The organism is Stenotrophomonas sp. Bg11-02 (assembly GCF_002836635.1).
Classification (GTDB): Bacteria; Pseudomonadota; Gammaproteobacteria; order Xanthomonadales; family Xanthomonadaceae; genus Stenotrophomonas; species Stenotrophomonas lacuserhaii.
The window spans coordinates 56,685-253,569 of record NZ_PJAY01000061.1; the positions used below are offsets into that span (position 1 = coordinate 56,685).

A 196,885-nucleotide genomic window follows, 5' to 3' on the forward strand; every position below is an offset into this window, starting at 1 on the left:
TTCGTGTTTCTGCTGAAGGAGGTACATCATGTTTGAAGATCAGTCCCAGAGCGAGATCGAGGCCCGCCGCGCGCGCGATCCGGAGTTCCGGACCCTGCATGACGAACACCGGAAGTTGAATCGCCAGTGCATGGATGCCGAGCTCGGCGTGTTCGCCGTAAGTGATGTCACCCTGGGCCGGATGAAGCGGGAAAAGCTGCTGGCCAAGCAACGTCTCCTGCGCATGCTAGAGACCGCCCCGCAATCGCAATCCTCCCCCTCGCATTGACGCATCCGCGCCCCGCCGGGCGCTCCGGCCAGTAACGGCCGTCGTGTCGGCGCGCCGTTGAGGCCGCCACCGCCCGGGCACCGCAGGCCGTGGTGCCCGGGCTGCTCCAACCCCGTTCCCTGTCGCGGGCGGCGTGGACCTCCTCGTCGGTCCATGTCGTCCGCGCCACTTGGCCCCGGCGCATTCTTCGAGCGCGTGGCCGGCCGGCAAGGCCTACCATCTTCACGCCCATACAGCGGATAATCCACTGTCCGGCCCTGCGCGGCGCGAATCGAAGTTCCCCGAATGCCCATCCATGCTTCCGTCCTCGACCTCATTGGCCAGACCCCCATCGTCAAGGCCCAGCGCCTGGATACCGGTGTCTGCGAGCTGTTCCTGAAGCTCGAAAGCGCCAACCCGGGCGGATCGATCAAGGATCGTATCGGCCTGTCGATGATCGAGGCGGCGGAAAAGCGCGGCGACCTCAAGCCCGGCGCCACGCTGGTGGAAGGCACCGCCGGCAATACCGGCCTGGGCCTGGCGCTGGTGGCCCAGCAGAAGGGCTACAAGCTGGTGCTTGTGGTTCCCGACAAGATGAGCCGGGAAAAAATCTTCAACCTCAAGGCGATGGGCGCCGAAGTGCGGCTGACCCGTTCGGACGTGGCCAAGGGCCATCCGGAGTACTACCAGGACCTGGCCAAGACCATCGCCGACCAGATCCCCGGCGCCTATTTCATCAACCAGTTCGGCAACCCGGACAATCCGGCAGCGCACGAGTTTGGTACCGGCCCGGAAATCCTCGAGCAGATGGGAGGCGAGCTGGACGCGATCGTGTTCGGCTGTGGCAGCTCGGGCACCATGACCGGCCTGTCGCGCGCGTTCTCCACCCTGTCGCCGAAGACCGAGCTGGTGCTGGCCGATCCGGTGGGCTCGATCCTGGCCGAGTACATCAACGACGGCGTGCTCAATGACAAGTCCGGCAGCTGGCTGGTGGAAGGCATCGGCGAGGACTTCCTGCCGTCGATCTCCGACTTCAGCCGGGTCAAGAAGGCCTATGCCATCACCGACGCCGAAAGCTTCCATACCGCCCGCGAACTGCTTGGCAAGGAAGGCATTTTGGGCGGCTCGTCCACCGGTACCCTGCTGGCGGCGGCGCTGAAGTACTGCAAGGAACAGACCACGCCGAAGCGGGTGCTGGTGCTGGTCTGCGACACCGGCAACAAGTATCTGTCCAAGATGTACAACGACTACTGGATGCTGGACAACGGCTTCCTGGAGCGCCCGCAGCACGGCGACCTGCGCGACCTGATCCTGCGCCCGTACGGCCAGCGCGACACCGTGGTCATCGGCCCGAACGACCTGCTGACCACCGCCTACCAGCGCATGAAGCTGTATGACGTGTCCCAGCTGCCGGTCGTTGACGGCGACACGCTGGTCGGCATCGTCGATGAAAGCGACGTGCTGCTGCATGTGTACGGCGATGAAGCGCGCTTCCGCGACACCGTGTCCACCGCGATGGTCAGCAAGCTGGACCGGCTGGACGTGAAATCGCCGATCGAAGCGCTGTTGCCGGTGTTCGACCGCGGCCAGGTGGCGATCATCATGGACGGCGATACGTTCCTGGGCCTGATCACCCGGATCGATCTGCTGAACTACCTGCGCCGTCGCGTTCAGTAAGGCGACGTTCGAAGTTTTTACACATTGAATCCGCGTTTATCAGGGTCAAAGGTCGTTAAGGCCGCGCTGATAGACTCCCGAACCTTCAACGGCGACCACCTTGGGCGCCCAGCAGGAAACCCTTATATGTCTGACTCTTCAAGGCCGGCCCACGAGCGCGCGCTTTCGCTGGCCACGCTGGCCATCCACGGCGGCCAGTCGCCCGATCCCAGCACCGGCGCGGTGATGCCGCCGATCTACGCCACGTCCACCTATGCGCAGAGCAGCCCGGGCGAGCACCAGGGCTTCGAGTATTCGCGTACCCACAACCCGACGCGCTTCGCCTACGAGCGCTGCGTGGCCTCACTGGAAGGCGGCTCGCGTGGGTTCGCGTTCGCCTCGGGCATGGCCGCCACCTCCACGGTGATGGAACTGCTGGATGCCGGCAGCCACGTGGTGGCGATGGATGACATCTACGGTGGCACTTTCCGCCTGTTCGAGCGCGTGCGTCGCCGCACCGCTGGCCTGGATTTCAGCTTCGTCGACCTGACCGACCTGGCCGCGTTTGAAGCGGCGATCACCCCGGCCACGAAGATGGTCTGGATTGAAACGCCGACCAACCCGATGCTGAAGATCGTCGACATCGCCGCGGTCGCAGCTGTCGCGAAGAAGCACGGCCTGGTGATCGTGGTCGACAACACCTTCGCCTCGCCGATGCTGCAGCGCCCGCTGGAACTCGGCGCGGACCTGGTGCTGCACTCGGCCACCAAATACCTCAATGGCCATTCGGACATGGTCGGCGGCATGGTGGTGGTCGGTGACAACGCGGAATTGGCCGAGCAGATGGCCTTCCTGCAGAACTCGATCGGTGGCGTGCAGGGCCCGTTCGACAGCTTCCTGGCGCTGCGTGGCCTGAAGACGCTGCCATTGCGCATGAAGGCGCACTGCGCCAATGCGATGGCGCTGGCGCAGTGGCTGGAAACCCAGCCTGCGGTGGAGAAGGTGATCTATCCGGGGCTGAAGAGCCATCCGCAGCATGAGCTGGCCACGCGCCAGATGCACGGCTACGGCGGCATCGTATCGATCGTGCTGAAGGGCGGGTTCGAGGCGGCGAAGGTGTTCTGCGAGCGGACGGAGCTGTTTACCCTGGCCGAGTCGCTGGGCGGGGTGGAAAGCCTGGTGAACCATCCTGCGGTGATGACGCATGCTTCCATTCCCGTTGAGCGGAGGGAGACGCTTGGGATCAGTGCGGGGCTGGTGCGGTTGAGTGTCGGGGTGGAGGAGTTGGGGGATCTTATGGTGGATCTGGAACGGGCGCTTTCGGGCTGACTGCTCTCGTTCAGTTGAAACCACGTATCTCGCCCTCCGTTTGGGAGGGGCGACGCCAGCAATTCAGGAAGTCAAGAATGTTCAATTCAAACCAAGCGATGAGCCTGGCCCCGACTACCGCGATCCGCTCAATAGTGCATTACCGCGTCTTGATTCTGGATATGATCAAGCGAGAGGTAGTCGGCCGCTATAGGGGTTCGGTCATGGGCCTTCTGTGGTCCTTCTTTACGCCCGTCTTGATGCTGGTCGTCTACACCTTTGTCTTCAGCGTCGTGTTCCAGGCCCGTTGGACAGGTGGTTCGGGCTCCAAGACAGAATTCGCGGTAGTTCTATTCATCGGCATGATGATCTTTGGTTTGTTTGCGGAGTGCATGAACCGTGCACCCTCACTCATCCTGTCCAACGCGAACTATGTAAAAAAGGTGATTTTTCCATTGGAGATCCTTCCAGTGGTAGCGCTCGGTGCCGCGCTGTTCCATTTCGCAGTCAGTATGCTGGTATGGCTGCTTTTCTACGGTGTCCTGTTTGGTGTCCCGTCGATGCAGGCCCTCTGGCTGCCGGTCGTGCTTCTGCCGTTGGCGTTGATGTGTTTGGGCATCTCCTGGTTACTTGCTTCGCTCGGCGTGTATCTTCGCGATGTGGGACAGGTCATCGCCGTCGTCACCACCGCCATGATGTTCATGTCACCTGTCTTCTTCCCGGTGGCTGCGATGCCCGAGGCGTTCCGACCATACCTCTACCTGAGCCCGCTGACCTATTTCATTGAGCAGTCAAGAGACCTGCTCATATGGCATGGCAGCATGCATTGGATGACATGGTTCCAGATGCTTGGACTGTCACTGGCGATGGTTGTCTTGGGCTTTGCTTGGTTCCAGAAGACCAGAAAGGGTTTCGCAGATGTCATCTGAGAACGCCATTGAAGTAAGTAACCTGAGCAAGTGCTATCAGATCTACGACACGCCTCGTGATCGTCTGATGCAGATGTTGTTTGGTGGTGGAAACAAGCGTTTCTACCGTGAATTCTGGTCGTTGCGTGAGATTTCCTTCAGCATTCCGAAGGGAAAGGTATACGGGATTCTCGGCAAGAACGGCGCCGGAAAATCGACGCTGCTGCAGATCATCTGTGGCACGTTGGCGGCGACGACAGGTGAGGCGAGGGTGGCTGGACGTGTTTCGGCGCTGCTTGAGCTGGGCTCGGGATTCAATCCCGAATTCACTGGTATAGAAAACATCTACATGAACGCCCAGTTGCTGGGTCTCACCCGCGCCGAAGTGGACGGAAAGCTTGATCAGATCATCGCCTTCGCCGACATCGGCGATCATGTGCATCAGCCAGTCAAGACCTACTCAAGCGGCATGTTCGCGCGACTGGCGTTCTCTGTCGCCATCCATGTGGACCCGGACATCCTTATTGTCGATGAGACGCTCAGCGTCGGCGATGCATGGTTTCAGCATAAAAGCATGGCGCGCATGCGCAAGCTCATGGAGAGTGGCTGCACCGTGCTGTTTGTCAGCCACTCGATTGATGCGGTCCGAGCTCTGTGCGATTACGCGATCTGGATCGATGGCGGTACCCTGAAAATGCAGGGAAATGTCACCGAGGTGACCAATGCCTACATGAATGATGTATTCGTCGAACATAACAGGCTTATTCTTGAAGCAAACGACGTACCCATCCACGATGAGCTCGACAACGTAGCGGTGGCAGGCCCAACGCAGGTTGTTGCAAACGTTCAGGAAGAAGCAACGCCGATCGATGCGGAAATGCCTTCCGACGGTGCCGTTCTGCATGTGCAGGCGGTGCAAGTACTCAACGCTGATGGCAAACCGGTTGATCGAATCGAACAGCGGGACGAGCTCTCGTTGGCCATTGACGTCAAGTTCCACAAGGCATTGAAAAACGCCAGCATTGGTTTCCTCATCAAGGATCAGTTCGGTCAGGAATTGACGGGGGAAAGCATTTTCAACAGCTTCCGCAAGGGCGTGGAAGTGCATGCGGGTCAATTGTTGCGTGTCAGATTCAGGGGGGCGAATCTGCTGAGAGGGGGGCAATCCTACTCGGTTGCGATTCGTATCAATCAGGTCAGCCGATGGGACCGCAGCGACAATGTCGTCATCTATGCCGACGAATTGGCGGCGGTCTTCGATGTGTTGACAGACAACGACGAACCCATGTGGTTCAAATTCAGAATGCCCTTCAAGGTAGAATGCCAGTGAGCCGTATGGAAGTGAGCGTGGTGTTGAACCTGCATCGGGAGTCATTACTCCTGACGCCTACCCTTTTGTCGCTTGAAGCGTGCGCGCACGAAGCCAGGAAAGCGGGGATTTCGGTCGAACTGATAGCGGTTTTTGACCGGACAGACGGCGCCACCCGGGAGGCGTTCAACGCGCAGCGTCTCGAGGGATTTTCCCGTATCGAGACGGTTGAAGTGAATGTGGGCTCACTTGGGTTGGCGCGAAACGCAGGCATCGAGCGAGCCACGGGTGAGTACATCTGGACCTCGGATTCCGATGACCTGGTTTCATCCAACGCCATCGTCGCCTTGCTGGAGACCGCCCGCAACAACCCAAATCCGGACGTGGTCGTTTTCATTGAATATCTCTGTGCCTTCGGCGACCGGTACCACAACGTCCGATACTTCGACTCGAAATATCTCACTGCAGGGGATTTCGCCCTTCATCACCCCTACATTTCCCGTATTTTCGTGCGGCGGGCCGCGTTCGACCAGTGCGGCTACGACGATTTGAGGGTGGCGTCAGGGTTCGCCTATGAGGATTGGCATCTCAATTGCAATCTTCGTGCCCGCGGTTACGATATGGTGGTCGCGCCCGACACGGTCATCTTTTATCGGCAGCGTAACGGCAGTCTGCTCCGGCAGGCGGATGCCGCGTCATCACGCCTCATCCCGCACGGCCCGTTGTTTGATCGCAAGGTGTTTCTTGCCGACGTCCAGCGTTCGCGTTCCCAGGGCGGAGATTGGGCGAAACTTGTGCGGGAGCGGCAGGAGATCGCCTCGGCGGACAATACCGCACTGTTTACTTCCTCATCAAAGCTGATGGGCTATCTGCGCGACGCCGTTGAACTGGAGCCCGAGATCGAACCGTACCGGGTCGAGTCGGCGGGAAGCTATAGCCCCATGCCGTGGAGCCCGGCACATTGGGGAATGCAGCTGGAAAATCTCTACCGGATGATCGGGGGGGAGACCTTCACCGATATCGTGCTGTTGCCTTGGCTGCGTCCAGGCGGTGGCGAAAAATACATCATGCAGGTGCTGGACAGGATTGCCGAGCAGGCGCCTGATTCGCGTCTGCTGGTCGTTGCGGGGGAATCCGCGCCGCGGCACGAATGGGTGTCACGTCTCCCGGCCGGGAGCGTATTCCTCGATATCTGCAATGCGTTCCCGGCCCTGAACGAGGTCGAGCGGGATGCCATGACCATCCGAGCCTTGCTGGCGGTGTCTTCCGACGGCGCGCGTCTGCACCTGAAATCTTCTGGGTTTGCGCATCGGCTGCTGGACTCGTTCGGCCCGGTAATGGGTGCCAGTTTCCGGATTGTTTATTATCGTTTCTGTGATGGCACGTACAGCTGGCAGGGCAAGATCAGGCGTGGTCCCTGGGGCATGAGCGTGATGCGCAAGCATTTGCCCGGGTTCTGGAAAGTCGTGACCGATTGCAACGCCGTTCTGGACGATGATCAACGCTTTCTCGGCCCGCTTCCCAGCTACGAGGTGGTCTATGCGAAATGTGACGTACCGCGCGTGGTAGACGCAGGGCGGGCGGTACAGAAGCGGCTGCTGTGGGCATCGCGCGTGGATGTGCAGAAGCGGCCTGAGCGTCTACTGCAGATCGCCACAGCATTGAAGACCGCCGGCGTCAATGTCGAGATCGACGCGTTTGGCTCGGCCGACGCGGGCGTTGATGTGAAGGCGATCTTTGGTTCGGGCACCGGCCTGGTTGGCGCTAAGGTGAACTATCGTGGCGGTTTCTCGTCCGTGTCGGATTTGCCTATCGAAAAATATGACGCATTCATCTACACCAGCGACTTTGATGGACTTCCGAACGTGCTGCTCGAGATGTTGGGCGCTGGACTGCCTGCGATAGCGCCGGACATTGGCGGTATCCGTGAGGTGGTGATTGACGGCGTGACCGGAAAACTGGTGAACAGCGTTGATGAGGCCTCTCTGATAGCCGCGTATGTCGATGCTGTGAAAGAAATCTACGGCGATTGGGAGGCTACGCTGCAACTGGGGCTTCGGGCGCGCGAACTGATCGCTGCGCAGCACGGCGCGGATGTTTTTGCAGAAAGGGTTGCCGGGGCCCTCGATCTCGGCTGGCTGGACTCCCGTAAGGTTTCTTGATGTCGACAATGCTCTTCTACGCTGACGCGGAAAGTATCGAAGTTCTGCGATCCGGTCGCCCCAAGGCGGTGCTGCTCGGCAGCGACTTTGGCTATGGCAATTTCGGCGACGTGTTACAGCACGTCGGTGCGGTTTCGCACTTGCAGCAGACGTCGGCGCTGGATCTGGTTTCGATCTTCGCCCTTGAGGCCATCTCCAGATTCGTTGGAGTCGATGCGCTCAGGCGGGTTTACAAGGTCGATGCGTTGATGTTCGTCGCGACCGAGCCCCTGAACGACGAGGATCTGGCGCGCTTGGGGCTTCACCAGGTGCTGGTGGTCAACGCCGTTTCTCTGGTCCATCTGTATGGCGGGGGATTCCTCAACGAGATGTGGGGCGATTTCTCTCTCAGCATTGCCGAGGAACTCCTCCGCCAGCTCCCTGGGACTACTTACGTTATTTCGGGGCAACAGGTCGCTGCCGGCTATTCAAAACGAGTAGCCGAGCATGTCGCGACCTACAGGCCGCGTCTCGTAGGTGTGCGCGACCGCGACTCCCTGCGCAACGTTCAGGAGCAGGGCGTGTCTGCTGAGTTCTCCTTTGACGATGCCGTGGAGCAGTTGCAATCGCTCTCTAGGCTGTATCAGTTTCGCCGGGGGGAGGGGGCTTTCCTTCACCTCAACTCCTCCGGCTACACGGGTAATGACACCGCATTGCTGGAGATGACGCATCATCTCTCATTGGTATCCGCCCGTATGGGCGGCTCGCAGCTGCCTGTCCTGTTCCAGGCGTTCCAGGATGGTCGCGAACAGGTGATCGACTCTTTGGAAACGGTCAAGCGGCTTGAACGGGCATTTCCATTTGCCGGCGTCCAAGCTGCGCTGCTCGTGGAGGCCATTCTGGCTCCGCCGGGAACGCGGGAGCCGCGCGTGCTGGTAGGTCAGTTCGGCTACTCCTGTTCCTACCACGTCACCATGTGGTTGCAGCTCAACGGCATTCCTTGCTGGTTGCGTGGCAGCAACAATTATTATGACCAGAAGCGCCGGTCGTTGGGAGTGGAAAATAGCTTCGAGTCCTTCCTGGAGACACTTCCGCTGGTTGAGCATGGAGCCAATCTGGAAGCGCGAAGCCGGTGGCTCGGCAAGCTTGATGCCGTAGTCGACAGCGCGGATCGCCAGGGAGGAGTGTTGATGTGGGAAGCGATCGCTCCCGGACGGCGCCAATTCCATTTCAAGGGAGAGCCCCGCCTGGAGACGCTGCTGGGTGACAGTTGGCAAACGGTCACCCAGTTGCAGGAGGAAAAGGGTCAGCTACTGGAAAAGCATGCTGCGGATTCAGCCGACAGCCTGCTCAAGGAAGAGCAGCGACAGGAACTGGAGGCCAAGCTTACACAGATGCATGCGACGCTGAGGGCTGTGGAACAGGGTCGAGATGAGCTCTCGCTTCAGTTGCAGTCTGCCAGCGAACGTTGCGAGACCATGGATGCGGCGCTTCAAGCGGCCAATGCCGCTGCCGCCGACGCCAGCGCCCGCCTGGAACGTCTGTTTGACACATCGCTGCCCGCCGGCGAACGATTTGGCCACTTGGACCAGGTCCGGCGATATGTGCTCGAGCAACAGAGGATGACTGAGGATCGTCTTCTGGCGTGCAACGAGCAGCTCACCGCGGTCGGCTTCGAGGCTCGCCGCTACCGTCTGCAGGCCGAAGCGGAGCATGACGCGAGCGTGTATCACAGGGCAAGAGACGAGGCCAGCACCAAGCTCCTTCAGGAGATCATGGCCAGTCGTTCCTGGCGGTGGGCACGGCCGCTGCGGGTGGCTAACCGCTTCGCAAGAACCCGTCGTTTTGACGCCTCCGGGAACGTCGGGCTTTTCGAAGCGGCGCGTCTGGTAGGGAATCGCCTGCCAATTGCTTCCTCACTCAGGACGCGTATTGGCGGATGGCTTAGACAGCTGCGCAGGAGCTGAGCTACTGCGGCAGCCGCTGTCACATGTCCGCGTAGCCCTCTATCCGACGCATGCCATTGGCAAATGATTGCCAAGTGAACAGGGCGACGCGCTCGTCCTGCTCACGCAAGCGCTGTTGCCGACTAACGCTGTTGGCCTGCAGCCCCTCGAGAGCCTGTACATAGTCCGCAGCGTCGGCATTCGCGGCGAGCAACCACCGCGCAGGCACCAGGTCGCGGATTCCACCCACATCTGGCGCCACAATAGGAAGGCCAGCTTGCGCGGCTTCCAGCAGCACGTTTGGCAGACCATCCCAGGCGCTGGTGTAAACGTAAGCTAGATGCTCCGCAGAAACGATGTCACGGAAGCTGTCAAACGGCCCGTGCAACGTGACATTGTTCAAGCGGCGCAGTTCCTTGTGCACCTGATCGTCGGCGGCCAGGGCAGTTCCGTGGACGTCCCAGTGCAGGTGCTTCATGCGGGATGCAAGCTGCAGCAGCAACTCCGGTCTTTTCTGGCGTTCGAGACGACTGGCCCACAATACACGGTTGCCTGCTGCATCCGCACGTGCCGCACGTGCCGCGCGTGTCATGTGTGGCGCAGGGAAATGAACGACCTTGAAAAGATCGTGGTTGATTCCCAACATGTTGCTCCAGCTCTCTGGAGAAGCGCTGTTGTCTGTGATCACGGCATCCAGCAGGTGAGACGTAGTGGGGAGATGCCGCTGTGCGAGTCCATCCACCCGGCCGTCGACTGTAAATTCATCGCAATACAGTGAAGCGAAGACGCGGGTCTGTTGCCGTAAAGCCAAACCAAACTGCTCAAGCATTCTCCAGGCTGTATGCGAATTGATGATATGGATGCGGTCCGGCGCAAGTTGTAGCACGAGCCTGGCGAGCACGATTTCCGGCTCCCGCGTTGGCCCACTAAGCGCGGCCATTTCCTCGCCTGCATCGATGAACGCGACATCCCTGGGGAGGCGACCAGCCCAAGGCGAGTCTCCAGGTTCGGTGGCAATGACCAAGGTGCGTTGCCCCAGGTCACCATGGCAAAGGTTTGCGTGATGCAGCGCCCCCAGATCGGCGCCACCGCGCTTGAGCCACGGCACGAACAGGATCGTGTCAAAGCGACGATTTCCCACCTCGTCCAGGATGCGCTGATACGCCGCGCCGGCGTCCACCCAGTGCGTGGGCGCGTAGCGGGCTACCGGAGCTGATTGGAGGAATGCGCCAGGTGACAGCAGCGTGTCCACTTCCACGGCGAGGCCCCGCATATCATCAACCGCCCATGCAGGAAGTGTGCGCATCGGTTTTGCCGGTTGGCGCAGGTTCCTGCGCGCCAGAAGGCGGTCTACTGACAGTGACCCGCCTGCAGACGGGCAGACACGCCTGATCATCGCAAGTATGAGGGAAAGGAGTCGGCGCTGCGTGCTTTCCTGAAGCTTGGACAGCATCAGGCGATCCACTAGATGGTAGATGCGGCGAATGAAGGCTCTGGAAGTCACGGGCGAGGCGCGAACAAGCGAGTTGGTGGGATGAGTGCACGGTTACCCGCATGGGCGTTGTTCAATGACCCCGACTCCTTCTTGCGCACGTAATGAGCGGTCTTTTCCGCTATAAGGTGGGGGTGGCCCAACGCCAGCGTTTGGCAGTTCCAGTGCCAGTCTTCAAAGCCGAATCCAGACTCTCCTGGACGTGCCAGTACGTACGGTGTTTCCAGATAGATGTCCTTGGCACCAAAACTGCATGAATTCCAAGGATTAGTGACCAGCATGCAGTTGGCGTCGAACTCTGCGGCATTGCTGCCGGTCTGCCACCAGATTCCGGTCTCTGCGCCGAATGTCACGATCAATTCGGGGTGCAGGATAACGTGCTCGTCGCCGGCCGCAGTGTCCCAGCAACGGGTGATGAAGCCCGCAGATAGGTAATCATCACCATCGCAGATCAGGATCCATGTTCCCCTCGCTGACAGGATTGCAGCATTCCTGGAAAGTCCGAGATCGCCGCAGTGCACCTCTAGCAACTGGTCGATCAGTCCTGTGTCGCGGTGCATAGCAACAATGCGCGACGTCTCACTGTCGGCATTGTCAAGCGTAGCGACTACCTCCACTGCAATGCCTCGCCGCTCCGCAGCAAGTATGCATCGGCGAAGTGACAAAAGACTCTTGTGGGCCAATAGCCCTTCGCGGTGGAAAGTGATGACTGCTGAGATCTGGGGCAGCATTGGTGATGTCTGGATCCAGGTCAGGTGAGGGTCGCGCCGGAGTGGACTTGCCAGCGCCAGGCATCCACGCACATCTGGTTAAGGTCATGCATGGCGCGCCATCCCAGCACTTCTCGCGCGAGTGTCGGATCTGCGAAGCAGCTGGCTGCATCACCGGGCCTGCGATCAACAATGCGCACCGGGACGCTGCGACCACTGGCGCGCTCGAACGCGGCAACCACCTCCAGAACACTGTACCCGTTGCCAGTACCCAGATTCACCGTCATGCTCTGACCATTCCCGACGATGTGATCGAGTGCCAGAACGTGGGCGACAGCCAGGTCCACGACGTGGATGTAGTCCCGAACTCCGGTTCCATCCGGCGTATTGTAGTCATTACCGAATACCTGAAGATACTCGCGTTGTCCGCTGGCAACTTGGGAGACATAAGGCATCAGGTTGTTGGGCGTGCCATTGGGCGATTCGCCGATCAATCCAGATGGGTGTGCTCCCACTGGATTGAAGTAGCGAAGTGAGGCCACGTGGAAGTGCGGGTCTGCAGCGACTTTGTCAGACAGCAACTGCTCGCAGACAAGTTTGGTGCGTCCGTAGGGATTGGTGGTGCGGGTCGGGGCGGACTCGGAAATGGGGCAGTGGTCAGGATCGCCGTATACCGTCGCCGACGAGCTGAAAACGAAATGGCGTACGCCAACCTCCTCCATGGCCTGCAGGAGGGTGATCGTTCCGGAAATATTATTGTCGAAATAATCGAGCGGGCGTCGCCACGACTCACCAACGGACTTCAGCGCCGCGAAGTGAATGACTGCATCAATCGAGTGCGACCTCAGGACTGTCTTCATCGCCTCGCCATCGCGGACATCGCAACGCGTGAACGCGACTTTCTTCCCTGAGATGGATTGAATGGCGTCAAGCACGTCAACCTGGCTATTGCTTAGGTTATCGCTGATCACGACATCGTGGCCGCTTGCCAGTAGTTCAATACAGGTATGTGAGCCGATGAAGCCGGATCCTCCGGTTACCAGAACTTTCATATGTAGACGTGGGCCTGAGATAGTGGGAAGGCAGGTGCAGTGGTGACCAGGTTTCTCATTGCATGCATACGACAACCTCACCATTTTCCAGATGGAGCGAGGCAGGGTCAGGATATTTCGGCGATGTCGAGCAAAACTCACTGAATTCAGGTGCCAGACGAACCGTTTGATCACTGCCAGTGGCTTCGTCAAACAGCGGATCGAGTGCCCAAGCAACGCTCAATGCGGAAATATTGAGATCGCCTTGGGCGATTTCACGCGCCACGTCGTGTCCCCAGTCAGAATCAACAAGCGCGAGCTTGGATGCCTGCCCGGAGAATTTCCCCGCAGCCATCTGGGTAATGTCACGGGCCTGCATCTGGTCCCAGCGGTTGAGGCGTTGCTGGTTGGAAAGAATCTGAGTGCTGTGCGCCGAGAAAATTCCAGCGCTGGCAACGAGCAGCACGCCTGCCAGTGTAGCCAAACGGCCACCACGTGCCGCAAGCAGTGCAATGGCGGCCGCCAAGGCGAAGGGAACAGCTATCAGTGTACGTGGCACCGGCCACCAGATCGTCGACGCCGCCGTCGGTATGAGTGCAGCGGCTGTAGCCGCCAAGAACGTTACAAGCGAAAGCCATCCCGCTCGCCGGTACCCGCGCAAAGAGGACGCAAGCAAGACAAAGAACCCTGCCAGTGCAAGGATTTTTGCTGGCCAGCCGGCGACGGTCTCCGAATCGGCCCATATAACCTGCACAAGGCCCATCAGTGCTTCGCTGCGTTGGCCAAGCATATCCGCCCCGATAAGCTCCGCGCGTTGGGTGGGCTCAAGGCCGAACATGAGCATGGTCATCTTCGCCACAATCGTACTGGTGGCGATGAGTACTGCACCGATCAACATGGCCCTGATGATCGGCTCAAGCCAGGCCCAACTGCCAGCAGATTTTCCCATGTAGGTGGGGGTGATGCCCATCTGCAGTCGCTGCATGTGCACGCACAACACAGCGATAGACATGTATGAAACGGCCAACTGATTGAATCCCATCGCCAGTGTCATGGCGAAAAGACTCGCCAGCACGTTGAATACCCTGGCTTCCTCCTGCTCCAATGCGAGGCGATACAGCCGGAGCGCAGCCCACAGGCTCAGGAACATCGCCGACATCGGCAATGCTGCCTGACGAAACGATACGTACTCTGCGTAGTAAGGATGGGAGCCCAGGAGGGCGCCGATGCCGACCGCAAGGATGGGGGAAGATCGCTTGGGGAGATCCAGTGCGTCCTTGAAGAACAGTCCGCTGAAAAAGGCGGTCGCAGCCAGCCCTATCGTCGAAAAGCTGGCCATGGTCAGGTTGCTGGCATGCAGCACGACGTCCATCAGCGCACTGCCATAGCGTCCCTGTGACAAGAAGAAATCGACCAGACTTTCGCCGGCGCCCCTGCGGATGATGCCGTAGTCATCAAGGCCATAGCCTGGAGTGAACCCGATCATCTTCGACGCAAGGAAAAAGCCGGCGTAGGACACCAGAAGCAACAGGCCTGCGTCGACACGATGTCCCCAGGACAACTGTGGTGTGGATGCGTCTCTGCTTCCGGTCGGATCCGGATCCGCATTTGACGTTGGCAAGTCAGCTGTCATCTTCATCAGCCCTCACGGATCGACGCCTCGGCGGCGTCCAGGACCTCATCCATCAGCGACTCCAGGCCGAGCCAGAGCGGGAGGCGAACCAGCCGGTTGCTGATGTCGTTGGTGACGTCCAGCGTGCCGGAAGCTCGCCCCAACTGCTCTCCAGCAGGCGAAGAATGCAGGGGGATGTAGTGGAAGACAGTCTGAACGGCGCGAGCCTTCATGCTGGCAATGAAGCGGGCACGGGCTTCCAGGCTGGGTAGCAGCAGGTAATACATGTGTGCATTGTGCTCACATGCCTCCGGTATCACCGGGCGCCGCAAGGTGCCGTCGGCTTCGTGAGGCGCTGCCCACGCATGGTAGCGATCCCAGATTGCAAGGCGCCTGGCAGTGATCTCTTCGGCATCATCCAGCTGAGCACTCAGAAATGCCGCGATGATTTCACCTGGGAGGTAGGACGAGCCCACATCGACCCACGTGTACTTGTCCACTTGCCCGCGGAAGAATCTACTGCGGTTGGTGCCTTTTTCGCGGATGATTTCCGCGCGCTCTCCATAAAAGGCATCTCGGCACAGCAGCGCGCCACCTTCCCCGGAGATGACATTCTTTGTTTCGTGGAAGCTGAAAGCACCAAGATCACCAATCGTGCCAAGCGCTCGCCCCTTGTAAGTTGACATGATGCCTTGTGCGGCATCTTCGACAACGGCCAGTCCGCGCCGCTGCGCAATATCAACGATCATGTCCATCTCGCAAGCCACACCAGCGTAATGGACAACACAGATAGCCCGAGTGCGCGGCGTAATTGCCGCTTCGATCAGTGACTCGTCGATGTTCAACGTGTCGGATCGCACATCGACAAAGACAGGAACTGCGCCTCGAAGTGCGAATGCATTTGCAGTAGATACGAAAGTGAACGAAGGCATGATCACCTCGTCGCCCGGTTTAAGATCCAGAAGCAGAGCGGCCATTTCGAGCGCCGCGGTGCAGGAATGCGTAAGCAAGGCTGTAGATGCTCCGGTGCGCTGTCGCAACCAGGCGTGGCACTGCTTGGTAAACGGCCCATCCCCAGACAGATGGCCATTGGCATGAGCCTGGCTGATCAAGGGGAGTTCCTTTCCAGTCATGAACGGGCGATTGAACGGAATCATGAGGTCTCTTTGCGATGCGATTAAGTAAAATCAGCCTTGGCTGATTATGACCAGTCCGACAATAACGGTCACCAGTCCGATCGCCTTGGATGGAGTGAATGCTTCGCCGAACAGGGGTACTGCCGCAATACATACGATTACGAAGTTGAGCGCCATGAACGGATATGCCCGGCTGAGCTCCAGACGCGACACCGCCAACATCCAGCAGAGCGATGCGGCGAAAGCAGCAAAAAAGGCCGATACGACCCAAGGCTGGAGAAGAAGCTGCACCACCGTTGGCAGTTTGCCCAACCACCCTGCCGTGGTTGCCTGATACGAAGTCGCCTGCCATTTGATGACGAGCTGGCCATAGCTGGTCAGGATGATTGTTGCGGCAACCATCGACCAGGGAAAAAGTGTCGGGGAAAAGTTCATGATGTGCTCCGCTGCGCGGCGATGCGCCGATCAATGTGGAAGGTGTCGTATGCACTTTCCAGCAGTAATCCTGCACGGGACCATTGCCGCTGCACGGTGTAGTTCCAGATCTGCGTGGAAATGCTCAACCGGCCCAGTCCGGTTTCTGCATAGTGGTGCAGCAGGTGACGCAGCAGCGTTCCGTAATGGCCTCTTCTTTCGAAAGAAGGATGGACTGCGTTCAGTACGATCTCCACCCCGCGATCCTTGATGTCGCATGTGGCAAAACCAGCCGCAACGCCGTCGTCAAATACCAGCCACGTATCGCTGCTGGGGTCGGAGGGATCGGCTCGGCTTTGCGCCCACTCGACGTACCCATCAAGAACCTGCGCCGCAGGCAGTAACGGGTTGGCAGCATAATGCGCGCGGTAATTTTTGAACGCCGTGGAAGCGATGCTGCGGATCGCTTCGAGATCGGTGACCTCCGCAAGCCGTACGTTGGCTGCTGCCTTGGCGCTCGGCGCAGGCAAGCCCACGTCATAGTAGACCAGCGTATCGGCATGGATAAGGGCTTCGCCACGCTGGACAAGCGCGTTGGGGATTGCGCAATCGCCTGCGGGGAAACGGGCGATGATCAACTCAGCCGTAGAGGCTTGGATCGCGCTGATCGCGCTTGCCACCTGAACGTGGCGGCCCAGGCTGGCGCGCTCCACGCGAATGGAGAAGCGGTTTGAATCTAGGGGAGAGTACCTGAGCAGCGGCGATTCATTCATTCTCGTCGTTCCATGAGTCGCGCCAGATGATGTATTGCGGTCGTCTCTTGCTTTCGTTGTGCACACGTCCAACATACAGGCCCACTACGCCAATGCTGGCCATCAGGAAGCTGCCCACTAGCCATACCGAAGCGAGAATGCTGGTGAAGCCTGCTACGCGAATGTCGCCCACGAGGTAGCGGTAGACAGCAAACGCAGCGACGCACAGGCCGACACCGGCCAGTGCGAACGCTGCGGACATGACCAGTCGCAACGGCTTGTCGGAGAAAGACAAGGCGATCCGCGTGGCCATTTGCAGCAGCTTGCGCAATGTGTAGCTACTTCTGCCCTCCGTGCGTCTTCCGTGCTCCACGGAAATGCGCGCGGTTCTGAAGCCGGTCCACCGGGCAAGAAGAGGCAAAAATCGGTCCGTTTCCGGCATCGCGTTCATTGCATCGATGACCTTGCGGCTGTACGCGCCAAAATTGGCAGTACTAGGGTCGTAGCTTGTGTCAGTCAGCCAGCCAAGGGTGCGGTAGAACGCGCGGGATCCGGTGCGCTTCAACCAAGTGTCACGTCGCTCGGTACGCTGCCCGAGGACAATTTCCACATCGTCGGTAAGTGCTTCTAGGAGCGCCGGAATTTCTTCAGGCACATCCTGCAGGTCGCAGTCCATGACAATGACGGCCGCGCCGCGCGTTTGCGCTATCCCGGCGCTGATCGCCGCATGTTGGCCGAAGTTTCGGGATAGTTTAAGGCCGCGCACTGCAGGGTGAAGCGCGGAGAGTTCGCTGATTCTGCTCCAAGCCTGATCTGGACTGTCATCGTCCACAAAAATGAGCTCGACGGTCCGGCCCATTCCGCTAACGGCGGCCAATATGCGCTCGGTCAACTCTTCAAGACAGCCCGCGCATCCATAGACAGGAACGACCACAGACACCTCCAGGCCAATCGGAAGACCCCGTGTGCCAGTCCGATCCGTAGTGTTCAATGACAGGGATGTTGAAGAGTTTGGAGACACGCGGGTGAAGAATCCAATAGTTGGAACGGGAAGAGCGTCGGCCGCACAGGGCGGCCGACGTTGCGGAGCCTACTATTCCACAAATGAGCCCTACAGAGCTTTCTCCAACTCTGGCAAAATCGTGAACAGGTCACCCGCCAGTCCAATGTCTGCAATTTCGAAGATCGGCGAATCCGGATCCTTGTTGATCGCAACGATGGTCCCCGCATCCTTGATACCGGTCAGGTGCTGGATCGCACCGCTGATGCCGATCGCCACGTACAGCTCCGGCGCGATGATCTTGCCGGTCTGGCCGACCTGCAGCTCATTGGGCACGTAGCCGGCATCCACTGCGGCGCGCGAGGCACCGACGGCGGCGCCCAGCTTGTCCGCCAGCTGGTAGATCACCTTGAAGTTCTCTTCCGAACCGACGCCGCGGCCACCGGAGACCACGCGCTTGGCGCTCTGCAGGTCAGGACGGTCGCTGCTGGCGGCGGCCAGGCCGATGAATCGGGTATGTGTCGGCAAGGTGACGTCCACGCTGAGCGCTTCCACGCTGGCGCTGCCACCTTGTGCGGCTTCAGCCCAGGACGCGCTGCGCACGGTGGCAACCACGGTCTGGTCGGCCGGGGCCTCGACGGTGATGATCGCGTTGCCGGCGTAGATCGGGCGTTTGAAGGTATGGCTGCCTTCCACGGTCATCAGGTCGGACACCTGGGCGACGCCCAGCAGGGCGGCCACGCAGGGCATCAGGTCCTTGCCGAAGGTGGTGGACGGGCCGAACACGTGGCTGTAACCGGCGGCGGCCTTGGCAATCTGCGGCGCCAGCACCTGCGCGATCGGGTTCGCGTTGGCGGCGTTGGCCACGGTCAGCACCTTGCTGACGCCGCTGATCTTTGCCGCCTCAGCCGCAACCGCGGCGGGGTCGGCAGCCAGCACCAGCACGTGCACTTCGGCGCCGCTGATCGCGGATGCTGCGCTGACGGTCTTGGCGGTGGCGGCGTTGAGCTTGCCGTCGTGGTGTTCGGCGATGACGAGAATCGTGCTCATTACAGCAACCCCTTCTGCTTGAGTGCGGCCACCAACTCGGCGGCATCCTTGACCATCACGCCCTTGCTGCGCTTGCCCGGTGCGGCATAGGTGGTGGTCTTCAGGGTATCCACGGCGTCAACGCCCAGATCCGCCAGTTGCAGGGTTTCCAGCGGCTTGGCCTTGGCCTTCATGATGTCGGGCAGCTTGATGAAGCGCGGCTCATTCAGGCGCAGGTCGGTGGTGACCACGGCCGGCAGGTCCACTTCCAGCGTTTCCAAGCCGGCATCGACTTCACGGGTCACCGTGGCCTTGCGGTCGGCGCCCGCTTCTCCGGAAATTTCCAGCTTGCTGGCGAATGTCGCCTGCGGGCGGCCCCAGATCGTGGCCAGCATCTGGCCGGTCTGGCTGGCGTCGTCATCGATGGCCTGCTTGCCCAGGATGACCAGCTCCGGCTGTTCTTTTTCGATCAGCTTGAGCAGGGCACGCGCGGCAGTGAGCGGCTGGATGGCCTGGTCGGTCACGATGTGGATGGCGCGATTGGCACCCATGGCGAGGCCGTTGCGCAGGTGCGCCTGGGCGTCGGCCGGGGCAATGGTGGCGACGATGACTTCGCTGGCGATGCCCTTGTCGCGCAGGCGCAGGGCTTCTTCCAGCGCGATTTCATCGAAAGGATTTGGAGACAGCTTGACGCCGTCGGTCACCACGCCGGAGCCGTCCGGCTTGACCTGAATGCGGACGTTGTAGTCCACCACGCGCTTGTACGCGACGAGGATTTTCATCTGGTACGGGTCCTTCACTATCGGGGGTCGTCCGGTCCTGACAGCAGCAACCGGTTCGGGGGTGGGATCCGATTCTAACTGGCGATTGGCGGCCATGCGAATGCGTATGGTGAGGTAGATGATGGTGCAGCGCGGCATGGCGCAGTCCATATCATCCCCAAAGAGGCCTTCCATGGAGCCCCGTTGTATCCTTTGCGACTGAATCGCCCGCGCCTTGGAGGCCTGGACATTCATCCCATTACAGGAGAAACAGGTAGTGCCCACTTGGCTTGTCACCGGCGGCGCCGGATTCATTGGCGGTAATTTCGTCCTCGAAGCAGCAGCCCGCGGCGTCAAGGTCATCAATCTCGATGCCCTGACCTATGCCGGCAACCTGAAGACCCTGAGCAGTCTGGAAGGCAATCCCGACCATGTCTTCGTGGAAGGTGATATCGGTGACAGTGCGCTGGTATCGCGCTTGCTGGCCGAACACCAGCCCGATGCAGTGCTGAACTTTGCCGCCGAAAGCCACGTCGATCGCTCCATCGACGGCCCGGGCGCCTTCATCCAGACCAACGTGGTCGGCACGCTCGGCCTGCTGGAAGCGGTGCGCGACTACTGGAAGGCGCTGCCGGCCGACAAGGGCGTGGCGTTCCGCTTCCTGCATGTGTCCACCGATGAGGTCTACGGCACGCTGGGCGAGACCGGCAAGTTCAGCGAGACCACGCCGTACGCGCCCAACTCGCCGTACTCGGCCTCCAAGGCGGCCTCGGACCATCTGGTGCGCGCGTTCCACCACACCTACGGGCTGCCGGTGCTGACCACCAATTGTTCCAACAACTACGGTCCGTACCACTTCCCGGAGAAGCTGATCCCGCTGGTGATCGCCAAGGCGCTGGCCGGCGAGCCGCTGCCGGTGTATGGCGATGGCAAGCAGGTGCGCGACTGGCTGTTCGTGTCCGACCACTGCGAAGCGATCCGCACCGTGCTGGCCAAGGGCCGCGTCGGCGAAACCTATAATGTCGGCGGCAATTCCGAAAAGCAGAACATCGAAGTCGTGCAGGCGATCTGCGCGCTGCTGGATGCACGTCGTCCGCGCGAAGACGGCCAGCCCCGCAGCAGCCAGATCACCTACGTCACCGATCGCCCGGGCCACGACCGCCGCTATGCAATCGACGCCTCCAAGCTGAAGGACGAACTGGGCTGGGAGCCGGCTTACACGTTCGAGCAGGGCATCGGCTTCACCGTCGACTGGTACCTGGACAACCAGGAATGGGTGAACGGCGTGCTCGATGGCAGCTACCGCCTGCAGCGCATCGGCACCACCGCCTGAGCCCACAAAGGACCACATATCCATGACGCAGCGTAAAGGCATCATCCTTGCCGGGGGCTCAGGCACCCGGCTTTATCCGATCACCAAGGGCGTCAGCAAGCAGCTGCTGCCGGTGTACGACAAGCCGATGATCTATTACCCGCTCAGCGTGCTGATGCTGGCGGGCATTCGTGAAGTGCTGATCATCAACACCCCGCACGAGCAGGCGCTGTTCCAGCAGCTGTTGGGCGACGGTTCGCAGTGGGGCATGGACATCCAGTACGCCGCCCAGCCGAGCCCGGATGGCTTGGCCCAGGCGTATCTCATCGGCCGCGAGTTCCTGGATGGCAAGCCCAGCTGCCTGGTGCTCGGTGACAACGTGTTCCACGGACATGGCCTGACCGAGGTGCTTAAACGCGCCGATGCGCGCGATGAGGGCGCTACCGTGTTCGGCTACTGGGTCAACGACCCGGAACGTTACGGGGTTGCCGAATTCGACAAGGACGGCAAGGTGATCGGGCTGGTAGAAAAGCCTGCACAACCGCGCTCGAACTATGCGGTGACCGGTTTGTATTTCTACGATGGCAAGGCCAGCGAGTACGCTGCTGAGTTGAAGCCTTCGCCGCGCGGTGAACTGGAAATCACCGACCTCAACCAGCGTTACCTGGACGAGGGTGCATTGCATCTGGAGCCGCTGGGTCGCGGTTACGCGTGGCTGGATACCGGCACGCACCAGTCGTTGCTGGAAGCTTCGAACTTCATCGAAACGATCCAGACCCGCCAGGGCCTGCAGGTCTGCTGTCCTGAAGAGATCGCACTGGGCAACGGCTGGATTGACGTGGCCCAGCTTGAGTCCTTGGCCGCACCGCTCATCAAGAATGCCTACGGCCAGTATCTCCATGCTTTGGCCCAGCGGGGCTCGGTTCCGTGAAAATCGTCCCAACTCAGCTTCCAGGATGTGTCGTACTGGAGCCTCGGGTATTTGGAGACGCCCGCGGCTTTTTCTTCGAGGGTTGGAACAAAGAGCGTTTCGAGGCAGAAGGTTTGCGGATGGATTTTGTCCAGAGCAACATTTCGTCGTCCACACGCGGCGTGCTGCGTGGCCTGCATTACCAGTGGCCTCGGCCGCAGGGAAAGCTGGTCAGCGTTCTGGAGGGTGAGGTCTACGATGTAGCGGTGGATATCCGTCAAGGGTCTCCGACGTTCGGAAAACACGCGTCAGTGATTCTCAGCGCTGAAAATCGGCGGCAGTTCTGGATCCCGGAGGGCTTCGCTCACGGATTCGCGGTGTTGTCCGAGCGCGCTCTGTTCCACTACATGTGCACCGACGTTTACGTGGCGGAGGCGGATGCGGGACTTCGCTGGAACGATGCCGACGTGGCGGTGGACTGGCCGATCTCCAACCCGACGTTGTCGGCAAAGGATGAGGCTGCCCCGTTCCTGAAGGATATCGCCGAAGAGCGGCTGCCGGTGTTCGTCGCATGACGGTCCTGGTGTTCGGCGGCAACGGCCAGGTCGGCCAGGAGCTGCTGCGTGCGCTGGCGCCGCTGGGCCAGGTGGTGGCCACCACGCGCAGCGGCGTGCTGCCGGACGGCAGCGCCTGCGAGGTTGCAGACTTCAACCAGCCCGGGTCGCTGGTCGCGCTGCTGGATCGCGTGCGACCCGCAATGGTGGTCAACGCTGCCGCTTATACGGCGGTGGACAAGGCGGAGCAGGAGGTGGAGGCGGCGTTCCGTGCCAACGCCGAGGCACCTGGCGTGATTGCACGCTGGTGCGCGGCTGCGGGCGTGCCGTTCGTGCATTACTCCACTGACTACGTGTTCAACGGTGAAGGCACCGCGCCTTACCGGGAAGACCAGCCGACCGCTCCGCTGGGCGTATATGGCACCAGCAAGCGCGACGGCGAAGACGCCGTGCGTGCTGCCGGCGGACGCCACATGATCTTCCGCACGGCGTGGGTGTATGCCTCGCACTGTGCCAATTTCCTGCGCACGATGTTGCGCGTGGGGCCCGAGCGTGACGCATTGCGGGTGGTGGCTGACCAGGTCGGTACGCCGACGCCGGCAGCGCTGATTGCGGATGTCACTGCACAGGCCCTGCAGCACGCGGGCGGACTTTCCGGCACGTGGCACCTGACCGCTTCCGGGCAGACCAGCTGGCATGGTTTCGCCGAGGCGATCTTCGCCGAAGCCCTCGCACGCGGCGTTCTGACCAAGGTGCCGAGCGTGGAAGCGATTGCCAGCTCGGAGTACCCGACGCCGGCCAAGCGGCCGTCCTGGTCGGTGCTGGACAACCGCAAGCTGCAGCAGGATTTCGGCATCGCCTTGCCGTCCTGGCAGGATGGCCTGGAGCGGGTGATCGGCGAGATCGCGGGCTGACTAGGAGCCCGTCTCCGAGGCGGGATGCGTGGACTTACGGTCGGCTACTGCCGACCGTAAGTATCTTCAAATCGCACGATATCGTCTTCGCCAAGGTAGCTGCCGGACTGCACCTCGATCAGCTCCAAGGGAAGGCGTCCCGGATTACGCAGGCGGTGGGTGACGCCGAGCGGGATGTAGGTGCTCTGGTTTTCGCTGAGCAGCAGCACTTCCTCACCGCGGGTGACCTCGGCCGTGCCGCTCACCACGATCCAGTGTTCGGCGCGGTGATGGTGCATCTGCAGGCTCAGCGTGCCACCGGGCTTGACGGTGATGCGCTTGACCTGGAAACGTGCGCCGTTGTCGATGGAATCGTAGGCGCCCCACGGGCGGTATACCTTGCGGTGCCAGGTCGCTTCGCTGCGTCCTTCGGCCTTCAACTGCGCAACCACGGCCTTGACCTCCTGCATGCGGTCGCCCTTGCCGACCAGCACCGCATCGTCGGTTTCCACGACGATCACGTCATCCAGTCCGACCATCGCCACCAGGCGTTGACCGTAGGCATACGTGTTGCGGCAGTCGATCGCGATCACATCGCCCTGGTGCGCGTTGCCATCGCCATCCTGCTGCGATACGTCGCGTAGCGCGGTCCACGATCCGACGTCGTTCCAGCCGGCATCCAGCGGCACCACCACCGCATCGGCAGTCTTCTCCATCACCGCGTAATCGATGGAATCAGAAGGAACGGCAGTGAATGCGTCCTTGTCCAGACGGGTGAAGTCGGCGTCACGTCGTGCCTTGCTCCAGGCGTCGCGGCTGCCCGCCAGCATAGCCGGCTGGAAGCGTTCCAGTTCCTGCAGGTAACGCGATGCCTTGAACAGGAACATGCCGCTGTTCCAGTAGTACTGGCCGCTGGCAACGTAATCGGTTGCCGTGGCGAGGTCCGGCTTTTCGACGAACCGCTCGACCGCTCGGGCGCCTTCGCCGGCGGCCGCCTTGATGTAGCCGTAGCCGGTTTCCGGGCCGGTAGGCACGATGCCGAAGGTCACCAGCTTGCCGGCTTCGGCAGCGCCCGCTGCCTGCTCTACCGCGCGCAGGAAGGCGGCGTCGTCGCTGATCACATGGTCCGAGGGCAGCACCAGCAGCAACGAATCCGCGCCATCGCGGGTGGCCTCCAGCGCGGCAACCGCGATGGCCGGCGCGGTATTGCGGCCGACCGGTTCCAGGATGATCGCGGCGGGCTCTGCACCCACCTGCTGCAGCTGCTCTGCGGCGACGAAGCGATGCTCCTCGTTGGCGATGACCAACGGCCCGCGCGCGGCGATGGCTTGGACGCGCTTCCAGGTGGCCTGCAGCATGGTCAGCTCGCTGGCCAGTGGCAGGAACTGCTTCGGATACGCCTCGCGCGACAAGGGCCACAGGCGCGTGCCGGAACCACCGGACAGGATGACGGGCTGGATGCTGTTCATGGATACGGACATCCCGGGTTACTGTTGCAGCAGCGAAGAGATTTCGTCGGTACGCGACTGCAGCAGGGCCGCATCGCCGCGCGTTTCGACATTCAACCGCAGCAACGGCTCGGTGTTGGAGCTGCGCAGGTTGAAGCGCCAGTCGCCGAAATCGGCACTGATGCCGTCGGTGTGGTCCAGCGCGGGTGCATGCGAGGCGAAGTGGTCCATCACGCGTGCCACCGATACCTTCGCATCGGCCACCTTGAAGTTGATTTCGCCGCTGCACGGATAGGCCGCCATGCGGTCTTCAACCCAGTCGGCCAGCGAGCGGCCGCTTTCGGAAACCAGCGCGGCGATCAGCAGCCAGGGGATCATCCCGGAGTCAGCGTAGGCGAACTCGCGGAAGTAGTGATGGGCGCTCATTTCGCCGCCGTACACGGCATCCTCACCGCGCATCTTTTCCTTGATGAAAGCGTGGCCGCTCTTGCACAGCACCGGGATGCCACCGGCCTGCTCGACCATCTCCACCGTGTTCCAGACCAGGCGCGGATCGTGCACGACCTTGCCGCCCGGGTGACGCTTCAGCGCGGCCTGGGCCAGCAGGCCGACAAGGTAATAGCCTTCGATGAAACGGCCGGTGTGGTCGAAGAAGAAGCAACGGTCGAAGTCGCCGTCCCACGCGATGCCGAAGTCGGCGCCATGCTCACGCACCGCTTCGGCGGTGGCGGCGCGGTTTTCCGGCAGCAGCGGGTTGGGGATGCCGTTGGGGAAATTGCCGTCCGGCTCGTGGTTGACCCGGATGAACTGCAGCGGCAGGTGTGGCGCCAGCAGATCGACGATCGCACCGGCGCCGCCGTTGCCCGCATTGACCACCACTTTCAGTGGCTTCAGCGCAGCAACGTCAACGTAGGACAGCAGGTGCGCGACGTAGGCGCTCTTGTCGTGCTGCTCGCTCTGGCCGGCCTTGGGCGGCAGGGCAGCTGCGGTATCGGCTGCCACCGCATCGGAGATAGCGAACAGGCCGGTATCGGAACTGATCGGGCGCGCTTTCTCGCGCACCAGCTTCATGCCGTTGTAATCCATAGGGTTATGGCTGGCGGTCACCATCACGCCGCCAGCCGCGCCCAGGTGGTCGGTCTGGAAATAGACTTCCTCGGTACCGCACAGGCCGATGTCGATGACCTCGCGGCCTGCGCCGCGCAGTCCGACGACCAGCGCATCCTGCAGCGCCGCGCTGGTCAGGCGCACGTCGTGGCCGACGACCACGGTTCCTGGCTCCAGCTGGTCCGAGAGTGCCACGCCGATGCGCCGGGCCAGGTCTTCGTTCAGTTCGTCCGGCACGCGGCCGCGGATGTCATAGGCCTTGAAGGCGGGCAGGGGCATCGGTCACTCCATTGGGGGGTCCAGCCGCTTAGTTTATACGCCCATGTGTATGGGAATCGTTGTCAGGGCCGCATGCACCAGCACCGCCGCGCGTCATTCATGACTGCGCTTCGGCTTCCCCTTACCCTTCTTCGCCGACACCCCCGGCAGCGGCTCCAGCAACGCCTGCAGGTCCTCCTCGCTGAAGCCGGGTGCCGCCGCGCCGCCATTTTCCAGGATCGAGTCGGCCAGCGCCGCCTTTCGCTGCTGAAGTTCGCTGATCCGCTCCTCGATGCTGCCGGCAGCGATCAGGCGGTACACGAAGACCGGCTTGTCCTGTCCGATCCGGTGCGCCCGGTCGCTGGCCTGGTTTTCGGCCGCCGGGTTCCACCAGGGGTCGAAATGAATCACGGTATCGGCGGCTGTCAGATTCAGGCCGACACCGCCCGCCTTCAGGCTGATCAGGAAGATGGGCACCTCTCCCTGCATGAACCGGCGCACCGGGGTGGCCCGGTCACGGGTGTCGCCGGTCAGGGTGACGAATGCCAGTCCGCTCTTGTCCAGCGCCTGCGCGATCAGCTCCAGCATGCGCGTGAACTGGGAGAACACCAGGATGCGGCGTCCTTCCTCCACCATCTCCGGCAACAGCGTCAACAGCAAGTCAAGCTTGGCCGAACCCTGCGTGCGCGGCGTGGCCTCGCCGGGCAGCAGGCGTGGGTCGCAGCAGACCTGGCGCAACTTCAGCAGTGCATCGAGCACGACGATGTGGCTCTTGGCCATTCCTTTGCCGGCGACGGCCTCGCGCACCTTCTCCTGCATCGCCGATCGCACTGTCTCGTACAGGTCGCGCTGGCCACCCTCCAATGACACGTGGCGGGTGATCACGGTCTTGGGCGGCAGCTCCGTCGCTACCTGGTCCTTGCGTCGACGCAGGATGAATGGTCGCACCCGCTGCGCCAGCAGCTGCGCGCGTTGGCCGTCACCGCTGCGCTCGATCGGATGACGCCAATGCAGGTTGAAGGTTTTCTCGCTGCCAAGCAGGCCCGGCAGGACAAAGTCGATATGCGTCCACAGCTCGCCCAGGTGGTTTTCCAGCGGCGTGCCGGTCAGGCACAGCCGGTGCCGGCTCTGCAGCGTGCGCAGGGTGATCGCCGCGCGTGCCTTGGCGTTCTTTACCTGCTGGGCTTCGTCGAGGATCAGCAGGTGATAGGCATGCGCCTGCAGCGCGGCCTCATCCCGCCACACCAGCGGATAGGTGGTCAGCACCAGGTCGTGGGCGGGAATCTGTTCGAACAGCGTCTCTCGGGCAGGGCCATGCAGGACCAGCACGCGCAGACCGGGTGCGAAACGCGCGGCCTCCTGCTGCCAGTTGAACAGCAGGGATGTCGGCATGACCACCAGCGCGGGCCGGTCCAGCCGCCCCGCTTCCTTTTCCAGCAACACGTGCGCCAGGGTCTGCAGCGTCTTGCCCAGTCCCATGTCATCGGCCAGGATGCCGCCCAGCTGCTGTTGGCGCAGGTACTGCAGCCACGCCAGCCCGTCCTGTTGATAAGGCCGCAAGGCGGCAGCCAGCCCGACGGGTGCTGCAACCGGTTGTGGCGTGGGTTCCTGCAACAGCCGCTGGACCATCGCGCCGGTATCGGTGGCGCCGCGCAGCTGCAGGCTTCCGGACTGTTGCAGGGTCTGCAGGCGACCCCTGTCGCGTGCGGAAACACGCAGGGGCCCAGCGCCGTTGCCAAACAGGTCGCCGAGCAGGGTCACGACGGGCTTCAGCCGCCCCGCCTGGAATGACAGCGCTCCTGCCGTGGGGGAGGCGATCAGGATGCGCTCCTCGTCGTCGATGGCATCCAGCGCGCCCCGCGTCCAGCGCGGATCGGTCTGCAGCAATTGCGCCAGCATCGGTGCCAGCGGCACCGTCTGGCCATCGATTTCGATGTCCAGCGCTACGTCCAGCCAGCCAGCGCCTGAGTCATCGGGCTGCACGTCCCAGAGCACGCTGTCCACCACGGTGATGCGGTGCCGGAAATCCTCCGGGACGGTGACCACCCACCCCAGTTCCTGCAGCCGGGGCAGCTCGCGCAGCATGAAGCTGCCCCAGTCGTAGGAGCGCAGGTGGAAGTGGGGCCCGGCCCCGCTGAGCAGCGCTGGCGACTGCGGGTGGCGATGAAGTCCACTGCTGCGCAACTCGTTTTCCCGCCTGGCCTCTTCGGCCGTATCGCGTGGCAGCAGCTCGATCGTTCCGTCCGCACCCCGCACGAAGCGCGAGGGGTCATCGAGGTGCTTGAAATTGTCGCCGTAGGCGAAGGAGACCGTGGCGAAATCCAGCCGCTGCATCTGACCTCTTCGCGCGCCCCACGTCTGCTGTTGCTCTTCGGTATGCAGCATCAGGTGCGGGACCATGCCATCCACCTGGGCGATGGGCATCGCATCGGCGGTGGCCGGCGGCAGGGGCAGGGCAGGATCCAGCTGCTGGAGCATCTGCGCGGTAAGGGAATGCTCGTCGGGCAGCAACGGCGGCAGCCCAAGGAAGGCATCGGCGTCGGGGCTGGCCACCGCCAGTTGCAGCGGACCCGTCTCGCCGGTTCTCTCGTCCAGATAACAGGCGCACTGATCTTCCACCGCCCCGTCGGCGTTCCCGTCCACCTGCAGCACCGGTCGGGAGCATACGCCCAGCTGGCTGTCGGCCGCCTTCCACTCCAGGTGGCCTGCGCGAGCGGGGCCCGCGCGCAGGGGCAGCAACTCCCTCGTGCCGGGGTGCTGTACCCAGCCATGGCCGGAGGCCAGGATCATGTCCAGCAACGGCTGCACGGCTACACGTCGGCCGCCCTTGCGCTGCTGGCGCAACCACAGCTGCCCGAGAACGGCGATGTCCTGTTGCGACACGTAGCCGGGGGGATCGATGACCAGCTCCGGGGTGATGTCAAACCGCTTCTCGCGCTCCAGCGCGCCGTCTGCCGTCTTCCGCATCCTGTACGCATGGATGCCGAGGCGGAACTGGAATACGGAAAGCACGAACGCAATGCTCTTCGGGTTCTGCTTTGCTTTGCTCGACCCCGCGCGTGCAGCGTGCTGAGCATGCCATTCGGACAGACGGGTGAGCAGCTCGGCGCGAACCGGTTGCGCGTGCTGCGGTAACGGCGCCTCGATTTTCTCGTCTTCGCTATCCTCATCCGGCCCGTGCAGGGCACACAACATGACCGCGGCCACATGCTTGCAGTTGTCACCCACCGGGCAGCTGCAGCGGCCGTTGAGGCGGCTGTCTGGGCTACGAAGGCTGGCCTTGAGGTTGATCGTTACCCGATAAGGCTGGGGGGCAGTTCCGCCCACGTTGGCGCGCAGCAGGTCCCCCTCCGTGCGCAGGTCATATACGCTGTCCAGGTAGCCGGCCGCCTTGCGGATCGTGCGCTCGTCGAGCCAGCGATGCAGATCAATATCATTGAACAGGACGGACATCAGCGGTCTTTCCAACAGGGCGGTATCTGGCCGCACATCGGGATGCAGGCGTGACCGGGACAGCCAGTTTACGAGCTGTGCCCACTGCGGCAAATGCTGCGCCGCACCCCAGCCGGGCACCGGGGTGCCGGTAGAATGCCGTCATCCTTACCGTGTGGGACAGCAACGCAATGGATAGTTCTGGTACCGGCAGCAAGCGCGATAAACGATATGCCAGCGCGGCGCTCGCCCTGCAGGGCGTGGTCGCCGATGGCCAGACCTTGGCGGTCGGCGGTTTCGGCCTGTGTGGTATCCCGGAGGCGCTGATCGCCGCGTTGCGCGACAGTGGGGTCAACGGCCTGACGGTGATTTCCAATAATGCTGGCGTGGACGGTTTCGGCCTTGGCCAGCTGCTGGCGACCCGCCAGATCCGGAAGATGATCTCTTCCTACGTGGGCGAGAACAAGGAGTTCGAGCGCCAGTTCCTGGCCGGCGAACTTGAACTGGAATTCAACCCGCAGGGCACCCTGGCCGAGCGCCTGCGCGCCGGTGGGGCCGGCATTCCGGCGTTCTTCACCGCTACCGGGTACGGCACGGTGGTGGCCGAGGGAAAGGAAACGCGAGAGTTCGACGGCCGCCACTACGTGATGGAAACCGCGCTGTGCGCCGATGTGGCATTGGTCAAAGCGTGGAAGGCCGACGAAGCGGGCAACCTGGTGTTCCGGCGTACCGCGCGCAACTTCAACCCGGCCTGCGCGATGGCCGGCAAGGTCTGCATCGCCGAGGTGGAAGAGGTGGTGCCGGTCGGCAGCATCGACCCGGACCAGGTGCACCTGCCCGGTATCTACGTGCACCGCATCGTGCACAACCCCACGCCCGAAAAGCGCATCGAACAACGCACCGTGCGCCAGGAGGCGAACTGACATGGCCTGGACCCGTGACGAAATGGCGGCGCGCGCTGCGCGTGAATTGACCGATGGTGCGTACGTGAACCTGGGCATCGGACTGCCGACCCTGGTCGCCAACCACATTCCCGAGGGCGTGGATGTCTGGCTGCAGTCGGAGAACGGTCTGCTCGGCATCGGCCCGTTCCCCACCGAGGCGGAGATCGATCCGGACCTGATCAACGCAGGCAAACAGACCGTTACCGCGCGTGCGGGCGCCAGTTATTTCGGCAGCGATGACAGCTTCGCGATGATCCGCGGCGGCCACGTCAACCTGGCGATCCTCGGCGCGATGCAGGTCACCGACAGCGGCGACCTGGCCAACTGGATGGTGCCGGGCAAGATGGTCAAGGGCATGGGCGGCGCGATGGACCTGGTGGCCGGCGTGCAGCGCGTGGTGGTGCTGATGGAGCACACCGCCAGGAACGGCGAGCACAAGATCCTCAAGGAATGTTCGCTGCCGCTGACCGGTGTCGGCGTGGTGGATCGCATCATCACCGATCTGGCCGTGTTCGATGTCACCGGCGATGGCTTGGTGCTGGTGGAAACCGCACCGGGCGTTGAAGAAGCAGAGCTGGTAGAAAAGACCGGCGTGGCGTTCAAGCGAAGCTGATGGCCGCGCTGTTCCCGCAGGACCTGCCTGATGCCGATGTGCGCCACCTTGCGGGGTGGCTGCCTCGTGCGCAGGCAGGGGCCCTGCAGGCAGCGTTGCTGCGGGAGATTCCATGGGAAGTGCACCGGATCCGGATGTTCGGGCGGTTGGTGGATTCACCGCGGCTGAGTTGCTGGATGGGCGATGCGGATGCGCGTTACCGCTATTCCGGTGCGGACTTCCTACCGCATCCGTGGGCGGACGTGCTGTTGCCCATTCGTGAGCGATTGCAGGAGGAGCTGGGAACGCGCTTCAACAGCGTGCTGCTCAACCGTTACCGCAGCGGGACCGACAGCATGGGTTGGCACAGCGATGACGAGCCGGAACTGGGGCCGCAGCCGGTGATTGCTTCACTCAGCCTGGGCGCTGCGCGCCGCTTCCTGCTGCGCCGTCGAGACCAGCACGCGGCCAAGGCAGAGTTCCTGCTTGCCGATGGGGACCTGCTGGTGATGGCCAGCAGCACGCAGGCCCACTACCAGCATGCGTTGCCGAAATCCTCGCGCGTGCACGGGGAGCGCATCAATCTAACCTTCCGTTGGATCCGGAACTGACCAGGAACTTCTCAGCAGATCAGCGGCGTACCAGATCGATCGAAGCGGACAGCAGCCCGCGCCCGAAGCGACCGTAGTTGCCCGACAGCAGTTCGCCCATGACCACAGGAACCCGCTTGATAAAGGATCGCGACAGGTTGCAGCGCTTGGCGATATGGCGCTTCTTGCGCTCGATGAGTTTCTGAAGGGGTTCCGGCACATGCAGTGCGCGTAGACGTGCGAGCAGAACTTCGGAGAGATCCTGCTCAAGATGCTTCTGTCGCCTCGCTTGGCGCGATAAAGGATCATTGCCGCCCAAGCCGAGCTGGTTGCCGTCATGCAGCCGGTAGTCGATCAACGGGCGCTCCACGCTGTCGATCGTTCCGATAATGGCGGCCAGCGTGGCAAGCCACGCGTCGTGTACCCATCCCGAGGGAGGAAGGGGGAGCGCGTCCCGCAGAATACTTTTGCGGAGTGCCAAGGTGGCGCCCGTCACAAGGTCGCGCTGCAACAAGAGGTCGAGTCCAGCACCGCGATGCATCCGCCGCATCTGGCGTGTACCCACTCCCAGCGAACGAAAAAGGCGCCGCGGAAGGACGTTCCCCTCCCCATCAATCAACCGCGCATCACTATGCAGCGCCAGCAGATTGGGGCGTCTTTCGAACTCGGCACAGAACCGCTCCAGCTTGTCCGCATGCCAGACATCATCCTGGTCGCAGAGGAAGATCACCTCGCCGGTGCAGGCACGCAGTGCGCCATCGAAGTTCAGCCGATAGCCGACGTTCTCAGGGTTTACCTGCAGGTCAACCATGATGCCCATTGCTTCAGCAGCCGGCAAGAACGCGCGCAGGATGTCCAGCGTACCGTCGCTGGAGACATCATCGCGGATCACGATCTGGTCCGGACGTTGGGTCTGTCGCAGCAGGCTGTCCAGCTGCTCCTGCAGGAAGCGCTCGCCGTTGTACGTGCAGACGGCAATGGACGTGGAAAGTGGCATCGGCAAGGTCACGGGGCAGGCTGGCCCGGATTATGACATCGCCGGCCAAGAGCCGCCGGCCAGCGGCCGGCGCGACCGACGCACCAGCCAATCAGCGCAGCGAACCGCGGTCCGTATCCTTCTGCCCACTACTCAGCGCCCAGCCCACCACATCGGCGGTCAGGGCATTCAGCCCCTTCTCGAAGGCGGCGGTCACCGCTGGCACGTCGGTCGATCCCACCGGCTGTTCCTGGCGGAACGTGCGGTCGATCACCACGCGCTGGTCCACCACATGGATCAGCTTGGCGTTGATTTCGATGACCACGGTCGGCGTGGGTTGGCCGCGGTAATCCGATTCAAAACGGCGGATGTCGGTCGCAAGGCGGTAATCAGCGCGGATACCCGCAGCGGCCCGCCCGACGCCGGCGATCCGGCCGGAATCCTCGAAACCGCGCAGCAGGGCGTCTTCGATCATGTCGGTGGCTGGCTGCGCCCAGGTCGCGCCAGCGTAGATTTCCAGCTCCGAAGGACTCGGCCGCACGTTGATGCGCGGGCTGTCGACCATGCGCGTGGCGCTCGGCTTGGACAGCACCAGCTGCCAGGCCACGGTCGGCCAGGACGGATCCACCTTCACCTGTACGGCCGGGGAGTAGATCGTCACTGCGTTGCGATCACCGCTGGACAGGATCGAACAACCGGCCAGGGTGGCCAGCAGGGCAGCCGGCAGCAGCAGGCGCGTCACGGACAGGGAGGGCATGCGCTTCATTCGGGTTCGAACTCCTTCGGTGCGTCGCGGCCCAGCAGGTAGCGCGCGGGATTGTTCTCAAGGCGGTCGCTGACCCGGCGCAGGTCGCGGATCAGGCCGCGCAGTTCGGTCAGGGTCGGGCCGAGCTGGCCCAGGCCGTCGCTGGCGAAGCTGTTGATGGCCGCCCGGTTCTCGCCGAGGATCGAATTGGCATTGCCCGCCGCCGAATCCATCTTGGTCATGGTGGCGTCCAGCTTTTCGATGATGCCCGGCAGCTCCTGTACCAGGTTCTGGTCCAGTCGCTGGATGGTCCCGTTGGTGGTCTTCAGGGTCTCGTCCAGGCTGCGCGCGGCATTGCGCGCGCTGAGCAGCAGCGCCTGGGTGCCCTGTTTCTGGTCGGCCAGCCCGCCACTGATCGATTCGATATTGGCCAGCGTGGCATTGATCGCGGCCACGTTGCGGTCGCTCAGCACCTGGTCCATGCGCTCGACGATGCGGTTGGCCACGTCGGTGATGTTCTGCAGGGCCGAAGGCGTGGTCGGGATGATCGGCGCGGGATCGCGGTTGACCGAGGTCAGCGTCGGCGACTGCGGCGTGCCGCCACTGAGCTGGATGATCGACGGGCCGGTCAGGCTGGTGATCGCCAGCTTGGCACGGGTATCGGTCTTGACCGGCGTGGTCGAGTTGAGGCGGATCTTGGCCACCACCTGGCGCGGGTCATCCGGCACCAGGTTGAGCTCGATGATCGACCCCACCGCGATGCCGTTGTACTGCACCGGGCTGCCCACGGTCAGGCCGGTGACCGCCTCGCGGAATACCACGCGGTATTCCTGCCAGGTGCGGTCGGACGAATACTTGGCTGCCCACAGGCCGAAGGCCAGCAGGGCCAGGCCGGTGATCAGGGTGAACGCGCCTATCAGCACGTAGTTGGCTTTGGTTTCCATGACTCAGGCACTCTCGGTCTGTTCGCCGCGCGCAGCACGTGCGCGGGGTCCGTGGAAATATTCCTGGATCCACGGATGGTCCAGTTTCTCGATGTCGGCCAGCGGCGCGTTGGCGACCACCTTGCGGTCGGCCAGCACGGCCACCCGGTCACAGATGGCATAAAGGGTGTCCAGATCGTGTGTGATCAGGAAGACAGTCAGCCCCAGCGCTTCCTGCAGGGTCTTGATCAGGCGGTCGAACGCGGCCGCACCGATCGGGTCCAGCCCGGCCGTGGGTTCGTCCAGGAACAGCAGCGGCGGGTCCAGTGCCAGCGCACGGGCCAGCCCGGCGCGCTTGCGCATGCCGCCTGACAACTGCGAAGGCAGCTTGTTGATCGCATCGGCGGGCAGGCCCGCCAGCTTCACCTTCAGCAACGCCAGCTCGTAATGCCAGCGCTCGGGCAGCTCGCGATGGTGTTCCTTCAGGGGCACCTGCACGTTCTCGCCGACGGTCAGGGAAGAAAACAGCGCGCCATCCTGGAACAGCACGCCGGTATTGCGCTGGATGTGCAGGCGGCTTTCGCTGTCGCCACCGCGCGCATCGCGCCCCAGCACTTCGATCTGCCCTTCATCCGGGTTGCGCAGGCCGAGGATGGAGCGCATCAGCACCGACTTGCCGGTGCCCGAGCCGCCGACCACGCCGAGGATCTCGCCGCGCCGCACGTCCAGGTCCAGGTCTTCGTGCACGGTCTGGCTGCCGAAACGGTTGACCAGCCCGCGCACGCGGATGGCCAGCTTCGATTCGTCCTCGCCGGGGGCGTCGTGGATTTCGTGGCTGCGTTCTTCGTTCACCGTCACCAGCCCATCTGCATGAACCACAACGCAGCGAAGGCGTCGAGGATGATCACCAGGGAAATGGCCTGGACCACGCTGGAGGTCGTGCGCTCGCCCACCGACTGCGCGGTACCCTCCACCTTCAAGCCTTCCAGGCAGCCGATCAGGCCGATCACCAGCGCGAACACCGGTGCCTTGGCCAGGCCGACCAGCATGTTGCGTACTTCCATCGTGTCGTACATGCGCGCGATGTACATCTGCGGCGGGATATCCAGGTCGAACGCGCCCACCGTGATGCCGCCGGCCAGGCCGGCGACCATCGCGATGAAGGTCAGCAGCGGCAGGGTGACCAGCAGCGCGACGATGCGCGGCAGCACCAGCAGGTCCATCGGATCCAGGCCGAGCGTCTTCATCGCGTCGATTTCCTCGCGCGCCTTCATCGCACCGATCTGCGCGGTGAACGCGCTGGCGGTACGGCCGGCCAGCACGATCGCGGTCAGCAGCACGGCGAACTCGCGCAGGAAGGCGATGCTGACCAGCTCGACCACGTAGATCTCCGCGCCGAAGTCGCGCAGGATCGTCGAACCGAGGAAGGCGATCACCGCACCGACCAGATAGGAAAGCAGGGCCACCAGCGGCACCGCATCCAGCCCGACCTGCTCCATCTGGTGCACGGTGGCGGTCAGGCGGAAACGGCGCGGCTCCTTCAGCAGGCGCGCGCCCTTGACCAGGCTTTCGCCGAGGAAGCTGGCCAGCGCCACGATGTTCTGGCCGGTCGCGTGCATGCTGCGGCCAAGCCGGTCCAGCGCGGCCAGCACGCCGAAATCCCGTTTCGGCTTGGGCCGGTCGTCGGCGACTTCTTCGATGGTGCAGACCAGCGCCTGGTGGTCTTCGCGGAACTGCAGCGCGTCCTGCCCCAGGTCTGCGCGGTGGGCCACGCGCAGCAGTTGCAGCACGCCGGCCGAATCCAGTTGTTCGATGCCGGTGGCGTCGATGGCGGTCAGTCCCTCGGGGACCTCGCGCAGCACCTCGGCGGCCTGCAGGGCGGTGTGCAGCGTCCAACGACCGGACAGGCGGATGCGGCCCGGTTCATTGGCATCGCGTTCGATCCGGGGATTCTGGTCGGAGGTCATGGTCGGCATCAAGGATGCAGCATAGCGTGTGCATGTCGCATGCAGCGTAGGTCCTGTCCGAATGTCCTTCTGCACGGGCCGGGGCTGGGTAATACTACCGCGCATGCCTGTAGACGCCTCCCCGATAGCCTCGCCCCCCGCCACCTATGCGCAGCGCGTGGCGTTCGTCTGTGAGATCGCCGGGCGCCTGCACAGTTACGGCACCACCGCCCAGCGCCTGGAGGCTGCCGTGGTGGCCCTGGCCCAGCAGTTGGGGTTGGATTGCGAGCCCTGGTCGAATCCGACCGGGATCATTCTGAGCTTCAGCGATCCGGCCAAGGCGATTGGTTCCAGCGACATCACCCGCGTGATCCGGCTGGCACCTGGCGAAAACGATCTGCATAAACTCAGCGTCGCAGATCGCATCGCCGAAGATGTCGCAAACGGCCGGATGAGCCTGGCCCAAGGACACACCGCGCTGCGCCAGCTGGACGCTGATCCCGGGCTGCGCGGAAAGGTCAAGGAAGTGTTGTCCTACAGCCTGGGCGCGGCCGGCGTGGCCGGTCTGTGGAAACTGCCGTGGCTGGACATTGCCACCGCTGGCGCGATCGGGCTGCTGATCGGCCTGCTGGGGCGCTGGACCGGCCAACGCGCGGCGACCAAGGAGGCCAGTGAAGCGCTGGCGGCGCTGTTGGCGGGGCTGGTCGCCACGCTGGTGGCCACCTACGTGGGCGCGCTCAACCTCAATACCGTGGTGATCGCCTCGCTGGTGATCCTGCTGCCGGGTATGTCCCTGACCAATGCGGTGAACGAGTTGGCCAGCCAGCACTGGGTGTCCGGCACGGCGCGGGTGGCGGGGGCGCTGACCACCATCATGAAGCTGACGGTGGGCGCGATGATCGCGGTGACGCTGGCCGATGTGATCGGGCTGGACCCGGTGGTGCGCGCCTCGCGGCCGCAGGGCGCGTGGGTGGAGTGGTCGGCGCTGCTGATCGCGGCGGTCGCCTTCGCGATGCTGTTCAAGGCGAGTCGGCGCGATTTTCCGTGGGTGCTGGCGGCCTGCGTGGCCGGCTATGCGATTTCCAAATTCGCCGGGCACGCGTGGGGTGCGCCGGCGGGCATCTTCCTTTCGGCGATGCTGCTGACGGCGGCGGGCAACCTGTTTGGACGGCTGGTGCAGCGGCCGGGAGCGATCATCCGCCTCCCGGGCATCATCATGATGGTGCCGGGAAGTACCAGCCTGCGCGGGGTGCTGACGCTGGTGCAGCAGCAGGATGTCGGGGCGGGGCAGGGGGTGTTCCTGACCGTGTTGAACGTGGTGATGGCGCTGGTGGCGGGGTTGTTGTTCGGAAACCTGCTGATTCCGGCACGGAAGACGTTGTAGGTTTGTTGCGGGCGAAGGGCGTCGGCGTTGGCGCCGGGCGGGTGGGGTCTGCAGGACACGCCGCAAGTACGTCCTTGTAGGCTGCATCGCCGCATCCATGCGGCTCAGTGTCCCGCCGACCCCCGCCTCCCCCGGCGAGCCGGCATCGCGCCGGGGAGGGGAAAAGAAAAAAGCAGAAGCAGGTAGCGCCGAGCCGTGCTCGGCGGAGTCCATCCGTGGCCGTCAGCAAAGAGCCGCCGAGCATGGCTCGGCGCTACCGCTCTTGCTCTTCTTTTTCCCCAACGGTCGCGCTGAGCTGGCCCGCCCGCGCGCTCGCAGCCCACGTAACTCGAAGCACAGCTCAGCCGACCAACAACCCCCGCTCGACCAACCACGCGCGCGCGTCTTCCGCGTCGTGCTCGAACCACGCCTGCGTGGAGCCCAAGCGGTACGTGTACCCCCACGCATCCATGTCCGCCATCAGCTGCGCGCTGCCCACCCCCGGCAGCTCCGCCGCCAGCACGATCTGCAGGTAGCAGGTCGCATCTTCTTCGGGCACCGAATCAGTGGCGTCGGTATGCACCAGCGCACGCCGCTCCGGCGGCAGCACGATCAGGTGGCAGGCTTCGTGCAGCATCGAATGCACGGGCGTGTCATCGCGCACGTAGACATCGCTGGCGATGATGCCCGCTTCGGGCTCGCCCCAGTAACTGCCGGGAATCGGCGCCCCGGCGGCCACGTGGTGCAGGTGCAGGCCATGCCCGGACAGCAGGCGCGCGGCATCGTCGAAGGCGATGTCGCCGACGCGGGTGACCGATGGTTCGGGGGCGGGTTCGTTCATGGCATCGAGCAGAAACCCCGCCCGCGGCTGGCGCGGGCAGGGCGGGGGATCAGGGCTTTTCAGGCCCTTCCGGCAAGGCGACGGAGATATCCAGCACGTCGTGCTGCCCGTCCTTGACCAGGTCGACCTTGACCGCATCGACATCGATGTTGACGTACTTGCGGATCACTTCCAGCAGCTCGCGCTGCATCAGCGGCAGATAATCGGGACCGCCGCGGTGGCTGCGCTCCTGCGCGATGATGATCTGCAGGCGGTTCTTCGCTGTCTCGGCGGTGGTCTTCTTGGCTTTCAGGAAATCGAACAGGCCCATGCTTACCCTCCGAACAGCTTGCTGAAGAAGCCCTTCTTCTCCACGGCGGTGAAGCGCATCGGGCGGTCTTCGCCCATGATGCGCGCGACGGCATCGTCATAGGCCTGGCCGGCCGGTGACTCGCCGTCCAGGATGACCGGTTCGCCCTTGTTGGAGGCATTGAGCACATCGCCGGATTCGGGAATCACGCCGATCGCCTTCAGGCCCAGCACTTCTTCCACGTCGGTGATGCTCAGCATCTCGCCGGCTTCCACGCGCACCGGGGTGTAGCGGGTCAGCAGCAGGAAGGCCGGCACGTCATGGCCGTTCTCGGCCTTGTGGGTCTTCGAATCCAGCAGGCCGATGATGCGGTCGGAGTCGCGCACCGAAGATACTTCCGGGTTCACCACCACCACGGCGCGGTCGGCGAAATACATGGCCAGGAACGCGCCCTTTTCAATGCCGGCCGGCGAATCGCAGATGACATATTCAAAGCCATCGGCGGCCAGGTCCTTCAGGACCTTGCCCACGCCTTCCTGGGTCAGCGCATCCTTGTCGCGAGTCTGCGAGGCAGCCAGCACATACAGGTTGTCAAAGCGCTTGTCCTTGATCAGGGCCTGCTTGAGGGTGGCTTCGCCGTGCACGACGTTGACGAAGTCGTACACCACGCGGCGCTCGCAGCCCATGATGAGGTCGAGGTTGCGCAGGCCGACGTCGAAGTCGATCACCGCCACCTTCTTGCCACGACGTGCCAGGCCGCAGGCAAGGCTTGCGCTGGTGGTGGTCTTGCCGACGCCGCCCTTGCCGGAGGTGACTACGATGATTTCAGCCAAAGGACTTCTCCTGCTCTTGTTCTGGTTGGGGCTGCGACAAAGTCAATCCAGCGCAGCGATCTTGATCTGGTCCTGTTCCAGCCAGACCTGCACGGCCTTGCCGCGCAGGTTGTCCGGTACATCGTCCAATACCTTGTAGTGGCCGGCAATGGCCACCAGTTCGGCATGGAAATCGCGGCAGAAAATACGCGCCGCGGTATTGCCCTGGGCACCGGCCAGCGCGCGTCCGCGCAGGGTGCCGTAAATATGGATGCTGCCATCGGCGATCACTTCGGCGCCCGCGCCGACCGTGCCCATCACCGTGAGGTCGCAGTTTTCAGCGTACAGCTGCTGGCCCGAACGCACGTTGGCCAGCTGCATGCGGCCCGGCTTGGGGACTTCACCCGGGGCCGGCGCGGCGGCCAGTGCGGCGACAGCGGGCGCGGCGCGGCGCGGTTCGCGCGCGGGAGCCGCCGGGGGCGCTGCACGGGGCGGGGCCGGCTCGGCGTCTGCACGTTCGTACTGTGCGCGGAACTTGGCCAGCAGCGGCAGGCCCAGCTGCTGGGACAGCAGTTCGATCTCCGAGGTGCCGTAGGCCAGCGCCACCGGCAGCACGCCGGCGCCACGCAGCCCGTCCAGCAGCGCCTTGGCGCTGGTCACGTCCGGGGTGCGGCTCAGGCCGCCGAAATCAAGGATCACCGCCGCGCGTCCGAACAGCTTGGGCGCGCGGTTGACCCGCTCGTTCATTTCCTGCACCAGGCGCTCCACATCCATCGTGCGGATGCGCAGGTTGGCGATACCTACCTGGCCGATCTTCAGTTCACCGGCCTGTTCGTAATCCATGTTCACCGCCACCTCAAGTACCCGTCGACTGCTGGGCGGGGGAGGGCCGTTGCCGGCCACGCGCCCATGCCACGTCCGGCAGCTTGTCGCCGTAGGTGTCACTTACCCAGGCATAGCTGCACAGTTCCTTGGCCAGCATGCTGGCGCGGACATCCACGTGCGGCATGGTGTTCTGGCCCAGTTCGCGGAAGCCGAAACTGCCGTGGAAAAGCAGCGCCGCATCGGCGCCATGGTCCTGGAAGACCTCGCAGGTCATCTGCGGATAACGCAGTTCGGCATAGCTCTGCGCATCGGCGTAGAACGCCCGGCCCACGCCACCACCGCGGCGGCGGCTGGCCACCACGATGCGGTCGATATAGAAGAAGCTGCTGGGCAGCTGCTGCTTGAACCAGGCGAAGTTGCTGCTGTCGTGCTGGCTTTCACTGCCGAACCCGATCAGGAACCCGGCCAGGTTGCCGTCGCGCTCGGCGACGCGGAAATACTCCGCGGTTTCATAGAACAGATGCAGCCGGTGCGCGTCCAACGGCAGGATCGCCAGACCGGCGTTGTTGTTCAAGGCCAGGACGGAATCGAGCTCATGCTCGCGCACGTCGCGGATGACAATCGACATTGAGACTCCGTGGGGTGGTGCATGCTGCCCGTTGCCGGGCCCTTCCCACTGATTATTGCATGGGGGGGGCGCTGCCGGGGGAAACCGGGGCATGACTTCCGTGGGAGTGACGCAGGCCAGGTTCAGCCTAAGATGCAGGGATGTTGGGAGCCCTCAGTCATACCCGTGTCCTCCGTCTGGCTGGCCTGTTCACCTGGGTCATGGTCGGTCTTCCCCTGGTTTACTCGCAGATCGAGAACCTGCGTCGGCCGGCCAGCGACAACGGCGGGGCGGTGCTGTTGTTCGCCGCCTACCTGGTATTCGGTGGGGCCTACTTCCGGCTGACCCGCGACCTGCGCAGCGGCGGCCATGCCAGCTGGCTTGATCGCGGCATGCTGGTGCTGCTGACCATTTCCGCGCTGGGGGTGAGCTTCCTCAGCGGTTCCGGGCTCGGCAGCATCCTGATGATGGTGGCGGCCGGGGTGATTCCGTGGATGCTGCCGGCCCGCTATGGGGTGCTGTGGCTGCTGGTCAGCCAGCTGGCGGTGGCCCCTGTCTACTACGTACTGCTGAGGTTTCCGTTGTTCGAAGCAGTCATGCAGTCGCTGCTGTATGGCGGCTTTTCCATGTTCATCTTCGTGACCAGCCTGGTCGCGCGGCAGCAGACCGACGCCCGCGAGGAGCAGCGACAGCTCAATACCGAACTGCGCGCCACCCGCGTGCTGCTTGCTGAAAGTGCGCGGGTCAACGAGCGCACGCGGATCTCCCGCGAACTGCACGACCTGCTGGGCCATCACCTGACCGCGCTCAGCCTGAACCTGGAAGTGGCCGGCCACATCACCGAGGGCCGGGCCCAGGAGCACGTGCACCAGGCGCATACCCTGGCCAAGCTGCTGCTCACCGACGTGCGCGAGGCGGTCAGCCAGCTGCGCGACAGCGGGGCGATCGACCTGGCGGCGGCGCTGCGCCCGTTGACCCAGCGCGTGCCCTCGCTGGACGTCCACCTGGACGTGCCCAGTCCGCTGAACGTGGAAGACCCCGAGCGGGCCCACGTGCTGCTGCGCTGCACCCAGGAAATCATCACCAATGCGGTGCGCCACGCCGGCGCGCGCAACCTGTGGATCACCGTCCGCCGCGAAGCCGGCGGGGTCAGCCTGGAGGCGCGTGACGATGGAAACGGCGCTGATGGCATCATGGTGGGCAACGGCCTGCGCGGAATGCGCGAGCGCCTGCAACAATGTGGTGGCGAGCTGCAGATTGAAACCCACCGGGGACAGGGCTTCCGCCTGCGTGCCTCGGTTCCTGGTGTCCCGGCGTTGGCGCTGAGCACCGCACCTGAAGGAGTTCGTTGATGATTCGCGTCTGCCTGGTCGACGACCAAACCCTGGTGCGGCAGGGGATCCGCTCACTGCTGGCGTTGGACGATGGCATCGAGGTGATCGCCGAGGCGGCGGATGGGCGCCAGGCCGTGGAGATCATTCCGCAGGTCAAGCCGGACGTGGTGCTGATGGACATGCGCATGCCCGCCATGTCCGGGCTGGAGGCCTTGCAGATGCTGTCCAAGCTGGAGCAGCTGCCACCGACCATCATCCTGACCACCTTCGACGACGACCAGCTGGTGCTGGCCGGGCTGAAGGCCGGCGCCAAGGGCTACCTGCTCAAGGACGTGACCCTGGACCAGCTGGTGGGGGCCATCCGCACCGTGTCCGAAGGCGGTTCGCTGGTGCAGCCGGCGGTGACCCAGCGGCTGCTGTCCGGGCTGGAGCACATGCGCAACGAGTTCGTCAGCCTGGACCGCCCGGATCCGCTGACCGACCGCGAAACCGAGATCCTGCGGCTGATGGCCAGTGGTTTCTCCAACAAGGAAATCGCCAATTCGCTGGGCGTGGCCGAGGGCACGATCAAGAACCACGTGTCCAATATCCTGTCCAAACTGGGCGTGCGCGACCGGACCCGTGCCGTGCTCAAGGCATTCGAGCTTCAATTGGTCTGAAAATCGTTCAACGGCGGGGGTTTACCGATAATATGGACCGGTAACCTCCGTCTGCCCCCTACTGGTGGGTGGCCCATGTGCGCTACCCTTCGGCCCCTTGTCTGTACAAATCGGTTGTCGACGCGGAAACCGGTGGTCCAAACCAGATCAACAAAGCCAACGAAGCTGCTAGGATTGGCGCTTCGCTTCACTCAACCCGGCCGTGGGATCGGCCCCGGAGACTTCTGAATGACCCGTATTATCGAGTTCCTGATCGCCTTGGGGATCGTGGCTGGCCTGTTCGTCATCATTGGCGTGGTCCTCCCGGGCGAGCGCCATATTTCGGAAAGCATCGAGACCAACCGCAAGATGACGATCGTGTACGACACGGTCAACAGCCTGCGTCGCTTCAAGGATTGGAACCCCCTCCTGCTGCGTGATCCCGCTACCGACCTGAAGTTCTCCGGCCCGGCTGCCGGCGTCGGCGCCACCCTGGACTACACGTCCAAGGACCTGGGCAACGGCACCTGGAAGATCACCGAGAGCGAGCAGAACAAGCGCGTCGCCATCGCCATCGAAGACGCCACCAAGGGTCATGACAAGACGACTGCCTTCATCCTGGAGCCGACCGGCAAGGATGGCCGCAACGTCAAGATCACCCAGGAATACAACGTCAAGTATGGCTTCGACCTGTTCGGTCGTTACGCCGGCCTGTACGTCAGCCGCCACATCGGTGACGACCTGAAGATGGGTCTGTCGCGCATGGCGAACATGCTGGCCACCGTGCCGAACGTGGACTACCGCACCGCCGAAGCACCGCTGAACGACCTGGCCATCGTCGATGTCCCGGCCGAAGACCTGCTGGTGGTCACTGCGGGCAACGTGGATCGTGGCGAAGCCACCATCACCAAGTCCATCGCTGACAACCAGGAATGGATCAAGCGCGTGATGGAGGCCAACGACCTCGAAGCCGTCGGCCCGTTCCGCATCATCACCACCGATTTCGGTGCCGAGAAGTACGCCTTCGACGTCGCCCAGCCGGTGAAGAAGAAGGGTAGCGAAGGCGTGCCGGCCGAAGAGCTGGCGGTCAAGATCGATGGTGGCGCCCCGGTGAAGTACGTCCGCGTTGCTCCGCACCGTTCGGCCCATGCGACCTACACCGGTCACGTGGCTGGCCTGGACGTTGCCCGCAATGCACTGCGCGCATGGTCGGTGACCGGCGGCAACGAAGTGATCGACCGTCCGTACGAAACCTGGAATGGTGGCGTGCAGAAGTCCTTCACTCCGGAAGGCACGTATGACATCTACTGGGCCGTCAAGTAAATCTGGACGGCTGATGTAACGTAGAAAACAAAAAACGCGCCGCATCTTGCGGCGCGTTTTTTTTTGGCACGACTGGAGGGAGTGGACATGTTTGCGATTGATCGACGCGCACGCAGGCCTTCGTTGCTGGCCTGCCTCGGTGCGCTGCTGGCAGCGGCTTCCATCGGCCTGTCCGCCTATGCCTCGCACGGGGTCGGCGAACCGCTGGCCCAGCAGCACCTCAACATGGCCGCGCTGTATGCCTTCGCCCACGGCGCGGTGCTGGCGGCGTTGGGGCCGCGCGCCACGGCCACGTTCGGTCGGCTGGCGCTGTACGTGATCCTGCTCGGCACGCTGCTGTTCGCTGGCAGCCTGGCTGGCAATGCGCTGTGGCAGTGGTCCACGCGGCTGGCGCCGGTGGGTGGCATGGCGCTGATGCTGGGTTGGGTGCTGGTGGCCATCGATGCGCTGAGGCGCTGAGCCATGCCCCGCTTCGCGCGTGGTTTCGACGTGGGGCAGGCGCATGACTGGCTCGCCCGGCGTGACCGCCGGCTGGCGGCGTGGATGCGCCGCCTCGGTCCGTTGCCGGCGCCGCAGGGGTGGCGCAAACCGTTTGATCCCGTCGATGCGCTGGCACGGGCGATCCTGTTCCAGCAGCTCAGCGGCAAGGCCGCCTCGACGATCGTGGGGCGGGTGGAGGCGGCCATCGGCAGTACCCGGCTGCATGCGGACACGCTGGGTCGTATCGACGACGTCGCGCTGCGTGCATGCGGGGTATCGGGCAACAAGACACTGGCGCTGCGGGACCTGGCCCTGCGCGAAGCGGCCGGGGATATTCCCAGCCTGCGGCGGATGGCGGTGATGGAACACGAGGCGATCATCCAGGCGCTGGTGCCGGTGCGTGGCATCGGCCGCTGGACGGTGGAGATGATGCTGATGTTCCGGCTGGGCCGCCCGGACATTCTGCCGCTGGATGACCTGGGCATCCGCAAGGGCGCCCAGCGCGTGGACAAGGCCGAACTGATGCCAACGCCGAAGGCGCTCGCCCTGCGCGGTGAAAAGTGGGCGCCTTACCGCACCTACGCCAGCCTGTACCTGTGGCGCATCGCCGATTTCACCGAAGGCCCGGCCATCAAGACCAACCGCTCCCAGGACTGACCAACCCGGTAGTGACGGGCGTTGGTCGTCACGCTCTTAGCCGTTGGTGGGTGACGACCGTTGGTCGTCACGCTCTTCAGCTCCCGCACCAACGCCAATGCCACGGCTCATGCACGATCCCATGCGGATTCCCGCGCGGATAACTCATCCGGAACCCATGCCCCCCAGCGTGTTCCTGCAGCCACGCGAACGCTCTGGTCTCTTCAAACGACGCCTCGGCCGGCGGATCCCCGGGCGTGCCGATGTCCAGCGCCATTCCGCTATGGTGCTCGCTGAAACCGGGCGCGGCATTGACCTTCAGGATCTCCGCCACGCGCTGCCCGCGGGCCAGCTTGCGCTCGAAAATTCCCAGCTGGTAATCGTGGCTGCGGTAACCGGAAATCGCGTCCAGCGTGATGCCTTCACGTGCCGCCTGCAGGCGCATGCGTCGCCACGCCTGCGCTGCACCGCGACGCAGCCACAGCGGCCGGCCGAAGCGGTCGCGCCCGGCAAAATGCAGCAGCACCGGCTCGGCTTCCAGTGCCAGGCCGGTGTCGGCGGCATACGCATCGGCGTCCAGTTCCAGCTGCTCCAGACGTTCGTGCAGGCCGTGGGGTGAGAGCAGCCGCTGCTCCAGCGGCCCGCTGCCGCGTTGCGGGTTCAGCCAGGACAGCGCGTCCAGTGCCTCGGCGGCACCGGGTTCCTGTGGCAGGTGTGGAATCAGCGAGTGCACGCCGTGGTCGAAGATGGCAGCCAGGTAGCGGCCATCGCGCTTGCGTCGCAGCACCCAACGGGCACGTGCCAGCAGGCGAGCATCGGCGTTGCCACGGGCGCGCAGCAGCGCGGCCGGCCACGCTTCGATGGCGTCGGTATTGAGCAGCAGGGGCAGGGATCTGGACATGCGCCCAGCTTAGCGCGGTCGGCCCGGAGGCGTGGCGGCCCGGCGCAGCGCGTCCAACAGCGATTGCGGTTCGGCCAGGCTCAGCAACAGGGTCGGTCCGTCGCGCACCGGAATCACCAGCACGCGGTGCACGTCGGTCACCAGCGCAAAACCCTTGCCGCCGCCGTGCAGGCGATAGTGTCCGGAATGGAAGCCCGGCATGCCGTAGGCGTTGATCTTGTGCCGCAGGCCATGCCGCTGGTCCTGTTTGAGGTCGACCACGGCGGCGTTCGGCAGGTCCATCTGCTGCACCGGGGTGCGCTTTCGGTAGAACGTGGAATGGACGCTCAGCGTGTTGCCATCCAGCTCCACCCGGCGCCGGTAGAACAGCCAGCACAGCAGCACGGTCAGCAGCGCGGCGATGGCCAGGCTCCACGCCGCGCTGCCGTGCAGGGTGAAGTAGGGCGGGGTGAGCGTGACCGCGAACGGCATCGCGCCGGCTTCGGCAGGCTGCCGCAGCGGATAGAAGGTGAGGCCGACGAACAGCAGCAGCGGCGCGATGATCCACAGCAGCCGCAGTGGCGAGCCATCACTGACCGCGAAGCGGCGGGGATCACTGCCGCCGCTCATCGCTGCGCCTCTATCCAGCGTGCGGCGTCGTCGATCAGCTGCGGATCGACCTGCCCAGGCTGGGTGTACTCCTTCAGCGAACCGGGGCCGCTGCCGGCGATCCCGATATGGTTCAACGACGGGTAGCGCTTCCACTGCACATCGCTGCGCCCCTGCAGTGCCGCCTGCCAGAGCGTCCAGTCGGTGTCGGGTACCTGGAAATCGCGGCCGCCGTGCAGCATCAGCAGCGGCTTGCGCAGGGCCTTGGCATCGGCACGTGCGTCCACCGCTTCAATGCTCTTCCAGAAGTGCTGCGGCACCCCCAACGGCAGCGCGCTGGCGGCGGCCGGTGTGGCGCTGCGCGCCGCGGCGATCTGCGTATCGAGGGTGTCCAGGAACGCCTGTTCCGCTGCGCTGATGCTGCCATCCAGGTTCAACAGGTAGTGGTTCTGTTCGGGCAGCAGGTCCAGCAGGCTGCGCGCGGGTGCGGACCACAGGATCGCGCCGCGTGCCTGCGGCCAGCGCGTGGCGATGCGGGGCGCGAGCATGCCGCCCTGGCTGTGGCCAAGCACGAACACACGCTGGCCATCGATGCGCGGATCCGCAGCGAGTGCGGTCAACGCGGCGACTGCATCGTCGGTGGTTTCGTCGTCGACATCGAACGGCTGCTGGAAATCCTGCGGCCGCGCCTTGCTGCGCTTGTCATAACGCAGCACGGCAATGCCATGCGCGGCCAGGCCCCGCGCGATGTCCAGGAACGGCCGGTTCGCGCCGATGGTTTCATCGCGATCCTGCGGGCCGGATCCGTGCACCAGCACCACGGCCGGGAACGGGCCCTTGCCGTTGGGCAGGGCCAGCGTGCCCGGCAACGCGCCGCGTGCCTGCGGCACGCTGAAATCCAGCTCGCGGTAGTTCGCATCGGCCGGTGGCGGAGCCGCCTTTTCGGCCGCTGCCGGGCGCAGCAGCAGGCCGGCGACCCGGTCCTGTGCATCCACTGCGACCTGCGCATTGACCGCCGCGGCGGCAAAGCGCAACGGCACCTCCACCAGATGCATGCCCTGCTGCTCGCTCACCGTCGGCTGGCCGCGCTGCTGCAGCTCGCCCAGTGAATTCCACAGCGTCTGCAGGCGATCAGCCGGGGCGGCAGCGGTCATCGCCGGGGTCAGCATGGCGGCGGTGTCCTGCACGCGGCCGGCCTGAAGGTGGTCCAGCAATTGCGTGGCCACCTGCGCCGGTTCGGCGGCGCTGGCGATCCCGGCCAGCAGCGAAAGCGTGGTGGCAACCATCATGCGCGGCGCGCGCCTGCCCAGGTTCCTGTTCATTCCTTGCTCTCCTGCGAGGGGGTGGGTTTCGGCAGCCGTCCGGCCTTGCGCAATGCATCGCGCAGCATGTATTCGATCTGGGCGTTGAGGCTGCGCAGCTCGTCGTCGGCCCAGCGCTGCGTCGCGGCCAGGACATCGGCGTTGATGCGCAGTGGATAGGCTTTCTTCTCGCTCATGGATACTCCTGGATCAACGGCGGGTTCCGGCCCGCGGCCGGCAGGACACCGTCATGCCGGCTCAGTACAAGGAGCCGGCGTTGACCACCGGCTGCGTGCCGCGGTCGGAACACAGCACGGTCAGCAGGTTGCTCACCATGTGCGCCTTGCGCTCTTCGTCCAGCTGCACCACGCCGTTCTTCTGCAGTTCGGCCAGCGCCATTTCCACCATGCCCACCGCACCGGCGACGATCCGCGTGCGGGCGGCGATCACCGCATTGGCCTGCTGGCGCTGCAGCATGGCCTGGGCGATTTCCGCAGCGTAGGCGAGGTGGCTGATGCGCGCGTCGATGATCTGCACGCCGGCATCGGCCAGGCGTTCGGCCAGTTCGTTCTTCAGGTGCAGCGAAATCTCGCTGGCATGGCTGCGCAGGGCCAGCTGGCCTTCTTCGTGCTGGTCATACGGATAGCTGGTGGCCATCGCACGCAGCGCGGACTCGGACTGGATATGCACGAAGCTTTCGTAGTCATCCACGTTGTAGACCGCCTCGGAGGCGTCCACCACCTGCCACACGATCACCGCGGCGATTTCGATCGGGCTGCCGTCCAGCTCGTTGACCTTCAGCTTGCCGCTTTCGAAATTGCGCACGCGCTGGCTGACCCGGCGCTTGGAAAAGAACGGGTTGTTCCAGCGCAGGCCGTTGTCCTTGACCGTGCCGACGTACTTGCCGAACAGGCTCAGCACCGCGGCCTGGTTGGGTTGCACGGTGTACAGGCCGGCCAATGACAGCAGGGCCAGAAGCATCACCAGAACGCAGCCCAGCAGCAGCATCGGGCTGGGGCGCATCCCGTTGGCGCCGCTGGCGCCGGCCAGGAACACGGTGCCGGCGATGCCAGCAACGATGACGACGGCGGCCAGCACGGCCAGGCCGTTGAGGGAACGGAGCGGCTTCTCTTTCATGACGGCACTTCCTTGAGGGTCTGGACTGAAAGATATCAAATTGATATCAGTCTGCAAGTGCCGTCCGTCGGCAGGCAGGGGGCGACCGGCTAGAATGCCCACCCGCCTTCACCTCCACGCTGGAACGCCGCCATGTCCGCATTTGGAACCCCGTTGTCCCCCTCTGCCACCCGCGTCCTGCTGTTGGGATCGGGCGAACTTGGCAAGGAAGTGGCCATCGAACTGCAGCGCCTGGGCGTGGAAGTGATCGCCGCCGACCGTTACGCCGACGCGCCGGCGATGCAGGTGGCGCACCGCGCGCACGTGATCGACATGCTGGATGCGATGGCCCTGCGCGAGCTGATCGCGTTGGAAAAACCGCACCTGGTGGTGCCGGAAATCGAGGCGATCCACACCGAGACGCTGGTCCAGCTGGAGCAGGAACAGGGGCTGCGCGTGGTGCCCACCGCGCGCGCTGCGCGGCTGACCATGGACCGCGAAGGCATCCGCCGGCTGGCGGCGGAAACGCTGGGCCTGCCGACCTCGCCGTATCGTTTCGTGGACACCGAAGCGGAGTACACCGCCGCCGTGCAGGCGATCGGCCTGCCGTGCGTGGTCAAGCCGGTGATGTCTTCTTCGGGCAAGGGCCAGAGCACGCTGCGCAGCGAAGCTGACATCGCCCCGGCCTGGGCGTATGCGCAGACCGGTGGACGCGCTGGTGCTGGACGCTGCATCGTCGAGGGCTTCATCGATTTCGATTACGAAATCACCCTGCTGACCGTGCGGCATGCGGGCGGTACGTCGTTCTGCGCGCCGATCGGCCACCTGCAGAAGGACGGCGATTACCGCGAAAGCTGGCAGCCACAGGCGATGTCCGCCGCGGCGCTGGCGCGCGCCGAGGAGATTTCCCGGGCCATCACCGATGACCTCGGCGGCTGGGGGCTGTTCGGCGTGGAGTTGTTCGTGAAGGGCGACCAGGTGTGGTTCAGCGAAGTCTCGCCGCGCCCGCATGACACCGGCCTGGTGACCCTGGTATCGCAGGAACTGAGCGAGTTCGCACTGCATGCGCGCGCGATCCTCGGCCTGCCGATCCCGGTGATCCGCCAGGGTGGAGCGAGTGCATCGTGCGCGCTGCTGGCACACGGCGAAGGCGTGCCGTACTTCACCGATGTCGCCGCCGCGCTGCAGGTCCCGGACACCGCCGTGCGCCTGTTCGGCAAGCCCAGCGCGCACGGCCACCGTCGCGTTGGCGTTACCTTGGCGCGGGCCGACAGCACCGACCAGGCCCGCGCGATCGCCCGTGATGCCGCCGCCGCCATCGGCGTCACCCTGAAGCCCTGACTTACTTCACGTCGGCCCAGACCAGGTGGTGGTCGCTGCCGTCGGCGATCTTCGCCTCGTCCGTGCCTTCGGCCGGCCAGAACACGCCGCCGCCGACGTAGGCGAAGCCGACCGAGGGCAGCACGTAGTCCAGCCGCATCGTGCCGGATTTCGGACCGAAATCGCCGGTGGCGTGCTGCGGAGCGCCGCGACGGGTGATGCCCTTGGCGGCGTAGGCAAGGCTGGTCTGCTCGCCGCCGATGCTGGACGGGGTGGCATGGCGCAGCACGCGCGGGTTTTCGATCAGTTCCAGGATGCCTTCGTGGCGGCCATCGCCATCCACCGGGTCATTGTTGAGGTCGCCCAGGATCACGAAGCGGGCGTCCTGCGCCAGACCGCCACAGCGCTGCTTGTCGTCGCACAGCCAAGGCTTTTCACCGGCTGACAGATACTCCTGCCAAAGCTTCAGTTCGTCGTGGTTGCGCGCGGCGTTGCGCTTTTCCGGGCCGTCGAACACCGGCGGGGTAGGGTGGGATACCAGCGCGTGCACCACGCCCGACGGCGTGCGCACCGGCACGTCCCAGTGCGACTTGGACGACAACCGCAGCAGCGACCACACCGCATCGGAATAGAAGCTCTTGCCGGTGCGCGGGTCGATCGGGCGGATCGCGCCGGGCAGGGTGTTCCACTTCAGCAGCTGGAAGCTGCGCACCTGGGCTTCGTCGATCGGATAGCGCGACAGCACCAGCATGCCGTACTGGCCCGGGTGCAGACCGTAGCCCCACGCGTCGTTGCCACGGGCGCGGCCTTCGCCGCCTGCTTCGCCGTTGTTGTCCAGGTCCAGCCCGCTTTGCACGCCGGTGTTGACCGGGGCGAGATACCGGTAGGCGAAGTTCAGCGGCTCGCCGCCACCGGGCTGGGCCACGGCCAGGTAACGCTGCTGGAACAGATCAGCGGCGCGGTGCGCGTCGTCGTAGTCGAACTCGTTGAGCAGCACCAGGTCCGGGCGCACCTGCTGCAGCACTGCGGCGATCTTGCGCGCATGCGCGCTGTCGCCTTCCAGTTCGGCGATCAGCCCGCCGGCCTGGTCGGAGTAGAGGGAGGTGTTGTAGGTGGCCAGGCGCAGGGCGGTGGAGGCATCAGGCATCGCGGCGGCACGCTGGGGGGTCTGGGCGCAGGCGCTGCACAGCAGGGCCACGGCGACGGTCAGGGCGGGGAGGCTGAAGGCTGGAATTTTCATGGCCGGTATTGTGCACCGGCGCCTGTGTCAGCGGCTTGTCAGCGTCCGGCCAGTTCGCCATCGAATTCGTTCCAGCGGCGGCCGTCGTAGGCTTCCAGCGGGCGGAACCGGCGCTTGTAATCCATCTTCAGGTGGTCGCGGATCCAGTAGCCCAGATACAGGTGGGGCAGGGATTCGCGCTGCGCCCAGGCCACCTGCTGCAGGATGGCGAAGGTGCCCAGCCCGCGCTGTGCATGGTCCGGATCGAAGAAGGTGTAGACCGCCGACAGGCCCTGCTCGGTGACGTCGGTCACCGCCACGCCGATCAGTTCGCCTGGCCCACCCTGCGGCGGCGGCAGGCGGATTTCCAGGAAACGCGTGCGCGACCAGCTGCCGATCAGGAACTGCTCGAACTCGTGCGGCCCGTGGGTGTCCATGCCGCCGTTGGCATGCCGATGGGCCAGGTAACGGTGGTACAGCGCGAACAGTTCCTCGCGCGGGGCGGCGGCGGTGATCCGCACTTCCAGGTCGGCGTTGCGCGCCACGCAGCGGCGCTGGCTGCGGTCCGGGGCGAAGCGCTGCACGGGTATGCGCACCGCCACGCAGGCGTGGCATTGGGCGCAATGCGGGCGGTAGACCAGGTCGCCGCTGCGGCGGAAGCCCCAGCTGAGCGCCATCGGGTACAGGCCGCCCAGGCGGCGGTCATGCGGGTCCAGCACCAGATCGCGCGCGGTCCGCTCCGGCCAGTAGCCGCAGGGGTGCTCGCCGGTCTGGAACAGCCTCAGGTCGTCGTCGCGGTCGCCGTGTATCGCCATGTCCACAGCATAACGTCCGGCTGTCGCAGTGGCCGCGACTGTCTGCCAAATGAACACGGACGGGGCCGACGTCAACCGTGGCCGCGTCCACGCGTTGTTGTCCTTCGAGGGTGATTGAAAAACACCCCGTCCCCTTCTACTGGAGTGACCCCATGACCCTGCGTACCCCCCTGCTGCTGGCCCTGCTGCTGAGCACCTCCGCCACCGGTATCGCCCTGGCTGCCGACGCGCCGCGGTCGCCGCAGCGCCCGGTCAAGCTGGACACCAACAACGATGGTTTCATCGATCGCACTGAAGCCGCCGCCGCGCCGCGCCTGGCCGCACGCTTCGACCAGCTGGACACCAACAAGGACGGCAAGCTGTCCGGCGAAGAACGGCCGCGCGGCAAGCACGGGCATCGTGGTCCGGGGCGTGGCCATGCCGAGCAGCTGGCCCGGCTGGACAGCAACAATGACGGTCGCATCAGCCGCCAGGAGGCCGCTGCCGATCCGCGGCTGGCCGGGCGCTTCGACCAGATGGACATCAACAAGGATGGCTACCTGGACAAGGCCGACCGCGAGCTGCGCATGAAGCAGCATCGTGATGCCTGGTTCACCGCGGCGGACAGCAACAAGGATGGCCAGCTGAGCAAGGCCGAGTTCGATGCGGCCAAGGGCCCGATGCGTGGCCCGCGCCATGGGGGCCACGGGCCGCAGGGTCCGGCGCGGCCGTCGCAGGACTGACGGCCAGCGGCCCATGGAAGATTGACGGCCAGCGGCCGTCACTACCGGGTTTCGAGTGCGGTGACGGCCTCTGGTCGTCGCCGCTTTGGATTACAGCGCGCCGTTTCTCCACAACAGCCAGCCCACCATGAGCATCGCCGCCAAGGCCGCGCCGATCATGCCGTGCTTGCCGTACAGCGCTTCGTATTTCCAGTTGCGTTGACCCTGCAGGCCGCGCCGCTCGGCATCGCGGTCGATCAGCGGCTGCATGATCCGCCGCAGCGGCACCAGGCACTGCCAGCAGACCAGCGACAGGCCCGCGGACAGGGCGAACAGGCCCACCCACGCCGGCAGCGCCAGCAGTGACAGCACCAGTACCGTTACGCAGACCACCAGCGCGGTGAAGGTATTGAGGTGCACGAAGCGCCGGATCCGCGCGCGTTCCTGCGGCGATTCCGCGAACGACATCAGGTAGCGACCGCCCAGGTAGCTGAAGACCGTCCCGCCGACCACCGCGCCGACCATCGCGCCCACGTTGACGTGGTCGACGAAGCCCGGAAACTGGCCCGCCGCGGCGGTCAGCGACCCCATCGCCGTTCCCGCCGAGGCACTGGCACCGCCCAGGCCGAGCTTGCTGCCGCCCACGCCCACGCCGGTGCCCAAGGCCACGATCGCCGCGCTGGCAGTTCCCGGAGCGGCCACCATCAGCATCGACACCACCGTGGTGGCGAACGCTGCACCGGGCGCGCTGCTGCGCGCGAACTCGCCGAAACGCTGCAGAAGACCTTCGCGCACCATGCCACGGGCGCGGGAAAGGCGCTTGCGCACGGCCGCATCGCTGAGCCCGAGCAGGCTGGCGACGTGCTGGGAACGCTGGCCTTCGCGGTAGTACAGCAGCAGCACTTCGCGGCTCTCTTCGGGCAGCGCGGAGATGATGTCCTCGGCGGCGACTTCTTCTTCGATGCGCAGCAGGCGGTCGGCCGCGCCAGGGGCGGGATCGGCAGCCATGTTGATCGCCAGCTCCGCTGCTTCGCCCGAAAGCGGCCGACCGCGCTGGCTGCGCAGCCAGTCGCGGGCCAGGTTGCGGGTGATCTGGCGCAGCCACGGCATGAAGCTGGAGGGGTTGCGCAGCTGGCGCAGCTGCTGCCATGCGCGCACGAACGCTTCCTGCGCGATGTCTTCGCTGGCGTGGCGGTCGCGGGTGATGGCCAGGGCGATGGCGGTCACCGTGTTCTGGCAGGCCACCACGATGCGCCCGTACGCATGCTGGCAGCCATCGGCCGCGGCAGGCAGCTCGCGGTGCAGGGTGTCATCGAGGCTGGCGGCTGTTGCGGTCATGGGCGGCGCTCCTGCGGGGATTGTGTCCCAAGACGGAGCGCCGCGCAGGATGTGACCGGTGGTCGTGACGACCGCAACCAACTGGTGGGTGACGACCTCAACCAACTGGTGGGTGACGACCTCAACCAACTGGTGGGTGACGACCGCAACCAACTGGTGGGTGACGACCGCAACCAACTGGTGGGTGACGACCGTTGGTCGTCACGGCTCTGGAGACCTCTGCAACAGCGTGACGACCAACGGTCGTCACCCACCGGAGCAGGCGGTCGTCGTCACCCACCGGAGCAGGCGGCCGTCACTACCGGCTCAGGGTTGCGGCGTGGAGGGCTGGATGCGCACGCGGACTTCTTCTTCCTCAACCGGCGCGGCCGGTGCGGCGGGCTGCTGTTGCGGAGCAGGAGCGGGCGCCGGAGCGGCCGGCTGCTTTGCGCCGCGATGGCCCATCCCGATGAACAACGCCACGCCGGCGATCACCACCAGCAAGGCGATGCGGATGCGCCAGGCCCAGCCGCGGCCCGTGGACGGTGCCTCGGTTTCGCGGAAGGCGAACTCGGCGGTCGGGTGGTCGCGGCGGGTGGTGTCGAGCAGCCGCGCATCACGCAGGATCTCGCGCGCACGCGGCTGGTCGTCCGCACGCACCACCCATACCGTGGGGTGGCGGATGTTCTTGCTCTGGTCGAGATAGCTGAACTGCCCGCGGCGCTTGGTGTGGTACGTGCGCCCATCGGTCACGCGCACTTCGATGTCGTGGCTGCGCAGCAGTTCGGCCACGCCTTCCACGGTTTCCACGCGCTGGCTGCTGAAAATCTGTCTCATGGCGCGTTCCTCAGTCCTTGGCCGGCACGGCAGCAGCGGCGGCGCTGTCAGGCACCACGCGGATCAAGCCTTCCTGCGCGGTGCTGGCCACCAGGCGACCGTGCCGGTCGAAGAACTGGCCACGTGCCAGCCCACGCGAATCCTGGGCGCTCGGGCTGTCCAGCGCATACAGCAGCCAGTCGTCGGCACGGAACGGACGGTGGAACCAGATCGCGTGGTCCAGCGATGCCATCTGCACGTGCGGCTGGTAGTAGCTGATGCCGTGCGGGAAGGTCGCCGTGCCCAGCAGATGGAAATCCGAGGCGTAGGCCAACAGCGCCTGGTGCAGTTCCGGTGCATCGCCGACCGGTTCGGTCAGGCGGAACCAGACCTGGTGGTAAGGCGGGCGTTTGGGCGGGTTGAGCTCGTCGCGCGGATAGACGTGGCGGAACTCGAACGGGCCGCCTCGCGAAAGCCAGCGCTGCACCTTGATCGGCAACCGGTCCAGCACGTCCTGCGGCAGCGGGCGGTTGGGTTCCAGGTGTTCCGGCTGAGGTACTTCGGGCATCTTGTGCTGGTGCTCGGCGCCGCTTTCTTCCTGCTGGAAAGAGGCCGCGCAGAAGAAGATCACCTTGCCGTGCTGGATCGCGGTCACCCGGCGTACCGAGAAACTGCCGCCATCGCGGGTGCGGTCCACGTCGTAGACGATGGGGTGGTCGATATTGCCCGCCCGCAGGAAATAAGCGTGCAGCGAGTGCACGTGGCGCCCGTTTTCCACCGTGGCCTGGGCCGCGGCCAGCGCCTGGCCGAGCACCTGCCCGCCGAACACGTACTTGGTGCCGATGTCGCGGCTCTGGCCACGGAACAGGTTGTCTTCCAGCCGCTCCAGGGTGAGCAGGTCGATCAATTCGGAGACGACGGGTTCGTGCGTGTCGTTCAAGGGGGGACAGCCGGTGTCGGGACAGGCCGTGATTATAGCCGGGCGGCCGTGCAGCAGCCCCCGGCGGGTGCTGTCGGCGGTTGCCCGGTGCTCAGCCCTTGCCGAGCCGGGCCACCAGCGCCTGCAGTGCCTGCTGCGCATCCGGCGCATACCAAGCCTCGACGAAGCGATCCAGGCGGATCAGGTCCGGGTGCAGGGCTTCATGCAGGTCCTGGCGGGCGATCGCGCGGGTCAACAGCATCGGCTGGCGCGGCATCTTCAGCAGCCGCTGCAGCCAGGCCACTGCGCGCGCCACGACCAGGTCGCCGTCGGCCAGCTCGTCGACCAGGCCGATCTGCAGGGCCTGCTCGGCCGGCACCATGGCGGCGGTGGTCAGCAGGATCCCTGCGCGGTGCATGCCCACGGCACGGCGCAGCAGGCGCTGGATGCCCTCCGGTGCCACCAGCCCCACCTGCACTTCATTCAGGCCGATGGCGAACGGCTGCGCCGGATCGGTGCTGCGCGCCATCACCCGGTAGTCGCAACACAGCGCCAGCACGCAGCCACCGGCCGGGGCGTGCCCGGTCAGTGCGGCCACCACCGGGATGCGGCTTTCGGCCAGCGTGCGTACCGCGCCGAAGAAGGCGTTCCAGCTGTCCAGCAGGGCGTGCTGATCGTCGCCATGCGACAGCAGGTGGGGCACGTCCATGCCGCCGGTGAATACCCGTTCGTTGCCTGACAGCACCAGTCCGTGCACGTCTTCGGCCATGGCCTGTTCGACGGCGTGGATCAACTGCCGGCAGAGGTCGGTGTCAAGCGCATTGACCGGCGGCCGCGCCAGGCGCAGTTCGCGGATCGGTCCATGGTTGTACACCTCGATGAGCGTGGTCATGCTGCGATCTCTTGCCGGGAGGGAACGTGGTCCGATGATAACCAAACCATGCGTTGGCGTACTGTTCGCGTTGTGTGCAGTGGCAGCATCGGGAGTGGCGCTGGCCGCGCCGGTGGAGTGCCTGCAGTTGAAAGACGGATGGGCGCGGTTGCCGCCGAGCGCGGCGATGAAGATGACCGCCGGCTACGGAACGATCCACAACACCTGTGCCACCGCAGTGACCCTCATCGGCGCGCGCAGCGCGGTGTTCGGCGATGTGTCGCTGCATGAAACCACGTTACAGGGCGACGTCAGCCGCATGCAGCACCTGCACCATCTGGTGTTGCCGGCCGGCGCGACGGTGGAGCTGAAGCCGGGTGGCAAGCACCTGATGCTGATGCAGGGCAAGGCCGCGCTGAAGGAAGGGCAGGCGGTGCCGCTGGTGCTGCAGCTGGAAGGCGGTGGTGAAGCGGCCGCGACGCTGCAGGTACGCAAAGCCGCGCGCTGATGCTTCTGCTCCGGTGGGTGACGACCGTTGGTCGTCACGCTCTTGATTGCTGGCCCATACAGAAGCGTGACGACCAACGGTCGTCACCCACCGTGGCAGTCGTCACCCACCATGGCAGTCGCCACCCACCAGGGGCGGCCATCGTCACCTCAGGTGGAGGCGTTGCGTACGGCGTCGGGAAGCGGGGCGCTCCTGCCGGTCTGGGTGTCCATCCACACCACCACTACGTTGCCGTCCGAATACAGGCGCGATTCGTCCTGCTGGTCGACGATCCGGTGGCCGATGGTGACGCTGCTGTTGCCCAGCCGTTCCACGAACAGTTCCACCAGGATGTCGTTGGGCCACACGATCGGCAGCCGGTAATTGACGTTGGTGGCTGCCACCACCGGTGCGATGCGGTCGGTCATCGCCACACCTTCCACCCCCAGCATCCAGCGCACGCGCGCTTCTTCCAGATAGGAAATGTACTTGGCGTTGTTGACGTGGCCCATGCTGTCCATGTCGCGCCAGCGCACGCTGATCGGGATGCGGGCGAGGATCTTTTGCTCGGTGCTCATCAGGCGTCCTTCTTCTTGCGCGTAGCGGTGGTCTTGGTCGCGGTGGACTTGCTGGGGGCGGCGGTGCTCTTGGCCGCGGCGGCCTTCTTCTTCGGCTCCGGCTTCACCTTGCGCGGCGGGCGCGCATCGGGCTTGTTGGCCACCGCCGCCGGTTTCTCCGGGCGCGCGCTGACCGAGGGCAGCATCTTGGCCAGGAACTGGCCGGTGTACGAGGTCGGGCAGGCCGCCACGTCTTCCGGAGTGCCGGTGACCAAGATGGTGCCACCGCGATGGCCGCCTTCCGGACCGAGGTCGACGATCCAGTCGGCGGTCTTGATGACATCCAGGTTGTGCTCGATCACCACCACCGTGTTGCCTTCGTCGCGCAGCTTGTGCAGCACGCCCAGCAGCGCTTCGATGTCATGGAAATGCAGGCCGGTGGTCGGCTCGTCCAGGATGTACAGCGTGCGCCCGGTATCGCGGCGCGACAGTTCCTTGGACAGCTTCACGCGCTGCGCTTCACCGCCGGACAGGGTGGTCGCACTCTGTCCCAGCTTGATGTAGCTCAGGCCCACGTCGACCAGCGTTTCCAGCTTCCGCGCGATGCTCGGCACCGGCTCGAACAGCTTCAGTGCATCTTCGACGGTCATCTGCAGCACGTCGTTGATGTTGTGGCCCTTGTACAGGATCTCCAGCGTTTCGCGGTTGTAGCGCTTGCCGTGGCAGACATCGCAGGGCACGTACACATCCGGCAGGAAGTGCATCTCCACCTTGATCAGGCCATCGCCCTGGCAGGCTTCGCAGCGGCCGCCGCGCACGTTGAAGCTGAAGCGGCCCGGCGAATAGCCGCGCGCACGTGCTTCGGGCACCTGGGCGTACAGCTCGCGCAGGGGAGTGAACAGGCCGGTGTAGGTGGCCGGGTTCGAACGCGGGGTACGACCGATCGGCGACTGGTCGATGTCCACCACCTTGTCGAACAGGTCCAGCCCGTCGATTTCCCTGTACGGGGCGATATCGTGCGATGCGCCGTTGATCTCGTTGGCGGCCAGCGAGAACAGCGTGTCGTTGATCAGCGTCGACTTGCCCGAACCGGACACGCCGGTGATGCAGGTCATCAGCCCCGCCGGAATGGCCAGGTCGACGTTCTTCAGGTTGTTGCCGCTGGCCCCGCGCAGGTGCAGGGTCATCTTCGGGTTCGGCTTGTGCCGGCGTGCCGGGATCTCGATCGCACGCTTGCCCGAAAGGTACTGGCCGGTCAGCGAACGCGGCGCGTCCAGGATGTCCTGCAGGCTGCCCTGGCCGACGATCTCACCGCCGTGCACGCCTGCGCCCGGACCAATATCCAGCACGTAGTCGGCCAGGCGGATCGCATCTTCGTCATGCTCCACCACGATCACCGTGTTGCCGAGGTCGCGCAGGCGGGTGAGGGTGCCAAGCAGGCGCTCGTTGTCGCGTTGGTGCAGGCCGATGGACGGCTCATCCAGCACGTACATCACGCCGACCAGGCCGGCGCCGATCTGCGATGCCAGGCGGATGCGCTGGGCTTCGCCGCCGGACAGCGTATCGGCCTTGCGCTCCAGGCTGAGGTAATCCAGGCCCACGTCGACCAGGAAGCCCAGCCGCTCGCCGATTTCCTTGACGATCTTGCTGGCGATCTCGCCACGCCAGCCGGGCAGGCTCAGCGTGCTGAAGAACTTCAGTGCTTCGTCAATGGGCATCACCACCAGGTCCGGCAGTGGACGGTCGGCCACGAACACGTTGCGCGCGGCACGGTTCAGGCGCGCGCCCTTGCACTCCGGGCAGCTCTGCTCGCTGATGTACTTGCCCAGTTCTTCCTGCACCGCCGCCGATTCGGTTTCCTTGTAGCGGCGTTCCAGGTTGGGAATGATGCCTTCGAAGCGGTGCTTGCGCTGGGTGCGGCCACCGGCTTCGGTGAAGTAGGTGAAGCTGATGGTTTCATCGCCGCTGCCGTACAGCACGGCCTTCTGTACGCTGGCCGGGAGGGTGTTCCAGGCTGCGTCCACGTCGAACTTGTAGTGCTTGGCCAGCGAGGCGATCAGCTGGAAATAATAGGCATTGCGACGGTCCCAGCCGCGCACCGCACCGGCCGACAGCGGCAGCTCGGGATGCACGACCACGCGCGAGGGATCGAAGAACTCGGCCATGCCCAGGCCATCGCAGCCGGGGCAGGCGCCCATCGGCGCATTGAACGAGAACAGGCGCGGTTCCAGTTCCGGCAGCGAGTAATCGCAGACCGGGCAGGAGTACTTGGAGGAGAACAGCGCAGGCGCCGTTTCCGGGTTGTCCAGCGACTGCACCGAGACCATGCCATCGCCCAGCTTCAGCGCGGTTTCGAAACTCTCGGCCAAGCGCTGCTTGATGTCCTCGCGCGGGCGGAAGCGGTCGATGACTGCTTCGATGGTGTGCTTCTGGCGAAGCGCCAGCGGCGGCACCTCATCGATTTCATACAGCACGCCATCCACGCGCACGCGCACATAACCCTGCGCGCGCATCTGGTCGAACACCTGCGCATGTTCGCCCTTGCGGTCGCGGATCACCGGTGCCAGCAGCATGTAGCGCTGTTCCGGGTCCAGGGTCAGCACGTGGTCGACCATCTGGCTGACGGTCTGCGCTTCCAGCGGATAGCCGTGGTCGGGGCAGCGCGGGGTGCCCACGCGCGCGTACAGCAGGCGCAGGTAGTCGTAGATTTCAGTGATGGTGCCGACGGTCGACCGCGGATTGTGCGAGGTCGACTTCTGCTCGATCGAGATGGCCGGGGACAGGCCTTCGATGTGGTCCAGGTCCGGCTTTTCCATCACGCTGAGGAACTGGCGGGCATAGGCCGACAGCGATTCCACGTAACGGCGTTGGCCCTCGGCGTAGATGGTGTCGAAGGCCAGCGAGGACTTGCCCGAGCCGGACAGCCCGGTGATCACGATCAGCTTGTCACGCGGCAGATCGAGATCGATGTTCTTGAGATTGTGCGTCCGCGCGCCGCGGATGCGGATGAAATCCATCGCCATGGGGGATCCGGTGTTGGGGGCTTGGGCTGGGGCCCGGCCAGCAGGAAGGGCGTCGGGGAGGGCAATCAAGCAGCCTACCGAGCAGACCAGATGGGGGCAATGGGCGACAATGCCAGCCGCCTGTCGCAGCACATGAGACTGACGTACAGGGTGATGAAGGCCTTGTCGCGCCTGGGTTTGCGGGGTGTGGGGGAGGGTTGACCGGGGCCGGGTGTGCCGGTACAATTTCGCTCCTGTCTGCCCTCGATGGCAGCAGTCAATAGACCACAATAACTACAAAGGAAGTCTGGTCATGTACGCAGTACTGGTCACCGGCGGTAAGCAATACCGCGTCGCGCAGGGCGAAAAGCTCCGCGTGGAAAAGCTCGAAGTCGAAGTCGGCAGCGAGATCAAGTTCGACAACATCCTGCTGCTCGGCGACAGCGATGGCATCAAGATCGGCGACGCCCTGAGCGGCGCTGCGGTCACTGCCACCGTCCTGTCCCAGGGTCGTGCCGACAAGGTCCGGATCATCAAGTTCCGTCGCCGCAAGCACCACATGAAGCGCCAGGGTCACCGTCAGTACTACACCGAAATCGAGATCACCGGCATTGCCGGTGGCAGCAAGTAAGGAGATAGGTCATGGCACATAAAAAAGGCGTAGGCTCTTCGCGCAACGGTCGCGACTCCAACCCGAAATACCTCGGCGTGAAGATCTTCGGTGGCCAGGCCATCGACGCCGGCAACATCATCGTGCGTCAGCGCGGCACCCAGTTCCACCCGGGTACCGGCGTCGGCCTCGGCCGTGACCACACCCTGTTCGCCCTCGTGGACGGCAAGGTGGAGTTCTCGGTGAAGGGTGCGAAGAAGCGTCGCACCGTCAGCGTGGTTTCGGCCGAAGCCTGATCCAGGCGCGGCTGGCGCCCATGCCAGTCATGGGTGCGCTGCAGAAGAGCCCCGCTTCGGCGGGGTTTTTCGTTGGATGCAGCAGGTAGTTTCGAGGTACATCCGGTCCACCGCGCAGGTGGCCGAGCCCTGGCGACGCCGGGGCAGTAGAATCCCAAGGCGACGGCAGGCTGCCGCGCCCATCGCAGGCATCGAAAAATGAAACTGGTAGACGAAGCAGAAATTGAAGTGTTCGCCGGCAACGGCGGCAATGGCTGTATCGGCTTCCGTCGCGAGAAGTTCATCCCGCTCGGTGGCCCCGATGGTGGCGATGGCGGCGGCGGTGGCAGCGTGTGGATCCGCGCCGACGAGAACCTCAACACCCTGGTCGATTTCCGCCATGACCGCATCTTCAAGGCGCAGCGCGGCGAGAACGGCATGGGCCGCCAGGCCTATGGCAAGGGCGGCGAAGACCTGGTCATCACCGTGCCGGTTGGCACCACGGTGACCAACGTGGCCACCGATGAAGTGATCGGTGACCTGACCCAGCACGGCGATCGCCTGCTGGTGGCCAAGGGCGGCCGCGGCGGCCTGGGCAACATGCATTTCAAGAGCTCGACCAACCGCTCGCCGCGCCAGGCGCTGCCGGGCGAGCCGGGTGAAGAGCGCTCGCTGAAGCTGGAGCTGAAGCTGCTGGCCGACGTTGGCCTGCTGGGCTTCCCGAACGCCGGCAAGAGCACGCTGATCCGTGCGGTGTCGGCGGCGACGCCGAAGGTGGCTGATTACCCGTTCACCACGCTGTACCCGAACCTGGGTGTGGTGAAGGTGGAGAACTACCGCAGTTTCGTGATCGCCGATATTCCCGGGCTGATCGAAGGTGCCGCCGACGGCGCTGGGCTGGGCGCGCAGTTCCTGCGCCACCTGCAGCGCACCCGTCTGCTGCTGCATCTGGTGGACATTTCGCCGATGGAAGGCGGGGTGGAAATTTCGCCGGTGGAGCAGGTGCGTGCGATCGAGCGCGAGCTGGAGCGGCATGATCCGGAGCTGCTCGACAAGCCGCGCTGGCTGGTGCTGAACAAGGCTGACCTGATGTTCGAGGACGAGGCCAAGGCAGCGGCCGAGCAGATCATTGCGGACCTGGGTTGGAAGGAGCCGTGGTTCCTGGTGTCGGCGCTGGGTCGTGAGGGTACGTTCCCGGTGATGAGCAAGATCATGGCGTTCTTCGATCGTCAGAAGGAAGACGAGCTGCAGGCGCGACACGCGGCTGGCGAGTAATCGTCTTCGTTTGGCATTGCGCGAAAAGCCCGGCTTCGGCCGGGTTTTTTGTGGCTGTTGGTTGGCGGCGGGTTGGCGGCGAACGGCGGACCCCCTCGTGGTGGGTCGCTCTACAGCTTGATTTCTGGGTTGGGCCGGGCGGGAGGGGTTGGTGGGGGACGGCAAGAGCCGCTCCTGCGGGCCTCGTTTCGCGCCATCCTTGGCGCGGGTCCACGTCATCGCATTCGCGCTGCCGCTCCCACGCTTTGCTGCGCAAACCGCGGGCCCCGTCTCACCAGCACCCACACCCCGCCGCTTCGCGGCCGCCCCTGACTCAGGGGCTCCTCCACCCGACGCGCCACCGTGCCTCTCGGTAGCGCCGACCCATGGTCGGCGAGCGCAGCGGGCCGTTGGCGGGAGCATTCCGCCGACCATGGGTCGGCGCTACCGATCTGCTTTTCTTTTTCCGTGGTGGGCGGCCGCAGAATTCCGGCAAGGCCGGGCGGTGGGGCTGGGCGGGGGCGTTGAGCGCCAAGGATGGCGCGAAACGAGGCCCGCAGGATGCGGCTGTTGCCGTCCCCCGACCAGCCCCACCGCCCGGCCCAAATCAGAGAGGGCTTTACGCGACCTACCACGAGGGGCGCCGCCGTTCGCCGCCAACTCGCCGCCAACCAGCAGGCAACAAAAAACCCGGCCGGAGCCGGGTTTCAAGTAGCAGCCAACACCCTGGGGGTGCGGGCGACTTCGCCTGATCAGGCGGCCTTGAGGGCCTTGATGCGGGCGGTCAGGCGGCTCTTGTGGCGAGCAGCCTTGTTCTTGTGGATCAGACCACGCGCGCTGAAACGATCGAGGATCGGCTGGGCAACGGTGAAAGCGGCTTCGGCGCCGGCTGCATCGTTGTTATCCAGAGCCTTGATCACTTTCTTGACAGCGGTGCGCAGCATCGAGCGCTGAGCCACGTTGCGCGCGTTGCGCACGACGGTCTGCTTGGCGCGCTTCTTGGCGGACTTGATATTGGCCACGGTGGTGGTTTCCTGAAAAATCGGTGTTATGGGAACAGCAAGCTAGCTAGTATGATGACTCGAGAAATGTACGTCAAGTCGATTGTCAAGAGGATGTTTGAGTGAGTTCACCCAAGATGCTGCGGGGCCTGCTGTCGTTCAGCAGCATGACAATGGTTTCGCGGGTGTTGGGGCTCGTACGGGACACCGTCATCACCACGACTTTTGGTACGAACGCCACGACGGACGCGTTCTGGGTCGCCTTCAGGGTACCTAATTTCCTGCGCCGGTTGTTCGCCGAGGGCTCTTTTGCCACCGCCTTCGTGCCGGTGTTCACCGAAGTGAAGGAGACCCGCAGCCACGAGGAGCTGCGCGACCTGATGGCCCGGGTGGCCGGGACGCTCGCCGGCGTGTTGATGGTGGTGACGGCACTGGCGCTGATCTTCGCGCCGCAGCTGGCCAATTTGTTCGCCAGCGGCGCTACCACCGATCCGGCCAAGCAGGGCCTGCTGGTCGACCTGTTCCGGCTGACGTTCCCGTTCCTGTTCTTCGTCTCGCTGACCGCGCTGGCGGGCGGGGCGCTGAACAGCTTCCAGAAATTCGCGATGCCGGCGCTGACCCCGGTCATCCTCAACCTGTGCATGATCGGCGGCGCGCTGTGGCTGGCCCCGCGCATGGACGTGCCGATCCTGGCGCTGGGCTGGTCGGTGCTGGTGGCCGGGATGCTGCAGTTGCTGTTCCAGTTGCCCTCGCTGAAGGGCATCAACCTGCTCACCCTGCCGCGCTGGGGCTGGAAACATCCCGGCGTGCGCAAGGTGATGACACTGATGATCCCGACCCTGTTCGGCTCGTCGGTGGCGCAGATCAACCTGCTGCTGGACACCGTCATCGCCGCCAGGCTGATCGATGGTTCGCAGTCCTGGTTGTCCCTGGCTGACCGCTTCCTGGAGCTGCCGCTGGGCGTGTTCGGGGTGGCGCTGGGCACGGTGATCCTGCCGGCGCTGGCACGCCATCACGTCGGCACCGACCGCGCGGGCTTCTCCAATGCGCTGGACTGGGGCCTGCGGATGACCCTGCTGATCTCCATCCCGGCCATGCTGGGGCTGCTGCTGCTGGCCGAACCGCTGATCGCCACGATCTTCCAGCACGGCCAGTTCAGCGCGTTCGATACCCGCATGACCGCGCTGGCGGTATACGGCCTGAGCTTCGGGCTGCCGGCCTTTGCGCTGTTGAAGGTCGTGCTGCCGGCCTTCTACGCCCGCCAGGACACCCGCACCCCGGTGCGCGCCGGCATCGCCGCGCTGGTGGCCAACATGGTGTTCAACTTCGCCCTGCTGGCGGTGCTGTACCAGGTGATGGTGCCGGCGGAGCTGCGCGCGCAGGGCGTCATGCAGGCGCTGGGCCAGCAGCCGGGGCTGCATCTGGCGCTCGGCATCGCCAGTGCGCTGTCCAGCTACCTGAACCTCGGGCTGCTGTGGTACTGGCTGGGCAAGACCGACGTGTATGAGCGCCGCCCCGGTTGGTCGCGTTTCCTGGTCCGCCTGGCGGTGTCGTGCGTGGCGATGGTAGGCGTGCTGCTGGCCCTGCTGTACTGGCTGCCGGCGTTCTCGCCGATGGGCCTGTGGCAGCGGATCGGCGCGCTGTCGCTGCTGGTCGGGGCGGGCGGGGCGACCTACCTGCTGGTGCAGGTGGCGCTGGGCCTGCGTCCGCGCGACCTGCGTGGGCATTGATCCACGGCCACCACGGCTATACTTCATGGTTACCACAGTTGATCCAGCGGCCCGTGCCGGCCGCGAGCGGAGTTGATGAGCAGGTTGTTTCGAAGCGTTGAGGGCGGGGCGTTGTTCCCGCACGGAAGCGTGGTCTGCATTGGTGCCTTCGACGGCCTGCACCTGGGCCACCGGGCGCTGGTGCGCCACGCCGTCGCCCGTGCCCGCGCGCTGGGCGTGCCGGCCGTGGCCGTGGCCTTCGAGCCGTTGCCGCGCGAGTTCTTCGCCCAGGGCACGCCGCCACCGCGGTTGACGCTGGCGCGCGGCAAGGTGGAGATGCTGCGCGAACTCGGCGTGGATGCCATCGGCCTGCTGCGTTTCGATGCGCGCATGGCCGCCATGCAGGCCGAGGACTTCGTGCAGCGCCTGCTGGTACAACGGCTGAGCGCGCGTGAAGTGTGGATCGGCCCGGAATTCCAGTTCGGCAATCGTCGGCGCGGCAACCTGGCGTTGCTGCAGCAGATGGGCGCCCAGCTCGGCTTCCAGGCCAATGAAATCGAGCCGGTCCATCTGCGCGGTGAGCGCATCTCCAGCACCCGCATCCGCCAGCTGCTGCTGGCCGGTGATTTCGACCACGCCAGCGACCTGCTGGGGCGGCCCTACGCGATCGGCGGACGGGTCGTGCGCGGACGCCAGCTGGGCCGTACGCTTGGCTATCCCACCGCCAACCTGCGTTTCCCGAAGACGCCGGCGCTGTCGGGCATCTATGCCACCCTGGTGCACGGCGTTTTCGAGCAGCCTTGGCCTTCGGTGTCCAGCTTCGGCACCCGTCCCACCGTGGACGGCGTGGAGCCGCTGCTGGAAGCCCACCTTTTCGATTTCCAGGGCGACCTGTACGGTCGACACATCGACGTCGAGTTCGTGGCCAAGCTGCGCGACGAAGAAAAGTTCCATGATCTGGCGGCACTGACCGACCAGATGCACCGCGATGCCGAACAGGCGCGCGCCATCCTTTCCGAACATAGATTGCGAGCCACTGCGTGAGCCAGGACTACAAAGCCACCCTCCATCTGCCGGCCACCGAATTCCCGATGCGCGGCGACCTGCCCAAGCGCGAGCCGGGCATCCTGGCGCGCTGGGAAGAGCAGGGGCTCTACGCGCAGCTGCGCGAGAACGCCGCCGGCCGCCCGCTGTTCGTGCTGCACGACGGCCCGCCGTATGCCAACGGCCGCATCCACCTGGGCCATGCGGTCAACAAGATCCTCAAGGACATCATCGTCAAGTCGCGCTATCTGGCCGGCTTCGATGCGCCCTACGTGCCGGGCTGGGACTGCCACGGCCTGCCGATCGAGATCGCGGTCGAAAAGAAGTGGGGCAAGGTCGGGGTGAAGCTCGATGCGGTCGAATTCCGGCAGAAGTGCCGTGAGTTCGCCGAGGAGCAGATCGAGATCCAGCGCGCCGACTTCAAGCGCCTGGGCGTGACCGGCGACTGGGACAACCCGTACAAGACGCTGAGCTTCGAATTCGAAGCCAACGAAATCCGCGCGCTGTCCAAGATCGTGGCCAATGGCCACGTGATCCGCGGCGCCAAGCCGGTGCACTGGTGCTTCGACTGTGGTTCGGCGCTGGCCGAAGCGGAAATCGAATACCAGGACAAGGTCTCGCCGACGGTGGACGTGGCCTACACGGCGCGTGATTCCAAGGCGCTCGCCGCGGCCTTCGGCGTGGACCTGCCCGAAGGCGTGGAAGTGGCGGTGCCGATCTGGACCACCACCCCGTGGACCCTGCCGGCATCGCTGGCGGTGTCGCTGGGTGCGGCCATCGAGTACTCGCTCGTGGAGGGCCCGGCGCACAAAGGCGGCCGTCGCTGGCTGGTGCTGGCCACCGCGCTGGCCGGCCGCTCGCTGGCACGTTATGGCGTGCAGGACGTGGTCAGCCACGGCCACGCCAACGGCGCGGCGCTGGAAAACCTGCTGCTGGCCCACCCGTTCTATCCGCAGCGCGATATCCCGCTGCTCAATGGCGCCCACGTGTCCGACGAAGACGGTACCGGTGCGGTGCATACCGCCCCCGGCCACGGCCAGGAGGATTACGCGGTCAGCCAGCAGTACGGCCTGCTGGAGCGCTACCACGCCGGTGAAATCAATCCGATCGACGGCGCGGGCGTGTACCTGCCGTCGACCCCGCCGGCCGGCGATGTCGTGCTGGCCGGGGTGCACCTGTGGAAGGCGCAGCCGCTGATCGTGGAGGTGCTGCGCGCGTCCGGCGCACTGCTGGCCTTCGCCGAGATCACCCACAGTTACCCGCATTGCTGGCGCCACAAGAAGCCGGTGGTGTTCCGTGCCACCCCGCAGTGGTTCATCTCCATGGAGAAGGCGAAGCTGCGCGAAGATGCGCTGACCGCCATCGACAACGTGGGCTGGTTCCCAGCCTGGGGCAAGGCGCGCATCCAGAGCATGGTCGATGGCCGGCCGGACTGGTGCATCAGCCGCCAGCGCACCTGGGGCGTGCCGATCGCACTGTTCACCCACCGCATCACCGGTGAAATGCACCCGCGCAGCGTGGAGCTGATGCAGGCCGTGGCCGATCGCGTGCAGGTGGACGGCATCGACGTCTGGTACTCGCTGGACGCCGCCGAACTGCTGGGCGCCGAAGCGGCCGACTACGAAAAAGTCACCGACATCCTCGATGTCTGGTTCGATTCCGGCGTCACCCACGAAGGCGTGCTGCTGGCGCGTGGCTTCGGCAAGCCCGCCGACCTGTATCTGGAAGGTTCCGACCAGCACCGCGGCTGGTTCCAGTCCTCGCTGCTGACCGGTGTGGCGATCGACCGCCATGCGCCGTACAAGCAGTGCCTCACCCATGGTTTCACCGTGGACGAGCACGGCCGCAAGATGTCCAAGTCGCTGGGCAACGGCATCGAGCCGCAGGACATCATGAAGACCCTGGGTGCGGACATCCTGCGCCTGTGGATCGCCTCGGCCGACTACAGCAATGAAATGTCGCTGTCGCAGGAGATCCTCAAGCGCAACGCCGATGCCTACCGTCGGCTGCGCAACACCGCACGCTTCCTGCTGGCCAACCTGGACGGTTTCGATCCGGCCGTCCACCTGCGCCCGCTCAACGACATGGTCGCGCTGGACCGCTGGATCGTGCACCGCGCCTTCGAACTGCAGGAAAAGATCAAGGCGGCGTACGAAAGCTACGACATGGCCGAGATCGTGCAGCTGCTGCTGAACTTCTGCAGCGTGGACCTGGGTTCGCTGTACCTGGACGTGACCAAGGACCGCCTGTACACCATGGGCGAGGACTCACGCGGCCGGCGTTCGGCGCAGAGCGCGATGTACCACATCGCCGAAGCGTTCACCCGCTGGATCGCCCCGATCCTGACCTTCACCTCCGACGAGCTGTGGGGCTACCTGCCGGGCGAGCGCAGCGCACACGTGCTGTTCGACACCTGGTACGACGGCCTGGCGCCGCTGCCGGCCGATGCTGAACTGTCCGCCGCCGATTTCGACCAGCTGCTGGCCCTGCGCGAGCAGGTGTCCAAGGTGCTGGAGCCGATGCGTGCCAACGGTGCCATCGGTGCCGCGCTGGAAGCGGAGATCACCGTCGCCGCCAGCGAAGAGCAGGCCGCACGCTGGCAGCCGCTGGCCGAGGAATTGCGCTTCCTGCTGATCAGCGGTGACGTGCAGGTGCGCCCGGCGACCACCGAGGAAGTGTTCGTCAGTGCCCAGCCGACCAGCAAGACCAAGTGTGTGCGCTGCTGGCACTTCCGTGCCGACGTGGGCAGCGTGGCCGAGCATCCTGAGATCTGCGGCCGCTGTGCCGACAACATCGACGGTCCCGGCGAAGATCGGCGGTGGTTCTGATGACCGCCGTCCGTCCGCGTCCGAACGCGCTGATCTGGCTGGTCCTGTCGGTGGTGGTCATCATCCTGGACCAGTGGAGCAAGGCCTGGGTGCTGTCCAGCCTGCCCGAATACGAGCCGGTGCCGGTCATCGAAGGCTTCTGGAACTGGTTCCGCACCTACAACACCGGGGCGGCGTTCAGCTTCCTCAGTGATGCCGGCGGCTGGCAGAAGTACTTCTTCACCGTGCTGGCGATCGGCATCAGCGGCCTGATGGCGTGGTGGCTGTACGGCACCGCCCGCAGCAACTGGCGCAGCGCGCTGCCGTTCGCGCTGGTGATCGGCGGGGCCATCGGCAACGTGATCGACCGCCAGGTGCACGGCCATGTGGTGGATTTCATCCAATGGTACGTGGGCGACCACTACTGGCCCTCGTTCAACATCGCCGATGCGGCGATCGTGGTAGGCGCCGTCGGTATCGCGGTGTTTGGCCTGTTCGAGGGCAAGTCGTCCAAAAAAGCGGATAATACGACCCCGTAACCCCCCAAGCCGGCCGACGCCGGGAGACGTTGATAGATGGATGTCCTGCTCGCCAATCCGCGTGGTTTCTGTGCTGGTGTCGATCGTGCGATCGAGATCGTGAAGCGCGCGATCGAAACGCTCGGTGCACCCATCTACGTGCGCCATGAAGTGGTGCACAACCGTTTCGTGGTCGACGACCTGAAGCAGCGTGGCGCCATCTTCGTCGAGGAACTGGACGAAGTACCGGACAACAACACGGTCATCTTCAGCGCACACGGCGTATCCCAGGCGGTGCGCCAGGAAGCCGATCGCCGTGGCCTGAAAGTGTTCGACGCCACCTGCCCGCTGGTGACCAAGGTGCATTTCGAAGTGGCGCGCCATTGCCGCGCCGGCCGCGACGTGGTGCTGATCGGCCATGCCGGCCACCCCGAAGTGGAAGGCACCATGGGCCAGTGGAACCAGGAAGCGGGCACCGGAAAGATCTACCTGGTGGAAGACGTGGAGCAGGTGGCCTCGCTGGTGCTCGACCAGCCGGAAAACTTCGCCTACACCACCCAGACCACGCTGTCGGTGGATGACACGCGCGGCATCATCGATGCGCTGCGTGCCAAGTTCCCCGCCATGCAGGGGCCAAAGAACGACGACATCTGCTACGCCACGCAGAACCGGCAGGACGCCGTGCGCGACCTGGCCAAGCGCTGCGACCTGGTGCTGGTGGTGGGCTCGCCGAACAGCTCCAATTCCAACCGGTTGAGCGAACTGGCTCGCCGTGAAGGCGTGGAGTCCTACCTGATAGACGGCGCGCACGAGATCGATCCCGCGTGGGTGATCGGCAAGCAGCACATCGGCGTCACCGCCGGTGCATCGGCACCGCAGGTGCTGGTGGACGGCGTGCTGGCCCGCCTGCGCGAACTCGGTGCCGACGGCATCGGCGAGCTGGAAGGCGAACCCGAATCGATGGTGTTCGCCCTGCCCAAGGAACTGCGCCTGCGTCTGGTCGACTGACCACCGCGCAGCCTCTGGTAGCGCCGACCCATGGTCGGCGAGCGAAGCGGCCGCCTTTGCGTTTGCCGTTCCGGGCGATTCCCACCCGACTTTGCCCAATCCGGCCACCGGCCGATCCGTGACCTTTGGCCATGGGGCGGGGCATTGCCGTGGGCCTAGGATCAAGGTTCCCCTTCTGCTGGAACTGCCGATGAAAACCCGTGCCCTGGCGCTGTCCGTCCTGCTCTCGTTGACGACAACGCCGGCACTCGCGTAGACCCCGCCGCCAGCTGGCAGTGCCTGGCCCGGCACGCTGCGCATCAACGTCGACGCACGTGACCTGGACCGCCGCATCTTCAAGGTCACCGCCACGGTGCCGGCCAAGCCGGGCCCGCTGACCTTGCTGTATCCGCAGTGGCTGCCGGGCAACCATTCGCCCAGTGGCCCGATCGACAAACTGGCCGGCCTGCAGGTCACCGCCAATGGCAAGCCGCTGAAGTGGCAGCGTGACCAGTTCAACGTGTATGCCTTCAAGGTGGACGTGCCGCAGGGCGCCACCGAAGTGGTGGCGCGCTTCAGTTACCTGTCTTCGCAGGGCGGCAGCCAGGGCCGCGTGGTGATGACCCCGGAAATGCTCAACCTGCAGTGGAACGCCAGTTCGTTGTATCCCAGCGGGGTGGATGCCGGAGGGCTGCAGGCGCAGGCCAGCGTGACCCTGCCGGCCGGCTGGTCCTATGCGACCGCGCTGGAAACCGAGCGCCGCGACGGCGACACCGTGGTATTCAAGCCGATCAGCTATGAGCACCTGGTGGATTCGCCGTTGTTTGCCGGCGAGCACTTCCAGCGCTTCGACCTGGATCCCGGTGCGAAGCAGCCGGTGCACCTCAATGTCTTCGCCGACGATGCCAAATCGCTGAAGGCCAGCGCAGAGCAACTGAAGGCGCACCGCGCGCTGGTGCAGCAGATGGACAAGCTGTACGGCGCACGCCATTTCGATCATTACGACTTCCTGCTGGCCCTGACCGACAAGCTGGGCGGCATCGGGCTGGAGCACCACCGTTCCAGCGAAAACAGCGGCGATGTGGGCTATTTCACCGAGTGGGACAAGAACTGGTGGGCGCGCGATCTGCTGCCGCACGAGTACAACCATTCCTGGAACGGCAAGTACCGCCGCGGCGCCGACCTGGCAACCGCCAACTTCAACGTGCCGATGGGCGACAGCCTGCTGTGGGTGTACGAAGGGCAGACCCAGTTCTGGGGCCAGGTGCTGGCCGCGCGTTCCGGATTGTGGAGTACCGACCAGGCGCGTGACATGCTCGCCAACGTGGCGGCGACATTCGATCGCGGGCGTCCCGGACTGGCCTGGCGGCCGCTGCAGGACACCACCAACGACCCGACCATCGCCCAGCGCCGTGGTCTGGCGTACCGCAACTACCAGATGAGCGAAGACTACTATTCCGGCGGGCAGATGCTGTGGCTGGAAGTGGAGGGCAAGCTGCGCGCGCTGAGCGGCGGCAAGCGCGGCCTGGATGATTTCGCCAAGGCCTTCTTCGGCATGGACAACGGCGCGTGGGACGTCAATCCGTACACCTTCGATGACGTGGTGGCCACCTTGAACACCATCGCCCCGGCGGACTGGGCCGGCTTCCTGCGCGAGCGCCTGGATGGGCATGGATCGCTGATCGGCGGGCTGGAAATGGCGGGCTGGAAGCTGGCTTACCGTGATACCCCGAACGAGGCCTTCAAGGCGCAGGAAACCCGTGCCAAGGCCGCACTGCTGACCTATTCCATCGGGGCTACCGTGACCGACGCTGGCGTGGTGGGTGACGTGGTGTGGGACAGCCCGGCCTTCAATTCCGGTCTTGCACCGGGTATGACCGTGATCGCCGTGGACGGACGCGAGTACAAGAGCGAGCGGCTGAAGGAGGTCGTCGCCGGCTCCAGGGACAGCAAGGCGCCGATCACCCTGCTGGTGAAACATTTCGACCGGGTAATGCCGATCAGCATCGATTACCACGGCGGCGCGCAGTACCCCGCGCTGGAACGGATTGCCGGCACGCGCGATGGGTTGTCCGCGCTGTGGAAGGCGCGCTGACCTCACCCTGTCCCGGTAGCGCCGAAGGCAGCGGCAGGAGCCGCTGCCAACGTCGCTTACGACGGCCCGGAGGGGGCCGGCCAGGACGGCCGGCATAGCCATGCTCGGCGAGCAGCATCCTGATCCATCTGCACACGCGACGGATTGCCGGGATCGTAAAGAATCTGCAGCGTCTCACGTGGAATCGTCGCCAGATCAAGCAACGGCACGTAGCGCCGGACCACCGCGCGCTGCGGCTGTCCGCCCACATCGGTAAACCGCAGCTGGAACTCCACCTGCGGCTGTTCGTTGAAAAACGCACCGGTCTGCCGTACGTCGTCGACGATGGCAACGGTGCGCACGCCGCGATACTTCAGCGCATTGGCCGCCGCATCCGCTTGCAGCCGGCGCATCAACATTCGTATGCCAACGACGAACACCCACAGCACCAGCGGACAGATCAGCAGCGGATGCCCAAGGCTGAGAAACGTCCAGCCCAGTCCATCGTTCTGCAGGTGCCACGCCACGCCGTACGCACTCGCGACCACTGCCACGAACAACACGCCGATCGACGCGCGCAGCCATAGCGTGCTGTGGTTGGTCTCCGGCGTGCCGCCTTCCAGGGACATGTTGGGATAGGGGCCGGGCGAACGGCTCAAACGGGCGGGTAGCGTGCGGCCGACTTCGTAGCGCCGCTGCATCGGCTTGCTGTCCACCAGCACGAGTTCATCGGTGATGGGCGTGCCAGACAGATTGTCGAAGGCCAGGCGCAGCCGCAGCTGTGGGAAACCGTCGACGCTGCCGGGCAAGCAGACCACCTGCTCGATAAGTGCATTGCGCGGCTCACCGCGGGTCAGGATGTCGTGCATCCGGCGCACCGAGCGCACTCCGGCGAGCACGAGGGTGTCTACGTAGACGTAGAGCAGGCCCAGCCACAGACCCACGGAGACGGCCAGCATCGTCAGCGCCCACGCCGGCGCGATTCGGGCCTCGAGCGGCACGGGGTAACTGGCTTGGCCGTACATCATCACGGGCACGCCGACGGCGAATATCAGCGCGAAGAACAGCAGGAATGCGCCCCAGAACCAGAGTGGATTTTTCACGGCCATGTGAGGGAGTACAGGGGAGGGCAGCGTACTACAGGGGTGTCAGGGGCTTGTCGGGAATGGCATTGGGGCCACGCGCAGCTTGTGACGTTTGAGGGCACTATAAGGGCGACACAGCAGGAGCACGGGACGCGATGAGAAGGACAGCGGTAATCGCAGGATGCGTAGTGGTTGTCGTGGCAATCGGCGGTACGCTCTGGTGCTGGCGTGGCGATGCGCAGCCCGGGACGGTGTCGGCTGTTGAAGCGGACCTTGTCGGGCGTGTTGCAGGCAGCGCAATGCCCGTCGCGCGGCTGACGCCCCGGCAGCCTTCAGGCCGCCCCGGATCTTCCGCCTACGATCCAGCCATGCTGCAGCAGGTGGGCGCGAAGGCCTACAGCATCCACCGCCCCCCGCCGTGGCGTACGGCCGGGGACGCGAAGCAACAGGTGCTCGCGCTGAAGCCCCGCTCGGACGCGGGTGACGGTCTTGCCACGTATGAAATCGAGCTCGTGGTGCGTGACTGCAGGAATCTGATCTCCGGGGAACCCGAAGCGAGCTGGCAGGCCATGCGGCGCGCCGGCATGCGACTGGATCCGGACTTCCTGAGCAAGCTGGAGGTGCGTTTGGGCGAGTGTGTCGCCCTGAGCCAGGACCCCGCGCTCTACCGGGCGCCATGGCTGGCGCGCGCGGCCCAGCAGGGTTCGGTGGAGGCGCAGTTGCTCTACGGCATCGACGTGCGAACGGCGGTGGGTGCGGCGTCGGCAGAGGAACTGGCTGAGCGCGAGGAGGACGTGCTGGCGTGGCGTGAGACCTCCCTGCGCTACCTGCATTCGCTGGCGGACGGCGGCAACGTGGAGGCGCTGTCAGGCCTGCAGAGCGTTAATGAACACGGTTACCGGACCGTCAAGGATCCGGTCGCGGCTTACGCCTACGGGCAGGTGCTGCAACGGCTGAGCCCCACGTTCTGGTCCGATGCGCTGCTGGCCGAGTCCCGCCAGGCCCTCTCCCTGGACCAGCAGCGGATGGCCGCTGAGCAGGCGGAAGCAATCTACCGTCGCTGCTGCATGCTGCCCGGGCCCAGTGATTGACCGGCTGTTCCCCAGCCCCTAGAATTGCCTGCTCAGCCGGAATAGCTCAGTTGGTAGAGCGGCGCATTCGTAATGCGTAGGTCGTAGGTTCGATTCCTATTTCCGGCACCAGTTGTATGAAAAGCCCCGGCCTTGGTCGGGGTTTTTTGTTTGGGGGTCACGCGGAACCCATTGATTGGTGAGGAACTCACGCTGAGCCGATCATGGACTGGGCTTTCATGGTGCCAGTTGCGGAGGGTTCGCATCCGTGCCAATTTCCAGCTTGCTTGCGATGAACCGGCTTCAATGTGCCTTACTCTCTGGAGCCTCACAGCCCTCCACTCCTTAGCACATGTCTGAATCGTCGGGCATCTTTGTTAGAGTCTGCTGCGTTGCCCAAGGTCGTACATTGATGGCACATCGCATTAAAGCGATCCTACGAGCGTCCGCTGCGCCACGTGGTTCTTCGGCCATCAATCTGAGTCTAGATGGTGTTGCTGCTGAACTGCGGCGGACCTATAGCCCACGGTCAGCGTATTCATCGAGAATGCGGTCGCGCATATTCGGGCTATAAAAATCTTTCTTGCTGCTATGTGGGTTGTTTGGATCCAGCAAGCGTGAATGGACTAGCCCACGTTCTGCCATCAAAGGCCTTTTGATCGCGTGGAATTCGGCATTGAATTTGATCTCCGGTTTCCGCCGACGTAGCTGTGCCTGAAGTTCAGAGTATGACCATGGGTAAGACTCCATCAGCTGGTTCTCGTCCAAACGCACGGCCAATGCTTCCGCATCCCGGGTTACTTGGACGTTCGCCGCGGTGTCAAGATTTGAACGGCGTAAGCGCACATCTACGCGGACCGCAACTTGATAATCTCCATCAGCGGCTGGCTGTGTCGCTGTTGCCTGGAGGCGATCAATTAATCGCTTCTCATCCCGTGTAACCACGACCGCGCCAACCTCCTCAGTACCGTGGAAGAAGGCAACCGGGAGCATCAAAGACAGTGAAGAGCCAAAGTCTCGGTCAAACCATGCCTTGGACAGGGTCACATAATTGCGGACGCTGGCACATGCTAGTTCAAGAACATTTCGTTGCAGTAGGGCGCTCGCAACAATAAAATGCGTTGCGTTGTCACGTACATCAATCATCGCGTCCAGGTTCAAGGCAACTTCTTGGGGTACCCGGTCTCCTCGCTCCCTAGACTTCTCAAGCTCAGTGACGCAAGCGCTCAGCTGCAAAGTCATCGCGTTGCCAGTACGATTCTTTTTGACCGTCATCTGTTTAGTGCTTTTCCCACCTCCTTTTAGGGCGCGTGGAAGACGCACCTGGATGGCCTTGGTGTCGTTCCTAGCCTCCTTAAGAATTTTTGCCTTGAGTAGCAATTCCCATGCATTGACAGCAAGGATGCAGAAGGTTTCTTCCCGATATGAGAAGGTTGGCTTGTTGTATACCTCAATGGCTGCAAGCATCGCAGCGTGGGACTTCTCAAGGAACTTTTGATTTAGCGCGGTTGCCATCCTTGCTGTGCCTACTCTGTGGAAATGATTAATAATCTCCCATAGGGGAGGTTCGAGCAACGTCTAAGAGGTGCGCGATGCCTATGCATCGGCTGATCGTGGGAGGGACGATCATATGATGGAGGCGTTCACGGGCGTACAACTGGCCGGATCCGGTCTCCAATGCAGCGTTAGCGCGCGATTTTGCTGCTTTCGGTCCTCGGTTGAGCGAGAGTTGATAGGCACCTCCTCAATTTAGTGCTGCTATCCTTCTCCTGCTAGCAGATAGCGACTACGATGGCTCTCTCGCTAGCGCGCGAACCAAAGAGCGTGATCGCTTTGATTGTCTTTCTCCCGTCTTGCCCGACCCAATACTTCGGTTGCGCTCCTTGGGGAGGATTGAGTGATAGCTGTCGGACGTATCGCGATTGCTTGGGTGGCGGGGCTGCGAAGTTCACGCTTTGCGATCCGAGCGCGCTTTTGGGTAGGCTTTTAGGAGCGTGGTATCAGCGGATGGAGTCAAGTCCAAGAATTTTAATGTAGTGATTCGGTGCCCAAGGGGAGATGATGAGCACTCAGAGTATAAATGGTCGCGATATTCCGGTTGCTGAAGTATTCAAAGACTTTTATCGAGTTCCAGATTACCAGCGGGAATACGTTTGGCAGTCGGAGCAGGTCGAGCAGCTGTTGACTGACGTGCTTAACGAGCTGGATGGTCAATCTGCGAGTGAGGCGCCGGAGTACTTCATCGGCAGCGTGGTGGTATGTCCGGGTGGTGACGGCGTGTTCGATCTGATCGACGGGCAGCAGCGCATGACAACGTTGTTCGTCACGCTGTGCGCGATCCGCGACCGAATCGCTGCGTTGGGTGAAAGCCCGTCGTCCGCTTTGGAGAAGATGATCGCCGATTCCAGCGATGACGCAAACGGGAATAGCCTTTTCCGCTATCGCTTGGACTTGCAGTACATGGATAGCGGTGAAGTGCTGGTTGGCATTGCAAAAGGCCAGGCTGATCCAACGAATGGAAAAGAAACACGCTCGATCAGCAACATCGTCAATGCCCACAGGGTCGCGACCGCGTTCCTGATCGATCAGTTTGCGACAGATATGAGCAGCCTCCGCAGGTTCTACGGCTACCTGATCAACCGGGTGAAGCTGATCCGTATCCAGACCGCGGATGTGGCAAGGGCGCTGAAAATTTTCGAGACCATCAACGACAGAGGCGTTGGGCTGGATTCAATGGATCTGCTTAAGAACTTGTTATTTATGAAGGCGAGTTCCAGCGAGTTTGACGCTTTAAAGGGGGTGTGGAAATCGTTGCAGGACAAGATCTTTTCGGCATCGGAGAAGCCACTACGCTTCTTGCGATACTTCATTTTCAGCCGCTACAACGTAGAGCAGCTGCGAGAAGATCAGATTTATGCTTGGTTCTCGAGCAACGAACCCATCTGCGGCTACAACGGGAATCCGCTGAGGTTCGCCAACGAGTTGCTGGATGCCGCTAGTGCGTACGCGTACTTCCTGAAGGGTCAGGACGCCAAGGGTCAGAAGCGACCGGAGCTGCAAAGCTTGCAGTACCTTGGCGGCCGCGCAGCACGCCAGCACTTGATCCTGCTACTGGCCGGTCGTCATCTGCCGTCTGAACTATTCACTCGCCTAGTACGGGAGGTGGAGAATTTGTTCTTCATCTACGTTGCCAGTCGTGAGAATACTCGTGACTTCGAGCGGAACTTCGCCAAGTGGGCTCCGGAGTTGCGAGCGGTGAAAGATTCCGAGTCGCTTGATGCGTTTCTGGACAAGCGGATCAGGCCGGCTAGGAATTCATTGGCCTCTAAGTTTGAGGACGCTTTCAAGCGAATGAACGCAGGAGACTTGCAAGGTTATCGTCTTCGTTACATCCTCGCCAAGCTCAATCAGGGTCTGGAGGTGGAAGCTTATGGCGAGACCGAGGGAACCAAGTGGCTGATGAACTTCATTGAGAGGGAGTTCGAAATCGAGCACATTCAGCCGCAGAACCCATGCGATGCCGCCAAGGATGAGTTCGGCGTGCCTGTCGACGCCAGGGTGATCAACAATGTCGGAAACCTAGTTCTGGTCGAGAAGCCGATAAATGCGTCACTAGGCAACAAGGCTTACAGCGAGAAGAAGAAGGTCTACCCGAAGTCCAAGCTGCTACTGGTACGTTCGATCGCGGAGCTGCCCAAGGTCGGTGCGAATACCAGCGTGGATCGCGCGGTAAGTGGGCTCACGCCATTCGACGGCTGGAACGAGGAGGCGATTGCCAGCAGGCAGGCACTTTTGTTGGGTCTCGCCAGGGGAATTTGGGGCGTGCCGGCAGCTTAGGCGCAACTAGCGCTGACTGTTGAGTTCATCGATAGCAGTGGACCATCTGTGTGTCGGTAGAGTCAATTTCTTCGGCGTTGTCGTCCAGCTTCCCCCCTCTCTTTGGATGAATGCAGTGCAGCGTGACTCGGCTCTTGTCGTCAGGTTTTGGTTGAGGGGAGGGGGCGGCAAAGTGAAGTGCAGCGGCTGATCGCGGACGATCCTTATCCAAACATCGCCCCGCATGGCGTCCTAAGTTGGCCTTATCGCCACTTACGGGACAGCGATCAATGTCATCCGCACTCACCAGACGCATTGTTCTTACCTCGGAGCCCCGAGATCGCCCCTACGAGCTCAGGGACGCCCAGGTTCGTGGTCTGATTCTTCGTGTGCAGCCGTCAGGGCACAAAGCTTGGATCGTTACCTGGGCGCACGGTAAGCGTCGTACGTTGGGTTCGGTCGAACATCTGTCACTTGATCAGGCCCGCGACCAAGCCCGGCAAGCAGTCGCTGAATACGTTCAGTCCGGATTGCCGGCGCTCGCAAAGTCCAAGCCCACTAGTTGCACGCTCGAAGCGCTGCTCAATGATCACTTCGAGCCTTGGGCTATTGCCGAACTCAAGGGTGGTCGTCAGTACCCGGATCGCATCCGGTCAGTGTTCCCATGGCTGCTACGCCGTCAGATCATTGAGATTGATGTGCCGACGATGGAGCGATGGTGGCGCGGGCGTGTCACTGGTCCTGATGCCGTCACAAAGGCTACTGCAGCGCGCGACTTTGCTTGCCTGCGCTCTGCCTTGTCTCGGGCCGTTGAGTGGAAGCTGATCGAAACCAACCCTTTGATGGGCATGCGCCAGCGGTCAGCAGCAAGCCGAAAAGTTGTCCGGTTCCTGTCTCCTGATGAAGAGGCGATGCTACGGGCCGCGCTCGCAGCGCGCGATCTTGCTGGGGTTGAGGGGAGGGCAAATGCCAATGCGACGCGGCGTAAGTACCGGCAAGCTGTTCTGCCTGATTTGCCGATGGATGGGTATGTCGATCACCTAACGCCCGTGGTTCTTACAGCCATGAACACCGGTATGAGACGGGGTGAGCTGCTGTCGATGACGTGGGCCGACATCAACTGGGAAGCAAAGATGCTGACCATCCGGGCCGAGAACGCCAAATCGGGCAGGCAGCGACACATCCCTCTGAACGTTGAAGCCATGGAAGTTCTGCAGCGTTGGGCCGGTCAAGCGGGCGAGCGACGCGCGGGCAAGGTCTTCGACGTGACCGATATCAAGAAAGGGTGGGGCAAGCTCATTTCCGATGCCCGCATCGAACAGTTCCGGTTCCATGACCTGCGGCATCATTTCGCATCGCGCCTGGTGCGGGCAGGGGTGGACCTCAACACTGTGCGCGAGCTTTTGGGTCATGCAGACATCACTATGACGTTGCGGTATGCACATCTGGCCCCGGACACGCTGGCGGCGGCTGTCGCCAAGTTAGCGGCGTGAAGCGCTTAGCCGGATTGTTGACCAGCCAAGCGCTCGAGCTCTTCGCGCATGCGTTGCCGTTCCCCCGCCGGGAGCTTAGCGAAAGCGAGAATGGCCGCAGCCAAGTCATCATCTTCAGCGAACAGGTAGGCGACGGGCACGTCCAGTGCACTGGCGAGCTCGGCAGCCTTGGTCATATCTGCTTGGTTGACCTGTTGCTCATACCGACTGACGAGCACAGCACCTCGGTTCTTGTCGTTTTCCTTATCCATCAGTGCTCCCAGCGCGCGCTGAGACAAGCCGCGCATTGCGCGGGCTTCTTTCAGTCGCTGAGCGAACGTGGCGGTGATGGTCTGAGGCGAGGGCACGCGGAGGGGACAGGGAGTGAACCTGCTGGAGCATGGGCCATATACCTATTCAGTAAAAGGCACTACCGGTATATAGCTTTGCACGCCTCGAATTGCCCAGCAAGCCAAAACCGCATCAAACAACAAGGGAGTGTTATGAAGAAGATCGTGGTCTGTGTCGCTCTATCGATGGCCGTGGCTGGATGTGTAACGCGCCCGATCGCTTCGGACGAAGCTCAGCCCGTTCCGGTCGAGCGCGTCTTTGCGTTCCAGGACGCTGGTGATGCTCCGGTGGGAGAACTCATTGTCACGCGGGACCTTGGCGCAATGGGTGCCGCATGCCCTCTTGCCTTCTATATCGATGGAACCATGGCAGCACACTTGCGGCGGGGAGAGTCCGTAACCTTTAAGGTTCCTGGGGGTAACCGTGTGATCGGTGCTGGATTCGCGGGTAAAGGGGTGTGTTCCTTGAACAACGGAGCAGCGCATCGTCGCGAGACGTCTCATACAGTCACCAATGGCTCCAAGACCAAGATCCGGCTTGCGATGACGCATGACGGAGTCATCCATGTCACGCCCACTGCGTTCTAAGCCAGCCAAGCGAGATATCGTCGTAACCACCGACAAGGAAGATCCGATGACCGTAGTGAACGAACCAGCAACTCCGTATCAGTGTGCGAGTTGCGGAGCAGCTATCCCAACTGGGCGCGACGTCACCAACTGTCCAAAGTGTCATCTCCGGCTACCGGATGCCGTAATCACTGCCCAGCGTGCGAAGCAGGAAGGTGTGGGTGAGCAGGGCTCGGTTACCGCTTGCATCGTGCTTGGACTGGCCGGGCTTGGCGTCGGTCTCTATTTTCTGATCAACCCATCAGCAAGCGGCTACGGCAACATTGCAAACATGCACGCACTTGCAGTCGGTCAATCACTGACGGTCGCTGGGTCTGTTCTACTGGGGTTTGGCATACGCCCACGATAACCACCACATATGCTCTGTAATCGGGCCTGCTGACAGACATGTCAGCGGGCCTTTCTCTTGCCTTCAACCTCTGATCATCAAAGTGCATCAGGCACTGGGCGTGCTCAACGAGAAAGTGCATCAGGACCGCTCTATCGGTCGATCTGTGGCGATCCGTGGACTACAGACAGAGGGGTGTAGCTCCTAAAAACGACGAGCGTTGTGCAACGACTGGTGCGCATTGGTGGGCAGCGAACGCAATGCGCGGAACCGGATGATTAGCATCCAATCATCGAAGTCCTAGAAGGTTTGATAAGCACGCAGTGCATAGGTGGCGAAGTGGAGTTACCGGCTGGAACACTCCATAGAGCCGACGTCACAGGTCATCTAGAGCCCGCTCCCTCGCCTTAGCTTCCTGTCGGAACCGCTCTTCGGCCTTCTTTGCCTCCGCCTTCCATTCCTTAGTCATCTTATCCTGGGCGCGGAAGCTGTCAGTCGTCTTCTTGAGGTGCTTAGCTCTCTCCCGGTTCTCATGAACTACCGTGATTTTTGTGGCTGCTCTTGTGATGCCGGTCTTCATATCATCTGTGAGGCTCTTCACTAGCTCGCGGTGTTCGGCATTCCATATCCGCAAGCCCTCCTTCAGCGCGACCCTCCCCTCCACGTCCAGTTCAAGGTGCTGCGATTGCTCATTCTTCCAGCTTTCGTAGATCCAGTCGCGCTCAATCATCCGCTTGACCATTACCGACACAGAGGCGGGTGATGAGCCCAGATGGCGCGCCACATCCGCACGGGTAGGTCGGTGCTTGTCGCTTTTCTCGCGCTGAGCGATCAACTGCAGAATCATGAAGGAGCCCAACGAAAGCCCCTTCTTGCGGAGCTTGCTGTCGAGCGAGCCCAAGATGCGAATGTTCATGGCATGCAGAAGTTGGAAGAGGTCTGGCCTGTCCGATGTCATAGGTAATCAAGTTTTAGTTGAAGACTAACAAGATGGTAGGTTCGGAGCATGGCAAAGTTCAACCCGTCGAGGGCATTCGGCCCAGACGAATCGAACTAGGAGAAGGACATGCAGGAAAAGTTTGACCGCGCCGTAAGTCTGTTCGGCGCCTCTCGTCACGGACCCGAAAACCTGGCTGCAGCGCAGGTGTCTATTGCGCGCGAGATCGTTGGTAGCCAGGCGCTGGAGAGGGAGGGGGATTGCAGGAAATACCGCGCACTTGAACACAGTGACAAGACTGGATTCGACGCAACTGACGATTTCGGTATTGCCTTCGCTACCCGGCTCGGCGTGTCGAAGGCTCGCTACGATCTCCGGATTTGTGACGAAAGGATGTTCCGTATGCTGTGGGCTGCGCGGCAGGCTGCCGATATGCTGGGAATTCCCTACGGGATCTACGTCGATCTCGCCGTGAGCTACCTGCGCGACACTAAGAAGAAGGCGCGCATCAATCCGAAAATGCTCACTGCATCGGATGTTCAGCTGCATGTAATGGATCGTTGGAACGCAGAGATGCAGGTCACCCCTGTGGACGAGCGTCAGAACTGATTGTTCTGAAGCAATAGTGCTTGGTGCGGAAGGGCCCTCCGCATCTGGCGCTACTAGCGGACGGTGGCGGCTGAGCAGCACTCCGGATCGGCCGAGAATCAACCCGTCAGATTCGGTGGCATCGACATCTAGCTACAAGAGCGGAAGTCGTGCCTCCGGCTCGCATGACTCCGTCACACGTCCGGGGCCAAGCCGTGTGGGCGGGCCCCACTCAAAAAATACCAAATGACCGGTGATTTCATCGAGCCGGTCGGTATAACACTGTCTTTATCGAGGGGGATTTGGAGAATGGCCAAGAACAAAAAGTCAAAAGCGACGGACGGAAAGGCAAGGGCTAAGCGTCCCAATCCGGCCCGCAAGAAGACGTCTGCGAAGAACATCGTGGAGGCGCACCGCAGGAATGTCGTTTATCAAAAAGTGTTGGCTCAGACTTACCCCATGCAGCGCCAAGTGCAGGAGCTCTGCTTCCAGCGGACGTACATCGACAAGCGCTTGCTCGCGAACGAGGCGTCACTCCTTTCCACCCGTTGGGTCGGTAATCGCTACATGTCACCGCTGCGGGCGACGCAGGCGTTTACGGATGCCTACATCGCGGCATACCGTGCTGCATGGGCTCGACATGTCGATCCAGTAGAGGCGCCCCATAAGCAACCGGTGAGGTCGAGCTTTGCATTGAATGACCGCGCAGACATGACCAGCTTGTGGCAGGCGCGTCAGAAGGCGGATGAGTTGGGTATGCCCTATGACCTGTTCTGTGCGATCGTCATCGAGCAATGGTTGTGTGGACGGAAGACAAAGAACCCCCCGCTCCCAAATCAACTTTGCTCCGGAAAGTTGTTCCCAGCGTGGATGCGTGGCCATCCCACATGGGACGAGATGGGGGAGCGTTTGTACCGTAAAGACTGGGACCAGCGATTCTTTATCGATCCGGTCGGAGCAGATCCTGTACATGCGGCTGCGCTGCGGGCACTCCATGCTGATGTGCTGCGTGCAAAGGACAGGCCAGCGCGGCTGGCGCGGTATCTCGGGCCTGATGGGCCTCTGACCCCGTCGCGCGCGGTATCAATGTTCGATGCGAGCATGGTGCGCGATGCGACGGCTTTGGTCTCCAATCCTGCGGAGTCAGCAGTGGCTGAGCATGCGCATGAAGATTACGTGCCTGCTTGTATTGGCAGTCGGTCCAGCTTGGCTGGCGCACCCTGTCACAACTGTGCGTTCGCAGCAGAGTGCTCTGCAGTCAAGCGCAAGGTGACTCGAGCACTGGGTGCAGCTGGCGCCTCCGGCGACCCGCGTGCTGATCGCAGGCGTCAGCAGAACCGTGAAAGCCAGCGTAGGAGCCGGGATAAGAAGCGAGACCAGCCGGTCGCGTAGGTCTGTTTTGAAGGGCTTGGGGTGCGTGTGGGACAATAATGTCAGCAGCCCCATATAAGCGTTAGATCAAAAGCTAACTACCTTCTTTTCAAGAAGGTAGATCTTTACTCGCCTACGTTCAAAGAAGTCCCATGCCTGGATCCAGCGGTACTCGGGCCTTCGGCCCTCGCACCTCGGCTCCAGATGCGCGCCCCTTCGGGGACGCGCAAGATATTATCTCCGGGATTGTACTGAGAGCACGTAACTAGCTACTGATAGACGTCTCTGTGAGTCGCTGAGTCGAATTCTTCCGGTGTTTGTGCAGGGGTGCCGCTGGTCGCGCCTGTGGTGCGCTCAGCGAGCTTCTGGTGCGGTCTGGCGTGCATTTGATAAGCGCCCTGTGGGTGCAACGTTCCGGCGATTGCTTTGACGTACAGATTGCTCGCCCAAGTATGCAGCGTTCCTGACGATCCACATGACACATGCGCAGTCTCGTGCCTCCTGTAGCGAGGACGTCAGTTGTTGTTTCCCGCAAGCTTATCGAACGGTGCCGCACTTGGTCATGGTGTTGCGTTGGGTTCTTTGCGGGCTCAGCCGTAAAAGCACTGCGCAATAGACATGCAGGCAGGCGTCTGCCCCATGCGAAACGCTATCAAAGCACATGCGGCCGCGGTCAAAAGTGCAACTCGCGGGCGGCGGTGCTTAAGGTGGTGCCTGCAATTGCAAGGCATGGGTGCCTTGTATGAAGCGTAAGGTGGGGGTCCACCTTGTAGGGGCGGCGAAAATTGGGCTCCCTTCAAGTCTCACCCCCTGCGACCGATATGTTCAAGGATGAGTCAAACATTAGCCGGGGTGACCACATGGACCATTGGACGTGGATGATGGCAAGGATGTACGTCCCAGCAGCAGCGGCGCTGGTGGTTGGGTTGGCTTAGGCATGGAGAGTCAATTGTTCGCAAGGATTTACGCACTGGCGCGCTGGGTACCGGCTTTGCACGCGGACTTCTTTGCAATTCCTTCACATGCTTCGCCGCAAACCTGCCGTCAGTGAGGGGAGACATCCGTTCACTGGCGGTCTGCATGAGTCTCTAGCTGGCAGCTTTCACCGGAAGCGCGGGGGGGGGGGGAGTTCGCTGATACCCCAGTATTCCCGCGCTTCCGGGGCCATCGCTGGTACGTTCAAGTCCTCGCCGTTAAGGCGCGTCGAGTCCACAGACTTCGAGGAGATCGGTGGGGGTGACTTCACCGTGCGCGCGAAGCTGCTTCCTCCAAGCTAAGTGATATCTGGACTGGAACTCAATCGCTTCGTCGAGAGTCTTGGCGTACTTGTGTCGAGCGCACAAGTCTATGAACCTATCAATGAAGCCATCGAGATATTCATGCGCGTTCTCGACTAATGCATCCGTCTGACTTGGTGATTTGCCGTCGTGAATGATTGAGTTGCGTGCGCGATAAATCCTCTCGATCTGCCAGGTGATGCGTCTCTCGTGTTCAATGATTCGCTCATTGAGATGGTCTTTCTTAGAGATTAGTTTTGACATCTCAAAGCAGCGATTCATGAGGAGGGCATAACCTTCTGTCATTTTGTATAGGTCGCTGCGAACTTCCTCGTAATCTCCGCCGAGCAGTGCAAGTGCTAGCTTCTGGTGCGGCTTCCAGTCCGGCTGTTGCACTCGCTTAAGAAGCTTGGAGGTGCCTTTGCGATTCCAGCGATATAGGTCGCCCGCTAAAGCAAACAGGAGGCGGTTAAAATACCCATGATTGAGGAATGGCATGATGAGCCTCAGTACCCCTCGAAGCTTTGAGTCTGAAGCTCTTGGTACCAGGACTTCCATGCCAGTCCATAGATTGATGAGTTGAGCCTCTGAGCTGGTTGCTTCCTGGGCTGACCCATGCAGCCTTACCACGCTAATGAAACGATCAAATGACTGTCGATCAGCAAAGCTAAGCCCATTCATCGCCTCGGCGAGCTTCTGTGAGGCCCTTGTTGGCAGGCTATCTCGAGAGCGTTTTGCGCCGGATGTGGCTGCATTGACTCTGACGGCCAGTGCATCGCCATCAATAGATAGCGCATTGGATTGCCAGTGAATTTTGCGCTTGTGATGAAAGAGCGCGAACATGTCGGATAGGCGTTCTAGCCGCTTCTCTGCGTCGTTCTTCGCGGTATATGGATCCTTCGCTGTTACATCGCAGACCGCGACAAGGAGTTCGTCCTCCTCGGCACGAAATTCCTCGTTATGAGCAATTGTGACTCTGTCGTCCTCATTGTCAGGTAAGTAAATTCTGAAGTATCGAGCGGAGGACTCGGTCTCCTTTATTATTTTCGGTGCTACGAATAGCACGTCGTATGTGTGCGATCGCATGTCAAAGGAGCGAAAGAAGGTGGCGAGGTGCGCTGGATCAGACAGTGCTGCAGTTCCGTCGTAGAACACTGAGGTCTGGGTGGCAATGTGTTGCTTACTGTAGCCCAGTGAAAGCATTGCTGATACCCAGCTCTTCGCTGACGTGCGTATATCCATCTTCTGTTTATCAGATGCACAAAGCTTGATTATTTGATGCTGTAGCTCGGTAGTGTATCTCGACCCTTTGAGTACGTTGATTAGCAGTGATAGTCTCAGCCGGATGTCAACTAGCTTCTCTTCCGCGCTGAACGATAAGTAGAATTCCGACTCAAATGGCAGTAGTCGCTTTGCAACATTGTCTGACTTGATTATTGATGCCAGCTCCTCAAGCACAGGCGTGAGCCGGTTCCTATCCATCGATCCGGCTTCTATATGTCCAATTATTGAAAGTGCCTCTGCTCCTAGGCTGCTGGGGCTCATCACTCTGGGCTTATATGTTGCCGGGGTGTACTCGTACAGTAGCTCGTCGAGACATTGTGCGAAAAATACTACGCCTACGGCATCGGCGTCGATTCCGGATGGCTGCTTGAATCTCATCAGCAAATCGTCCTTGCGGCTTTGGTTTATACGTGGCAGGCGAGTTGAGGCTATCGAGCGCCTTGAATATAGATTTTTATCGAGCGCGCTATCTAGCTGCGCTGGCGAGTTGGACTGCTTGTCGCGTGATAATAAACTTGCGGGTGCCCTTGCTGCCGTAATCGAGTCTGAATAATCCAAGCTCCACCAAGATATTCAAGTCGTCCTCAATGAATCTTGGTTCTTGAACGTCGAGCTGCCCCGCGCCGCTGATAAAGTGATATCGCGTCGAGTTGATGGATTTGTGTTCCCAGAGCTCATTTGCCCCAGAATCGGCAAACTGCTTGATAATTGACATTGCTTGGGCAGAAAGAGTGCCGCTGGGTCTTATGGATGTGGCTAATTCAGAAAAGGCCTGTATGTGGGAAGCAACGGATGCTAAAACGTCGTCCAGCGAATCGAGCCGCAGGAGCAGCTCTTGATGATTCAGCGAAAGAAGTGATTTGAGATGGATTGCTAGCATTTGGTTGCGCTCGATGTCTACCGCGACATCCTCGTGCCGCTTCTCTCGCAACCATTGGATAAACTCGGAAAGCTGCGTTCCTGAGCTTTCGCTCTTGTAGTTGCTGAGAAGCCCAACGATGGTTGCGAAGCTCGTGGCTGCCATTAGTGGGTCCACTTAACTCTCCTTGACTGAGCGGTATAGGCTATTTGTCGTTCCAGCGAGTCATTCTGAGTGTTGGGCGGTGAGCACGGGAATCGACGATCCCCCCACTAGTGCGCTCCTGGGTTCAGGATAGCGCCGGCAGACGCGCTTGCTGAGGGTCAGCCTGTCAGGCTTAGGTGCCACTTATGGCCCTTTTTCATGCGAATAAGTTATTGTTTTAGCTCAGGTTTGGTGTGTCTCAGCGTCGCATATCTAGTGCAACGCTCTTAGGCGCGCCGAATACGGCTTCAGCGCGCCTGATGGATGCGACGCATCCGCATCTACAGTTGAATACTGATGAAACCATTGCAGCGCCCATCAGGGACGGGATGCGTCATTGCGCTTCACAGCGAACTGGTCGCATGCTCGCAGAAAGGACGACGCTGCGTTTCATGATGTCGCCGGATACATGAAATCAACAGCGCCCGCTGCTAACGCCCGATCGTTCTAGACGGGAAGCAGGCGCTTAAACCTACTGGCTCGTAGTTAGATCCCCGCGGGCATGTAGCTGGGCCCTGGTGCGCTGCAGAAGGATCCACCGCTAAGACGTTGTCTCTGCGGTCACTCGTCAAGACCCAGCAGGCGCTGTGCCGCCTTAGCTAGCACTTGCCGGCTCTCCCTCGATGTTCCAACTTTGCTGACTGCTAGCAACAGCCTAGTAGCCGCCGTCTTGTACCACGTTCCCTTAGGATAACCGGCCAAATTGTTCTTGATTGCCGTTATTTCCTGATTGAGGCGATTGACTTCCTGCTGAGTCAACTCGTTGCGCTCTTGCATCTCCTGAAACTTAGCCATGAGCTCATCCAGCTTGCTTCTGAGCTCATCGGATTCATCTTCATCGAATTGATCCTGAGGCTGATCCACGTGCTCCCTAACATGTCTCTCAATCGTGTCCCTCAGATCGTCGAGTTCCGAGTAGATGGGTATCGTGGCCCGAAGCTCTTCACGGATGTCTTTGGCCCATGCAATTATGAGGTCGGGTACCTTGGACGGGTTTTCAATCGCCCTAGACTCTTGTGTCTCATGTTGACCTGGGGATGCGTGTGCGGTGTATGCATTTGATCCTGATTTGGTCAGAATAAACACATATGCTGGGTTGTGCCGGAACGTGATCCGGAGCAAGGAGTCCCGGCTATCAGTTATCACCTCGAAATCTGCAGGAGAGAACGGAGAGCGTTCTATGGCGCTCCATACGGAAGCGATCACTGAAGTTCTTAGTGGCAAGTCGTTCCCCTTTGCAGTTGATTTGCCCCGATGGTGATAGGGCGGCGCGTTCTGATGATCTTCATGTGCCCCATTCGTGTCAATAGTGACGTGCCGGATGCATCCGCGAATGGTCACTGCTTGTGCTGTTGACGAATTCTTGTCGCGCGCTCATCGGCTTATACGGTGCTTATTGCGTGTTATTTCATCATCTTCCTGCGCTCTAATTCGGTGCCTGCAATCGCGAGTGATGCAGCCATTGCATGCCAGCGGCGCATTCGTAATGCGTAGGTCGTAGGTTCGATTCCTATTTCCGGCACCAGTTGTACGAAAAGCCCCGGCCTTGGTCGGGGCTTTTTGTATGGGGCGGTAGCGCCGACCCATGGTCGGCGGCAGTCAGTTGCTCTTCTCTCCAACGTAAGTCGGCTTCCCGGGCATTCGCCGGCATCCTCCCTTCCGGAGCACATGCGACGTGTGCTACGAAGGCAAAGCCTTGCTTCAAGGTTCTTTCATGGATGGGAAAGATGACTGCGTTCGGGAGACGCGTCGCCGATGCGTTCGCGCACATAGCGGCGGCTGCAACCAGTAGGCTCAGGGCCGGTTCGGTACCGCTCTGGAGCTGCGCCCTTCTAGCCGGACTGTCCTGGCTTGCACCAGCTTCGGCGCAGACAACGGTCCGCTACCTGCATACCGATGCACTCGGATCGGTCGTGGCCAAGACGGATGCTAATGGCAACGTCATAGAGCGGATGACGTACGAGCCTTACGGCGATGTTGTCGGGGAAGATCTGACCGACGGTCCTGGCTATACCGGACACGTGCGTGATGCCGCTACCGGTCTCAACTACATGCAGCAGCGGTACATGGATCCGCAGTTGGGGATGTTCCTGTCCGTGGACCCGGTGACTGCGTTTGAACAGCCTGTGGGGCAGTTCAATCGGTATCGGTACGCGAACGGAAATCCATACAAGTTCACGGACCCGGATGGCAGGGAGAGTGGTGCGGCCTTCAAGGTAGTCAACGACGCCACGAATGGGCAGCCTATTACTCCACCACCCAGAAATCCAAACCACAGACTCGGACCGGCAATTGGTGCTGCGCTGACTGCAATTCTGGCTGCTCCAGTGCTGGCAGAGGTAGGTGTGGCCGCAATGGCAAATCCGGCAGCGGTTGCCACAGCAACCGAAATTGGTGCAGGAGCTGCTGGTGTCACGGGTACTTCTGGCGCGGTGGCGGGAAAGATCACCGGTTACACGAAGCATGGGTTGAATCAGGCGATCTCCCGCGATGGGGGCAGGGGTGTCTCTGCAAAGGCGATACTATCGGCGGTAAAAGAACCTGCGAAAATCGCCGAGCAGGCCGGTGGCAAGACTGCTTTTACCGGGGGGGATGCAAAGGTGATCCTGAATGGTGAAGGCAAGGTCATAACTGCTATTCCAAGGAACAGCGATGGGTTAAGAGACCCTAAGGTGAAGTGAAATGTCACGCTCCAGCTCTTCCCGTCTGCATTCTCTGTTGGTTGAAATCGCAGCGAAGTACAGCTTTCAGCTGCCTGAAGAAGGCATCAAGAACCTGGCCGAACGTGACCGCGACTTGCTGATCGATGTATTGCTGCAAGAGTTCTCGGAGACCGGCGTGGGATCTGACGATGAGCCCAATCACCGGGGCGTCGAGATTGAAGAAATCATCGATTTCGTGGGCTCTATCGCCGATCAAAATCGTGCATCCAGCGAGTGAGGAGTTTTTTTCGGAGTCATAAGCGGCTGCTCGTAGGTTCGACTCCCGTTTCCGACACCCAGTTGCATGAATGCCCCGGCCATGGTCGGGGCTTTTTGTTTGTTTGCGTAGACAACGCCCTCCAGGCGCTCAACCCACTACCCGGTTGCGTCCGCTCTGTTTGGCGGCATACAGGTGGTCGTCCGCAACGGCGAGCAGCGCGTCGAAGTCCGGATTTCCGCCGGTTCCCGCCGCAACCCCTGCGCTCAACGTGGCGCTGACTTGCTCCTCCCCGACGGTCCGTGCTGCCTGTTCGAACGCCGCCCGAAGCCTTTCTGCTGCCTCTACCGCTCCGGCATGGTCCACGTCCGGGAGCACGCACAGGAACTCCTCGCCGCCTAGCCGGAATACCCAGTCCTTCTTCCGCAGGGAAGCCTCCGCGACGCGCGCGGCCAGCACGATGACCTGGTCACCGATGGCGTGCCCGAAACGATCATTGATGCGCTTGAAGTGGTCGATATCAAAATAGATCAATGCGCGGGAGCGTCCAGTGGACCTGTCGCCCCGTTGCCACGCCGCCTTGCGATCTTCCAGGAAGCGGCGGTTGTACAGGTTCGACAGAGGATCGCGGATGGAGGCCTCGTAGAGTTGCTGGGCGGCCCGTTCCTTGCTCATCGTCACCATCAACGCGCTGGCGAGAAGTACTTCGATGAGGATCTGCGCATTGAAGAACACGACGGCCCACGTTTCAGCCGGCGCAGCACCAAGGGGTTGCGGCAGCCATACGGTGAAGGGCAGCGCCAGCACGGCCAGCGCGCTCGCCACCAGGAAGACCATGCCGAGCGACCGCCGCGATGGCAGGCCCGGATCCTGTTCCCGCAGCAGCTGGTAGGCAGGCAGCCCGGTATACAGCGCAACCAGGCCGATGCGCAGGGTGGCGTTCAGCGCTTCCATCCCCAGCCGGTCGAACCACACGAACGCGGCAGCAAGCCAGGCCAGCGATGGCAGCAGCAACCAGCCCCATCGTGCTTTGTGCCCGAAGAACGCACGTACTGCCTGCCATCCAAACGCGAACGCCAGCGAGATGAAGAAGGCCCCCAGATGCAGCCCCGTCTTGCCTGGAAACGCGCTGGGATGCACCAGGAAAGCGCAGCCGATCGCCCCCGCGGCGAAGGGAGCCGCGAACCAGGCGATGCGTCGCCCGGTCGGCCGCACAGCCCCCAGGAGCACCGCGATGAGCAGGAGGACGACCGCGCTGTAACCGAGGAGGGTGGGGATGTCGACCATCAGTTGGCTTGATAGGGGGCGCGGTGCTGCGCCGTTGCGATCCGGGTGCTGGCAGCCGGTGTCGGAAATCCTGCTGGACGGGCAACGATCGCCGTGTTGCATTCAATGGGTAGAATACGTCGGCCCGATGGAGCGTCGGCTGAAGCCAGCGGGCGCAGCGGGCGATGTGCTCACAAGACGAGACGGGGACCTTCAATGCAGTCTGGCTCATCGGGGCAACACACGAAGATCCTCGTGGTGGAGGACGACCATGAGTTGCGCGACCAGATCCTGGTGCCGGACCTGATTGACATGGGTTTCGATGTCCAAGCGGCCGGCAGCGCGCTTGAAATGTATCGGCAGCTGATGAGGGGGCGCGTGGACGCCGTCGTGCTCGACGTTGGGCTGCCTGATGAAGACGGCTTCAGTGCATTGGCGCATCTACGGCAAAGCGATGACGTCGCCGTCGTGCTGCTCACTGGGCGCTCGGGCAGTGCGGACCAGATCCGCGGACTGGACGGCGGTGCCGATGCCTATCTGGTCAAGCCGGTGGAAAGCGAAGTCCTTGCCGCTACCCTGCGCAGCGTGTTGCGTCGCCGTGGGCGGGAAACAGCCAGCAACGCAACCGCCACGGTGCTGAAAGCCTCCGGCTGGAGCCTGGCGCTGGATGGCTGGCGTCTGACCTCGCCGGCAGGAAAGCAGGTCCAGCTTTCGCACGCCGAGCTGCTGCTGTTGGCGGCGTTGATGCGTACCCCGGGGGCGGCGATGTCACGCGATGACCTGACAAAGAACATCGTCGCCCAGCTTCCCGAATTCGACCCCTATCGGCTTGAGATGGTCGTCCACCGGCTGCGACGCAAGGTCGAGGACGGCGGCGCGCAACCGCTGCCGGTGCGTTCCATACGTTCAATCGGCTACGCCTGGGCCTCCTAGCCGGCTGTCTTCACCGTTTATTTCTTTTTATTTCACGCGATGAAAACATCCGTGATTGAGTGGTAAACAGTCGCTGCTTATAGTGCGCGCCTCGCAATGGGGCGCTCGGCAACTCGCCGCAGCATCGTGATTTCTCCCGCTCCGACCGCTGACACCAGCGGTGCGCTTTCGTGCGCGTGCGTGATCTTCGCAATTGGCTTGTGCCGCCGCACCAACAGGGGTTCCAAGGATATGGCTCGTCAGCTCGCACGCTCTCCGCAAGGGCGCTTCCGTCGTTGCTCTGGTTTCGGGTTCTGGTTGATGGTGCTGGTGGCCCTGGCGCCGCTGACCGCATTCGCCCAGCTCGCCCCGCGCCACAGCTTCAACGTCCGCGGCGATGTGGCCATGGTCGGCAACGCCCTGTTGACCTGCGCCACGTCCGGCACGGGCTCGGCGAACTGTGCCAGCCAGCGCATGAGCAACAGCACCGGCGGCAACGGCAACCGCGTGATGGAGTTCATCAACGTGGATGCGGAGGGACTCCCGTCCGCCGTGCCGGCGAACTCCTCCGCGGCCACCTTGAGCGTGCCGGCAGGCGCGCGGATCCGCTCGGCTGGCCTGTACTGGGGCGCGCGAGCGGGCAACACCGATGCCGCCCGGCGGACGATCCAGCTGCGGCTGCCTGGCGGGACCTACCGCTCGGTGACAGCCAGCGCTGCGGACCTGAACACCTTCAATGATCAAGGCGATACGAACGCCAACCGGCCCTACACCGCTTACGCGGACGTGACCGCGCTGGTCGCCGCGTCGGGCAACGGAACCTACTACGCCGGTGGGCTGACCGCCGTCACCGGGAACGGCGGTGGGCTCGGGAACTACGGCGGCTGGGCGTTGATCGTCCTGTACGAAGACGACAGCAAGCCCTTCCGTCGCTTGATGGTATTCGATGGCAACGCCGGTTACGTCAGTGGCGGCAATGCACAGTCCGCCTCGGTGTCGGGTCTGCTGACGCCGGCAAGCGGTCCGTTCAATGCCTTCATGGGCGCCCTGGTGTGGGAAGGCGACGGCGACATCACCGGTGACGCATTCCAGTTGAGCGGCAACGGAAACGTGCTCAACGCAGGCGCTGTCAGCGACGCGCTGAGCCCCGCCAACAACTTCTGGAACAGCGGCATCACCCGGCTCGGTGAGCGCTTCACCAACAAGACGCCCGACTACGCCAATCAGTTCGCCGTCGATCTGAAGCTGGTCGACATTTCAAACAACGCGGCGAATGCGGCGTCTGCGCGCCCGCGGCTGGCCAACAGCGCCACCGGCGCCACCCTGACGTTCACCAGCACAGGCGATGCCTACTTCCCGCATGCGCTGGTGTTCGTGACGGACCTGTTCGTGCCCGATCTGGTCAGCTCGCTGGACAAGACGGTGCGCAACCTGACCCACCCCGCCGGTCCGTTGCGGCGCGGCGACATTCTTGAGTACACCATCTCCTTCCAGAACAGTGGCCAGGACGGTGCGACGCGCACCACGGTCCGCGATCCGATCCCGACGCACACGGCGTTCGTGCCGGGCAGCCTGCGCGTCGTCTCGGATGAGGGACGGGGCATCAGCAGCGGTGACAACCCGGCCGAGACCGATTCGGCTGGCGACGACGTCGCGGAATTCGACGCTGCCGGCAACCGTGTTGTGTTCCGCGTGGGTGCGGGCGCCGATGCGACCGATGGCGGCCTGTTGACGCCGGGGCAGGGCGCAACCCTGCGCTTCCAGGTCAAGGTCAGTGACACGGCGCCGGATACGGCGCAGATCATCAACAACGCCGAGGTCACCCACAACGGCCAGACCGTGGAGGTGCCCGACGACTACGAGGGACGCGCCTCGGCCACCATCGGCCCGGTCGAAGTGCCTGCCATTGCCGCGGTGGATTTCTGTCCGGCGGATGGCGGCATCTTCGGCGTGGTGAACGGAGCGGGCTTCCGACGTTTCGTTCCGGGCGCCAGCACCGACGGCGCCGTGGGCGACCTGGCCATCAGCCTGCCCGGCAACCTCAACGGCTTGATGGTGGATGCCGCGCGCAACCGCCTGCTGTTCCACACCCGGGCCAACGGCTCCGGCGGTGAAGTGTGGGCGTATGACGCCAACAACGGCGGCTGGTACCAGACCGGTGCGGTGATCGCCGCCGACCTGCCGCGCGCCGGCATGACGCGCGAAGGTATTGGTTACATGGTCACCGCCGTCAGCGGCAGGACCGCCCGCATGTATCGGCTGGACCCGGCGGGGACGTTTGGTTACACCCCCGGTGCCCCCACCACGTTGACCTACGACGTGGCCCCGTCGGATACCGGCTCGGGCGACATCGCCTTCGACCAGGATGGCATCGGCTGGCTTGTCGCCGGTTCGGATCTCTACCGGGTTGATGTGGACGCTGGCACGGCCACCCTGCAGCAGCGCTTCACGGGAGCGCCGAACGGTGCCTTCTATGCCGGCGCGGCGTTCGGCGCGGATGGCCGGCTGTACGTCGTGGTCAACGCGACGGGCAACTACTACGCGATGGACCTGGCCACCGGCACCATGACGCTGGCGGGCAATTCGTCCTTGGCCGGTGGCGGCGACCGCGGCCGTGACCTGGCCTCGTGCAGTTTCCCGGCGATCGCTCCGCCCCAGCTCCAGGTCGACAAGGTGCTCGGCGCCGTGAACGGCGACGTGCCGGGCTCCAGTGTGGCGCCGGGCGACGTGCTCGAATACGAGATCCGCGTCCGCCACGTTGCGGGTTCCCAGGCCGCCACCCTGTTTGCAGGCGATGTGGTCGAGGGCGTCCCGGCGAACACGACGTTCCTTCCGGCCGGCAGCGACTTCACGTGCAGCGCCGCCGTGTGTTCGAACACCAACGCGGTCAACATCACGGCCGGAGGCTCGGTCACGCTGCGCTTCCGGGTGCAGGTGGCGGCCACGGTGCCAAGCACGGCAACGGCGATCCGAAATGAAGTGGCCGTGCAGGGCAACACGCCCGTGGACTGTGCCGCGATCGGCAACGACTGCGAGGAGACCACGCCGCTCACGCTGACGCCTGGCCTCGCCTCGACCAAGGCGCTGAGCCTGGTCAACGGCGCCGCGCCCAGCGGAACCGTCGCTGTCGGTGATGTGCTGACCTATACGGTCACCGCGACGAACACGGGCAACATGGTGCTTCCTTCGGTCGTCGTGGCCGATGCACGCATCGTGCCGGCCAGCATCACCTGCACGGATCTGGCTCCCGCCGCTGCGTGCGTTCTGACCGGTGTGTACACCGTCACCCAGGCCGACGTGGACGCCGGGCTGGTCCGCAACACGGCCACGATCACCACGCCGGGCACCGACGGGGTCTGCCCCGTCGGCAACAGCAACGCGTCATGCAGTCCCACCCTGGAAATCCCGGCCGACCCGGCGCTGCCTGCATTGACGATCGTCAAGACGGCCAGGGCCCCGGGCACGTCCGCCGTCGGTAACACGATCGCCTACAGCTTCCTGCTGACCAACACGGGCAACGTGACGTTGAACGCGCTGGCGGTCGTCGATGACAAACTTTCCACGCCCCCGGTGTGCCCGGTGACCACGCTCGCTCCGGGAGCGACCACCACCTGCACGGGCACCTACACCCTGGTCCAGGCTGATCTGGATGCAGGCCGCGTGGTGAACACGGCCCATGCGGAAGGCACGCCGCCGGCGACGCCCGGCAATCCTAACCCGCCGCGCGTGCCGAGCCCGGAAGACGAGGAGACCACGGACCTCACCTCGGCCCCGGCGCTCACCATCGTCAAGACCGCGGGCCCGCCCAGCGGCACGGCTGTCGGCAGCACCATCGCCTATTCCTTCCTGGTGACCAACACCGGTAATGTCACGTTGACCGGCATTGCCGTGGTCGACGACAAACTGTCCTCCGCGCCGGTCTGCCCGCTCAGCTCGCTCGCCCCGGGCGCGAGCACGATCTGCACCGCGACCTACATGCTGGTCCAATCCGATCTGGATGCCGGCCGCGTGGTCAATACCGCCTACGCCGAAGGAACGCCACCGGCCACGCCCGGCAATCCGACGCCGCCGCGCGTGCCCAGCCCGGAGGATGAAGAGACCTCCGTGTTGCCGGCGATGCCGTCGTTGACGCTGGTCAAAACGGCCGGATCGCCGAGCGGCAATGCCGTAGGCTCGACGATTCCGTACAGCTTCCTGGTCACCAATACCGGCAACATCACCCTGACCGCCATTGCGGTGGTCGATTCGAAGCTGATCACTGCACCGACCTGTCCCGTCTCCACGCTCGCACCGGGCGCGACGACCACCTGCACCGGCTCCTACGTGCTGACCCAGTCGGACCTCGACACCGGACGCGTGCTCAACACGGCCTACGCGGAAGGCACACCGCCGGCCACTCCCGGCAATCCGACCCCGCCGCGCGTGCCGAGCCCGGAAGACGATGAAACCACCGAGCTTGCGCAGACCCCGTCAGTGACGTCAGTGAAGCAACTGGCGGGCAATGCGGACGAGGACGCCTCGAGCACGGTGACCCTGGGCGACACGCTGACCTACGCGATCACGGTGACCAACACGGGCAATACGACGCTCGCCAGCGTCACGGTGTCCGATGCCCGCATCGTCCCCTCGACCACCACGTGTTCCAACCTGGCACCCACGCTCAACTGCGTGCTGACCGGCACCTACCGTGTCAGCCAGAACGACATGGACAGCGGCCTGGTCCGCAATACTGCCGTGGTGTCCACCCCGGGCAACCTGCCCTTGTGCCTGGCGGGCAACACCAGTGCGCTCTGCAATCCGACGCTGGACATCCCCGTGGACGCGCCAGCGCCCGCGCTGAGCATCGTCAAGTCCGCGGCTGCCCCGACCGGCAACGCCGTCGGCAGCACCATCGCCTACACCTTCGTGGTCACCAACACCGGCAACGTCACCCTGAGCGGCATTGCCGTGGTGGATGCCAAGCTGTCCGTGGCCCCTGTCTGCCCGGTCACCACGCTGGCACCGGGTGCGGCCACGACGTGCACGGGCCGTTACACGCTGGTCCAGGCCGATCTCGATGCAGGCCGGGTGGTCAATGCGGCGCATGCCGAAGGAACGCCGCCGGCGACGCCTTCCAACCCCAATCCGCCGCGCGTGCCGAGCCCCGAGGACGAAGAAATCACGCCGTTGCAGGCGACGCCAGCACTGACGATCGTCAAGACCGCGGGCACGCCCAGTGGCAACACCGTGGGCAGCACCATTGCGTACTCCTTCCTGGTCACCAACACCGGCAACGTCACGGTCACCGGCGTTGCGGTCGTTGATGACAAGCTGGCGCAGGCAGCGCTTTGCCCCACCACCACCCTGGCCCCGGGCGGAACCACCACTTGCACCGGGACCTACACATTGGTCCAGGCCGACCTGGATGCGGGCCGGGTGGTGAACGTGGCGCATGCCGAAGGCACGCCGCCAGCAACGCCGGGCAATCCCACGCCGCCGCGCGTGCCGAGCCCGGAAGACGAAGAGACGACCGACCTGCCGTCGGCCCCGTCGCTGTCGATCGTGAAGACCGCTGGAACGCCGTCGGGCGCCCCGGTCGGCAGCACCATCGCCTACACCTTCGTGGTGACCAACACCGGCAATGTCACCCTCAACGACATCCGCATCGTGGACGCGCAGCTGGCAGTGGCGCCGGTCTGCCCCACGACCACGCTGGCCCCGGGTGCCGCCGTTTCGTGCACGGGCAGCTACACCTTGAGCCAGCTCGACCTCGATGCGGGCCGGGTAGTGAACCGTGCGCATGCAGAAGGCGTGCCGCCGGCGACCCCGGGTAATCCCAACCCGCCGCGCGTGCCCAGCCCGGAAGACGAGGCGACCGTGGACCTGCCGGCGGCGCCGTCGCTGAGCATTGAAAAGACGGCGGGTCCGGCCAGCGGCAACGCCGTGGGCAGTACCATTGCCTACACCTTCCTGGTCACCAATACGGGCAACCTGACGTTGACCGCGGTCAACGTGGTGGACAGCAGGTTGGCCACTGCACCGAACTGCCCGGTTACCGTGCTGGCGCCTGGTGCGAGCACGGTCTGCACGGGCAGCTACACGCTGGTCCAGGCCGACCTGGATGCGGGAGAGGTGGTCAACACCGCCCATGCCGAAGGCACCTCGCCCTCAACGCCGGGCAATCCGGGTTCCGGCCGCGTCACCAGTCCGGAAGACACGGTGCGCACCCCGGTAGCGCAGCTGCCGGCACTGGAATCGACCAAGCTGCTTTCCCGCAATGCCGATGAAGACGGCTCGGGCGCGGTGAGCCTCAACGACACCCTGACCTACACCATCACCGCCACCAATGCCGGCAATACCACGCTCAAGGACGTGGTCGTGACCGACAGCAGGATCACTCCCGCAAGCGTCACCTGCGCGGCCCTTGCGCCCGCAGCGAGCTGCGTACTGACCGGCACCTACCAGGTCAGCCAGGCAGACGTGGTCGCAGGCAACGTGCGCAACGTGGCGGCCGTCGCCACGGCAACGCCCGGTCTGTGCGGAGCCGGCAATGACGATCCGATCTGTTCGCCGAGCCTGGACATCCCGGTGCTCGCCTGGGACATCGATGCGGTGGATGACCGTGACCGCACGCCGCAGAACACCCCGGTAACCACCCCGGTCCTGCAGAACGATCTGCTCGACGGCAGGGCGGTCGACCCTGCGACGGTGCAGGTCAGTGAACTGCTCCCGCCGACCAACGGTTCCATCGTGGTAAACGACGACGGCACCATCACGTATACGCCGAACCCTGGTTTCTGGGGCGAGGACAGCTACGAGTACCAGATCTGCGAGCGCGCCAACCCGAGCAACTGCACCACCGCCCGCGTGGTCATCGCCATCGATCCCAATCGGGTCGAAGCGATCGACGATGCAGGCCGCACCGAGCCGGGTGTTCCCCTGCAGCTGGTCGTGGTGGGCAACGACCGCAGCCACGGCGCGCCGCTGGATCCGGACTCCGTGTTGCTGATGACGCCGCCGGCGAACGGCAGTGTCACGTGCGCGGCAGGCAGCTGCAGCTACACGCCGACGGCCGGTTTTGCCGGCACCGACACCTACGTCTACCGGGTGTGCGATACGTCCTACCCCACGGCGCTGTGTGCTGACGCAACCGTTACGGTGGACATCGAAGGCACGGCCTCGCTCCGGCTGACGAAGTCGACCACCTCGCGCGACATCAAGACGGGCGACCTGGTCCGCTACAGTGTCACGATCGAGAACGTCGGCACGGTGGATCTCACCGGCGGCAGTGTGCTGGACACCCCACCGGCTGGTTTCACCTACGTCGAAGGCTCGCTGGCTGCCAGCGACGCTCGATCGACCGTCGTTGCGAGTGGCTTCAACCCGATCCGCTTCGACGGGATCGATCTGAAGGTCGGCGACCAGATGACCCTGGTCTACCTGATGCGGGTGGGCGCAGGGGTACAGCGGGGCGTGCAGATCAACCGTGCGCAGGCGCTCGATGGGACCGGACAGCCGGCGTCCAACGTGGCCACGGCGGAAGTGGTGCTCGATGCCGATCCGCTGCTGGATGAAAGCCTGTTGTTCGGCACCGTGTTCGACGACCGCGACGGCGATGGCTGGCAGGACAGCGCGGCATTGACGGGCTTGAAGGTGCAGGGCGGCTTCGCTGCAGGCGACTACGTCGCGGGATCGACCCTTGTCGACAATGGCGATGGCGCCGGTCTGTCGCCGGTCGCCGATGCGAGCGCTCCGTTGTTGCGCGGCCTGTCCCTGGGCCGCCTGAGCGGACGGCAAACGGTGGCTGACCCGACGGAGCGCCACGCGGTGGTGATTCGCCAGCGGCTGCGCACCGCAGCCTTCACCGACGACTTCGTCCTCGAAAGCGACCAGGGCATCCGCGTGCGCATGGCCGCCGATGGCAGTACGCGCATCGAGAGGCGGGGCGATGCAGCGAAGGGGCTGACGGCTGCAGCGCCAGTGGTCGAGCGCCGCTCCGTCGTCGAGGGCAACGAGGTCGTCGTGGATTACATCATCCGCAACGAAGGCATCGATGAGCGCGGCATTCCGGGCGTCCGCCTGGCGTCGGTGGAAGGGCTGCTGATCGAGACCGACCAGTTCGGCCGCTACCACCTCACCGGGGTCGATGGCGGAGCGTGGACCCACGGGCGCAACTTCATCCTGAAGGTGGATCCCTCCACGCTGCCGGCCGGTGCGGGGTTCACCACGGCCAATCCGCTGCTGCGGCGGGTTACGCCGGGCGTACCGGTGCGCTTCGATTTCGGCGTGCGCATGCCCGAACCGATCCGCGCCGACGCGCAGGCGGTGGAGCTGGAACTGGGCGAGGTGCTGTTTGCCCCGGACAGCGCAGTCGTGCGGCCACACTATGGCGCGGTGCTCGAGAAGATGGCCGCGCAGGTCGAAATCCACGGCGGCGGCGATGTGCTGATCCGGGGCGACGGCAACCAGGCGCTGGGCTACCAGCGCGCGGTTGCGGTACGCGACGCGCTGGTTGCACGGCTTCGGCCAGGGGTGGCTCAACGCACCACCATCAGCGTGCGCGGTGACCTCGGCGATCCTGCCAGTCGCTCGCTCACGCTGCAGGGTGCCGACACGCTTCTTGGGACCGTGCTTTTCGATACCGACAAGGCCGAGATCAGGCCGGAGTTCGGCCCGCTGATGGAGCAGGTAGCGGTGGCCGTCGCGCAGGTGAAGGGTCGCGTGATTGTCACCGGCCATACCGATGTGCGCGGTTCGCACGCCTACAACAGGCAACTCGGGCTGCGCCGTGCCCAGGCTGTGCAGCGCGCCATTGCGGCGAACCTGCCGCCCGGGACGGTCCAGGCAGTGAACGTGGAATACAACGATGACCCGGCAACCCCTGCCGAGCACGGTCGCTGAGAAGGAACAGGGGACAGCCATGAAAATTCAAATGAAGCTGCTGGATTGCGCGCTCATCAGCCTGCTTGCCGGCGGAATGGGGCTGGGAACGGCCTACGCTCAGGAACGGGCCGCCGACTGCACGGACAGCGGTTGCCGCTCCGAAGACGGAGTGCTCTTCCAGCTCCGCACCCGAAGCTACGACGAGCCCGTGACGCGCGGAACAGCGCCGGACTCGGGGTCTCGGGCGCTGGCGCCTGATCGCCGGGTGCAGGTGGCGTTGGCGCAGCCGGGTCGCGCCGTCGCCAGTGGAAAGTTTTCCATCGATCTGCCGAACGGTGGCGCGGTCTGGGCCACCGAAGACCCCACGCTGGGGCAGCCGACGCTGTCCATCTCGGCGCCGTCGATCGTGGCCTTCGACGGGACCCGCGTGACCAAGCCGGTCCAGTTCTACGTCCGCAGCAACTATCCGCGTTTCATCGACCGGTACGAGTTGAGCATCCATCGGGCAGAAGACGTGGACCTGATCGAGCCGCTGGCCCGCGTGCCGCTCGCGGTGGCTGCCGTGTCGAGCGGCGAATGGAACGGAGAGCTACCGGGCCGGTACCGTTACCGGGCAGGGGACGAACTGGTCTACGTGCTGCGCGCCTACGATGCAGAGGGGCGCTTTGATGAAACGCAACCGCGTCAGCTGCAGCTGGTGCGCCCTGAAGAGGCCGAGCGCGGTGCGGTCGCGCTGCGCCAGAGCGTGGAAAAGAGCATGGGGACCGCGCTCACCACCGAGCAGGCGCAGCAGCAGAGCCTGCTTGACGAGGTCTTCGCGGTCGATGGCCTCCGTCAGCAGAACATCCCGATCCACGGCTCCCGCATCCGGATCAATGGACGCAACCTGCCCGAAGGCCTGGGCCTGAAGATCAACGGCGACACCTACCCGGTGGACATGGAGCGCAAGTTCGTCGCCGAGTACCTGTCCCCGATCGGCTTGAGCTCGTTCCTGATCGAGCTGGAAGGCAAGGGCGAGCCGATCCGCAGCACGCTGGATGTCGATGTCACCGGGCGCTACCTGTTCGGCGTGGGCCTGGCGGACGTGACGGTGTATCAGAACAAGGTGGGCGGCTCCGTCGACGCAACGGCGGTGAACGAACGTTACGCCGATGATGTGATCAGCGATGGTCGCCTCGCGTTCTATCTGAAAGCCAAGACCCAGGGGCGTTACCTCATCACCGCACAGGCCGATACGACCGAGCGTGACCTGGAAGCACTCTTCACTGGATTCACCAAGGCAGAGCCCACGGACATTTTCCGCCGCCTTGATCCGGACCTGTACTACCCGGTGTATGGCGATGATTCCAACGTCCACCGGGACGTGGATACCATGGGCCGGTTCTACGTGCGGATGGACTGGGACAAGAACCAGGCCCTGTGGGGCAACTTCGCCACCGGCATCACCGGCACCGAGTACGCGCAGTACGTGCGTTCACTGTACGGCGCAGCCCTGGACTGGCGTTCGCGTGCAAGCAACGCGTGGGGCGATCCCGCGACCCTGCTGCGAGCGTTTGCATCCGAAGCGCAGACCGCACCGGGACACAGCGAGTTCCTGGGCACTGGTGGCAGCCTGTACTACCTGCGCCATGCGGACGTCCTGCCGGGCTCGGAGCGCGTCGTGCTGGAGATCCGCGACCTGACCACGGGCCGGGTGGAAAGCACGGTAGCGTTGCAGCGCGGCGCGGATTACGAGATCGATGAACTGCAGGGCCGCATCCTGTTGACGCGTCCGCTCGCGCAGGTCACCCGCGAGAACCTGCCCTCGATAACGCGCGATACGCCGCTGGACGGCTATCAACAGCGCCTGGTCGTGGATTACGAATGGGTGCCCTCCGAGTTCGATGCCGAGGACATGACGGCGGGCCTGCGGGCCAAGCACTGGTTCGGCAACCACGTGGGCGTGGGCGTCACCCAGGTCAACGAGAACCGTTCGGGCGAAGACTATTCGCTTTCCGGTGCGGACCTGACGCTGCAGGCCGGCAAGGGCACCTTCCTGAAGATCGAGCACAGCCGCACCGAGTCGAGCAGCGCACCGCTGTTCTTCTCCGACAATGGTGGCTTCACCTTCCAGCGCATCGACGGCGCCGGACCGCAGAGCGGTGAAGCCACGGCGGTCGAGGGCCGCGTGAACCTCAAGGAGCTGGGCTGGACCGCCCAGGATTGGAGCGCGGCCGCGTGGTGGCGCGAAGTGGGGGCGGGCTACTCGATCAGCCGCTACGACACGGCAGCCGATGTCACCGAATACGGCGCGGAAGTGCTGGGCCAGGTCCATCGGGACGTATCGCTCTACAGCCGCGTGAGCCGCGCCGAGCGGGGCAGCGAAGCACTGGAGCAGGCGCAGGTGACCGCACAATGGCGGATCGGCGATTTCGATGCACTGACGGCCGAGCTGCGACGAACCGATGAAGAGCGCGCCAGCGGCAATGCTGCTGGAACCCTTGGCGCACTCAAGTACACCCGCCGCGTTGGTACGGCTCTGGACGTCTACGGTGTGGCGCAGGTCACGCTCGACGATGACCATGGCAAGTACGCCGACAACGATGCGTACACGCTGGGCAGCAAGTATCTCTTCGGCGACAGCTCGACCGTCGGCCTGGAGACGACCCGGGGGGACAGGGGAGATTCCACCCAGGTCGATGCCGAATACCGCGTCAATGCGCAGCAGAGCCTGTATGGCAGCTACACCGTTTCCACCGACAGCACGGGCTACGATTCATTGTTCAACCCGCAGCGCCAGTCCGGCTGGACGGCTGGCCAGAGGTGGCGCCTGTCCAACCAGGTGAACGTGTTCAACGAGAGCCAGTACCTGAAGAATCCGGACGAATCCGGCCTGGCGCACACCTTCGGCATGGATTTCTATCCGGCACAGGGCTGGAACCTCGGCTTCACGCTGCAGGACGGCGAGCTGGTGAACAACGATGGGGGACAGGTCGATCGGCGCGCGGTGAGCGTGTCGGGCGGGCGCACCTCGGTGGAGACCGATTGGCAGAGCAAGCTGGAATGGCGGCGCGACACCGGTGCCGAGCGCCGCGAACAATGGGTGCTCAGCAACCGGCTGACCCACCGCTTCAATGACAGCTGGCGCATGGCAGCGCGCCTGAACTGGTCGGACACCGACGACGAGCTCGATCCCACGCAGGGAGCCCGCTTCATCGAGGGCAACGTCGGCTTCGCCTGGCGCCCTTGGGAAAGCACGCGCTGGGGCGTCTTCGGGCGATATACCTATCTGTATGACCTCTCCACGCTGGGGCAGGTCAACGGCACGAACGTGGACCAGAAAACCCAGGTGGTTTCCCTGGAGGGTGTTTACCGGATCGACCAGCGGTGGGAAATCGCGGCAAAAATGGCCCAGCGCGAGGGCGAGGTCCGCATGGGCCGGGGCGCCGGCCCGTGGTTCGACTCATCAACGACCTTCATGGCGGGGCAGTTGAGGTATGACCTGTTGCAGTCATGGCATGGGTTGGCCGAGTACCGCACGCTGCAGGTGAAGGACGGCGGTACCCGCCAGGGTTGGCTGGTCGGCCTGGACCGGGACGTCGGCAAGAACTTCCGCGTGGGGGCAGGCTACAACTTCACCGACTTCAGCGATAAGCTCACCGACTTCGACTACGACCACCGCGGCTGGTACCTCAACGTGGTGGGCACTTACTGAGCTGCATGCAGACCACTTCACCCGGGCACGGACCCTCCAACGAACGTCGCGACGGTGCGCGGCGATCCATCGGGCGCGGCACGCTTTCCGTGCTGGCCCAGCCTGTCCGGTGGCTGCGGAACGTGCCCGTGGCCGATCCGGTGGACCTGCGCAACGCGCCGATGCTGCAGTTGGTCCTGCTGCTGCTGGGAGGGCTGCCGCCGCTTGCGTGGGCCTACCGGGCGTTTGCCATGGACGTGCCGTGGCGCGAGGGAGAAGTCGGCAGCATGGCCTTGAGCCTGCTGTTGAGCGTCGTCGCGCTGAGCGGGTTCGTGCTGGTCCGGATGGGGCACTTCCGCTGGGCGGCCTATCAGCTGCTGGCCGTTTTCGCAGTGTCGGTATGCCTGTCCTATGCCGGCAGCGGGTTCGGCGCACAGCGCTTCGAACAGCCGGTGCTGACCGTCTGCATGGTCATTGCAGCCCTGGTCGTCGGCCGTGCTGCGCTGTGGGGGGTCACGGCGGCCATCTGGATCGCGTTCGGTCTGGGGGTCTGGTCTGAATGGTCTGCCGATGGCTCGGCAGCGCTTGTTGTCGATGGGATCATCAGCGGGGCGATCTTCCTGCTGATCGCCGTGGTGCTTGATCGCGCCAGTTCGGCACTGCGACAGAGCCTGGCCGAAGCGAGGGCGAAGGGACACGAGGCGAACGAGGCCTACGTGCGGCTGCAGGGGGAGGTGGAGCAGCGACGCAAGGTGGAGCAACAGCTGGTCCATGCCCGGAAAATAGAGGCCGTGGCACGCTTGGCGGCGGGGCTGAACCATGATTTCAACCACCTGTTGTCATTGATCCTGGGCTATGTCCAGCAGGCAAAGCGCGGCCAGACCGCAGAGAAAGTGGCGGGCTCGCTTGCAGGCGCCGAGAGCGCCGTGCGCAAGGCCGATGCACTGAGCCGACGGCTGCTGACGTTCAGCCGGCAGAATGATCCGGTCATCGAGCGCCACGAACTGCGCGAGGTGGTGGACGAGCTGGCGCCGCTGCTGCGCCAGACAGTGTCACCGGGCGTGCGTGTGCATACAGACATCCCGGCAGGGCTGTGGGTGGAGTTCGACCGGGATCAGCTGGGACTGATCCTGCTGAATCTGTTGAGCAACGCGGACGACGCGATGAGCGGGACGGGAGACGTCCAGCTGGTGGCGCATGGCACCGGCAATGAAGCCTGGCTGGTCTGCAGCGATTCGGGCCCGGGAATCGCGGCCGAGCTGCAGGATGCGATCTTCGAACCCTTCGTCACCAGCAAGCCGGCCGGGCAGGGTACCGGCCTTGGGCTGGCCATGGCGCGCGATCTCATGTCCAGCCAAGGCGGCAGCATCGCAGTTGAAAGTGAGCCGGGCCGCGGCGCCACCTTCCGCCTGTGCTTCGTCCGGTCTGCAGGCAGCGCCGCGTGAGCGGATCCTGATCCCTGAGCACGAATATAGGAATTGCCAACGGTTATTTAAGCGTGGCGACGTGACGTGAAACAGTGGGCCTTCGTTCACGGTCACCCACGGAGTCCGCCCACCCATGTCCACCGCCCGTTCCGCGTCGCCGTTGAAGGTGTTCGGCGCGACAACCTTGTCTGCCGTGCTGCTGCTGGCCGCGCCGCTCGTTTCCTCAGCGGCGGAAGGGGGCTCTCCCCTGCGGGCTTATCTGGCCGCCAAGCGTGAGGCCATCCAGGCGCAGTCCGCGCAGCCTGCCACGCCCACCGCGATCCACGCCAAGGTCACGGCAGAAAGCCGCTCCGGCGTGCGTCGCCTGCGCATCGGGCCCACCGGCGAATTCCAGTACATCAGCGATAGCGGCCGCAACTACGCCGGCTACAACCTCGGCGCCGGCTCCTGGGACTCGCTGGTCGGCACGCTGGCCAGCTCTGTTGCCGATGAGTACATCGTGCAGGCGGCCGAGCAGAATGTCCCGCTTGATGCGCTGGACGTGGTGTTCACCAGCATTCCCGAACGCAAGAGCGAGAGCCTGGCGTATCCGAACAATCTCTCCTATGTGGCGTACATCGATTCGCCTGCCACCGACGCGCAGCTGCAGGCGCTGAAGCGCGCGGTGCACGAGAAATCCTCGGCCATCGATCTGGTGACGCGGCCGCAACAGGTCAGCCATGCGGTGGTCGAGTACATCCATAGCGATGCGGTGCGCGACCCCAAGCTGCCGCCCGGTCTGCGCGATTTCATCACCGAGGAGAAGCGTCCGGCGGTGCTGGCCAGGCAGGTCAAGCCGGCCGCTGGCAAGGACAACCCGGCCGAGCCGCAAACCCTGGTGGCGCGCGCCCATGTCGAACCGCGCACCGGCCTGCGTCGGGTCTTCCTGGGCAAGGACGGCTATCACCAGCAGCTGCACGACAGCGCGCCCGGCCTTCTCGGCTATGGACTGGCACCGACCGTGGAAGAGCACCTGCTCGGCGTGACCGGTACCTGCCTGACCCACATCTTCGAGGTGCAGGCCGCTGCGCGGAATGTGCTGTTGGATTCGCTGGAGCTCACCGTTGATGGTCAGCTGAGCCCGCGTTTCGGCAGCAACATCCGCTCGCCGGCACGCTACAGCGACATCCGTTACAAGGTGCGCATTGAATCGCCGGCATCGGAACAGGAGATCGACGCGCTGCGCCAGTCGGTCGAGGCCACGTGTCCGCTCTACAACCTGGTCAAGGACGAGCAGAAGCTCGAAGGCAGCATCGTCCGCGGCGCCTACGCCGAAGCGACGAACCAAGCGCGATAACGCACGCCGCGATCCATCCGGCAGTGCCATTCAGCCATCACCTGGGGATATTCGATGAGTCGAACGCTTCGTTCGCAGTTGACCGCGACACGCCCGCACCATGCCCTGCACGGGCCCCGTCCTCGTCGCGGTCGGTTGGCCTTCGCGTTGTGCACCCTGCTTGCGCCGGCAGCGTACGCTGCCGAGGAAACGGGCGCAGTGGCTGGGCAGTCGCAGGGTTCGAATGCCCGCCTGCTGGACAAGGTATCGGTGCTTGGCTCGCAGATCGCCGGGGGCGGCGCGCAGGCCGCGCTGCCGGTGGTCGCGGTGGACCGCGAGCAGATCGACGCCACGGGGGCGACCAACGGCAACGAGCTGTTCCGCAGCCTGCCGCAGTTCGGTGATGTGGCCGTCAGCGAGAAAGGCACCACCAACGCAGGGCGAAACTCCAATGTCGCGCGTGGTGACGTGGGCTCCATCAACCTGCGCAACCTGGGCGCCAAGTACACGTTGCTGCTGATCAACGGTCGGCGCACGGTGCAGCACCCGATCAGCAACAGCGGTGATGACACGACCTACAACGCCAATGCCATTCCGACCTTCGGCCTGGAGCGCGTCAACCTGCTGCTGGACGGTGCGGCGTCCATCTACGGGTCCGATGCCGTGGCGGGCGTGGTCGACCTGGTAACGCCGAGCAACCTGCCCAATGGCGGGGGCATCAAGCTGAACTACGGCAAGGTGGCTGATGGGCATCGCGAAGACATCTCGCTGGATGGCTATTTCGGCAGTGATTTCGCGCAGGGGCGCGGCAATATCTCGGTGCTGTATGGCGTTTCCAAGCGCACGGCGCAGCGCAATTCAGATGCATGGTTCACCGCTACTGATGGCCGCCGTCCCCTCGGCGATGGCACCAGCGTGCCGGATCCAGACGGCACCTCGGGCTTCAGCACACGAACGCCGTGGGGTCATTTCGATACCTATGCCGGTAGCCGGCGTACAGGCAGCTGGCACGTGGATCCAGCCAGCGGCGCGCTGGTGTCAGGCGCGGTACCGACGCGCTATCACTACGATTCGGCGGCCGAGCCGGGCATCACCTCGGCACCGTCCATCAACAAGGGAAATGTCTTCGCCAGTGGACGCTTCGATGCCACCGATACCCTGCAGCTGTTCGGTGAGCTGGGTTACTACCGGGCGACTTCCGAATCCTGGGTGAGCAGCGAGTCGGGCTTCGGTGGTGACGGCTTCCTGCTGCATATCCGGCCGGACGCCTATTGGGTACCGGACGCCCTGCGCGGCGCCGAGGCGATCCGGCTGCTCAACTACCAATTCGCGGATTCAGGTATTCGCCGGGTCAAGGTGGATAACGATCAGTCGCGTGTACTGCTGGGCGTGCGCGGTTGGACCGACGGCGGCTGGAACTGGGAAAGCGCGCTGCTGTATTCGCGCGCCCGCAGTACCGACACGCAGCAGGGCGGACTGACCGATGCCTTCGTTACTGCGGTGAACCGTACCGATGCCGGTGCCTACAACCCCTTCAGTGGCGGCGATCCGGCCAGCATCCGGCTGGGCGATGCCACGCCCTATGACACCGCCGCGTTCATTGGCGAGGCGACCCGCGAAGGCACCACGGAGCTGGCGCTGTGGGATTTCAGGATCAACCGTTCCGATCTGTTTACCTGGTACGCCGGTGACATCGGCCTGGCGGCGGGTGTTGAGTACCGGTATGAGAGCCGTGAGGACGACCGCGACGAGAACATCGATGGCAGTCGTCCCTATACGGACTGGTATACCGGTACGGTCGCGGCCAGCAACTTTTTCACCCACAGCCCCCGGCCCGATGTCCGCGGCAGCCGCAACGTGAAGTCGGCGTTGATCGAGCTCGCCGTGCCGCTGATTTCCCCCGCGCAGGGCATACCGCTGGTGCAGTCATTGGACCTGCAGCTTGCCGGCCGCTGGGAGGACTACAGCGATGCCGGCAAGGTGGCCAAGCCGAAGCTGGCCGCGGCCTGGAAAGTAAATGACAGCCTGTTGCTGCGCGGCTCGGTCAGCGGCGGTTTCCGCGCACCGGGACTGGAACTGGTGAACTCCCCGCCGACCTACGGGTTTGGCTTCAACAACGATGCGATCCGCTGCCACGCGCTGATCACCAAGGGCGCCCAAACCGACTACAGCGCCTGCTTGAATGCCTACAGCAGTGGCTCCTCGGTCAAGCCGTCGGTGAGCGCGGTGACTTCATACGGCGATGACGTGAAGCCGGAAACCACCCGGCAGTCGTCCTGGGGCGCGGTGTTCGAGCCGCAGTTCCTGCCCGACTCGCTGGGCTCGATCAGCTTGAGCGTGGATGCCTGGCGGGTGCAGGTAGAGAATCCGATCAATACCCTGGGTGAGGAGCTGTTGTACGACGCGTATCTGCGCGTGGTGGAAGGCAGCAGCAACCCGAACGTGGTGCGCGCGGCAGTGACGGCGGAGGACACTGCGCTGTTTGCAGGCTCCGGTCTTGCGCCTGCAGGCGTGGTGACGCACGTGTACAACCGCTATCAGAATCGTCGGCCACTCACCGCGTCGGGTGTGGATTACAACTTCACCTGGCGCCTGCGTGAGACAGCCTGGGGCAATTTCGCGTTCCTGCTCAGCGTCAGCCAGCTCAAGGAATACACCCAGCAGAAGCCTGCCGAGGTGCAGCAGGTGGCCGCCGCCATTGCCAATGGCCAGCTGAACATCATCGCGCCCGACCTGGGCGCGGCCAACGAGGTCGGCATCAATGGGGCCAAGCCGGAATGGCGGGCCAGTGCGACCTTGATCTGGAACCTGCAGGACTGGACGGTCCGCTTGCGCGACGACTATATCGACAGCGTGACGGCCGGCGCCTATTCCGACCGCACCCCGTTCGTGGTGGGCTCGACCCAGCGCTGGGCGTTGTCGGTCAAGAAGGATTTCAACAGAGGCCGCCTGAAGGGAACGGCCGTGGAAGTGGGGGCGCGAAACCTGTTCAACGAAGAGCCGCCGCTGAACGCCACCGGCAGCTACCTGAGCGCGCTGCACGAAACCTACGGACGTTACGTCCACCTCGGTATCTCCAAGAACTGGTGACCTGCATGAAGAAGAACACGCTTGCCTCTGTCCTTGTTGCCAGCCTGCTCACGGTGGCGTGCAGCCCGCAGGATAAGCCTGCGGCGGAGACCACCCCTGCGGCGACCGCGGCGCTGGATTTCAAGAGCGAACACGCTGAGTGGGTGCATGAACGCGCCGCGGACCTGGGCAAGCCGGATGGGTGGACCAGCCTGATCGGGCTGCATTGGATCGCAGCGGGAACGCAGAGCGTAGGCGGCGCTGAAGGAAACGCCATCCGCCTGGCGATCGCACCGGACCGCCTGGCCGAGCTGGAGCAGCGCGCTGATGGGCTGTACGTCAGGCCGGTCGATGGGGCACTGATCACCGCCGATGGCAAGCCGGTGCAGGGGGAGGTGCGGCTGGAACCAGAAGGGAAGGGCGGTGGCACCAAGCTGTCCTATGACGAGGGCAAGGGGCAGATCACCGCGATCAAGCGCGGGCGGCGTCTGGCCCTGCGCGTGCGCCATGCCGATGCACCGGCGCGCCGGCATTTCGGGGGCCTGGACTTCTTCCCGGCCGAGCAAAGCTGGCGTGTGCAGGCGCGGTTCGTGCCACACCCGGCCGGCAGGACGCTGCCGATCGTGAACGTGCTCGGCGAGGTCGCGGATACTCCGAATCCGGGCTACGTGGTATTCGAGAAACAAGGGCGTGAATGGCGGTTGGAAGCCCTCGGCGATCCGACGAAAAGCTTGAACCTGATGTTCCAGGACCAGACCACCAGCCGCCAGACCTACGGAGTGGGGCGCTACCTGCGCACCGATGCGGTCGCGGCAGACGGCACGGTCACGCTGGATTTCAATCGCGCCTACAACCCGCCGTGTGCCTATACGGACTTCGCCACGTGCCCGCTGCCGCCGCCGGAAAACCGTCTGGCCCAGCAGGATGGTGACCGGCAGCGCGTGCGGCTGGCGGTGTTGGCGGGCGAGAAGAAGTACGCCCTGGCGCAGCACTGACTTCCTTGATGCCGACGCATGATTGGCTACGGGCGGAAATCACCCACTCATCCGCACCCGATTCCGCCCGTCGGCCTTGGCCTGATACAGCGCCTCGTCCGCACGTGCCACCAGCTGTTCCAGCAACCTCGCGTCGCTGCCCGGCAGGGCCTCGCCCATGGCGCCGCCCACGCTGACCGTTACATCAATGCGCAGGCCGCCCACGTGCACCGGCGCGCCGGAAATCGCATTGCGCAGGCGTTCGGCGGTGGCGGGTACCTCATCGGCGGTCGGTGCCGCCAGCAGCGCGATGAACTCCTCCCCGCCAAAGCGCGCGAACAGGTCACGCTCACGCAGCGCCTCGCGGCAGCGGCGGGCGACCACTTTCAGCACTTCATCGCCGATCGGGTGGCCGTGGGTGTCGTTGATCTTCTTGAAATGGTCGACGTCCAGCATCAGCACCGCCACCGAGCGTCCGGTGGCCTCGCGGGCGGCGATGATCTGCGCGGAGCGCTCTTCGAAATGCCGTCGATTGGGCACGCCGGTCAACGGGTCCGACGAAGCCAGGCGCCGCAGTTCGGCCGCCATCAGCAGGTCCGCGGTGATGTCGGTGAACAGCCAGATGCGGCCCTGCTCCCCATCGCCGCGCACCGGATGGGTATCCACCTCGAAGGTGCGCTCGCCCATCACCCAGTGCAGCGTCGTCGCAAAATTCAGGTTGCCCACCTGGGCGGCGTAAGCCTGCTCCAGCGCTTCATGGTTGTCGCAGCGCTGCCGCAACGCCCGCATCGGGGCAACGAGGTCAACGGCGCGATGTCTGCCGGGCTTGTGCCCCAGCAGTTCGGCGGCGCGCTGGTTTATCACCGTGCCCAGTCCATCACCGTCGACCAGCACGATGCCCGCAGGAACACTTTCCACCAGATCGATGAACTGGTTGCGCACGACGATGTCATGCACCGCGCCGCGTCGCGCCGAGAGAAGCTGCGCGACACTGGGGCCCAGCAATGCCATCGAGGCAGCGCACTGCTCGGGGCTGGCACCGGTCTTCCAGAGCAGCAGCAGGCCGCTTGATGGGGCGTCGTCCGACGGTGCAGGGATGAACAGCACGCTGCCCGCAGGGCCCCCCAGCGCGGTAAGAATGGACGTTGGCAAGCGGAAGCGCGAGGCGTCCACCGGCTGATCGTTCCAAGCGTGTTCCAGCATGCCACTGCGCGCGAGATTGAAGCCGGAGAACGAGGTCACGGGAAAGCCGGTAGACCATGCGACGCGGCCGTCGGTCTGCACTTCAACCACGATTGCCAGGTCGGCGCCGGACGCGGTACGTGCGAACTGGCTCAGGCTGACCAGGGCGTTGCTGTCGGCCATGTTCAACGGGCCGTCCGATCCAGCCGCTGTTGGAGGATCCGGGTCATTTCATCGGGCGCGGTCATGTGCGGAAGATGGCCCGATGCCTCGATGATGTCGAGGGTTGCCCCCTCGATGGCCTGGGCCAGCCAGTGACTGACGGCCACTGGCACGGCGACGTCGACCGAGGTCTGGACCAGGTGCACCGGGCGCGAAACCTGCGCCGCCAGTGCTCGGACATCCGAGGTGAAAATGGTGCGGGAGGTATTCAGCGCGATATCCGGACGCATCCGGAACAAGGCATTGGAAAAATCGGCGATGACCTCGCTGTCATCCACGCCGACCACCATCGGGGCGAAGCCGGCGACCCACGCCTGGTAATTCGCGCTCATGCTGTCGAACAGGTTTTCCAGGTCGTCCGGCTTGAACCCACCGGTGTAACCGTCGTCATCCAGATAACGCGGCGATGCCCCGATGAGCACCATGCGCTCGAACAGCTCCGGCCGCGCGATGGAGGCAAGCGCGCCGATCATCCCGCTCATGGAGTGCCCGATGTAGGTGCAGCTCTGCACGTCCTGCTCGTCCAGGATATCCAGCAGATCGTCGGCATAGCCGGCCAATGAACCGTGCCGTTCGAAGTCGTAGGTTTCCGTGCCGCGGGGACCGCAGCCGGCGAGATCGAATGAAATGACATCGAACCGTTGTTCGAACCACGGACGCAACGCGGACCATGCGGACTGGTCGGTGCCGAAGCCATGCGAGAGGACGGCGATGGGCTTGCCTGCACCGCTGCGGCGGCCGTTGAACCTTTCAAGACTTCCCACGACAAGGCACCCATGGCGTTTCGCAATTGGCGATAGTAGGCCACGGGAGAGCGGGGGTCTATTACACCTGGGTCGCGGTTCGTGCGGCGTTCGCCCGAGCAGGCGTTGCGCCAGCGGTTTCCGGGCATTCCACCGGGTACACTCCCGTTCACACTCCAGGGAAGGATGCGCCGGTGCGTAGACGCTTGATGGTTTGCATGGGGCTGGCCTGCTGTACACCCTCCGCAGCGATGACCTTGAATGCCGAGGTCGAGCGGTTGGGGGCCGATCGGTATCGCCTCACGGCTGGGTTCCCGTATGCCGTGTCCCCCGGTGAAGCGCAGTCCGCGCTCGCTCCGGTGGCGGAACAGGTCTGCGCTGGAAGAGCGCCCACCTGGGGCCGCTACTCGTTTGCGACCAACCAGCCGATCGAACGGCCGGCAGGCGCCGAGTTGAGCACGTCGTTCGAGCAGGACGTCAACTGTGGCGATGCAGGATCCGGAACGAATGCCGGCACTCCGGCGCCGCGCTCGCCGGCCACCGACGCTGACCGGAGTGCCGTAGAGGCGCGGACACTGGAGTACCTTGCGTTGAAGGACAGCAACGAGTTCGCGACCGCCAACGCGCTGTTCGCGGATGATGTCGCTGTCCTCTTTGGTCGTGAGGAATTGGAGGCCTCTCGCCGGGCATTCAACAAGGCGGCGGGAGTGCCGAAGGCCCGCACGATAGTGGGGGTAACCTTCTACGACGACCCCGTGGATGCGCAATCCTTGGGTCGATACGCCGCGGTCGATTACCGTGCCAGTTATCCGGACCGCGCGTTCTACTGCGGCTATGCCATGTGGTTGCTGCAGCCCGACGGAAGTTATCGAATGGTGCGGGTAGAGGAATCGACGGCAACCGATGAGGACGTAGGGCGTGCGGCGGAGGAGGTGCTGTCGGCATTGAAGCAGCAGCCCGGCTGCAGGGAGCCGTAATGGTGATACGCAGATGAAAGAATTCAGTGTGGATTTCGTCAGCCCCTCCGGTAATGACGGTATGACCGCACCCACGCAGAAAGTCGAATTCCAACTGGACGATGGCAGCGTGGAGACCCTGCACGCCTTCCGCCGCCCGGACGGCTCATTCGTTCTGGATAATTCGCCGTTTCATGCTTATGGCATCAGCTGCGGGGATACCTTCTCTGCCGTGCTCAGCGGCGAAGATCGGTTGAAGTTCGTCGCGGTCGTGGAGCGCGGTGGGCACTCCACCTACCGGGTTCGCCTGCAGGCCGGGGCTGGGCACGACGTGTTCCACCAGCAGTGGGGCGCGCTGGATACGCTGGGTTGCTCGTATGAAGGGTCGGGCCTGGGTGAGCGACGACTGTATTCCATCGACGTTCCTTCGACGACGTGCGTGCAGGCGGTCTACGCCGTGCTGGAACACGGCGAGGCAACCGGTGTCTGGCAGTTCGAAGAAGCGCGTTACGGGCATCTGCAGAAATAAACCGAGGTTTTTATCGTGGAAACTGATTCTCTCGACATTCACGCTGACCTGCCGTCCCCACCCTGTATCCGCTCGAGCAAGATGCTGCTTGCGGAACATCCCCTCATCTGCCGGATCGCGACTTCCGCGCTCGGGGGATATGCCTGCGCTGTGCTGCTCATTTCGCTGGACACCGTGGGGTGGATCAATCTCGGTCAGGGGTATGTCGTGGCTCTGTTCATGGGGATCACATTGGTCGGCGGCTTGTTGGCGATGTTTGGCGCGAGCTACTTCGTCGTGGTGAAAAGGCGCAAGTTGAATGACATCGGCATGTTTCTGACCGTGACCTGGGTGATTCCCTATATGGGCATCGCATGCACGCTTGGCGTCCCATTGCTGCTTCGTGCCATCAGGCACGTCGCATCAGGTAGGCGGATGGGCGTCATCCGCCGCAGTGGGCGGCGAGGATCCTGCTTCCGCCCTCAACTGCACCCCCAACGCCCGGCTCACCCCAAGCACCGTCTCGAAATACAGCGGTCGGGTGCCATCCAGTTGCCGGCGCATGGCGTCGCTGCGCATCCCGCAGGCGCGGGCGACCCGGCTCCTGCCGTGCAGTTCCGACATCAGCAGCAGGGCGCGCGCGATGCTCGCTTCGTCGCAGTCCTGCAGGCGTAGGCGGGAGTCCAGATGTTCCGCCATCTGCCAGGCCGGATCTGTATTGCGGGGCGGACGATGTCCCGCACTTCCGTTGCCGCCAGGGCTCATTGGCTCCTCCACGCTGTCTGCGCGGCGTCACTGACCAGTGCCTGTCCGGCAAGGAGCAGGCCCTCAACGTGCCGCTCGCTGATGCCGCTGTTGGTGATGCCATTGATGCGGGCCGTGTAGGCGGCATGCAGCAGGTCCAGCACGCAGGCCAATCCTTGCAGGGTTCGCATCGGCACGGCGACGCGGCTGGCGTAGGCGCTTTCCTCACGTTACTCTGGCGTGTTCTGTAAGGCGTTCTCGACGTTATTGGCGACCAGCCGCAGATGCACCACGCTTTCACCACGGGAGCGCGAGGTTTCGTACTCTTCCAGCCTTCGTTCAAGTCGTTCAATGAAGTGGGGCGGGAAGTCGAGCATTCTGTCGCCCAACAGGGCGTGCAGACGTTTGGCACTGAGCGGATGCTTCGGATCCATCGGTCGTCCTTCGCAAGGCGTGAGGCCACCTGCGCGAGCGCGCAAGGTGGCAGGCGATGCGGGTTGCCATACCGGTGAACAGTTACCAAAAAAGCCGGCGGATCAGGGATCCCCCACATCGCCCGCCATGGAATCCACGGGCAATGCAGTGCATTCTCCGCCGTGCCCAAAGGGCAAAACAGAGCCAAGTTGGTAACTATTCGAACAGGATGGCAATCCCGACTGATGCTCTTCGTCATCAGCACGGCCATCCCACCAGCCATTGCCCCACGCGTACATGGGCGGATCTTCAAAAGCAGGCGGCGTCCGTCGCCGGGGGCGCCGTCTCAGCCCGCGCGTGCCGCGAAGTGGGCAGCGCAGCCCAGTCGCCCGGCCCCGAATACCAGCTGCCGCAGGTAGCCGCCCATCGCGCCCGCCGCGATGCCCGCCAGCGCCCGCCGCGTCACGCCAAGCGCCGGCCCGGCTTGCCCGCGCAACCACGGCAAGGTTGCCAGCATCTGCGCCCCCAGCAGCATCGCCAGCATGTCCAGGCCCAGCGCATCCACCACCGGCAGCAGCGGCAACAGCTCCGGATTGCAGGCCACCAGCAGCGCGAACACCGTGGTCAACAGGAACAACGTGCGCTTGCCCGCAGGGGACGTTGTCCAGCGGACGATGCGTGACATGAGCGACATGGCAGGGCCTGATTGGCGGTTGAGCGACAGTGTAGCGCCGGGTGACTCTCGCGCCTGTTACAGTCCGCAAAACGTCACGGGGAAGGAAGTCCTGTATGAAAGTCGCCGTTTTCAGCGCACGCCCTTACGACCGCCGCTCGTTGGATGAAGCCAACCAGCAGCGAGGGTCGGGCCCAGCTTTCGAGTTCCAGTATTACGACGCCACGTTGGACGTCCACACGGTCACCCTGGCGCAGGATTGCGATGCGGTCTGTGTGTTCGTCAACGACCGTCTGGACGCTCCAGTGCTGCAGGCATTGCATGCAATGGGGGTGCGCGCGGTGCTGCTGCGCTGCGCCGGTTTCAATAATGTCGACCTCGCCAGCGCCGAAGGCCTGGGGTTCTTTGTCGCGCGCGTGCCAGCCTATTCGCCCGAGGCCGTCGCCGAGCACACGCTGGCGTTGATCATGACGCTCAACCGCCAGACCCACCGGGCGTACAACCGGGTGCGGGAGGGCAACTTCATGCTTGAAGGCCTGCTGGGTCGCACCCTGCATGGCAAGACCGCAGGCATCGTCGGCACTGGAAAGATCGGCCTGGCGACCGCGCGGATCCTGCACGGCATGGGCTGCACTGTGCTCGGCCATGACCCTTATCCGTCCCCGGACTTTGCCGGTTTGGGCCAGTTCGTGCCGCTGCAGGAACTGCTGGCACGTTCGGATATCGTCTCGCTGCACTGTCCGCTTACGGCGGATACCCGGCACCTGATCAACGATGATTCGCTGGCGCTGATGAAGCGCGGCGCGATGCTGGTCAATACCTCGCGCGGTGGGCTGGTGGACACCGATGCGGTGATCCGCGCGCTGAAATCGCGGCAGCTCGGTCATCTGGCCATCGATGTGTACGAGCAGGAAAGCGCGCTGTTCTTCCAGGATCGGTCCGGGCAGATCATCGACGACGATGTGTTCCAGCGCCTGATGACCTTCCCCAATGTGCTGGTCACCGGCCATCAGGGGTTTTTCACCGCCGAGGCGCTGCAGGAAATCGCCGAGACCACGCTGGGGAATCTCGCCCATTTTGCTGCCGGCACCGACTGTCCCAACAAGGTAGCCAAGGCGTAACCTCGGTCTTCATGCGCGCACCCGCCGGGGATGCCCGGCCCCACCCTGGGAAGGCGGACCATGTGGCAACAGAATTACGATCCGCTGGGTAACCCCAATCTGTCGGCGCTGCTGGCCGCGTTGCCTGTGCTGGTATTCCTGCTGGCATTGACCGTGCTGCGGCTGAAAGGGCTGACGGCTGCGCTGCTGGCCGTCGTGGTGTCCGTACTGGTGTCCGCGCTGGTGTTCGGAATGCCGGTCGGCACCATCGTGGGTGCGGGACTGCTGGGTATCGCCAATGGCGTGTTCCCGATCAGTTTCATCGTGCTGATGGCGGTGTGGCTGTACAAGCTCGCCATCCGCAGCGGCAAGTTCGAGGTGATCCGCGGCAGCATCGCGACGATCTCCGAAGACCAGCGCATCCAGGTGCTGCTGATCGCGTTCTGCTTTGGTGGATTCCTGGAGGGCGCGGCCGGCTTCGGCGTGCCAATCGCCATCTGCGCCGCGTTGCTGGTGGAGCTGGGTTTCCGCCCGCTGAAGGCGGCCATGCTGTGCCTGCTGGCCAATGGCGCAGCCGGTGCGTACGGGGCCATCGGGATTCCGGTGCTGGTGGGCGCACAGCAGGGCGGGGTCAGTCTGGATGCGATGTCGCTGATGCTGATGGCGCTGGTGCAGGTGATCGCGCTGCTCTCGCCGGCCATCCTGGTGCTGATGCTGGATGGCTGGCGCGGCGTGCGCGAGACCTGGCCGGTGCTGCTGGTTGTGGGCGCGGTGTTCAGCGGCGTGCAGACGGCCGTGCTGTACCTGCTGGGGCCGGAGCTGGTGGACATCATCGGGCCGCTGGCGGCGATGGCCGCGCTGGCCGGCTTCATGCAGGTCTGGCGGCCCCGCCGGATTTACCGCGAAGCGGATACACCGCCGGGGCCGGTACAGCGCTACACCTTGAAGGAGGTGCTGCTGGCGTGGTCGCCGTTCTACATTCTTACTGGCGCCATCCTGCTGTGGAGCCTGCCGGCGTTCAAGGCGCTGTTCGCCGCCGGTGGGGCGCTGGCCAGCACCGTGCTGCACCTGCCGATCGGCCTGCTGGATGGCCGCGTGCAGGAACTGCCGCCGCTGGTGGTCAATGTGCATACGCTGCCGGCAGTGTGGAATGTCGGCTGGTTGAATGCTTCAGGTACCGCCATCCTGATGGCCGCGGTGCTGACTGTCCTGCTGTCGCCCAAGCTCAACCTGCGCATGGCTGGTGAGGAGTTGGCGCAGGCCGGCCGGGAGATGTGGAAGCCGCTGGCCACGGTGTCACTGGTGATGGCGGTGGCCTATATCACCAATTATTCCGGAGCCTCGTCCACCATCGGGCTGGCGCTGGCGCAGACCGGTGGCGTGTTCCCGCTGCTGTCGCCGGTGATCGGCTGGATGGGCGTGTTCATCACCGGCTCGGTGGTCAACAGCAATACCCTGTTCGCCCATCTGCAGGCGGTCACGGCGGCCCAGATCGGGGTGCCTGAAGCCTTGCTGGTGGCAGCCAACACGGCTGGCGGGGTGATGGCCAAGCTGGTGTCACCGCAGTCGATCGCCATCGCCGCCGCGGCGGTCAAGCTGGTGGGCCAGGAGTCGGCGATCATGCGCACCACGCTGGGCATCAGCCTGGGCCTGCTGGCTTATGTATGCCTGTGCACGTGGGGACTGTCGGTGTTGCTGGGGTAGGGGGCGCCTCTTGGCGACCGAAAAGCGTGCATTTCGCAATTTTTCTCATGTACGGCGATGACGTCAGGCCACACGATGAACGTGCTGGACGCAGCTCCTCCGGCCGGTGGCGGCCCCTTCTCTCGAGGGCGTCGCCACCGTTTCAGCCTGTCATTGGGCAACGGCGGAAGTGTGGCGTCCTCGTCCTCACAGGGGGGCGTCTGCATGGGGTCATGCCCATCCGCCGTATTTTTTCGTCTGGTTGGTTGCCCTCCTTTGCGGGAAAGGGGTAGGGTGCCTGGCGGAAGAGCGTGACGACCAACGGTCGTCACCCACCAGAGCGACGATCGTCACCCACCAGAGCGGCAGTCGTCGCGCACAAGGGCGGCGGTCGGCATCCATGGGGTGCGCTTTTCGGGCCACCTGCGCCCTGCGACAGGCGGCTGCGACAACGTGTCGCAGGCCGAAAACGTCGAAAACTGCGTCAGATCAATGTCAATGGCTTTCTTAAATGGGCAGTGACGGCCTAAACTTGAAAGGCTGACTCTTCCCCCGTTCTCCGAACCCGTCGATCCTTGGCAGGTCGGGCCGGCTTTTGCCGGACTGGGCAGGGCGGGGTGGCATTCCCTCGCAATTGGATCGACCGATGATTCCGTTGAAAACCCTTGGACGCTTCTTGCGTCCGGGCCTGCTGTTCGCACTGGCGGTGTTCCTTACCGGCTGCAACACGGCCATCCTGAACCCGAAGGGCCAGATCGGCCAGGATGAGAAGACCCTGCTGATCACGGCTGTCGTGCTGATGTTGCTGGTCGTCGTCCCGGTCATCATCATGACCCTGACGTTCGCCTGGAAGTACCGCGCTTCCAACACCAAGGCCCGTTACGAGCCGAACTGGTCGCATTCCACCGCGATCGAAGTGGTGGTCTGGTCGATCCCCTGCATGATCGTGCTGGTGCTGGCTGTGCTGACCTGGCGGTCTTCCCACGCGCTGGACCCGTATCGCCCGATTGAATCGGACGTCAAGCCGGTCGTGATCGAGGCCATCTCGCTCGACTGGAAGTGGCTGTTCGTCTATCCGGAAGAAAAGATCGCCGTGGTCAACGAGATCAAGTTCCCGGTCAACACCCCGCTGAACTTCAAGATCACCTCCGATACCGTGATGAATGCATTCTTCATCCCGCATCTGGGCAGCATGATCTACTCGATGGCCGCCATGGAGACCAAGCTCCACCTGATCGCCAACGAGACCGGTGAGTTCCCGGGCATGTCCTCGCATTACAGCGGTGCCGGCTTCGCCAAGATGCATTTCACCGCCCATTCGGTCACCGAACCGGAGTACCGCGCGTGGGTGGACCAGGTGCGTGCCGAACAGGGCAACAGCCTGAACAAGGACACCTTCCGTGCGTTGGGCGAAGAGCGCAACTCCGACTGGCATCCGGTGACCTACTACGGTCAGGTGGAAGAGGGCCTGTTCGACTGGGTCATCGCCAAGCACATGGGTGACAACAAGCACTACGGCATGAAGCACGCCCATGCCGGTGCTGCGGCGGCCGACGCGGGTTCGCAGGAAGACCATGAGGGCCATGCGCCGATGGACGACCACGAGTCCAAGGCGTCTGGCGAGAACCTCGACGCCAACACCAACCACGACGAGCACGCGGGCCACGCCGGCCACGAGGGCTCGGGAGAATGAACATGCTGGGTAAACTCTCTATTGAGTCGATCCCCCACGATCCGATCGTCCTGACGACGTTGATCGGCGCGATCCTTGGTGGCCTGGGCGTTGTCGCCCTGATCACCAAGTTCAAGCTGTGGGGCTATCTGTGGAAGGAGTGGTTCACCTCGGTGGATCACAAGAAGATCGGCGTGATGTACCTCATCGTCGCCTTCGTCATGCTGCTGCGTGGTTTCTCCGACGCCATCATGATGCGTACCCAGCAGGCCATCGCCGTCGGCGGGTCCGAGGGTTACCTGCCGCCGCACCACTACGACCAGATCTTCACCGCCCACGGCGTGATCATGATCTTCTTCGTGGCGATGCCGCTGATCACCGGCCTGATGAACCTGGCCGTGCCGCTGCAGATCGGTGCGCGCGACGTCGCGTTCCCGTTCGTGAACTCGCTCAGCTTCTGGTTGTTCGTGTCCGGTGCGGTGCTGATCATGCTGTCGCTGTGGATCGGTGAGTTCGCCGCCACCGGCTGGCTGGCATTCCCGCCCTTGTCCGGCATCGAGTACAGTCCAAGCGTCGGCATGGACTACTACATATGGGGACTACAGGTAGCAGGCCTGGGCACCACGCTGAGCGGCATCAACTTCTTCATCACCATCCTGAAGATGCGCACGCCCAGCATGAAGCTGATGCAGATGCCGATCTTCACCTGGACCGCGCTGATCACCAACATCCTGATCGTCGCCGCCTTCCCGGTGCTGACCATCACCCTGGTGCTGCTTACCCTTGACCGTTATCTGGGCACGCATTTCTTCACCAATGACGGTGGCGGCAACGCCATGCTGTACATCAACCTGATCTGGATCTGGGGCCACCCGGAAGTCTACATCCTGGTGCTGCCGGCCTTCGGCGTGTTCTCCGAAGTGATCGCCACGTTCTCGCGCAAGGCGCTGTTCGGCTACAAGGGCATGGTGTATGCAACGGCCGCCATCGGCGTGCTGTCCTTCATCGTGTGGCTGCACCACTTCTTCACCATGGGCTCGGGTGCCAACGTCAATGCCTTCTTCGGCATAACGACGATGATCATCTCCATCCCCACCGGTGTGAAGATCTTCAACTGGCTGTTCACCATGTTCCGCGGTCGCGTGCACTTCACCTCCCCGGTGCTGTGGACCATCGGCTTCATGATCACCTTCGTCATCGGCGGCATGACCGGCGTGATGCTGGCGATCCCGGCCATCGACTTCGTGCTGCACAACAGCCTGTTCCTGATCGCGCACTTCCACAACGTCATCATCGGCGGCGTGGTGTTCGGCATGTTCGCCGGCATCACCTACTGGTGGCCGAAGATGTTCGGCTACAAGCTCAATGAGTTCTGGGGCAAGGCCGCGTTCTGGTGCTGGTTCATCGGCTTCTACGTGACCTTCATGCCGATGTACGTGCTGGGCTTCATGGGCATGACCCGTCGCCTGCAGAGCACCGTCAACCCGGCCTACGAACCGTTGTTGCTGATCGCCGCAGGTGGTGCCTTCATCGTTGGCGCCGGCATCCTGTGCCAGGTCATCCAGATCTTCGTGTCGATCCGCGACCGCAAGAAGAACATGGACCTGACCGGCGATCCGTGGGACGCCCGTACGCTGGAGTGGGAAACCTCTTCGCCGCCGGCCTTCTACAACTTCGGTACGCTGCCGCAGGTCACCGAGCTGGACGATTTCTGGGCACGCAAGCAGCGTGGTGAAGCCTGGCCGAAGCCGGCCAAGTATTCCGACATCCACATGCCGCGCAACACCGGCACGGGCGTGGTGATCGGTGCCTTCAGCATGGTGTTCGGCTTTGCGATGATCTGGCACATCTGGTGGCTGGCCATCATCGGCCTGGTCGGCATGATCGGCACGTTCATCTACCGCACCTTCGACAAGGACGTGGACTACTGGGTCCCGGCCGCCGAAGTGGAGCGCATCGAAAACGAACACCGCAAGCACCTGGTTGCCCAGGGCCTGGTCAAGTCGGAGCTGAAGGCATGAGCACCCATACCCCAACCGTGAACCACGGGCACGCCGCGCAAGCGGCGGCCCATGGCCATGACGAGCACGAGCACCACGACACCGGCGGCAACACCGTCTTCGGTTTCTGGGTGTACCTGATGAGCGATTGCCTCATCTTCGCTTCGCTGTTTGCCACCTACGTGGTGCTGGTCGGTGGTACCGACGGCGGCCCCGGCCCGGGCGATCTGTTCGAGCTGCCGTTCGTTGCGTGGGAAACCGCGCTGCTGCTGACCTCCTCACTGACCTTCGGCCTGGGCATGATCGCCATGCACAAGAACAAGGTCGGCCAGCTGTACCTGTGGCTGGGCATCACCTGGTTGCTGGGCTTCGGCTTCATGTGCATGGAAGTCTGGGAGTTCAACCACCTGATCCACCAGGGTTACGGTCCGGACCGCAGTGCCTTCCTGTCGGCATTCTTTGCCCTGGTCGGCACCCACGGCCTGCACGTCAGCGCTGGCCTGCTGTGGCTGCTGGTGATGTTCATCCAGGTCAAGCAGAACGGCCTGACCGCGACCAACAAGACCCGCCTGGCGTGCCTGAGCCTGTTCTGGCACTTCCTGGACCTGATCTGGATCGGCGTGTTCTCCGTCGTCTACCTCAATGGAGCGCTGTAATGGCACATGACAACGCACACGACCATGGCCACGGCGCCGGCGGCGAAAGCCACGGCAGCGTCAAGTCGTACCTGATCGGCTTCGTGCTGGCGGTGATCCTGACCGTCATCCCGTTCTGGGTGGTGATGTCGGGCGATTTCTCCCGCACCGTCAGCGGCGTGGTGATCGCGGTCTCCGCAGTGCTGCAGATGCTGGTCCACCTGGTGTTCTTCCTGCACCTGGACCGCTCGTCGGAAAGCCGCTGGAACGTCAACGCGGCGGTGTTCACCGTCGTGGTGATCGGCATCATCGTCGCCGGCACCCTGTGGGTCATGCACAACATGAACGTGCACATGATGCACTGACGTCTTCGCGACGTTGCCGCAAGCAGGAAGGCCACCCCCCGGGGTGGCCTTTTTGCTGGTGCGCTCGCTGGGGACTACGGCTCTTGGTGGGTGACGACCAACGGTCGTCACCCACCGAGCGTGGTCGTCAGCCACGTTCGCCTGGGGACTACGGCTCTTGGTGGGTGACGACCGTTGGTCGTCACGCTGTTGACTTCGGGCTCTGCAGGATAGTGACGACCAACGGTCGTCACCCACCGAGGGCGGTCGTCACCCACCGAGGGCGGTCGTCACCCACCGAGGGCGGTTGTCACCCACCGAGGGCGGTCGTCAGGCGACCTTGCGCAGGAACTCGTCCGGGGCCATCGGGCGGCCCAGGTGGTAACCCTGCAGCTGGTCGCAGCCCAGGCTGCTGAGGTAATCGCGCTGGCCGGCGGTTTCCACGCCCTCGGCCACCACGTTGAACTGCAGCGAACGGCCCAGTGCGACGATCGAGGACACGATCGCTGCATCCTCGGCGTTGTCTTCCAGGTCGCGCACGAAGGCGCGGTCGATCTTCAACTCGGTGGCGGGCATGCGCTTGAGGTACAGCAGGCTGGAGTAGCCGGTGCCGAAGTCATCTATCGAAATCCGCACGCCCAGCGCGGTCAGCGCGTTGAGGATCTGCAGGCTGGTTTCCACGTTCTTCATCGCCGTGGTTTCAGTGATCTCCAGCGTCAGCCGGCTGGCCTCCAGACCATGCCGTTCCAGCGTTTCCCTTACCGTTTCCACCAGGCCGGCCGCGGCGAACTGCAACGGCGACAGGTTCACCGCCATCGTCCAGTGCGGATTGCCGGCGTCATGCCACGCCCGCAGCTGCGCGCAGGCCTGGTCCAGTACCCAGTCGCCAATGGGCAGGATCAAGCCGCTGCGCTCGGCGATCGGGATGAAGATGTCCGGCGCCAGCATGCCCAGCTCCGGGTGTTGCCAGCGCAGCAGCGCTTCAGCGCCCACCGCGGGCGCGCCGGCAGCGACGAACTTGGGCTGGTAATGCAGCAGCAGCTCGCCACGTTCGGTAGCTTTGCGCAGGTCCTGCAACAGGCGCAGCTGGTGATTGGCGCTGACCTGCATGGACGGGGTAAAGAAGGTGTAGCCATTCCGCCCTTCCTGCTTGGTGTGGTACATCGCTGCATCGGCGTTGGCCATCAGCGCGCGTTCGTCGGCCGCATCGTCCGGATACAGCGCAATACCCAGGCTGGCGGTGACCTGCAGTTCGGCCGCCTCGATCAGGAAGGGTTCGGCCACGGCCGCGATGATGCGCTCGGCCACCACCATCGCATCGTCGGGTTCGTCGATGGGCAGCACGATCACGAACTCATCCCCACCCAGGCGCGCGAGGGTGTCCTGCGGCCGCAGCAGGGAGCCGATGCGCTGGCTCACCTTCACCAGCAGGCGGTCGCCGAGCTGGTGGCCGTAGGCATCGTTGACGGTCTTGAAGCCGTCCAGGTCGCAGAACATCACCGCCACCGCGTGGTTGCGCCGGCGTGCTTTTTCAATCGACTGTTCGATGCGATCCTGCAGCAGCGAGCGGTTCGGCAGCTGGGTCAGCGGATCGTGCAGCGCAGCCTGCAGCAACTTGTCATTGGCGCGTTCCAGCGACTCGGCCAGCAGGCCGGTGCGTTCGCGCATCTGGCGGTCGAACAGGGAGGCCACCAGCGCGATGCCGATGGTGCCCAGCGTGGTGACGATGACCAGCACCGCCAGCCATTGCGCATCGATGCCGCCGTCGATCACCGCCCCGCACAGGCTGCCCGGCGGGAAGCGTGCCGCAGCCATGCCGGTGTAGTGCATGCCGACGATGGCAAGGCCCATCACCAACGACGCGGCGCCGCGCAGGCGGCGGGTATTGCGGCCTTCGACGCGCAGGCGGAAGGCGATCCACAGCGCTGCGCCGGCGGCGCCGATGGCAATCAGGAGGGAGGCGATGAACCACAGCGGGTCGTAGTCGATCCCCGGTTGCATGCGCATCGCGGCCATGCCCAGGTAATGCATCGCAGCGATGCCCAGGCCCATCAGCAGCGCACCGGCGAACAGGCGGCGGGTGGGCAGCTGCGGACGCGAGACCAGCCACAGCGCATACGCCGAGGCGCCCACTGATACCGCCAGCGAGTACACGGTGATGGCCAGGTCGTAGCCGATCGGGATCGGCAGCTTGAAGGCCAGCATGCCGATGAAGTGCATCGACCAGATGCCCAGGCCCATCGCCGCGGCGCCGCCGGCCAGCCACCAGCGCGCCACGCGCCCTTGCGCGGTGGCCAGTCGGCCTGCCATGTCCAGTGCCGTGTAGGAGGCCAGTACGGCCACCAACAACGAGAAAAAGACGAGGCTCTGGCTGTAGCTGCCAGTCATGGGAGGTCCTTGGAATGGGGGAGGGCGCGCAGGGCGGCGCACATGGTAGCGGCCGGTCCGCGCTGAACCTGAGTGGAGCATCACGCAGGCCGGGGTGGCGGGTCGCAGCGGTTGCGACGGGGCTCGGCTATGCTCGCCATCCAACGCGCAACCGGAATGATCATGGCCAAGAGCCGCACCGCCTACGTCTGCAGCGAATGTGGCGCCGACTACAGCAAATGGCAGGGCCAGTGCACCGAGTGCAAGGCCTGGGACACGCTGTCGGAAATCGTCGTGGAAAGCGCGGCGGCGGCCGGTGCGCCGGCCTCCCGTCGCAGCGGCTGGGCCGGCAAGATCGATCCGCCCAAGGTCACCGCCCTGAAGGACGTGGCGCAGACCGACCACATCCGCGTCACCACCCGCATCGGCGAGTTCGACCGCGTTCTCGGCGGTGGCCTGGTGGAGGGCGCGGTGGTGCTGGTTGGCGGTGACCCGGGCATCGGCAAGTCGACCCTGCTGCTGCAGGCGGTGGCTCTCATGGCCGCCGAACTGCCGGTGCTGTACGTCACCGGCGAGGAATCGCTGGCCCAGGTGGCTGGCCGCGCGCACCGGCTGGAGCTGCCGCTGGAGGGCGTCAACGCGCTGGCCGAAACCTGCGTGGAAACCATCCTGCAGCACGCCGGCAAAGCCAAGCCGCGGCTGATCGTGGCCGACTCCATCCAGACCCTGTGGACCGAATCGCTGACCGCCGCCCCCGGCTCGGTCAGCCAGGTCCGTGAAAGCGCGGCGCGGTTGGTGCGCTTCGCCAAGGAGACCGGCACCGCCGTGTTCCTGGTCGGCCATGTGACCAAGGAAGGCGGTATCGCCGGCCCGCGCGTGCTGGAGCACATGGTCGATGCGGTGCTGTATTTCGAAGGCGAAAGCGGCAGCCGTTTCCGCCTGCTGCGCGCGTTCAAGAACCGCTTCGGTGCGGTCAACGAACTGGGCGTGTTCGCGATGGGCGACAAGGGCCTGAAGGAAGTCTCCAACCCCTCGGCGATCTTCCTGTCCGGCGGCAGCACGCGGCAGCCGGGCTCCTGCGTGATGGTCACTCGCGAGGGCACGCGGCCGTTGCTGGTGGAAGTGCAGGCACTGGTGGATGCCTCGCCGCTGTCCAATCCGCGCCGCGTGGCGGTGGGCCTGGAACAGAACCGGTTGGCGATGCTGCTGGCGGTGCTGCATCGCCACGGCGGCGTGCTGGTCGGCGATCAGGACGTGTTCGTCAACGTGGTCGGCGGCATCCGCGTGCAGGAAACCGCGGCCGATCTGCCGGTGCTGCTGGCGGTACTGTCCTCGCTGCAGGACCGCGCCCTGGCGGAGAAGACCATTGCCTTCGGGGAAGTGGGCCTGTCCGGCGAAATCCGCCCGGTGCCGAACGGCGAAGACCGCCTGCGCGAAGCGGCTACCCATGGCTTCAAGCGCGCCATCGTGCCCAAGGCCAATGCGCCCAAGGGCGGCACGGTGAAGGGCATGGAAGTGATCGCGGTGGAGCGCCTGTCTGAAGCGCTGGAAGCGGCTGGCGCGTAAGCTGCCGGCACGGCGTTACCGGCCCTGTAAGGCGATGGGCCGGGTGCGCGCGCAGGCTTGCTGGTGAACAGCCCCCTTGTTGTTCAAGGGGGCGCGCCAACGGCGCGGGGATAAGGTGGAATGCGTGGGCATACGACCCGATGCTTCACCGGGTCGTATGCCCGAAGACCAGTTCGATCACGAACTGGCTGCCGAAGAACGCAAGCAACAGCAGCAGCATCGCGCTGAGGGTCCAGTGGACGGCCTTCAGGCCGCGCCAGCCGTAACGGCGGCGGCCGATCAGCAGCACCCCGAACACGATCCACGACAGCACGCTGAGCACGGTCTTGTGCACCAGCTTCTGCGCCAGCAGGTCATCGACGAACAGCACGCCGGTGACCAGGGTCAGGGTCAGCAGGAAGAAGCCGACGGTGATCACCCGGAACAACAGTGATTCCAGGTCCGCCAGCGGCGGCAGGGCGCGCAGCCAGGGGCGGAACTCGCGCCGACGCAGGGCGCGTTCCTGCAGCCACTGCATGATCGCCAGCAGCGCGGCGATGCTCAGCGTGGCGTAGGACAGCAGGGCCAGCCAGGCGTGGGTGGCCAGCCGCCAGCCCAGTTCCTTGCTCGGCTCATGCCCATAGCCGTGATAGGCGCCCAGCAGCACCGCCGCCAGCGGAAACACCACCACGCCGAGTGCGGCCATGCGGCCGCGCGCGCCCACCAGCGAGGTCAGCCCGGCCATGCCCAGGCCGACCAGCGACAGCGCGGCGAAGAAGTGCATGTCCGGCCCGCCGGCGCTCTGCAGCGCCACCTGCACGTGGTAGCCGGCGTGCAGCAGCAGCGCCGGCACCGCAGCGGCCAGCCAACCGCGGCCCGGGCGCGGCGCATCGCTGCCGACCGCGCGCACCAGTGCGGCAGTGGCGGTCAGGTAGAGCAGGGCTGCGATGAGAACGATTGTCATCGTGGAAGTTTCGCACACCCCCAACGCAGTGGCGACGGCCCATCGCGCGCGCCCGGGTCGCCGGGGCGACCGGCTATACTGTCTGCCTCATTGTCCCCCGTTCCAGACAGGTTGCATCGCATGTTCGAGTCCCTGACCCAGCGCCTTTCCGGCACCATCGAGCGCCTGCGCGGCCGCGGCCGCCTGACCGAGGAAAACATCCGCGACGCCACCCGCGAAGTGCGCATCGCGCTGCTGGAAGCCGACGTCGCCCTGCCGGTGGTGCAGGCGCTGATCGAGCGCATCAAGGAGCGCGCGGTCGGGCAGGAAGTGCTGAAGTCGCTGACCCCCGGCCAGGCGTTGATCAAGGTCGTCCGCGACGAGCTGACCAACGTGATGGGCGCTGAAGCCAGCGACCTGAACCTCAACGTGCCGGCACCGGCGATCATCCTGATGGCCGGCCTGCAGGGTGCGGGCAAGACCACCACGGTGGGCAAGCTGGCCAAGCACCTGAAGGAAAAGCGCAAGAAGAAGGTGATGGTGGTGTCGGCCGACGTTTACCGTCCGGCCGCGATCGAGCAGCTGAAGACCCTCGCCGAGCAGGTGGGCGTGCTGTTCTTCGCCTCCAGCGCCGACCAGAAGCCGGAAGCCATCGTGCGCGCGGCGATCGATGACGCACGCAGGTCCTTCGTGGACGTGCTGATCGTCGATACCGCCGGCCGCCTGGCCATCGACGAAGCGATGATGGCCGAGATCAAGGCCCTGCACGCCGCGGTCAATCCGGCCGAAACGCTGTTCGTGGTCGATGCGATGACCGGCCAGGACGCGGCCAACACGGCCAAGGCCTTCGGCGATGCGTTGCCGCTGACCGGCGTGGTGCTGACCAAGACCGACGGTGACGCCCGTGGTGGTGCCGCGCTGAGCGTGCGTTACATCACCGGCAAGCCGATCAAGTTCGTCGGCGTCAGTGAAAAGCCGGACGGCCTGGATGTGTTCCACCCTGACCGTATCGCCAGCCGCATCCTGGACATGGGCGACGTGCTGTCGCTGGTGGAGCAGGTCGAGCAGCAGGTCGACAAGGACAAGGCGCAGAAGCTGGCCGAGAAGGTCGCCAAGGGCAAGAAGTTCGATCTGAACGACATGCGCGACCAGCTGGAGCAGATGCAGAACATGGGCGGCATCGGCGGGCTGATGGACAAGCTGCCGGGCCTGGGGCAGATCCCCGAGCACCTCAAGGCGCAGGTCAGCCAGGGCAAGGAAGTGCCGCGCATGATCGCCATCATCAGCTCGATGACCAAGAAGGAACGGCGTAATCCGGGCCTGCTCAACGGTTCGCGTCGTGCCCGCATCGCGCGCGGTTCGGGCACCCAGCCGGCCGACGTCAACAAGCTGATGAAGCAGTACATGCAGATGGAAAAAATGATGAGCAAGATGGCCGGCGGCGGCATGAAGGGCATGATGCGCAGCATGAAGGGCATGATGGGCGCCATGGGCGGCCGCGGCCTGCCGTTCCGCTGATACCGCCCGGCCCCGCACGGACTCATCAAAAGAGGCTCGATGCATGCGTGATGATGGAATTGCTGGCCGGGTAGAACGCTTCTGCCAGCGCTTCAACCTGCAGATGCCGGTCCTGCTGGCTCCCATGGCCGGCGCCTGTCCGGTGCCGCTGTCGGCGACGCTGGCAACCGCCGGCAGCATGGGCGCGATGGGCGCGGTGCTCTCCCCCGCAGCCGATATCGGCCGCTGGATGGATGACTTCCGTAGCCGCAGCAGCGGCCCGGCGCAGGTGAATCTGTGGATCCCCGATGCGCCTGCGCTGCGCGATGCGCAGGCCGAAGCGGCAACCCGCGCGCTGCTGGCGCAATGGGGACCCGAGGTGCCGGCCAGTGCCGGCGACGCCGGTCCGGCGGATTTCAATGATCAGTTCAACGCCGTGCTGACCGCACGACCGGCCGTGCTGTCCACCATCATGGGCGTGCTCGAGGACCGCCAGGTGCAGCGATTGAAGCAGGCGGGCATTGCCTGGATCGCCTGTGCGACCACCCTGGCCGAAGCGCGTGAGGCGCAGGCCGCCGGTGCCGATGCGGTGGTGGCGCAGGGCTTCGAAGCCGGCGGACACCGCGGTGCGTTTGATCCGGCGCAGGCCGAGCGCCAGCTGGTGGGCCTGTTCTCGCTGTTGCCGCGCCTGGTCGACCATCTGGATATCCCGGTGATCGCCGCAGGCGGCATCGCCGACGGCCGTGGCATCGCCGCCGCACTGACCCTGGGCGCCAGCGCGGTGCAGATCGGCACCGCGTTCCTGCGTACCCCGGAGGCAGCGATCGAGCCGGCATGGGCCGATGCGCTGGCGACCAGTGAACCGGAAGACACCTGGCCCACCCGTGCCTTCAGCGGCCGGCTGGGACGCGGGCTGGCCACCGATTACGTACGTGCGGCCGCCGAAGCCGATGCGCCGCCGCCGCGACCCTATCCGGTGCAGCGCGGGCTGACCGCGGCGATGCGTGCGCAGGCGGCGCGCGACAACGCCCTGGCTTCGATGCAGGCCTGGGCGGGGCAGTCGGCGTGGATGGCGCGTGCCGAACCGGCCGCTGCCCTGCTGCAGCGCTGGTGGCAGGACGCGCAGGCGCGCCTGTGAGCGTGACGGGCAGCAGCGTGCTGTTCTGCAATGGCCAACCGGCCGATGCGGCGACGTTGGGCGCGGCCTTGGTCAATTATGGCCACTTCACGTCGCTGCAGGTACGCGGCCATGCAGTGCAGGGCCTGGACCTGCACCTGCAGCGCCTGGCGCATGCAACGCAGGCGCTGTTCGGCAGCATGCTCGATGAGCGCCAGGTGCAGCGATGGATGGCGCAGGCGCTGCAGGATGCTGGTATGGCGGATGCATCGCTGCGGTTGACGGTGTTTTCCCGTGCCTTCGATTTCCGCGACCCGTTGTCCGTCGTGCCGGTGGACGTGCTGGTGGCCGTGTCCGCGCCGGTGCGGCTGAGCGCTTCGCGCGCGGTGTGCAGCGTGCGCTATCAGCGCGAACTGCCGGGGTTCAAGCACGTGGGGACGTTCGGCCTGTTCCAGCAGCGGCGCGAGGCGATGGCCGCCGGCTTCGACGACGCGCTGTTCCTGAACGAGGAAGGCCAGGTCAGCGAAGGCAGCACCTGGAACCTGGCCCTGCACGACGGGCAGCAGCTGGTATGGCCGCAGGCGGCGGCGCTGCGCGGTACCGCCGAGGCGCTGCTGCGGCAGCATTGGAACGGGCCACAGGTGGTGAGGGCGGTTGCCGCGGCCGAGCTGGACGGAATCCAGGCGGCGTTTGCCTGCAACGCCAGCGGGATCTGGCCGCTGGGGGCCATTGACGGCCGCGCGCTGGCCGGATCGGAGGCGCTGGCAGCACAGGGCAGGGCGGTGATGGCCGCGGTGCCGTGGCAGGCGTTGCAGGTGTGAAGGCCGCAAACCCAGGCTGGGGTTGGCTTGGGCCGAAGCTGCCGCTATAATCGCCGGCTTACCGCGCCATCCTGGCGACTGGGTTACATAGGAAAATACACCATGGTCAAGATTCGACTGACCCGCGGCGGCGCCAAGAAGCGTCCGTTCTACCACATCATCGTGACCGACGTCCGTAGCGCCCGCGACGGCCGCAACATCGAGCGCGTCGGTTTCTACAACCCGGTTGCACAGGGTGGCGAGAAGCGCATCGAGCTGGACCTGGCCCGCGTTGACCATTGGGTCAAGAACGGCGCCCAGCCGACCGACAAGGTCCGCAACCTGATCAAGGAAGCGTCCAAGTCCCAGGCCGCTGCGGCCTGATCTTGAAGGGCCGCGCCCGTCGCGGCCCATCTGGCATACGCAGATGAAAGATATCGAGCGCCGGATCCTGCTGGGCAGGGTTGCCGGCGCTTTTGGTGTGCGCGGCGAACTTAAGCTCGAGTCCTGGACCGAGCCGCGTTCTGCCATCTTCAATTACCAGCCGTGGATCGTGGTCAGCCCCTCGGGGCAGGAATCCACGCTTTCCGGCGTCCGCGGCCGCGATACCGGCAAGCACTTGATCGCCCGGTTCCCCGACGTGGATGACCGCGACGTGGTCGAGGCCATGCGCGGTACCGAGGTCTACGTGGCACGCAGCTCGCTGCCGCCGCCGAAGCCGGACGAGTACTACTGGGTCGACCTGGAAGGCCTGGACGTCAAGACCGTCGACGGGGTATCGCTGGGCCAGGTGTCGCACCTGTTCTCCACCGGTTCCAACGACGTGCTGGTCACCCGCGGCGACCGTGAGCGGATGATCCCGTTCGTGCAGCCGGAGTTCGTCAAATCCGTGGACTTCGATGCCAACCTGGTCATCGTCGACTGGGATCCGGACTTCTGATGCGCTTTGACGTCATCACCCTGTTCCCGGAATTCCTTGCCCAGTCCGCCGGACTGGGCGTGGTCGGCCGGGCGCAGGAAAAAGCGTTGTTCAGCCTGCACGGCTGGAATCCGCGTGATTACGCCGAAGGCAACTACCGCCGGGTGGATGATCGTCCGTTCGGTGGTGGGCCGGGCATGGTGATGCTGATCGAACCGCTGCAGGCCTGCCTGTCCGCGGTGCGCGCGGCGGACCCGACCCCGGCGCCGGTGATCTACCTGAGTCCGCAGGGCCGTCCGCTGACCCAGGCCAAGGTGCGTGAACTGGCGGCATTGCCGCGCATGATCCTGCTCTGCGGCCGTTACGAGGGGATCGACGAACGGTTCCTGGCCAGTGCGGTCGACGAGGAGATTTCCCTCGGCGACTACGTGCTGTCCGGCGGCGAACTGGGGGCGGCGGTGATCATCGACGCCGTGGCCAGGTTGCAGGAGGGCGCGTTGAATGACGCCGAATCCGCCGCCCAGGACAGCTTCGAAGGTGAACTGGGGCTGCTCGACTGCCCGCATTTCAGCCAGCCGGCCCAGCATCCGCTGGGCGACGTCCCGGATGTGCTGCGCTCGGGCAACCATGCCGCCATCGCCGCCTGGCGCAGGCAGCAGTCGCTGCTGCGGACCTGGCAGCGGCGGCCCGAATTACTGGACGAGTCCACGTTGAACAAGGCCGACCGCAAGCTGCTGGCACAGGGCCGGGACGGATTGGAAAGCAGCAAAAACCCCTAGCAAGGGTGGCCCGTATTGGGCTATGATTGCGAATTACCATCGCCCGTACTGGTCGATGTGCTCCATACATAACAAACGTGCGGCACAGTCCAGTGACCGCATGAGCCCACGCTGTCGAATGACACGCCCACCCGAACATATGAATCGGTGTAACCCATGAGCAAGCTGAACAAAACCATTCTCGCGGACTTCGAAGCCGCCCAGATCACCCGCGAACTGCCGAAGTTCAGCCAGGGCGACACCATCGTCGTGAACGTGAAGGTGAAGGAAGGCAACCGTGAGCGCGTCCAGGCCTACGAAGGCGTTGTGATCGCGACCAAGAACGGCGGCCTGAACTCGGCCTTCACCGTGCGCAAGATCTCGCACGGCTACGGCGTCGAGCGCGTCTTCCAGACCCACAGCGCCATCATCGACTCGGTCGAAGTGAAGCGTCGTGGTAAGGTCCGCGCCGGCAAGCTGTACTACCTGCGTGGCCTGGAAGGCAAGGCTGCCCGCATCAAGGAAGATCTGGCTGCTGCTGCGCAGGCCAAGGCCGCGCGCCTGGCTGCCAAGGCTGCCCAGTAATACCTGCCGACAACTCCGGTTGTCGCCGCAACGGCCGCCTTCGGGCGGCCGTTTGCGTTTGGGTCCGCGCAGCGGCTATGTTCCGGGGATGAATACGTCTACTCCCCCGATTCCCGAGCGCTATCCGCCGCAGGTGCGCCGCGCGCTGCAGCAGCTGGACGCCGCTGGCGTGAAGCGTTCGATGTCCGCGCCGCCGCTGTACCGCCTGTTCTGGCGGCTGGGCTGGGGCGTCGCCCCACCGATCCTCACCGGTTTCGCCACCAACGTGCTGACCACCGGTGCGTGGTTCGGCATCGGCTGGGGCACGGTGATGTGGCTGATGCTGTGGCGCAGTAGCGGCATGACCGGGCTGGGGATGGTGACCACGGCCGTGCTGGCCGGTTTGGCCTTCGGCGTGCTGATGGCGGTGATGCTGCGCTATCAGCGGCAGCGCTTGGGCCTGCCACTGTGGAAAGACATCGCGCCCTGAGGCAAGGTCCGCGACACCCCCGGTAGCGCCGACCCACGGTCGGCGAGCGCAGCGGACCGCAGCGGAGAGATTCCGCCGAGCACGGCTCGGCGCTACCGGGCACAGGGTCGCGCCGACCCACGGTCGGCGAGCGCAGCGGACCGCAGCGGAGAGATTCCGCCGAGCACGGCTCGGCGCTACCGGGCGCTGGGTAGCGCCGACCCATGGTCGGCGAGCGCAGCGGACCGCAGCGGAGCGATTCCGCCGAGCATGGCTCGGCGCTACCGGGTCGGCGAAGGTAGCGCCGACCCATGGTCGGCGAGCGCAGCGGACCGCAGCGGAGAGATTCCGCCGAGCACGGCTCGGCGCTACCGGGCGCTGGGTAGCGCCGACCCATGGCCGGCGAGCGCAGCGGGCCGCAGCGGAGAGATTCCGCCGAGCACGGCTCGGCGCTACCGGGCGCTGGGTAGCGCCGACCCACGGTCGGCGAGCGCAGCGGACCGCAGCGGAGCGATTCCGCCGAGCACGGCTCGGCGCTACCGGGAACAGGGTAGCGCCGACCCATGGTCGGCGAGCGCAACGGGCCCTGCGCAGGCGGCCTCAGCGCGGTGGCGTGGCGGGCGAGGCGGCCGCAGGCGCGGCGATTTCCAACGCGGCATCCGGGTCGGCCACCGGCGAAGGCGGACTGGCCGGGACTTCGGCCGGCGTACCATGCGCGGGGCTGTCCAGCATCCTGGCCTTGCGCCATCCTCCCCAGCGGTAGTACGCCAGCGACAGCAGCATCGACACCAGTGAGCTGGCCGGAAAACTCCACCAGATCGCGTCCACGCCCAGGTACGGCTGCAGCAGTTCGGCAAAGGGCACCCGCACGCCCCACAGCGACCCGGCCAGGATCAGCAGCGGCGCCAGTACCGCACCGGTGGAGCGCACCACGCCGGAAATCACGAAGCTGACACCGAAGAACAGGAACGACCACACCGCGATGTGGTTGAGATGCCGCGCCGCCTGCAGCGCCTGGCTGCCATCGGGCAGGAACAGTGCCAGCGTGTAGCGGTCAAGCAGGATCAACGGGGCGATCAGCACGCCGGTCAGCAGGAAATTGAACAGCACGCCCTGGCGCGCGGTGGCGCGTACGCGGCCCCACAGCTGCGCCCCGACATTCTGCGCGGCCATCGACGAACATGCCGCACCGATCGCCATCGCCGGCATCTGCACGTAGGTCCACAACTGCAGCGATGCGCCGTAGGCGGCTGCGGTATCGGTGCCGTACTGGTTGACCATGGTCATCAGCATGATCATCGACAGCGAGATCAGCACCATCTGCAGGCCCATCGGCACGCCCTTCACCACCAGCGCCTTCAGGATCGGCAGGTCCACTTTGAACAGCGCCATGTCCCTGCGCCCCAGCCACAGCACGTGGCGCTTGTGGCGCATGTACAGCAGCAGCGCAACCAGCGAGAGTGTCTGCGCGATCAACGTGGCCCATGCGGCACCGGCGATGCCCAGCTCCGGCAGCGGCCCGAGGCCGAAGATCAGCAGCGGGTTGAATACGATGTCCAGCGCGACGGAAACCAGCAGGAAGCGGAACGGCGTGCGCGAATCGCCTGCGCCGCGCATCGCCGCGCTGAGGAACGCGAACGCGTACAGCGTCGGCATCGCCAGGAAGATCACCTTCAGGTAGGCCTCGGCCAGTGGCAACGACGCGGCGGGCGTGCCCATTGCCGCCAGCAGGGGATGCGCCAGGAACCAGCCGGCCACCGCGATCACCACCGACAAGCCGATGAAGAAGGTCGCGCTGGTACCCATGACCCGGCGCGCCTGGCCGATGTCCTTGGCGCCCATCGCCTGGCCGATCAGGATGGTGGAGGCCATCCCGATGCCGAACACCGAGCCGATCAGGAAGAACATGATGTTGTTGGCGTTGGCCGTGGCGGTCAGTGCCGCTTCGCCGAGGAACCGCCCGACCCAGACCGCATTCACCGAGCCATTCAGCGACTGCGCGATGTTGCCCGCCAGGATCGGCAGGGAGAACAGCAGCAGGTTGCGCCCGATGGGGCCGGATGTGAGGTCGAGCGGCGCTTTTGCCATGGGTTGGAGATCGAGCGGGCGTGCGCGAACACTAGCATCTGGCGGGTCTGCGGGATGTGCCGGTGAATCATTCACCGAGGGGCGCAGCAGGCAGCCGGGGGAAGCTTGATTGCCGCAGGGAAGGCCGCATGTCCTGAGCAGCATCTCCTTGAACGAGCCCGCGGAGCAACCCCTGTCGATGACCGAGTTTTCCCTGCCGCAGCCCAGTGTCCGCCTGGATATCTGGTTGTGGGCGGCACGATTCTTCAAGACCCGGAGCCTGGCCAAACAGGCCGTTGAAACCGGAAAGGTGACCGTAGCTGGCCAGCGGCCGAAGTCCTCGCGCGCGGTGCGGGTCGGCGAGCAGCTGAGCATCGAGCGCGGCGAAGAGCAGTTCGAAATCGCGGTGGCCGCGTTGAGCGACCAGCGGGGTCCGGCGCCGGTGGCCCAGCAGCTGTATGCGGAAACAGACGCATCCAAGGCACGTCGTGCAGAGCAGCGTGCATTGCGGATCGCGGCGCGTGATGGGTACAAGGCGCCGGAGCACAAGCCGGACAAGCGGGCGCGAAAGCTGATCCGCGCGTTGGGGGACCTGGACGCGCTTTGAGTCTGGGGTGGAAGGCGGTGACGACCAACGGTCGTCACCCACCGAAATCAATCACCCACCCGGGTCGGTCCATGCCGCCCGGGTGAGGGGCTGCGACTTCAGCCGTGCAGGTCGTAGCGGTCCAGTTCCATCACCCGCGTCCAGGCGGCGACGAAATCCTGCACGAACTTCTTCTGGCCATCGGCACTGGCATACACCTCGGCCACCGCGCGCAGCACCGAGTTCGATCCGAACACCAGGTCCGCACGGCTGGCGGTCCAGCGCGTGGCACCGCCGTTGCGGCTGCTGCCTTCGTAGCCATCGCCGGCGGCCTTCCACTGCGTGCCCATGTCCAGCAGGTTGACGAAGAAGTCGTTGCTCAGCGTGCCGACACGATCGGTCAGCACGCCGTCCTTGCCACCGTCCACATTGGCGCCCAGCACGCGCAGGCCGCCGACCAGTGCGGTCAGCTCCGGTGCGGTCAGGGTCAGCTGCTGGGCCTTGTCGATCAGCAGCGCTTCGGCCGGGACGCTGTAGCGTCCCTTGAGGTAATTGCGGAAGCCATCGGCTGCCGGCTCCATCACCGCGAAGGACTCCACATCGGTCTGTTCCTGGCTGGCATCGGTCCGGCCTGGAGTGAACGGCACGCTGATGTCATGGCCAGCGGCCTTTGCCGCCTGCTCGATGCCTACGCCACCGGCCAGCACGATCAGGTCAGCCAGTGAAACCTGGGCGCCACCGGCACCGTTGAAGTCGGCCTGCACGTTCTCCAGCGTGGCCAGCACCTTGGCCAGCTGCTGCGGCTGGTTGACCGCCCAGTCCTTCTGCGGGGCCAGGCGCACGCGTGCCCCATTGGCGCCACCGCGCTTGTCACCGCCACGGAAGGTCGATGCCGATGCCCACGCGGTGGACACCAGCTCGGCCACGCCCAGCCCGCTGGCGGCGATCTTCTGCTTCAGCGCGGCCACGTCCCTGGCGTCCACCAGTGGATGCGTGGCTTCGGGCACCGGGTCCTGCCAGATGAAGGTTTCGGACGGGATTTCCGGGCCGAGGTAACGGGCACGCGGGCCCATGTCGCGATGGGTCAGCTTGAACCAGGCGCGCGCGAAGGCATCGGCGAAGGCCTGCGGATCGGCCAGGAAGCGGCGCGAGATCTTTTCGTAGGCTGGATCGAAACGCAGCGACAGATCGGTGGTCAGCATGGTCGGACGGTGCTTCTTCGACGCATCGTGTGCATAGGGAATCACCGCCTCGGCATCCTTGGCCACCCACTGGTGGGCGCCCGCCGGGCTCTTGGTCAGTTCCCACTCGTGCTTGAACAGCAGCTCGAAGAAGTCGTGGCTCCACTGCGCCGGGGTGCGCGTCCAGGTGACTTCCAGGCCGCTGGTGATGGTGTCCCCGCCCTTGCCGCTGCCGAAGCGGTTGCTCCAGCCCAGGCCCTGGCGTTCCAGTCCATCGGCCTCCGGTTCCGGACCGACGTTGTCCGCCGGGCCTGCACCGTGAGTCTTGCCGAAGCTGTGGCCACCAGCGATCAGCGCAACGGTTTCCTCGTCGTCCATCGCCATGCGGCCGAAGGTGTCGCGGATGTCGAAGGCGGCCAGCAACGGATCGGGGTTGCCGTCCGGGCCTTCGGGGTTCACGTAGATCAGCCCCATCTGCACGGCGGCCAACGGGTTTTCCAGCTTGCGCGAATGCACGTCGCCGTCGGCATCATCATCGGATACCAGCACGCCGCCGGCCTTCTCCACGCCTTCCGAACCGTGCTTGTAGCGTTCGTCGCCGCCGAGCCAGGTGGTCTCGCGGCCCCAGTACACGTCCTGGTCCGGTTCCCAGGTATCCGGGCGACCGCCGGCAAAGCCGAGCGTCTTGAAGCCCATCGATTCCAGCGCGACATTGCCGGTGAGGATCAGCAGGTCCGACCAGGAAACAGCCTGTCCGTACTTCTGCTTGATCGGCCACAACAGGCGTCGTGCCTTGTCCAGGCTGACGTTGTCCGGCCAGCTGTTGAGCGGGGCGAAGCGCTGCTGCCCACGGCCGCCACCGCCGCGACCATCGCCGATGCGATAGGTGCCCGCGCTGTGCCAGGCCATGCGCACGAACAGGCCACCGTAGTGCCCGAAGTCGGCCGGCCACCAGTCCTGCGAATCGGTCATCAACGCTTTCAGGTCATTCTTCAGCGCCTGGTAGTCCAGGCCCTTGAACGCGGCGGCGTAGTCGAACTGCGGATCCAGCGGATTGGAGCGCGAGGAATGCTGGTTGAGCAGGTCCACGCGCAGTTGCTTGGGCCACCAGTCCCGGTTGGTGGTGCCTTCACCGGTGACGGCGTGGTTGAACGGGCACTTCGCTTCGCTATTCATGGGTCTCTACCTGTGTACTGGCGAATGTTTATAGGGAACGTAAATCGATGTTCCATCCCACGGTAAGCACCGCACGCGGGAACGTACATTCGATTCGCTCAACCTCATCAATAGTAAGAAGCTATGAACTAGGAGCGATTGGACAGTCGTGCCCAATCAGGGGCGCTTGCCGAGCAGTCCACCGCCGATTTTCAGGACATCACCGAGGCCAAACTGCCCATCGCCGTCCTGATCGAGCAGGGCGCCGAGGCCACCGCCGGCCATGCCTGATGACTGTGCTTCCTGTCCGAGGGCCTGACTGAGCTGGGCGGCGTTGCCCTGCTGGGCAAATTTCTGGGCCAGGAACGACATCACGATCGGGGCAAGCAGGGCCAGCAGCTGGCCGGACCTGCTGCTGTCCAGCCCGGTCTTCTGGCCCAGCAGCTGCGCGGCCTGCGGACTCTGGCTGCCGAATACATGACCCAGGATGCCAGCGCCATTGGTGGCCTGGCCGCCGGCTCCGCCGAGCACCGCACCCAGCAGGCCGCCGAGGTCGAAACCGCCTGCGCCGCTGGCGACGGCCGGGCTGGTTCCGAGGTGATCACGCTGCAGTGCGTTGAGCAGCGACTGCGCCCCCTGGGGATTGCTGGCGTTGTTGCCCAGGGCGCCCAGCAGCAGCGGCAGCGCGGACTGGATCGCCTGGCTGGCCTGGGTATTGTCCACGCCGAGGGTCTGGGACACCTGCTGCAGGGCCGGACCCTGCTGCAGCTGCTGGAGGAGGGAGCTGGTGAGCGACTGCGTGTTCATGGCGGAACTCCTGCGGCTCGGTGTGGGCGACTCGGGTGTGGAACCCGCCGAGCATAACGCCGCCTGCACCCAAGCGATGCGAAGGCTTCACGGTGTGCCCAGGGGCACGCCAGCAGCAGGCGGAGCCGCGACGTCGGCAGTGCGCTCCCCTATTTCCAGCAGCAGCAGCCTGTCGAAATCGGGCAGCAGGGTGCGGTTGCCGTGCCCACTCAGGTGATCCTGGTCGAAGAACAGAGGTTGGTCGCCATCCATTGCCGCGCAGCGCTGTGGCGTGCAGAGCAAAGGCATCGGATCCCAGACGTGCAGCGCCGGATAGCGTGCCGACAGACGTTGAAGCATCGCCAGCTGCGGCGCGCGCAGGGCCTCCATCTCCGCACGCGGCACGCTGAGTCCGCCAGCGCAGGCCGGGTTCATCCGGTTGAAGGCATCGGAGCATCGGTAGGCCGCCGAGCGGAACACCGGCATCGGTGCATCGATGATCACCTGCACGTTGAGCGCCTGCAATCGCTGCAGCACGGCATCGGCGTCGCGCTCGGCCGCAGCGGTATCGGCCGCACTGCGCTCGCCGCGCAGGGCAGCGAAGCCTGCTGCTTCGCCACGGCTCCAGTCCGCATCGCGCAGTTCCTGCATGCGCAGCGACGCCAGCAGTACGATGTCTCCGGGCCGCGCCTCATCTTCGATCTTCTGCAGGACGCGACCCACGTAAGGCGCGCAGTCCACGCTGCTGGCCCGCAACAGGTTGACGATGCTGCAACCACCGCGCTCTTCAATGTGCAGCTCAAGGTCGAACTGTCGCGCCGCAATCGTCACCATGTTGCGATAGGCCGCCGCGTGCGAATCCCCGGCGACGAACAGACGGCGGCCCGCAAGTGCAGGTGCATCGATCGGCTCGACCGGCATCCAGGCGGGTTGCCGTTGTGCCCTCCAGGCGTAGCCATCGCGCGTGGTGCTCAATGACAGACTGTCGGTGTACTGGAGGATGGTCCATGCACCCGCAGTGGAAACGCCCAGCCCGGCCATGGCGCAGAGCAGCAGTTTGCCGGGGTGCCAGCGGCGACTAGCGCGAGCATTGCGCAGGGGGCATTCCACCCAGTGATACGACGCGCTGGCCAGCGCCAGCAGCATGACGGGGTAGGCCCACAAGGCGATGCCCTGCATGCCGTAGGTCCAGCGCAGCAGGGCCAGCAACGGCCAGTGCCACAGATACAGCGAATACGACAACCTTCCCAGGTACACCAGCGGCGCCCATTGCAGGCCGCGCAGCAGGACATGCGGTCGTGGCGCGCCGTTGGCCGATGCCGCAGCGCCAAGCAGCATCACCGTGCCGACCACGGTGGCGATGGTGCCGGGGAACGGCACCGGCTGATCCCCGGCGAACAGGAACCCGACCACCACCAGCAGCAGCCCCGGCACCGCCCAGCCTTGCCAGTGCGGCGCCAGCGTGCGGGTGGCGATGCATTGATACAGCAGCGCGCCAGCGGCCAGTTCCCACAGGCGTGCTGGCAACAGATAGAACGCGCTGATGGGCGCGGCCTTGGTCTGCCAGGCGGCCAACAGCAGCGATGCCAGCGCCAGCAGCGGCAGGATCGCGTTTACCCATGGCCGCGATTGCCGTGCCCGCAGCCACACCAGGAACAGCAGCGGAAACAGCAGGTAGAACTGTTCCTCCACGCCCAGTGTCCAGGTATGCAGGAACGGATTGAGGTCTGCACCCGGAGAGAAGTAGTCCCCCTGCTGCCACGCCAGCACGAAGTTGGCGACCCCGAACAGCGCGCCCAGCCCGGTCTGGTCGAACTGCTCGTTACGCCACGCACGCGGCATCAGCAGGGCGGACAACAGGAAGGTGAACAGCAGCACCAGCAGCAGCGCGGGGAGGAGGCGGAGTACCCGGCGACGGTAGAAGTCCAGCAGGTAGGGGACGGCGTGGGCGTGCGGACGCGATGCCAGCGACTGGCTTATGACGAAGCCGGACACCACGAAGAACAGGTCCACGCCACTGAAGCCCCCGGGCAGCAGGGACGCATCGACGTGGAAAATGACCACCGCCAGCACGGCGATGGCACGCATGCCATCGATGGCGTTGTCATGGCGCGGTTTGGGATAGGACATGGACGAACCAGCGGCGGGCAAGGCCACAGGATCGAAAGCTGCGCGATGGCAGACAAGCAGCAGATGCGACACGCGTGATTGCTGTTGGGCCAGCGTTGAGCCCGGCCCGCTAACGCCGACCCATGGTCGGCGAGCGCAGCGGGCCGTGCAGAATCAGACCAGCGCTTTCAACCGATACAGTGCTTCCAACGCCTGCCGCGGCGTCAGTTCATCCGGGTCCACCGCCGCCAAGGCATCCAGTGCGGCGGTGTTGTGGGCGGCAAACAATCCGAACTGCTGCGGCGCATCCAGCGCCTGCGGCGCAACGACCGCCGACTGGGTTTCACCGCCGCGCTGTTCCAGTTCGGCCAGCCGACGTCGTGCCTGCGCCACCGTCGCGCGCGGCAACCCGGCCAGCGCGGCTACCTGCAGGCCGAAGCTGCGGTTGGCCGGGCCATCCTTCACTGCATGCATGAACACCAGGCGCTCGCCGCCGTTCTGGTCGGTGTGTTCCACCGCGTCCAGATGCACGTTGGCGATCCCGCTGCGGCCACCTTCGTGCTGTTCGCCGGCCAGTGCGGTCAGCTCGAAATAGTGCGTGGCAAACAAGGTGTAACAGCGGTTCTGCCATGCCAGATGACGCGCCACCGCGTCGGCCAGCGCCAGGCCATCGTAGGTCGACGTACCGCGACCGATCTCATCCATCAGTACCAGCGAGTGCTCGGTCGCGTGGTGCAGGATGTAGCTGGTCTCGGCCATTTCCACCATGAAGGTGGACTGCCCGCGCGCCAGATCGTCGCCGGCGCCGATGCGGGTCAGGATGCGGTCGATCGGGCCGATCACCGCCCGGCTGGCGGGCACGAAGCTGCCGATGTGGGCGAGCAGCACGATCAGTGCGTTCTGCCGCATGTACGTGGACTTGCCGCCCATGTTCGGGCCGGTGATCACCAGCATGCGGCGGTCCGGGTGCAGGTCCAGGTCGTTGGGTTCGAACGGCTGGTCGCGCACCGCTTCCACTACCGGGTGGCGCCCGCGTTCGATCTTCAGGCAGGGCGCGGTTTCCAACTCTGGCCGCGACCAGTCCAGCGCCTGCGCGCGTTCGGCGAAACCGGCCAGCACATCCAGTTCGCTCAGCGCGCCGGCGCACTGCTTCAGCGGCTCCAGGCAGTCGCCCAGCGTGTCCAGCAGCTGCTCGTAAAGCTGCTTTTCGCGCGACAGCGAGCGGTCGCGCGCAGACAGCACTTTGTCTTCGAAACTCTTCAGTTCTTCGGTGATGTAGCGTTCGGCATTGGTCAGTGTCTGGCGGCGGGTGTAGTGCACCGGCGCGCGGTCGGACTGGCCCTTGCTGATTTCGATGTAATAGCCGTGGACGCGGTTGTAGCCGACCTTCAGCGTGGCGATGCCGCTGCTTTCGCGTTCGCGCTGTTCCAGGTCGATCAGGAACTGGTCGGCATGCGTGGACAGCCGGCGTAGTTCATCCAGTTCTTCATCGAAGCCATCCGCCAGCACGCCACCGTCGCTGAGTTTGAGCGGTGGCATGTCGGCGATGGCGCTGGCCAGCAGGCGCGCGCAGTCGTCGTGCTCGCCGAGCAGCTGATGCAGCGCCTGCAGGCGCGGCGAATCCAGCGGGGCGAGCACCTCGCGCACCGCCGGCAGCAGGCCCAGGCCATCGCGCAATGTGGAGAAATCGCGGGGGCGCGCCGAGCGCAGCGCCACGCGGGTCAGGATGCGTTCCAGGTCGCCCAGGCGCCGGAACTGTTCACGGATATCCGCATCCGCGCCGCGGTCGATCAGTGTTTCCACGGCATGGTGGCGCTGTACGAGTACCTCACGCAGGCGCAGCGGCCGGTGCAGCCAGCGCCGCAGCAGGCGTCCGCCCATCGGGGTGACGGTGCTGTCCAGCACGCCGAGCAGCGTGTTGCGGGTATCTCCATCGACGCGGGTATCCAGCTCCAGGTGGCGGCGCGTGGCGGCATTCATCGCGATCGCTTCGCCCGCGTTTTCCATGGCGATGGATGTCAGGTGCGGCAGGCGCTGCTTCTGGGTTTCTTCGACGTAGCCCAGCAGCGCACCGGCGGCACCGGTGGCACGTGGTTTGTCATCGATGCCGAATCCACTGAGGTCATGCAGCTTGAAGAACGCGAGCAGCTGGCGGCGGCCACTGTCGGCGTCGAACAGCCACGGCGCACGCAGGCGCACGCCCTTGCGCTGGCGCAGGAATTCCGGCCAGTTCTCTTCGTCGGGGACCAGCAGTTCGGCCGGTTCCAACCGTGCGAGCTCGGCTTCCAGCGCGTCATCGGTGTCCACTTCATTGACCAGGAAGCGCCCGCCGGCCAGGTCGGCCCACGCCAGCCCGTAGCCGGACCTGCTGCGCGAAAGCGCCATCAGCAGGGTGTCGCGGCGCTCGTCCAGCAAGGCTTCGTCGGTGACGGTGCCGGGGGTGACGATGCGCACCACCTTGCGTTCCACCAGGCCCTTGGCCAGGGCGGGGTCGCCGATCTGTTCGCAGATCGCTACCGATTCGCCCAGAGCCACCAGCCGGGCCAGGTAGCCTTCGTAGGCATGCACCGGCACGCCGGCCATCGGGATCGGGGCGCCGCCGGAGCTGCCGCGCTGGGTCAGGGTGATGTCCAGCAGCCGCGCGGCCTTGCGTGCGTCGTCGTAGAACAGCTCGTAGAAATCGCCCATGCGGAAGAACAGCAGCAGGTCCGGGAACTCGGACTTGGCGGCGAAGAACTGCTTCATGAGCGGGGTATGCTCTGCCGCGCTTCCGGATTTCTGCTGCGTTTCAAATTTTGACATATCAATCAATGGTTTAAGTAATCTTTGTGACAGCAACTGTGGACGAGTAGGGACATTTATTCCCGTCTTTGGACAGTCACCTGTAGCGCCAAAGTAGCGCCCTAGGATAACGTCCAGCGAAACAGGGTCCACCCGGAGCTACGCGATGGAAAACAAGGCCTCTCGACGTCTGGCGCTCACGGCGACCATGGTCAAAGAGCAGCTGTCCTTCACGCGCGTGCCGGAGGTCAACGCCGACGGCAAGATCGTCAAGTTTGCCCCGAATACGGATCAGAAGCGCTATGTGGTGTTCGACAGCCACCGAGATGCGCCCGTCGGCTTTGGGGTGGCGGTAAACAAAACCGGGATGAGCTACATCTTGCAGCGGCGCATCGGTGCCCGTGTGCTCAAAGCGACCTTGGGGAACTGCCGGGACATCACCCTTGCCAAGGCCCGCGAAGACGCCAAGGTTGCTCTGGCCTCCATGCAAGCCAGTGGCAAAACTCCCGGCCAGGCCAAGCAAATCGACAAGGACGAGATCCGGGTAAGCCTGATGACGGTTGAGGCGTGCTTTGCGCTCTATCGCCGTCACCTGATCGAGCGCGCAAGGCCCGCCAAGGACAGCAGCCTAAGGGGGTTCGAATACGCCGAGAAGCGGCTCGGTCGGGCTGAGGTGAATCTGCTGGGTCTTCCTATCGGTGACTTGGTCAACGAACAGCGGATCTTGGACGCGTTCGACGAAATCGCCAAGGGTAAGCGCCACCTGGCCGAGGGGACCAAGCGGGCGAATGCCGCAACCACGGCGTTTGATAAGCCAACCGTCACCACCGCAGAACTGACTTTCCGTTGGGCTAGTCGCGCGGTGGGCTACTGCATGGATCGGGAAAAGCGCATTGCCGCGAATGCGGGCCGGTCACCTTCGTTGCAGATCAATCCGTTTACGGTGCTTCACCAAGAAGGGCGCTACCGAACGCGCGAGCAGTTGGAGGCGGGTTACGAGGCGAGCCAGGCCCGCAACCCGATGCAGCTTCGCGATGGTTCACTGGGTCGCTTCTTGGTGGCGCTTTGGGAGCGGCGCAAGGTCGATAACTACCGCACGGCGTGCGACTACTTGCTTTTAACGCTTCTTTGGGGCACCAGGCGGGGTGAGGCAGCCCCGTTGAAATGGCGCCATCGGATCGATAAGCGAGATCTTTCGATCAGCTCTTGGGTGGATCTGGATGCCGGGTGGGTGTCTTTTGCCAATACGAAGAACGGCTCTACCCATACGCTCCCGTTGGCACCAGGTGCCAAGCGCATTCTGACCCTTCGTGAAGAGGCGACCCAGAAGAGCCAGTCTCCTTGGGTCTTTCCCGCTCGGAGCAGCAGGGCGGTGCAAGGCCACTATTTGGACAGTAAGGCAATCTTGCAGGGCTTGAAGAAAGCTGGCGAGATCGAGGCGCTTCGGACCCACGACCTGCGTCGGACCTTTGCTACAGTGGCCGAGGAAGTGGCCTCGTATGCGGTGGTGAAGCGTCTCCTCAATCACCGCAACAGCCGAGACGTTACCGGCCGCTACACTAAAGTGGACGATGCGCGGCTGCTGGAAGAGATGACGCGGATTGAGAAGGTGATGCTGGGGGCGGATCCTCTGCTTCTGGCTGTGCTGACATAGCTGAGTGGTCTTAGAGCATCAAGGACGGCGCTAGGGAGGGGCGAAGATCAGATGAGCCAAGACAATGAAATTCCATTCCGGCTGACCCAGATTGCGCAGAAGCGCTTGACCGCTGATCAGCTCGCGGAAGTGCGCCGCCGTTTGGAAGAGCGCCCCGAAGACGCCGACTTCAATGCAGTTGAAGCCGCGATCTATGTGGGTAGAAGCACCAAGACCCTGAAACGCGCAATAGATGCAGGCGTGGGGCCGGCCCGGGCGAAGAACCCTGATGCCAGTGGTCTCTACGCCACTAATCGCCATACGCGCTACCGCAAGGGCGACCTAGATGCGTGGCGTTCGAGCTTGATCAGCTTCGCGGTCGCGTTTAAGCGGTTCGACGACCTGACCCTAGATGCGCCGTGGATCGTGACGAACGAAGGCAAGCTCTGGGGACACATCTTGGATGCCGAGAGCGTTGATGCCGTCTTGCGTGCGCTGAGCGACGACGCGGTTGTCTTTGCCACTCTAAATGAAGCACTGAGAGAGGCATGGTCGAACATGCCTGCGCGTCGGGCCTACGAGGCGGTCTTTGATGACCTCGTGGAGCATGAGCGCGCTGCTATTAAAGCGGCAGGCGAGCGCGACGCCCTTCATTCGGAGTTTGGCATGTAACCGAAAAACAGCCAGGGACAGTGATCGTGCCTGGCTTCAATCGCGGGTGACTGCTTATGCCCGCACCGCAGTAAATGGAACTTACAGGGGGTTGTGGTGACGATTTTGAACGAGATCTTTGAATGGTCTAAGGGCCTGCCACCTTGGCAAAGTGATGCCATCTCTCGACTGCTAGCGAAGAATGCCCTCGATGAGCAAGACGAGGCGGACTTGCTAGCGCTGCTTAAATCCGCGAACGGTATTCCCGATCCGAAGGGACGGATAGCCAAGCCGCTTGCGGCGGGGCAAGTTCCACTGCCACCTGCGGGTGCAAGCGCAATCGTGCTACAAGCTGTGAAGGACTTGCAGCACGTCAATGCTATCGCACCGCACCAAAGCCTTGGGATGGGGGCAACTGGCTTAACGATCATCTACGGCAGTAACGGGTCGGGGAAGTCTGGCTACTCGCGAGTTCTCAAGCGAGCATGCCGTGCTCGTGATCAACAAGAAGACATTCATCCAGACGCCAACTTCGCCGCTTCCAAGTCCACCACGCCGCAGGCGACCTTTGTTGTGTCGCAAGGCGGTGTGGTCAGCGAGCTTACTTGGCAGCAGGGCGTCACACCGCCAGCGGAGCTTTCATCCATTGCGGTTTTTGATGCGCGGTGCGCTAAGGCATATCTCGACCAGGAGGGAGACTTTGCCTATGTGCCTTACGGCTTAGAAGTGTTCGCAGCGCTTGCAACGCTATGTCAGCGTCTGGAAGCCAAGGTTTCGGACGAACTTCTCAGGGCACAGGTCGACATCAGTGCTTTTGCGCCTCTCCTCGGTGAGACGCAAGTTGGGAAACAAATTGCTGCGTTGTCTGCCAAGACCAAGCCTGAGGTGATCGAAAGCTTGGCGACCCTGAGCGACAAAGAGCTTGCGCGGCGCGCCGAAGTGGAAGCCAGTCTCAAGGAAGGAAACCCCAAAGAGAAGGCACAACAAGTTCGTCTTCGGGCGCAGCGATTTAGTGCACTTGCAGCGAAGGTGGCAGTCGAAGAGGAGCGCCTGAGCGAAGCGGCGGTGACGGTCGTCCATCAAGCAGCTGATGCCTATCGCAATGCGCAGGTCGCAGCCAAGATCGCCGCTCAGTTGCATACAGAGGGCGGCAAACTCTTGCCAGGCACGGGAGGCGAGGCGTGGCGCGATCTCTATGACGCGGCAAAGAAGTTTGCCGTCAGTGCGTATCCTGATAAGGGCTTTTATGAACTCACGTCGGATGATGCTTGCTTGCTTTGCCAGCAGCCACTGCAAGCGGGCGCCGAGCGCTTGCGGCGCTTCGAGGCCTTTGTAGAGGCTGAGGCAGAGAAGGCACGTGATGGCAGGCGAGAGGATCTTCGCGCGGTCTTTGTGCCGATGACAAAGGAGGTCGTCACACTCGGGTTGGATGAGGCCATTCGGGTCGAGCTTCGCGCGGAAAACGAGCAGCTGGCCAGCGACGTGGAGGCCTTTGAGGAGGCGTTGATTGCGCGCCAGAAATCCGTCAAAGATGCTGCCACTGCCGATGATTGGAGTGTGGTAGTCAGCGCTGGGGTGAGTCCGAGAGCTGCGCTTTCGCTTCTTGCTGAGCAATTGCACAGCGCAGCCAAAGCGCTTGATGAAGCTTCGGATGAAAAGGCGCGTAATGCTTTGCAGGGCGAGTTCAATGAGCTTAATGCCCGCATGCAGTTGGCGGTGGTCAAAGACTCGGTGCTTAGCGCCATTAACAAATTGTCAGTGCAATCCAGATTGAAAGGCTGCCTACCCCATCTCAAGACGCGGTCAATTTCCACCAAGGCCACCGAGATTGCTGCCCAAGTGGTCTCCAAGGAACTGGGTGAAGCGCTCAATCGCGAGTTCAAATCACTCGGCGTCTCTTCACTTAGTGTGTCCTCGCAAAGTCGCTCAGCGCGTGGAAAGACGCTCCACCGGCTCCGCTTGGAGTTGCCGCAGGCGCTATCTCCCTCCGAGATCCTCAGCGAAGGCGAGCAGCGCGCCATCGCCATTGGATCATTCTTGGCTGAGGTTTCGCTGAGCGGCCAAACAGGAGCGATCGTGTTCGATGATCCAGTGTGTTCGTTAGACCACCGTCGTCGTGAGCGCGTCGCAAAACGTCTTGCTGATGAGGCAGAGAAGCGGCAAGTAATTATTCTTACGCACGACATCTATTTCCTGAACTTGCTGACGGAAGCTGCCGGACGTGCGGGCAGGCCTGTCGTGACTCAGAGCCTGGTGCGTCAAGCCCAAGGTTTCGGTGTGGCAAGTCCCAATCTGCCGTTTGAGGGGTTGAGTAGTTCAAAGCGCGTGGGCTTCATCAAGACAATTCACGTCGAAGCAGTGAAAGCACAGAAGCTTGGTGAAGAAGAGGCGCATCACGAGTTGACCGTAAAGGCCTACTACTATTTGCGCTTGGCCTGGGAGCGAGCAGTAGAGGAGGTGCTGCTCCGAAATGTCGTTCTTCGGTTCCGTAAGGGGGTGGAGACGCAGCGCCTATCAGGCGTGACGGTGACGGATGCTGATTACGCGCGCGTCGAAGCAGGTATGGCTAAGTGTTCTAACTACGCGCACGACAAGGCTCAGTTTGGTGGGGTCGCGGTCCCTGACCCGGATGAGCTCATGTCGGACCTCGTGGAATTTGAGGCCTTCATCAAGGAAGTAAACGAGCGCTCGGATAAAACCTCGACGTCGCGGAAGAAAGGGGCGTCGGCAGCAGCGGCCACCGCATGAGCTCCTGGTAAAAGGCTGTGGTGCCTCTCTTAGGAGGGGCGCCACGGTCAAAGATGGGGTCTTGATCTGGCTGGCACGACCGGGATGACTTGCGCTTACTCATTTAGCCTTGCTCGCGCGGCACGCTGATTTTTGGATGGTCATCATGAGGCGGGCGGAAACGAGAGGGTGACCAGTCCGGACCCGGCTTGACCGATCATAAATCTGCCTTAGCTTCAACCTTTTGAAGGAGCTGAGCGCAGTGAAAGAGCGGGAGAAGTTAGAAGAAGCGGTGAAGGCGGGTGACGTGGCGCGTGTATTGAAGATCGTGGCTGCGTCTCCGATCAGTTCTCGGCTGGCTTGGGAGGCCGTTCAAGAAGCCGTTGAGGCGAACAACGAAGACATCATTGATGCACTGCTGCCGTCGCTTCTGCCGACGCAAAGTGCCTTCCCGCTCGCCGTTGCGGCCTCAGGGGGGCAGGTGTCAATCCTGCGCAAGTTGATCCCGGTGTCTAGCCCTAGGGCCGACGAATCGTTGGCGCTATCTTGGGCGGCACGAAGTGGATCTGTTGAAGCCGTAGAAGCGCTTCTTCCTTTCACTGATCCCTTGGCAAGCGACTCAAACGCGTTAGTTCACGCTGCAAGGGAGGGTCATGCAGAGATCGTTGCGCTTCTCATTCCGCTGAGCGATCCCAAGGCGAATGGCAACCGTGCACTCTGGGAGGCTGCAACTCACGGACATCTCAACATCGTGAAGCTCCTTCTTCCCGTCTCGTCGGCCATCGTTTGCGCGATGAGTATCCTGCCCGATGCAGCTGCGCGCGGCGCGACGGATGTCATCAAAATCTTGCTCAAGGCTAAGCTGCCCGATGCAGGCGACACCTATGCAACGGGATTGGATGCAGCGGCGACGAACGGGCATCTGGATACGGTCAATGTGCTGATACCAGCGATCATCAAAGCCGGCGCGCCACGCGGCTTTGGCAATAAGGCGATCTATGAGGCGGCGAGAGCTGGGCACACGCGCATTGTTGAGCGTCTGATTGGGGTGGTGAGTCAGTCGGCGTGTTCTCATGCTCTAGCGGCAGCCATCCAAGGAGACAAACAGGAGACTGCGATTGCACTGTTGGAGCACGCCGATCACGCCGAAGCTGAGCGGGCGCTCTACCTGCCCGACGGAAAATCGCGCCTTACTAAGCTCATCGCTGAGCATCAGGCTACCCAAGCGCGGAAGCACCTAGCCGATCAAACAAGCGTTCCCGCATTGAAGCGGCATCGGCCTGCGCGGATCTAGGATCTCACCATGATTGCATGCCCGTGCTGGCCAGGTGTCCATGGCGCGGTGTTGGGCGCGTTGATGGTCTTCTGCCCGCGCCAATCCCGGTCGTCTCCTTCTGATGAGCTACTCTTGCGTAGGCGAGCCCAGGGATGAGGTCTATTCTTTGCCGTAGCGTAGATAGAACAGTCTCCCGAACCTAAGCACAAACTGCCGCTGTGAGGTGGAAGCAACTGACGGTCGCGCAAGGCCAGTCCTGCGCTCTAGCTTTCGGATGGCAAATCGTTTGAGCAGCGAGTCCCAGCATCCCAACAGGAACATGAAGGCCACCAACGCAGCTGCACCGAAAGCAGTGCGCTGCACCGGCAGCGACTCCGTAAGTTCCTTTCGCTCGGCCGGCAAGGTCCAAATCGCGCAGAGCACCGACAAGTTGTAACGCGCTTCATCGTCAACGAAGGGCTCAATCGTAATCGGCTGAGGAAGAGCGGCGCATTCTTGCTGCGTGAAAGTGAGGTCCTTGTCACGGAGGATTCCGTGAGCAGTGCCCTCATCACCTTTTGTGGCCACCCGGAGAAGCGTGTCGGTCTCCTTAATGCGGATCAACACCTCGCTGCTAAAGGCTCCCCACAAAAGGCATGCTGTCGCTAAGTAGGAGATCATGAGCGCCATGCCGCTCATCGCGCCTCCCCACTTTCCAGGCGACTTGTGCGGCTTGACTGCAAATGCCTCACGATCAAAGGCATCGCCCGCAGCGCCAATGAGGTGAAGCGGCACGTCGTGCGTTTGCGCGCCCTTGATGAGTGACTCGACTTCGGTGACCGTGTCTAGGTGGATGCCGTAGACCATGCCGAAGGACACGACAGCGGAGCGGTCAGAAATACTGCCCCGAATGGCGCCGTGCTCCACGTCGTCGCGGCTGATGAAAAGCCGCATCAGCCGATTTCGAAGCGGGTGAAGCGTTCCCGAGGTGTAGCAGAGATAGAGTGCGGTGCAGGGTAGCGCCAGCAATGTCACGGCCGCTTCAAGCAGCGTGAACATCTCGTTCCAAGTCGCAGTCGTTTCCATCGTGCGTCCATGCAGTAGCGGTAGCTCGTTAGCGGCTGCTGACGCGAAATCTTGAGGTGCAAAACGACAGCTCTCGATGCGTGCGCTGGCACGGGAGGCGCTTAACCGCGAGTGGCATTGCCTACCCCGCGTTTCGCCAACTGCTCGCCAAGCCCTTCAATGCGCCTTGGCGAGGAGGTATGGCGCTGCCAGTCAATGGATTTGGAGACGTCGGATAGGTCTTCCAGCCATTGCTTCGGCCGGCATAAGGGCTAGCGAGTCTCCTCTAGGCAACTGCGGTTGCCTATCTGTCAGGGGCGGGCTTACTTAGCAGAATATAAAGACTTCTCAGATCGAATCTCATACCCGGTCCTTTCCAACGTTCGGACTAGGTCGAGATCTTGGTCATAGATCGCAATCAATGCCTCAGATGAAGCGATGATTTTGCCACTGACTTCCTTCTTTCCATCGCGCCAAAGTTCGGCAGGATGATTCTCGTGGCCATCCTTCTCGTGGATTGCTTCGCGCTCCTCTATGGCTTGAAGATGTCCGGCCCGTTCGCCAAGCCACCCTGGAATCAGGGCGAGAAGTGTGCCGATCAAGGTCATGGTTAGCGCCACATAGAGCACGGCCGCAGATCCCACCATCGCTTTGACCGGCTCGCGGATCCAGAATGGTCGTGCTGCAAACCAATCGTGAAAGGCTGTTCGTTGAACAGTGGGCAGGTTTGCGACAAAGATGGCCGTCGTCATGCCACAGAACGCGTAGAAGACAACACGCCACGGGATATCCGAGATGAGCTCGCTGCCTTGGAGCACCACCGCGTAGTAGCCCCGAACCACCTTCCAATCCGCTGTCTGTGGGAACAAGCCCTCTTGAACGCCCCAGTCATTAAGGTAAGTGCTGTATGCCACGTGGCCGCAGCCATGAAGAACAAATCCAAGCAGCGTGGCTAACGCCACCAAGCCGCCGGCAATGGTGGCCAGTGTCATCAATGCACTGGGGCCTGGCTTCTCAGAGGGGGCGGTTGGCTTGGCGGCAGGTGTCGCGGGAGTGTTCATTGGCATCCGTCCGTGGAATGGGGGGCAACAGTAGGGAAGTTCACGCGTGTGGCCTCCTTTTACACATGGAGCACTGATCAGCACCCCATCCTAATGCGAGTGGCTACGGGTTGGTGTTGCGCTAAATACAGGCAATGTTGGGGGCACCTCCCACAACCTCGATTATGAGGTCTTCCAGCGAGGTAATGTCGATGACGTGTGCGTTCTGCTCGGGCATTGCTAAGCCGCTGCCGCAGCTGCTCTGAGGGATCAGCCTTCACTTGGTCCATTTGGAGAGATGGGGTATTGCGAAGGCGGCTTTTCTTGCCGCTACGACAGCGACATCGATCTATATGTCTGTAGTCAATCTCGCAAATGGCGCTGAGGCTCCGTTTAACTCGTTATCCGGGCCAGCGTGTGTGGCGTTCATCGATAACAAACCGGTGGCGGTGGGTGCCGTCGGCCTGGCGATGCGCGAGAAGGTGGGGGTCGTCGTCAGCCAGCTGTTCGTGCTCATGCACGATCACATCCGGATCATGAGCCGGCCATTTGCGCCACGCCAGTGCCAAGCCGAGTGTCGCGAGGATGGTCAGAGCCGCCAAGGCAACGCTTAAGCCGTAGCGCGCTCCCACCCATCCTGCGAGTGGATAGGAAATCAGCCAGCAAACGTGCGATAGGGAGAACTGGGCTGCGAAGAGGAATGGGAGATCGGCTGATTCTGCCGAGCGCCGAAGGAGCCTGCCGCCAGGGGTGACCAAGCCGGCATAGGCCATGCCCAATAGGCACCAGATTGGGATGACCGTGTTCCATCCGAGGTGTCCTTGGAGCACTGACCAGATTCCGAGCAACACCATCAGGATAACCACCATGCTCAGCGCCGCTGAAAGCATGACTGTCCTGTCTGAAATGCGCTCAAGAATCTTGGGCAGCAACAGGGCAACCAGCATGGAGCCGCCTCCAAAGGCGGCCAATGCCCATGCTACCTGGTCCTCGGTTCCACCAAGGACGGTGCGCACCATTACTACGGTGTTGACGAAGACCATTGCACCGCCCGCTGCAGCGCAGACGTTAAGAGCGAGAAGTCCCTGCAGTCTTGGCGTGCGAAGGTAGATGCGCATGCCTCGCATGGCTCGCGCATAAGGGCCGTCTGTGGAGGGGGCAGAGGCAACGATGGGGAAGGCCGTAGAGGCGACAAGAATCGCCGAGAAGATGAATCCGACCGAGGTGCCCGCGAACAACCCATGAAAGCTGACGATGGTCAACAGTGCCGCCGCGAGCGCTGGGCTTAACAGGCTTTCCAAGTCGTAAGCCAATCGCGACAGCGAAAGGGCGCGCGTGTAGTCGCGCTCCTCGTTGAGGATTTCGGGAATGGTCGACTGGAACAGCGGGGTGAAGCACGCTGAGGCGGATTGCAGCACTGCGATGAGGAGATACACCTGCCAAATCTCAGTGACAAAAGGCAAGCATAGGGCGACCCCAGCACGAACCAAGTCGAGCGCGATCAGCACCTTCTTACGTAGCCGTGCCGGGACAACCGCCCCTGAGACAGGTGCCAGCGTCACATACACGACCATCTTGATGGCCAGTGCTGTTCCCAGCACCGCGCCGGCTTGTGCACCTGCTAAGTCATAGGCCAACAGGGCCAGAGCGACAGTCGCAAGGCCGGTTCCAATCAGCGCGACCACCTGCGCACCGAACAGGCGGCGAAACGTGGGATGGCGCAATACTTCAATCATGGCGTGTCCTGACATCAATAGTCTGGTTGCACCGATCCGTAGGCACGGGGGCTCTTTGTGAGCAGGCGCCGTGGGTGGATCCAGTTTACTCGCAGCAGGGAGGTGGCTGGGGGACGGCCCCGCCATGGCAGGGCCGTCCTCCAACCTGTATGGCGTTACTTTTTCTTCGGTGCCGCCTGCGCCTCGCAGCGCTCCTTCAGGGCCTTGGTCTGGGCATCGCCCAGATCAACCTTGAACTTAGAGCGGTCCGCCAACTCCTCGCAGGTGGTGGGTTTGGCCTTTGGACCCGTCGGTGCGGCATGCGCCGAATGGAGGGCGGGATCGTGGGCAGAGGCAACGTTGGACAGGACGGCGCCAGCGAACAATGCGGCGACGACCGAGATACGGATTTTCATGGTCTTTTTTCCTTGGTTGAAATCGGCGGAAACGCCGGGGTCTTACGGTTGGTAGATGTCGGACTGGTAGCCGACGATCTCGATGCTCACGGTGACCGGTTTGTCGCTCCGGTTCTGCCAATACCAGCCATGAGTGCCCTCGAAGGGGGCAGTAAAAGTGCCGCGTGCTTCACGCTGGGCAGCTTCAACTGAGTAGCTGGTCCAGGCACCTTTTACGTCCGGTCGTTCGCCGTGCATGTCCACGGCCAAGTCGCCCGTGGCGTTCCACCGGAATAGCATTCCAGCGCCAGCGGCCATGTGGGACTTCACCTCGGTTCCCTTGCCAGGCGCCAGCGTGACCGTCATTGCGTCCTGCCGAAGCTCGCCGTCGGCCAATGACACTGCGTTTGGCGCCAACGATTGGCCTTTACTTTCCCCGAACGCCTCACTTGCTTTCTGTGACAGGAGCGCCACGTCGTCTTGGCTACCGGCCGGCGTCCTTACAGGAATGGAGGCCGGAGTAGATTGCGGCGAAGACTCGCTGTCAGCCAGCGCACTGAGGCCAAGCATTCGGCCAATACCGGTGGGGTCGATCCCGTATTCGGCCGGCAGCACGGCCGTGACCAGAAGCGTGCCGGCGACGGCCACGGCGAGGGCCGTGGATTTCAGCAGGCGAGCGGTGGTGGGGAGCGGTTGATTGGTGGTGATCGACATAATGGGTCTCGGTCAGAAATCAGGAAACGAAGTAGCCGGTGAGCTGCATGCCGATGAGCACGAAGCCGGCCATCATCAAGATGGTGTTCACGCCGTAGGCCTGACGGTTGAAGGACGGCAGCCGACGCCAGAAGCCCATCACAATCAGGATGCCGGCAAGCGCCAGCAGTTGGCCGATCTCAACGCCCACGTTGAACGCAAGCATGTTGGGGACCAGCCCGTCCGGCGAGAGCGAGAAGTCCTGAAGCTTCGTGGCCAGGCCGAAGCCATGGAAGAAACCGAAGACAAGCACCGCGATCTTGGTGTTGGGTTGCACGCCGAACCACCGCTTGAACGCGCCCATGTTGTCCAAGGCCTTGTAGACCACCGACAGGCCGATGATCGCGTCGACCAGATAGGCGTTGACGTGGAAGCCGCCGAGCACGCCGAGCAGCAGCGTCGTGCTGTGACCAATGGCGAACAGGGTGACGTAGATGCTCACGTCCCGCATGCGGTAAAGGAAGAAGATCACCCCGAACAGGAACAGAAGGTGGTCGTATCCAGTCACCATGTGCTTGGCGCCGAGGTAGGTGAACGCAATCAGTTGCCTACCGGTGCTTTCTTCAAGGAAGGCTTGGTCGCCCTCGCTGACACCGTGCGCGAACGCCGCAAATGGCAGCAGGACTGCGGCAAGCATCGAAAGCCATGCAAAGAGCTTGGTGGGGGAAGTCAAAGAAGGGTTCCTTATATTGAAAGGAGTGGGATGATTCATGGCGAGCGACTTTCCAGATCAGGTTTTTCGCGGTGGATCAGTCGATAGAGCGCCGGCAGCACGAGCAGTGTCAGCAGCGTGGAAGAGATGATTCCGCCGATAACCACGGTTGCGAGCGGGCGCTGAACTTCCGCGCCAGCACCGACGTTCAGAGCCATGGGAAGGAAGCCCAGGCTCGCCACCAAGGCCGTCATCAGGACCGGCCGGAGGCGGGTAAGAGCACCTTCGGTGACAGCCCTATGCAGGGGCATGCCTTCTTCCCGCAGGTTCTTGATGAAGCTGATCATCACCAGGCCGTTGAGCACGGCAACGCCCGAGAGCGCGATGAACCCAACGCCTGCGGAGATGGACAAGGGAATGTCGCGCAGCCACAGCGCCACCACACCCCCGGTCAGTGCCAGCGGCACGCCACTGAAGACGATGGCGGCATCCTTGCCCGAACCGAAGGCCATGAACAGCAAACCGAAGATCATCACCAGAACCACTGGCACGACGAGGGACAGGCGCTTGCTTGCCGAGATCAACTGCTCAAATGTGCCGCCATACTCAATCCAGTAGCCTTCGGGCAGCTGGACTTCTTGTCTGACTTTGCTGCGCAACTCCTCGACAAAGGACCCCAGATCGCGTCCGCGCACATTGCTGGTGATCACCACCCTGCGTTTGCCATTCTCGCGGCTGATCTGGTTGGGACCGGGCGCAATCTCGACCTTGGCCAACTGCCCCAAGGGCACGAAGCTACGCTCCTGGCCTGTGCTCGCCCCTGGCGCGACGGCTACAGGTAGTGACGCCAGTGTTCCGATGTCCTGGCGCAGGTTCTCCGGCAGACGAACCACGATGTCGAAGCGGCGATCGCCTTCGAACACCTGGCCGACCGATTCACCTCCCAGCGCCACCGAGATGGTCTTCTGCACGTCGTCGATGGCTACACCGTATCGTGCAAGTGCATCCAGGTCCGGCGTGATCGTCATCAAGGGCAGACCGGTGATCTGCTCAAGTTTCACGTCGGCCGCTCCTTGGATCCCACTGGCAACGTTCTCCACCTGACTACCGATGGCTGCCAGTTGCTCCAGGTCGTCGCCGTACAGCTTGACGGCAACCTCAGCCCGAACGCCTGCAATGAGCTCGTTCATCCGCATCTGCACCGGCTGGGTGAACTCGTAGTTGTTGCCAGGAATGGCGCGAACCACCTTCTCGAGCTCGGCAACAAGCTGTGCCTTGGGCTTGCGCGGATCGGGCCATTGGTCCCGATCTTTGAGCATGATGAAGGTGTCGGCTACGGAGGGGGGCATGGGATCGGTAGCCACCTCGGCGGTACCGATTTTGGCGACGACTTCGTCCACCTCAGGGAACTGCTTGATTGCCGCTTCGAGCTGACGTTGCATTCCGATCGCCTGGGTCAGGCTGGTCCCGGGAATTCGGAGCGCGTGCAGCGCGATATCGCCCTCATCCAAGTTAGGAATGAACTCAGTGCCGAGGCGACTTGCAAGCAGACCGGCCAAGACGGTGAGCACTGCGGCCGAGGCCGCCACCACCTTGCGTGCGTTGACGGCTCGCTCAAGCATCGGGCCATACAGCTTGGTGACCCCGCGCATGGCCTTGGTTTCCTTCTCCGACACCTTCCCCGTTACGAACTGAGCTACGGCGGCCGGCACGAATGTCAGGGACAGTGCCATGGCACCGGTGAGCGCGATGACCACGGTAAGCGCCATCGGGTGGAACATCTTCCCTTCCACGCCGGAGAGGGCAAAGATCGGGATGTAGACCGCCGCGATGATGAAAAGGCCGAACAGGCTTGGCTTGATCACTTCTGCACTGGCACTTGCCGCCAAGGAGAAGCGCTCTTCGCGGGTCAACAGACGCCCCAGAAGGTGTTGCCGCTCGCCAAAGCGGCGCAGGCAGTTCTCCACGATGATGACCGCCCCATCGACGATCAGGCCAAAATCCAGTGCGCCCAGGCTCATCAGATTCGCGGAGACACGATTCTGGACCATGCCTGTGATCGTCAGTAGCATCGTCAATGGAATGACCGCCGCAGTGATCAGCGCCGCACGAAGATTGCCCAGAAGCAGGAAGAGGACCGCGATGACGAGCAGGGCGCCTTCGAGAAGGTTCTTCTTCACCGTCTCGATGGTCCGGTCCACCAGTTCGGTTCTGTCGTAGACGGGATGCGCCCGCACGCCGTCAGGCAAGGTGGCATCGATGTCCTTGAGCTTGGCGGCAGTTCGCTGAGCCACGTCTCGGCTGTTTTCACCGATGAGCATGAAGGCCGTGCCAAGGACTACTTCCTTGCCATCTTTGGTTGCCGCGCCTGTGCGAAGTTCGGTGCCTTCTACAACGTCCGCCAGATCGCCAACGCGCAATGGCATGCCATCACGGTTGGCCACAACGATCTTGCGCAAGCCCGCCATGTCGGCCACCTGGCCCGGCACGCGGACCAGGTACTGCTCACCGCTTTTCTCGATGTAGCCGGCACCTACGTTGGCGTTGCTGCGTGCCACGGCTTCCAGCACATCCTGCAACGTCAGTCCGTAGGCTTGGAGCTTCTTCGGGTCCGGCGTGATGTGGAACTGGCGGACATAGCCCCCGACGGTGTTGACCTCCGTTACGCCCTTCAAGTGGCGCATCTGCGGTCGGACCACCCAGTCCTGCAGCGTACGAAGCGCCATTGGCGTCCACGTCTCCTCAGCACCCGGCTCAGCTTCCACGGTGTACATGAAAATCTCGCCCAGGCCGGTCGCTACCGGTCCAAGGCTGGGCTTGAGTCCCTCGGGCAATTGGGATGCCGCTTGCTGAAGCCGCTCTGCGACCTGTTGACGGGCGAAGTAGATGTCCGTGCCATCTTCAAACACCACCGTGACTTGAGACAGGCCGTAGCGTGAGATGGAACGGGTGTATTCCAGCTTTGCCAGCCCGGCTAACGCTGTTTCGACGGGGAATGTGACCCGTTGCTCGGCCTCCAGCGGTGAGTAGCCGGGAGCTTCGGTGTTGATCTGCACCTGGACATTGGTGATGTCAGGAACGGCGTCGATGGGAAGCTTGCTGTAGTTCCAGATCCCAAGGCCTGAGAAAGCTAGGACCAGAAGGAGCACAAGCCATCTGTGCGCGATGGACGCGCGAATGATTCGCTCTAGCATGGGGCGTCCTTAGTGGTCGTGGCTTGCGCCGGACTTTTCGATGTCGGCACGAATCAGGTAGCTCTGCTCGGAGACGTACCGGGTTCCCGGCTTGAGCCCTTTCAGAACCTCCACTCGCTCGCCATCGCGCCTACCCAGTTCAAGCATCCGCACCTCATAGCTGTCGCCCACTTGAGCGAACACAACGGTGAAGTCCCGGAAACGCTGCAGTCCCGATTCTTTTACTGTCAGCGGGACTTCCGTCTCTGCGATGACGACCTCGGCGGACACGGCCATTCCTGGTCGCCATTTGCCTTCGCTATTGGCAAGGGCCACACGTGCCACCACGGTCTGGCCAGCGCTGGCAAGCGGCAGGATGCCCTGCAGCTTTCCCGTTGCTTCCAAACCACCTGTTGCCGAACGGATGGTCACCGCTTGGCCCGGGGACAGGCGCTCGGCGTCGCTTCCCAGCGCACGCAGATCCACCCAGACCTCAGAAAGGTCAGCAATCTCGAACAACGTGTTGTCGGCAGCGACATCTCCTACCGCCGTGTTGCGTGCGAGCACGACACCACTGAAAGGCGCCGTGACGGAGTAGGTCCGCATGCTGTCATTGCCCTCCACCGTGGCCAGCGTCTGACCGGCCGAGACGCGTTGTCCCATCTCGACCGCCACACTGCGGACCACGCCCGGGAAGCGCCCCTTCACCGCAGCAAATCGACCGGTGTCGACCACGACATTGCCCATAAGCGAGACAGTGTCCCGGATGACCCCCGGTTCGGCGGGCTCGACCACGACGCCTGCATCGGCAGCCGCTTTCGGATCTATGGTTGTGCGACCTTCGTACGAGGCGTAGGACCAGGTGTAGTTCTTCCCACTCACCACTGCATCGGCTTTGACGTCAAAGGAGTGCGGTTCGACCACCTCCCCGTTGCCCACCAGGTAATCGCTCTCCGGAGCAAAGCTGAAGTTGTTGACTTCGCCGTCCAGTCGCTTGAGTTGCATCGTCGCTTTGACTTCGCCAGGTGCCAGCGGCTTGTCGTTGCGATAGGCATACAGCCGGAACTGCGGCGGGGTATTGGTTTCGTAAACAGTCACTTCAAGGGCGAAGTCGCCGTCGCGAAGCATGCGCCCGCGATGCGGCCCTCGCTCGTAATCGCCTGCGGCCGCAGCAGTGGCTTCAGGCTTGTCTCCCTGCGCTGGTTCGTTGCCGCCACATGCAGCCAGGGCGAACGGGAGCAGGATCAGGAATACGTATCGGTTCATGGGCGGATGTCCAAGGCAGAAGCGGTGAGGCGGTCGGCCTCGACCATGAGACGGAGATAGCGCGCGGCGGATTCGACTTCCCGTTCGCGAAGGTCGAAGAGCCTCTGCTGCGCCTGGCTGAGCACCAGGAAGGAGAAGCGGCCTTCCTCAAAGCCCCTGCGGCTCTGATCAAAGGCCTGCTGGGCCTTTGGCAGCTGGCGCTGGCGCACTGACTCCACTTCGGACTGCGCTTGCCGGAGCTGCTGGTAGATGCCAAACAGCTCTTGACGCACCTCCAACATCTGCGCCTCGCGCCTGTATTTGAGCGAGGTCAGCTCGTAGTCTGCTTCGGCGACGGAGAAGTCCGATCGTCGACGGCTCCCTAACGGGACAGAGACGGACATCACCAGGCCGCTGTCCTTGGTGGCTTCCAGTCGTCGAATGCCAAGGCCAACGCTGATATCCGGCTTGGCACTGGCCCGGGCGATGTCCCTTCTTGCACCCAGAACCCCGGCCTGGGCGTCCATGGCCCGCTGCTGTGGAGTCGTGGCCAGGCGTAGGCTCAGATCATCAAAATCATCCAGAGGGGGAAGGATCCCGGTATCACCTGCAACCGAGCCGAAGTCGGGGCGGGGTGCCCCCCACGTGGCCGCCAGTGACATCCGGGCGCCTTCTAGGGCCTGCAACGCCTGCTCCCGCTTCAGCTCGGCATCGAGCAGGGCGATCTCGGCGGATCTCAGGTCCGAGTCCGGATTGCGGGCGGCCGCTACCCAGCGGGCCACTTCACGGCGCATGGCTTGGGCCATTTTGATGCGCTCTTCGGCGTGCTCGACATGCTCCTGGGCGGCCAGCGCATCGACGAAGCGCCCCGCGGCCAAGGTGGCGATAGCGATACGGGTGACGTCCGCTTCGCTTCGGGCGGCGTCCACCTCGGCGCCACCGAGCGCTTGGCGTGCTGCCCGCTTCCCACCCAATTCCAGGACCTTGGAGATGCGGAAGGTGGATTCGGCGGCGTCCAGGCCGCTCAGGCCACCTGAGCCAGCCACGTTCTCAAGCTCGCCGCCCAGCACGAGCGGCGTAGGCAATGCCTCCCGGCCCGCACGGCTTCTGACAGCTTCTAGTTGAGCAGCGTCTGCCTGCACGCTGGGATGGGTGCCCAGGGCGCGGGCAACCGCATCCTCTAGGCGCAGCACTTCAGCGGCGTGGCCAGGCACGGCCACACCGCAGGCGCCGGCTATGGCCAGCGCCCACAAACTACGTAATTTCACGGAAAATCTCCGACAAATGGTCATGACGATGCGCTGCCAGCCACCATTCGGTGGACAGCACGCTCAGGCCGCTACAGCGCGGCAGGAGTCGTCAGACGATCGGAGGTCTGAAAGGTGAGCCGCGATGGCCAGAGGGCTCATCAACGGAGTGCAGGCCGGGCAACAAAGATGCCGGCGAAACCGTAGCCAGGTTCAGATTCGAGGACACCAGCATCCCGGCAAAGCTCACATCGGCTTGGTGAAGGACGCTGTGGACGCCTGATGCATGCTTCGGATCTACGTTGTCTCCGTTTCCGGAGGCGTGTGAATGCCCATGGTCTAATGCCGCTGCGATGTCGTGCTCAGCGGCGTGAAGCTCGCCCTGCTGAATTACGATCGGCCGAACAAGGACGCTCAACAACATCAGCATGAAAATGCTGAGCCGAATGAGTCGACGATGGCGGGCCAAGATGGCGGTCATGCTCGGGAGAATAGCGGGAGCGAGGCCGCCTTGTCGAGGACACATCGCGCCCAAGTTCGCCGAAAGCGAATAAGAGGCCCGGACGGTGATGTCGCTATCCGGGGAAGGCGGGGAAGCGCTCACCAGGGTGGTGCTTCTTCCAGTCGCTGTGCGCAACGGTTCCCTCCCAAGCTAGGAACGCCTTTGGCGGCCGGCCTCGCCCTGACCACGTTTCACCACTAAATGGGAGCCAGAAGCGCGGTGGTGCCTCATTAGGGACTGGCCTGGATTGCGCTCGAAGCTTCCCAGGCGCGCTGAGGCTTGTCTTCTGGCCGACCATTTGGCGGATGTGCTGCTGCTGCGTGGGACTGAAATCAGAAAAGGAGGTCTCTAGCAGCGATATGACGCGCTTAAATGCCTCTTTCGTTGCGGCGCGAAGGAGCGTTGACTCGTTCCCTGCAAAACGGGTTGGGTCGATCTTGCTGCGCGGCTTCCGAGCGGGCGTGGCTGACTGGGCTCTTTTGCTATTAGGCATAGGTATATTAAAATTGAGGGAGGGCGTTGACTTTAGGTATAAGTTAACTAGATTGCCTCATTGGAGGCACTAATGATTCATCCGTACGACTTCGTAAAGGCTGTTGTCTCGCATGAGCACGCAAGCGACCGTCTGGCTTTAGCGCGCCTAGGGCTCAATGTGCTCTACGACGCGGACGCATTTCCGTTTGATCTTTCTGAAATCAAGCGAATGAAAACCCATGCCAGTCTCCTGGCGTATGGTCTGATCATTCATGCAACAGCGCGGCCCATTTTCTACAGTCAGCAAAGTGCGTCGCTCTGTGAAGAACTCATCGGCATCACGATTAAGAATAAGCAGGGTGCGTCGGGGGAGCGTCATGACTCTTGATGAGTTTGTTAATCACCTGTTGGATTCCAAGCAGAACACGCAGTTGATGGCTCGTATCTTGCTCAACACTTTTGGCGAATCCGAGGAATATCCAGTCCACGTGCACGAACTTCGGAAGCTAACGCCACTGAATTTCGCGGCGGTGATGGCGTTAATGCAATGGGCGCAGACGAGCTCTACATTCAAATATGAAGGGTGCCGTCGCCACTGGATACTGAGCGTGGCTATCGGCCATGCGCCAGATAAGCGCGACTGACCGAGGGGTCGGCGTTGAAGGTCCTAACGCATCTATCAAACTCTTCATTATTCTGCAACATTCCATTCCGAAATTGGTCGTATAGGAAAAGATAAAGTCCATCAGATACCGGCTGGACACCAACAAGCCACGCCATTATATCTTTCCATGTAACGGGCCCGAAGCGTTGCTTTTGCTCTGCTTCGAACACCTGAATGATCTTGAGCAGTGAATTGCTGTCTGCCCTAGAGTTCATTAAAGCGCTCGCTAGATTGCGTTGCCGGGTAGCGGCTTCGCTCGAAGTGCTGCGGGCAAGGAACATTTCGAAGAGCAATGTGACCACTTCTAGGTAGAAAAAGCCTGACTTGCAAAGCCTGTCCGCGATTTCTAGCATCGGAGGCGTTAGCGGGAAGGGGAAGTGCTTGCGGACATCGTCAAGGCAAGACATGGGCATTCCTTGATGCGGACGGGACTTCGATGATTTTAGCTCTAAGATGATCTCTGATCGCAGGCATGGGGCGCAGCCTTTCGAGCGCTCCTGGCGTTAATTACGAGGCTGAATAGCCCGCCGCCACCTTGCGAGCGCTCTTTCTCCGATACTGGCCAGCATTCATTACATCCGCCGTCCAATGTGCCGTGTAGAATTGTGGCGTAAGGGTGGGGCCTTGCTGTCGTCTGGGGAGGCGCTGATATGGGCAGGTCACTAGGCCGATAACTCAAGGGCTGTGTTTTGGATCGTCAAGTCAAGCAAGTTGACCCCAAGCCGGAAGATGGCGGTGAGGCGCTTTTTAGCTCATTCCGAGGCGCTAAGAATATCGTCGTGTTGGGGGATCCAGGAGCTGGGAAGAGTGAGCTCTTTCGTTCCCACGCCCGGGCGACGGATGGGGCTTTTTTCACGGTCCGTGAGTTGCTCAACACGCCACTCGGTGATATCCCGTCTAACCAGGTGCTTTGGATTGACGCGCTGGATGAGACTCAGGGTAGACGTGGAGACCGATCGCCCGTTGATGAACTCACACGTAAGCTAGCTGAGATATCGCCCTGCGGAGTGCGTTTGTCCTGCCGTGCGGCAGATTGGTTGCACACTACTGACTTGGAAGCCTTGAAGCCTTACCTCCGCAAGGGGGGTGAGACCTTTGTGGTTCAACTGCTCGCGCTAAGCAAGACAGAACAATCTCAGATCCTCCAAAGCAAGGGATTTGAAGATGCTGAGGACTTTCTTGAGCAAGCTGAGCGCCGAGAGCTTGGCGAGCTTCTTGGCAATGCACAGACGCTCCTCATGCTCGCAGCCGTGTCCGGCCGGGGGGATTGGCCCGCTAGTCGCACGGAGCTGTTTCAACGAGCTGCGTTGGGGTTGCTGGATGAGGTTAACCCGCAACACGCTGACCGAGATCAAGGGGGCGCTCATATCCCCGGAAGGCAACTGCTCGATGCGGCCGGAGCACTTTGTGCGCTTCGCCTGACTTCCAACTGCTCCGGGTTCACCTGGAAAGCGCGGTCTGTAGGGAAGGATGTGCCCAGCTACAAAGAGCTTGCCCTGGCGTCCCAAGATCATCTTCTTGCATGCCTCAAAAGACGTGTTTTCGTCGCGAGCGGCGTTGACAGGGTTGACTACGTTCATCGCACCGTTGCCGAATACTTGGCGGCGCGCTGGATTGCTGATCGTGTCCAGTCAGGACTGCCGATCGGCCGTGTGTTGGCTTTGATGGGTATTCAGGAGCGACCACCGACAGCGCTCAGAGGGTTGTTGGCATGGCTTACTTCCCTAGTTCCTGATTCTTCCTCCATGCTCCATCTGGATCTGGCCGGATTGCTGATGTATGGGGATCTGTCCGCATGGACCTCCCCTATGAAGCAGCGCCTGCTCAACGCTCTGATTGAGCAGAGTGAGACCAATCCTCGTTTCTTCCGAGAGAAGCACCTCCCATCCGGGGCCTACGCGCTTGCCGACCCGGCATTGCTGGTCACCTATCAAGAGTTGTTGCAGAGGCCAGGTGCGGAGGTGTCTGTCAAGCTGCTGGCTATTGTCGTCCAGAAGGCAGGCCGGATCATGCCTGGTATTGAAGCGGCGCTACAACGTCTGATCCTAGACCCGACTCAGGTAATCCTCCTTCGGATGGAAGCAATCCAAGCGCTGCTAGACGGCAGCGCGGCGCATCGTCAGATGCTCGTTGATTGCTATCGGCAGCTTGGCACGGGCGCGGATGAGCTCCGGCTTCGCTTACTGTTACTGCGGGCCCTTTACGGCGACGGCCTAGACAAGGAAGAAATCGGCCTCATTCTCAGGGCTATTGTCAACCCGAACAATCACATTCCCCCCGGGGCGAGCTGGGGGCTGACGGACTTTGTCACTTCGAAAGATGCTGCCGGTATCCTTCTCTCGCTCGATCTCCCTTTGCCAAGTGGTCCGCTGAGGGTGCAACGCAATTCCTGGGAGTTCGCGCATATCTACGGCGAACTGTTTGCCAAGGCGCTGGCTGTTCAAGACGTGGACCGTTCCATCTTTGATTGGTATGTGATCTACCAACATCACCTGGGTGGGCAAAGCCCAAGAAAGGGGGTCCTCAGTGCGCTGTCGGTAGGCGACGGCCGAGATCGGGCGCTGCTTCGGGGCGTGTTGCAGCGCATTGATTTCAGTGGCGCCTTTAACCGGTCGTGGGACCGGTTTATGCGCTTGTTCGGTTCCGCTCTGTATCCGCAAATCGTGCTCAATGAGATGGAGTCCGCGTTGCGAGCAAGCTGCGACGAGCGGCGAAGCGAGGTTTACGCAGCGTGCCTTCGGCAGGCCATCAGGGACGACGTGTCGCCGTATCCTGTTTTTTGGCGCCTCTACGCATTGGCCGAAGAAGACCCAGAGCTCAACCAAATCAGGTCCGTTCACTCAGTTGGCTACCTAGACGACACCCCGGTGGTGGACCTGGAAAAACTACACAAGCAAGAGCGCGAAGCTGAGGGTGAGCAATGGGTGCGGGAGCTCGCCGCTGAGTTTTCCGCCAAGAGCCAAGAAGTCGTCGCCGGCAAGCCCTCCCATTTCCTTGATAGCCTAGCAAGAGTCTACTTTGGCCAATGGCTTCCCATCGCGCACGCCGCAACACTCACTCCGCACGCCCGCTTGCAACAGGTTCTCGGCGAGGACGGTGCGTCGACGACCTTGCGTGGTTTCTCGACGTTGCTCACCACAGGCGAGCTACCAGGTGTTGGCGAGTTGCTATCAGGGCGGGTTGGCCAAACAGAGGTTCGCTGGACAGCACTGTTAGCTGCACTTGATGATCATTGGTGCACGACTGCTCGGATCGCTGATCTTCCGGATGCTGTTTGGACAGCCGGATTGGCCGTTGCTTTGATTTGTCCGGTGTATGTCGAAATGGATTCGCATGCTCGGGTATTGGATCACGTCTGGTTTGGCCCGCTCCTAGAGGCAAAACCCAAGCTCGCCATCCAGACATATGAGGCAATTATTGCCGCTGAGCTCGCGCTTGGTGGTCACCAGCTTCGAGCACTCAGGTCTCTAGAAGCTGTTCAACTGGCGGGACTCGACCGTGGCAAGGCCATTGTCCGCGTGCTCCAAGCGCACCCAGGAATGGCTGAATCTGACTTGCTTCGGATGCTTCGCTTGTGCGAGGCCGATGGGTGCTTGGCGGACCTTCTGGTCACAGCAGGAAGCCAAGTGCATCAGCTTCTGAGTGAGCAAGACAACGACCCCGAGCGCCTGATGGGCGGCTTAAGAGGTGGTTTGGCTGCGTGGCTTTGGTGTGGCTTCTCGCTTAGTCCGGAAGCTTACTTTGACCTGCTGCAAGGACTCAGTGGTGAGCGAGAGGAGTCGGCAATGTGGGTTCTCCTTGAAGATGGAGGCGAAGCACCTTGGGGGTCTCAAAGGAGTTGGAAGTATAGTCTCACTCAAATTGAGTTCATCGTGACTTGGGTCGGATCGCGGTATCCGAGCATCTCGCACCCGGTCGGGCCTTCGGTCGGAACGCGCAACGAGTGGGACGCCGCTTCGATGGTCAACACGATGCTTGCGCAGCTCGGTGCCGATTCGGATCCCGAGGCTGGAGTCACGCTCGCCCGGCTCGCGCTTGTATCGGAACTGGATAGCTACAAGACCACCATCTTGCACCAGTTGGCGAGCCACAAGACGGTTCTTGCTGATACACGATATAAGGTTCCGACTTGGGAAGAGGCGATGAAGTCGCTTGGGAACGGAGCGCCCAGCTGTGCGCAGGATCTTCACGAACTCGTGTGCTACCACTTGGAGCAGATAGCCAAGTCAATTTCTACTCGAAACGATGATCCGTTCAAGCAGTTTTGGAACACTGGGTCCTATGGTGAGATCGTTGAGCCGAAAGTGGAGGAGGTTGCTCGGGATCGTCTGCTGGGTATGCTGAGGCCGTTGCTAGCTGCGCACGGCCTTCGTGCGGAGCCAGAGGGGCGCATGAGCGCAGGCAAACGCGTTGACATCGTTGTTTTTGGCAACAAAATCAAGAGTCTTATCGAGATCAAGCGGGACTTTCATAGCGATGTGTGGACGGCGGCGGCTGAGCAGCTTCATCGTCTCTATTCCGTAGATCCGGAGGCCAGTGACTTCGGCATATATCTGGTTTTTTGGTATGGCGAGAAGCGAAACGCTAAACAAGCTTTGCCACCGAATAGAAAAGTGCGACCAGCCACCGCTAAACAGATGCAAGCGATGCTTGAAGACGATCTTCCTGCGCATCTGCGAGCGTCAACGCGAATAGTGGTGATGGATGTGACTGGCGCGCGGAGCGATGCTTAGTCGCCACACGTAAACTGCCCGCAAGAGGATTGGCCGCGCGGGTTCTGTTGGTAAGTGAGCCACGGTTCTAGCTGGCTCCCTGGCCCGTTATTCCGATAGGCGTTGGCGGCAAGAGATCAGGCTCGGTCGTAACTTGACGAACAATGAGCCTGCCCTAATCTAAGATTCTCTGGGAGATGGCGTGTGACTCTTGGCCGCAGCTTGATCGGAGACATCCAAAGCGCGGATGTCAGCGCCATCATGAAGGTTGTCTCTGAGTCAACTGATAGTGGGCGCTTGGCATGGGAAGTGGTCCACGACGCCATCAATGCCAATCGTGAGGCGGTGATTGAAGCGTTGATTCCCATGTTGTCCTCCAACGACAGAGTCTTTGCGTTGGCGTTGGCGGCCGAGGAGGGGCTTGCCAATGTTGTTCGTAAGCTTGTTCCGCTTACTGAGCCAAGGGCAAAAAACTCGCTGGCGCTGGTGTGTGCAGCTCGGGCAGGGCACAAAGAGGTCGTGGAGCTACTGTTGCCCGTTAGTGACGCACTAGCGGAACACTCCGCTGCACTATACGAAGCAAGCGCCTGCGGGCACGCGGACGTGGTGAAGCTACTAATTCCGCACAGCGACCCTCACGACAAGGACAGTCGAGCTCTTGCTCAGGCTGCTCACGAGGGCCATCTTCGTGTGGTCAAACTGCTGCTTCCGGTGTCGTCATCGATCATTTGTGCGACTCAGATCTTTCCGACGGCGGCTGGGCAGGGGGCAACAGAGGTCGTCAAACTCATGCTTAAAGCTAAGCTGCCAGATGCCGCGCACACGTATGCAGGTGCTTTTGACCTTGCGGCAAGTAAAGGTCAAATTGAGGTCGTTGAGCTTATCTTGGGTGCAATTGATCAGCTCGGACGCCCGCGCCGTTTCGGCGAGAAGGCGATCTACGATGCAGCTAGCAAGGGCTACCAAGAGATCGCGGAGTTGCTGGCACCGACCGTAGGTCAAAGCGCGTGTAATGCTGCGTTGGTCGGAGCAGTCGGTCACGCGCAGCGAGAGACAGCCCGAGTTCTCTTTCACCATGCAAGCTTGGATGAAGTCAGGGCGAGGCTGTTCAGTCCCGAGCACCACGCGCTATTAGACGAGCTTGCGGCTGAGGCGACTGCACAGCGGGATCGTGAGGCCTTGAATAAGCAGACCCAGCTGCCAATAGGGTCGCGTTCCAAAATTCCGCGACTTTAGTAGGATCGTCGTGCTGTCCGAGTATTCAGCTTGCGATTGCGGCTGGGGGCCGAGGCAGGATTGAAGCGGAGCACTCTTTTCGCAGTTACGGATACATCTTCGCCCCTTTCCCGAGCTTTTCTTTGAACTGCCCGCGTTGATACACCGGGAGCACTAAGGGCGGGTTGTATTTTGCCAATGCCGCGACTTGGCGCTCGCGCACACGCTGCGGCGATCGATGAATGTAGTTGCTGTGTAGAACTGGCACTTTCTTGGAGATCGAGTGGCCCGTTATGAGAGCAATGTCCTCTTCATTGACGCCGGCGGCTTCTAACTCCGTCGCAAGCGTGTGGCGGAAGCCATGAAAGCCAACGCCTTTGGGGAAGCCTAGGTCCTTAAGATAGTTGCTGAGCTGGATGACGAGCGCTTGGCTGTATCTTGCGTTGGACTTGCCCGTTGCTTTGTTCACGCCTGCCGAAAGCTGCGGGAAGAGTCTGGGGTGCCCGCACGCTCGGACGTCGGCAACGAAGTCCAGGAGTCCAGCTTTTAGAAGGGTGGGGTGCACCGGTATCATGCGGATCGCACTCTTCCCTTTGAGGCGCTGCCGGGTTTGCTGCCCGTCGCTCTTGGCAAGATCGGCATCTTTGGTCATCCGAATGGCGATGCACCAGGTGCCCTGGTCTTGGATGATGTCGGCAACTTTAAGCTGTGCGACTTCGTTGACCCGCGCGCCCGTATACAACCCAATCATCGTCGCCCACCAGCGATGTGGGAACTTGGATGCCCACGGTGTGAACGTATCTGGATTGAAGATCTTCTGCACGTCTGCAGGGCTCAGCAGCCGCTCCGCACTCTTGCTGCTTTCTAAAAGACTTGCCTTGACCGGGCGGAACGCGGCCATAGGCGAGTGAGGGATGGCTTTAGTGTTGACCAGCGCTTGAAAAAAGGTCGTGAGCATTCGACGATGAAGCTCTAAAGTCGCCACGGCGGGGTCAGGCACGTTGAGTTTTTTGCCCAAGGCAATCAGTGCATCAACCGTCATGCATTGAAGCTTAGGATCAGAGGTCAAGTTCGGCGGCGATGAGCGCAGCAGCTTCCACATCTGATGTATGTGGCGATGGTCAATCATCGACACCGGGATGTCGCCACACGTCATTTGTAAGATCTTCAACGAGCGCGCAGCTGCTTTGGTCGTTGTGTCTTGCAACGCGCGGCGCGTCATGTCAGCCAGATAGTCTGCAACTTCGTCTGAGAGCCGTCGCGCAGGGCTCGCGATTGGAAGCGTGTCTGGAAAGCGCGTGCTATTGCGACGGCGTCGAGAGTTTTCGATCTGCTGGATCGTAAGCTGCAAGATTTCGTAAAGCTGGATGCCAGCCTGGCGACTGTTGACGACGACGTCTCTCAGTTCGAGCTTGCCGAGCTTGATGCTGCTGATTTGAAGTGAGTCGTTGGCGCTGAGTGGTGTTTCAGGGTTGAAGTGGGGTAAATTAGAGGGCATCTACAGTCCGTATTTATGAAGGTAGACTGTTGATAAGAGATAAACATTTTCTGTCAATTGGCAATTCTGTACTATTTTCTCTTGGATGGTTGATGTCCGGGCGTTTCGAAATCGCCTTGCGATCGAAGTTAATTTTTAAAGAATATTATTGCTAAGAATTGCCGTAGAACCTTTGGGGTGTATGGCCTCTAGAGTTTATCTATGCAGTGTTCTAAAAGAACTCGCCATAGTGTTTAGTTGTCTATATTTGGCTAAGGCGGGAGCCTTTGAAGGTGAACTCAAGATAAACTAACGGCATTTCTCCTGATGCCGTTATTATCTAAAGAGGGCCTTTAGGCGTTTTGTGTCGTCGAGGGGCCGCATCGAGGAACATGCCGTTAGCTGGAATGGAAAACGTAGATAACCGGCAGTAACGCCGGCAGTCGATCAGTCGGCGGGTTAATGCCGCCAGGCGGCGCGTGGGCGAAGCCGGTCGCGGAGACGGGGCCTCATCCTGCTCCGCCCTACTTGGCGTTCTTAGCGGCCGCGCTAGCCTTCGGAACGCGAGAAAATGGTTCGTCTGCCAGGTCTAGCTAGGCTTGACGAAACAGCGCTAATTCACCCATTTGCGACGCAGCAGCACCACAAGATCTTCAATGATCCGTTGAGCATCCATGGTCAATGCTTGCCTCACCTGATGCGCCTGCGACAAAAGCACAGGTTCCTGATGCTCACCTTGCCGCCAAGGCACCTGCATGCCGTTCGGGCTTGCCACGTGCTCCGCCCTGGTCCGCCAAGCGCCCGCATGTTCTCCGACTAGCCTCACGGAAGGGACAACATGGGTCAGTCGCTCGGTGCGATCAATGTGATCCAGGAGCCACGCCGCGTAGCCAAGGGCAGCTGCAAGCTGCTCGGCGACGTTCTCCTGTAACACGACTGAGAACCCCATACTGCCTTCGGCTGGAGGGACAGGGAGGCTGATCAACATATCTCCATTGGGCCACAGCGACACAGAAGCGCCATCGCTACGCCGCTCACCTTGGGATACAACTCGGGCATCGCCCTCAAACGACGCCTCCATCCCAATACTCCGGTTGAAGATTGCAGGTCGGCCAAAGAGAGCTTGCTGATGCATGCTGTCGAGCAGGGCCTGTGCCTCGATCTCAGCCGGCCGCAGCACAGTGGTGTCCGGTCCGGCAGCCAGAGCGAGTTGCAGCACGACACCGCCTTGGTGATAGCCACGTTCAATCGGAGGAAACAGCGCCAAGGCGCGGGAGCGCAGACCGGCAGGATCTAAGGGTGCGCTGGCGTGACTTACCCCAAATCGGTAGATGGCACTTGGCAGCTTCCGCCCCAGATCTTCCGCCGAGTCAAAGCTATCTCGGAATAGCCCGCTCTCCCATCCCCCGATCTCCTGAATGAGAGCGGCTTGCTCGGGCTCAGCATCCATGCCGGACTGCACATAGACTAAGAGCGGCTTGCGGTTCCGCGCCTCCAGCACTTCCTCGTGCGTGGCCGACACTCCCGCCCCCTGCCTGGCACCGTAACGAGGTCCAAGGATAAGGACCACTAGGTCAGCCTCGCGGATGCCGCTCAGGCACGCAACCTGAGGGGAGCTGGCTCGCGCACCAAACTCCTCAGCCGTGATGGCTTCGTGGCCGAGAAGCTCAACGGCATGCTTGGCCGCAGCTCGCTCCGCTTCCATGCCGGTGATCAGTGAGCTGATGAAAACTTTCATCTCGAACTCCGTAAGTGGTCCAGCGGTAGGGCATCAAGCAAGGGGGCAGGCCTTCGTCCAGTGGCTTTGACAATCAGACGACGGAAATCTGTGCGCACTTCACAAATGGGTCTAAAACATGGACATTCCGACCCTTCACGTGTTTGATGTTTCGTGTGACTAAAACCATCGCGTTGACCTTTGCCGTTGCCGCCAAGCCAGTGTCACTGAAATGCTTCTCGCTCTGAGCAAGGAGTTGACCCCACTCCCGGGCAACGTCGGGAGTGACATCAACAATTCTCTCCTTGAAGTCGTCGAACAGCGCTTGGACTCTGCCTTCGATCGCAGCCGCCTTCTCCGGCTTACTCTTCCGCAATCGCTCAATGCCTTTCCAGGTCTCCAGCACCGTTAGAGAGCTAAGGTAGAAGGCAGAGTCATCAACAGTGCTGGCCCACGCGATTACGTCTGCGTGCCCTCCGCTTTTGCCAACTTCGCGAAAGACATTCGTGTCCAATAGATATTTCATCTTCATTCCATGAAGTCGTCCAGCTCCTCAAGTCCCGAACTTAGCAGCGCTCTTTTAAGCGTTCGTTCGGGATAAGGGCGGCCTGGTTTCGGATACACCTCAGCATAGGCACGTGCCGCATCTATCTGTTCGAGTGTCAGACTGGGGTAGTCTTCTTGAATCTCACTCGGCGACATTCCCCCCTTTAGGAGAGCTGCGATCCTGTGCGCCTCCACGCCGGATCCGGCGATAACGGCCTCGCCATCTGAACTGGTCTTAATGCCTTTATGCAGAGCTTCGAGCGCATGCTCCCGCCTGTCGATCTCCGCCCTCAGGGGCTGAAGATGGACACTTAGGCTTCCAAGGCGAACCGTGTCGACACGCTCCACATTGACCTCTCGCAGAACCTGATACAGCTCTCTACGGGCCTTGGCCGTGAGCTCTTCTTGGAGCGTTTTGTTGGCAAGCAAGTAGAACAAGTCCTTTCGCTTAACAAAACGCGTGCGTGGGCCGGCCTTCTCCGCGAGAGTCGTCTCGACAGGGCCTGTATCCAGGGTCTTCTTGACGGCCTTCACCGTCTCCCCAAGAACGAATGCGACTTCGTTAGCTGTATATGCGTCAGACATTTCTCACCCCGCGCCATTCCTAATGCAACCCTATCATGGAGTCGCATTGGCGGGTTGTCAAGGTCGCGCGCCTGGGAAGATCGGCACAAAGGCCATCGGCGGGCACCTCCGCAAGGCGATGCTTAGTTTACCGCCGGCACCTCAAAAGTGTTTCGCCGTAGGGTGTGTATTCATATTGGAGCTGACCCTTGAAGCGCAGCAGCGCCGAGCTCAGGCGAGTTGATGCCCTGTGATGCTTCCAAATAGAGTCGACGAGTTCAACCGATCCGGTCATGTCGACGCCGCTTAAGCGCATGTCGGAAGCGCGTAAACCGGAACAAATCTTCATGCCCTGCAATAGAATTGATTTCGCTGAGGAATGTGCGTGGTATTTTGCACCGGGAGCCTGCCATGCTGAACGTAAGAAAACGATGAAACGGCGCGCTCGATCCCATGACCTTTAGGCGTCAGCAAAGGAGCGATAAGCTCGTTTGAATACGTCTTGCTCTATTGCGAAGTTGCCTCATAGCTGGATGCTCAATCAAAGGAGCATCTATGGCCATTTACCACACCCGCGTCAAAACGTTCAGTCGTGCCAAACAGCACTCAGCGGTCGCCGCAGCCGCCTATCGTGGCGCACTCTGTCTCACTGACGCACGCACAGGAATCGTGCACAACTATCAAACGCGTTCGGGCGTGCAGCGCGTCTTCTGCATTAGTCCCATTGGCGCGCCTGACTGGACCGAAGATCCTCAGCAGTTGTGGAGCGCGGTCGAAGCTGCTGAGAAGCGCAAAGACAGCACGGTGGCTCGCGAGTTTGAAATGGCACTGCCTCACGAGCTCAGTGACGATCAGCGCTGGGAACTCGCACTGGACGTGGCCCGGAAGCTGGTGCTGCGCTTCCAATTCGCTCTCCAAGTGAGCATGCACGAGCCGCCTAAGAATGCGGATCCGCGCCACTACTATGCCCACCTCCTGGCAACGACACGCAGGGTGGATGCGCAGGGACTCGCTCAAAAGACACGTGAGCTCGATGGCGTCATCAATGGCAAGCCACAGGTCGAATGGATTCGAGCAACCATTGCCCAATCAATCAACGACCACCTTCGACAAGCCTCAGATGCAGCGCGAGCGGCGCTTAATGCGGGGCAATCGAAGGTTCAACCCACATCCCCGGGGCATTTGTTGTCGAAGCTCGTCAAAGAGTTCGAGAGCGCAATGCTGGTTCACCAGAGAAAGGACGTAACTCAGGCTTGGTCTGCTTCTCACGATTCGGTTTTCTTGAACAACAACGATGCAGTGCTAGCGGCATGGCAAAAAGCGAACAACGCGCCATCGCAGCGCCTGCCGTAGGGCGTCGGCAACGTCGTGCAAGAGTCCCGACAACGAGTGGTCTGCTTGGTGCCTCGCGCACCAAGCACGCTGTCACCGCGATCTTCCTAGGCGACGCAGACTCAGTCTCGCGTTAGAGCGCCTAGTTATTAGCGGTCAGCTAACAGTCAATGGAGGTAAGGCTTGATGACTGCTTGGCTGAGCGCATGCAGATCATAGCTGCCGTCGACATACCGATCCAAAGCGACATGGATGCGGGCGTCGGGTTGCTCTCCGCGATCGGCTAGGCATCGGAGCCAGAAGCGCACATGTTTTCGGCGCGATTCTGTTGTGTTTGGCTCGTCGAAGTCGGGATGGTCTGACACGTCGGGATTGTAGGAGAGTGTATTCATGCCTGATTCCTAACATGAATCAGAGCGTTGTCAAATCTCTCGTCGGCGTATGAATGCTCAGATCGGTAGTTGTAACGCGTGATGAGGAGGGCCGTGCAGGCGCACCCAACCAGCGCTAGGCTAAAGTCTGCTTATCACCTAGCGGATACTCAGGTCGACGATAAATCATTGCACTAAACCGACCTTTTTAACCCATCTTGGACAACGAGAACTGCCGCCTCCCCAGCGGACGCATCTGCCAAAGCCGGCAGTTGGTTCCGCACGGCGAGGTGTTATTGACCTGCTGTCTTGCTCGGCCCATTGGTGGCGGAACCTCGGATATCGGGCTCGGCCTTGGGAAGGCGAGCGCGCCCTGGCCTGCTCGCCCCCATGTCTGTCACGCCGCGATGCTAGGCGCGTCTGCATCTGCGTCCGCTTCCCTATGCCCAGATTGGGTATGGAGAAGACCGATTGGAGGTAGGGAAAGGCCTACCGCTACGCGCGGATAGTTCCGACTGGACAATGGCCGGGCGTGGCGAGAATGTGAGGCGCCTCACATTTCGAGGCGCGGAGGGGATTGGCAATGGCAGACGATCTGAGCAAGCGCGGCCCACCTGATGGCATTCGCATCAATGTGAATGAGGCCTGGGAACTCCGGGATTGGTCCAAGCACTTCAACGTCACACCGGCAAAGCTGAAAGAGGCTGTGGCGGCAGTGGGCGTGATGACCAAAGATGTAAAGCGCCACCTGGGCAAGTGAGGGCGGGGAGGGCGGGATCATTCCGCCCTCTTCTTTGATCGGCTCAGTTGGCGTTGATTGCCTGGTTCAGAAGCTCATACCAGCGATTCATCTCCGCCTCGTTGCCGAACTTGATCGTCCAGACAGGCTGGTCGACGTCGCGCACACTCACCGCTAGCGTGCCTTCGCGCTTAGTGTTGTGCCAGTGTTTTTCCCAGGCTCGCACGTCAGCAAAAGAGTAGATCTTGGTCTGGTTGCGGTCATGAAGCTTGATCCTCGCTCGCTCAGGGGACAGCGCGATGGCGCCCGAGCGGGAGAAGTAGCTTCGTTCGTAGTCCCGCTCAAAGTTGCCGCGTTCGCTCCGCAGTTTGAAACTGCGGCCCAAGCCAACAAGCACAAGCGCGGTAGCGCCGAGGACGAGCAAGAGGAGGAACGTGCCGACGGTCATGGGAACTCCTGATTGGCTCTGGGGTGATAAGCGCGGGGCTGCGGTGCGAAGCGCGTCGCGGTCAATTAAAGGGTGCGACTGACGACGCCGACGACTCGGTAGTTGCCGTCCACCTTGGCGAACGTAAATACGCCGTTGAATTCTTCGTCAAAGCGACCATTCATGGCCAAGACGCGGGCCTGGACGGGGCAGTTGTAGCCACCGTCGCCTTTCTCACACTTGCCGATAGCAAACTTGGTCAAGCGAGCGTCGTCAGACCCGTTGGCTTTCACAAACACAAGCATCGCGTCCTCTGCCTTGTTTGCAGACGGTCCAGCAGAGCACGCAGTCAGCAGCAAGGCGGTGGCAAGCGAAGCCAGGAGGGTCTTGGGCATGGTCATTCCTTTGAGTTCACAAAATGGAAGGGTGAGGGTAAGCAGTGCGAATAAAGCGATAGGCACGTCCCGCGTGACTAGGCCGACTGAAAGTGCCGGTATGGGCAAGCGCTTGAGCGGGGTGTCAGGCGATGGAGGAGTGCCGATCCCGAGCAGGCTTGCCAAAAATGTTACGCCAAACGTATGATGCGTTCAACGTAACTTTGCGTTGGGCGTAACTGACGTTCATCATTCCCAGATGAACGCGCACGCCCTATCGATCCAGACCCTTATCGCGACCCGCATGAAGGAGGTCCGCAAAGCGTCTGGCGTCTCTCAGCGGGCCCTGGGGAAGAGCGTGGGGTTAGATGACAAGCGGGCAGGGCCTTACATCAGCCGCTATGAGAGCGGCATCCATGCGACTGACTGGGAAACGACCTTGAAAATCGCCCAGTCCCTGGGCGTGTCCGTGGCGTATTTGGTTGCCGAGACGCCGGAACTCGCCGAGCTGATTAAAGCCGTCCAGGACTGCCAACCGGAAGAGCTTCGGGCACTCGCGGAGGAGATCCGGATTCGCCATGCTCAGATTGAGCCCACAGCGCAGGATCAACCGTAGCGGTTTGCCTGCGTAGAACCCCACCTCCGCAGCGAAAGCTGGCCGAGCGGGTAGGCTGCTTTTAAGATGGGGCAACCTATCTGCGAGCTGCCAATGACTTCGGACCAAGAAGACGCGCGTCAGCCAGACCAAACGCCGGGCGCACGGCTCACGCGTGTAATTGACCGAAGCCCGGCAACGCGGCTTGTTGAGGAGTTGCATCGCAGTTCGGCCATCGATGCCTTCCAAGCGTCTCAGCAGCACTCCATCTTCGCAACCATGCAAGCCATCGAGTCGCCTGTCAGCCGCATTGCGAGAGAACTGACCAACAGCGACGTGCTGCGAATGTCCTCAGCCCTACAACAGCAATGGGCCGAACGCACGCGAGAGATCAGCGAGTTCGCGGAATTGGCCAAGCGGTCGTCCATGGCACTGCGCCAGTCCCTCATGCCTTGGCAGCCGGTTGTCAGCGACCTCGCGATGGCTGCGAGCCGAACGGCAAATTGCATTCTTGCTTGGCGGGATCGGTATGCGTCCCAACACGACGCTGCAGTCGAGGCGATGCGCCGACTCGAGTCAAGCATTGGCCCCGCCAGGCGCTTGGCTGAGCAGTTCGGCGAGCAGTTGCACATAGCAGCGCAGCTGAGCCAATCGCCGGCGTTTCAGTCTTGGCTATCGGAGATGTCCAGCGTCGAGATGCAAGAGCGCATGGAGCAGCTTTTGCAGGAGGCGTCGGAGGATACGTCATCCTCGTCACCAGACATGGCAATGCCCCCTGCTGCAATGCAGGCAACGGCAACATCTCTAGTTTCATGGTTGGTGGGGTGTTTGGCTGCGTTGCGCTCATCCGGTCTACCGCATGCAGATAGAATGGTCCTCTACGGATATGCGCTGACAATCGCTTGCTTCCTCTATACGGAAATAGGAAGCAATCAAGACCACGCTGAGCACATGACCAAGATTGACGCGCAAAGTCAGGCGATGAACGCAAAGCTTGATGAGCAGAACCGAAGCGGGCGTCAGATGGTCGCGCTAAATCAAGCCCTGTTGGATCTAGAGATGGCTGATCACACCTACCAGGTCGTCGTCCGTTCCGCTCCACTTCGGACAGTGCTTTCAGAACCCGCGACGCATTGGCTGCCTTGCGGTGAGGAAGTGCAGGTCCTACGCGCAGCCGGCAAGTGGCGTTTTGTCCAAACGGTGGACGAAGAGGGCGCGTTGCGGTTCGGATGGGTCCTAAACAAGCATTTGGAGCGCCTCACCGAGCCGGACTAATCGTTCCACTTTCGGATTGTAACCACCAGTTCTTGCATGCGTTTGGTCCAGTCAAAGCGCGGGGCCATGATGGCTGATGTGGTGTGCTCGCGAGAGGCGAGGGCAAGCTCAACCTTGTCGATACTGGCCCGATTGAGCTTGGCTTCAACGTAAGAGTCGCCCGTCTTCGACTTGGATGCGCTTGGAAAGAAGAGCTCGAACTGCGCAGGATCAACGGGATCAGCTTTCATGCCAAGTGCTTTGCCAATCACGGAGCCAGGCAGGTAAGTCTCAATCTCTTTGCCAGCCGTGACCCACATGTATCCGCCTGGCAGCTTTGCGATCTCCTCTTGCGCTTTGAGCACGCGAGGCTTTAGTGCGGCACCCTTGGATGATCGATCGCTGTCGCACACCAGCGCAGCATTGCGGTTAAGCCGTATGAGCTGGATGAGCTCTTCGGGATTAGGCGTTGTGGGGTCACGGAAACTTGTTCGAGCCAAGAGGGATCCGCCGTAGAAGGCGCAGGCGTAGTCACGGCCTTCTAAGAGACTCCCCTTCGAGAAGGTCTCGATCCAGTGGTTGAGATAGATGGCATCTGACGGTCCCTCGACCCAGATGATGCCGTTCGCCTGCAAAATGTCAGACGCGCGAGCGCCCAGGTCACCGACCACCTGAGAGTGATCAAAGTGCGCCGAGATCGTTTGAGTCGATGCAGCTGTCCCGTCATGCGATACGCGCACAAATTGAGCATGATCGGAGCGACTGAACTGATCGAGCGTGGCGCTGGAGTGGGTTGTCAGAAAGATAGGGCATTGGTGTTCGACGGCGAACCCGTCGATGAACCGCAGCAGGCGTCGGAGAAGCGCAGGATGAAGGTTGTTCTCAAGCTCTTCGAACGCAAACACATACTCACTTGCCGCTTTATTCTCAAGCGTAGGGATCACCAGGAGGTTGAGCAGAACGAGGATGACTGTCTTCAAGCCGCTGCCTGAGCTGCTCAGCGGGATCAGCCCCTTTTCTGCCTCTTCAAGGAAGATCTCCCATTCCCCGTCCTCATGCTGTTGCACAGAAATTGCAGAAAAGGACCCATCCGGGCCGAAGATATGGTTGAGCGCTGCTCGCAATTCGCTTTGAACGAGGCGCCGCGTCGCCATGATGTTGTCCGCCCGGATAAGGTGGTCGCGGATGATGTTCGTCGCGCCTTGCCCGTCTGATCGAAGCGCAAGCTTGGCGGCGGCAGGCTCATTTCGGATGTCGCGATCAGCGAGCATGTGGCGGAAAACTTTGTCGGCAAATGGGCCCCGGAGTCGGCTCACTGCCTTGTTAAGCTCCACCTCAGTCGCGTCGTTAACTTGATGAGGGAGAATTCTGCCCCATGCATCAGGCCTCTCCTTCGCCCGATGTGACAGCTCACTCACGAGCTCGTGCGCGTTCTCGATCCAACTCACTGGTGTGTCAACGAACCGCAGTCCGTGAAACGTCCAGTTGCTTTCAGTGTTTGGGACGCCTAAGGCACCAGAACGCTGAGAATTGGCAAAAATCCCTTGCAGCGTCGCTTCGTCGAAGGTGCCCGTGAATCGATACGAGGCAGGAAGGCGCGACTTAGTGCGATCTGGCGAGCAGAGGCTCTGCACGATCTTCAAGAGCTGCGACTTACCAGTGTTGTTGCGCCCGATGATGACGTTGATCAGCTTGAACTCATCGAAGCCGCAAAACTCCGTGGTGAAACACGACAGACCTTTGATCTCGACCCCAGTGATGGGCATAGCGTTCCTTGCAAATGTGGACTGTGGCGACGCGCCGCATGACAGAGCGCGCTATGTGACCCGCGTCTCAGTCTAGCGCGAGAGCAGCCAGGGCTGGTGGGGAGCTTCGCGTATTCATATTCACATTTCGTTCATCAAAATATACGCTGAGCGTATCTTTTTTGGCGATCCGGCGGTATCGATCTCGGCAAACTGCGGGGTGCGGGAGACCCCTAAAAATCAAAGTCAAAACCGCACTTATGGTTTCCGCTTCGCGTAAACCGTGCGGCCTGCCGGGGTTTGGCCGAGCGCTGACGCGCCCGCATTTGACGGTGTCAAATGGCCAGGCAGGCAGACCAATTCGGTCGCCGAGAAAAGTGTGAGCTAGCGCTCGCTTACGCAGTTGACCGTTTGCACTAGACGAAGACAAGTCGCGCCTTTAATTAAGCGCTCCATTCACAGGAGCCCTACTAAATGGCCATTTATCACGCAACACTGAAATCCTTCTCCCGAGGCAAGGGCGAGTCATCCGTCGCCGCCGCTGCTTACCGTGCAGGATTTGATCTCGTCGACAACGCAACTGGTCTTTACCACCGCTATTCTCATCGTCATGGCGTTACTCACCACCAGATGCTCGCACCCATCGGAGCGCCAAGCTGGTGCTACGACGCTCAGAAGTTTTGGGATGCAAATGAGGCGGCGGAAACACGCACCAACGCACGGGTCTGTCGCGAAGTCGAAGTAGCCTTGCCGCATAGCCTGTCAGACAGCCAGCGCAAAGATCTGGCCCTGGATCTAGGGCAACTGCTCGTGGACCGGTATCAAGTGGCAGTCTTGGTCGCGATCCACGCCCCCTCGAAAGAAGGCGATCAGCGCAATCATCACGTGCATCTACTGATGTCGGCGAGAAAGATTGACGCAAAGGGGCTGGGTGAGCGGGCAGGCATGGCATTTGACTCGCGACAGGGCGGCGGTGCCAAGGCCATTCGGGAACTTCGCAAAGCCATTGAAGGCGTCATCAATGCGCACTTGGAACGCGCTGGCGGCACGGATCGAGTGGACCACCGGACCCTGAGGGCTCAAGCCCGGGAAGCTGCATTAAAGCAAGATTTTGTCCGTGCCAATGAGCTCAGCCGCCCACCAACGAAGCATATGGGCAAGACCCGGACCGCGATGATGCGCCAAGCCAAGAAGATGGGTGTGGATCACGCGCTTACAACAGGGAGTTTTGTGGAGCGGGTCATTAGTCGACGCTTGCAAACCGCCGCCCCAACGCATGGCGTGCCCAAAGGACACTCCCACCAATCTGCGCTGGCGGATCGTGCGCGCGAACAGGCGGCGCTACCCCAAGTCACGACAGGAAAAGGAAATACGGAGGGAAAAACGGGCCCGGTCGGTGGACGCATCATGCCAACAGCCGTGCCGGTAGGGATTACGCGGAGGATTAGTCGCGTCATGCGTTTGGCGCGGGCGACTGGGCAAGACGCTGACGTTCTCAACGCCGAAGCAGAGCTCGTCGAACAATGGTTGGAGAGCCAGCGCCAAGCCGCGCAGGACTCGCTCGATATGCTCCGAAGCGTGGGCGGCATCCAGATCGAACCACAGTTTCAAAAAGCCTACACCACACTGATGTGCCGGCGAGTCGACGCCTATGCGACCAGTTCGTTCCTGTATGAAGACACTGAACGCTTGTCGCAAGCGGTGATGAGCTATGCGCACGCTGTGGTGAGGCCTCAGCGGGCGCGAATGGCCTACCTGTCTGCTCGGGCAAAACTCTCCGAGCATGAGGCTACACCGAAGTCACGCGAAACTGCTCGCGCAAAGCAGCGCTACTTCCGAGCCAAGGCGCACATCACCAAACGCGCGGCGGCATTGCAGGTGGCCGCCATTGATCAGGCACGGTCAGTGATGGTGGAAGCCAGTGTGCATCTGGACAGGACATTCAAGATCCAGGATTCGCCTGCTGCTACGTCTCCGCCAATGCTAGAGGATGGTGATCTTGTCCAAACCGAGAAGCACGCGAGCGGTGAACTGGAATTGCGACCTCACGCCCTCCGGCCGCGTATTTGAAGCAATGGTTTGGCGGGCGAGGAAACTTCGCCCGCCCATGCACTCCCAGGATGAGAAGGGAGTGCTGGATTGGTCACAAGCTAACGGATTTGATGAGCTGACGTCGATCGCCATGGTTGTTTGCAGGTAGTCCGATGCTGTTCTCATTTGCGACAGCTTCAAGAAGCCTGTCAACTTCGCAAGAAAGGGTCAGTAGGGCGCTCCACTTGGCTGGGCTATCAAAGATGACTCGCGTCCCATCCGGCACGAGCAAAAGCTTCGAGTAATCGGGACGGTGATACAGGTCGTCAAGATGGCGCTGCGTCTCAGCCAATATGGCAAGCTCATACCAATGTCCATTCCTCAAGGCATCCATGTCGGCGTGGAACATGATGGCAGCAAGATCAAAGCTTGGAAGCGCGATGTCCTGATCCGCGTCTGCCTTGATGTTCTTGATGAGTCGAATGGCCTTCTTTAGGGAGCCCATCGCGACCAGGTCACGATCTGAGACTTCCCTGATGTGCTTGAACGGGTAGTTGGTCATCGTGACGTTGTTTTTCTTGTCCAAGATGATGACCCCGCGATCATGCAACGCGCCACTGCGCTGGTAATCGGCAGAGTCATACCAGTGGGAAGGCACGACATCGACTGATCGGGCAAGGGAGCCGCCTGAGATCTTGATCGCTTTGCTCCCTTGCTTATCTACCGTTGCAGCCGGAAAAGCGTCTTCGAGCGCCGGCTCTTCCTCCGCGCGTAGGTCTTTGAGTTGCTGCAATGAAGTCAGGGCTGTGGGGTAGTAAGCGCCGGATGTTGCACGCAGGCCGCCCGGGTCGTAGCTTAGAAATTGCGCTGAGATCAAAGTCAGGAGGTCCACATCGCTGACGCCGCGAATATGCACATTCAGTGGCACAGAGCCTTGCAGGTGGAATTCAAGCCCAAAACCTGCGATTCGGTTCTCCACCTGCTTTGCCACGCGTAGAGCAGTCTCTGTGCTGATGCGCGTGTAGTCTGCGTCGACCTCTTGCATTGCGCCCAATACGTAGCGAGTGTTGGGCTTGCTGGTTGCCTTTGTTTCCCAAGCCTCTTTCTGTCCAATCTTCTCAACATACTTAGCCACCGCAACGCTGTCTTGCGCCATCAGGCTTGCTCGATCTTCGCCACGGCGCCGCGCTCTCAGAGCGGAAATGCGCTCATCTACAGTCCTTGCCATTACTGCCTCCGAAGTGTGAGGGTGCCCGACGAGTGACGGCCGTCACCATTGAAATAGTCGCCCTTGCCAGTCTTCAAATCCTTGGCAAAGATGAGTTTTGCAAAGCCACGATGGGCGCTGAGCTCTGTCTGACCCGCTTTGGGCTCGTTGCGATAGCTATAAAGGAGAACAAACCCTTCGATGGGGTCAGAAAGCAACCCGGCAACATCACTGTTGGACCTGGACGAGTCGGCATCAAGGTGGATGCGCACCTTGTCCCAATCTTGGGTGATCGTCATCGTTCCCCGCCAATCAACGGCGAGCGAGTCAGAACGTGGAAAAGGATGGCCCTCGCAGATCCATGTGCCCGAAAGATCGGCAACCTTCAACCAGCTGGCAACGAGGGGCATACGCCAGATCCAGCGGCGGAAGATCAGATAGAGAACGGCATAGACGGTGCCCGCACCAATCAGAGAGAGAACAACGGGCGGCAAGTTCGTGCTGAGCCCAAACTGCTTGGCAAGGTCGACTGCTTGAAGGAGCGCCCAGACCAAGAGCCCTGAAACGGCCGAAGCCGTTCGGGTCAGATACTTGCCAATGTCCGCCCTATTAACGCCGCCCCGCACCACATACTCATGGTCCATTTGAGCCCCCCGACTGTGCCTAGTCGCAAGATATCGGGAAATTGTCGCAAGAGGTGCGACCGAGCGCTTTCCAAGCGAAGCGGATAGCCCGGGCAAGGGGAATGCGCTTTGACTGACTGGAAGGCTCCGAATGAAGCCAGGGACATCCAACAGGCTCCGCACCAAGAGCTAGGAACGGGGGACTGGCGGGGACTCTCGCGAAGGAAAGACTCGGTCAGGGCAGCCCTGTCGAACGTAGAGCCCGGCGCCTAATGTAGCGGTGGTGTAGCGCCAGCCTTAAAAGGAGCGTCGTTTGCTGCGCAATCCAGAGCAAATACAAGGTCTTGCTGAGCTCACGTGCTTAATGCTTCATCGCAGGTGTATGGCCCGATAAGTCGTTGTTTTTCATGAAATATTAAAGCTAATCAGCACGTTAGGCGAGGCGGCAAGGCGACAACTTGAGACACCCGAGGACTGCAAAAGACGCTTCAGGGCTCAAAAAGTGTCCATCTGGTGTCCACAGAAATCGACGGGCCGCAAAGTGTGTGTCCATGGGTGATTTGCATAGTAGAGTCGGCGTATGCCGCAACTTCATGGACACAAGCCATGGGGTTCAACGACAAGGGTGACAGAGATGAGCAAGCAGGGATACCGGCTCAACGATCGGCAGCTGCGATCGCTGACAACAAACGAACGCCCGGCATTGGATGCCACAGGTAAGACCGTGATCGAAGCCAATCCGGACCCCAAGCCCTATCGCTTTCAAGATGGAACACCTGGGGCTCCAACCGGCTTTGGCATCTATGTAGGAAAGAGCGGCAATTCATTTGAAGTGCGCAAAAGGGTGGGGGACCGTCTGGTGCGAGTTTCCCTTGGCTCAGTGGACGACATGTCGATCGTCCAGGCGCACGAAAAGGCCCGTTCGGAAATTGCGTACATCGTGCAGTCGGGTGGAGAGAGCCCCCGGCGCAGGGACGCTCAAGAGCGCAGAACGACGAGCGCCAGGCACATTACGGTGCGCGCCTGCATGGAGCGCTACATCGAACGGCTTGACGCCCAAGTTGAGGCTGGCAAACGCAAGGCCAACAGTACAAAGGCCGTGCAAAATAGTTTGGCGCGACTGGCGCGCAATGAGGTGGGGCTTGCCGACATCCAAGTCCGGGATCTGACCCACGATCAAATTGTGAAGGCGTGGAACGCATTGCGCACGTCGGCAATGCTTAAGTCCAACCGGATCCCCGCAGAGGTCAAGCCCCTGTTGTCCGCAAAGGACAAGTGGTGGTCGTTGTCGATGGACGATTACGCGGCCATGGGCTTGTCGGGCAAGTACATTCAACGCGCAAAGTCGGCAGGCATTGAGGCCGTTGAGCACACCTTTGCCGATTTGAACCGGGCCATTGAAATTGTTCTGCGCCAAGAGCGATTGGACGCGCGAAGGGAAGGGCGGGATGTTGCAATTCAGTTCAACCCCGTCGAGTCGCTTTTTGATTTGGAACTGTGGCGAGGGGCCAAAGAGAAACGCGAACATTACCGCAAAGCCCAGGTGCGCAATCCGCTGGGCAAAGAGGACGGCACATTGTCCACGGTGCTAAAGACGTTGGTGTTTCGCAGAAATTTGCAGAACAAGCACAACGCCGTAGCTGTGGACTATTTGCTGTTGACGCTGCTGTGGGGTGCACGACGCAACGAGGCCACTCAATTGCAGTGGTACAACAAGGTATCCAAAGACGACCTTGCCAATGAGCGTGTGTCTTGGGTGTGGCTTGCGCCCAACGCTGGTGATATCAATCCCAGCACCAAGCGTCCAGGTTCACAAGTGTTCTTTCACGACACGAAAAATGGTGAGGTTCGCTTTCTGCCCGTTGCCTACTTTGCAGAAAAAATCCTGATCCAACGATTGAACGACGCAAAGGACGCCGAAGCACAATTGCCCAATGAAATGGAACGGGCCAAGCGTGCGGTGGAAGAGGTTAAAAAGACCACATCCGATTACATGACAATTGCCAAAGCGCAGCGTGAGGTTTATCGGGTTGAGCAGAAGGCCGATCGCATGAAGTGGGTGTTCCCGGCCCGATCCACGCGCTCAAAGGAAGGTCACTACAGTGACAGCAAATCCATTATTAAAAATGTGCGCGTGGACGCGGGTATGTTGGATTTGCGTCAGGAGATTGACATTGGCTTAACGCCACACGATTTGCGCCGAACCTTGGGGCGATTTGCCGAAGCCCTTATGTCCGGCCGAATTGTCTCCGACATGCTCAATCACAAAGTGAACAATGGGTCGGCCAATGTCACAGACCTGTACAATGAGCAGGAATGGGGAGCTTTGCGGGAGGCTTTTTCCAAAGTGGAAGAAGTGATGATTTCGACCAGTCCCCGCGTGTGGAATGTGTTGAAGGGCGCGGAAAAACCTTTCTTGGACGAGTTGAATGACAAGATGCCCGTCATTCATTCGGGCCTGCGTACAGTTAAAGGCGGCGAGGAAGAATGATGAGTAGTGGATTGCTTTTCGTTGACGAAATCACTGAAAAGAAGAGGGTGCGTGACCATTCCGTGGAGGAACTGAGGGTTCTGTACCGCGATGTTCGTGAATTCAAAAGGTTGGTTGAAGACGCAAGGCGTATGGATCAACGCACTGAATCGCCCAGGGTTCCGTAGACACCTCGCAGCCATAAACTATGGCTTAGGCGGAGGTGGTTATGAGCACGAAGCGGTACACCGATGAGTTCAAGATCGAGGCGGTACGGCAGATTGTTGAGTACGGCCGTCCGGTAGCGGAGGTTGCCGAGCGACTGGGCGTGTCGATCCACAGTCTTTACGGCTGGAAGCGGCAACAAGGCAAAGGCGATGTTGGCCGGCGTGTCGAGCAGGACCAGAACGCGGAAGTGCGCCGCCTCAAGGCTGAGCTACGCAGGGTCACTGAAGAGCGAGACATCCTAAAAAAAGCCGCCGCGTACTTTGCAAAGGGGTAAGAGCAAAGTACGCCTTCATGAAGCAACACGCAGATGAGTTCGGCCTCGCGGCGATGTGTCGGATGCTTGGCGTCCATCGCAGTGGCTACTACGCCTGGCTAAAAGAGCCGGCAAGCGCTCGCGACAAGGACGATCAGCGGTTGCTCGGCCTAATCAAGCACAGCTGGCTGGAAAGCGGCTCTGTGTATGGCCACCGCAAAGTGACCACAGATCTGCGCGAGCTTGGCGAGACGTGTAGTCGTCATCGCGTGGCACGCTTGATGAAGAGCGAGGGGCTGCGGGCAATGGTCGGCTACGGTCGGCGACCACGCCCATTGAGCGGCCCTGTTGGATCAGTCGCCAAGAACGTTCTGGCTCGCGGCTTCAAAGTCAGTGAGCCAAATCGCGCGTGGGTCACGGACATCACCTACATCTGCACGTACGACGACTTCCTGTACTTGGCGGTAGTGCTTGATCTGTTGTCGCGTCAGGTCGTTGGATGGGCAACCCGGCCAACTCAACATACGGACCTGGTTTTGCAGGCGCTATTGGCTGCAGTGTGGCGGCGCAAACCAAGCCCCGGGCTTCTGCTTCACTCCGACCAGGGAACCCAGTTCACCAGCGAAGACTGGCAGAGCTTCCTGCGCGAGCACGACATCGTGTGCAGCATGAGTCGACGAGGCAATTGCCATGACAACGCAGCGATGGAGAGCTTCTTCCAGCTACTGAAGCGGGAGCGTATTAAGCGGAGGATCTACAGCAATCACGACGAGGCACGGGCCGACGTCTTCCAGTACATCGAGATGTTCTACAACCCAAAACGGCGGCACAGTTCCAACGACGGGCTGTCCCCGGTAGAGTTCGAGAAGCAGTAGGCACTAAACGGCTGACGACTGTCTACAAAACCCTGGGCGATTCAGTGCAGTCGTTTGTGGACGACAAAGTGCATGTGATCCACGTAGAGGAAAAGCCCAGCAAAGAGGTGGGTAAGGCCGTCAAGAAGGCCGCTGCAAGAAGGCTCAATGGAGCGGTGAAGAAAGAACAAAATCTGACAATGTGAGGTGGCAATGAGTAAGCAAGACGAAGCACGAAGCATTGCCGCTGAATACATCATCGAGCAAATGCAGCAAGGTGTAATCCCTACCTGTCCGTGACCCTCGACGATCCTTCGTTCCCGGCAACGGTCTATGCCCGCCTGATCGAAGGCGAGGACGGCACGCACGACCTGATCTGGTCGCGCAGCAAGCCTCAAGCGGTCTGACAGCCGCCACTAGCGCCCCCGCCCATTGCGGCGGGGGCGCAGTGCTGCTGATCGCAGCACCGCGCGCGCCTACGGCGTCTCGCGCTTCTTCAAGATTGCCTCCATCTCTTGGCGCACCTGCGCCAGAAGCTGATCGGCCTTGTGCGGACTGTCGCCGGCATAGGCCAGCGTCAGCAGCGTGAGCGGATGCACTTCCATGACCTCGCACAGCTCGGTCAGTTTGTGCAGCGTCGGACTTTTCAGGTCGCGTTCCAGTGAACTCATATAGGTACGGCTCGACACGTCAGAAACCGCTTCCTGGCTCAAGCCGCGCGCTTTTCTGACCGTCCGTATTGCCGTTGCCAATGAGTTTTTAGCCGCCACCTATGGTTTTCCCTATAAAACCAAGATGACAACCCATTGCGCCCTATAGGGCTACAATCTATAGTGTTCAATTGGTGTTGTTGTTTTCCGTATTTGTGCCTTTAGGGAAATCCGCATCTGAGGATTTCGCCGGAACCGGGGAGCCGCATTCGTGCCTTTCCTGACATCCACAATTCGGCGTTTGTGTTTCTGTGCATGTACGGATTCGAGAGCTTGCGCATCCGTGCGTGCGCACGAAAGCGCATATCCGGCTTGGCGGTTCCGTGCTTCGCCGGAAAAGCGTGTTTGTGCATTCGCAGATACGTGGGATTCCCGCCCATGACCCAGCCGTTCACCACCACCGACGAACGCGCCCGGCTGCTGGCCAGGATTGCCGGGATCTGGTGGCGCAGGCCATGCGCCACGCCGCTCAGGTTGATATCGATGACGCGCTGCCAGTCGGCCTGGGCGAGTTCGCCGGCCGGCTCGGTCGCGCCGCCGATGCCGGCGTTGTTGACGGCGAAATGCAGTGCGCCGAACGCGTTCACCGCACACTCGACCGCGGCGCGCATGTCGTCGTCCTTGCTGACATCGGCGACATTGCCGACGGAGCGGCCGCCTGCCGCGGCGATGTCGGCGACGACCCGGGCGACCGCGTCGGCCTGCAGTCGGAGACGACGACCGACAGGCCGTTGGCCGCGAGCAGGCGCGCGGTGGCTTCGCCAATGCCGGAGGCCGCGCCCGTGACGAGGACGGATTGGCCGGGGAAGGTGTATTTCATGGGGATGTCTCCTGGTGCGGATCGCGGCGGGGGAATGCCGAGTTGATGACGATGATGCGCCGCCGCGGCGGGCGGGCCGTGGCGCGCCGGTGCAGCGGGCGGCGTGCGACCGCGGCGGGTCGCCGTGGCGGGTCGGGGTCGGACGTGGCACGTCGGTCGCTGGCCGGGGCGGCGCTCATGCCGTTGAAACCAGCGCTTCGAGCTGTGCGGCGATCCTGTCGAACGGCACGATGCTCCTGCGGGCGCGGCACAACACGATGGCGCCTTCCACACTGGCGACGATGAGGGTGGCCAGGCAGGACGCGGACTCGCGATCGCGTCCCTGGGTCTCCAGCGAGGCGACGAGACTGCTCTCCCAGTCGTCGAAGGCCTGCGCGGCCGCTTCCAGGACGTCGTCGGCCACGCCGTCGATGGGCGCTTCGACGGCCGCGCCCATCACCGGGCAGCCGATGCAGAAATCCGATTTCAGCAGGATGTCCCGCCACATCGCCAGGAAGCCGCGCAGCCCCGCGGCGGGACCGGCCTGCAGGTGACGCTCCAGGCCGGCGCTGGTCCGCGCGCCGGCCAGCTGCACCGCCTCGACGACGACCTGCTGCTTGCCGCCCGGGAAGTGGTGGTAGGTGGAGCCGAACGGTGCGTCCGCGCGTTTGGTCATCTCGCGGATGCTGGTCGCGTTCAAGCCATGCCGGGCCAGCATCTCGGCGGCGGCGGCGACGACGCGCCGGCGGACATCGGGTTGACGGTGAGCCATCGGCGTCGCTCGCTAAGACGGGTGTCATAGCCAGTGTATCGCACTCGCGATCCGTGGGAGAGCAGGGCATGCGGAGGGGGAAGGGCACACCCCCGGGCTCATCCGGCCGGGGCATCGGGTGCCGCGGCCGTGGGCCTGTCAATCCAGCGCCAGTCTGGCGCCGCGCAGCTCGTAGCTGGCGATGATCGGGTTCCACGCGACCGATGGCGCCGTTTCGAGCCGAATGCCCGGGAGGCGTAGCAGCCGGTCGAGGAAGATCGCGGTTTCCTGCAGCGCCACCGACGCCCCGGGGCAGCGGTGGTGGCCGTCGCCGAAGCTGATCCCGCTCGCGGTCATCTTGCCGGCGAGCTCCCGATCCGGGTCCAGGCGATGCGGGCATCGGCCCGCAACCATGGGATCGGCGTTGACGGCGCGCACGTCGATCTCAACCAGGGTGCCCTTGGCAATCGGAACGGTGCCGCCGGAGTCGTCGAGCGTCATGTCCTCCTGGGCCCGCCGGTAGAGCGAGCCGACCACCGGCTCCAGCCGCAGGATCTCCTCCAGTACCGCGATGCGCCCCCCTTCGTCGGCGTCGAGGAAGCGCCCGCGTAGGTCCTCGCGCTCCAGCAGATACCAGCCCGCCATGACGATGAATTCCCGTGTGGTCGCCATGCCCGCGGTGCCGTACATGAGGCACTCGCGCAGGATCTCGCGGTTGGAATAGCCCTGGCCGAGCAGGTGCGAGATGACATCCTCGCGCGGATGGGCGCGGCGCGCCTTGATCGCGGGCACGACGTCGCGGCGATGGAAGCGCCACATCCACCACTGGCTGCCCAGCAGACGCAGGAGGATCGACAGGCGATCGTTGCGCGTGCGGTTGCGGGAGAGCAGCCGGTCCAGGCGCCGGCTCATCTGCGCCCGGTCGCTGTCGGTCAGGCCGATGATCTCGGCCGCGACGGCGACGGCGAGATCGAGGCTCATGTCGTCCAGCGATCCGTGGCCATTGTCCTGCAGTTTCGCGACGAGGCCGTCGCTCAGCGTGGTCATCAGTTCGCGATAGCGCGTGTCGACCACGCGCGGTGCGAAGAAGCGGCCGGTGGCGATGCGCTGCTTCTTGTGCTCCTCGCCTTCCTGGAACAGGACTGCCATGCGAGCGCGTCCCCGCACCCGCTCGAGCAGTTCGGCCTTGAACCCGGCCTGCCGCAGACCGTCGCCGCGCAGGAGCTGGCGGGCGGGCGCGAAGCCCGTGATCCGCAGATGGCCGGCGTCGATGCATTCGATCCCGTCTCCGCTGGGGGAGGTGGAAGGATGGATACCGGACTTGCGCTCGCTATTGCCCTGTTCATGCGGGCAACCATGACGATCGGGGTTGCTGTTCATGTTGTGCCCCATTTATGATATACATGGATCATATCTCAGGAGGCGCGGATTTGAAACAGGGCACAGGGACCAGGCGGCGGGAACCGGCGGCCGACGCGCGGATCGTCAAGACACGGCGTGCGCTCGCGCAGGCCGTGCTGGCGCTGTCCGAGGAAAAGGACTTCGACGCGCTCACCATTGCCGAGATCACCGCGCGCGCCGGCGTCGGCTATGCCACGTTCTTCCGCCACTATCCCGACAAGGAAACCCTGCTGGCCGAGGTCGCCGAACCGCTTCTCGACGAGCTGCTGGCGAAGCTGCTGCCCGGGCTGCTCCAGCAGGACACGCGCGCCGCGGCACTGTCGCTGTTCCAGTTTGCGGCCGGGCGACGCGCCATCTTCCTGGCGCTGCTGTCCGGCAGCGCGGCAGCGACGGTTCGCCGGCGCCTGATCGAGCGTGCCGCGGCCCGCGAATGGCCGGAAGACCTGCGCCGGAGCAGCGAGGTCCCGCGTGATCTCGTCATCACCCACGCCGTCACCAGCACCCTCGGCCTGCTTTCCGCGTGGCTCGCCATGGACGATCGCCTGCCTGCTTCCGCGATGGGGGCCTTGCTCGACAGGCTAGTGTTCGCGCCGATCCGGGGGCTGGGTTGACCTGCCGCTCGCGCGGCCCTCGTCGGCCTGCCAGGGCGTTTGCGCGCATGCGCATATCGCCGGACCCATGAGCGGTGCGACATAACGGGCTTGGACGCCTGCCGCTGCGGGCGTCGGGCAGATCGCACTGCCTGGACGAGCCGCGCGCGGTCCCCTGCGGGCACCAGAGGCCCGCCGGCCGCTCCTTGCCGGTGACCGATCGCCGCCGCCGACAGGCCGGCGCGATCAGTCCGGAATGGACAGCAGGCGACGCCACGCCAGTTGCCCGGCCTCGTCGTAGCGGCGCATCGCCTCGACGAAGGCGCGGCGCTCGGCGGTCGAGACCAGCGGCTCGGGCAGCAGCGGGTCGAACACCAGCACGCGCAGGGCGGCGTCGCCGACGAGGTAGCTCTGGCGCGCCGCGTCCTCGACCGACAGCGCGGGCAGGCGCTGGAGCGAGGCTTCGAGCGCCTTGCGCGTGTCGCGGTAGGACTTCTCCAGCGCGCGTCCCTTCCACAATCGCCGTGCCCGTGCTTCGCGTGCGGCATCCAGGTCAGCGGCGAGGAAGACCGGCGCAGCGCGCTCCACGCCCAGCGCGTGCAGGCGCTGCCGCACCTCGGCCGCGCCGCCGGCCAGGTTGTCCGGGCGGACGAACAGCCCGGCCTCCAGCGGGCGCAGGCCCAGCAGCACGAAGGCCCGTTCGCGCGTTCGCCGCAGGCCGCGGTCGCTGCGCGGCAGGCCGGAGGTCACCGCGGCGACCCAGCCGCCCTTCCACTCGCGCACGCGGCTTTCGGCCTCGCGCCAGGACGAAATGTCCTGGCTCAGGGCGCGCCCCGGACGTCCCAGGCGGTAGGCGCCGCGGCCCACCGCCTCGACCATCCCGGCGGACAACAGGCGCGTCAACGCCACCCGGGTGCTGTTGGCGGAGATGCCGAACAGTTTCCCGGCGCGTACCGCCATCGCGGCATTGAGCGTTCCGCCGTCCGCGGCCAGGAGCAGGCGCACCGGGAGGCGCCGGGCGGCGGGACGCGCAAGGGCGGGAGGGAGGCACCGGGGACTCTAACC

At 62.9% G+C, this 196,885-nt stretch carries 165 protein-coding genes, 1 tRNA gene and 3 pseudogenes; 85 read left to right on the plus strand and 84 right to left on the minus strand.

Annotated elements, in window-relative coordinates:
• Window positions 1–28: 28 nt before the first annotated feature.
• The 7 genes from CXG43_RS12105 (at window position 29) to CXG43_RS12135 (ending at window position 9,536) form a co-directional block, all read left to right on the plus strand.
• Window positions 29–268, plus strand: coding sequence for a YdcH family protein (locus CXG43_RS12105; RefSeq protein WP_101100166.1), 240 nt, complete (start codon window positions 29–31; stop codon window positions 266–268).
• A gap of 285 nt (window positions 269–553) precedes the next feature.
• Entirely contained in the window at window positions 554–1,924 is a 1,371-nt protein-coding gene (locus CXG43_RS12110) for a pyridoxal-phosphate dependent enzyme (protein WP_101100167.1), read from the plus strand.
• Between the two features lie 126 nt (window positions 1,925–2,050).
• On the plus strand, window positions 2,051–3,232 hold the full coding sequence (locus CXG43_RS12115) for a cystathionine gamma-synthase (protein ID WP_101100168.1): 1,182 nt from the start codon (window positions 2,051–2,053) through the stop codon (window positions 3,230–3,232).
• Window positions 3,233–3,309: 77 nt separating this feature from the next.
• Window positions 3,310–4,140, plus strand: coding sequence for an ABC transporter permease (locus CXG43_RS12120; protein WP_223181788.1), 831 nt, complete (start codon window positions 3,310–3,312; stop codon window positions 4,138–4,140).
• Entirely contained in the window at window positions 4,130–5,449 is a 1,320-nt protein-coding gene (locus CXG43_RS12125) for an ABC transporter ATP-binding protein (protein WP_101100169.1), read from the plus strand. The genes CXG43_RS12120 and CXG43_RS12125 overlap by 11 nt, the downstream gene beginning before the upstream one ends.
• 5 nt (window positions 5,450–5,454) lie before the next feature.
• The gene (locus CXG43_RS12130; protein ID WP_232767781.1) at window positions 5,455–7,590 is read left to right on the plus strand and encodes a glycosyltransferase; all 2,136 of its coding nucleotides are present in this window, start codon (window positions 5,455–5,457) and stop codon (window positions 7,588–7,590) included.
• Between the two features lie 8 nt (window positions 7,591–7,598).
• Entirely contained in the window at window positions 7,599–9,536 is a 1,938-nt protein-coding gene (locus CXG43_RS12135) for a hypothetical protein (RefSeq protein ID WP_101100171.1), read from the plus strand.
• A 19-nt stretch (window positions 9,537–9,555) separates the two neighbouring features.
• Here CXG43_RS12135 and CXG43_RS12140 read toward each other — a convergent pair whose 3' ends face one another.
• The 10 genes from CXG43_RS12140 to CXG43_RS12185 all read right to left on the minus strand — a co-directional run bounded on the left by CXG43_RS12140 (window position 9,556) and on the right by CXG43_RS12185 (window position 19,473).
• Entirely contained in the window at window positions 9,556–10,968 is a 1,413-nt protein-coding gene (locus CXG43_RS12140) for a glycosyltransferase family 4 protein (protein WP_101100172.1), read from the minus strand.
• Window positions 10,969–11,015: 47 nt separating this feature from the next.
• On the minus strand, window positions 11,016–11,738 hold the full coding sequence (locus CXG43_RS12145) for a glycosyltransferase (RefSeq protein ID WP_101100173.1): 723 nt from the start codon (window positions 11,736–11,738) through the stop codon (window positions 11,016–11,018).
• A 20-nt stretch (window positions 11,739–11,758) separates the two neighbouring features.
• Complete coding sequence (galE, locus tag CXG43_RS12150) at window positions 11,759–12,769, minus strand: UDP-glucose 4-epimerase GalE (protein ID WP_101100174.1); 1,011 nt, start codon at window positions 12,767–12,769, stop codon at window positions 11,759–11,761.
• A 55-nt stretch (window positions 12,770–12,824) separates the two neighbouring features.
• Window positions 12,825–14,387, minus strand: a complete 1,563-nt coding sequence (locus CXG43_RS12155; RefSeq protein WP_157825048.1) for a hypothetical protein — start codon at window positions 14,385–14,387, stop codon at window positions 12,825–12,827.
• On the minus strand, window positions 14,387–15,517 hold the full coding sequence (rffA, locus tag CXG43_RS12160; protein WP_101100176.1) for a dTDP-4-amino-4,6-dideoxygalactose transaminase: 1,131 nt from the start codon (window positions 15,515–15,517) through the stop codon (window positions 14,387–14,389). The genes CXG43_RS12155 and rffA overlap by 1 nt, the downstream gene beginning before the upstream one ends.
• A gap of 30 nt (window positions 15,518–15,547) precedes the next feature.
• Window positions 15,548–15,931 (minus strand): EamA family transporter, encoded by a 384-nt coding sequence (locus CXG43_RS12165; protein WP_101100177.1) that lies wholly within the window; start codon window positions 15,929–15,931, stop codon window positions 15,548–15,550.
• On the minus strand, window positions 15,928–16,683 hold the full coding sequence (locus CXG43_RS12170) for a GNAT family N-acetyltransferase (RefSeq protein WP_157825050.1): 756 nt from the start codon (window positions 16,681–16,683) through the stop codon (window positions 15,928–15,930). The genes CXG43_RS12165 and CXG43_RS12170 overlap by 4 nt, the downstream gene beginning before the upstream one ends.
• Window positions 16,676–17,596, minus strand: coding sequence for a glycosyltransferase family 2 protein (locus CXG43_RS12175; protein WP_232767772.1), 921 nt, complete (start codon window positions 17,594–17,596; stop codon window positions 16,676–16,678). The genes CXG43_RS12170 and CXG43_RS12175 overlap by 8 nt, the downstream gene beginning before the upstream one ends.
• Window positions 17,597–17,773: 177 nt before the next feature.
• Window positions 17,774–18,712, minus strand: a complete 939-nt coding sequence (locus CXG43_RS12180) for an electron transfer flavoprotein subunit alpha/FixB family protein (RefSeq protein WP_101100180.1) — start codon at window positions 18,710–18,712, stop codon at window positions 17,774–17,776.
• Window positions 18,712–19,473: an electron transfer flavoprotein subunit beta/FixA family protein gene (locus CXG43_RS12185; protein WP_101100276.1), complete on the minus strand. Its 762-nt coding sequence runs from the start codon at window positions 19,471–19,473 to the stop codon at window positions 18,712–18,714. The genes CXG43_RS12180 and CXG43_RS12185 overlap by 1 nt, the downstream gene beginning before the upstream one ends.
• 256 nt (window positions 19,474–19,729) lie before the next feature.
• On the opposite strand from CXG43_RS12185, the gene rfbB reads away from it, so the two are divergent.
• The 4 genes from rfbB to rfbD are packed head-to-tail and all read left to right on the plus strand — an operon-like array spanning window position 19,730 to window position 23,142.
• Window positions 19,730–20,785, plus strand: coding sequence for a dTDP-glucose 4,6-dehydratase (gene rfbB / locus CXG43_RS12190; RefSeq protein WP_101100181.1), 1,056 nt, complete (start codon window positions 19,730–19,732; stop codon window positions 20,783–20,785).
• Between the two features lie 22 nt (window positions 20,786–20,807).
• Complete coding sequence (gene rfbA, locus CXG43_RS12195; protein ID WP_101100182.1) at window positions 20,808–21,695, plus strand: glucose-1-phosphate thymidylyltransferase RfbA; 888 nt, start codon at window positions 20,808–20,810, stop codon at window positions 21,693–21,695.
• Window positions 21,692–22,249 carry a dTDP-4-dehydrorhamnose 3,5-epimerase gene (gene rfbC / locus CXG43_RS12200; RefSeq protein ID WP_101100183.1) on the plus strand — a complete coding sequence of 186 codons (558 nt, stop codon included), beginning with the start codon at window positions 21,692–21,694 and terminating at the stop codon, window positions 22,247–22,249. Before rfbA ends, rfbC begins: the two co-directional genes overlap by 4 nt.
• Window positions 22,246–23,142 (plus strand): dTDP-4-dehydrorhamnose reductase, encoded by an 897-nt coding sequence (gene rfbD, locus CXG43_RS12205; protein WP_101100184.1) that lies wholly within the window; start codon window positions 22,246–22,248, stop codon window positions 23,140–23,142. Before rfbC ends, rfbD begins: the two co-directional genes overlap by 4 nt.
• A gap of 44 nt (window positions 23,143–23,186) precedes the next feature.
• On the opposite strand, the gene CXG43_RS12210 is transcribed toward rfbD, so the two are convergent.
• The 3 genes from CXG43_RS12210 to CXG43_RS12220 form a co-directional block, all read right to left on the minus strand.
• Window positions 23,187–24,590, minus strand: a complete 1,404-nt coding sequence (locus CXG43_RS12210; protein WP_101100185.1) for a mannose-1-phosphate guanylyltransferase/mannose-6-phosphate isomerase — start codon at window positions 24,588–24,590, stop codon at window positions 23,187–23,189.
• An 18-nt stretch (window positions 24,591–24,608) separates the two neighbouring features.
• Window positions 24,609–25,955, minus strand: coding sequence for a phosphomannomutase (locus CXG43_RS12215; protein ID WP_101100186.1), 1,347 nt, complete (start codon window positions 25,953–25,955; stop codon window positions 24,609–24,611).
• A gap of 93 nt (window positions 25,956–26,048) precedes the next feature.
• Window positions 26,049–29,387 carry an SNF2-related protein gene (locus CXG43_RS12220; protein ID WP_198551433.1) on the minus strand — a complete coding sequence of 1,113 codons (3,339 nt, stop codon included), beginning with the start codon at window positions 29,385–29,387 and terminating at the stop codon, window positions 26,049–26,051.
• A 170-nt stretch (window positions 29,388–29,557) separates the two neighbouring features.
• On the opposite strand from CXG43_RS12220, the gene CXG43_RS12225 reads away from it, so the two are divergent.
• The 3 genes from CXG43_RS12225 to CXG43_RS12235 are packed head-to-tail and all read left to right on the plus strand — an operon-like array spanning window position 29,558 to window position 31,513.
• Window positions 29,558–30,289, plus strand: coding sequence for a CoA transferase subunit A (locus CXG43_RS12225; protein WP_101100187.1), 732 nt, complete (start codon window positions 29,558–29,560; stop codon window positions 30,287–30,289).
• A gap of 1 nt (window position 30,290) precedes the next feature.
• Window positions 30,291–30,923, plus strand: coding sequence for a CoA transferase subunit B (locus CXG43_RS12230; protein WP_101100188.1), 633 nt, complete (start codon window positions 30,291–30,293; stop codon window positions 30,921–30,923).
• Complete coding sequence (locus CXG43_RS12235) at window positions 30,923–31,513, plus strand: alpha-ketoglutarate-dependent dioxygenase AlkB (protein WP_101100189.1); 591 nt, start codon at window positions 30,923–30,925, stop codon at window positions 31,511–31,513. Before CXG43_RS12230 ends, CXG43_RS12235 begins: the two co-directional genes overlap by 1 nt.
• Window positions 31,514–31,532: 19 nt before the next feature.
• Here CXG43_RS12235 and CXG43_RS12240 read toward each other — a convergent pair whose 3' ends face one another.
• The 5 genes from CXG43_RS12240 to CXG43_RS12260 form a co-directional block, all read right to left on the minus strand.
• Complete coding sequence (locus CXG43_RS12240) at window positions 31,533–32,489, minus strand: glycosyltransferase family 2 protein (RefSeq protein WP_101100190.1); 957 nt, start codon at window positions 32,487–32,489, stop codon at window positions 31,533–31,535.
• Window positions 32,490–32,580: 91 nt separating this feature from the next.
• Window positions 32,581–33,225, minus strand: coding sequence for an ABC-type transport auxiliary lipoprotein family protein (locus tag CXG43_RS12245; RefSeq protein WP_101100278.1), 645 nt, complete (start codon window positions 33,223–33,225; stop codon window positions 32,581–32,583).
• Between the two features lie 5 nt (window positions 33,226–33,230).
• Complete coding sequence (locus CXG43_RS12250; RefSeq protein ID WP_042613801.1) at window positions 33,231–34,157, minus strand: MlaD family protein; 927 nt, start codon at window positions 34,155–34,157, stop codon at window positions 33,231–33,233.
• Window positions 34,158–34,160: 3 nt separating this feature from the next.
• Window positions 34,161–34,988, minus strand: a complete 828-nt coding sequence (locus CXG43_RS12255; protein ID WP_198551434.1) for an ABC transporter ATP-binding protein — start codon at window positions 34,986–34,988, stop codon at window positions 34,161–34,163.
• A gap of 2 nt (window positions 34,989–34,990) precedes the next feature.
• Window positions 34,991–36,103, minus strand: a complete 1,113-nt coding sequence (locus tag CXG43_RS12260; RefSeq protein WP_101100191.1) for an MlaE family lipid ABC transporter permease subunit — start codon at window positions 36,101–36,103, stop codon at window positions 34,991–34,993.
• 103 nt (window positions 36,104–36,206) lie between these two features.
• Between CXG43_RS12260 and CXG43_RS12265 the strand changes: the two genes are divergently transcribed.
• Entirely contained in the window at window positions 36,207–37,466 is a 1,260-nt protein-coding gene (locus CXG43_RS12265; protein ID WP_101100192.1) for a threonine/serine exporter family protein, read from the plus strand.
• 340 nt (window positions 37,467–37,806) lie between these two features.
• Here CXG43_RS12265 and CXG43_RS12270 read toward each other — a convergent pair whose 3' ends face one another.
• From CXG43_RS12270 to CXG43_RS12290, 5 genes are read right to left on the minus strand one after another with little or no spacing between them, the layout of a single operon-like run.
• On the minus strand, window positions 37,807–38,286 hold the full coding sequence (locus CXG43_RS12270) for a hypothetical protein (RefSeq protein ID WP_101100193.1): 480 nt from the start codon (window positions 38,284–38,286) through the stop codon (window positions 37,807–37,809).
• Window positions 38,287–38,335: 49 nt separating this feature from the next.
• Window positions 38,336–38,596, minus strand: a complete 261-nt coding sequence (gene minE / locus CXG43_RS12275) for a cell division topological specificity factor MinE (RefSeq protein ID WP_042615170.1) — start codon at window positions 38,594–38,596, stop codon at window positions 38,336–38,338.
• Window positions 38,597–38,598: 2 nt separating this feature from the next.
• The gene (minD, locus tag CXG43_RS12280; RefSeq protein ID WP_042615169.1) at window positions 38,599–39,408 is read right to left on the minus strand and encodes a septum site-determining protein MinD; all 810 of its coding nucleotides are present in this window, start codon (window positions 39,406–39,408) and stop codon (window positions 38,599–38,601) included.
• Window positions 39,409–39,450: 42 nt separating this feature from the next.
• Window positions 39,451–40,230 (minus strand): septum site-determining protein MinC, encoded by a 780-nt coding sequence (gene minC, locus CXG43_RS12285; protein ID WP_101100280.1) that lies wholly within the window; start codon window positions 40,228–40,230, stop codon window positions 39,451–39,453.
• 13 nt (window positions 40,231–40,243) lie between these two features.
• Window positions 40,244–40,840: a GNAT family N-acetyltransferase gene (locus CXG43_RS12290; RefSeq protein WP_101100194.1), complete on the minus strand. Its 597-nt coding sequence runs from the start codon at window positions 40,838–40,840 to the stop codon at window positions 40,244–40,246.
• A 140-nt stretch (window positions 40,841–40,980) separates the two neighbouring features.
• Between CXG43_RS12290 and CXG43_RS12295 the strand changes: the two genes are divergently transcribed.
• The 5 genes from CXG43_RS12295 to CXG43_RS12315 all read left to right on the plus strand — a co-directional run bounded on the left by CXG43_RS12295 (window position 40,981) and on the right by CXG43_RS12315 (window position 45,251).
• A complete protein-coding gene (locus CXG43_RS12295) occupies window positions 40,981–42,171 on the plus strand; it encodes a sensor histidine kinase (protein WP_042615167.1) in 1,191 nt (396 codons plus the stop codon).
• Window positions 42,171–42,812 carry a response regulator transcription factor gene (locus CXG43_RS12300; protein WP_042615166.1) on the plus strand — a complete coding sequence of 214 codons (642 nt, stop codon included), beginning with the start codon at window positions 42,171–42,173 and terminating at the stop codon, window positions 42,810–42,812. The genes CXG43_RS12295 and CXG43_RS12300 overlap by 1 nt, the downstream gene beginning before the upstream one ends.
• A 228-nt stretch (window positions 42,813–43,040) precedes the next feature.
• Entirely contained in the window at window positions 43,041–44,114 is a 1,074-nt protein-coding gene (locus CXG43_RS12305; protein WP_101100195.1) for an SRPBCC family protein, read from the plus strand.
• Window positions 44,115–44,201: 87 nt separating this feature from the next.
• A complete protein-coding gene (locus tag CXG43_RS12310) occupies window positions 44,202–44,573 on the plus strand; it encodes a DUF423 domain-containing protein (RefSeq protein ID WP_101100196.1) in 372 nt (123 codons plus the stop codon).
• Window positions 44,574–44,576: 3 nt separating this feature from the next.
• The gene (locus tag CXG43_RS12315; protein ID WP_101100197.1) at window positions 44,577–45,251 is read left to right on the plus strand and encodes a DNA-3-methyladenine glycosylase; all 675 of its coding nucleotides are present in this window, start codon (window positions 44,577–44,579) and stop codon (window positions 45,249–45,251) included.
• A gap of 76 nt (window positions 45,252–45,327) precedes the next feature.
• Here CXG43_RS12315 and CXG43_RS12320 read toward each other — a convergent pair whose 3' ends face one another.
• The 5 genes from CXG43_RS12320 to CXG43_RS12340 form a co-directional block, all read right to left on the minus strand.
• Window positions 45,328–46,131, minus strand: coding sequence for a M15 family metallopeptidase (locus CXG43_RS12320; protein WP_101100198.1), 804 nt, complete (start codon window positions 46,129–46,131; stop codon window positions 45,328–45,330).
• Window positions 46,132–46,140: 9 nt separating this feature from the next.
• Window positions 46,141–46,740, minus strand: coding sequence for a PH domain-containing protein (locus tag CXG43_RS12325; RefSeq protein WP_101100199.1), 600 nt, complete (start codon window positions 46,738–46,740; stop codon window positions 46,141–46,143).
• Window positions 46,737–48,041, minus strand: coding sequence for an alpha/beta fold hydrolase (locus CXG43_RS12330; protein WP_232767774.1), 1,305 nt, complete (start codon window positions 48,039–48,041; stop codon window positions 46,737–46,739). Before CXG43_RS12330 ends, CXG43_RS12325 begins: the two co-directional genes overlap by 4 nt.
• Window positions 48,038–48,217, minus strand: a complete 180-nt coding sequence (locus CXG43_RS12335) for a hypothetical protein (protein ID WP_057508857.1) — start codon at window positions 48,215–48,217, stop codon at window positions 48,038–48,040. The genes CXG43_RS12330 and CXG43_RS12335 overlap by 4 nt, the downstream gene beginning before the upstream one ends.
• Window positions 48,218–48,278: 61 nt before the next feature.
• Window positions 48,279–49,157 (minus strand): SPFH domain-containing protein, encoded by an 879-nt coding sequence (locus tag CXG43_RS12340; RefSeq protein ID WP_101100200.1) that lies wholly within the window; start codon window positions 49,155–49,157, stop codon window positions 48,279–48,281.
• A 132-nt stretch (window positions 49,158–49,289) separates the two neighbouring features.
• On the opposite strand from CXG43_RS12340, the gene purT reads away from it, so the two are divergent.
• Window positions 49,290–50,477, plus strand: coding sequence for a formate-dependent phosphoribosylglycinamide formyltransferase (purT, locus tag CXG43_RS12345; protein ID WP_101100201.1), 1,188 nt, complete (start codon window positions 49,290–49,292; stop codon window positions 50,475–50,477).
• Between the two features lies 1 nt (window position 50,478).
• Here the strand turns inward: purT and CXG43_RS12350 are convergent, their stop codons facing one another.
• Window positions 50,479–51,696 (minus strand): endonuclease/exonuclease/phosphatase family protein, encoded by a 1,218-nt coding sequence (locus tag CXG43_RS12350; protein WP_101100202.1) that lies wholly within the window; start codon window positions 51,694–51,696, stop codon window positions 50,479–50,481.
• Between the two features lie 38 nt (window positions 51,697–51,734).
• On the minus strand, window positions 51,735–52,490 hold the full coding sequence (locus CXG43_RS12355; protein WP_101100203.1) for an arginyltransferase: 756 nt from the start codon (window positions 52,488–52,490) through the stop codon (window positions 51,735–51,737).
• Window positions 52,491–52,642: 152 nt separating this feature from the next.
• On the opposite strand from CXG43_RS12355, the gene CXG43_RS12360 reads away from it, so the two are divergent.
• Window positions 52,643–53,212 carry a hypothetical protein gene (locus CXG43_RS12360; RefSeq protein ID WP_101100204.1) on the plus strand — a complete coding sequence of 190 codons (570 nt, stop codon included), beginning with the start codon at window positions 52,643–52,645 and terminating at the stop codon, window positions 53,210–53,212.
• Window positions 53,213–53,302: 90 nt separating this feature from the next.
• Here CXG43_RS12360 and CXG43_RS12365 read toward each other — a convergent pair whose 3' ends face one another.
• The 4 genes from CXG43_RS12365 to CXG43_RS12380 all read right to left on the minus strand — a co-directional run bounded on the left by CXG43_RS12365 (window position 53,303) and on the right by CXG43_RS12380 (window position 57,135).
• Window positions 53,303–54,529 (minus strand): sigma-70 family RNA polymerase sigma factor, encoded by a 1,227-nt coding sequence (locus tag CXG43_RS12365; RefSeq protein WP_101100205.1) that lies wholly within the window; start codon window positions 54,527–54,529, stop codon window positions 53,303–53,305.
• Between the two features lie 306 nt (window positions 54,530–54,835).
• Window positions 54,836–55,345: a pathogenicity-like protein gene (locus tag CXG43_RS12370; RefSeq protein WP_101100206.1), complete on the minus strand. Its 510-nt coding sequence runs from the start codon at window positions 55,343–55,345 to the stop codon at window positions 54,836–54,838.
• 10 nt (window positions 55,346–55,355) lie between these two features.
• Window positions 55,356–56,264 carry an acyl-CoA thioesterase II gene (gene tesB / locus CXG43_RS12375; RefSeq protein WP_101100207.1) on the minus strand — a complete coding sequence of 303 codons (909 nt, stop codon included), beginning with the start codon at window positions 56,262–56,264 and terminating at the stop codon, window positions 55,356–55,358.
• A 91-nt stretch (window positions 56,265–56,355) separates the two neighbouring features.
• Window positions 56,356–57,135 carry an enoyl-CoA hydratase/isomerase family protein gene (locus CXG43_RS12380; RefSeq protein ID WP_101100208.1) on the minus strand — a complete coding sequence of 260 codons (780 nt, stop codon included), beginning with the start codon at window positions 57,133–57,135 and terminating at the stop codon, window positions 56,356–56,358.
• A gap of 34 nt (window positions 57,136–57,169) precedes the next feature.
• Here CXG43_RS12380 and CXG43_RS12385 point away from each other — a divergent pair, with 34 nt between their 5' ends.
• Window positions 57,170–57,622 carry a copper chaperone PCu(A)C gene (locus tag CXG43_RS12385; protein WP_101100209.1) on the plus strand — a complete coding sequence of 151 codons (453 nt, stop codon included), beginning with the start codon at window positions 57,170–57,172 and terminating at the stop codon, window positions 57,620–57,622.
• A gap of 149 nt (window positions 57,623–57,771) precedes the next feature.
• On the opposite strand, the gene CXG43_RS19600 is transcribed toward CXG43_RS12385, so the two are convergent.
• Window positions 57,772–58,179, minus strand: a complete 408-nt coding sequence (locus tag CXG43_RS19600) for a thioesterase family protein (protein WP_332870928.1) — start codon at window positions 58,177–58,179, stop codon at window positions 57,772–57,774.
• Window positions 58,179–61,181 (minus strand): excinuclease ABC subunit UvrA, encoded by a 3,003-nt coding sequence (uvrA, locus tag CXG43_RS12395; protein ID WP_101100210.1) that lies wholly within the window; start codon window positions 61,179–61,181, stop codon window positions 58,179–58,181. The genes CXG43_RS19600 and uvrA overlap by 1 nt, the downstream gene beginning before the upstream one ends.
• Window positions 61,182–61,473: 292 nt before the next feature.
• On the opposite strand from uvrA, the gene rplU reads away from it, so the two are divergent.
• The 3 genes from rplU to cgtA all read left to right on the plus strand — a co-directional run bounded on the left by rplU (window position 61,474) and on the right by cgtA (window position 63,320).
• Window positions 61,474–61,791, plus strand: coding sequence for a 50S ribosomal protein L21 (gene rplU, locus CXG43_RS12400; RefSeq protein ID WP_042615146.1), 318 nt, complete (start codon window positions 61,474–61,476; stop codon window positions 61,789–61,791).
• An 11-nt stretch (window positions 61,792–61,802) separates the two neighbouring features.
• Window positions 61,803–62,066 carry a 50S ribosomal protein L27 gene (gene rpmA / locus CXG43_RS12405; RefSeq protein WP_042615145.1) on the plus strand — a complete coding sequence of 88 codons (264 nt, stop codon included), beginning with the start codon at window positions 61,803–61,805 and terminating at the stop codon, window positions 62,064–62,066.
• A gap of 198 nt (window positions 62,067–62,264) precedes the next feature.
• Window positions 62,265–63,320, plus strand: a complete 1,056-nt coding sequence (cgtA, locus tag CXG43_RS12410; protein WP_101100211.1) for an Obg family GTPase CgtA — start codon at window positions 62,265–62,267, stop codon at window positions 63,318–63,320.
• 731 nt (window positions 63,321–64,051) lie between these two features.
• Here cgtA and rpsT read toward each other — a convergent pair.
• A complete protein-coding gene (rpsT, locus tag CXG43_RS12415; RefSeq protein WP_042614258.1) occupies window positions 64,052–64,321 on the minus strand; it encodes a 30S ribosomal protein S20 in 270 nt (89 codons plus the stop codon).
• Window positions 64,322–64,437: 116 nt separating this feature from the next.
• On the opposite strand from rpsT, the gene murJ reads away from it, so the two are divergent.
• From murJ to CXG43_RS12445, 6 genes and pseudogenes are all read left to right on the plus strand, one after another.
• Window positions 64,438–66,030: a murein biosynthesis integral membrane protein MurJ gene (murJ, locus tag CXG43_RS12420; protein WP_101100212.1), complete on the plus strand. Its 1,593-nt coding sequence runs from the start codon at window positions 64,438–64,440 to the stop codon at window positions 66,028–66,030.
• A 75-nt stretch (window positions 66,031–66,105) separates the two neighbouring features.
• Window positions 66,106–67,053: a bifunctional riboflavin kinase/FAD synthetase gene (locus CXG43_RS12425; RefSeq protein ID WP_101100213.1), complete on the plus strand. Its 948-nt coding sequence runs from the start codon at window positions 66,106–66,108 to the stop codon at window positions 67,051–67,053.
• The gene (ileS, locus tag CXG43_RS12430) at window positions 67,050–69,881 is read left to right on the plus strand and encodes an isoleucine--tRNA ligase (RefSeq protein WP_101100214.1); all 2,832 of its coding nucleotides are present in this window, start codon (window positions 67,050–67,052) and stop codon (window positions 69,879–69,881) included. The genes CXG43_RS12425 and ileS overlap by 4 nt, the downstream gene beginning before the upstream one ends.
• The gene (gene lspA, locus CXG43_RS12435) at window positions 69,881–70,399 is read left to right on the plus strand and encodes a signal peptidase II (RefSeq protein ID WP_057509280.1); all 519 of its coding nucleotides are present in this window, start codon (window positions 69,881–69,883) and stop codon (window positions 70,397–70,399) included. The genes ileS and lspA overlap by 1 nt, the downstream gene beginning before the upstream one ends.
• Window positions 70,400–70,435: 36 nt before the next feature.
• On the plus strand, window positions 70,436–71,386 hold the full coding sequence (gene ispH / locus CXG43_RS12440) for a 4-hydroxy-3-methylbut-2-enyl diphosphate reductase (protein ID WP_042615501.1): 951 nt from the start codon (window positions 70,436–70,438) through the stop codon (window positions 71,384–71,386).
• Window positions 71,387–71,576: 190 nt separating this feature from the next.
• Window positions 71,577–73,460, plus strand: a pseudogene (locus tag CXG43_RS12445) (peptidase M61).
• A 56-nt stretch (window positions 73,461–73,516) separates the two neighbouring features.
• On the opposite strand, the gene CXG43_RS12450 reads toward CXG43_RS12445, so the two are convergent.
• Window positions 73,517–74,548: a hypothetical protein gene (locus CXG43_RS12450; protein ID WP_332870938.1), complete on the minus strand. Its 1,032-nt coding sequence runs from the start codon at window positions 74,546–74,548 to the stop codon at window positions 73,517–73,519.
• 344 nt (window positions 74,549–74,892) lie between these two features.
• Between CXG43_RS12450 and CXG43_RS12455 the strand changes: the two genes are divergently transcribed.
• Both CXG43_RS12455 and CXG43_RS12460 read left to right on the plus strand, forming a co-directional pair.
• Complete coding sequence (locus CXG43_RS12455; protein ID WP_101100215.1) at window positions 74,893–75,615, plus strand: hypothetical protein; 723 nt, start codon at window positions 74,893–74,895, stop codon at window positions 75,613–75,615.
• Between the two features lie 35 nt (window positions 75,616–75,650).
• Window positions 75,651–75,726: transfer RNA gene (locus CXG43_RS12460), tRNA-Thr, on the plus strand.
• Window positions 75,727–76,110: 384 nt separating this feature from the next.
• Here CXG43_RS12460 and CXG43_RS12465 read toward each other — a convergent pair.
• Window positions 76,111–77,109, minus strand: a complete 999-nt coding sequence (locus tag CXG43_RS12465; RefSeq protein ID WP_101100216.1) for a DUF3644 domain-containing protein — start codon at window positions 77,107–77,109, stop codon at window positions 76,111–76,113.
• A gap of 546 nt (window positions 77,110–77,655) precedes the next feature.
• On the opposite strand from CXG43_RS12465, the gene CXG43_RS12470 reads away from it, so the two are divergent.
• Both CXG43_RS12470 and CXG43_RS12475 read left to right on the plus strand, forming a co-directional pair.
• The gene (locus CXG43_RS12470) at window positions 77,656–79,431 is read left to right on the plus strand and encodes a DUF262 domain-containing protein (protein ID WP_101100283.1); all 1,776 of its coding nucleotides are present in this window, start codon (window positions 77,656–77,658) and stop codon (window positions 79,429–79,431) included.
• Window positions 79,432–79,700: 269 nt separating this feature from the next.
• Entirely contained in the window at window positions 79,701–80,903 is a 1,203-nt protein-coding gene (locus CXG43_RS12475; protein ID WP_101100217.1) for a site-specific integrase, read from the plus strand.
• 5 nt (window positions 80,904–80,908) lie between these two features.
• Here the strand turns inward: CXG43_RS12475 and CXG43_RS12480 are convergent, their stop codons facing one another.
• Window positions 80,909–81,154, minus strand: coding sequence for an XRE family transcriptional regulator (locus CXG43_RS12480; RefSeq protein ID WP_332870937.1), 246 nt, complete (start codon window positions 81,152–81,154; stop codon window positions 80,909–80,911).
• A 231-nt stretch (window positions 81,155–81,385) separates the two neighbouring features.
• On the opposite strand from CXG43_RS12480, the gene CXG43_RS12485 reads away from it, so the two are divergent.
• On the plus strand, window positions 81,386–81,820 hold the full coding sequence (locus CXG43_RS12485) for a hypothetical protein (protein ID WP_101100218.1): 435 nt from the start codon (window positions 81,386–81,388) through the stop codon (window positions 81,818–81,820).
• Between the two features lie 743 nt (window positions 81,821–82,563).
• Here the strand turns inward: CXG43_RS12485 and CXG43_RS12490 are convergent.
• Window positions 82,564–83,103 carry a MarR family transcriptional regulator gene (locus CXG43_RS12490; RefSeq protein WP_157825062.1) on the minus strand — a complete coding sequence of 180 codons (540 nt, stop codon included), beginning with the start codon at window positions 83,101–83,103 and terminating at the stop codon, window positions 82,564–82,566.
• Between the two features lie 150 nt (window positions 83,104–83,253).
• Here CXG43_RS12490 and CXG43_RS12495 point away from each other — a divergent pair, with 150 nt between their 5' ends.
• A complete protein-coding gene (locus CXG43_RS12495) occupies window positions 83,254–83,733 on the plus strand; it encodes a hypothetical protein (protein ID WP_101100220.1) in 480 nt (159 codons plus the stop codon).
• A gap of 288 nt (window positions 83,734–84,021) precedes the next feature.
• Window positions 84,022–85,104 (plus strand): bZIP transcription factor, encoded by a 1,083-nt coding sequence (locus CXG43_RS19150; protein ID WP_157825064.1) that lies wholly within the window; start codon window positions 84,022–84,024, stop codon window positions 85,102–85,104.
• Window positions 85,105–86,276: 1,172 nt separating this feature from the next.
• On the opposite strand, the gene CXG43_RS12505 is transcribed toward CXG43_RS19150, so the two are convergent.
• The 3 genes from CXG43_RS12505 to CXG43_RS12515 form a co-directional block, all read right to left on the minus strand.
• A complete protein-coding gene (locus CXG43_RS12505) occupies window positions 86,277–88,022 on the minus strand; it encodes a hypothetical protein (RefSeq protein ID WP_157825066.1) in 1,746 nt (581 codons plus the stop codon).
• Between the two features lie 88 nt (window positions 88,023–88,110).
• Entirely contained in the window at window positions 88,111–88,668 is a 558-nt protein-coding gene (locus CXG43_RS12510; RefSeq protein WP_101100223.1) for a hypothetical protein, read from the minus strand.
• A gap of 600 nt (window positions 88,669–89,268) precedes the next feature.
• A complete protein-coding gene (locus CXG43_RS12515; protein ID WP_101100224.1) occupies window positions 89,269–89,913 on the minus strand; it encodes a hypothetical protein in 645 nt (214 codons plus the stop codon).
• 707 nt (window positions 89,914–90,620) lie between these two features.
• Between CXG43_RS12515 and CXG43_RS19300 the strand changes: the two genes are divergently transcribed.
• On the plus strand, window positions 90,621–91,388 hold the full coding sequence (locus CXG43_RS19300; RefSeq protein ID WP_232767778.1) for an RHS repeat-associated core domain-containing protein: 768 nt from the start codon (window positions 90,621–90,623) through the stop codon (window positions 91,386–91,388).
• A 1-nt stretch (window position 91,389) separates the two neighbouring features.
• The gene (locus tag CXG43_RS12530; protein WP_157825068.1) at window positions 91,390–91,647 is read left to right on the plus strand and encodes a hypothetical protein; all 258 of its coding nucleotides are present in this window, start codon (window positions 91,390–91,392) and stop codon (window positions 91,645–91,647) included.
• 129 nt (window positions 91,648–91,776) lie between these two features.
• On the opposite strand, the gene CXG43_RS12535 is transcribed toward CXG43_RS12530, so the two are convergent.
• On the minus strand, window positions 91,777–92,913 hold the full coding sequence (locus CXG43_RS12535) for a sensor domain-containing diguanylate cyclase (protein ID WP_157825070.1): 1,137 nt from the start codon (window positions 92,911–92,913) through the stop codon (window positions 91,777–91,779).
• A 195-nt stretch (window positions 92,914–93,108) separates the two neighbouring features.
• Between CXG43_RS12535 and CXG43_RS12540 the strand changes: the two genes are divergently transcribed.
• The 7 genes from CXG43_RS12540 (at window position 93,109) to CXG43_RS12570 (ending at window position 113,145) form a co-directional block, all read left to right on the plus strand.
• Window positions 93,109–93,825 carry a response regulator transcription factor gene (locus CXG43_RS12540; protein ID WP_198551493.1) on the plus strand — a complete coding sequence of 239 codons (717 nt, stop codon included), beginning with the start codon at window positions 93,109–93,111 and terminating at the stop codon, window positions 93,823–93,825.
• 231 nt (window positions 93,826–94,056) lie between these two features.
• Window positions 94,057–102,684 carry an Ig-like domain-containing protein gene (locus tag CXG43_RS12545; protein ID WP_198551492.1) on the plus strand — a complete coding sequence of 2,876 codons (8,628 nt, stop codon included), beginning with the start codon at window positions 94,057–94,059 and terminating at the stop codon, window positions 102,682–102,684.
• A 19-nt stretch (window positions 102,685–102,703) separates the two neighbouring features.
• Window positions 102,704–106,360, plus strand: a complete 3,657-nt coding sequence (locus tag CXG43_RS12550) for a hypothetical protein (protein ID WP_198551491.1) — start codon at window positions 102,704–102,706, stop codon at window positions 106,358–106,360.
• Between the two features lie 5 nt (window positions 106,361–106,365).
• On the plus strand, window positions 106,366–107,784 hold the full coding sequence (locus tag CXG43_RS12555) for an ATP-binding protein (RefSeq protein WP_101116336.1): 1,419 nt from the start codon (window positions 106,366–106,368) through the stop codon (window positions 107,782–107,784).
• A gap of 115 nt (window positions 107,785–107,899) precedes the next feature.
• On the plus strand, window positions 107,900–109,102 hold the full coding sequence (locus tag CXG43_RS12560) for an OsmC family protein (protein WP_101100231.1): 1,203 nt from the start codon (window positions 107,900–107,902) through the stop codon (window positions 109,100–109,102).
• Window positions 109,103–109,156: 54 nt separating this feature from the next.
• A complete protein-coding gene (locus CXG43_RS12565; RefSeq protein ID WP_101100232.1) occupies window positions 109,157–112,171 on the plus strand; it encodes a TonB-dependent receptor in 3,015 nt (1,004 codons plus the stop codon).
• Between the two features lie 5 nt (window positions 112,172–112,176).
• Window positions 112,177–113,145 carry a DUF1684 domain-containing protein gene (locus CXG43_RS12570; RefSeq protein ID WP_101100233.1) on the plus strand — a complete coding sequence of 323 codons (969 nt, stop codon included), beginning with the start codon at window positions 112,177–112,179 and terminating at the stop codon, window positions 113,143–113,145.
• 39 nt (window positions 113,146–113,184) lie between these two features.
• Here the strand turns inward: CXG43_RS12570 and CXG43_RS12575 are convergent, their stop codons facing one another.
• Window positions 113,185–114,489: a sensor domain-containing diguanylate cyclase gene (locus CXG43_RS12575; RefSeq protein WP_232767779.1), complete on the minus strand. Its 1,305-nt coding sequence runs from the start codon at window positions 114,487–114,489 to the stop codon at window positions 113,185–113,187.
• A 2-nt stretch (window positions 114,490–114,491) separates the two neighbouring features.
• Entirely contained in the window at window positions 114,492–115,292 is an 801-nt protein-coding gene (locus CXG43_RS12580; RefSeq protein ID WP_232767780.1) for an alpha/beta hydrolase, read from the minus strand.
• A 236-nt stretch (window positions 115,293–115,528) separates the two neighbouring features.
• Between CXG43_RS12580 and CXG43_RS12585 the strand changes: the two genes are divergently transcribed.
• Genes CXG43_RS12585 through CXG43_RS12595 form a run of 3 tightly spaced genes read left to right on the plus strand, consistent with a single transcriptional unit; the run spans window position 115,529 to window position 117,410 of the window.
• Window positions 115,529–116,248, plus strand: coding sequence for a hypothetical protein (locus tag CXG43_RS12585; RefSeq protein ID WP_157825074.1), 720 nt, complete (start codon window positions 115,529–115,531; stop codon window positions 116,246–116,248).
• Window positions 116,249–116,261: 13 nt separating this feature from the next.
• A complete protein-coding gene (locus CXG43_RS12590; RefSeq protein WP_101100236.1) occupies window positions 116,262–116,756 on the plus strand; it encodes a DUF4265 domain-containing protein in 495 nt (164 codons plus the stop codon).
• A 15-nt stretch (window positions 116,757–116,771) separates the two neighbouring features.
• A complete protein-coding gene (locus tag CXG43_RS12595) occupies window positions 116,772–117,410 on the plus strand; it encodes a hypothetical protein (RefSeq protein WP_157825076.1) in 639 nt (212 codons plus the stop codon).
• 86 nt (window positions 117,411–117,496) lie between these two features.
• On the opposite strand, the gene CXG43_RS19155 is transcribed toward CXG43_RS12595, so the two are convergent.
• The 3 genes from CXG43_RS19155 to CXG43_RS12600 form a co-directional block, all read right to left on the minus strand.
• The gene (locus CXG43_RS19155) at window positions 117,497–117,643 is read right to left on the minus strand and encodes a hypothetical protein (RefSeq protein ID WP_157825078.1); all 147 of its coding nucleotides are present in this window, start codon (window positions 117,641–117,643) and stop codon (window positions 117,497–117,499) included.
• A 66-nt stretch (window positions 117,644–117,709) separates the two neighbouring features.
• Window positions 117,710–117,913, minus strand: coding sequence for a hypothetical protein (locus tag CXG43_RS19160; protein ID WP_101116334.1), 204 nt, complete (start codon window positions 117,911–117,913; stop codon window positions 117,710–117,712).
• A gap of 326 nt (window positions 117,914–118,239) precedes the next feature.
• Complete coding sequence (locus tag CXG43_RS12600; RefSeq protein WP_101100238.1) at window positions 118,240–118,587, minus strand: hypothetical protein; 348 nt, start codon at window positions 118,585–118,587, stop codon at window positions 118,240–118,242.
• 95 nt (window positions 118,588–118,682) lie between these two features.
• Between CXG43_RS12600 and CXG43_RS12605 the strand changes: the two genes are divergently transcribed.
• The 6 genes from CXG43_RS12605 (at window position 118,683) to cyoD (ending at window position 126,021) form a co-directional block, all read left to right on the plus strand.
• Window positions 118,683–119,687, plus strand: coding sequence for a 2-hydroxyacid dehydrogenase (locus CXG43_RS12605; protein ID WP_101100239.1), 1,005 nt, complete (start codon window positions 118,683–118,685; stop codon window positions 119,685–119,687).
• Window positions 119,688–119,747: 60 nt separating this feature from the next.
• Entirely contained in the window at window positions 119,748–121,370 is a 1,623-nt protein-coding gene (locus CXG43_RS12610) for a lactate permease LctP family transporter (RefSeq protein WP_101100240.1), read from the plus strand.
• A 625-nt stretch (window positions 121,371–121,995) separates the two neighbouring features.
• Window positions 121,996–123,042, plus strand: a complete 1,047-nt coding sequence (gene cyoA, locus CXG43_RS12615) for a ubiquinol oxidase subunit II (protein WP_101100241.1) — start codon at window positions 121,996–121,998, stop codon at window positions 123,040–123,042.
• Between the two features lie 2 nt (window positions 123,043–123,044).
• Window positions 123,045–125,042, plus strand: coding sequence for a cytochrome o ubiquinol oxidase subunit I (cyoB, locus tag CXG43_RS12620; RefSeq protein ID WP_101100242.1), 1,998 nt, complete (start codon window positions 123,045–123,047; stop codon window positions 125,040–125,042).
• Window positions 125,039–125,677 carry a cytochrome o ubiquinol oxidase subunit III gene (gene cyoC, locus CXG43_RS12625; RefSeq protein WP_042613165.1) on the plus strand — a complete coding sequence of 213 codons (639 nt, stop codon included), beginning with the start codon at window positions 125,039–125,041 and terminating at the stop codon, window positions 125,675–125,677. The genes cyoB and cyoC overlap by 4 nt, the downstream gene beginning before the upstream one ends.
• Entirely contained in the window at window positions 125,677–126,021 is a 345-nt protein-coding gene (cyoD, locus tag CXG43_RS12630; RefSeq protein WP_042613166.1) for a cytochrome o ubiquinol oxidase subunit IV, read from the plus strand. The genes cyoC and cyoD overlap by 1 nt, the downstream gene beginning before the upstream one ends.
• Before the next feature lie 309 nt (window positions 126,022–126,330).
• Here cyoD and CXG43_RS12635 read toward each other — a convergent pair whose 3' ends face one another.
• Complete coding sequence (locus CXG43_RS12635; protein ID WP_101100243.1) at window positions 126,331–128,388, minus strand: bifunctional diguanylate cyclase/phosphodiesterase; 2,058 nt, start codon at window positions 128,386–128,388, stop codon at window positions 126,331–126,333.
• A 162-nt stretch (window positions 128,389–128,550) separates the two neighbouring features.
• On the opposite strand from CXG43_RS12635, the gene radA reads away from it, so the two are divergent.
• Complete coding sequence (gene radA, locus CXG43_RS12640; protein ID WP_101100286.1) at window positions 128,551–129,933, plus strand: DNA repair protein RadA; 1,383 nt, start codon at window positions 128,551–128,553, stop codon at window positions 129,931–129,933.
• Window positions 129,934–130,078: 145 nt separating this feature from the next.
• Here radA and ccsA read toward each other — a convergent pair whose 3' ends face one another.
• Entirely contained in the window at window positions 130,079–130,876 is a 798-nt protein-coding gene (gene ccsA / locus CXG43_RS12645) for a cytochrome c biogenesis protein CcsA (protein ID WP_101100244.1), read from the minus strand.
• Between the two features lie 120 nt (window positions 130,877–130,996).
• Here ccsA and ffh point away from each other — a divergent pair, with 120 nt between their 5' ends.
• From ffh to CXG43_RS12685, 8 genes are all read left to right on the plus strand, one after another.
• A complete protein-coding gene (gene ffh, locus CXG43_RS12650) occupies window positions 130,997–132,373 on the plus strand; it encodes a signal recognition particle protein (RefSeq protein WP_101100245.1) in 1,377 nt (458 codons plus the stop codon).
• Between the two features lie 43 nt (window positions 132,374–132,416).
• On the plus strand, window positions 132,417–133,490 hold the full coding sequence (locus tag CXG43_RS12655; RefSeq protein WP_101100246.1) for a nitronate monooxygenase: 1,074 nt from the start codon (window positions 132,417–132,419) through the stop codon (window positions 133,488–133,490).
• Window positions 133,491–133,507: 17 nt separating this feature from the next.
• Window positions 133,508–134,290, plus strand: a complete 783-nt coding sequence (locus tag CXG43_RS12660; protein ID WP_101100287.1) for an aminotransferase class IV — start codon at window positions 133,508–133,510, stop codon at window positions 134,288–134,290.
• 102 nt (window positions 134,291–134,392) lie between these two features.
• On the plus strand, window positions 134,393–134,653 hold the full coding sequence (gene rpsP / locus CXG43_RS12665) for a 30S ribosomal protein S16 (protein ID WP_042612633.1): 261 nt from the start codon (window positions 134,393–134,395) through the stop codon (window positions 134,651–134,653).
• Window positions 134,654–134,696: 43 nt separating this feature from the next.
• Complete coding sequence (rimM, locus tag CXG43_RS12670; RefSeq protein ID WP_101100247.1) at window positions 134,697–135,209, plus strand: ribosome maturation factor RimM; 513 nt, start codon at window positions 134,697–134,699, stop codon at window positions 135,207–135,209.
• Entirely contained in the window at window positions 135,209–135,967 is a 759-nt protein-coding gene (gene trmD / locus CXG43_RS12675; RefSeq protein WP_101100248.1) for a tRNA (guanosine(37)-N1)-methyltransferase TrmD, read from the plus strand. Before rimM ends, trmD begins: the two co-directional genes overlap by 1 nt.
• A gap of 156 nt (window positions 135,968–136,123) precedes the next feature.
• Window positions 136,124–136,531: a 50S ribosomal protein L19 gene (gene rplS / locus CXG43_RS12680; RefSeq protein WP_101100249.1), complete on the plus strand. Its 408-nt coding sequence runs from the start codon at window positions 136,124–136,126 to the stop codon at window positions 136,529–136,531.
• 88 nt (window positions 136,532–136,619) lie between these two features.
• Window positions 136,620–137,000, plus strand: a complete 381-nt coding sequence (locus CXG43_RS12685; protein WP_157825080.1) for a DUF6404 family protein — start codon at window positions 136,620–136,622, stop codon at window positions 136,998–137,000.
• A 579-nt stretch (window positions 137,001–137,579) separates the two neighbouring features.
• On the opposite strand, the gene CXG43_RS12690 is transcribed toward CXG43_RS12685, so the two are convergent.
• A complete protein-coding gene (locus CXG43_RS12690; RefSeq protein ID WP_101100251.1) occupies window positions 137,580–139,067 on the minus strand; it encodes an MATE family efflux transporter in 1,488 nt (495 codons plus the stop codon).
• Window positions 139,068–139,245: 178 nt separating this feature from the next.
• Here CXG43_RS12690 and CXG43_RS12695 point away from each other — a divergent pair, with 178 nt between their 5' ends.
• Window positions 139,246–139,653, plus strand: a complete 408-nt coding sequence (locus CXG43_RS12695; protein ID WP_101100252.1) for an RNA-binding S4 domain-containing protein — start codon at window positions 139,246–139,248, stop codon at window positions 139,651–139,653.
• Window positions 139,654–139,751: 98 nt separating this feature from the next.
• On the opposite strand, the gene katG is transcribed toward CXG43_RS12695, so the two are convergent.
• The 4 genes from katG to mutS form a co-directional block, all read right to left on the minus strand.
• The gene (katG, locus tag CXG43_RS12700; RefSeq protein WP_101100253.1) at window positions 139,752–141,989 is read right to left on the minus strand and encodes a catalase/peroxidase HPI; all 2,238 of its coding nucleotides are present in this window, start codon (window positions 141,987–141,989) and stop codon (window positions 139,752–139,754) included.
• A 156-nt stretch (window positions 141,990–142,145) separates the two neighbouring features.
• Window positions 142,146–142,775 (minus strand): DUF937 domain-containing protein, encoded by a 630-nt coding sequence (locus tag CXG43_RS12705; RefSeq protein WP_101100254.1) that lies wholly within the window; start codon window positions 142,773–142,775, stop codon window positions 142,146–142,148.
• Window positions 142,776–142,862: 87 nt separating this feature from the next.
• Complete coding sequence (locus tag CXG43_RS12710; RefSeq protein WP_101100255.1) at window positions 142,863–144,884, minus strand: acyltransferase family protein; 2,022 nt, start codon at window positions 144,882–144,884, stop codon at window positions 142,863–142,865.
• A 153-nt stretch (window positions 144,885–145,037) separates the two neighbouring features.
• Complete coding sequence (mutS, locus tag CXG43_RS12715) at window positions 145,038–147,665, minus strand: DNA mismatch repair protein MutS (RefSeq protein WP_101100256.1); 2,628 nt, start codon at window positions 147,663–147,665, stop codon at window positions 145,038–145,040.
• Window positions 147,666–147,810: 145 nt separating this feature from the next.
• On the opposite strand from mutS, the gene CXG43_RS12720 reads away from it, so the two are divergent.
• The 4 genes from CXG43_RS12720 to CXG43_RS12735 all read left to right on the plus strand — a co-directional run bounded on the left by CXG43_RS12720 (window position 147,811) and on the right by CXG43_RS12735 (window position 153,949).
• The gene (locus tag CXG43_RS12720; RefSeq protein ID WP_004149674.1) at window positions 147,811–149,298 is read left to right on the plus strand and encodes a tyrosine-type recombinase/integrase; all 1,488 of its coding nucleotides are present in this window, start codon (window positions 147,811–147,813) and stop codon (window positions 149,296–149,298) included.
• A 51-nt stretch (window positions 149,299–149,349) separates the two neighbouring features.
• Window positions 149,350–149,949, plus strand: a complete 600-nt coding sequence (locus CXG43_RS12725) for a hypothetical protein (protein WP_004149676.1) — start codon at window positions 149,350–149,352, stop codon at window positions 149,947–149,949.
• Between the two features lie 96 nt (window positions 149,950–150,045).
• Entirely contained in the window at window positions 150,046–152,676 is a 2,631-nt protein-coding gene (locus tag CXG43_RS12730) for an AAA family ATPase (RefSeq protein WP_004149677.1), read from the plus strand.
• Window positions 152,677–152,917: 241 nt separating this feature from the next.
• Entirely contained in the window at window positions 152,918–153,949 is a 1,032-nt protein-coding gene (locus CXG43_RS12735) for an ankyrin repeat domain-containing protein (protein ID WP_004149679.1), read from the plus strand.
• A gap of 141 nt (window positions 153,950–154,090) precedes the next feature.
• Here CXG43_RS12735 and CXG43_RS12740 read toward each other — a convergent pair whose 3' ends face one another.
• The 11 genes from CXG43_RS12740 to CXG43_RS12790 form a co-directional block, all read right to left on the minus strand.
• The gene (locus CXG43_RS12740) at window positions 154,091–154,996 is read right to left on the minus strand and encodes a DUF6216 family protein (RefSeq protein WP_004149681.1); all 906 of its coding nucleotides are present in this window, start codon (window positions 154,994–154,996) and stop codon (window positions 154,091–154,093) included.
• A 302-nt stretch (window positions 154,997–155,298) separates the two neighbouring features.
• Window positions 155,299–156,036 carry a hypothetical protein gene (locus CXG43_RS12745; RefSeq protein ID WP_154354658.1) on the minus strand — a complete coding sequence of 246 codons (738 nt, stop codon included), beginning with the start codon at window positions 156,034–156,036 and terminating at the stop codon, window positions 155,299–155,301.
• A gap of 380 nt (window positions 156,037–156,416) precedes the next feature.
• Window positions 156,417–157,751 carry an MFS transporter gene (locus tag CXG43_RS12750; protein WP_032969301.1) on the minus strand — a complete coding sequence of 445 codons (1,335 nt, stop codon included), beginning with the start codon at window positions 157,749–157,751 and terminating at the stop codon, window positions 156,417–156,419.
• Window positions 157,752–157,906: 155 nt separating this feature from the next.
• A complete protein-coding gene (locus CXG43_RS12755) occupies window positions 157,907–158,146 on the minus strand; it encodes a hypothetical protein (RefSeq protein WP_004149685.1) in 240 nt (79 codons plus the stop codon).
• A gap of 42 nt (window positions 158,147–158,188) precedes the next feature.
• On the minus strand, window positions 158,189–158,839 hold the full coding sequence (locus tag CXG43_RS12760) for a hypothetical protein (RefSeq protein ID WP_101100257.1): 651 nt from the start codon (window positions 158,837–158,839) through the stop codon (window positions 158,189–158,191).
• 19 nt (window positions 158,840–158,858) lie between these two features.
• On the minus strand, window positions 158,859–159,590 hold the full coding sequence (locus tag CXG43_RS12765; protein ID WP_004149750.1) for a HupE/UreJ family protein: 732 nt from the start codon (window positions 159,588–159,590) through the stop codon (window positions 158,859–158,861).
• A complete protein-coding gene (locus CXG43_RS12770) occupies window positions 159,587–162,724 on the minus strand; it encodes a CusA/CzcA family heavy metal efflux RND transporter (protein ID WP_004149752.1) in 3,138 nt (1,045 codons plus the stop codon). The genes CXG43_RS12765 and CXG43_RS12770 overlap by 4 nt, the downstream gene beginning before the upstream one ends.
• 9 nt (window positions 162,725–162,733) lie before the next feature.
• Window positions 162,734–163,969, minus strand: a complete 1,236-nt coding sequence (locus tag CXG43_RS12775) for an efflux RND transporter periplasmic adaptor subunit (RefSeq protein WP_004149755.1) — start codon at window positions 163,967–163,969, stop codon at window positions 162,734–162,736.
• Window positions 163,966–165,216: a TolC family protein gene (locus CXG43_RS12780; protein ID WP_004149757.1), complete on the minus strand. Its 1,251-nt coding sequence runs from the start codon at window positions 165,214–165,216 to the stop codon at window positions 163,966–163,968. Before CXG43_RS12780 ends, CXG43_RS12775 begins: the two co-directional genes overlap by 4 nt.
• A gap of 91 nt (window positions 165,217–165,307) precedes the next feature.
• Window positions 165,308–165,676: a hypothetical protein gene (locus tag CXG43_RS12785; RefSeq protein ID WP_032969306.1), complete on the minus strand. Its 369-nt coding sequence runs from the start codon at window positions 165,674–165,676 to the stop codon at window positions 165,308–165,310.
• A 94-nt stretch (window positions 165,677–165,770) separates the two neighbouring features.
• Window positions 165,771–166,190, minus strand: coding sequence for an H-NS family nucleoid-associated regulatory protein (locus CXG43_RS12790; RefSeq protein ID WP_080103030.1), 420 nt, complete (start codon window positions 166,188–166,190; stop codon window positions 165,771–165,773).
• 72 nt (window positions 166,191–166,262) lie between these two features.
• Between CXG43_RS12790 and CXG43_RS12795 the strand changes: the two genes are divergently transcribed.
• Together CXG43_RS12795 and CXG43_RS19165 are read left to right on the plus strand one after the other, a co-directional pair.
• Window positions 166,263–166,559, plus strand: a complete 297-nt coding sequence (locus CXG43_RS12795) for a hypothetical protein (protein WP_032969307.1) — start codon at window positions 166,263–166,265, stop codon at window positions 166,557–166,559.
• Window positions 166,549–166,815 (plus strand): hypothetical protein, encoded by a 267-nt coding sequence (locus CXG43_RS19165; RefSeq protein WP_141650979.1) that lies wholly within the window; start codon window positions 166,549–166,551, stop codon window positions 166,813–166,815. The genes CXG43_RS12795 and CXG43_RS19165 overlap by 11 nt, the downstream gene beginning before the upstream one ends.
• Here the strand turns inward: CXG43_RS19165 and CXG43_RS12800 are convergent.
• Window positions 166,784–167,242: a hypothetical protein gene (locus CXG43_RS12800; protein WP_032969308.1), complete on the minus strand. Its 459-nt coding sequence runs from the start codon at window positions 167,240–167,242 to the stop codon at window positions 166,784–166,786. The two genes, CXG43_RS19165 and CXG43_RS12800, sit on opposite strands and share 32 nt — an antisense overlap.
• A gap of 654 nt (window positions 167,243–167,896) precedes the next feature.
• Between CXG43_RS12800 and CXG43_RS12810 the strand changes: the two genes are divergently transcribed.
• Window positions 167,897–171,568 (plus strand): hypothetical protein, encoded by a 3,672-nt coding sequence (locus tag CXG43_RS12810; RefSeq protein WP_141650980.1) that lies wholly within the window; start codon window positions 167,897–167,899, stop codon window positions 171,566–171,568.
• 183 nt (window positions 171,569–171,751) lie between these two features.
• Entirely contained in the window at window positions 171,752–172,783 is a 1,032-nt protein-coding gene (locus CXG43_RS12815) for an ankyrin repeat domain-containing protein (protein WP_050559870.1), read from the plus strand.
• Window positions 172,784–172,868: 85 nt separating this feature from the next.
• Here the strand turns inward: CXG43_RS12815 and CXG43_RS12820 are convergent, their stop codons facing one another.
• The 4 genes from CXG43_RS12820 to CXG43_RS12835 all read right to left on the minus strand — a co-directional run bounded on the left by CXG43_RS12820 (window position 172,869) and on the right by CXG43_RS12835 (window position 177,087).
• Window positions 172,869–174,260, minus strand: coding sequence for a site-specific integrase (locus tag CXG43_RS12820; RefSeq protein ID WP_004149761.1), 1,392 nt, complete (start codon window positions 174,258–174,260; stop codon window positions 172,869–172,871).
• Window positions 174,261–174,852: 592 nt separating this feature from the next.
• Window positions 174,853–175,977, minus strand: coding sequence for a DUF4062 domain-containing protein (locus CXG43_RS12825; protein ID WP_032969311.1), 1,125 nt, complete (start codon window positions 175,975–175,977; stop codon window positions 174,853–174,855).
• A 73-nt stretch (window positions 175,978–176,050) separates the two neighbouring features.
• A complete protein-coding gene (locus CXG43_RS12830; protein ID WP_004149763.1) occupies window positions 176,051–176,488 on the minus strand; it encodes a type II toxin-antitoxin system VapC family toxin in 438 nt (145 codons plus the stop codon).
• Entirely contained in the window at window positions 176,485–177,087 is a 603-nt protein-coding gene (locus CXG43_RS12835; RefSeq protein ID WP_032969312.1) for a DUF433 domain-containing protein, read from the minus strand. Before CXG43_RS12835 ends, CXG43_RS12830 begins: the two co-directional genes overlap by 4 nt.
• A 534-nt stretch (window positions 177,088–177,621) precedes the next feature.
• Between CXG43_RS12835 and CXG43_RS12840 the strand changes: the two genes are divergently transcribed.
• Window positions 177,622–178,419 carry a MobA/MobL family protein gene (locus tag CXG43_RS12840; protein WP_004149765.1) on the plus strand — a complete coding sequence of 266 codons (798 nt, stop codon included), beginning with the start codon at window positions 177,622–177,624 and terminating at the stop codon, window positions 178,417–178,419.
• 146 nt (window positions 178,420–178,565) lie between these two features.
• Here the strand turns inward: CXG43_RS12840 and CXG43_RS19170 are convergent, their stop codons facing one another.
• A complete protein-coding gene (locus CXG43_RS19170) occupies window positions 178,566–178,790 on the minus strand; it encodes a hypothetical protein (protein ID WP_141650981.1) in 225 nt (74 codons plus the stop codon).
• Between the two features lie 562 nt (window positions 178,791–179,352).
• On the opposite strand from CXG43_RS19170, the gene CXG43_RS12845 reads away from it, so the two are divergent.
• Entirely contained in the window at window positions 179,353–179,529 is a 177-nt protein-coding gene (locus CXG43_RS12845; protein ID WP_004149767.1) for a DUF3606 domain-containing protein, read from the plus strand.
• 43 nt (window positions 179,530–179,572) lie between these two features.
• Here the strand turns inward: CXG43_RS12845 and CXG43_RS12850 are convergent, their stop codons facing one another.
• Together CXG43_RS12850 and CXG43_RS12855 are read right to left on the minus strand one after the other, a co-directional pair.
• Window positions 179,573–179,956, minus strand: a complete 384-nt coding sequence (locus CXG43_RS12850; protein WP_004149769.1) for a hypothetical protein — start codon at window positions 179,954–179,956, stop codon at window positions 179,573–179,575.
• A 65-nt stretch (window positions 179,957–180,021) separates the two neighbouring features.
• Entirely contained in the window at window positions 180,022–180,330 is a 309-nt protein-coding gene (locus CXG43_RS12855; RefSeq protein WP_032969313.1) for a hypothetical protein, read from the minus strand.
• A gap of 238 nt (window positions 180,331–180,568) precedes the next feature.
• On the opposite strand from CXG43_RS12855, the gene CXG43_RS12860 reads away from it, so the two are divergent.
• Both CXG43_RS12860 and CXG43_RS12865 read left to right on the plus strand, forming a co-directional pair.
• On the plus strand, window positions 180,569–180,925 hold the full coding sequence (locus CXG43_RS12860; protein ID WP_050559872.1) for a helix-turn-helix transcriptional regulator: 357 nt from the start codon (window positions 180,569–180,571) through the stop codon (window positions 180,923–180,925).
• Window positions 180,926–181,183: 258 nt separating this feature from the next.
• Window positions 181,184–182,179: a hypothetical protein gene (locus CXG43_RS12865; protein WP_157824987.1), complete on the plus strand. Its 996-nt coding sequence runs from the start codon at window positions 181,184–181,186 to the stop codon at window positions 182,177–182,179.
• Here CXG43_RS12865 and CXG43_RS12870 read toward each other — a convergent pair.
• Entirely contained in the window at window positions 182,176–183,924 is a 1,749-nt protein-coding gene (locus CXG43_RS12870) for an ATP-binding protein (protein ID WP_004149771.1), read from the minus strand. The genes CXG43_RS12865 and CXG43_RS12870 overlap by 4 nt on opposite strands.
• 453 nt (window positions 183,925–184,377) lie before the next feature.
• On the opposite strand from CXG43_RS12870, the gene CXG43_RS12875 reads away from it, so the two are divergent.
• Window positions 184,378–185,973 carry a MobA/MobL family protein gene (locus CXG43_RS12875; RefSeq protein WP_004149773.1) on the plus strand — a complete coding sequence of 532 codons (1,596 nt, stop codon included), beginning with the start codon at window positions 184,378–184,380 and terminating at the stop codon, window positions 185,971–185,973.
• A 73-nt stretch (window positions 185,974–186,046) separates the two neighbouring features.
• Here the strand turns inward: CXG43_RS12875 and CXG43_RS12880 are convergent, their stop codons facing one another.
• Window positions 186,047–187,162 carry a hypothetical protein gene (locus CXG43_RS12880; RefSeq protein ID WP_004149775.1) on the minus strand — a complete coding sequence of 372 codons (1,116 nt, stop codon included), beginning with the start codon at window positions 187,160–187,162 and terminating at the stop codon, window positions 186,047–186,049.
• Complete coding sequence (locus CXG43_RS12885; RefSeq protein WP_032969315.1) at window positions 187,162–187,785, minus strand: hypothetical protein; 624 nt, start codon at window positions 187,783–187,785, stop codon at window positions 187,162–187,164. The genes CXG43_RS12880 and CXG43_RS12885 overlap by 1 nt, the downstream gene beginning before the upstream one ends.
• 613 nt (window positions 187,786–188,398) lie before the next feature.
• Here CXG43_RS12885 and CXG43_RS12890 point away from each other — a divergent pair.
• The 4 genes and pseudogenes from CXG43_RS12890 to CXG43_RS12900 form a co-directional block, all read left to right on the plus strand.
• Window positions 188,399–190,255, plus strand: coding sequence for an integrase (locus tag CXG43_RS12890; protein WP_157824988.1), 1,857 nt, complete (start codon window positions 188,399–188,401; stop codon window positions 190,253–190,255).
• A 208-nt stretch (window positions 190,256–190,463) separates the two neighbouring features.
• A protein-coding gene (locus CXG43_RS12895) for an IS3-like element ISStma9 family transposase (RefSeq protein WP_101100262.1) occupies window positions 190,464–191,590 on the plus strand; the annotation gives its coding sequence in 2 pieces (ribosomal slippage) (window positions 190,464–190,701 and window positions 190,701–191,590; 1,128 coding nt in all).
• Window positions 191,591–191,646: 56 nt separating this feature from the next.
• On the plus strand, window positions 191,647–191,775 hold the full coding sequence (locus CXG43_RS19570; RefSeq protein WP_269801191.1) for a hypothetical protein: 129 nt from the start codon (window positions 191,647–191,649) through the stop codon (window positions 191,773–191,775).
• A 78-nt stretch (window positions 191,776–191,853) separates the two neighbouring features.
• Window positions 191,854–191,976: pseudogene (locus tag CXG43_RS12900) on the plus strand (DUF736 family protein); the annotation flags it as partial.
• A gap of 69 nt (window positions 191,977–192,045) precedes the next feature.
• Here the strand turns inward: CXG43_RS12900 and CXG43_RS12905 are convergent.
• The 4 genes and pseudogenes from CXG43_RS12905 to CXG43_RS12920 form a co-directional block, all read right to left on the minus strand.
• The gene (locus CXG43_RS12905) at window positions 192,046–192,339 is read right to left on the minus strand and encodes a helix-turn-helix transcriptional regulator (RefSeq protein ID WP_101100263.1); all 294 of its coding nucleotides are present in this window, start codon (window positions 192,337–192,339) and stop codon (window positions 192,046–192,048) included.
• Window positions 192,340–192,704: 365 nt separating this feature from the next.
• A pseudogene (locus tag CXG43_RS19605) lies at window positions 192,705–193,099 on the minus strand (SDR family NAD(P)-dependent oxidoreductase); the annotation flags it as partial.
• 175 nt (window positions 193,100–193,274) lie between these two features.
• Window positions 193,275–193,850 (minus strand): TetR/AcrR family transcriptional regulator, encoded by a 576-nt coding sequence (locus CXG43_RS12915; protein ID WP_101100264.1) that lies wholly within the window; start codon window positions 193,848–193,850, stop codon window positions 193,275–193,277.
• A gap of 138 nt (window positions 193,851–193,988) precedes the next feature.
• Window positions 193,989–195,209, minus strand: coding sequence for a cytochrome P450 (locus CXG43_RS12920; RefSeq protein ID WP_198551438.1), 1,221 nt, complete (start codon window positions 195,207–195,209; stop codon window positions 193,989–193,991).
• Window positions 195,210–195,232: 23 nt separating this feature from the next.
• On the opposite strand from CXG43_RS12920, the gene CXG43_RS12925 reads away from it, so the two are divergent.
• A complete protein-coding gene (locus CXG43_RS12925) occupies window positions 195,233–195,841 on the plus strand; it encodes a TetR/AcrR family transcriptional regulator (protein ID WP_157824990.1) in 609 nt (202 codons plus the stop codon).
• Between the two features lie 225 nt (window positions 195,842–196,066).
• On the opposite strand, the gene CXG43_RS12930 is transcribed toward CXG43_RS12925, so the two are convergent.
• Window positions 196,067–196,825, minus strand: a complete 759-nt coding sequence (locus tag CXG43_RS12930) for a PaaX family transcriptional regulator C-terminal domain-containing protein (protein ID WP_198552984.1) — start codon at window positions 196,823–196,825, stop codon at window positions 196,067–196,069.
• Window positions 196,826–196,885: the final 60 nt, after the last annotated feature.

Bases quoted from the DNA above. Each gene is read 5' to 3' on its own strand.
- CXG43_RS12105 (WP_101100166.1), top strand. From the start codon at position 29: ATGTTTGAAGATCAGTCCCAGAGCGAGATCGAGGCCCGCCGCGCGCGC.
- CXG43_RS12110 (WP_101100167.1), top strand. From the start codon at position 554: ATGCCCATCCATGCTTCCGTCCTCGACCTCATTGGCCAGACCCCCATC.
- CXG43_RS12115 (WP_101100168.1), top strand. From the start codon at position 2,051: ATGTCTGACTCTTCAAGGCCGGCCCACGAGCGCGCGCTTTCGCTGGCC.
- CXG43_RS12120 (WP_223181788.1), top strand. From the start codon at position 3,310: ATGTTCAATTCAAACCAAGCGATGAGCCTGGCCCCGACTACCGCGATC.
- CXG43_RS12125 (WP_101100169.1), top strand. From the start codon at position 4,130: ATGTCATCTGAGAACGCCATTGAAGTAAGTAACCTGAGCAAGTGCTAT.
- CXG43_RS12130 (WP_232767781.1), top strand. From the start codon at position 5,455: ATGGAAGTGAGCGTGGTGTTGAACCTGCATCGGGAGTCATTACTCCTG.
- CXG43_RS12135 (WP_101100171.1), top strand. From the start codon at position 7,599: ATGCTCTTCTACGCTGACGCGGAAAGTATCGAAGTTCTGCGATCCGGT.
- CXG43_RS12140 (WP_101100172.1), bottom strand. From the start codon at position 10,968: ATGCTGTCCAAGCTTCAGGAAAGCACGCAGCGCCGACTCCTTTCCCTC.
- CXG43_RS12145 (WP_101100173.1), bottom strand. From the start codon at position 11,738: ATGCTGCCCCAGATCTCAGCAGTCATCACTTTCCACCGCGAAGGGCTA.
- galE (WP_101100174.1), bottom strand. From the start codon at position 12,769: ATGAAAGTTCTGGTAACCGGAGGATCCGGCTTCATCGGCTCACATACC.
- CXG43_RS12155 (WP_157825048.1), bottom strand. From the start codon at position 14,387: ATGAAGATGACAGCTGACTTGCCAACGTCAAATGCGGATCCGGATCCG.
- rffA (WP_101100176.1), bottom strand. From the start codon at position 15,517: ATGATTCCGTTCAATCGCCCGTTCATGACTGGAAAGGAACTCCCCTTG.
- CXG43_RS12165 (WP_101100177.1), bottom strand. From the start codon at position 15,931: ATGAACTTTTCCCCGACACTTTTTCCCTGGTCGATGGTTGCCGCAACA.
- CXG43_RS12170 (WP_157825050.1), bottom strand. From the start codon at position 16,683: ATGAATGAATCGCCGCTGCTCAGGTACTCTCCCCTAGATTCAAACCGC.
- CXG43_RS12180 (WP_101100180.1), bottom strand. From the start codon at position 18,712: ATGAGCACGATTCTCGTCATCGCCGAACACCACGACGGCAAGCTCAAC.
- CXG43_RS12185 (WP_101100276.1), bottom strand. From the start codon at position 19,473: ATGAAAATCCTCGTCGCGTACAAGCGCGTGGTGGACTACAACGTCCGC.
- rfbA (WP_101100182.1), top strand. From the start codon at position 20,808: ATGACGCAGCGTAAAGGCATCATCCTTGCCGGGGGCTCAGGCACCCGG.
- rfbD (WP_101100184.1), top strand. From the start codon at position 22,246: ATGACGGTCCTGGTGTTCGGCGGCAACGGCCAGGTCGGCCAGGAGCTG.
- CXG43_RS12210 (WP_101100185.1), bottom strand. From the start codon at position 24,590: ATGAACAGCATCCAGCCCGTCATCCTGTCCGGTGGTTCCGGCACGCGC.
- CXG43_RS12215 (WP_101100186.1), bottom strand. From the start codon at position 25,955: ATGCCCCTGCCCGCCTTCAAGGCCTATGACATCCGCGGCCGCGTGCCG.
- CXG43_RS12220 (WP_198551433.1), bottom strand. From the start codon at position 29,387: ATGTCCGTCCTGTTCAATGATATTGATCTGCATCGCTGGCTCGACGAG.
- CXG43_RS12225 (WP_101100187.1), top strand. From the start codon at position 29,558: ATGGATAGTTCTGGTACCGGCAGCAAGCGCGATAAACGATATGCCAGC.
- CXG43_RS12230 (WP_101100188.1), top strand. From the start codon at position 30,291: ATGGCCTGGACCCGTGACGAAATGGCGGCGCGCGCTGCGCGTGAATTG.
- CXG43_RS12235 (WP_101100189.1), top strand. From the start codon at position 30,923: ATGGCCGCGCTGTTCCCGCAGGACCTGCCTGATGCCGATGTGCGCCAC.
- CXG43_RS12240 (WP_101100190.1), bottom strand. From the start codon at position 32,489: ATGCCACTTTCCACGTCCATTGCCGTCTGCACGTACAACGGCGAGCGC.
- CXG43_RS12245 (WP_101100278.1), bottom strand. From the start codon at position 33,225: ATGCCCTCCCTGTCCGTGACGCGCCTGCTGCTGCCGGCTGCCCTGCTG.
- CXG43_RS12250 (WP_042613801.1), bottom strand. From the start codon at position 34,157: ATGGAAACCAAAGCCAACTACGTGCTGATAGGCGCGTTCACCCTGATC.
- CXG43_RS12260 (WP_101100191.1), bottom strand. From the start codon at position 36,103: ATGACCTCCGACCAGAATCCCCGGATCGAACGCGATGCCAATGAACCG.
- CXG43_RS12265 (WP_101100192.1), top strand. From the start codon at position 36,207: ATGCCTGTAGACGCCTCCCCGATAGCCTCGCCCCCCGCCACCTATGCG.
- CXG43_RS12270 (WP_101100193.1), bottom strand. From the start codon at position 38,286: ATGAACGAACCCGCCCCCGAACCATCGGTCACCCGCGTCGGCGACATC.
- minE (WP_042615170.1), bottom strand. From the start codon at position 38,596: ATGGGCCTGTTCGATTTCCTGAAAGCCAAGAAGACCACCGCCGAGACA.
- minC (WP_101100280.1), bottom strand. From the start codon at position 40,230: ATGGATTACGAACAGGCCGGTGAACTGAAGATCGGCCAGGTAGGTATC.
- CXG43_RS12290 (WP_101100194.1), bottom strand. From the start codon at position 40,840: ATGTCGATTGTCATCCGCGACGTGCGCGAGCATGAGCTCGATTCCGTC.
- CXG43_RS12295 (WP_042615167.1), top strand. From the start codon at position 40,981: ATGTTGGGAGCCCTCAGTCATACCCGTGTCCTCCGTCTGGCTGGCCTG.
- CXG43_RS12300 (WP_042615166.1), top strand. From the start codon at position 42,171: ATGATTCGCGTCTGCCTGGTCGACGACCAAACCCTGGTGCGGCAGGGG.
- CXG43_RS12305 (WP_101100195.1), top strand. From the start codon at position 43,041: ATGACCCGTATTATCGAGTTCCTGATCGCCTTGGGGATCGTGGCTGGC.
- CXG43_RS12310 (WP_101100196.1), top strand. From the start codon at position 44,202: ATGTTTGCGATTGATCGACGCGCACGCAGGCCTTCGTTGCTGGCCTGC.
- CXG43_RS12315 (WP_101100197.1), top strand. From the start codon at position 44,577: ATGCCCCGCTTCGCGCGTGGTTTCGACGTGGGGCAGGCGCATGACTGG.
- CXG43_RS12320 (WP_101100198.1), bottom strand. From the start codon at position 46,131: ATGTCCAGATCCCTGCCCCTGCTGCTCAATACCGACGCCATCGAAGCG.
- CXG43_RS12325 (WP_101100199.1), bottom strand. From the start codon at position 46,740: ATGAGCGGCGGCAGTGATCCCCGCCGCTTCGCGGTCAGTGATGGCTCG.
- CXG43_RS12330 (WP_232767774.1), bottom strand. From the start codon at position 48,041: ATGAACAGGAACCTGGGCAGGCGCGCGCCGCGCATGATGGTTGCCACC.
- CXG43_RS12335 (WP_057508857.1), bottom strand. From the start codon at position 48,217: ATGAGCGAGAAGAAAGCCTATCCACTGCGCATCAACGCCGATGTCCTG.
- CXG43_RS12340 (WP_101100200.1), bottom strand. From the start codon at position 49,157: ATGAAAGAGAAGCCGCTCCGTTCCCTCAACGGCCTGGCCGTGCTGGCC.
- purT (WP_101100201.1), top strand. From the start codon at position 49,290: ATGTCCGCATTTGGAACCCCGTTGTCCCCCTCTGCCACCCGCGTCCTG.
- CXG43_RS12350 (WP_101100202.1), bottom strand. From the start codon at position 51,696: ATGAAAATTCCAGCCTTCAGCCTCCCCGCCCTGACCGTCGCCGTGGCC.
- CXG43_RS12355 (WP_101100203.1), bottom strand. From the start codon at position 52,490: ATGGCGATACACGGCGACCGCGACGACGACCTGAGGCTGTTCCAGACC.
- CXG43_RS12360 (WP_101100204.1), top strand. From the start codon at position 52,643: ATGACCCTGCGTACCCCCCTGCTGCTGGCCCTGCTGCTGAGCACCTCC.
- CXG43_RS12365 (WP_101100205.1), bottom strand. From the start codon at position 54,529: ATGACCGCAACAGCCGCCAGCCTCGATGACACCCTGCACCGCGAGCTG.
- CXG43_RS12370 (WP_101100206.1), bottom strand. From the start codon at position 55,345: ATGAGACAGATTTTCAGCAGCCAGCGCGTGGAAACCGTGGAAGGCGTG.
- CXG43_RS12380 (WP_101100208.1), bottom strand. From the start codon at position 57,135: ATGACCACGCTCATCGAGGTGTACAACCATGGACCGATCCGCGAACTG.
- CXG43_RS12385 (WP_101100209.1), top strand. From the start codon at position 57,170: ATGATAACCAAACCATGCGTTGGCGTACTGTTCGCGTTGTGTGCAGTG.
- CXG43_RS19600 (WP_332870928.1), bottom strand. From the start codon at position 58,179: ATGAGCACCGAGCAAAAGATCCTCGCCCGCATCCCGATCAGCGTGCGC.
- uvrA (WP_101100210.1), bottom strand. From the start codon at position 61,181: ATGGCGATGGATTTCATCCGCATCCGCGGCGCGCGGACGCACAATCTC.
- rplU (WP_042615146.1), top strand. From the start codon at position 61,474: ATGTACGCAGTACTGGTCACCGGCGGTAAGCAATACCGCGTCGCGCAG.
- rpmA (WP_042615145.1), top strand. From the start codon at position 61,803: ATGGCACATAAAAAAGGCGTAGGCTCTTCGCGCAACGGTCGCGACTCC.
- cgtA (WP_101100211.1), top strand. From the start codon at position 62,265: ATGAAACTGGTAGACGAAGCAGAAATTGAAGTGTTCGCCGGCAACGGC.
- murJ (WP_101100212.1), top strand. From the start codon at position 64,438: ATGCTGCGGGGCCTGCTGTCGTTCAGCAGCATGACAATGGTTTCGCGG.
- CXG43_RS12425 (WP_101100213.1), top strand. From the start codon at position 66,106: ATGAGCAGGTTGTTTCGAAGCGTTGAGGGCGGGGCGTTGTTCCCGCAC.
- lspA (WP_057509280.1), top strand. From the start codon at position 69,881: ATGACCGCCGTCCGTCCGCGTCCGAACGCGCTGATCTGGCTGGTCCTG.
- ispH (WP_042615501.1), top strand. From the start codon at position 70,436: ATGGATGTCCTGCTCGCCAATCCGCGTGGTTTCTGTGCTGGTGTCGAT.
- CXG43_RS12450 (WP_332870938.1), bottom strand. From the start codon at position 74,548: ATGGCCGTGAAAAATCCACTCTGGTTCTGGGGCGCATTCCTGCTGTTC.
- CXG43_RS12455 (WP_101100215.1), top strand. From the start codon at position 74,893: ATGCTGCAGCAGGTGGGCGCGAAGGCCTACAGCATCCACCGCCCCCCG.
- CXG43_RS12465 (WP_101100216.1), bottom strand. From the start codon at position 77,109: ATGGCAACCGCGCTAAATCAAAAGTTCCTTGAGAAGTCCCACGCTGCG.
- CXG43_RS12470 (WP_101100283.1), top strand. From the start codon at position 77,656: ATGAGCACTCAGAGTATAAATGGTCGCGATATTCCGGTTGCTGAAGTA.
- CXG43_RS12475 (WP_101100217.1), top strand. From the start codon at position 79,701: ATGTCATCCGCACTCACCAGACGCATTGTTCTTACCTCGGAGCCCCGA.
- CXG43_RS12480 (WP_332870937.1), bottom strand. From the start codon at position 81,154: ATGGATAAGGAAAACGACAAGAACCGAGGTGCTGTGCTCGTCAGTCGG.
- CXG43_RS12485 (WP_101100218.1), top strand. From the start codon at position 81,386: ATGAAGAAGATCGTGGTCTGTGTCGCTCTATCGATGGCCGTGGCTGGA.
- CXG43_RS12490 (WP_157825062.1), bottom strand. From the start codon at position 83,103: ATGAACATTCGCATCTTGGGCTCGCTCGACAGCAAGCTCCGCAAGAAG.
- CXG43_RS12495 (WP_101100220.1), top strand. From the start codon at position 83,254: ATGCAGGAAAAGTTTGACCGCGCCGTAAGTCTGTTCGGCGCCTCTCGT.
- CXG43_RS19150 (WP_157825064.1), top strand. From the start codon at position 84,022: ATGGCCAAGAACAAAAAGTCAAAAGCGACGGACGGAAAGGCAAGGGCT.
- CXG43_RS12505 (WP_157825066.1), bottom strand. From the start codon at position 88,022: ATGAGATTCAAGCAGCCATCCGGAATCGACGCCGATGCCGTAGGCGTA.
- CXG43_RS12510 (WP_101100223.1), bottom strand. From the start codon at position 88,668: ATGGCAGCCACGAGCTTCGCAACCATCGTTGGGCTTCTCAGCAACTAC.
- CXG43_RS12530 (WP_157825068.1), top strand. From the start codon at position 91,390: ATGTCACGCTCCAGCTCTTCCCGTCTGCATTCTCTGTTGGTTGAAATC.
- CXG43_RS12535 (WP_157825070.1), bottom strand. From the start codon at position 92,913: ATGGTCGACATCCCCACCCTCCTCGGTTACAGCGCGGTCGTCCTCCTG.
- CXG43_RS12540 (WP_198551493.1), top strand. From the start codon at position 93,109: ATGCAGTCTGGCTCATCGGGGCAACACACGAAGATCCTCGTGGTGGAG.
- CXG43_RS12545 (WP_198551492.1), top strand. From the start codon at position 94,057: ATGGCTCGTCAGCTCGCACGCTCTCCGCAAGGGCGCTTCCGTCGTTGC.
- CXG43_RS12550 (WP_198551491.1), top strand. From the start codon at position 102,704: ATGAAAATTCAAATGAAGCTGCTGGATTGCGCGCTCATCAGCCTGCTT.
- CXG43_RS12555 (WP_101116336.1), top strand. From the start codon at position 106,366: ATGCAGACCACTTCACCCGGGCACGGACCCTCCAACGAACGTCGCGAC.
- CXG43_RS12560 (WP_101100231.1), top strand. From the start codon at position 107,900: ATGTCCACCGCCCGTTCCGCGTCGCCGTTGAAGGTGTTCGGCGCGACA.
- CXG43_RS12565 (WP_101100232.1), top strand. From the start codon at position 109,157: ATGAGTCGAACGCTTCGTTCGCAGTTGACCGCGACACGCCCGCACCAT.
- CXG43_RS12570 (WP_101100233.1), top strand. From the start codon at position 112,177: ATGAAGAAGAACACGCTTGCCTCTGTCCTTGTTGCCAGCCTGCTCACG.
- CXG43_RS12575 (WP_232767779.1), bottom strand. From the start codon at position 114,489: ATGGCCGACAGCAACGCCCTGGTCAGCCTGAGCCAGTTCGCACGTACC.
- CXG43_RS12590 (WP_101100236.1), top strand. From the start codon at position 116,262: ATGAAAGAATTCAGTGTGGATTTCGTCAGCCCCTCCGGTAATGACGGT.
- CXG43_RS19160 (WP_101116334.1), bottom strand. From the start codon at position 117,913: ATGGATCCGAAGCATCCGCTCAGTGCCAAACGTCTGCACGCCCTGTTG.
- CXG43_RS12600 (WP_101100238.1), bottom strand. From the start codon at position 118,587: ATGTCGCTCATGTCACGCATCGTCCGCTGGACAACGTCCCCTGCGGGC.
- CXG43_RS12605 (WP_101100239.1), top strand. From the start codon at position 118,683: ATGAAAGTCGCCGTTTTCAGCGCACGCCCTTACGACCGCCGCTCGTTG.
- CXG43_RS12610 (WP_101100240.1), top strand. From the start codon at position 119,748: ATGTGGCAACAGAATTACGATCCGCTGGGTAACCCCAATCTGTCGGCG.
- cyoA (WP_101100241.1), top strand. From the start codon at position 121,996: ATGATTCCGTTGAAAACCCTTGGACGCTTCTTGCGTCCGGGCCTGCTG.
- cyoB (WP_101100242.1), top strand. From the start codon at position 123,045: ATGCTGGGTAAACTCTCTATTGAGTCGATCCCCCACGATCCGATCGTC.
- cyoC (WP_042613165.1), top strand. From the start codon at position 125,039: ATGAGCACCCATACCCCAACCGTGAACCACGGGCACGCCGCGCAAGCG.
- cyoD (WP_042613166.1), top strand. From the start codon at position 125,677: ATGGCACATGACAACGCACACGACCATGGCCACGGCGCCGGCGGCGAA.
- CXG43_RS12635 (WP_101100243.1), bottom strand. From the start codon at position 128,388: ATGACTGGCAGCTACAGCCAGAGCCTCGTCTTTTTCTCGTTGTTGGTG.
- radA (WP_101100286.1), top strand. From the start codon at position 128,551: ATGGCCAAGAGCCGCACCGCCTACGTCTGCAGCGAATGTGGCGCCGAC.
- ccsA (WP_101100244.1), bottom strand. From the start codon at position 130,876: ATGACAATCGTTCTCATCGCAGCCCTGCTCTACCTGACCGCCACTGCC.
- ffh (WP_101100245.1), top strand. From the start codon at position 130,997: ATGTTCGAGTCCCTGACCCAGCGCCTTTCCGGCACCATCGAGCGCCTG.
- CXG43_RS12655 (WP_101100246.1), top strand. From the start codon at position 132,417: ATGCGTGATGATGGAATTGCTGGCCGGGTAGAACGCTTCTGCCAGCGC.
- rpsP (WP_042612633.1), top strand. From the start codon at position 134,393: ATGGTCAAGATTCGACTGACCCGCGGCGGCGCCAAGAAGCGTCCGTTC.
- rimM (WP_101100247.1), top strand. From the start codon at position 134,697: ATGAAAGATATCGAGCGCCGGATCCTGCTGGGCAGGGTTGCCGGCGCT.
- trmD (WP_101100248.1), top strand. From the start codon at position 135,209: ATGCGCTTTGACGTCATCACCCTGTTCCCGGAATTCCTTGCCCAGTCC.
- rplS (WP_101100249.1), top strand. From the start codon at position 136,124: ATGAGCAAGCTGAACAAAACCATTCTCGCGGACTTCGAAGCCGCCCAG.
- CXG43_RS12685 (WP_157825080.1), top strand. From the start codon at position 136,620: ATGAATACGTCTACTCCCCCGATTCCCGAGCGCTATCCGCCGCAGGTG.
- CXG43_RS12690 (WP_101100251.1), bottom strand. From the start codon at position 139,067: ATGGCAAAAGCGCCGCTCGACCTCACATCCGGCCCCATCGGGCGCAAC.
- CXG43_RS12695 (WP_101100252.1), top strand. From the start codon at position 139,246: ATGACCGAGTTTTCCCTGCCGCAGCCCAGTGTCCGCCTGGATATCTGG.
- katG (WP_101100253.1), bottom strand. From the start codon at position 141,989: ATGAATAGCGAAGCGAAGTGCCCGTTCAACCACGCCGTCACCGGTGAA.
- CXG43_RS12705 (WP_101100254.1), bottom strand. From the start codon at position 142,775: ATGAACACGCAGTCGCTCACCAGCTCCCTCCTCCAGCAGCTGCAGCAG.
- CXG43_RS12710 (WP_101100255.1), bottom strand. From the start codon at position 144,884: ATGTCCTATCCCAAACCGCGCCATGACAACGCCATCGATGGCATGCGT.
- mutS (WP_101100256.1), bottom strand. From the start codon at position 147,665: ATGTCAAAATTTGAAACGCAGCAGAAATCCGGAAGCGCGGCAGAGCAT.
- CXG43_RS12720 (WP_004149674.1), top strand. From the start codon at position 147,811: ATGGAAAACAAGGCCTCTCGACGTCTGGCGCTCACGGCGACCATGGTC.
- CXG43_RS12725 (WP_004149676.1), top strand. From the start codon at position 149,350: ATGAGCCAAGACAATGAAATTCCATTCCGGCTGACCCAGATTGCGCAG.
- CXG43_RS12740 (WP_004149681.1), bottom strand. From the start codon at position 154,996: ATGGAAACGACTGCGACTTGGAACGAGATGTTCACGCTGCTTGAAGCG.
- CXG43_RS12745 (WP_154354658.1), bottom strand. From the start codon at position 156,036: ATGAACACTCCCGCGACACCTGCCGCCAAGCCAACCGCCCCCTCTGAG.
- CXG43_RS12750 (WP_032969301.1), bottom strand. From the start codon at position 157,751: ATGATTGAAGTATTGCGCCATCCCACGTTTCGCCGCCTGTTCGGTGCG.
- CXG43_RS12755 (WP_004149685.1), bottom strand. From the start codon at position 158,146: ATGAAAATCCGTATCTCGGTCGTCGCCGCATTGTTCGCTGGCGCCGTC.
- CXG43_RS12760 (WP_101100257.1), bottom strand. From the start codon at position 158,839: ATGTCGATCACCACCAATCAACCGCTCCCCACCACCGCTCGCCTGCTG.
- CXG43_RS12765 (WP_004149750.1), bottom strand. From the start codon at position 159,590: ATGAATCATCCCACTCCTTTCAATATAAGGAACCCTTCTTTGACTTCC.
- CXG43_RS12770 (WP_004149752.1), bottom strand. From the start codon at position 162,724: ATGCTAGAGCGAATCATTCGCGCGTCCATCGCGCACAGATGGCTTGTG.
- CXG43_RS12775 (WP_004149755.1), bottom strand. From the start codon at position 163,969: ATGAACCGATACGTATTCCTGATCCTGCTCCCGTTCGCCCTGGCTGCA.
- CXG43_RS12785 (WP_032969306.1), bottom strand. From the start codon at position 165,676: ATGACCGCCATCTTGGCCCGCCATCGTCGACTCATTCGGCTCAGCATT.
- CXG43_RS12790 (WP_080103030.1), bottom strand. From the start codon at position 166,190: ATGCCTAATAGCAAAAGAGCCCAGTCAGCCACGCCCGCTCGGAAGCCG.
- CXG43_RS12795 (WP_032969307.1), top strand. From the start codon at position 166,263: ATGATTCATCCGTACGACTTCGTAAAGGCTGTTGTCTCGCATGAGCAC.
- CXG43_RS19165 (WP_141650979.1), top strand. From the start codon at position 166,549: ATGACTCTTGATGAGTTTGTTAATCACCTGTTGGATTCCAAGCAGAAC.
- CXG43_RS12800 (WP_032969308.1), bottom strand. From the start codon at position 167,242: ATGTCTTGCCTTGACGATGTCCGCAAGCACTTCCCCTTCCCGCTAACG.
- CXG43_RS12820 (WP_004149761.1), bottom strand. From the start codon at position 174,260: ATGCCCTCTAATTTACCCCACTTCAACCCTGAAACACCACTCAGCGCC.
- CXG43_RS12825 (WP_032969311.1), bottom strand. From the start codon at position 175,977: ATGAAAGTTTTCATCAGCTCACTGATCACCGGCATGGAAGCGGAGCGA.
- CXG43_RS12830 (WP_004149763.1), bottom strand. From the start codon at position 176,488: ATGAAGATGAAATATCTATTGGACACGAATGTCTTTCGCGAAGTTGGC.
- CXG43_RS12835 (WP_032969312.1), bottom strand. From the start codon at position 177,087: ATGTCTGACGCATATACAGCTAACGAAGTCGCATTCGTTCTTGGGGAG.
- CXG43_RS12840 (WP_004149765.1), top strand. From the start codon at position 177,622: ATGGCCATTTACCACACCCGCGTCAAAACGTTCAGTCGTGCCAAACAG.
- CXG43_RS19170 (WP_141650981.1), bottom strand. From the start codon at position 178,790: ATGAATACACTCTCCTACAATCCCGACGTGTCAGACCATCCCGACTTC.
- CXG43_RS12845 (WP_004149767.1), top strand. From the start codon at position 179,353: ATGGCAGACGATCTGAGCAAGCGCGGCCCACCTGATGGCATTCGCATC.
- CXG43_RS12850 (WP_004149769.1), bottom strand. From the start codon at position 179,956: ATGACCGTCGGCACGTTCCTCCTCTTGCTCGTCCTCGGCGCTACCGCG.
- CXG43_RS12855 (WP_032969313.1), bottom strand. From the start codon at position 180,330: ATGCCCAAGACCCTCCTGGCTTCGCTTGCCACCGCCTTGCTGCTGACT.
- CXG43_RS12860 (WP_050559872.1), top strand. From the start codon at position 180,569: ATGAACGCGCACGCCCTATCGATCCAGACCCTTATCGCGACCCGCATG.
- CXG43_RS12865 (WP_157824987.1), top strand. From the start codon at position 181,184: ATGCAAGCCATCGAGTCGCCTGTCAGCCGCATTGCGAGAGAACTGACC.
- CXG43_RS12870 (WP_004149771.1), bottom strand. From the start codon at position 183,924: ATGCCCATCACTGGGGTCGAGATCAAAGGTCTGTCGTGTTTCACCACG.
- CXG43_RS12875 (WP_004149773.1), top strand. From the start codon at position 184,378: ATGGCCATTTATCACGCAACACTGAAATCCTTCTCCCGAGGCAAGGGC.
- CXG43_RS12880 (WP_004149775.1), bottom strand. From the start codon at position 187,162: ATGGCAAGGACTGTAGATGAGCGCATTTCCGCTCTGAGAGCGCGGCGC.
- CXG43_RS12885 (WP_032969315.1), bottom strand. From the start codon at position 187,785: ATGGACCATGAGTATGTGGTGCGGGGCGGCGTTAATAGGGCGGACATT.
- CXG43_RS12890 (WP_157824988.1), top strand. From the start codon at position 188,399: ATGAGCAAGCAGGGATACCGGCTCAACGATCGGCAGCTGCGATCGCTG.
- CXG43_RS12915 (WP_101100264.1), bottom strand. From the start codon at position 193,850: ATGGCTCACCGTCAACCCGATGTCCGCCGGCGCGTCGTCGCCGCCGCC.
- CXG43_RS12920 (WP_198551438.1), bottom strand. From the start codon at position 195,209: ATGAACAGCAACCCCGATCGTCATGGTTGCCCGCATGAACAGGGCAAT.
- CXG43_RS12925 (WP_157824990.1), top strand. From the start codon at position 195,233: ATGGATCATATCTCAGGAGGCGCGGATTTGAAACAGGGCACAGGGACC.